This window comes from Flavobacterium fluviale (assembly GCF_003312915.1).
Classification (GTDB): Bacteria; Bacteroidota; Bacteroidia; order Flavobacteriales; family Flavobacteriaceae; genus Flavobacterium; species Flavobacterium fluviale.
The window spans coordinates 1,441,785-1,672,470 of the sequence record NZ_CP030261.1; the positions used below are offsets into that span (position 1 = coordinate 1,441,785).

Here is a 230,686-nt window from a genome sequence, read left to right on the forward strand (position 1 = left end):
ATGGTTACGCTGTAACAAAATATATTAATAAAAATGCTGATGGTTCAGCAGCTCAAAGAACAGATATTCCAGATACTGATTTTCCAATGTTTAGAGTTTCTGATGCTTATTTAATGTACGCGGAAGCTGTAGTTAGAGGAGCAACTACTGGTAATTTAGCAACTGCAGTTGGTTATATCAACCAAATTAGAACAAGAGCAGAAGCGAGTCAAATTTCAACAGCTAATTTAACTCTTGATTTTATTTTAGCAGAGAGAGGTAGAGAATTATTCTGGGAATGCCACAGAAGGACTGATTTGATTCGTTTTGGAAAATTCACAGGAGGAGATAAAATCTGGCAATGGAAAGGCGGAACAATGAATGGTGCTGCTACAGAATCATTCAGAGATTTAATGCCGATTCCTGCTAAGACAATTCAGGCAAATCCAACTTTGAAACAAAATCCAGGATACTAACACCTAATTGAACTGTAAAATGAAAAATATATATAAAGTTTTAATCGCATTTATTGGTGTAATCGCGGTATCATGTAATGCTGATGCTGTAGATGAAAGACCAGTACTTAACGTTGTTACTGCGCCGGAAATTACGGCACCAGCTACCGGACAGAATATTGTCTTAGATGTTGATAAAGCAGGAGAAGAAGTGCTTAAATTTACTTGGTCGGCGGCAGATTATTCTATGCCGGTGGCAGTAAAATACACGGTTTTAATTGATAAAAAAGGTGGTGATTTTAGTGCTGCCAAAACGCTTCAAACTGCTTTAAATAGCAGTACTGAAGTTTCTGTACTTGGAAGAGAATTAAATCAAGCAGCGATAGATCTTGGCGGAAAGCCAGAAGTAGCAGCTGAGTACGAGGTAAAAATTAAGTCAGATGTTTCTGGAGGATTTACTCAAATCTCAAAAGGATCAATCACAATGACTGTAACTCCGTATACAGGAAGAGTTCCTTATGATTTTGTTGATTGGTATTTAGTTGGTGATGCAACTGTTTCAGGATGGGATAACAATAAAGGAAACCAAATCTTATTTAGAAGCGGCACAAATGCTAATGAGTATACTTTTACTGGATTCTTTAAAAAAGGATATTTCAAAGCTATTAGAGACTTAGGAAACTGGGCTCCAATGTATGGCGGTGCCAATGGATCTTTAGCTTATAGAGGAACAGATGCTGATGCAGATCCTGCAAGTATCGAGATTCCAGCTGATGGATACTACAAGTTTAAAATGGATGTTCAAAAGTTAACTTATACTTTAGAACCATACGCTGCTGGCGCAGGTGCTGCAACATATACAACGGTAGGTATTATCGGAGATGCAACAGCTAAAGGCTGGGACGCTTCAACACCAATGGTGAAATCAACATTCAATGCTCACATTTGGACGTTAGGTGTAACATCTTTAAATGATGGCGGAATGAAATTTAGAGCTAATGATGCTTGGGATGTTTCTTGGGGAGGAAAAACAGCTTTCTCTGGTGGAGGAACAGGAGATAATATTCCAGTAGCAAAATCTAAATATGTAATTTATTTCAATGATTTAGACGGAAGTTATGTAATGATTCCTAATCAATAAAACTTCAGTTAATAACTGAAAAGGGGCTATCTGCTAGATAGCCCTTTTTTAATAAAACTAACTAACCAAATAACCACACATTATGAAAAAAACTTTACTATCAATATTTTTATTGATGGCAGTAAATGCTTTTGCTCAGATTCAAAACGTTACTTATTCAATAAATCCTTCGTCCTTTGAGGATACTACTCCAATTACTATTTCAATTGCAGGAACAAGTGTTAATGAAGGTACTTGGGGCGTTACGGGAAATGCATTATATCTTTGGTCATGGTCTTATGATGTAAATGATACCAATCAGGCAGATTCTCCATCCAACGGATTCTGGACAGCATCAGCGGAAGCCAGCAGATTTACCTATAATGCCGCAACAGATACTTATACCAAAACATTTACTCCATCTGTATATTTTAATAGAAACGGAATCGGAAGAATGGGTTTTTTAATTAAAGCAAAAGATGGAACTGGTACAAAACAATCTCAGGATATAGTTGTCGAAGTTGGATCTTTTCAAGTAAACCTAACCGCACCATTAGCAAACAGTACCACAATTATTAATTCTGGAACTAATTTTGTGATTTCAGCAGCGAACACAAATGGTTCTGCTAGTTACACATTAAAGGCAAATGGCATAATAATCCATACAAATGCAAGTACTTCAAACTATACTTATTCACATTTTAATATTACAGGAAATCAAAATTATGAATTAATTGCAGTTCAAGGAACGACAACAATTTCTAAAAAGTTTTCAGTTATAGTAAATCCGAATACAGTTTCAGAAATAATGCCGACAGGTTTGGCAGATGGAATTAATTATAATGTTTCAGATGTTACAAAAGCAACCTTGGTTTTAGATGCTCCATTAAAGGATTTTGTTTACGTTGCAGGAAGTTTCAACAATTGGCAGCCAACTTCGGCTTATGCAATGAAAAAAGATCCATCTTCGGGAAAATTCTGGCTGGAATTAACGGGTTTAGTTTCGGGTGTAAATAATATGTATCAATATTGGGTTGTAGACGCAGCACCGCTTGCTAATTCTCCAGCAATGGTTAAAACCGCAGACCCGTATTCTACTTTAGTTTTGTCTCCTTATGATGATGCTTCGATTCCTGCGGCAAAATACCCAAATATGCCACCTTATCCCGCGGGACAAAATTTTGAGGTTACAGTTTTAAAAACGGGTCAGACTCCTTACAATTGGCAGGTTACAAATTTTGTAAAACCAGAAAAAGAGAAATTAGTGGTCTATGAAGTTTTAGTACGTGATTTTGATGCTGGCAGAAGTTATCAGAGTTTGATTGATCGCATAGATTATTTTAAAAATCTAAAAATTAATGCCATTGAATTAATGCCTGTAATGGAGTTTGAAGGAAATGAAAGCTGGGGTTATAACACCTCATTTCATATGGCTTTGGATAAATTTTATGGAACATCAGACAAATTAAAAGAGTTTATCGATTTATGTCATCAAAACGGAATTGCGGTAATTCTTGATGTGGCCCTAAATCATGCTTTTGGAAGAAATCCGATGGTAAGAATGTGGATGAATGACCCAGACGGGGATGGCTTTGGTTCGCCAACTGCCGAAAATCCTTATTTTAATACAGCTGCTAAACATAGTTACAGTGTTGGAGAGGACTTTAATCATCAATCTGCAAAAACACAATATTATGTAGAACGTGTTGTTAAACAATGGATTGAAGAATATAAAATTGATGGTTTCCGATGGGATTTAACTAAAGGGTTTACGCAAGCTTGTACAGCATCAGACGAAAGTTGTACCAATGGTTATCAACAAGATCGAGTAGATGTTTTAAAGAAATATGCTGATTATTCATGGAGTTTAGACCCGACACATTACACCATTTTTGAACATTTAGGAACAGAAACCGAAGAAAAACAATGGGCAGATTACAGAGTTGCAGAAACTCCAAGTAAAGGAATTATGATGTGGGGAAAAATGACAGATCCGTACAATCAATTGTCAATGGGTTACGCTTCAGATAGTAATATTTCAAAAATGTCAAGTGCCAATCGTGGTTTTGCTGCAAACCGTTTAATAGGTTATGCAGAAAGTCATGATGAAGAACGTTTAATGTATAAAAATATTCAATACGGAGCTTCAAGTGGTACTTATGATGTAAAAACATTAAATACAGCTTTGTCAAGAATGTCTGCGATTGGAGCAGTTTCTTTACTGGTTCCAGGGCCAAAAATGATCTGGCATTTTGGAGAGCTAGGCTGGGAAAGTTCTATTTTTACATGTAATGACAATTCTGTAAATACAAATTTTGATGCCATTTCTGGAGATTGCAAACTAGATACAAAACCGCAGCCTCAATGGGTAAATAATTGGTTAGGAAATTCAAGTCGTAATAAAATTTATAACGATTGGGCAAAAATGATTAGCCTTAAAACAGTTGAACCAGTCTTTTTGGGAACTTCCATAATTCCAAATTCTAATTCACTGACCGTCAATATAAAAATTACAAATGCCAGTTTGACTTCGGCACAATTAAAAGATGTGCTGATCTTAGCCAATTTTGATGTTACAGCACAAAATGTCGCGACAGGTTTTCCTTATTCAGGAACTTGGTATAATTTAATGGATAATACAGCTTTTACTGTAACCGATGTAAATGCGCCAATAAATCTGCCTCCGGGCGATTATAAAATTTATGGCAACAAAACGGCAAATCTAGCGATAGAGGATTTTGAAAAAGGAAATACCATAAGTTTACATCCAAATCCAGTTTCAGATTATTTTACTTTAAATAGTGCTTTTAAAAAGGTCCTAATTTATTCCGTTTCAGGTCAAGTCGTTAAAAGCTTCAATTCAAACAATAATGCTGCTTTTCAATTTGGCGTAAGCGAATTGCAAACAGGTTTATATTTGGTAAAAGCTTCTGATGAAAATGATAAAACTCAAGTTATGAAGTTTATTAAAAAATAGAAGTTGAAAATATATTTTTCAACTTAAAAATTTGGTTAAGTTTAGTAATGACAAGGGCTGTTCTACGTAAAGTAGACAGCCCTTTTCTATTTTTTTGCTTGATTTTATTTCTTTTTATTGTATTCTCCTATTAAAGAATAATAACCAAAAGTACCCAATCCCATGACAATCAGCGGTGTCAATATGAAGAGGATAATTACACCAAATACTAAATCGTCTTGCTGGTCTGAAAGCAGTTTAGGTAAACCAAATTCAAATACACAGAAATAAGCTGCTGCAGCTGCTAAAGCAATCCATAAAGCCCCTAAAACTTGTTTAATCGCATTCATTTTTTTAAATTTTAAAGGTGAGTAGTTTTGTTTTTGTTATCAATATAAATCATACCAATTACAAAGCAGATGCCGGCAATTGTAATAGGATACCATAAACCTTCCAGATAAAAATCTGGCTTTCCTGCTGTTTTGGCGTGCGTTACAAAATAAGTAGAAATAGCAGGAAGTAAACCGCCAAAAATTCCGTTACCCACATGGTAAGGAAGTGACATAGAGGTATATCTTATTTTAGTTGGAAACATTTCGACTAAAAATGCTGCAATTGGACCATAAACCATTGTTACAAAAAGTACCTGAATAAAAACTAAGAAAATTAAAGTCCATTTATCGCTTGAATTAATTGTAACCGAAATACTGCTCTGTACTTCGTTCTTTTTCATGTACGTTTTTTTCTCAAAAACGGTTGTGCCATCAGTATATTTTTTTTCAGTCGTTGTAATAGAACTTCCGTCTTCTCTATTTTCGGTTGTTTCTTTTGGATTTTCTACAATTTCTGTTTTTTGTTTGATGTCTGTTGTATTGTACATCATTTTATAAATCGGTCTATAAGATAATATTGCGATTAGCATTCCAAACATCATAATGTATTTGCGTCCGATTTTGTCGCTCAGCCATCCAAAAAAAATAAAAAAAGGAGTTCCAATTAAGAGTGCGATACCTAATAATTCATCTACTTGTGAGGAGTCAACATTCATAACTGTTTTCATGAAACTCATGGCGTAAAACTGCCCCGTGTACCAAACAACACCTTGCCCCATTGTGGCACCGAATAAAGCCAGCAAAACGAACTTCATGTTATATCTATTTCCAAAACTTTCTTTTAACGGATTTGTACTTGTTGTTCCCTCTTTTTTAGCTTTTGCAAAAACAGGCGATTCATCCATATTTTTTCTGATGAGATAGGAAACACCAACCATTGCAATCGATACCCAGAAAGGAACGCGCCAGCCCCATAAATCAAAAGCTTCTGGAGAAAGAATATTTTTGGTTGCCAGAATAACCATTAAAGAAATAAAAAGACCCACTGTTGCAGTAGTTTGAATCCAAGAAGTCCAATAGCCTTTTTCACCTGCAGGCGCATGTTCTGCTACATAAGTGGCTGCTCCCCCATACTCGCCCCCAAGAGCCAATCCTTGTAATAAACGCAGAATTAGGACTAATAAGGGTGCGAAAAATCCAATTGTTTCATAACTCGGAATACAGCCTATTAAAAAAGTCGAGCCGCCCATTAGTAATAAGGTTGCCATGAAAGTATATTTTCGGCCAATGATATCTCCAAGTCTTCCAAAAAATAAGGCTCCAAAAGGACGGACTACAAATCCGGCTGCAAACGTTGCCAAAGTTGATAAAAACGCTGCGGTCGGATTATCACTAGGAAAGAACTTCGTTGAAATAACAACGGCCAAACTGCCAAAAATGTAGAAATCATACCATTCGATCATGGTGCCCATAGAAGAGGCTGAAATTACTTTCCAAATGCCCTTAGTAGAAGTTTTGCTCATAAAACTGCTTTGAGATCTTGTTAATAAATGAAAGTCAAATATATATTTTTACGAATATATAAGATATTTTTTTATTCAGTCAATACTTTTTTAACAAAAACTGTTAATTTGTTGACATCTCATCTTTGAAAGTAAAAAAAGATTTAAACCGCAAAGAGCGCAAAGAAAAAAGCGCAAAGGTTCACAGAGTAAAATTTACTTTGCGAACCTTTGTGTAAACTTAGCGATCTTTACGATTTAAAAAACAGAAAAGTATAAAAAACAAAAAACCCGAATATTTCTATTCGGGTTTGTGGTACTTCCAGTCCCGAGGCTTCGGGAGAACCAGGGACACATATTTAGTTTCTTTTAGATAAGATATCTTTTAAAATTGACGGATCATTAATTATTTTATTATTAAAGTTTTTGCTTTTCATTCTTTTAATAAAGCGTTCCAAGTAAACAGCTTCGTCTCTGTCAGTACAATTAAAAGTCAAAACTATTTCCCAGTCATTGGCAATCTTGGTAAAGGAATTTGAATAAGAGTGATTATTGTGTTTTATTACTCTTTCGTTTATGTTATTCGTTTCGCCGATGTAAAATTTTTGAGATAATTTTGAATAGAGAATATAGAGATAATGCATTTGAATAAGTGTTAAAAAACAAAAAACCCGAATATTTCTATTCGGGTTTGTGGTACCTCCAGGGATCGAACCAGGGACACATGGATTTTCAGTCCATTGCTCTACCATCTGAGCTAAGGTACCGTTGTGCGGTTAATGCGGGTGCAAAGATAGAATCATTTTCCGTTTATCCAAAACATTTTAAAAAAAAAATCAATTCGTATCTTCGCAGAAACAAAAAGTAAAAATGATTTTAACTGTTGATGTCGGAAACACCAGAATTAAAGCGTCTGTATTTGAGGGAAATACTGCTCTGGAGAATTTTATTTTTGAGAAAAACGAACTGGAAGAAAAAATTCAAAAAATTTTAAAAAAATTTCCAAATTGCTCCGATTTGGTTGTTGCATCCGTAGGAAGTATCGAAAAACAATCCTTTTTAACTTTCGAAAATCAACTAAAAGTTCATTTTTTTTCACACGAAGATGTATTTCCTTTTCATAATAAATATGCCACTCCAAAAACATTAGGGATAGACCGTATGATTTTGGCGGCAGGAGCAGCTTTGCAATTTCCTAAACAAAATAGATTGGTTATTGATGCGGGAACATGCATAACCTACGATTTTATCGACGAAAATGATAATTATCTTGGGGGAGCCATTTCTCCAGGCCTGCGTCTGCGATATGAATCACTGCATAATTTTACGGCCAGACTGCCGTTACTTACATTAGAAGCGCCTGAAACATATATTGGAAACTCCACACAACAAGCCATACATTCTGGTGTTGTCAATGGTTTCGTCTATGAGATTGACGGTTTTATCGATGAATATCGAAAAGAGTTTTTAAATTTTATCATAATTTTAACGGGCGGCGATGCAGATTTTTTGGCTAAACGATTAAAAAATACCATATTTGCCAATTCAAATTTCCTTCTGGAGAGTTTGAATCAAACATATCAATATAAAATCGACAATGATTAAAAAAGTATTAATAAGCGCTTGTTTGCTTATATCGTTCGTTTCATTTGCTCAGCAAGGTACTGCTTCACCTTATTCTTTTTTCGGAATAGGAGATGTAAGATTCAAGGGAACTCTTGAAAATAGATCTATGGCTGGGGTTGCAGTGGAGCAAGATACGATTCACTTAAATTTAGAAAACCCTGCAAGTTATGCCAGCTTAATACAAACAACTTTTACTGTTGGAGGAACTTTTGCAACTTCTAATTTAAAAACAAGTACACAATCTGAAAAAGCACAGCGCAGTACTTTCGATTATTTGGCATTAGGAATTCCGATGGGAAAATTCGGAGCTTCATTTGGTTTAATACCAGTATCTTCAGTAGGTTATAAAATCCTTACCGACAATTCTGCAACAGAGGGTGCTACAAGTTCTCAACTTGATGGAAAAGGTGGTATAAATAAAGTTTATTTCGGACTTGGATATAAAATAATGCGTAACTGGAATATTGGAGTTGACGCACAATATAATTTTGGAAAAATTACCACTACAACAGTAGAAGCAATTACAGGAGTTCAAAATGGTACGGCAGAGGTAAATTCTTCAGAACTGTCGGGTATGGCTTTTAGTTTTGGAACAATGTACCAGAGAAAGATCTACAAAAAAGTAAGTTTGTTTTCTAGTTTAAGCTATACTTTTGCTAGTAATTTAACTTCAGATAATACAAGAACGATCTCTGTTCAAGGTGACCCAGATTCTTATGTCTATCCAGTAAATTCACAAACGCTGAAACTGCCTAACAAACTAAGTATTGGGCTTGGAGTTGGTGAGGCTAGAAAATGGCTTATTGGAGGAAATATGACATTCCAAGGAGATGGACAATTGGCAAATTATTATAATGCTGCAGAGAATGTAAGCTACGAAAAGTATACAAAATATGCTCTTGGAGGTTATTACCTTCCTAATTATAATTCCTTTACAAGTTACTTAAGCAGAATTACGTATAGAGCTGGTTTGAAATATGAAAAAATTGGATTGATTGTAAATAACGAATCGATCAAAGATGTTGGAGTAACATTAGGAGCAGGAATTCCGATTCCGCAATCTTTTTCAAATTTAAACTTTGGAATCGAATTTGGTAAACGCGGTACAGTTTCTTCTAATTTAGTACAAGAAAACTACGTGAATTTTAGTTTAAGTTTCTCTTTCAACGACAAATGGTTTGTGAAGAGTAAATTCCAATAAACATAGTATTTTATCTTTTCTAAGCTCATTACAATTTATTACATTTGGCAAATGAATTTACCAAAGAGATATAGTCTAATAGTTGTCACAGTTATTGCTGTGACACTCTTTTTTGGGTGCGAAAGTAATTTTAAAGAAGTTCAAAAAATTAACTTCTCGGAATTTGTTCCAGCCACCGATGCTGATACGGCCGATATTAAATATACAGATTCTGGACGTATTACAGGTGTTTTAAAAGCTCGTAAAATGCTGGATTATTCTAATCTCGATTTTCCATTTACAGAGTTTTCTAAAGGAATAGATGTTACTTTGTATGATAAAAAGCAAAAACGTACTTTTATAAAAGGAAATTACGCTGTTTCATATAAAAACACTGGAATTATTGATTTGATTGGAAAAGTAAAAATTACCTCGGAAGCAGGTCAGGTTTTGGAAACAGAACAATTATATTTTGACCAGAAAAATGAGTGGTTTTATACCGAAAGAAAATTTAAACTTACCGATGCAAAAGGAATTTCTCACGGTCAGGGAATAGATTTTAGTAAAGATTTTAAAGTGATTAATTCACAGCGAATAAGCGGTGAAATTGAATCCGACGAAGAATAAAACAAAATTATGGGTTACTTAAAATATACACAATTTATCTATATCGCATTTGCACTTTTTTTTGCTTATGATGGTATAATGAAACTAAACGAAGGCGATGAAAGTTACCCTTTTTACTTTGTAATCGCAGGAATGGCAATTTTTATGTTTTTCTTTAGAAGAAGGTTTCTTAAAAAGTACGATAACCACAACAAAAAACAATAAAAAATGGAAATTAGTATTATAATAATATGTTTAATACTAGCAGCCTTTTTCTCTGGAATGGAGATCGCTTTTATTTCCTCCAATAAAATTTACCTCGAAATAGAAAAGAAACAAGATGATTTTTTATCTCGTATCTTAACGAAACTCACCGAAAATCCGTCCAAATTTATTGCCGCCATGCTCATTGGTAATAATGTGGCTCTGGTTGTTTACGGATTTTTTATGGGCGATCTGATTTTGAATTGGATAACGCATTTTGGTTTTGTCTTTTCCGATTGGTGGAACATACTGATTCAGACTCTTCTCGCAGCATTTATAGTGCTGGTGACTTCAGAATTTTTTCCAAAAGTTTTTTTTCAGATTTATGCCAACTCTTTAATTAAGATTTTGGCTCTTCCCGCTTATTTATTCTACAGATTATTTTATTACATCTCAACTTTCTTTATTTGGATTGCAGATTTTGTGCTGAGTAAATTTCTTAAAACCGAAGGAAGTCAGATTCAGCTTTTCAGCAGGATTGAGCTTGGAAACTACATTACAGAACAGATGAGCACGGTTGAAGAAGATGAAGAAGTAGATTCTGAAATACAGATTTTTCAAAACGCATTAGAGTTTTCAGGTGTAAAGGCGCGGGACATAATGACGCCTCGAACAGAAATTGTAGATGTTGATTTGTTTGATACAGTTGATGATCTTAAAGCTATGTTTGTTGAAACAGGCTACTCTAAAATCATTATTAGTCAAAATTCTCTAGACGACATTGTTGGTTACGTACATTCATTTGATTTGTTTAAAAAACCAAAAACGATAAAATCGGTTTTGATGACAGTGGAATTTGTTCCTGAAACAATTTTGATAAAAGATGTGCTGAATGTACTGATCAAAAAACGTAAGAATGTGGCGGTCGTTTTAGACGAATACGGAGGAACTTCGGGAATTATTACAATAGAAGATATTGTTGAAGAACTTTTTGGCGAAATTGAAGATGAGCATGATTTAGATGAGGAATTAATTGAAGAAGAAATAGGAGAAGGCAAGTATTTGTTTTCGACACGTTTAGATGTAGAATATTTAAATGAAACCTATAAATTGATGATTCCAGAGGAAGATTCATATGGAACTTTGGGAGGTTTTATTGTCAATCGTACAAAAGAAATCCCGCAAAAAGGAGATAAAATTGTAATAGATAAGTACCACTTTTTCATAAAAGAGGCGTCAAATAAGAAAATTGAGTTAGTCAAATTGACAATAAAAGATTGATTTTTTAAATTATTAAAAAAAAATGTGTAAAATAAAACGCTAGTTGTATTGTTATTAACTAGATAATTGTATTTTCGCAAACTGAATATAAAATTAACGATAATAAAATGGCAGTTTTAGCAAAAATTAGACAGCGTTCCGCTTTATTGATAGGGGTTATTGCACTTGCATTATTTGCATTTATAATACAAGATCTATTTACAAGAGGAACATTTGGTCAAAGTTCAAAAGATGTAGGAAGCATCGACGGAAAAGATATTTCATTTGAAGACTTTAGAGTTAAAGTTAGTAATGTTGAAAAAAGTGGGCAGGGTATAACTTCCACTGAAGCTGCAAACAGAGTTTGGGATCAAGAAGTTTCAATCGCTTTATTGTCATCACAATTTGATAAATTAGGATTGAGAGTTGGTGAAAAACACTTATTAGAAGTTTTAAAATCTGATCCAAATATTGGTAAAAACCCAATGTTTTTAAACGCAGCAGGAATTTTTGATGTAGTTAAATTTAAAGATTACTTTAAATCAAATCCAGAAGCGGCACAATACATCGCTGAAAAAGAAAAAGATGCTGAATTAAATGCTAAATTTCAAATCTATAATACTTTAATTAAGTCAGGACTTTACACAACTGCTAGTGAAGGAAAATTAAAGTATGAAATGGAAGCTAACAAAGTAAGTTTTGCTTACGCTGCAGCTCCATATTCTTCTATTAAAGATAGTGAAGTAAAAATCTCTGATGATGAGATCGTAGCTTACATGAAGAAAAACGAGAAAAAATTTAAAGCGGATGCAACTCGTGAAATTCAGTACGTTTTAGTTGAAGATAAAGCTTCTAAAGAAGATGAGGCTGAAATTAAAGCTAAATTAACTTCTTTATTATCAGGAAGTGTTGTTTACAATGCAAAAACAGGTAAAAACGATACATTACCAGGATTTAGAAATGCAACAAACATTGCTGAATTTGTAAATTCAAATTCTGATGTTCCTTACGATTCAACTTACGTTCCTAAAAATGCTTTACCAGCTGTAGATGCTGATAAATTATTCAGCTTACCTGCTGGAGCAATTTACGGACCATATGTATATGGAAGATATTATGCTATTTCTAAATCTCAAGGATTTAAAGCTGGAGTTAACGCAAAAGCTAGTCATATTTTAATTGCTTACGATGGTTCTCAAACTCCATCTGCTAAAGAAAAAAGAACTAAAGAAGAAGCTAAAGCTAAAGCTGAAGAAATTTTAGCACAAGTTCAAGCTAATCCAGATAGTTTCATGATGCTTGCTTTTACAAGTTCTGATGATTCATCTGCACAACAAGGCGGTGATTTAGGATATTTTGGACCAAACCAAATGGTAAAACCATTCAATGATTTTGTATTCAATAACGGAATTGGTAAAGTTGGTTTAGTAGAAACTCCTTTTGGATTTCACATTATCAAAATTACAGATAAACAAGACGGAATTCGTTTAGCTACAATCGCTCAAAAAATTGAGCCTTCTGAAGCTACTTCTGATAAAGTATTTACTTTAGCAACTAAATTTGAAATGGATGCAGCCGATAAAGATTTCAATGCTGCTGCAAAAGAATTAGGTTTAAAAGTGGCTCAGCCAGTCGATGCTAAAGCTATGGACGAAGCATTTGGTCCATTAGGAAACCAACGTAATATCGTTAGATGGGCGTTTGATAAAGAAACAAGCAAAGGAGATGTTAAACGTTTTGAAATTGCGAACATCGGACACGTTATCGCTCAATATAAAGGTGAAAACAAATCAGGTTTAGTTTCTGTTACAATGGCAAGACCATACGTGGAGCCAATCTTGAAAAACAAGAAAAAAGCTGAAATCTTAAAAGCAAAGATGTCAGGTTCAAGTCTTGAGGCTATTGCTAAAGCTGCTGGAGTTGCTGTTCAACAAGCAGCTGATGTTACTTTAGATAATCCAGTTCTACCTGGTGGAGTTGGACAAGAGCCAAAAGTTGTTGGAAATGCATTTGCTTTAACTGCAAATAAAATTTCTGCTCCAATTGAAGGAAATACTGGAGTTTACGTTGTGAAAAACGTTAAAACAGTAAAAGCTCCTGCAATCGCTAATCACGCTGCTTATGTTGAGAAAGTAAAAGCTCAAAGCGCAAATGACGCAAGCAGAGTATTGCCAGCATTGAAAAACAATGCTAAAATTGAAGATAACAGACTACAATTCAATTACTAGAAATAGTAAAACACAATATAAAACCCGAAACGTCATTTGATGTTTCGGGTTTTCTGTTTTATTTAAAATGAACAATTTACTTTGTAATAATTTTTAGCTAATTTTCTTATAGTATATAGGAATAATCGAAATTTAATTTAAAAAATTTGTGATATTCAAATTATTACAGTTAATTTGTCCGATTTTTCATTTTAACATAATTTTTTGTTTTCAATATGTTGAAATAAAGACAATTAAAATCCAAGAACCAATACTTTAATGATCAAACATTTAATGTTTTTTACTTTTAATTTTTTTAGAAAGAAGCCTCGAGTTTATACCAAAATAGAAAGTCATATTTATGGGATTATTACCGAGCTTTTAAAAGTTAGCAGCACCGACATCAATGTAGATGAATTAGGTGGAAAATATTATTTGAGTAACGAAGAGCAGCATTTTAAAGTTACAATCTTGAGTAATGATTATGTTATAAGATTAACCAATACTCATGATTCTGTTGCTGAAAAATATGATAAAATCTTTGTTGAAGATGTTTTAAGAGCGGTAAAAGAAGAAAAGCATCGCAGAATGGAACTTGTTTACGATTCTATCACAAACAGCATCGAAAAGATGGCTGAGCGTTTGCATAACAGACTTATCGAATCGAATGAACAAGAAAACCAATCCGTTCGTCGTTTAGAAACTAAAGATGTCAAAAACAAAAAAGTAAATTACTAATTACTTAAAATCATCTGTTCGTAGGTAAATATCGTTTCGTATCCTTTTTTAGCGAAATATTCGGTTGGATTTTCTTTAGATACCACCATTACAAAATCACCACCCCAAGCACCTAGACTTTTAATTACGCCGTTAAAATCTGGAAAAACAGCTTCTTTCACGGTCTGCATTTCTAGTATGTTGCTTAAATGAATTTCGTGACGCTGTACTGCCAAAGCAAATTCTTTCAATGTTTTAGCGTGAAGAATATCGTAAGTGATCTTATTGTTTTTGGCTACGCTCTCTGCTAAATGATGATTTTTGTTATTATTGTAAGCGTAGATTGCAGACTTACTATTTTGTTTTTTATTCAAATAGACGAAATAGATATGTTCTGTAAAATCAGGATTAAACTCAACAGGTTCTACAAAATTATCTTTAACACGATATAAAACAGGAGTATCATTTTGTGCGCAGGCAATATCGTAACCGCTTCCGCCAAAACTATTGTTTAGTAATGTAAATGCATTGACATCTGCCCACTGAGCAATATTATTTATAAGTGTCGAAGAAGTTCCTAATCCCCAATTTCTTGGAAACGACAATTCTGTTTTTATTGTAAAACCATTAGACTCATCAATAAATTTTGGATTTAAGACATAAGCCTCATGAAGAATGTCAATTAATGTCGATTTAATGTTTTCAATTTTTACTGCAGGATTCGCTGTAATTTCTTCAAATGAAATCGTTTCTTCAAACCAAACTTGCTTGTCATGGTCATAACTTTTCCATTCTATTTCTTTGTTTTGGCCATCTTCAATTACCAAACTTTGACCAAATCTTGTAGGTAACGCAAAAGCATCTGCTCCATCTAAAACGAGATATTCTCCGGCGATAAAAAGTTTTCCGTTACTGTAAAATGTTTTTTTCATGCGTTATATTTTAGCCCCGATAGCAGTGGAAATCCTTTTGCTTTTTTTCTTTAAAAAAGGAAAAGATTGTAACGAATAGCGGGAATAGCTCCAAATTATTTTCTTAAGTTTTCAATAAATTCTACCACAGCACTGTGCGTTACTGCTATTTTTTTAAAGTGCGTTTTAATTAATTGGCGCTCTTCATCGGTAGCTTCGAATTGATTGATAATATTATTTAAGTGCATTTTCATGTGGCCTTCCTGTATTCCTGTAGTGGTAAGTGAACGCAGTGCGGCGAAGTTTTGTGCTAAACCGGCAACAGCAACAATTTCCATTAATTCCTGTGCAGAAGGTTTTTCTAGAATGTCTAAACACAATTTAACTAAAGGGTGCAAAGAAGTTAATCCCCCTACGGTACCCAATGCAAGCGGAATTTCAAGCCAGAAAGTAAAGATTTCATCTTCGATTTTTGCATGAGATAAGCTGGCATATTGACCGTTTTTTGCGGCATAGGCATGAACGCCTGCTTCTACGGCTCTAAAGTCGTTTCCTGTTGCTAAAATTACGGCGTCAACACCGTTCATTATACCTTTATTATGTGTGACTGCCCTAAAAGGTTCTACTTCGGCAATTTGCACAGCCTGTACAAATCGCTCCGCAAATTCTTTCGGGTCATCAATGTGTTTTTCTGCTAGTTCTTCAATAGGGCAGGAAACTTCTGCTCTAACCAGACAATTTGGGACATAGTTAGATAAAATACTCATGATAACTTCTACTGCTTCACCACTTTCAGTTAAATCACTATTGCGGGCTTCCTCTTTTAAAGTAGATGCAAATTGTTCTAAACAAGAATTTATAAAATTTGCTCCCATGCTGTCTTTGGTTTCAAAAGTTGCATGAAGCTGATAATAATTTTCAAGTAGACTTCTTTTGTCTTTTAGCTTAATATCTAAAATACCGCCGCCACGCTGCTGCATGTTTTTGGTAATGCTTTGGGTTTCTAAGAAAAATTTAGGTTTTATCTCTTCAAAAAAACTTTTTAGTTTTTCTGCATCTCCATTGTATGTAAAGTGAACTTGGCCAATTTTTTCGGTGTTAATAATTGTTGTTTTAAAACCACCTCGTGTAGACCAATATTTTGCTGCTTTAGATGCTGCTGCTACGACAGAACTCTCTTCGATAGCCATTGGTATGGTTTTGTATTTTCCGTTGATTAAAAAGTTCGGAGCAACTCCAAGTGGGATATAGAGGTTTGTAATGGTGTTTTCGATAAATTCATCATGCAGCTGCTGAAGCTTTTCATCTGTATTCCAGTAATTTCTTATAATATTTTGTGCCTCTTCAGGGTTCGAAAAATATTCATTTGCAATCCAGTTAATTTTTTCTTTTTTGGATAATTTAGAAAATCCAGCAACAGCGTTGTTCATTCTCAGTATATTAAATAATAATGTTGCGGCAAATATACCATTTTACGAGATTTGTTTAAAATGTATTTTAAAGTTGGAAAGCACGCAATCGTTATTTTTTTTAACATTTAACACTTAATATGTGTATTATGTTTATTTTTTTTACTAAAATTGGGCTCTTTTTTATATTTAAATTAATTGTAATGAGTACAAGTAAAATTACTGTAATACTTTTATTTCTAGTTGCGACCGTTTTTGGCCAACAAAAAATCACTATCGAAAATATTTATGGCGGAACATTCCGAGCTAAAGGAATGGATGAGCTTCAATCGCTAAAAAATACAGACCAATATACGGTATTGAATGTTGATAGAGCAAGTAGAAGCATGCAGATTGATTTGTATGATTTTGCAACTTTAAAAAAAGTATCTAACTTAATTGATACTAAAAATCATAAAGAACTTTCGCAGGGTATTGACAGTTATACTTTTGATGCATCAGAAAAAAAGATTTTAATTGCTTGTAAAACCAATCAAATTTTCCGTCACTCTTTTACTGCGGATTATTATTTATATGACATCGCTTCAAAATCTTTATCTAAACTTTTTGATTTTCAAGTTCAGGAGCCGACTTTTTCTCCTGATGGTTCAAAAATCGCTTACGCAAAAGAAAATAACTTATACGTATACGATATAGCATCTAAAAAATCTACTGCAATTACTACAGATGGTAAAAAGAATGCTGTAATTAATGGTATTACTGACTGGGTTTATGAAGAAGAATTTGCTTTTGTTCGCGCATTCGACTGGAGCAAAGACAGTAAAAAAGTAGCTTATATTCGTTTTGATGAAAGTCAGGTTCCTGAGTTTTCAATGTCGGTATTTCAAAAAGATTTATATCCAAAAATTGAAACGTTTAAATATCCAAAAGCTGGAGAAAAAAATTCAGAAGTTTCATTACATATATATGACGTAGCGGCTGGAGCGACAAAAAAAGTAGATTTAGGAAAATACAATGATTTCTATATTGCTAGGCTGCAGTGGACAAACGATGCAAATGTGCTTTCTGCACAGGTTTTGAACCGTCACCAAGATAATCTTGACTTATTATTTATTGATGGAAATACAGCTGCTGCAAAAGTAGTTTTAAATGAAAAAGATAAAGCTTATGTTGATGTAACAGATAATTTAACTTTCTTAAAAGACAATAGTTTTATCTGGACTAGCGAAAAAGATGGTTTTAATCATATTTATTTATATGATAAAACAGGAAAACTTAAAAATCAAGTTACAAAAGGAAACTGGGAAGTAACATCTTACTATGGTTTTGACGAAAAATCAAAAACTATTTTCTTTCAATCTACAGAGAATGGTTCAATCAACAGAGATCTTTACAGAATAGGTTTAGACGGAAAAAATAAATTACGTTTATCTAAAAAAACGGGAACAAGTGCGGCTACTTTCAGCCCTAACTTCCAATATTTTATTACTACTTACTCAAGTAATTTAGTACCTACGACTTACACTTTAAATGAGTCTAAAACAGGAAAAGAAATTCAAGTTATAGAAAACAATCAAGCGCTTGCTGATAAACTTAAAGAATATAACTTGCCGGCAAAAGAATTTATCGTTTTGAAAACCGCAAAAGGAAACGAATTAAATGCTTGGATTTTAAAACCAAAAGATTTTGATCCTTCAAAAAAATATCCAGTTTTCATGTACCAATATTCTGGTCCAGGATCACAGCAGGTAAATAATGATTGGAATAATAGTGATGACTATTGGTTTTTATCACTTACGCAGCAAGGTTACATTGTAGCTTGTGTTGACGGAAGAGGAACTGGCTATAAAGGCGCAGATTTCAAAAAAGTTACTCAAAAAGAATTAGGAAAATATGAGGTAGAAGATCAAATCGATGCTGCAAAAGTTATTGGTTCTTATTCTTATGTTGATCCTTCTAGAATTGGTATTTTCGGATGGAGTTATGGCGGTTTCATGGCTTCTAACTGTATCTTCCAAGGTAATGATGTTTTCAAAATGGCAATTGCTGTTGCTCCGGTAACAAACTGGAGATTTTATGACAGTGTTTATACAGAAAGATATATGCAGACTCCGCAGGAAAATGCAAGCGGATACGATCAAAATTCACCAATCAACCACGTAGATAAATTAAAAGGTAAATTTTTATTGATTCACGGTTCAGCTGATGATAATGTTCACGTTCAGAATTCTATGCAGATGATGGAAGCTTTAATTCAGGCTAACAAACAGTTTGAATCTCAAATTTATCCAGATAAAAATCACGGTATTTACGGAGGAAAAACAAGAATTCAGCTTTACAATAAAATGACAAATTTTATTAAAGAAAACTTATAATCTAAATCTTTAAAACTTTTTAATTAAATAAAGAATAATATGGTAGAAACTAAAGTAAAAACTGCACATCCAAAAGGACTTTGGGTATTGTTTGGGACGGAGATGTGGGAGCGGTTTAATTTTTATGGAATGCGGGCTTTATTGACTTTATTTCTTGTAAATTCATTATTAATGAAAGAAGAAGAAGCCTCATTGATTTACGGAGGTTTTCTTGGACTTTGTTATTTAACGCCAATGTTGGGTGGTTTCGTTGCCGATCGTTTTTTAGGTAATAGAAACTGTATTTTATTAGGTGGATTATTAATGGCAATTGGGCAAATGCTTTTATTTACCAGCGGCAGTATTTTTGAATCTAACTTAGGTTTGGCCAAAACAATTATGTATTCTGCATTAGGAGTTATTGTTTTTGGTAACGGATTCTTCAAGCCAAACATTTCGAGTATGGTGGGAAGTTTGTATCCTAAACAAGAAAAAACAAAATTAGATAGTGCTTTTACTATTTTCTATATGGGAATCAACATCGGAGCTTTTTTAGGTCAGTCAATTTGTCCTTTATTAGGAGATGTGAAAGATGCTGGAGGAATTAGAGATATTCATGCTTTTAGATGGGGATTCATGGCAGCTTCTATTGCAATGTTGTTAGGAACAATTCTTTTTTACTTCTTAAAAAATAAATATGTAGTTTCTCCAGAAGGTAAACCATTAGGAGGACTTCCTTCTAAAAATGATGCTTCTGATTTTGAAGAAGGAGAAGCACAGCAGGCAAACTTTTCAAGTAAAGCTTTAACACTTGCTGGAATTGCGTTTATCGCTTTAGGATTCTTTTTTCATTATGTTGTAGGTCAGAACTTAATTTATACTTTGATTTATTCAAGTGGATTGGCATTGGCTGGTTTGATTATTTCGGATTCGTCGCTGACAAAAATCGAAAGAGATAGAATCATTGTAATTTATATTGTTTCATTTTTTATTATTTTCTTCTGGGCGGCGTTCGAGCAGGCGGGTTCTTCATTAACTTTTATTGCAGATAACCAAACAGATAGAAACTTCTTTGGTTTTCAAATGCCTGCGTCAATGGTGCAGATTTTTAACGGATTATTTGTGGTATTATTAGCAGTTCCGTTTAGTATTTTATGGGATACTTTGAGAGCAAAAGGAAAAGAACCGATTTCTCCTGTAAAATTAGCTGTAGGTCTTGTTGTTATTTCGATAAGTTTCTTCATGATTGCGACTCAGGTTTCTTACATTGGAACTTCTGGTTTATTATTGGTTAAATGGTTAATTCTATTATATTTCTTAAATACATGTGCAGAGTTATGTTTGTCTCCAATTGGGTTATCATTGGTTGGTAAATTATCTCCAAAACGTTTTGCTTCTTTGTTATACGGAGTATTCTTCTTGTCTAATGCATCAGGTTATGCATTAGGAGGAACTTTAGGTTCTATTTTACCTGCAACAGGCGATAAATTCATCAAAGCAAAAGAATTAGGAATCGATCTTCAAGCTATTTTAGATAAAACGGTAACGCCAACTGCAGAGCAATTAGCTCTTTTAGAAAAGCATCAGATTAGTGCAGCAAATCACTTTTTTGCTGGATTTGAAATTCACAATTTATATGAATTTTTTATGGTGTTTGTGGTACTTACAGGTATTGCTGCAATTATATTATTTGCGTTGACTCCATTCTTGAAAAAGATGATGCATGGTGTTAGATAAAATGGAAAAGAAAATTACATTAGAAGAAATTCAAAATTTTGAAGGCAAGTACCCAAAGCAATTGTGGTACTTGTTTTTTGTTGAAATGTGGGAGCGTTTCTGTTTCTACGGAATGCGGGGCGTGCTTACAATTTTTATGGTTGATCAGCTTTTTTTGAAAGAAGATCATGCTAGTTTGCAATATGGGGCTATTCAAGCTTTTGTTTATGCCTTTACTTTTGTTGGAGGTATTTTTGCCGATAAAGTGCTGGGTTTTAAAAAATCGCTTTTCTTTGGCGCAATCGTAATGATTCTCGGCAATCTTTTAATAGCTGTATCTCCTCACGATTTATTTTATTACGGAATCGCATTCTCAATTATTGGAACTGGTTTCTTTAAGCCAAACGTTTCTTCAATGGTAGGAGAGCTGTATAAAGAAGATGATGGAAGAAGGGATGCTGGTTATGGAATGTTTTATGCTGGTATAAATGTAGGAGGTCTTTTTGGAGGTGCTTTGTGTGTCTACTTAGGAAAATATTATTCTTGGCAGTTGTGTTTCTTATCAGCAGCATTAGTAATGTTTTTGGGATTGATTACATTTTTATTTACTAAAAAATATTTGGGACCAATTGGTGATTCTCCTTTATTGGATTTACAGCCATCTAAAAGAAGAATTCGCGAAATCGCGGTTTATGTATTATCGCTATTAAGTATTCCATTTATTTTTATAATGGTTAAGAATACTGATTATACGGATTATTTCATGTATACAATTGGTATTATTGCTGTATTGTATTTTACTTATGAATTGATAAAGCTGGGAGATGTTAAACTTCAGAAAAAGCTTTTTGCGGCGTTTTTATTTGTGTTTTTCTATCTTTTATTTAATGCAATTTATGAGCAGAGCGGTGGTTCGTTATCACTTTTTGCAAAAGACAATCTAGATAACAAATTATTGTTTTTTAATATTGATCCCAACATTATCAATAACAGTTCAAATACGTTTTTCGTGGTGGTTTTAAGTCCGCTGATTGGATTGTTGTGGATTTGGATGGGAAAAAGAAAAATTGAACCTAATACCCTGATTAAATTCGGAATTGGATTTTTGTTTTTGGCAGCTTCGTTTTATATTTTCTATTTAACTAAGTTTTTTGCTAATTCTCAAGGAATTGCTTCTTTAAATGTCTTCACTTTCGCTTATTTGGTAACAACAATTGGTGAACTTTGTTTAGGACCAATAGGAATGTCAATCATTACCAAACTTTCTCCAAAAAGATTATTTGGAATGATGATGGGTTTGTGGTTCCTGGCAAGCGCATTTGGACAGTTGGCAGCTGGAAAATTAGGAGCAGAAATATCAAGATCAAACACTGGAGATACCTTAATGTCTAAATTACAATCGTATACAGAAGGATATTATCAACTAGCGATCTATTCACTTGTTGCTGGAGTTGTGTTAATTGCGATTTCGCCTGTACTTAAAAAATTAATGCAAGAAGTAAAATAGATTCATTTTACAATTTGTTTTTTTATGTAAATTTGTGAAAAATTTCTCATTATGAAAAAAATAGTACTCATTGCTTTATTTTTAATTGGTGCGTTGAATGCTCAGGCACAAGAATTAAAATGGTATACAGATGTAAGGGAAGCTATTACTGTAAGTAACAAAGAACAAAAACCTATGTTGATGTTTTTTACAGGAAGTGACTGGTGCGGCTGGTGTATTCGACTGCAGAATGAAGTTTTAAAAACAGAGGAGTTCAAAAAATGGGCATCTGGGAACGTGGTTTTAGTAGAACTGGATTATCCAAGAGGTGTTGCTCAGACACCAGAAATCAGAAGTCAAAACAATGAATTACAGCAAGCTTTTGGAATTCAAGGTTTTCCGACTATTTTCTTCACTAGTGCAGAATCTAAGGATGGAAAAATCAATTTTAAAGGTCTTGGTAAAACAGGATATGTTGCTGGTGGACCATCTGCATGGTTAACTGTAGCAGAAGGAATTGTTCATCCAAAAAAAATATAGTTCTTAAAATCTTAAATAAATAGTAAAGCCTCTTACAATTTGTAAGAGGCTTTTTTTGTTTAGTAAGAAAATATTTCTTATCATTTATTCTAATTACATATTTTATATTTTATTATAAATAAAAAAACATATAATGTATTTTTTGTGGTAATAAAAATTGGAAAATTAAAATATTATGTTAATTTCGTCATGCTAATCTAACCAAAACCAATTAATATGACTAAAAAACTACTTATCCTACTATTTTTTTTAGGTCCATTTATGATGAAAGCGCAAAATTTAGCATGGAGAACTAACATGACCGATGCTATTGCGATAAGTAACGACCAAAGAAAACCAATGCTGATTTTATTTACTGCCTCGGGTGTACCAGAAAATCTTCAAAATGAAATTTTTAAAACTCCAGATTTCGCCGTTTGGTCGCGTGATAACGTGATTTTAGTAAAGCTCGATTTATCAGATGTGAATGCTTCTGAAAGCGATCGCGAACAAAATGTAAAACTGAAAAATGCATTTGGGGTTGAAGATCTTCCAGAGGTATGTTTCGCTTTGGCATCAGTAAGAAAAAACAAGACTACATTCAGTGCCCTAGGGAAAATTGCTTATAAACCTGGAGGAGCAAAAGCTTGGATTGCAGAATCGAATTCGATTTTACATCCAGCTGAATAATACGATTTCATTTAACTTTTATTTAATTTTTTTTAATCCCTTTTTTGTTTAAAAAGAAGGGGTTTTTTTGTTGTCAGAAATTACGACAGCGAATTTGATGTTTTTTAGTAGTGTTTATTTAACATTTATTAAAAAAGAGGCTTATTATTATTAATTTGATTTTAATGCTTAGAACTTGGTTATTAATTCATTAAATAATTGATTTGATATAATTATTTATATTATTTTAGATTTTATTAACATAACCAAAACTCAAATTATATGCCTAAAAAACTACTTATCCTACTACTATTTTTAAGTCCATTGTTGATTCATTCCCAGAACATAATATGGAAAACAGACATTAATGAGGCCGTGGCCACTAGTGCTGAAAAAAGAAAACCCTTATTGATTTTTTTTACGGGTCAAGGCGTAAATCCACAGCTTCAAAATGAAATTTTTGCGACTCGCGACTTTGAGGACTGGTCTCGTAAAAATGTTATTTTAGTAAAATTAGACCTTTCAGATGCTTCAATTACAGATTCGGCAAAAGAGCAAAATTTAAGACTAAAAAATGCTTTTGGTATTGAAGAAATTCCGCAGGTTTGCTTTACGGAAGTTGCAGTGAGAAAAGGGAAAACTAATTTTAATAAACTGGGTCTCATTTCTTACATGTCTTCCGGCGTTAAAGCTTGGATTTCCGAGTCCAATTTGATTTTAAACCCAGAATAAAAAAGCAATTATAATTTATAGTATCCCTTTTCTTTCGTAGAATGAAAAGGGATATTTTTTTTGAGGCAGCTGTTTCTCCAAGTCTTTTGAATTGAATTTGAATTCGAGCCGTCTGCAATGATGATTTTCGGATGAATATCTTTTAATATTCTATCTAGATTTATCTTGGGAGACTGGGTTAGAATGAGAATTTCAGGTGCTGACTTAGAAGGATAAATTCCTGTACTATCAATTATAAGGAGTTTTTTATCTTTAAAATAAAGAAGATTTTTAATTTCTTTAATCTTATTCAAAGCAATGGAGTTTCCTACAAGATACATGTTGAGATTCCTCTTGTTTTTATTTTTATTAAAAGTGGTATCTCTTGTATACAAAACAATATTTTTTCCTGTACGTTCAGATATTAGAGTATTATTTTTTTCGTTGTAAACAATCAATTCTGTTTCGCTTTCAATTTGAAATTTAGTTACAATAAATGCAATCTGAATTAAAATTAAGGAACAAAATGTCAACACTAATTTATTGTAATTAGGCTTCTTAAACCAGAGAATACTATAAATAATAAAGAGATAAAATGTAAGTAAATGATAAGAATTGAAACTAATATCTCTGATAACAAAAGAATCTACTGAAGCAACTGCGTGAATCATTAGATTTAATAAATAGATGCTTTTTTCAAAAATCAATGTTATAAACAATGGCGGACTTGTAAAAATTGCCATAATCATTACAACAATTCCTGCGATCATTATAAAAGACAGAACAGGAAGAATAATTATATTAGTCACAAAAAATAAACCTGGAAATTGATGAAAGTAATACAAGCAAAGCGGTAAAGTCCCTATTTGTGCTGCAAAGGAAACAGTGAGTGCTTCCCAAATGTAAATTGTTAGTTTGTTCTTTGGTGTATAAATATTCTTTAGAAGCGGCTGGAGCCAAAGGATAAAGAATAGCGCCAAGTAACTTAATTGAAAACCAACATCGAATAAAAAATAGGGTTCAAAAAGTAATATTAATAAAATTGAGACTAATAAGGTGTGGTAAATATTACCAGTTCTTCTTAAATGATTTCCAACAGCTACAAAAGAAAACATTACAACGGACCTTAAAACCGATGGTGATAATCCTGATATAATTGCAAATCCAGCTAGAGAAATTAAAATAGAAGCAAGTTTAATAAAAGAGCCCTTTTTTGTATTTGGAATTGGTTTTAAAATGAAGGTGATAAATAGCATTATAAAACCAACATGTAAACCCGAAACAGACAAAATATGAGTTGCACCAGAATATTGATAATCCAGAATAATATCTTGTGAAATTTCTTGCTGTTGCCCTAAAATTAAAGCGAGGGCAACATTCATTTCTGCTTTATTAAATTCTGATTTTTCGAGGTTTGAAACTATTCGTGAATGTAGTCTAGCACAGTAATACCAAATGTCTTTGGTAACGGTTTTGCTGACTAGAATATCTTTTTTTTGACAGTAAATCTGAGCATAAATTTGTTTGTCGGACAAGTATCTGCTGTAATCAAATTGATTCGGATTTTTGTTTGATTTATTAGCCTGTAAAGAGGTTTGGATTTTTATAGTATTTCCAATTATCAAACGATTTGGCGTGCTGTCTTTTTGAATGTTAACTATTATTTTTCCAGTATAAATTTTATCTGAAATACTTTTAATATGACCAATGTAACGGTCGCTGTAATCGTTACTTTTTAATTTTTCTCTCAGTATTAAAGTTACAGATTCTGGTTTTTCGTATACAGATTGGCAATGTGTGTAATTGGTTTTTTGAAGTTTATCGGTATGACTTATAAGCGTGATGACGCCAATAAGAAATGATAGGAAATATACCGAAACTCCAAATGAGATATATTTCTTTTTATGTCTTAAGTTCCAGAAATAGTTAAAACAAAATATTACAAAAGATGATGAAAGCGAAATCATTATCAGTGGTACTGATAAATGTAAATAATAGGAGGCAATAACTCCTAAACTAAAGGCAATAGTAATTTTAACTAACGGAAAATCTAATACTTTCATGGCTTAAAAGTATTAAATATTTGTAAGAAAAATAATAAAAAAATTAGAATTTTTAAGGAAGAACTCTGTTTACCTGTTCAAAAGAGTTTTTGTAATAAGGTTCTTTTGTAGAAGAAATAATTACCCCTTTTGAAGTGGAAGAATGAACAAATTTTACTTCATCTGAATTGGCTTCTGTAATTAATCCCACATGATTGATTTGTCTGCTTTTATTGGTTTTAAAGAAAATTAAATCGCCTTTTTTGGCGTCATTCAGCGGAATTACTTTTCCAATTTTAGCTTGGTCATATGAGCTTCTTGGCAATTTTATATTTTCACTTTCGAATGTTGTGTAAACTAATCCAGAACAGTCGAAGCCGCTTTTTGTAGTCCCTCCCGCTTTGTATCGAACGCCAATATTGTCAGTTGCTTTTTCGATTAAATTGTGAACTAAAGTTCTATTTTCTCTTTTAGACTCGCTTTTGCTTACGGCAGTTGAAGTCGATTTACAAGAAGTAAAAGCAACAGCCAAAAGCAGGAAAATTATAATTCTTTTCAAAACGTAGTAATTAATTGTTTTTTAAATCGGCAACTATAAGTTTTGCCGTTTTAGTGCTCGCGCCGACCCCTCCAAGTTTTTGCTCTAAAATATCATAGTTTTGAAGCAGTTTAGAGCGATATTCAGGCTCTAATAATTTTTGTAATTCTTCTTTAATTCGTTTTTTATTGCAGTCGGCTTGGATCAATTCGGTTACAACTTCTTGATCCATAATTAAATTGACGAGAGAAATATATTTTAATGTAATAATACGTTTCGCAATTTGATAGGAAACTTCACTTCCTTTGTAACAAACTACTTCGGGAACTTTAAAAAGTGCCGTTTCAAGAGTAGCTGTCCCAGAAGTTACCAAGGCTGCTGTTGAAGAACGCAGTAAATCGTAGGTTTTATTCGAAACAAACGCAATATTTTTGTTTTTTAGAAACTGCTGATAGAATTCATATTCCTGACTTGGAGCGCCGGCAATTACAAATTCGTAATCTTGAAAATCATCAACAACACTTAACATTACGCTCAGCATTTTGGTAATTTCTTGTTTACGGCTTCCCGGTAAAACAGCAATAATTGGTTTTTCACCTAAATTATTTTCTTTTCTAAACGAAGCTTCGTCAAACGCAGGCTGATTCTGAATGGCATCAATTAAAGGATGTCCGACAAAATCAACTGGAAATTGATGTTTGTCTTCGTAAAAACTTTTTTCAAAAGGCAAAATAACAAACATCTTGTCGACATCTTGTTTGATTGCTTTGATTCGGTTTTCTTTCCAAGCCCAAATTTGAGGTGAAATATAATAATGAGTTTTATAGCCTAATTCTTTTGCCCATTTTGCAATTCGCATATTAAAACCAGGATAGTCAATAAAAATAAGTACATCTGGTTTAAACTCAGTTATGTCTTTTTTACAGATTTTTATATTGTTTAAAATGGTTTTCAAATTAAAAACCACTTCAATAAAGCCCATAAAAGCTAGATCTCGGTAATGTTTTACAAGAGTTCCGCCAGCTTTCTGCATTAAGTCGCCTCCCCAAAATCTAATGTCTGCTTGCGGATCTTCAGCATATAAAGCTTTCATTAAATTAGATCCGTGTAAATCTCCAGAGGCTTCACCTGCAATTATGTAATACTTCATAATGGTTTTTTTGAAAAATGCTCAAATTATAATTCAGCAATTATTGTAACAAAGCAAAGATAAGATTTAAATAACTAATGTAGAAATGGCCAATACAATCACGGCTAAAATTACGCCGCGAGCCATTAATTCTTTGTTTCTTTTTAAAAGAATTGCAAAAACACCCAGATCTAGAAGTGTTCCTAAAGTGATAATTTTTCCAAGATATCCCTGCTGTTTAATGATATGAATGCCAGAAGAAATATCAAAATTTGTAAAAAAAGTGATGAACAAATAACTTCCTAGAAGAGCGGTAAAAATCCCGATTATAAAACCGATAAGTATTTCTTTAACCATTTAATTTCCATGTATTAAGTTGTTGAATAGAGTGGTGGGCAGTAAGATCGAATTGTACCGGAACTACAGAAACATATCCGTTTTCAAGGGCCCATTCGTCTGTATCTTCGCCTTGGTCTTCGTTTACAAATTTACCTGCAAGCCAGTAATAATCTTTGCCAAAAGGAGTCTGTCTTTTGTCAAATTTTTGTGCGTAGTAAGCTTTCGCTTGTCGACAAACTTTAATTCCTTTAATTTCTGTTTCTTTTAATTTCGGAAAATTGACATTTAAAACTACACCTGGAGGCAGCTTATTAGCTAGAGTTTCTAAAGCAATTTTTTTGACAAAAGACTTTACAGGTTCAAAATCGGCGTTCCAATCAAAGTCTAAGAGAGAGAAACCAATGGCTTGAATTCCTTCTATTCCAGCTTCAACGGCAGCACTCATAGTTCCAGAATAAATTACATTTATGGAGGAATTTGAACCGTGGTTAATTCCCGAAACACACAAATCTGGTTTACGTTTTAAGATTTCATTAACTGCCAGTTTTACACAATCGACAGGAGTTCCAGAACAGCTGTATTCTGCAATTGTGTCATCATCTTTAGAAATTTTATCGAGAAACAAAGTGTTATTAATCGTTATGGCGTGTCCCATGGCACTTTGAGGTTTGTCTGGCGCAACGACGATTACTTCGCCGATGGTTTCCATGACACTGATAAGAGCTCGTATGCCAGGAGCCAAAATGCCATCATCATTTGTAACCAGTATTAAAGGTTTTTCAACTTTCATTTTATGAATATTATGTGTAATTTTAACAATTGTAAGATTTTAAAAACAAATGTAGTGACAGATTTCTCGTGATAAGTCACAAATAATGTAAATTTTGTCAACTAAGTTAAAGAACTTTTTTGCGAATTAAACATTTTTATATCTTTAACAAAAAATTATCGTGACGTTAGCTCTCGTGGCATAGTTTTTAACGTAACTTAGATAAAAAAATTGATGAATGCTATTATAAAGTTTATGAAAAGAAATTATAAGATACTCATAGCCGTATTGTGCTTATCGCTTACATTATTTGCATTTAAGATGAATGCCGATAGAACAATCGACCCAGATCCAAATAGAGACAAGACACTTTTAGAGTTACTAGCATTTGTAATTGAAAAAGGACATTATAGCCCAGCAGAAATAAATGATGAATTCTCAAAAGGTATTTTTAAGGATTATATTGAAGCGTTAGATCCTTCTAAAAGATTCTTTCTTCAGTCGGACATTGATGAATTTAAGCAGTATGAATTAATGCTTGATGATCAATTTTTAAATAAAGATATTACCTTTTTCAACCTAACTTATACAAGGTTGATGAAGCGTATGGAAGAAAGTAAAAAACGCTATAAATCAATTTTAGCACAGCCGTTTAATTACAATGTTGATGAAACTTTCGATGCTGATTATGAAAAAATTCCTTATGCAAAGAACTTAAACGAAATTAATGAAAGATGGAGAAAACAAATTAAGTTATCTACACTTTCTTCTCTTGTAACAAAGCAAAAAATTGAGGAAGAAAAAAAGAAAAAAGATGCTTCTTACAAAGAAAAATCTTTTGATGCTTTAGAAAAAGAAACACGCGAAAGTTCTTTAAAATCGCTTGACGATAATTTTAGTGTAATTAAAGATTTGAACAGAGAATATTGGTTTTCAGTGTATTTGAATTCTATAATGACTCGTTTTGATCCGCATACAAGTTATTTTGCACCTGAAGAAAAAGACCGTTTTGATGTAAACATCAGTGGTAAATTGGAAGGTATTGGAGCTCGTTTGACTAAGAAAAATGATTTCACTCAAATTGATGAATTAATTTCTGGCGGACCTGCATGGAAAGGAAAACAACTTGAAGCTGGTGATTTAATCTTGAAAGTTGCTCAAGGTAATGAGGAGCCGGTAGATGTTGTTGGAATGCGTTTGGATGATGTTGTGAAGAAAATTAAAGGTCACAAAGGAACTGAAGTTAAACTTACAGTTAAAAAGGTTGACGGAAGTATCAAAGTAATATCAATTATCAGAGATGTGGTTGAAATTGAAGAAACGTATGCTAAGTCTAGTATTGTGGAGAAAAATGGTTTAAAATATGGTGTGATTTATCTTCCTAAGTTTTATATCGATTTTGAAAACAAAGACGGACGTGATGCTGGAAAAGATATCGCTCTTGAAGTAGAGAGATTGAAAAAAGAAAACATCAACGGAATTGTTTTAGATGTGCGTGATGACGGTGGTGGATCTCTTTCTACAGTAGTTGATATTGCTGGATTATTTATCGAAGAAGGGCCAATTGTTCAGGTTAAATCTGCTGGTAAAAAGAAAGAAGTTTTATACGATAAGGATAAAAAGATCGAATGGGATGGTCCATTAGTGATCATGGTAAATAGTTTTTCTGCTTCTGCCTCTGAAATTTTAGCAGCTGCAATTCAGGATTATAAACGTGGTGTAATTATCGGAAGTAAACAAACTTACGGTAAGGGAACTGTACAAAACGTATTAGATTTGAACCAGTTTGTTCGTAATGCAAACTACGGCGATCTTGGAGCTTTAAAAATTACTGGTCAAAAATTCTACAGAATCAATGGTGGATCTACGCAATTGGAAGGCGTTCATAGTGATGTTGTTATGCCAGATCGTTACGCTTACCTAAAAATGGGAGAAAGAGATATTGACAATGCAATGCCATGGGATAAAATTGATCCAGCAGATTACAGCACTTGGACTTCTAGCGAGAATTTCAATAAAGCTATTAATAATAGTAAAAATAGAATCGCTCAAAATGCTCAGTTCAAATTAATTGATGATAATGCAAAATGGATTGATGTTAAGAATAAAGAGAATACTTATAGCTTAAACATCAATAGTTTCAAAGCTACTCAAGAACAAGTTGAAAATGAGGGTAAAAAATACAAGCCAATTTCAGATTATAAAAATAATTTGATTTTTAAATCTCTGCCTTACGAAGAAGCTGAAATGAATTCTGATGCAACTTTAAAAGAAAAACGAGATGCATGGCACCAGGCATTATCAAAAGATGTTTATGTGGAAGAAGCACTAAATGTTTTAGATGATTTACAAACTAAAGGTTTGGTAAAAAGTAATAACGTTTCTCCTAAAATGAAAAAGGATAAACTTGTAAAGTCTTAAGTTCTAGCAGAATTTAATTTGTTAAAAAAACGCTCTGTAAATTTTTGAATTTATGGAGCGTTTTTTTGTAAGTTTAGCCTTTAATTAAAAAGGTTTATGAAAAGTTGTCTAGCTTTATTTTTGATGAGTTTTGCGTTACTTTCTTGTAAAAAAGAAAATGTGGAAATCAAAGAAGGTGTAATCGAAAATGCAGTTGTCCCTTTTGTGGAAAATTCCACTGTTACAGATTCTTTGTATACTGCAGCTTATCTTCCAACCTCGACAACAAAGCAAATTATAAAGCATCAATATTATACACTTTCGTATAATGAAAAGTTCGAGCAGGCCGAATGGGTTGCTTATGAATTGAAGAAAGAATATTTGAAAAACCACGATTATAAAAGACCTTACTTTATTGAAGATCCAAAAGTAACCACAGGTTCTGCAGACTGGAGGAATTATAAAAAATCTGGTTATGACAAGGGGCATCTTTGCCCGGCAGGAGATATGGAATTTAGTAAAGACGCGTATAACGACACTTTTTATACTTCGAATATTTCTCCTCAAAAAAAAGAATTTAATGCTGGGATTTGGAATAGGCTAGAGCAAAAAACACGTTATTGGGCAGGAAAATACAATGATATTTATGTAGTAACGGGAGGTATTCTAAAAGATTCGGACAAAAAAATAGGAACAGAAAAAGTTTCTGTTCCTAAATATTTTTATAAAATTGTTTTAGCCAAATCAGGAAAAGAGCATAAAGTGATTGCTTTTCTAGTTCCCAATGAAGAAAGTGATAAATCTATTTATGATTTTGTTGTGCCAATTGAGACATTAGAAAAAATGACAGGAATTGATTTCTTTCCGAATTTGAGAAACTTAAAAAGCAGTAAGAGCTTTTAAATCTGCGATAGTCTCAATTTGATTTTCGGCTTTAAAAACAAAACTTCCAGCAACCAATACATCTGCACCAGCTTCTACTAATTGTTTTGCATTTTTGTTCGTAACACCGCCGTCAATCTCAATAAGAGTTGAAGCGTTTTTACGTGTAATTAATGCTTTTAGCTTTTTTACTTTATCGTAAGTGTTTTCAATAAATGATTGTCCTCCAAAACCAGGATTCACACTCATAATACAAACTACGTCAATATCGTTAATAACGTCTTCTAAGAGATCAATGTTAGTGTGAGGGTTCATGGCCACTCCTGCTTTCATTCCTTCTGCTTTAATAGCTTGAAGCGTTCTGTGCAAGTGTGTGCATGCTTCGTAATGTACAGTTAATCCATTTGCACCTAAATCTGCAAAAGTTTTGATATAACGATCGGGATCGATAATCATTAAATGAACATCAATATATTTTTTTGCATGTTTTGAAATAGCTTCTAAAACCGGCATTCCGAAAGAAATATTTGGAACAAAAACTCCATCCATAATATCAATATGAAACCAATCAGCCTGACTGTTGTTTATCATTTCAATATCGCGCTGTAAATTAGCAAAATCTGCTGCAAGAACCGAAGGAGCAATAAATGTATTTTTCATTGTGTGTTGTTTTATAGCAAAGATAATTTTTTTATGCTGAACGGGATAATTTAACCGCAAAGTGCACAAAGGTTTTTCGCAAAGTTCGCAAAGTTTTAATTAAAATTATTTGGAGAATACAAAGTTCACAAAGCTTTGTATTCTTTGAAAGCTTTTGGATTAACAGTTAAAATATCTTTGTACACTTTGCGTAAATTCTTTGCGCACTTTGCGTTAAAAAAAAGAAATAAAAAACTCCGGTAATCAGCCGGAGTTTCAATCATCAATCAAAAAACGAACAGTCAATCAAACTGTTGTTTGCGGTAAAATTCCAAATTATAAATTCAAAATCCCAATTAGATTGGAATTTGGGATTTTAAATATTGAAATTTAATATTGTTTATCCTAAATAAGTTTTAAGGATTTTACTTCTTGAAGTATGTTTCAATCTGCGGATTGCTTTTTCTTTAATTTGACGAACACGCTCACGAGTTAAGTCGAAAGTTTCTCCAATTTCTTCTAAAGTCATTGGGTGCTGGTCACCAAGTCCAAAATACAAACGAACAACGTCAGCTTCTCTTGGAGTTAATGTTTCTAAAGAACGCTCAATTTCAGTACGAAGAGATTCGTGAATTAATTCTCTGTCTGGGTTTGGAGATTCACCAGAACGTAATACGTCATAAAGGTTAGAATCTTCTCCTTCAACAAGAGGTGCATCCATTGATAAGTGACGGCCAGAGTTTTTCATTGACTCTTTTACGTCGTTTACTGTCATATCTAGTTCTTTTGCAATTTCTTCAGCAGAAGGCGGGCGCTCGTTAGATTGTTCTAATAACGCATACATTTTGTTGATTTTATTGATAGAACCGATTTTGTTTAATGGTAAACGTACGATACGAGACTGTTCAGCCAAAGCTTGAAGAATCGATTGACGAATCCACCATACAGCATAAGAAATGAATTTAAAACCACGAGTTTCATCAAAACGCTGTGCGGCTTTAATTAAACCTAAGTTTCCTTCATTAATTAAATCTGGAAGAGTTAATCCTTGATTTTGATATTGTTTAGCCACCGATACTACGAAACGCAGGTTGGCTTTTGTAAGTTTTTCTAAAGCTCTTTGATCACCAGCCTTTATTCTTTGTGCTAATTCTACCTCTTCATCAGCAGTAATTAGGTCAACTTTTCCAATTTCTTGTAGATATTTATCTAACGATGCAGTTTCACGATTAGTTACCTGCTTGGTGATTTTAAGTTGTCTCATGTTGTTGTCTCCCTATTTTTTAAAAGTGTACAAATGGTTATACGTAAGCAGTATCAAAAAAGTTACAATAAAATGAAAAATATTTTCAAAAAAAATCTCCAGTACTATAAAGTAATGGAGATTTTGACTTTTTGTCAAGCCTTTCTTAGTTGATAGAAGCGTCTTTAACTTCAATAAATTCTTTAACTGATACGGGAATTCCGCTTTTTGTAAAACCTTCTAATCTTACTTCGAAATTTCCAGAAACATCAGAGGTGTAAAAAGTAGTATTAGAGTCATTTAATTTTACTTCAGGAGCCCAGAATAATTGATTTCTGTAGTCTGGAATTCGAGCCTCATCTGTTTGATTTAGGTATTCAATTTTGTTGTATATTTTTTTTGGTTTCGCACTTAACATTGTCGTTTTTACGATTGAACTTCCTGTATGAGTACTGGTGAAATTTTTATCGAAAGTAGTAAAACTAACCAGCCCGTTAAATGGTTTTGATCCCACATAATAGCGTCCAATGATTACTTCTATTTTGTATACATTTTTCATTGGGTAATTCATCAGTTCATTTTGGTTTTCCAAATACAAACCGTCAACAAGCACCAATGCAGGTTCTGGTAATTGAGGAAAAATGCTTGGATCGTTCACATGCAGGTAATTTTTTCCATCTTTTTGTCTGATGAAAATGTCCGTTGCAACTTCAACAGAAGTCTCCTTTAGAGTTTTAAATCTTGTATAATCATCTAAAACATATTGTTTTGCCAATGGAGAATAAAAAGGTTCTAAAGTTGGTATTTTCGAAAGATTATCAACTTTTTTGTGGAAGTAAGCATTTTCAATTTGAGCTGCAATCGATCTTTCTACTATGTTTTCTTTTAAGGCATAAGATAGTTCAGAAGCTGCAGGAAAAGATAAACCGCTATAATTAATTGCTGGATCATCATTTAATGTTAAGGTGTAATTTTCTGCTTTTTCATCAATTAGCTGAACCGTAATATTAGAGGTATAATAAACATCTTTCAGGTAAAAAACGAAATTGCCTCCGGCATCTGTCTGTGAAACTTCAAAAGTGAAAGATTTCCCAGGTAATGATAGGCCGACAAATTTACCATTTATAATATCCGTGCCATTCTTTGAAACTATTTTCCCAGAAATTACTTCGCCGCGAACCTCTGGTAAGATTAATTTATTTGTTTGATTTTGAAGATCAATTAAATTTGTTTCTTTTGATGAAGTAGAAAAATCTGCTGCTGTTGCTTGAGTCTTGCTAGCTAGATTATCGATTTTACGAACAGATAACGAGTAATTCCCATCTTCGTACAAAGAATTTGCAGACTCTATTTTTAAGTCTACCAATTCACGATTCGTAAATGTCTTTTTAGGCAATCTAAGTTTTATATTCGGGTTTGTGCTGGCAGTATTCTCAATACTTACAGGTAAAACCGTTTGAATTGTTGGCGCAGCAATATTTCCTGTGTTGAGTTTTTGTTCAGCTCCATCTTTTGATTTAAATGGATTGATAATTTTAACATCTATTTGGAAATAATCTGAAACATTTTTGTTCAGCATCCAAGTCGTGTAGCTGATTAGTTTGTAATTCCCGGTTTTTAGAGTTGTTGGTATAAAAAAGTCACCTTGGCCAGTACTATTTTTTAAAGCAATTTTAGTTTTAAAAACCGATTTTTTACTTTCATCTACCAATTCTACATAGGCAATTTTGCTAATAGTGCTAGGTGATTTGTCTGATGATTTTATACAGTAAATTTTAAACAAGATCGTTTCTCCAGAAACAAATGTTGAAGCATTTGCATGGGTAAATACCGTTTCGTCTAATGTAACGGTTTGTGCGTTTATTAGTTGTGCACTAATTAGTGCAAACAATACTAAAAGATTTTTTAATTTGTCCAAAATGATGGTATTTGGTTAGACGAAAATGATGTACAGTCTCCGCATTCTACAGGAACCATGTAGTAAAATGCACCTTCTATGTTGTATTTATAACTAATTGTATTAGAGTTAAGTCTGTCGATTAATACGTTTCCACGACAGGGAATAGGCATGCTTAAACCAAAACAAAATTTGTACTCTTCTTCAGTACAATCTGTATAATAAGGCGGCAGCATTTCGCCAGGAAAGAGGTCTGCATAATTAAAGAACATTCTTTTTGATGAAAAAGAAGAAACTTCAAAAAATCCAATTGCTTTTTGGTCTGTATGAGAAATACATTTAATATTTCCGTTAATAAAACCTGGCTGTTTCGGAGAAAGCACACTTCCTGAACTTGAAATTTCTTTCATTGTTCTTCGAAATGTATAAGATTCTAAACTCTGTACATATTGTTTTACTAAAATACTGTAACGATGACTGATAATGTAGTTTTGGTCACTGATGAATCGAACAGGGAAATTAACACGGTCTTCCTGTAAATCTGTAGTGCTTGTCAGAATAATTTCATTAGATGATTTTGTGCTGTAGCAAATTCTTGTGTTCGGATCATTTGGTTCTAAGCCTACTGTACGCGGTTCTGGTTTTACCACTAGTTTTTCTTGTCTGTAAACAGGTGCTATTATTTTATATGTTTCATCATATTCATATCTGTAATATTTTGACGTATTACTAGGATCGTAATTGGTTACTCGTATTTGAACGCCGCGTCCTTCCTTACTGTCTGTAACAACTGCAGGAACTACATCTAATATTGGGTTTTCTGTAGTCAGTGTTTCATTAGAAGATTCGTAAACTTTTCCGTCTTTAGTTCTAATTTCTAAAGTATAAATAGTATTTGGAGTTGCTTGAAAAGGATTTTCAGAGACATAAACTCCATCCTGCTCTCTAAATGGGTAAACAGTTCCAAGATTATCCTTAACTACTACTGTAGCTCCAGTTTCATTTTGTACGCCGGTATCTTCTAAACGAGCTGTTTTAGAAATTTTTATTTCATGAGTTTTTAGTTCGTTCGTTATCGTTGCTTCAACAACCAATGCTTCTTCATAGGTATCAGATTGTAAGGCATAGTTTTCTGCACAGCTTGAAAGTAAAATGCTAAATAGCAGCAGAAGAATGGGTTTATTTTTAAATAATGTTTTCATGATATTTGAATCCATTTTGGGATATTAAAATTTAAAGTTATAAGTAATACTAGGAACAGGAATAGAAAAAATGGATGTTTTGTATCCTTTTACTTTTCCAGATTGATCTGTTACAAAATAAATCGAATAAGGATTGTTACGTCCTAATACATTGTAAACAGAGATGTTCCAGAAACTATGAGCAAGCTTTTTAATCTTATGATTTCCTTCAATATTAATTCCAATATCTAAACGAATATAATCTGGAATTCTGTATTTATTTCTGTCGCTGTAGAGTGTGTATTCGGCACCTCCATAGTTATAAGTTCCAATTGGGAAAGTAATTGGTCTTCCGGTTTGATATAAAAAGTTCGTTGATAAACTATATCGCTTTGTAAATTTATAATTTAATACCGCACTCAAGTCGTGTGGCTTGTCAAAATTTGAGGCAAAATATTTTCCGTTGTTTACTTTCTCTTCGTTAAACTGTCCGTCAAGTTTAATAAGTGATCTAGAGTAAGTGTATCCAATCCATCCATTTAAATTACCCACTTGCTTTTTAATTAAAAACTCAACTCCGTATGCTTTACCTTCGCCTTGTAGTAGTTCTGTTTCTACGTTTTCATTTAAAAGCAGTTGTGCGCCAACTTTATAATCTAAGATGTTTTTAGATGTTTTATAATAACCTTCAAGACTCAGTTCGTATTCTTCATCTTTTAAATTTTTATAAAGACCCAAAGAAACTTGCTGAGCGCTTTGTGGTCGTACATTTGTATCCGATAACTTCCAAGTATCGGTCGGAGACTGAGTTACATTACTAGATAAAAGGTGAATATATTGTCTCGTTACATCATAACTTACTTTTGCTGAGAAATCTTCTGCAAAGAAATATCGAGCAGCAATACGAGGTTCCAGTCCGCCGTATGTTTTTACAACTTCATTATTGTTGTAATGTTCAGTCCTTATTATAGTTGCATCATTTAAAGGTAATCCTTCTTGATAAATATTAACATCTGCAGCTCCTAAAGAGGCATAGAACGAATATCTTAAACCTAAATCAATTAATAATTTGTCGCTAAATTTAAAATTATCACCAATATAAACACCAGATTCTAAAGCCTTTTCTTTTGCAATATCTGTAGCTGCTAAAGTTGCTTCGGGCTTTGTCGGGTGTTGGTATCCAGGAGATATATTATACAATTTGCTGGCAATTCCATAAGAAAGATTATGTTTCTCATTTAGCGCATAATTAAACTTCAGTTGTAATTGAGACTCATTAATTTTATATCCGAAATCAAATGAATTAACATCATCTGTATTATAGTCAATATTGAATTTGTATTCACTATTTGTGAAAATAAGTGCCGATTTGTGTTTTTTATTATAAGTGTGATCCCATTTTAGAGATGCTAACCTATTTGTATATTTAAAAACAGAATCTGAACTTATCGCAAATTTATCGTTACTGTAATATACTGTGGCTTCTAAATTATTGTTAGCGCTTAATGCATTATTGTATTTTACAATCGCGTCGTAAAAACTAGCCTGGCTGTTTTTTAAATTTTCATCATCTAATGTTTTCAAAATCCAATCCGAATAAGTTGCTCTTCCTCCGAAAAGTATGCTCGATTTATTCTTTTTAATTGGAGTTCCAAAACTTAAGTTTGAAGTAACTGGTCCAATGGCACCTTCACCAGAAAATTTCTCAGGATTTCCATTTTTGGTCGTAATATCGAATACAGATGATAATCTTCCTCCAAAATCGGCAGGAATACTTCCTTTATAAATATCTGCTTTCTTGGCAGTGTATGGATTAATTGCCGAGAAGAATCCTAAAAAGTGCTGTGGATTATACAGTACAGCATTATCTAAAAGTATTAAGTTTTGATCTTCTTTTCCGCCTCGTACATTGAATCCAGCAGATCCTTCTCCTGTAGTTTTAATACCTGGGAAAGTTGTGGCAACTTTCAAGATATCTCTTTCTCCCAAAATTAAAGGGACATTTTTCATGCCTTCAATGTCAATAGAAACTAAACCAGAAATAACAGATTCGGTAGTTTTTTGTCCTTTCTTTTTAATTACAACTTCATCAAGCTGGTTAGATTTTTCATTAATATTAATGTCCAAATTACCATTGTCATATACAACTACAGTTTTTGTAACCTCTTTATGATTTAGAGATTTGATTTCAATAACATTTGTTCCTCTAGGAAGCTGCAGACTGTAATTACCATCTAAATCTGTTGAAGTATTAATGTTTTTATTTCTTACTCTAATGTAAATGTTAGGTTCGGCTTTACCAGTTTCTTCATTTCTAATTGTTCCTGTAACTGTGAAGTTTTTTTTCGTCAAATCATTATTTTCTTTTCCTATAAAAACAATGGCAGACTTTTTATTAACGCTGTAATTATTAATAGAGTCATACTGCTGATAAAAAACTGGATTATCAGAACCGCTTTTTTTGCTTACAGCATCAGCTGGCGCGTCTACAAAGAACCCTGCAGGCAAGTCTTCGTGAATAGTTTGATTGAGCGTTAAGATGATTTTGTTTTTTAAAACAATAAAATTCAAATCGGTCTTGCTTAACAATTTATCCAATAATTCATCAACCGTTACGTTGCTGTAAGTTCCAGAAATTAAAGTTTTGTTCGAATCCACCCAGACAGGATCAAAATAAAATTTATAAGAAGTCGAAGCCTCAATGGCTTTTAGTGCTTCTGGTAAGGTTTGGTTATTAAATGTTATAGTTACTTTTTCATTTGTATTTTGGGAAAATGAAAGATTACATGATAATATAATAACAACTAAGGCGAGTATAATTTTTTTCATGCAGTTTTATTTTTCAGTCAAAAGTGAGTTATTGATGTATTTCATTAAATTTTTCATGAATAAATTGAGATCAGATTTTCGGAGTTCTCTATTCATATCATAAAACTCATTAATATTTTTCTTTTTCTCTGGAAATATTTTAATAATATCACTTTTGCTGTCAACTGTGTACTGAGATTTTTTATAAGCTAAGAAATAATTGTTCTTTGGTTTAAACTGATAGAAAATACCATCTTCCCTAACAACTTTTTGTATGGTTTTGCTGTGTTTAATGTAAAAAGTAAAATCGGGAGTACTTTCTGTAACTTCGTAATAACCAGTAGAGAATCCTGGTAAGTTATATTGCTCCTTATTTAATTTGACAAAATTTCGGTCATATAAAGAAAAAGAATCCACTTTTTCTTTTACAAGGCTGATGCCAATTAATTCTGATGCGCCAAAAGGATTTAAAATCAGAATATCTCTATAGATATCATATTTTAAAGACGTTGCGTAATAAAATTGTCCTTCAAATTTAAGTGTTCCTTTTTCGAACTTGTCATCACGGAAATAAATTGTGCTGCCGTCTAAAGTGGTGTACGGATTGGTATGAAGAATTCCATTGTTGATGTCAAGATTGTTTTTTCCAATACTATTGTCAAACCAATTATAAATTTCAATTTCTTTAATACTTTGGCTGTGAACGGAATTAATGCTTAATAATAATCCAAATAAAGTTAGGAATATTATCTTTTTTTGATAATTTTTCAAAGGATTCAGTAATTTAATGATTTGTTTTGGTAGTTTCCAAAAGTATAAAAAAAAGGTTACAAATAAAACGTGAATTTGTTAAATTGTGATATTTTTTTTAAAAGTTTTAGAAAGGAAGTTGCTGATTATTATTGGGTTTTAAATTTGTTTATGAAAAATTAAGAGGCAAAAGATTATTGTCTCTAAAACGAAAAACCCCAATTCAATTAATGAATTGGGGTTTCCTATGAATAAACCTTTAGTAAACTAAGATCTGATTACTCTTTTTTCTCCTCGCGTGGAGGTCTTGGAACAAGTGCTTTTTTAGACACTTTTTCTTTTTTAGTTTTTGGGTCAACTCCTAAGTATTTTACTTGGAAAACATCTCCCATTTTAACTACGTCAGCAACGTTTTCTGTACGTTCCCAAGCCAATTCAGAAACGTGAAGCAATACTTCGTTTCCTGGTGCAGCAGTATATTCTACTACAGCTCCAAAGTCAAGCATTTTGATAACTTTTACTTCGTAAGCTTCTCCCATTTGTGGTTTGAAAGTAATAGAAGCAATTTTTGCTAATACAGTTTCAATTCCAGCAGGATCTGTACCTAAAATTTCGATAACACCTTGCTCGTCAACTTCGTTAATAACGATAGTTGTTCCAGTAGCTTTTTGTAATTCTTGAATTACTTTTCCTCCAGGTCCAATTAATGCTCCAATAAAGTTTCCAGGAATAGTTCTAGTGATAATTTTTGGTGCATGTGCTTTAACGTCACCTCTTGGAGCTGCGATAGTTTCAGTTAGCTTTCTTAAAATATGTAAACGTCCATCACGAGCCTGAGCTAAAGCTTGTTCCATAATGTCATAACGTAATCCATCAATTTTGATGTCCATTTGACAAGCTGTAATACCATCAGCAGTTCCAGTTACTTTAAAGTCCATATCTCCTAAATGATCTTCATCACCTAAAATATCAGACAATACCGCAAATTTCTCACCGTCAGTAATTAATCCCATAGCAATTCCAGAAACTGGTTTTACCATTTGAACTCCAGCGTCCATAAGAGCCATTGTTCCAGCACAAACTGTTGCCATAGAAGAAGAACCATTAGATTCTAAAACCTCAGAAACAACACGAATTGTATACGGACAATCAGCAGGAATCATATTTTTTAAAGCTCTTTGAGCTAAGTTACCGTGACCAACTTCTCTTCTTGAAGTTCCTCTTAGTGGTTTTGCTTCACCAGTAGAGAAAGGAGGGAAGTTATAGTGTAAGTAGAATTTCTCTTCACCTTGCTCACTAGGCGAGTCGATTTGGTTTGCTTCTCTAGAAGTTCCTAAAGTTACAGTTGCCAAAGCTTGAGTTTCTCCACGAGTAAATAAAGATGAACCGTGAACTCTTGGTAAATAATCAGTTTCACACCAAATTGGTCTGATTTCTGTAGTTTTTCTACCATCTAAACGTACGCCTAATTCTAATACTACATTACGAACAGCTTCTTTGTTTGTTTTGTAGAAATATTTAGAAACTAAATCTCCGTCAACAGCTAATTCTTCTTCAGTAAATAAAGCTTTTACTTCTTCTTTTACTTCAGCAAATGCAGCTCCTCTTTCGTGTTTAGCCGAACCAACTTTTGCAATATTATAGATTTTATCGTATGCAGCTTCTTTTACTTTTTTGTAAATTTCTTCGTTTTCTTTCTCACCTTCGTAAGTACGAATTTCTTTTTTACCAAAAGCAGCTTGTAAACGATATTGTGCTTCGATTTGAACTTTGATCGCTTCGTGGGCAAATTTAATTGCTTCGATCATTTCAGCTTCTGAAATTTCTTTCATCTCACCTTCAACCATCGCAACAGAATCCATAGAAGCACCAATCATCATATCGATATCAGATTTTTCTAATTCAGCTCTGCTTGGGTTGATAACTAATTTTCCGTCGATACGTGCAACACGTACTTCAGAAATTAAATTATAAAAAGGAATATCTGAAACGGCTAATGCTGCAGATGCAGCTAAACCAGCTAAAGCGTCTGGCATAACTTCTTCGTCATGAGACATTAGTTGAATCATAACTTGTGTTTCAGCGTGGTAATCGTCTGGGAAAAGCGGACGTAAAACACGGTCAACTAATCTCATTGTTAATACTTCGCTGTCGCTTGGACGTGCTTCTCTCTTGAAGAAACCTCCAGGGAAACGACCAGCTGCTGCAAATTTTTCGCGGTAATCTACCGTTAATGGTAAAAAGTCAACGCCTGGGTTTGATGTGCGAGCTGAAACTGCTGTTGCAAGAATCATCGTGTCCCCCATTCTTACTACTACAGAACCGTCTGCTTGCTTAGCTAAACGCCCTGTCTCGATTGTGATGCTTCTGCCATCACCTAAATCGATTTTTTCTACAAATAATTGTGGAATCATAAATTTTTTCCTTTTGATTATACAATGGGTTTTAGTTGTGTTGTAGTTGTTGTTGTGTGTAGTTGTTGTTATCTAAAACCCAATGAAAAACCAAACTTTTTTTCTTGTAATATGCTTGTAAGCAGTTGTAATTGTAAAAACAAAAAGAGGCACTTTCGCACCTCTTTTCTATATTGATTATTTTCTGATATTCAATACTTTGATAATCTCACGATATCTGTTGATCTCTTTCTTTTTCAAGTAATCCAACAAAGATCTTCTTTTACCTACTAATAGGACAAGAGAACGCTCTGTGTTGTAATCGTGACGATTTTTTTTCAAGTGTTCAGTTAAGTGTGCGATTCTGTAAGTGAACAATGCAATTTGACCTTCTGCGCTTCCAGTGTTTGTTGCACCACCGTGTTGTGCGAAAATCTCTTCTTTCTTTTCTTTAGTTAAATACATTCCAATATTATTTAATGATTTTTATGTATGTCGTACATCTTTTGTAAGACGGTGCAAAAATAATACTTTTTTTTAGAAAAATAAATTTTATTGCTCCTTATTTTGTAATTATTGTAATTGGCAATTTATAAAGCGCCCGAACTGGAATGCCTCTGTTTTTACCTGGATTCCATTTTTTTGCTTCTTTAATCAATTGTACAGCATTTTCATCGATGCCGTAACCTACACCTTTTAGTATTGTAGGGTCAATTAAATTTCCTTCTTCATCTACCACAAAAGTCATGTATATCTTTCCAGAAACTTTTCTTGCTTCTGCTGGAATACGCATTGATTTTCCGACATAGCTGTAGAATGAATCCATTCCATTTTTAGGACTTGGCTGCAGATATTTTGTAGAGTACGTATGTTTTATGTTTAAAGAATCGGTGGTGATGCCGGAAATTAATTTTCCATTTTCATAAATTTCAATAAAACTCGATTTCCTTTTAAAATCCTTTCCTGTCCAAGTGCCGTCTGGTTGTCCGTCCTTTACTTTGCCTGCTTCTTCGTTGTTTTCGGTCTTAACAGAATAATATCCATTTCCATCTGCTACAATTCGTTCTTTTTCTGGATTCCAAAAGTTATTGATTTTACCTTCAATTTTACCTTTTTTGTCTTCAATATAATCAATTTCAGATTTTATATCCCCATTTTCGTACCAGCTAAATTCTCTGCCGGATTTTCTTGTCTTGACATAGTTGACAGTGTATTTTTTATTTCCATTTTCATAATAAGAGACAGCTTGTCCTTCATTTATCATAATGTCTTTGTCTAATGTCGTGGCAATAAATTTTAATTTTCCAGATTTGTAGTAATCTTTATAAACATAAGATTTTTTATCAGAGTAATAGCCTTCAACAAGTCTTGTGTATTTATAATTATCCTCACTGCATGGTACCCACATTGAATCTAAATAAATTAGTTTATTGGCCGCCAAAGAGTTTTGGGAAAATGCTTTTGCTGCAATTAAAATAAAGAAGAGAAGACGTAAAGTTTGTTTCATAAAATGATCAAAAATAAAATTACGCCAAAGTAATATTTTTAATACAAATAACAAAAGTTTTTACATTAACAAATGATAATCTTCTGCGCCCATTTGCAAAGAATATAATGCTGCTATTGTTTCAATTTCGAAGATTTTTTACCAGTTGCTTTTTCGCTTAAAGATGCATAAGTAGTTTTTATGTTCTTGTCGTCAACGCTCACTCCAGAAATCAAGATCCCGCGATCATAATTATCTACAAAAGTTGTCTTTCTAAAGCTGTCATTTCCTTCCCAAGAACCTTGTTTTAAACCGTCTTTAATTGATCCTTTTTGAGTTACAAATCCTTCAGATTCTTCATAATCCCCATTTCCATCGGTTACTGTCTGATTTTTGTTTTGGTCCCAAAAATTAAGAATCAGAGTTTGAGATTTTTTTGTTTTCGAGTCCCAGATATTTTGTTTCTCAGATTTTTTAGTTTGGTTTTCGTACCAATTAATCTCTTTTCCCGATTTATGATCATCAGAATAATTTACAACAGATTCTTTTGCTCCACTTTTATAATAGCAGATAAATTCTCCATCTTTTTTTAAAACATCTCTGTCTAAAGTGGTTCCTGTCATTTTCTTTCTGCCATTTTTGTAGAAATCAGTAACAACGTATCTAGCACTTTTTTGAGAATAATTTGTAATTACTCTTGTGTAAATATAGTTTTCGGGAGTAGCTTCACGGTTTAATGAGTCCAGAAAGATTTTCTTGGATACTACATTAATTTGCGAAGACAGATTAACTGAAATTATCAGAAGCAAAAAAAGGAATATGTTTCTTTTCATTCAGTTCTATTTTTTATACTAAAAATAGTCCTTCTAGAATAGTTTAGCAACTTCTTGATTAACAAATTCTAAAAATCTTTCGTCAGCCTCTGTAAACGGATCAATAACATGGCTGTCAATATCAATTTGACCAATATTTACTCCATTTACAAATAACGGAACTACTATTTCAGATTTAACCGTAAAACTGCATGCAATATAATTATCCTGCGCTTTAACGTCTGGCACTACAAAATTTGCATTGCTTTCTGCCACTTGACCACAGATTCCCTTACCAAAAGGTATAACAGTATGATCTGTTTCTGCTCCAACATAAGGACCTAAATGCAAAGTCTTAGCTTCGTGATTGGCAAAATAAAAACCAACCCAGTTGTAATAATCTATATTTTCATTTAACAGCTTACACACTGCTAATAATTTTTCGTCTCTATTTGCTTCATTGCCAGCGATAATGGCGCTTATTTTTGGTTCTAATTCTTGAAATGTCATGATATTAAATTTTATACAAAAGTATTTAAAGCTGAACTCAAAAAATACATAAATTTGAAAAAAAATTCTCTTGAAAAAATATTTAGTTCAGTTTAAGCCATTTTTACTTTTTGTAAGCATCTTTTTCTTGACATATATTGTTCTGACTTTGCTTTATAAATTCTATTTAAACAGTTATCAAGCCAATGACCTTGACGGTGTGAGCATGATTACGGGCGCCAATACAGAGCAGTTGCTGCAGTTTTTTAATTACGATGTCAGTATTCAAAAAAGCATTCAGGATCCGTGGTTAAAAATTATAATTAACGAAAAATATGTAGCACGTATAACAGAAGGTTGTAATGCCGTGAGCGTAATGATTCTTTTTGTTTCTTTTGTTGCTGCCTTTTCTGGAAAGTTTAAAAAGACTTTATTATTTATTCTCTTTGGGCTTATCTCTATTTACATTTTGAATGTTATTAGAATTGCACTTTTAACGGTTCTGGTATTTTATTTTCCAGCACAAAATGACTTTCTTCACGGAGTTGTATTTCCATTAATTATTTATGGATATGTTTTTGTTTTATGGATTTTCTGGATTAATAGATTTTCAAAATATGCTAAATAATTTAAGAGAGAATAAGTTTAAAATTTTCATTGCACTAGTTGTCGTAATATGCTTTGCTTTGATAAGAGCATTTGAAAAACAATTGTTTTACGATCCTTTTTTGAGCTTTTTTAAAAATGATTTTCATAATCTGCCTTATCCGCAGGTTGAGATATCAAAACTCTTTTTCGGACTCTTTTTCCGTTATTTATTAAATTCTGTTTTGTCTTTAATCTTGATTTATGCATTATTTCAGGATCGCGATATTTTAAAATTTAGTTTGTTCATATATATATTATTTCTAATTGTGCTTTTGGGAATGTTTTATATAATATTAGAATGTTTCCCAGATGCAGGCTGGCTTTTATTCTATGTAAGAAGATTCATAATTCAGCCTATTTTAGTGTTACTTTTTATTCCTGGATTCTATTATCAGCTCCAGAATTCAAAAAAATAACATTTCTTTTTGTTTTTTATCGACTGTTTTTTGAATAGCTTTGCAAAATGAATTTGAAAAAGTGTACAGGTCTGTTTTTAGCGTTCCTTTTATTGGTTTCCAATATTGGGTTTGCTTTTGATGTACATTATTGCGGAGGAAAAATTGCTTCCGTTTCATTAAATACAACAGTAGAACCTGTTGTAGAAAAAAAATGCTGTGGATCAAAAGAGAAAAAGAATTCTTGCTGCAAGGATAAAGTAGTTCACTTTGAGAAAAAATCAGACAATGCAACTTTCAAATTCTTCTTTTTCCAATTTGCTTTTCCAGCTGTTATTCAGGACTATAAACCTTTAGCCTTTTTAGCACTTCCAAGCTTTAAAAAGAAAGAAGTTCTTTCGTATTATTCTGATGCGAATGCGCCCCCCTTATTCAAATTATACCATCAGTATATTTTCTATTCCTGATTTTAATGTTAAGATGCAATGCAGGTCTTGATCAAGTCTTTGCATTTACATTTTGATTGTTTTTTGTTTTGAACAAACATCAAAAATGTAATTCTTTTCAACATTAAAATCATTTTTATGCAAAAAAATATAATGCTTTTTATAGCGTTTTTGCTTTCTGTTGCTGCATCTTCGCAAGAAGATTTAGAGGAAGTAAAAATCAATAAAAAGCAAAAAGGAATAAAAAAATCCTTCACAGTAACAGCCAATACATCTTTAATTACAAGTAAAGAGCTGCTTAAAGCCGCTTGTTGTAATCTGGCCGAAAGTTTCGAAACAAATCCATCAATCGATGTCAATTTCTCGGATGCCTTAACAGGAACCAAGCAAATTAAAATGCTGGGTTTAACGAGTCCTTATTTAATGATTACCGAAGAAAATATTCCTTCGGTTAGAGGTGCTTCACAGGCATACGGTTTATCATTTATTCCAGGAACATGGATTGAAAGCGTTCAAATAACCAAAGGGGCGGGGAGTGTTATAAATGGCTACGAAAGTATTTCCGGCCAAATTAATACAGAACTTTTAAAGCCATTAAGCGATATTCCGTTTTTCGTGAATGCTTATGGTTCAACCGATTCTCGTTTTGAATTAAATACCCATTTCAATAAAAAACTTTCAGATAAATGGGCGACAAGTTTATTTGTTCACGGAAACACCCGTGTGGCCAAAAACGACATGAATAATGATGGATTTTTAGATAATCCGTTAGGAAAACAAATCAATGTTTTAAACCGTTACCAATATTACAATCCAGAAAGTGGTTTGGTTAGTTTTATCAATTTCAGATATATGAATGATAAAAAACAAACAGGAGAACTGGATTTTGATAAAGATCGTGATCGTGGAACCACAAATTTTTGGGGATCTGAAATCAATACAGAACGTTTTGATGTTTCAACAAAAATAGGTTATGTTTTTAAGGATATGCCTTATCAAAGTATTGGTTTTCAAAATGCATTCAATAGTCACAAACAAGATTCTTATTTTGGTTTAAATCAATATGATATCAAACAAAATAGTTTTTATTCTAATTTGATTTTCAATTCGATTATAAACAATACAATGCATAAGTTCACGACTGGTTTGAATTTTACATATGATCAATATCAGGAATTTGTAAATGTGACCGATTACAGTAGAATTGATAACTCGGTTGGAGCATTCTTCGAATATACTTATGACAATACAGATAATTTTAGTTTGATTTTAGGAGGAAGAGTAGATCATCATAATCGATTAGGATTCTTTGTTACTCCAAGATTGCACATGAGGTATAATCCTTGGAAAAATGGTGTCATTCGTTTTTCTGCAGGCAGAGGAAAACGTACCGCTAATATTTTTGCAGAAAACCAGCAGCTTTTTGCCAGCTCAAGAAATTTTTCGATTTTAGATTCAAGCGGGAAAGTTTACGGTTTAAATCCGGAAATTGCTTGGAACTATGGTGTTAGTTTTTCACAGAAATTCCGTCTTTTCAATAAAAATGCCGATGCAGGTTTTGACTTCTATCGAACAGATTTCCAAAATCAAGCTGTAGTAGATTTAATGCAGAGTCCACAGCAGGTGTTGTTTTATGATTTGAAAGGAAGTTCATTTGCCAATAGTCTTCAAGTAGAATTTAATTATGAATTAATTCACAATCTAAATTTAAGAACAGCCTATAAATATTACGATATTCAAACGGATTATCTTCGAGGTAATTTTCAACGACCATTGCAGGCAAAACATCGTTTCTTAGGAAATTTAGAATACGAAACTACTTTAAATGATGATAAACAATGGAGGTTTGATTTTACTTATAACTGGTCGGGAAAGCAGCAATTGCCTTATACGGCGTCAAACCCTGATGCAGATCAATTTCCAGATTTTTCGCCTTCATATGCTGTCATGAATGCACAAGTAACCCGCGTTTTTTCTTCAGTTTTTGAAGTTTACATTGGGGGAGAAAATATTGGAAATTACAGACAAGAAAAAGCAATTTTAGGAGCAGACAATCCTTTTGGACCAAATTTTGATGCCTCTGTAGCGTATGCTCCAATTTTTGGACAAATGTATTACGCAGGTTTAAGATTTAAGATTAAATAAAATTTCAATCTCAATTTCAAAAATCAATTTAATAATAATAAATAGTAAATAAGATGAACAAATTAGTTTTAATAGTAATGATGGCTTTTTTAGGTTTTTCGGCGCAGGCTCAAACTAAAAAGAACAAAAATTTAAAATATACAACAGAAGTAAATGGCAACTGTGAGCAATGTAAGAAGCGAATTGAAAAAGCAGCTTATGGTGTTCCTGGAGTAAAAACTGCCAGCTGGGATATTAGTTCTCACCAGCTTTCTGTTATTTTAAATGAAGAGAAAGCGTCTCCTTTAGATTTAAACAAGGCAGTTGCAAAAGCAGGTCATGATACTAAGGAGATTAAAGCTGAAACAGCAGATTATGACAATTTGCACAGTTGCTGCAAGTACGTAAGAGAATAATTATTTTTAAAGCCCAAGCGTTAGTTTGGGCTTTTTTTAATAGTTAATTTATGTTTAAAATACCGCATTTTATTGCGGTTACAGTAAATTATTGTTACTTTCACACACTTATAAAGATAACCAACTTCGTTTTATGAATAATTTTGATTGGACCCAGTTAATAAACCCTGAATTTTATATTACTTTAAGTGTCGGAGGTTTTCAGATTGGGTTGTTTATTGTGCTGTTTATAGTGTTTGCTGAAACAGGGCTTTTTGCAGGTTTTTTTCTGCCTGGAGATAGTTTGCTTTTTTTAGCAGGTATTTATAGCCGTGACTTAATTGAAAATGTTATGTTTATTCCTAACGATTTTTTAAATGTATTATTACTTGCGACTTTAGTTGCAATAATGGGAGTTTTAGGAAATATGACGGGTTATTGGTTTGGAGCCAAAAGTGGTTATTATTTATTTAAAAAAGAAGATTCGTTCTGGTTTAAGAAAAAGTATCTGCTTCAATCAAAAGATTTCTTCGAGAAATATGGAGGTAAAGCTATTATTTATGCTAGGTTCCTTCCTATTTTTAGAACATTTGCACCAATAGTTGCAGGAATAGTTTCTATGGATAAAAAGAAGTTTATGTTTTATAATGTTTTGAGTTCTTTTCTTTGGTCATTCATATTGATTTTTGCAGGACATTATTTGTACGGCATCTTTTTAAAACAAGGAATAGATTTGAAAAAACATATAGAATATATTATTATAATTATTGTGATCATATCAACATTCCCAGTTTTAGTAAAGCTCTTGAAAAAGAGACCAGCAGAGAAGATATAATAATAAAAAAAAGAATAAAAAAAGTCCGAAGCTTCAAACTTCGGACTTTTTTTATTTTCATATTTCACTTAGAAATAATTCTATATATAAATGAGGATTTTAGTCTTTAATGTAGTACGGCTTGAGTCGTGGATATAATAGGAAAACGTTCTCTAGTAGAACGAGTTGTTAATTCATTCTCTTGACACCCTAGTTTTAACGAAGTTTCAAAATTTGTAGTTCACCATTCACCATTCATCATTCACCATTAACTATTTCAAACTACCATTCGTTTACCTTATTCGCATCCATTTTAAGGAAAATAAACAACAATATTGTAAATCCCCAGAGTCCAGATCCTCCATAAGAAAAGAAGGGTAGAGGAACTCCAATTGTAGGGAAAATTCCAATTACCATGGCAATATTTACGAAGAAGTGTATAAATAAAATTCCTGCAACACAATAGCCGTAGACTCGGCTGAATTTTGTTTTTTGCCTTTCAGCTAGATAAATTACTCTAAGCAGTAATCCTGCGAAAAGAGCAACTACAGTTAAACAACCCGCAAATCCCCATTCTTCGCCAACAGTTGTGAAGATGTAATCGGTATGCTGTTCAGGTACAAATCCGCCTTTGGTTTGGGTTCCTTCCAAGAAACCTTTTCCAATCCATCCTCCAGATCCAATTGCAATTTCAGACTGATTGGTATTATATCCAATACCTTTCATGTCTACAGATTTACCTAATAAGATATTAAAACGGTCTCTATGGTGTTGTTTAAACACGTTATCGAAAACATAATCAACAGAAAATACAAAACCAGAGATTAATGCTAACAATATCGCACTCAAAATTATATTGCGGTCAACAGCCCTTCCTTTGAAATGAATAACAGCTAGTACAACAAATGCGATTATGACAACTACGTAAGGTTCTAGTACCAATGTAAGAACAAAGAGAACAATAGTTATGAAAGCAGTCCATACATACCAAGAAGGTAAACCTTCTCTATATAAAACAAGTATAAAAACACTGTAAATTAAGGCACTTCCGGGATCCGGCTGTGGTAAAATTAGTATTACAGGTAATAACATAATAGCTAAAGCCTGAATTTGTCTATTGGTTTCCTTTAAGTTAATTTGTGTGTCGCTTAGGTATTTGGCCAGTGCCAATGAGGTTGCAGCTTTAGCGAATTCTGAAGGCTGTAAAGTAAAACTTCCTATGGCATACCAGCATCGCTGTCCTGCAATCGTTTTTCCAAAAAGAAACAGTCCGGCAAGAGATAATAAAGAAACTCCAAAAATAATACTGGCATATTTTTCATAAAATTTACCATCCACAAAAAGGACAACAAATATCAAAGGAATTGTACAGCAGATAAAAATAAGCTGTTTTTGATAAGTTCCATCTGTCGACAATAAAGAAGACGAATAAATATTCAGCCAACCTAAAGTTACCAGCGCAATATAGATAAAGACACTTATCCAATCGATATTATTTTTTACACTTTGATTTTTCATTTGAAATAATCTTTCTTAGTTTTTCTTAGTAGTGTCTACTGCTGTTTTTTTAACTTCAGTTTTTGGTGCTGTTGTAACGGGTGCTTTTGGTTTTATAATTTTGGCTTGTAAAGCAGAATCTTTTGGTACAGACTCAATTTTAAGCGCCTCACTAATTCCTCCCAATTTCGCATATTCCGAAAGTAAGCTTTTGTTTAATACTCTTACTTCCAAATCAGTTCTTGTGATTTTTTTTCTAAGATATTTTTCAATCATTAAACTCGCAATAGGTCCAGCTACAGTAGCTCCAAAACCTCCGTTTTCAATCATAACTGCTATAGCGATTTTAGGATTGTCCTTTGGTGCGAAAGCTACAAATATCGAGTGATCTTTTAGTTTTTCTCTTTTGCCGTTTATTTTAGCGTAGTTTTCAGCTGTTCCTGTTTTTCCGCAAATATCGATTCCTTCTACTCTAAGAGCATATGCGGTACCTTTATTGTAAACATCAAATAAACCACTAATAACAGGCGGAAAATATTTTTGATCAATACTGGTTACGTGTTTCGTAGTAAACTTAGTGTCTATTTTTTCTCCTTCTATTTTTTTAATGATGTGAGGTGTGTAGTAGTAACCTTGATTAGCTACAGTTGCCATCATATTTGCTAATTGAATTGGCGTCATTAAAACTTCTCCCTGACCAATTGCATTTGAGACAATTGTCGAGCTTCTCCATCCTCCATTAGGATAAATTCTTTTATACGTTTTAGAAGTCGGAATATTTCCTTTTTTACCAGTTGGCAGGTCATAACCCATAAATTGTCCTAAACCAAAACTTCTTACGTGATCACTCCAGACATCAACAGCTTTTCCTGGGTCTTTGTATTTGTTGATGGTTAGCATATAAGCTTGGCCAAAATACGTGTTACAAGAATTGTAAATACCATTATGCAATTGATGTGGACCAAAACCATGGCATTTCATAAATCGGCCTCCACCATAACTAAATCCGTGATGACACATAAAAGTAGTCTGTTCATTAACGACTCCTTCTTGAAGAGCAATTAAACCAGTTAAAATTTTAAACGGAGAACCAGGAGGATACTCGGCTAAAAGTCCTCTGTCGTATAATGGTTTTGCAATAGAGTCATGATATAAAAGCGTGTAGTTTTTAGATCTTTGTCTTCCAACCATAATACCAGGATCGTAAGAAGGTGCAGTTACCAATGCAAGAATTTCTCCTGTTTTAGGTTCAAGAGCTACGATACCGCCTCTTTTGTTGATCATCAAATCTTCACCGTATTTTTGAAGTTCGGCATCAATAGTGATGTTGATATCTTCTCCCGCAACGGCAATAGTATCGTATTTACCTTCTTTGTATGAGCCAATCTCACGGTTGTATTTATCTTTTTGAATATATTTTACACCTTTAATTCCACGTAAAATCTCTTCATAGCTTTGTTCAACGCCTTGTTGGCCAATTAAATCTCCACTATTGTAATACGGATTTTTTTCAATTAATTTTTCATTTACCTGAGTGATAAAACCAAAAATATTGGCTCCGTAATCTACTTCATAATCACGCAAAGATCTTTTTTGAAAATAGAAGCCTTCGTACTTTCTGATTTTCTCCTGAAAAGCAGCAAATTCAGTTTTGTTTAATTGCGATAAAAAAACAGATGGAAGCCTTGGACTGTAAACTTTTGCTTTTGCAATACGCTTATTGTATTCTTCTGGCGTAATATTCAGAAGATTGCAAAATTCAGCAATATTAAGGTCTTTCTTTACTTCTCTAGGAATTACCATAATATCATATGAAGCCTGATTAGCCACAAGGAGTTTTCCATTTCTATCGTAAATGTAACCTCGCTCAGGGTAATCATAAACTTTTTTTATCGCATTATTTTCTGATTTCAATTTAAAAGAATCGTCAATAATCTGCAGATAAAATATCCGAATCACTAGCAAAGATGCTGCAATAATAATTATAGTGGGCAGCAGAACTTTTCTCATCGTTTATTGGGCTTAATAAGATAAATTATTATAATGGAAGTAATTATAGTGAAAATAGAGCTAAATAAGGTTCGGAGTAAAATATCCCAGATAAACTTGAACTGGAAAGCTTCTAAAATAAATAATACAATATGATGCATTAAAACTGAAACCAAAATAAATGAAAATCGCTCTGGTGTTAAAGATTCATTAAGCTTGATAGTTTGGTATTCGTAACTTAGTCCAAAAGAAAACTTAAAAATATAAGGTCTGTAATAGGCTAGAATTACACATGCCGTTGCATGTATCCCGCCCGAATTACAAAACATATCCATAGTTAAACCCAATAAAAAGCTCGAAATTATTAATCCGGCTTTGTTGCTGTTAACAGGATATAAGATGATATACAAGATATACGGAAAAGGACTTATATAGCCTAAGAAATTCATATTGTTGAAAATAACAATTTGAATTGCCAGCAGTATAATAAATCTGAAAATATTTACCAACAAAGCACTATTCATCTTTTTCTTTGCTTTTGTTTTCTAAATTAATAAGCTCTTCTCTTCCTTTACTCTTAATGATGTAAACGTGTCCTAAATTGGTCATGTCATTAAATAGTTTAACTTTTATGACATAAAAACTTGTACCTTCTTTTTTATAGACGATATCAACTGTTCCGATGTTAATTCCTTCTGGGAAAATTACAGATTGTCCGCCGGTAACAATGGTGTCTCCTTTTCTAATAGAAGCCAGCCTCGGAACATCTTCAAGTTGTACGTATCCTGTACTTTTTCCGTTCCAAGTCAATGAACCAAAGTGATTTGATTTTTTAATCTTTGCATTGATATGGGACTTCATATTCAAAATACTAACCACTGTTGAGTAATTTGGAGAAGTATTATCAACAACCCCAACAATTCCTAAACTATTAATAACTCCCATATCTTGCTTAACGCCTTCATTGCTTCCAGAATTCAAAGTAATGTAGTTTTCGTGCGTATTGTAAGAGTTGTGAATTACTTTAGAAACGATTATATCAGAAGGTTTTACACCTTTAATACTATCGGGTAAAGCTGGTTTGGTAGTGTCTTCTTTGTTGAATAAAAGACTTTTTAATCTTGCGTTCTCAAGTACAAGTTCATCATTTTCAGCTCTTAAATTCAAGTATTCATTCACGCGATTAATTCTTTCATAAACACCGCCGCTTAAAAAATTAGCAGAACTTATTACTTTGCTTCTGTGAAAGGAATGAGATTGAATAGTGAGTCCTAATGAAATACCTAAAAGCAGCAAAAACAGTAATCTATTACTGTTTCTTATAATAAAATTAAAAATTTGCTGCATTTCTTGTTTGGTTATTTTGTTTCAGGATATGCTTTATGGTTTCAGATTTTATAAGGATCAAATGTTCAAAATTTGATCCTTATAAAAGTAAATTGATTGTTATTTTGAATCTTATTTGATTAAGATACTTTTAAATTTTGCAATGTTTTTAAGTGCCATTCCTGTACCGCGCACAACAGCTCTTAATGGATCTTCTGCAATATAAACAGGTAAATCTGTTTTTTGAGAAATACGTTTGTCAAGACCTCTCAACATAGATCCTCCACCTGCTAAATAGATACCAGTATTGTAAATATCGGCAGCTAATTCTGGAGGAGTTTGAGATAATGTTTCCATTACCGCATCTTCAATACGTTGAATAGATTTGTCTAATGCTTTTGCAATTTCACGGTAAGATACATCTACTTGTTTTGGTTTACCAGTAAGTAAATCTCTACCTTGAACTGACATATCTTCTGGCGGACCATCTAAATCTTCGATAGCTGCTCCAATTTGAATTTTTATTTTCTCAGCAGTACTTTCTCCAACAAAAAGGTTATGTTGTGTACGCATGTAATAGACAATGTCATTTGTGAAAACGTCACCTGCAATTTTTACAGATTTGTCGCAAACAATACCGCCTAAAGCAATTACAGCGATTTCTGTTGTACCACCTCCGATATCAACAATCATGTTTCCTTTTGGCTGCATGATGTCAATTCCAATACCGATTGCAGCGGCCATTGGTTCGTGAATTAAGTAAACTTCTTTTCCGTTTACACGCTCACAAGATTCTTTTACCGCACGCATTTCAACCTCAGTAATTCCAGAAGGAATACAAACTACCATTCTTAAAGCTGGAGTAAACATTCTCTTTTTTAACGCAGGAATACTTTTAATGAACATATTGATCATTTTTTCTGACGCGTCAAAATCTGCAATTACACCATCTTTTAAAGGCCTAATGGTCTTGATGTTTTCATGCGTTTTACCTTGCATCATGTTGGCTTCTTTACCAACAGCGATGATTTTGCCTGATACTCTATCACGTGCTACGATAGAGGGGCTGTCAATAACAACTTTATCATTATGAATGATTAAAGTGTTTGCGGTACCAAGGTCTATTGCAATATCCTCGGTCATGAAATCAAAAAATCCCATAAGTTTTTTAGGGGTTTAAAATGTTATAAATTATTTTGAACAAAGTTAAACAAATTAATGTTTAAAATGACGAGTTCCTGTAAATACCATTGCAAGATTATTTTCGTTGCAATAATTTATGCTTAATTCGTCTTTTATTGAACCTCCTGGCTGAATTACCGCTGTAATTCCTGCTTTTTTAGCTAATTCTACACAATCCGGAAAAGGGAAAAATGCATCACTTGCCATCGAAGCACCGTTTAAATCAAATCCAAAAGCTTTTGCTTTATCAACAGCTTGTATTAAAGCATCAACTCTTGAAGTTTGACCGGTACCAGATGAAATCAATGTTCCGTTTTTAGCAAATACAATTGTGTTTGATTTTGTATTCTTGCAGATTTTAGAAGCAAAGATCAAATCTTCGATCTCTTGAGCAGTAGGTTCTGTAATTGTAACGGTTTTTAAATGCTCTTTATTATCTGTAATATTATTTCTGTCCTGAATTAACAAACCATTAAGACAAGTTCTTACTTGGCGTGATGGCAATTCAACTTCATTTTGAACTAATATAATTCTGTTTTTCTTTTCTTGTAAAACTGTAACTGCCTCATCATCATAAGCTGGAGCAATAACTACCTCGCAGAATAATTTGTTGATTTCCTGAGCCGTTTCTAAATCAATTTTAGTATTAGAAATTAAAACTCCTCCAAAAGCAGAAGTTGGGTCACATGCTAAAGCCGCTAAATAAGCTTCGCTGATCGTTTTTCTTGAAGCCAAGCCGCAAGCATTGTTGTGTTTTAAAATGGCAAATGTTGGTCCGTCAGTTTTAAACTCAGCAATTAAATTTACAGCTGCATCAACATCAAGTAAGTTGTTATATGATAGTTCTTTTCCGTGAATTTTGTTGAACATTGCGTCAAAATCTCCAAAGAAGAATCCTTTTTGGTGAGGATTTTCACCATATCTTAAAACTTGACCATTTGCAATACTTTCTTTGTAAATAGTCTCGTCTGTATTGAAATAATTAAAAATAGCTCCGTCATAGTGAGAGGAAACGTGGAATGCTTTAGTAGCAAACAATCTTCTGTTTTCAAGAGTTGTTGCTCCGTCTTGCTCTGTAATTAAATCTAAAAGCAAACTATATTCGTTAACAGAAGCTACAATTACAGTGTCTTTGAAATTTTTTGCACCAGCACGAATTAATGAAATTCCGCCAATATCAATTTTTTCAATAATATCTTGTTCACTAGCTCCAGAAGCAACAGTTTTTTCAAAAGGATATAAATCAACGATAACTAAATCGATTTGAGGAATATCAAATTCCTTCATCTGCTGTACATCACTTTCGTTATCTTGACGATTCAAGATACCACCGAAAATTTTTGGGTGTAAAGTTTTAACTCTTCCTCCAAGAATTTCTGGGAATGAAGTAATGTCTTCAACAGGAACTACGGGAATTCCAAGGTTTTTGATAAAATCTTCAGTTCCTCCAGTAGAATAAAGTGTAACATTTTGTTCGTGTAATTTTCTAACGATTGGTTCTAAACCATCTTTAGAGAAAACAGAAATTAATGCCGATTGTATTTTTTTAGTTGTGCTCATTGTGTAGTTATAATTTTGAGACTGCAAAAGTAGTTTTTTTATACATTATATTAAAAAAAATTAGTGTAACAAAATGCTAAAAAAATCTACTGATGAGTAAGTTAACTTTTATTAGGTTTTTGAATTTAAATTATTGAATTTTACTTTATTGAAAAATACAAAAATATGCTTGTTTATTTAAGATTATTAAAAGAAAGTCTAAGCTTTGCCATCAATGCTTTGCGAAATAATAAATTGCGTACTTTATTGTCGCTTTTAGGTGTTACAATTGGTATTTTTTCAATTATAGCTGTTTTGGCCGCTGTAGATTCTTTAGATAAAAAAATCTCTAAAGATTTAAGCAGTTTAGATAAAAATACGATTTATTTAATGAAATTTAACTTTGGTCCGTCAGAAATTCCACAATGGAAAAGAGAGCAGTTTCCGAATGTAAAATATGATGAATATATTGGATTGAAAAATTCAATGAATGATACCGACCAAGTAGGATATCAGCTTTTTGTGAATCGAGAAAGTTTAAAGTACGATTCTAAAACAGTTAGTGATGTAAATATTATTCCGTCGTCTAGCGAAATGGTCAATATTGACGGTTTGAGTTTTGATAAGGGAAGATTTTATAACGAATCAGAATCTAATTCAGGCACTGCAGTTATTGTTTTAGGGTTTGATATTGCAGAAGGACTTTTTGGCTCTAGTGATCCAATTGGAAAAAATATTCGTTTGTACGGACAGCGGTTTACCGTTATTGGTGTGATGGCAAAACAAGGAGCTGGTTTTTTTGGCGACAGTAATGATACTTCAGTTTATCTTCCAGCTAATTTTTTACGAAGGATGTATGGTGACAGCGATTCGATGACTCCGGTAATTGTCCTTAAACCTGTTAAAGGTGTTGATATGGAAGCTTATAAAGCACAGATTGCACAAAAATTAAGAGCAATTCGAGGCATGAAAGCGGGGGAGATGGATAATTTCTTTATTAATGTACTGTCTGGATTTACCGATTTTATTGACGGAATTTTAGGCCAGATGAATGTTGTCGGCTGGATCATCAGCGGATTTTCTCTTTTGGTCGGCGGCTTCGGAATTGCTAATATTATGTTCGTTTCTGTTAAAGAGAGAACAAATCTTATCGGAATTCAAAAATCATTAGGAGCAAAAAATAAATTTATATTATTCCAGTTTTTGTTCGAAGCTGTAATTTTATCTGTAATAGGTGGAATTATTGGTCTTCTTATGGTTTGGGGAATTGCCTTTGCTTTAACCAAACTGCTTGATTTCGAATTTGTTCTGAGTTTAGGAAATATTCTTTTAGGAACTGGTTTAGCTGCAATTATTGGTTTAGTTTCGGGAATACTGCCGGCTATTTCTGCATCAAATTTAGATCCGGTTGAAGCTATTCGTACTGGAATGTAGTAATTTGTTTGTGCATTTGATTTTAAATTTTTGAAACTAGAAATAATTGATGTGGGTATTTAGATAATTTAAATTGGAAAACAATGAGTTTTATCCTAAAAAATGTTGATGTAGTAGAATCTATTTCTAGGGAAGATTTTAAAAAGAATTATCTAGATAAAAGGAAACCTCTTATAATAAAAGGATTAACTAAAGATTGGCCTGCGCGGGATAAATGGTCTACAGATTATTTTAAAGAAATTGCAGGGGATATTGAAGTAAAACTTGTTGACAATTCTAAGGCAGATCCTTCAAAAGTTATTAATGCTTCGATTGCGAGTATGAAATTTGGTGAATATCTCGATTTAATAAAAAGAGAACCAACGCAATTACGTATTTTTTTCTTTAATCTTTTTAAACACAGACCTGAATTAATTAATGATGTAAAAATTCCCAAAGATTTAATGGGAGGTTTTATAGAAAGTATGCCTGCCATGTTTTTTGGAGGTTCAAAGGCGATTACTTTCCTGCATTACGATATTGATCTGCCACATCTTTTTCATACGCATTTTGGCGGCAGAAAACACATAATATTGTTTGATAATAAATGGAAAAAACGACTTTATTGTGTTCCAAATACAACTTATGCTTTAGAAGATTATGATGTTGCCAATCCAGATTTTGAAAAATTTCCCGCTTTAAAAGGAGTAGAAGGCTATGAGGTTTTCTTGGAACATGGAGACACTTTATTTATGCCAACCGGAATGTGGCACTGGATGCGTTATATAGACGGCTCTTTCTCGCTAAGTCTTCGCGCTTGGGATCAATCTATATCTCGGAAAATGGGAAGTGTTTGGAGTTTGTTTATGCATGGTGCAGTCGATAGCGCTATTAAAATAGTTTTTAGAGAACGTTATGCAATTTGGCGTGAGAAACTAGCTTTTAAAATTGCTGATAGGGAATTGAAAAAGGATTTGAAAAAAGCGGGATGATTTAATTTTTTGTTTTTTCAAAGAAGAAGGATTTTAGGATTGCTATTCAATGTCATGTTTATGGTGAATTTATTCAGTAAAAAAGTTCTGTACGAACGACACATCGGTAGATATAAAAAAATCCCAAGAAGCAATTTCTTGGGATTTTCTATTTTGAATAGTTTAAAAACTATCTAATATCATTGTTTTGAATCAAATCGATATATAAGTTGATCTTATCTTTTAATTCTTTTCTTGGCGTGATAAAGTCTAAGAAACCGTGTTCTAAAAGAAACTCAGCAGTTTGGAAACCTTCTGGTAAATCTTTTCCTGTAGTGTCACGAACAACACGCGGACCAGCAAAACCAATCAAAGCACCTGGTTCAGAGATATTAATGTCTCCTAACATAGCGTAAGATGCAGTTGTTCCTCCAGTTGTTGGATCTGTACAAAGAGAGATATAAGGTAATTTAGCTTCAGCTAATTGAGCCAGTTTTACAGAAGTTTTTGCTAATTGCATTAAAGAATAAGCAGCTTCCATCATACGAGCTCCACCAGATTTAGAAATCATTACAAAAGGAAGTTTGTTTTTAATAGCATGATCAATACCTCTAGCGATTTTTTCACCTACTACAGCTCCCATAGATCCACCGATGAATGCAAAATCCATACAGCAAATTACAAGTTCTCTTCCTTTAGATTTTCCTACTCCCGTACGTACAGCGTCTTTAAGATGAGTTTTTTCCATTACATCTTTTAATCTCTCTGCATATTTTTTTGTATCCACAAAATGCAAAGGATCTTTTGATGTCATGTTTTTATCTAACTCAACAAATTCGTTGTTGTCGAATAAAATTTCAAAATAGGTTGCGCTTCCAATTCGAACGTGAAAATCATCTTCAGGGCTTACGAATAAGTTACGAGCTAATTCGTCAGCGTCAATAATTTTTCCAGTAGGAGATTTGTACCACAATCCTTTCGGAACGTCCATCTTATCTTCTGTAGCGGTCGTAATCCCTTTTTCTTGTCTTTTAAACCAAGCCATATTGAATGTTTTTTTTGTTTCAGGTTTAAAGTTTAAAGTTGCTAAACCTGAAACCTGAAACTTTAAACTTTTTTATTATAGTGTATTCACATTATTTAAATCAGCAAAAGCTTGTTCAAGTCTTGCGTTGAATGTTACTTCGCTTTCACGAACCCATCTTCTTGGGTCATAATATTTTTTGTTTGGAGCATCCGCACCTTCTGGGTTTCCAATTTGAGATTTTAAGTAGTCAAGATTTTTAACCATATAATCACGGATTCCTTCAGTGTATGCAAACTGTAAATCTGTATCGATGTTCATTTTGATAACTCCGTAGCTGATTCCTTCTCTGATTTCTTCAAGTGTAGAACCTGAACCTCCGTGGAAAACGAAATCTACTGGATTGTGTCCAGTGTTGAATTTGTTTTGAACGAAATCTTGAGAATTTTTTAAGATTTTTGGAGTTAATTTTACGTTTCCTGGTTTGTAAACACCGTGAACGTTTCCAAAAGCAGCAGCAATTGTAAATTTAGGACTTACTTTAGATAATTCTTCGTAAGCGTAAGCTACTTCTTCTGGCTGTGTGTATAGTTTTGAGCTGTCAACATCAGAGTTGTCAACACCATCTTCTTCTCCACCTGTAATACCAAGTTCGATTTCCAATGTCATGCCCATTTTACTCATTCTAGCTAAATACTCTTTACAGATCTCAATATTTTCTTCGATTGGCTCCTCAGACAAATCGATCATGTGAGAACTGAATAATGGTTTTCCTGTTTCTGCGAAATGTTTTTCAGAAGCATCTAATAAACCATCGATCCAAGGCAATAATTTTTTTGCACAGTGGTCAGTGTGTAAGATTACAGTTGCACCGTAAGCTTCTGCCAAAGTATGAATATGTTTTGCTCCCGCGATTCCTCCCGCGATTGCTGCTTTTTCACCTGCATTTGATAATCCTTTTCCAGCGTTGAATTGTGCTCCTCCGTTAGAAAATTGAATGATAACTGGCGCGTTTAGTTTTGCTGCAGTTTCAAGAACTCCGTTAATTGTGCTTGATCCAGTAACGTTTACTGCTGGAAGAGCAAAACCCTTCTCTTTAGCATAATTAAAGATCTCTTGTACTTGATCTCCTGTAGCTACTCCTGGTTTAATGTTATGTGCCATTGTAATTTTTTTTATAGTTGTTTTTAGTTTTTAGGTTGCAAAAATAAGAATTAATTAGCATTAGAACGGATAATTTATCCCAAAATTTAAAACCGAGTGCCCAAAATTGTATTCTTTAAACCAACGGTCTCCCTTCTCATGCGCCGGATTATAAGTCTTAAAGCCTAAATCTAAACGAATAACAAAAAAGCTTAAATCGTATCGTAAACCAAATCCTGTTCCTAAAGCAATTTCATCTAAATCGTTTAAGTTGTCGAATTTTGCTTTCTCATCTATAACATTATCGAGTACATTCCAGATATTTCCGGCGTCTGCAAAGATGGCTCCCTTAACATCGCCGGCAATTTTGAAACGAAACTCAGCACTTGCTGCAATTTTCATATTGGCCTCATTAAAGTCATTTACTGCATTTGTGCTTCCGGGTCCTAAAGCATAAGGCTGCCAGGCACGATTGTCATTTGAACCTCCTGCATAATAACTTCGTGAAAACGGAATATAATTTGAATTTCCAAACGGAATTGCAATTCCGAAAAAAGTTCGGACTGCCAGTACTTTTTCCTTTCCAAAATCCCAGTGTTTGATATAATCGAATTCAGTTTTAACATACTCCGAATACTCAAGATTGAAAATTTCATAGTTTCCTCTTGAATTTTTAGGCAGATTTCCAATGCTTGAAACAGCAGACAATAATGTTCCGGCAGATTCGATTTTTGTTCTAAATTGATAAAAATTATTATCGGCTAAATCTTTCTTAGTTGTTTTGGTAAAAGAATAACTAGTCGCCAGAATAAAATCATTTTCTGTTAAACGAACCCTTCTTTCTTCTATGCTTTCTACTTCTTGATACTCTGTACGATCTGGTGTTAATGCAGTTTGTCCTGTTAAAACTTGATTGGTAAATTCAGTTGTTCCTGTAGGAATGGTTAGGTTATTATCAGAGTCTACCTCTGCTTTCCCATCTGTATTGTAAGTATTTGCGATATTGTTCAGATCATTATAGGAAGAAGTATAAACATTGTAGTAATTATTTGGATTTAAATTACGAACAAATTGTGCATTTAATAAATCAAATTTAGCTGTGTTATAACGTTTTGGAGTCCAGTTATATGCAATACCTCCAGTAAAATTTTCCTTGTCTAAACCAATATTTCGCTGTTTGGAGAAACCAGAAGTTATGGTTGTATACGGAATCATACTTTTGGGAATAATTTTTTCGGTTCCAAAGGGAAGCAGAATTCTTGGAAAGTTCAATTTCATGTCCAGTCCGTATTCAGAAACGTTAAAGAAATTATTGTTTGGATTCGCCATGTCTCGTGATGAACCAATATTTAAACGGGCAGAAATTTCTAAAGTTTCGGCACGGTTGAAAACATTTCGGATCGTTTCCGAAATACTTGCTCCAATTCCAAAATCTTGAATATTAGAATGTGTTACGTCAAAAGTAGCTCCAAAACTGTATTTTTTTCGAGGCGTCAAATAAACATTTGCAATAAGTGACTGCGCTGTCGAATCTCTTTTATCTACTTCATACTGTATCGAAGGGTAATTAAAAATCTTTAAATTATTTAAATATCGAGAAGAAAGAGTAGTTCTAAAATCTGCAAAAGTACTTCCTTTGGTGATGAAAATCGCGTCCGTAATGGCACGAGGTTTATATTTTAATTTATTAAAACTGTAAAGATTGAAGTTATTATAAGTGGTGCTGTCGGTAGGTTTCTTTTTAGAATTCGCAGCAGAATAATCCGTATAGATATTAACATCGCTGATCTTATATAGTTTAAAAGGTTCTGTACGGCTTGAATCTCTTTCCTGGATATTGTTATTTCCAATGTTTAGAGTAACATCTGCCTGGGCTTTTTTTCCAATAGTATCAATGTCAAAAGTTACATAAGTAGGCTGGAAGTAGTACGCACCGTGGTTTCTGAAATAAGTTGTAATACGATTTTTTTCTTCCTCAAAATCTGTAGTTTTATATTGATTTCCAGATTTTAATGCAGAAGGCTCTGTAATAGTTTTGTATAATGAATCTAAAGCCGGAGTCATTATATTAGTTTTGATCGTATCTAATTTATAAGCCGGTCCTGTAGTGATGTTGTAATTAATTGCAGCTCTTTTGCGTCCCAGACTATCAATTGTATAATCTGTTAAAACGTTGAAAAAACCATTGTTAAAATAGTAGTATTTTAAACGCAGAAGTGATTTTTTTGTTTTCGAAGTGTCAATAATTACAGGCGGTTCACCTGTGTTTTTTAAAAATTCGTGAATTCCTTTATAATAAAAAGACTGTCCAAGGCGGTCTACTTGTTTTGCCGAAAGTATTTTAGACATACGTTCGTATTTGCCTGGATTGTTTTTAAATTTTGCCTGATAAGTTGAATCTGGATTTAAATTGGCTAAATTGTATAAATTTAATCGAAGTTTATAACCCAGTAATGTACCATTTGGTTTTTGGTACATCTGATTGGAAGCAATTTCGTCATTCGATGATTTGCCGTTTACTAGAATATTATTTTTTACAAGAAGGTTTTTTCCATCGGGAACTCTTTTTACGGCATTACAAGCGCAAATTAATATTGCAATTAGAAGAAATGCTATTATTTTTGTGGAATTATTTTTCAAGTGTTTTTTAATATTTAATTCAAAAGTACATTATTTTATGGTTAGTAAAAACCAAATAAAGCTTATCTCAAGTTTACATCAAAAAAAGCAGCGTTTTGCTAATCAATTATTTTTTGCTGAAGGAGTAAAAGTAATTCAAGAATTGCTGCAATCCAATTTTGAATTAGAACATTTATACACTACATTAAATGATTTTGAAGAGGTTCAGTCTTCTAAACGAACTCAAATTAATGAACAAGAACTTAAAAAAATAAGTGCTTTAAGCACTCCAAATTCTTGCCTGGCTGTTTTTAAAATTCCTGCCGAAAAGAAAATAATCGATTCGGGATTAATTTTGGCTTTAGACGATATTCGAGATCCTGGAAATCTGGGAACTATTTTACGTCTGTGCGATTGGTTTGGAATTAAACAAGTTATCTGTTCTAAAGAAACAGTAGATATTTACAATCCAAAAGTGGTGCAGGCTACGATGGGCTCCATTACCAGAGTAAATATAAATTACGTTGATTTAAAATCTTTTCTTGCTCAAACTAAACTGCCAGTTTTTGGAACTTTTATGGACGGAGCTAATATTTATCAATCGGAATTACCTCAAGAAGGCATCATTATTATGGGTAATGAAGCGAACGGTATTTCAGAAGAGATTGAAAAAATAATAACCAATCGTCTAACAATTCCTAGATTTGGAGAGCTGCAAAAAACCGAAAGTTTAAATGTAGCTACTGCAACAGCAATTATTCTAAGTGAATTTAAACGAAATAGTTAAGATTTTGTTTTAATGAAAAGTGAAATTTATTAAAATTGCTCTAGATTTCATCGAATCAATATTATCGGTATAGCCGCTAGGAGATGTGTTGTCTCTAATTAATTCATCTGTTATACCGAACATCCCCCTTACAGAAGGAGAAAAGATAAAGTATTCTGTAAAAATATCAATTCCTAAACCAACTTCATAAGCTGCAGTCCACTGTTTTACCCTAAATTTCTGCTGATAGTTATCATCTTTAGATTTAGAATTGCTCGATAAATTTAAAGTAGTAGACATACCTCCAACTAAGTAAGGACGAATATTGCCAGTACGTAAAGCAGAAAATTTCAGTAATAAAGGGAAGTGAATATAAGTACTATTCACTTCTCTTAAATATTCACTTTCTAAATCTCCTACACCCGAAAAATATAAATCACGTTTTGTATAATACAACCCAGGTTCAAAACGAAGGCTGATATATTCCTGCAGTCTTAAATCAGCGACAACACCAACATTAAAACCAGTCGTCTTTTTAACTTGAATATCGTTAGGGACAGGAGTTTTGTAATCAAATTTAAAGTCAAAACTATTAAAACCTAAATAATATCCAAAGTAGACACGCTGCTTTTGAAAGTTTTCAAGGTTAATAATAGGATCTTTGCTAAACATATTTTTAGCAAATTGAGAATGCCCTTTTGTCGCTAAGACCAACAAAAATAAGATTACAGCTTTTTTCATACTATTTTTTAGATGCAGAATAAATCGTTGCGACACCAAAAGTTTGAGGCATTGCCACAACATCTATAAACCCAGTTTTTCTCAAAATATTGTTTAAGGCTTCACCATAAGGAAAAGCAGCAGCAGATTCCGATAAATAGCCATATGCATCATTGTCCTTAGAAAATAATTTCCCGATAAGCGGTAATATATTTTTTGTATAAAAATTATAACCTTGTTTGTAAGGGAATTTATCTGGAACAGAAGTTTCTAAAATAACAAAAACACCATTTGGCTTAAGAACTCTTAAGATTTCTGCAAAACCTTTTTCAAGATTTTCAAAGTTTCTCACTCCAAAACCAACAGTTATAGCATCAAAATAATTATCCTCAAAAGGCATATTCTCAGAATCCCCTAAAACTAATTCAATAATATTAGAAAGATTTTTTTCCTGTACTTTCTTTTTTCCAACTTCAAGCATTCCGGCAGAAATATCCAAACCAATGATTTTTTCAGCATTTGTCTGAGATAATAAAATAGCTAAATCACCAGTTCCTGTAGCAATATCAAGAATTACTTTTGGTTTCTTGTCTGAAACTATTTTTAATACCTTTTTACGCCATTTAACATCAATTCCAAAAGAAATGACACGATTCAAATTATCGTAATTCCCAGAAATGGTGTCAAACATTTGGGTTACCTGCTCTTTTTTTCCTAATGAAGAGTCTTTATACGGAGTTATTTTTTCAGACATTTTTTTTATTTAGGCAAATATAAACAATCTAGTTTAACTGTAATTGAGTTTTTTAATTTGAAAAATAAATGTTTTATACGATTTATTTTAAAGTTAATTATTGAAATGTTTCGGCATCCCTAAATCTAGGTATTTTCGCAAAATCACTAAAATCGTGTATTGTACCGCTTCGCTATTATGAGCAACTTTGTAGAAGTAAAAATGATTAAAGTTTTAATGATTGGTAGTACCGCAAAGACTTAAGCAGATGATTACTTTTTGCACTTGTAATTCGTTTGTTCTTGAAAAAGTTTTGTAAGTATTGTTCTTGGGGGGAAATACTATTTTATAGTGCAAACTACGTTCTTAGGATTAAATTTGTTTTTGGAAATTTTAATTTTCTGCCTTTAATATCTTAGTGGTATTTGTTATTAAAGGCGTTTGAGACTATGTCTCAAATAACATTAAATGTTATTCAGTTATTTCAAATGTTTTTAACATTTGTGATTTTTAAACAAAACTATTCTTGAGTAAGTCAGGTCTAAAAAATCAATCGTTTTAAAAACATCCTCCCAAAAGAGGATGTTTTTTTATTTATTTTCTAATATAAGTTTCATAAGTATAATCATAAAGATGTTTTTCGTCTTTTTGATTTTCTTCAGATTCTACTAAAACCCATTCATTCTTATTTATTTTTGGAAAGAAAGTGTCTGCCTCAAATGTATGATGAACTTTAGTTAATTCTATTATATCTGTAAATGGCAGTGCAAGATTGTAAATTTCTCCGCCTCCTATAATATAACTGTCTTCGTTTTCAGGACAAACGGCAATTGCTTTTTCAATGCTGTCTACCACAATACATCCTTCAGGCTTATAATTTTCTTGACGTGTAATTACAACATGCACTCTATTAGGCAGCGGCTTAGGGAAACTCTCGAAAGTTTTTCTTCCCATAATAATATGATGACCAGTAGTAAGCGATTTAAAACGTTTAAAATCGTTTGGCAGATGCCATACTAATTCATTGTTTTTTCCAAGAGCATTATTTTCGGCTGCAGCCGCTATCATTATAATCATGGTATGCTGAAACTAAATTTTATTTTCATTTTCTTCACTAATAGAAGATTCAAGCTGGCTGATTCTTTTTTTCTGTAAAGCAACCAGTCTGTCAATCTGTTCTCTCTCCCATTTTTTATTCATAAAACGGTCGGTAATGTAGACTTTTATAAAGTGCAGAATAAAGATAAAAAGCCAGATCGTAATTCCCCAAATACACCAGTTTTGAGTTGTTCCTTCTCCAAAACCAAAAAATCTATTGGCAATAAATAAAAATAAACTTCCAAGCAGGAAAAGAACAAAATGAAAATATAGGATTTTTTTTTGTCTTAATCGTCGTCTAGCGTATTCGTATTGTTCGTGCACTTCTTTTTCCATAAGATAAAAATCAGATTATAAAGTTAAAATTTATTTTTGAAAGTCAATATTTTGGAGATAGAATATTTGCTTGGAAAAGATGTAAGAATTTGAAAAACAAAATTTTGCATATCATAAATTATTGATAAAGCTAAAATAACGGGTTGTTTTTGATATTCTGACAAATCGAAGCCGTTGTTGTGAGTGTTTGGATGATTTTAATTAATTTTAGATCTATAAATCTAAAAACTAAATAGTTATGTCTTTGAAGAAACAATTTATCAAAACGAAGCCAGTTTGTAAAGTAACATTTTCTATAGATGCCAAAGACGCTGATTCGGCAGCGGTGGTTGGGGATTTTAACAACTGGAATGCTTCAGAAGGAACTTTAAGTAAGTTGAAAAACGGAACTTTTAAAGCGACTTATGATTTGGTGAAAGATGCGATTTACGAATTTAAGTATGTAATCGATGGGGCTTACGTGAACGATCCAGAAGCAGATTTCTACAAATGGAATGATTATGCTGGAAGCGAAAATAGTGTTTTAGTTGTATAAAAAAATCCGCTTAAAATTAAAGCGGATTTTTTTATAATTATACTGCAACACTTCCTTTTATAGCAGGGTGCGGATCGTAATCTACTAGTGTGAAATCATTAAAATCAAAATCAAAAATGTTTTTAATCTCTGGATTTAAAATCATTTTTGGTAATGGTTTTGGTTCGCGAGTCAATTGTAATTCCAATTGCTCAAAATGATTGTTATAAATATGTGCGTCACCAAAAGTGTGAATAAAATCGCCTGGTTCTAAATCACAAACCTGAGCAATCATCATAGTTAATAATGCGTAAGAAGCAATGTTAAAGGGAACTCCCAAAAATATATCAGCACTTCTTTGGTATAACTGACAAGATAATTTTCCTTTAGTTTCCCCTTTTTCTACATTTGGAGTTGCCACATAAAATTGAAAAAATGCATGACATGGAGGCAAAGCTGCTTTATTGTTAGCTACATTTTCTTCAAATGATTTTTTAGTATCTGGCAAAACCGAAGGATTCCAAGCAGAAACCAGCATTCTACGGCTGTTCGGATTTGTTTTTAATTCAGTAATTAATTCAGTAATCTGATCAATTTCTTCGCTGTTCCAGTTTCTCCACTGATGTCCGTATACAGGTCCTAAATCACCATTAGAATCAGCCCATTCATCCCAGATTTTCACTCCATTTTCCTGAAGATATTTTACGTTTGTATCGCCTTTTAAAAACCAAAGTAATTCGTAAATGATCGATTTTAAATGTAATTTTTTGGTCGTAACCATTGGGAAGCCTTCACTTAAATCAAAACGCATTTGGTAACCAAAAACACTTTTTGTTCCAGTTCCAGTTCGGTCTCCTTTTTGACAGCCGTTTTCTAAAACGTGTTTTACTAAATCTAAGTATTGCTTCATAAATGCTTTAAGCTTTAGGCTATAGGCTTTAGGCTTTTTCCTAAATGCTTACAGCTTGGATTTTTTTATGTTTTTAGCTTAAGCTTACAGCCTAATGCCTATGGCTTACTGCCATAAAATTATCTTTTCGAGATTTCGTCTCTAATTTTAGCTGCTTTTTCATAATCTTCCTGAGAAACGGCTTGATCTAAAAGTTCATTCAGTTCTTGCAGTGTATGTTTTGCGTAAACTTCACCAGATTGATTTGTTTCTTCCTCGTGTCCAAAAGTTTCTGGATTCGAAAGTACATCGTCAATTTCCTGAGCGCCTTGATCTGTATCTGCTGTATTTGATTTTAAATAAATTCCAGCTTTATCCAAGATGTTTTTATAAGTAAAAATCGGTGCATTGAAACGCAATGCTAAAGCAATTGCATCAGAAGTTCTGGCATCGATAATTTCTTCGATTTTATCTCTTTCGCAGATTAAACTAGAATAAAAAACACCGTCAACTAATTTGTGAATAATTACTTGTTTTACGACAATGTCAAATCTTTCTGCAAAGTTTTTGAATAAATCGTGCGTTAACGGACGTGGTGGTTTTATTTCTTTTTCTAAGGCAATAGCTATCGACTGGGCTTCAAAAGCGCCAATAACGATAGGTAATTTTCGTTCGCCATCAACTTCGTTCAAAATTAGGGCATAAGCGCCATTTTGAGTTTGACTGTATGAAATTCCTTTTATAGATAATTTTACTAGACTCATATATGTTTGTAAAAAAGGCACTTAGAGCCTTGTTTTATTGCTTTTTTTGTTTGAAAAATAAAGCTGCAATTTTAATCAAAAAATATGGAACAAAAAAGCTGCCTATAAACAAAGATACAATATCTTGTTTTTAGGCAGCAAATATTTTGAAGAGAATTCTTGAATTAAGAATGCTGAGCTTTAAAAGCTTTTAATTTCTCTGTTAATTGCGGTACGATTTCAAAAGCATCACCAACAATTCCGTAATCAGCAACTTTAAAGAAAGGAGCTTCAGGATCGTTATTGATAACCACCTTTACTTTTGACGAGTTAATACCAGCGATATGCTGAATAGCTCCAGAAATACCTACAGCAATATATAAATTAGTTGCAACTGGTTTTCCTGTTTGTCCAACGTGCTCGCTGTGAGGTCTCCATCCTAAATCTGAAACTGGTTTAGAACATGCAGTCGCAGCACCTAAAACAGCAGCAAGATCTTCGATTAATCCCCAGTTTTCTGGACCTTTCAATCCACGTCCGCCAGAAACTACGATATCAGCATCAGCAATAGAGACTTTTCCACTAACTTTTTCAACAGAATCTACTTTTACTCCAAAGTCATTTTCTCCAATTGATGGATTAAAATCTTCTTCAGAAGCAGATCCTGCACTTTCAAAAATTCCGTAAGAGTTTTTAGCCAAACCAAGAACTTTTACATCTGTATCGATTTGAGTAATGTTGAAAGCTTTGTTTGAGAACGCATTTCTTTTTACTTGGAAAGGCGAAGTGCTAACTGGCAGTCCAACAACATTTGATGCGAAACCAGCATTTAAAGCTACTGCAACCAATGATGAAAGATAAATACTATCTGTTGTCGAAGAAAGCAAAACAACTTTTGTTCCTTCTTTTTCAGCAGCTTGTTTAATTACATCGGCATATGCCTTAGCGGTAAAACCAGCTAATTTATCGTTATTTACTTTTAAAACTTTATCAACTCCGTATTTAGCTAATTCGCTTACGTCGCTAATGTTTACAGTTAAAGCCGTAACAGTTGTTCCTAAACTTTCGGCTACTTTTTTTGCATAAGAAGCTAATTCGAATGCTACTTTTTTAAATTTTCCTTCTGCAGATTCTGCATATATTAATATTGACATGATTTTTTTGTTTAGAGGTTATGAGTTTCAGTTTCAGGTTTCAAGTTGATCAACTGAAAGCTGAAAACCGAGACTGAAAACTGATTACTAGATTACCTTCGCTTCGTTGTGTAATAAATTGATTAACTCATCTAAATTATCAGGAGAAATTAATTTTACTGCTGATTTTGGAGCTGGTTTTTCAAATTTCACCGCTTTAGTATTTGCTGGAGCATCAACTGGTTCTAAAATAGTTAAAGCTTTAGTTCTTGCTGTCATAATTCCTCTCATGTTCGGAATACGCAAATCTTTTTCTTCAACAAGACCTTTTTGACCTCCAATAATTAGAGGTAGAGTAGTGCTTACTGTTTCTTTACCACCATCGATTTCACGAACCGCTTTTACATTGTTTCCATCAACAGTTAAAGCTGTACAAGAGTTTAAAAAGTTAGAACCTAAAATTCCAGCGATCATTCCAGGAACCATTCCGCCATTATAATCAAGAGATTCTTTTCCTGCAATTACAAGATCGTAACCTCCGTTTTTAATTACTTCTGCCAATTGTTTAGCAACAAAAAAACCATCAGTTGGGGTTGCATTTACACGAATAGCTTCATTTGCACCAATTGCCAAAGCTTTACGTAAAGTTGGTTCAGTATCAGGACCTCCGACATTTACTACAGTTACATTTGCACCTTGTTGTTCTTGAAACCAGATTGCACGTGTAAGTCCAAATTCGTCGTTAGGGTTTATCACATATTGTACACCGGCTGTATCAAATTCTGAATCGCCGTTAGTAAAGTTAATTTTTGAAGTAGTATCAGGCACATGGCTGATGCAAACTAGTATTTTCATAAGTATATATTTTGAATTTATAATATGCTTTTACAAATTTAGAATTTAATTTGGAATAATTATACTATGCATGCATAATATTTTTAAAAACTATTACGATTTCGAAGATTATGTAGTTTGAGATGATTTTTATCGGAATCTGAAATTAAAAAATCAATCATTTTAGCTGATTGTTAGTAATTTTACAATATCTGAAAAAATTATTATGTAAAATTTTATGTGTTAAAAATAATAATCTTTAGATATTTACGTTTTGATGAATGAATTTCAGAGAAACAAGAATTAAACAAATAAATTAAAGTTTGTCTAAAAAATATTTCCAGTAAATTAAGTGTGAATTTTACGCTATTATATCGATTTCGTAAATATCACAATTAACTTTAAAAAGTTAAAAGCTAAAGAGAGAAAGAACTTCATGCGATTTTAAATTCAATTTATGCTTTTAAGTTATTTAAAATATTTATTTTTGCTCTTCAGAAAATTCAACATACAATATAAATATGAGAACAATACAATTTAGAGAGGCCATTTGCGAAGCGATGAGTGAAGAAATGCGTCACGATGAATCCATATATTTAATGGGCGAAGAAGTTGCAGAATACAACGGAGCATACAAAGCTTCAAAAGGAATGCTTGCGGAGTTTGGCGAAAAAAGAGTTATTGATACTCCAATTGCTGAGCTTGGTTTTACAGGAATTGCAGTAGGTTCTGCAATGAATGGAAATCGTCCTATTGTAGAATATATGACATTCAACTTCTGTTTAGTTGGTATTGATCAAATCATTAATAACGCTGCTAAAATGCGTCAAATGACTGGTGGACAATTTAATGTGCCAATCGTTTTCCGCGGGCCAACAGCTTCTGCTGGTCAATTAGGAGCTACTCACTCTCAAGCTTTAGAAAACTGGTTTGCTAATACTCCAGGTCTTAAAGTTGTTGTTCCTTCAACTCCTTACGATGCAAAAGGACTTTTGAAATCTGCAATTCGCGATAATGATCCAGTTATTTTCATGGAATCTGAGCAAATGTATGGTGACAAAGGTGAAGTGCCAGACGGAGAATACACTATTCCATTAGGAGTTGCTGATGTTAAACGTGAAGGAACAGATGTAACTATCGTTTCTTTCGGAAAAATTATCAAAGAAGCTTTTATTGCTGCTGATGAATTAGCTAAAGAAGGAATCTCTTGTGAAATTATCGATTTAAGAACAGTTCGTCCTATGGATAAAGATGCAATTCTTAAGTCTGTTAAAAAAACAAACCGTTTAGTAATTCTTGAAGAAGCTTGGCCATTTGCAAGTATTTCTTCTGAAATCACATATATCGTTCAAGAGCAGGCTTTTGACTTTCTTGATGCGCCAATTCAACGAATTACAACTGCAGATACTCCTGCACCTTACTCTCCAGTACTTTTAAAAGACTGGCTGCCAAACGCAGGTGATGTAGTAAAAGCAGTTAAAAAAGTATTGTACAAATAATACATATTTAAAATACTCACAAAACTTCATCATTCCTAGTTAATCGATGAAGTTTTTTTTTGCCCAAATGATGAAAAGAATAATTTTACTCAGCCTATTTTTTGTATTCGCATTTGCGACTATTGCTACTGCACAAACGAAAGTGAGTGGAATTGTTTTGGACAAATCTAATCAGCCGATACCTTTTGCAAATGTTGTTTTTAAAGGTTCAAATACTGGAATCGTTTCTAATGAAGATGGTCGTTTTTATTTGGAATCGCCAAATACCTATACTGCATTATTAGTTACTTCGGCAGGATTTTCAGATAAAGAAGTCCCTTTGGAAAAAGCAGTAAATTATAATTTCAAAATTGTTTTAGGCGAAGCCGAAGCCTTAAACGAAGTTGTAATATTTACAGGAAAAACATCCAAGAAAAACAATCCGGCATTAGATATTTTGAGGAAAATATGGGAAAGAAAACGTAAAAACGGACTTTACCAATTCAATCAATATCAAATGCAGAAGTATGAAAAAGTAGAATTTGACATGAATACTATCGATAGTGCTTTCATGAAAAACAAACTTTTCAAGGGAATGGAGTTTATCTTTAATCATGTTGATACTTCGGATGTTACTGGAAAAACTTATCTGCCCATTTTCATCAACGAATCTGTTTATGATGTTTACGGGGATAATAAACTAAAGAAAGTAAAAGAAAACCTAACCGGAAATAAAATGTCTGGTTTTAATGGAAATCAGCAGATTTTATCATTTGTAAAAGACCTTTATTCCGATTATAATATTTACGATAATCACCTTAAATTTTTTGATAAAAGCTTCACAAGTCCGCTTTCGAGAACGGGAATTGATGTTTATAATTATGTGTTAAAAGACAGTGCGTATATTGATAAAAAATGGTGTTACAATATTGTTTTCTATCCAAGACGTAAAAACGAATTGACCTTTAAAGGTGATTTTTGGGTAAACGATTCTACTTTTGCAATCAAAAAAATCAATATGGGCGTAACTAAAAGCGCCAATATTAACTGGGTAAAAGATATTTATATCGAGCAGGAGTTTGAAGTAGAAAACGATTCGGTTTTCCTTTTGACCCGTGATTATATGATGTCTGATTTTGCTTTGAACAAGAAAGAAAAATCAAAAGGAGTTTATGGAAAACGAACGACATTATATCGTAATCATAAATTCAATATTCAGAAACCAGAGAAATTCTATAAAGAAGAAGTCAATTTTATAGACAATGCCGTCTATGAACGACCGCCTGAATTCTGGGAAGAAAATCGTTTTGAGAAATTAAATAAAGATGAAGCGGGCGTGTATAAAATGCTCGATACATTGCAAACGGTCAAGCGATTTAAGCAGTTGTATAATCTCGTCTCCATTTTAGGAAGCGGTTACATTGAATTTAAGAATTTCGATTACGGACCTATTTATTCGACCTTTGGTTATAATGAAGTTGAAGGTTTAAGATTAAGGGTAGGCGGAAGAACTTATTTTGGTCCAAATGACCCTTGGCGTATTCAAGCTTACACAGCATATGGATTTGATGATAATAAATTCAAATACGGACTTTCAGGAAAATGGATGGTAGATAAGAAAAACCGAGTTATTATTTCTGGAGGAAACAGGCGCGACATCGAGCAAATTGGAGCAAGTTTAACTACTACGAATGATGTTTTAGGACGAAGTTTCGCATCTTCTGCCTTATTTACAACTGGAAGTAACGGAAAGTTGACCAATATCAATCTGAGCAATGTTTCTGTTGAAATGGAGGCCAAGAAGAACTTTATTGTTTCGGCGGGATTTTCGTACCGAACATTAGAATCGGCTTCGAAAACTTTTAGTTTAGATTATTACACGACATTGCCAACTGCAGCAAATCCGGTGGGAGTTGTAAAAAGCGATGTAAAACAAACAGAAGCAAATATTCAGTTTGAATATATGCCCAACCGAAAAACGATTGGTTACGGTGTAGAGAGAGATTTAGTAGACAGCCCTTTCAGTCATTTCTTTGTAAACTTTAGTTACGGTCTTAAAGGAGTTATGGATAGTGATTTTGCTTACGAAAAAATACAGATTTTTTATAAACAGCCTATTATAATCGGACCATTAGGAAGATCAAATATTATAGTAGAAACTGGAAAAACCTTTGGAACAATTCCGTTAGGATTGATGAGTGTAATTCCAGGTAACCAAACTTATTTTACGATCGAAAATACGTTTAGTAATTTGAATTTCTACGAGTTTGTTACAGATCAATACACAACTTTGCAATGGAATCATGATTTTGGTGGAAGATTATTTGCCAGAATTCCATTTATGAGAAAATTAAACTGGAGAGAATTTATAGGAGTAAGAGCTGTTCATGGAACGATTTCTGATGCTAATCGCGCCATTAATGCTTCTGGATTACCTTATAATGCTCCTGAAAAAGTATACTGGGAATACAACGCCGGAATTGGAAATATCTTTAAAGTTTTCAGACTTGATTTTTCGTGGAGAGGAAACTATTTAGATATGCCAGACGCCCACAAATTTGCTATAAAAGGATCTTTCGGATTCTATTTTTAAGTTTTTAGATGAGGTTCAGAGGTACAAAGTTACAAAGTCGCAAAGGTTTAAAATCTTTGCGGCTTTTTTGTTTGAGCCAGATTTTGCAGATTCTTAATTTTTGTTAAATTTAAAAATCTGTAAAATCTGCTTGAAAAAACTTTATTCCTGCGGAATTCTTTTTTCTTTAATTTTGAAATAGATTTAAAGTAAAACCCATGCAGGAAGCCATCGATTTTCTAATCAATAAAAATCCAATATTTCGAGAGATAATCGAGAAGTATGGACTTCCGGCAATTCCGAAACGACCGCAGGGATTTGAGACTTTGGTTTTATTAATACTTGAACAGCAGGTTTCTATAGATTCGGCGAAAGCCGCATTCTTAAAAATTAAAGCATGTACTACTTGCAATCCAGAAACTATGGCTGTTCTTCCCGATCAAGAATATCGAAATCTTGGTGTCAGCCGTCAGAAAACAAAATACATTAAGATTTTAGCGGAAGCAATTTTAAATAAAGAACTAGACGTTGAAAGTCTGGCTTCAAAATCGGCAAAGCAAGTCCGCGAAGAACTTATAAAACTGAAAGGCATTGGCAACTGGACGATAGATATTTATTTAATGTTTTGTCTGCAAGAGTCAGATTTGATCCCGTTAGGAGATATTGCAGTCGTAAATACGATAAAAGAATTGCTGAATATTCACGACAAACAGGAAATGGAAATCCATGCCGAACAATGGAGTCCGTATCGATCTTATGCGACCTATTTGCTCTGGCATTACTACTTAAATAAGCGAAACAGAAAAATTACCTATTAAATGCTTGTTTTTTAAACTCTAATGAGGATAATTTAACCTTGTTTTTTATTGTAAAACTGGATTCTTTAGTTATTTTTGCAACCGAAATTATAGAAACAATAAAAAACGAAAATGACCGCAGACAAATTAACGACTTTCGATGTATTAATCGAAATACCAAGAGGAAGCAGAAATAAATACGAGTACGATTTTGAAATTAAAAGAATGCGTTTCGACAGAATGTTATTCTCTTCAATGATGTACCCAGCAGATTACGGATTTATTCCAGAAACTTTAGCTTTAGACGGTGATCCTCTTGATGTATTGGTTTTAGTAAACGAACCAACTTTTCCTGGATGTGTTATGGAAGTTAAGCCAATTGGTGTTTTCCACATGGCAGATGATAAAGGACCAGATGAAAAAATTATTTGTGTACCAGTTTCAGATCCAATCTGGAATTCATTAACAGATTTATCAGATATCAACCCTCACTTAGTTAAAGAAATTGAGCACTTCTTCCAAGTTTACAAAGATCTTGAAAACAAGAAAGTAGATGTTGAAGGTTGGGGAGATGTGAACGAAGCATTTGAAATTATTGCTGAGTGTACAAAACGTTTTAACGATATTGAAAATAAACCAGAGGGATTATTTAGTATTAAATAATTTAAGGTTCCATATTTTATAAAAAAAGCAATACTCCGTCAGGAGTATTGCTTTTTTGTTTAAATTCGTTTCAGTTAGATTGTTGACTATTAACCAAAACCATTAAAAATTATGAATGCATTTATGATTTATCTGCCAATTGTGATGGCAGTTTTAGGATTACTTTTCATGGGAATAAAAAGGACTTGGGTTTTAAAACAAGATGCTGGTGATGGCAAGATGAAAGAGATTTCAGATTACATCTACGAAGGAGCCTTAGCCTTTCTAAAAGCCGAATATAAATTATTAACCATATTTGTAATTATTGCCAGTTTAGCCTTGGCAGGAATTACTTTTATTCCGGGTGTAAAAACACATTTATTAATCGTAATTGCATTTATTTTTGGAGCATTATTTTCGGCTTATGCTGGAAATATTGGAATGAAAATAGCAACCAAAACAAACGTTAGAACAACTCAGGCTGCGCGAACAAGCCTTCCTCAAGCCTTAAAAGTATCTTTTGGCGGCGGAACTGTAATGGGGTTAGGAGTTGCAGGTTTAGCCGTTTTAGGGTTAACAGCCTTCTTTATCATTTTCTTTAATCTTTTTTCTGACGGAGTTTGGAAAGATACCGAAACAATGACTGTTGTTTTAGAGACATTAGCTGGATTTTCACTTGGTGCCGAATCAATCGCTTTGTTTGCCAGAGTTGGAGGCGGAATCTACACAAAAGCTGCCGATGTTGGTGCCGATTTAGTTGGTAAAGTTGAAGCCGGAATTCCAGAAGATGATCCTCGTAATCCTGCAACAATCGCAGATAATGTTGGAGATAATGTTGGAGACGTTGCCGGAATGGGAGCCGATTTGTTTGGTTCGTATGTGGCAACCGTTTTGGCCGCAATGGTGCTTGGAAATTATGTGATTAAAGATATGGGCGGAAGTATCAATGATGCTTTTGGCGGCATTGGTCCAATTTTACTTCCAATGGCAATTGCTGGTTTCGGAATTATATTCTCAATTATTGGGACACTTTTAGTCAAAATTTCAGATGATAATGCAAAAGAAGCGCAAGTACAGAAAGCATTAAATATAGGAAACTGGGTTTCGATTGCTTTAACGGCTGTTGCGTGTTTCTTTTTAGTACAATACATGCTTCCAGAAACGATGCAGATGAGTTTTTTTGGTGAAGGATCAAAAGCTATTTCTTCATTAAGAGTTTTCTATGCTACTTTGGTAGGATTAATTGTTGGCGGTGCTATTTCGTCAGTAACAGAATATTATACGGGATTGGGAACAAAACCAGTATTGGCAATTGTTCAAAAATCATCTACAGGAGCGGGAACAAACGTAATTGCTGGTTTGGCAACTGGAATGATTTCTACTTTTCCAACCGTATTATTGTTCGCTGGAGCCATCTGGATTTCGTATGCTTTGGCAGGATTTTATGGAGTAGCTTTGGCAGCATCAGCAATGATGGCAACAACAGCAATGCAATTAGCAATTGATGCTTTCGGACCAATTTCTGATAACGCTGGAGGAATTGCAGAAATGAGCGAATTACCAAAAGAAGTTCGTACGAGAACGGATATTTTAGATTCTGTTGGAAACACAACCGCAGCAACAGGAAAAGGTTTTGCAATTGCATCTGCAGCTTTAACTTCACTAGCATTATTTGCAGCTTATGTAACTTTTACAGGAATTGACGGAATTAATATTTTTAAAGCACCAGTTTTAGCAATGTTATTTGTCGGAGGCATGATTCCAGTGGTTTTCTCGGCTTTGGCGATGAATTCTGTTGGAAAAGCAGCGATGGATATGGTTTACGAAGTACGCCGTCAGTTCAAGGAAATTCCTGGAATTATGGAAGGAACTGGAAAACCAGAGTACGGAAAATGTGTTGAGATTTCTACAAAAGCGGCTTTACGCGAAATGATGCTTCCCGGGATTTTGACAATTGGTTTTCCAATTATAATTGTTTTGATTGGTAAATTAGTTTATGGAGATAATAATCAGTTGATAGCAGAAATGTTAGGAGGATATATGGCAGGGGTTACGGTTTCTGGAGTTCTTTGGGCAGTTTTCCAAAACAATGCTGGAGGAGCTTGGGATAATGCTAAAAAATCTTTTGAAGCAGGAGTTATGATTAATGGAGAAATGACATATAAAGGCTCTGATGCACATAAAGCTGCAGTTACTGGAGATACAGTTGGAGATCCATTTAAAGATACTTCTGGGCCATCTATGAATATTTTAATTAAATTGACCTGTCTAATCGGATTGGTAATTGCACCAATTTTGGGAGAAGGAAATCCTCCATCCGATATAGCCGCTAATGCTTCTTGTTGTTCAAAAACCGAAATGCACGCGGGAATTTCTAAATGCGGAGATATATCAGGAATGACAAAAGAAGAATGTGTGAAAATGTGCAAAGAAAAAGGCTGTTCTCCAGAAGAAACAGCAAAATGCCTGGCACATTTCGATACAACTGGAAAATATCAAAAAACAGATTGTTTTGATACAAGTAAATACGAAAAGAAATCGGTTCGCGTGGAGGTTAAAAATATAAACGGAAAAACGACTGGAACTGTTACTAAAACAGAAAACGGCAAAACAACTACAGAAGCTTACGAAGGGACCGAAGAAGAAGTACAGGCAAAAATTAACGCTGCGCAATAAAAAACAACATTATCTATATCTATCCTAACAGGTTTCCAAAACCTGTTAGGATCATAATCAAAAGAAAAGCCTCTAAATAATATTTTTTAGAGGCTCCTTTTATTTATTGTAAATCTGTGTAATTCGTGTTTAAAACAATCCGTTTAATTCGGCATCAATTCTATTAATGATGTTACCTAAGTCTTCTGGATTGTCCACAAAATTGATATTGTCAACATCAATAATTAATAGTTTTCCTTTTGTATAGGTCTGAATCCAAGCTTCATATCTTTCGTTCAAACGGCTTAAGTAATCGATAGAAATTGAGTTTTCGTACTCACGTCCGCGTTTGTGAATCTGCCCAACTAGATTAGGAATAGAACTTCTTAAATAAATTAGTAAATCTGGTGGTTTTACCAAAGATTCCATTAATTCAAACAAAGAAGTATAATTTTCAAAATCGCGGCTTGTCATTAATCCCATCGAATATAAATTGGGAGCAAAAATATAAGCATCTTCATAAATCGTTCTGTCCTGAATGATTTTTTTACCGCTTTCGCGGATTTGCTGCACCTGGCGAAAACGGCTGTTCAAGAAATAAATCTGAAGGTTAAATGACCAGCGCTCCATTTGATGGTAAAAATCATCTAAATAAGGATTGTCAACCACATCTTCATAATGTGGTTCCCATTTAAAATGTTTCGCTAATAATTTGGTCAGGGTAGTTTTTCCTGCGCCTATGTTTCCTGCTATTGCTATGTGCATTACGGTGTTACGATTTTATAATTTGATATATCTGTAGATGTAAAAATAGATAAAATTTGGTCTTTGTAATAAAAATTGTCAAAGGTTTTTTCTAAAATTTTAATCTCCAAAATTACTTCAGGATTAGATTTGCCAATCCCTTTAAAATACAGTAAACTATCTTTACTGAAGATATATTGTGCCGTATTAATTATTTCAATTTTATCAAAGTCTGCTATTTTGCCTAATGAAGTAATTTTTCCAAAAATATCGCAGGAAAACCAATTGTTATTTTTGTCAATCCAATAGAAAGTATTAAAATCGGTTTGATAATATTTAATTGGTTCAGTCAGCGGAATTGAAACGGTTTTATATTCGTTTTTTAAATAATCAAAAAGACCAATCTGCTGATTTAAAGTATTGTAAATCCAAAGCTGATTTTGTGTGGACATTCCGATTGCTGAGACAACTATAGGCGTTTGATTCTGTGAAAAATTAATCTCAGTTATTTTATTTAGTTGATTATCTAATAAAACGACACTATTGAAATCTTCATAAAACAAAACCATTTTTAAAGGATTCTGCAAATCTGCTTTGGTAATTTTTCCAAGTGAAACATTCTTGTATTCAAAAATTTCTTTCTCTTTTATTTTACTAAAAACATTATTCGTTATCTGATAAGAATATCCAAAAGCGTCGTAACCTAAAAATTTATCTGAGTTATTTTTAAAATGAGAAATTAGCACTGGATTTATATCTGAATTCTGGGCATTCAGCACATGGAAACTGCAGCAGACACATAAAAAGAATAAGAATTTTGACACAGTTTTACGCATTAGAAATAAATTTACAAGAGTACCAAATTACAAAAATACCTACTTAGAAGTTTAAATTTAGTATTTAAACCTTTTTTAATTGTAATAGTCTAAGAAATAAGGGCTTTTGTCTATGCCGTAGGACTATTTATATATTTTATTTTTAGTACTTTTAAATTAATAATACATTTGATTGTAAGTTTTCTCGGATTTACCCACTTTTAAAGAAAAATAAATGAAGAAAATATTTTTTTATATGTCGTTGATGCTTGTATGTACACAAATTCAAGCTCAAAAAGATTTTCAAGGAATGGCTGTTTATGAGTCAAAAACGCAAGCGCCTAAGTTTGAAGGAATGCGCGGTAACAGAGATATAACACCCGAAATGCAAAAAAATATGGAAGAGCGTTTGAAAAAAATGCTCGAGAAAACTTTTATTTTAAATTTCGATAAATCAGCATCCATCTACAAAGAAGAAGAAAAATTAGACGCTCCAGGACAGCAAAATGGTATGCGTATTATGTTTGGTTCCATGACAGGCGGGGGCGGTACTTTCTATAAAGATGTGAAAACAAAGTCTTACACCGTTGACAAAGAGTTTATGGGGAAAGAATTTTTGGTTGTTGATTCATTGCCAAAATTAAACTGGAAATTAGAACAGGAAACCAAACAAATTGGAGGGTACAATTGTTTTAAGGCGACAGCGGTAAAAGAACCTAGCAAGACCGATTTTAGAAATTTCAGACCTAAGAAAGCAGATGATAAAAAAGAGGACGAAAAAAAGACTTCTGGCGAAACAAAAACCAATTTTGCAGACAATTTTGAGATGCCGAAAGAAATTTTGGTAACGGCTTGGTATACACCAGAAATTCCAGTAAATCAAGGTCCTGAAAATTATTGGGGACTTCCAGGTTTAATTTTAGAAATAAATGACGGAACAACTACAATTTTATGTTCGAAAATTGTTTTGAATGCCAAAGAGAAAGTGGAAATAAAACCGTCTAAAAAAGGAAAAGTAGTTTCGCAAAAAGATTACGATGAAACGGTTGTAAAAAAAATGGAAGAATTTAGGGAAATGAACCGCGGCCGTGCAGGCGGACCACCTCCAATGGGAAGATAAAAACCTGTTGATTTTTACCAGTCTAACCTTACCAATTAATGAATAAATTATTTCTGTTTTTCGCCTTTTTAATAACCTCGATTTCCTTTTCTCAAAGTATTCGTTTTGATGGTTTTATTCAAGATGAACAAAAAAATCCGTTGGAGATGGCCAATATTATGGCTGTAAATACTGCCACAAAAGCAATGGATTCATACGGAATTACTAACGATAAGGGAAAATTTCAGCTGACATTAAAACCTAATACTGCTTATACAATTAAAGTTAGTTACCTCGGAATGAAATCTAAAGAAATCGCCGTAGCAACTAAAGCTGAAAACATGACCCAGACTATTGTTTTAGATGGAGCTGGAATTGAATTGGAAGGTGTGGAAATTGTGCGCGAAATGCCAGTTTCCATAAAAGGAGATACGATTGTTTATAATGCTGATTCTTTTAAATCTGGAACCGAAAAAAAACTGGAAGATGTCTTGAAAAAACTTCCGGGCGTTGAGGTAAATGCCGACGGAGAAATTGAAGTGGAAGGAAAAAAGGTGAGTAAATTAATGGTCGAAGGAAAAGATTTTTTTGACGGAGATACCAAATTAGGCGTAAAAAATATTCCTGCCGATGCGATTGATAAAATTCAGGTTTTACGAAATTACAATGAAGTCAGCGCATTAAAAGGTCTGGAAAATGATCAAGACAATGTGGCGATGAATATTAAACTAAAAGACGGAAAAAAGAACTTTTGGTTTGGAGATGTTACCGCAGGAATTGGTGTAGGAGAACTAGACAGTCGCTATATAATTAACCCAAAATTATTTTATTACAGTCCGAAATACAGCATCAATATAATTACCAATTTTAATAATATTGGAGAATTACCTTTAACAGCGCAAGATTATTTTAAGTTTACGGGCGGATTTAAAAATATGATGAAAAAAGGCGGCAGTAGTTTCAACGTTTCGTCAAATGATTTAGGAATTTCACTGCTTCGAAATAATCGTGCTAAAGAAATCGAAACAAAATTTGGTGCAACAAACTTTGCTTATTCAGTCAATAAAGCCTGGAATTTAAGCGGTTTCGGAATTCTTTCTACTTCAAAAACAGAATTGGAAACCAAATCGCAGACTACATTTTTAGATTCTGGAAATGAGGACAGAAGAGATGAAAGTACAAGTCAGAAGAATAATTTGGGGCTTTTTAAGTTAAGTTCAACTTACAAGCCAAACGATAAATTTCAATTTGATTATGATATCTTAACCAAGTTGACCAAACAAGAAGAATTTTCAGATTTATTTAGAGAACAGATTGTACAGAACCAATCTACTCCAGAAACTATTTTTACAACAAAAAAGCAAGATCCAACTTCGATTAATCAGAACTTGAGTTTGTATTACACACAAAGCGATAAAAATATTTTTGCTTTTGAAATGCAGCATTTATACCAAGACGAGAATCCTTTTTATAATGCCAATCTGCAGACGCTTCCTTTTCCATTGTCAGGATTTGTTGAACAAGATCGAAATGATTACAATCAAAATCGTTTTGTAAAAACCAATAAACTAGATGCTAAACTGGATTACTATTATATGGTAACGCCAAAAAGCAATATCAATATTACTTTAGGAAATACGTATTCGTATCAAAACTTCAATTCTCATATTTTCCAAATATTGGATAATGGAACACGAAATGATTTGAACGATCCGGCGAATAATAATGATGTAGATTATAGATTTAATGATGCTTTTCTAGGTTTTCATTACAAAATCTTAACTGGAAAATTTACTTTGACACCGGGAGTCAGCCTGCATTCCTATCAAATGACAAACGGACAATTAGGAAGCGATTATTCTCAAAGTTTTACTAGATTACTGCCGGATTTCTTTGCTTTATATCAAATTAAAAAGTCAGAAACATTGACTTATAATTTCTCTTTAACCAATGATTTTACAGATGTTAATCAGTTGGCAGCAGGTTATGTTTTGTCCAATTACAGCAATTTGTTTCATGGAAATCGCTTTTTAGAAAATGCCACTTCGCAAGTGCATTCGCTTCGTTATTTCAAATATAATATGTTCAATTTTGAAAATATTTTTGCCAATGCAACTTATACAAGAAAAGTAGATGCCATTAAAACAAAAGCAGATTTTGATGGAATTAACCAATCTTCGGTTCCATACAATTCAAATTTAGCCGATGAAACTTTTTCTGGAATGGGAGCTTATGGACGTTCCTTTTTAAAAAATTACAAAGCTTCGATAAATGCAAGTTTGAATTGGTCAAAATTCAACAACATTCAAAATAATGAAGTTAGAACAACAGAAAGTTTTGTGCAGAGTTATACTGTAAGGGCTTCAACTAATTATAAAAATCTGCCGAATATCGAATTTGGATATAATCTTTTGGTGAATAAATACAGCGGTTCTACCTTTTATACCGATAAGCCATTTGCCAAATTAGATTACTATTTCTTGGACAGTTTCTCCTTTGTTTCAGAGTATGAATTCTATCATTATTACAATGGAGATAAAACGGTTGACAACGAATATGATTTCTTAAGTGCCAGTTTAATTTATCAAAAGAAAAACAGCAAATGGGAGTATAAAATTTCGGCAACCAACTTGTTAAATACACGATATTTGAACGATGATAATTTTACGCAATTCTCCACAAGAGTTTCTCAATATACCGTACAGCCTCGATATATCATATTTTCTATGAAGTACAATTTATAATAATAGAATTGGTTTAATTTTATAAATAAGGTATTTATTTAAATAAGAATGGAATATCTTTACATGAATATTAACAGCCAAATTTTTATATTATGCGCAATTTTATTTGGAGTTTATTGCTATTTACTTCGGCAATTTCTATGTCTTTTTCTCAAGGAAATAATGAAAAAGGAACCTACTTATCGACAAACAAAGGTCAGAAAATCAAATTAAATTTATTGGACGGCAACAAATATGAGCTGGTATTTTATTCAGGTGATTATGAGGTAAAAGGAGATTCATTGCTATTTGCTAAAAATGTAGAAGCACAAACTAACTTTAATCTTTCTTTTAAAGTCGATAAAAAAGCCAAAAGTGTAAAAGTAAAATTCTTAGATCCTTCTTATTATTCCTTTTATATAGGAACCCAAAAAGGTAAAGAAGAAATTAAATACCAAAGAATTTCAGACATCAAAACAAAAATAGATCCTGAATGGAAGCAGACAGATTTAAATTTTGAAATTGAAAAAGCAGACTTTTTATATTTGGCATTTGAAGATAATTACAACCCAACTACGGTTAATAAATATGCCTTGCCAAAAGATGTTTCTGAAATTACAATTAGTTACGAATTAGCGGTTTTAGGAGATTTAAAAATTTCTGGATTTTTTGATAGACAAACAAACCAATTGATAATCTCTGAGAAATCAGGATTAAATCCTTTGGTTTTTACCAACGAAAAGGATCCTCAGCCAGCAGCAAAAACTTCAAAAGTTACTCCTCTAGAAAGTTTGTCTATTGCAAACTGGACTTATCCTGGTAAAGAAGATGTTTTGTTAAGCGACGATTTTGGGACAGGAATTGTTGTTGCAGATACTGCAGTGGCTGTTCAAGATGTTGCTTCTTACAATACCTACAATTTTAAATTAAAAATCGAAAATAACTTAAACAAAGCCATTTCGGCTACTAAAGAATCAAATAATAATAAGTTTTTAGGAGTTTATTTCAATAGTAAAAAAGAGGCCAAAGAGAGTTTTGATTTATTTATAAAAGATCAGGAAACTCAAGCAGGTTATAGTATGTACGACGCTTATAATCCTGTTTACGATGTTTTTAATTATTATTTGGCTGGAGCCGATGATAAAAAATGGCTTAAAAACAATAAAATAACAAATGACCCAAGTGTAATTGTGTTGAATGGCCAAGGAAATGTACTTGCAGCTGCAAAATCTGATTTAGAAGCTCAAAAATATCAATTTAGTTATTATGGTGATTTCTATCGCAAACTTCAGCGAGCGGATGCTTTTGTAACAATGAATGCTATTTTAAAGAACAAAAAAGCCTCAGACGCAGATGTAATCAAAGCATTTAATAAAGCCTCAGTACTGGAAGCTTCTTATGACTATGAGTCAGAAGATGTGCCTGCAGATGCTAATTCAACAGAATTTGTTTTCACAAAAACAGCTTTAGACAAAAAAGAAGTTGCAGCAAGTTGGAAAAAACTAATTGAAGCACATCAAAAAGATACAAAATCTGATATGTATTTGGTTGAAACAATAGTCAGAGAAATCAAAAACCAAGGTTTTACGAAACAGCTTTTTAATGTAGATAAAGTATTAAACGATACTGATTTTCTGGCAATCGATTATTTGATTAAGCATTCTGAAGATATAGAAAACAAACGTACAGAATTTAATAGTGCAGCAGGAGAACTTCATAGTGTTGGAAATCCAGTTTCTGAAATTTCAAATGCACTGCAGTTGAATGTTTATGCATCTCAATATGGTGTTACCGGAAATATTAATAAAGAGAAAGTTAATTCAATTTATAAAAAGATGATTGCATCTGGAAAAGGCAATTTTGATGCTTACCGCAATTATTTTGACTATTTAGGTCAGGTTGAAGACAAAGATGGTTCTAACACAACTTTCTTAAAAGAATTTAATACTTATTTTGAAAGTAATTTAGCTGGAACAAGTCCAATCGAAAAATTAGATACAATTTTTGCTTCATTAGATGCTGCTTCTAGTTACTCTTATGATGGCTGGAATATGTTTAAAGATTATCATTCTAATCTTGCCAATAATGCAGCGTGGACTGTAGTGTTAAAACCTCAGAATTCTAACTTTATAAAAGATGCGATTAAATGGTCTGAATACAGTCTGGTTGTAACCAAAAACAATCCATATTATTTAGATACTTTGGCGCAGTTGTACTATAAAGACGGGCAAAAGCAAAAAGCAATCGAAACTCAGACTTTAGCTGTGAAATATTTATCAAATGTGACAGAGGAGGAAACCGCAGATGAAATAAAAGAAACGTTAGCAAAAATGCAGAACGGAACTTATTAATAAAGATTATACCTAAACATAAAAAAGCCGATTTCTAATTTTAGAAATCGGCTTTTTTATGTTTAGCTAACTAAGATATCTAACAATCTAAGTTAGTCTATAAGTCTAGATTTACAATCCAAATGCAGTTTTTACTTGGTCAACAAAATCAAGTTTTTCCCATGTAAACAACTCAACAGTAACCGTTTTTTCGTTTCCGCCTGGAGCAGAGAAAGTTTTAGTTACAGTTTCTGGTTTACGTCCCATGTGTCCGTAAGCGGCAGTTTCGCTGTAGATAGGGTTTCTTAATTTTAATCTTTGCTCGATAAAGTAAGGACGCATATCGAAGATAGCTTCTACTTTTTTAGCGATTTCACCGTTTGTTAAGTTTACTTTAGAAGTTCCGTAAGTTTCAATGAAAATTCCCATTGGCTCAGCAACTCCAATTGCATAAGAAACCTGAACTAAGATTTCGTCAGCAACACCGGCAGCAACTAAGTTTTTAGCGATATGACGAGTTGCATAAGCAGCACTTCTGTCTACTTTACTTGGATCTTTTCCAGAGAATGCACCACCACCGTGAGCACCTTTTCCACCGTAAGTATCTACGATAATTTTTCTTCCTGTTAAACCAGTATCTCCGTGAGGTCCTCCAATAACGAATTTTCCTGTTGGGTTAATATGGTAGTTGATTTTATCGTTAAATAAATGAGCGTGCTCTGGATTTTTAGCGATAATTCGTGGAATCAAGATTTCGATAATATCTTTTTTGATTTTAGCAAGCATTGCAGCTTCTTCGTCAAAATCGTCATGCTGAGTTGAGATAACAATCGCATCAATACGAGTTGGTTTATTATCGTCGCTGTATTCTAAAGTTACCTGAGATTTAGCATCGGGACGTAAATATGTGATTTCTTTATTTTCACGTCTTAAAATAGCTAACTCTTGTAATAATTTATGAGATAAATCTAGTGCCAATGGCATGAAGTTTTCAGTTTCGTTTGTAGCGTAACCAAACATCATTCCTTGGTCTCCTGCACCTTGCTCTTCTGGCTTAGCTCTGTCAACCCCTTGGTTAATATCTGCAGACTGCTCGTGAATTGCAGAAAGAATTCCACAAGAATTCGCTTCAAACATATATTCACTTTTAGTATATCCAATTTTACGGATTACCTCACGTGCAATTTGTTGTACATCAAGATAAGTATTCGATTTTACTTCACCTGCTAAAATTACCTGACCTGTAGTAACTAATGTTTCACAAGCTACTTTTGAGTCAGCATCAAATGCCAGAAAGTTATCAATTAAAGCATCCGAAATTTGATCTGCAACTTTGTCTGGATGCCCTTCACTAACAGATTCTGACGTAAATAAATAAGCCATAATAATTTATTAAATTAACATTAAGCGAGGAAAAAGTAATTGCTGAAAGTGCTAAAGGAGAGTTTCTGCTTTAGCATTTTTTACTACTGAAATCTATCTTTCAGTATTCATAACGAACCATTTCATTATGAAGAGGTTGCAATCAGTTCAAATTTTTCCTCTGTATTCGCGTGCAAAAGTACAAAACCATTTTGATTTGCAAATTAAAGTTCAACTTTTTTTACTTTATACAACAGAAATTTAACAAAAGCATATTAAATTGATAGGGTAATAGAAATTAATTCGCTTTTTGTTTGGTGGTTTGAAAAAAAGTTCTCACATTTGCCAAACAAAACAAATAGAAAAATGAATTTAACTGCTAAAAATATGTGCTGTATGATGCTGGAAACTTCCGCAGAGTGCACTATTGTTTAGTAATTAAATCTAAAAATAACAATAAGACCTCTGCAGTTTGCGGAGGTTTTTTTTTAATTCAAATTGAGATAGAATCATAGTGAAGCTTTTAAGATTAAAATGAACTTATATCGCTTATATGGTTACAAATTTAAAAAAAAGTAAAATGAATAATTCAAGAGTAAATAAAATGATGATGTGTTGTAAGATGTCGATGTGCGTCCCAATTTGCTGTTGCCGAAAGTGAAAGATAAAATCTTTGTTATAGTTTCAACTATAAGCCCTTTTGGTAAGCCATCCGAAAGGGCTTTTTTATTTTACCAACATTTTAAATTTTAAATCATGAATACACTAGACATAAATACTATCGCATTTCATTACTTATTGAGAACAGACTCTCAAAAGAATGCTCCTAAAACTGAAGAAACAATAAGTGAAGTTTTAAAGTATAATCCAGAGCATTATATAAAAACTCAAAAATCATTATTGTGTCAAATGTATGATCTTGAAGAAGAAGATCTTTATGTTTAAACAATATCAAATACAAAATATAACATATTAACAATATCTAAAAACTAAGAAATCATGAGTACACAAAAATTTGCAACAAACGCACTACACGCTGGACACGATGTTACTAAAAACGGAAGCACAAGAGCGGTGCCAATTTACCAAACATCATCATACGTATTTAATAATGCAGATCATGCCGCCAATTTATTTGGTCTTGCCGAAGCTGGATTTATTTATACAAGATTAAACAATCCAACAAACGACGTTTTAGAACAGCGTTTAGCCGCGCTTGAAGGAGGAATCGGAGCTGTAGTAACGGCATCTGGAGCATCGGCAATTTCTACTGCATTATTGACTTTGCTAAAAGCGGGAGATCATATAGTTGCATCAAACAGTTTATATGGAGGAACTTATAATCTTCTGAAAGTTACTTTGCCAAGATTAGGAATTACAACAACATTTGTAGATCCTTCAAAACCAGAAAATTTTACCAAAGCGGCAAAAGAAAATACAAGAGCTTTTTTTGTTGAATCTCTTGGAAATCCAAAATTAGATGTACTAGACTTAAAAGCAATTTCGGTAGAAGCCAAAGCATTTAAAGTGCCATTTATAGTAGACAATACAGTTGCGACACCTTACTTATTGAACCCAATTAAATATGGTGCCGATATTGTAATTCACTCCTTAACTAAATATATCGCTGGAAACGGAACTTCTTTAGGAGGCGTTATCATTGATGCTGGAAATTTTGATTGGGCAAACGGAAAATTCCCTGAATTTACCGAGCCATCTGCAGGTTACCACGGATTAGTATATCACGAAGCTTTAGGAAATGCGGCTTTTATTGCAAAAGCACGAATTGAAGGACTGCGTGATTTTGGTGCCGCTTTGAGTCCATTTAATGCTTTTCAGATTATTCAAGGATTAGAAACACTTCCAATCCGAATCAAGAAACATAGTGAGAATGCTTTGGCTTTGGCCGAATGGTTAGAGAAACAAGATGAGGTTGTGTGGGTGAATTATCCAGGTTTAAAATCGAATAAATATTACGATTTAGCCAAGGAATATTTGCCGCAAGGCCAAAGCGGAATCATTACTTTCGGATTAAAAGGTGGTTTTGATGCTGCGAAAAAAGTAGTAGATGATACAAAAATATTCTCTCTACTGGCCAATATTGGAGATACTAAATCGCTGATTATCCACCCGGCAAGTACAACACATCAGCAGTTGACAGATGAAGAACAAATCGAAACAGGAGTTTCAAAAGATTTGGTACGTTTATCTGTGGGAATTGAAGATATTGAAGATTTAATTGCAGATCTGCAAACTGTTTTTGCAAGTGTTTCACTTTCACAATACAGTATAAATAAGAATTAGGTTTTTTTGTTTTTTGTTTGAAAAATTGCCTTTAGTGATTGGTTATTGCTAAAGGTGATTTTTTATGAAAAGCATCTCTATAAATCATAAATCATATAAGTGATATAAGTTCATTTTAGTAAAATGTACCACAGTGCGTCTAGCCAATTTAACGCAAAGAAAATTAAATGAACTTATATCACTTATATGGTTAAAAAAACAAAATAGTAGAAATTATGTCAAAGCTTAAAATAAACATTATCCTTTTCGGAATTGGAAATATAGGAAGTACTTTGATTAATCAGATTATCGAAAGTCAGGAGTTTTTTCTTGAAAGTAAAAATGTAGATTTTCATTTTCCTATTATAACTAATTCTACAGTGGCCTTTTTCGAGAAAGAAGGAGTTGGTTATTCTTGGGAAACCAATTTTAGACAATTGGCAGTTCCTTTTAAGGTGGAAGATATTATTGAATTTGCTAAAGAAAATGAATTCGAAAACTTGATTGCTGTAGATGCAACAGCCAGTGATGAATTGGTGAAACATTATAACACGCTCATTAAAAACGGATTTAATATTGTGGCTGTCAATAAAAAAGCAAATACACTGCCGATAGACTTGTACAAAGAGCTCCGATCAGACCTTAAAAAGTATGACAAAGAATTTTTGTATGAAACATCCGTTGATACTGGAATTCCAGTTTTGCAGACTTTAAGAGATTTGTATTATTCGGGAGAAAAAATCACCAAGATTCGAGGCGTATTTTCAGATCATTTAAGTTATGTTTTTAATCGGTTCTCCGCCGAAGATGTTTCATTTTCATCTGTTTTAAAAGATGCAAGTCTTTTAGGATTGATGAAATCAACATTCAAGGAAGATTTATCTGGAAACGACACGGCAAGAAAACTTCTAATATTGGCCAGGGAAGTTGGAAAAGACTTTGACTTCTCCGATATTCAAATACAGCCTTTTATTACAGAAAATCACTTGGAAAAGAATGGAATACTAAATAAAGAGGCCGTTGACAAATCATTTAAAATAACTAAAATAACACAGGCTGAAAATCATGTACTCCGTTATGTGGGCGAATTTGATTTTGAGAAAAACAAGCTCGAGGTTAAATTGGTTTCAGAACCTGCACATTCTCCAATTGGACAATTAAAAGGCTCCGATACGATTTTTGAAATTTATACGCAGTCATACGCACAAGTTCCAATTGTAATCCAAAGTGCACCGCCATGCAAACAGGCAATTTCGAGAGGACTTATAACCGATATTTTGAAAGTTGCCGAAAGAATTAGGAATAGAGAGGCCGTTTGGTCTTAAAAACTTCTTAGAAATTAAAAATATAACTAATGTTCTTTGATAAACTGATTCGTTAAGGAAGTTTAGAAAGCTAAAAAACAAATTATTTTGTAAGTTTTTATAGTCTTTTTCTGTAAATTTTTTTTGTAAGATGTTTTTTGACGTAAAAAAATCACTTTTTAACGTATTTTGTAATTAAATTCTTGAATTTTATTTGTGTAATAAAAATAATAGTTGCATATTTGTTATACCCAAAAACTACTAGAAATCAAATGAACTTAAAAGTCAACAAAATGTTTTGCGCCATTTCGGTTAGTACCGAGGCTGGGTTGTCTATTGCTTAAAAAATTGTAAGAATACAATATAAATATAGTAAAGCCTCCCAAAACATATTGGGAGGCTTTTTAATTTTACACAAATGCAGAATTTAAATAAAATACAATATAAATCACAGATGAATAAATCCTTACAGATGAACAAGATGTTTGCTGTCGCGCTTATTTGCGTGCACGTCTGTTGATACTAAAAGAATAAATGAGTTTAAAAAACTTAACCCTTTTGGTATCTGAAATTCCAAAAGGGTTTTTTTATTCCAAAAAGCGATTTAACATAAACATAAAAAAGAAATAAAGATTATAAAACGCAACTAAACTAAAACTTAATATCATGAGCACATTGAACTACTTAGCAAAAACGATTTCTACTTTGAAAAACAAAAGAACAAAAAGAAATAATCCGCCGCCGCCGGCAAACGAGTTGGCTCACCCAAGATTCGGAATTACTGAAACGGGAAAAAATGCCGAAAAAATAACACCAAATTCTTTGTTGTTTTTGATGTATTCAAAAGAAAATGAAACGCTTTTTATCTAAACTAAAAAGCATCGCAAAATAGGCTTCGGCCTGCTTAATTTTACTGGGCATTTTTGTTCGGTAAATTTTTGCGTATAAGAGTTTTTGCTGCAGTATGTTTATGAAATTTAGCAAACAGTTTCGATAAAATTTGTTTGTTAGAGAAATTAGTAGTTAATTTGCACTCGTTAAGTTCAAAAAAGTATTGAAATGTTATAAAGAAAGGACGAGGGATTAGACCCGATGAATCCTTAGCAACCCTTCGTTAATTCGAAGAAGGTGCTGCATTCTACCACGCCCAACGTGGAAAGATAACAACAAGAATTTTTCTAGTTTACACTAGTTTTTTCTTTCTAATATTTCCAGATACAAATCAGATAATACAACAGATTTGAAATTGGAAAATATACCAAACCCTATTAGCATACAAAATTTCACCACAGAAAATGGTGCGCTTTATCGTACACTGCCTTTAAGTTTTATTATTGCCGGTCAGCCATTGCATAGTGCGCCTATTGTTTTGGTAAATCATGCCTTGACAGGAAATGCGCAAGTTACTGGCGAAAACGGCTGGTGGAATGACTTAATTGGCGAAGGTAAAACCATTGATACTGCTGTTTACACCATTTTAGCTTTTGATATTCCAGGAAATGGGAGCAATTCTTTCCTAATCGAAAACTATCTAGATTTTACTGCAAGAGACATTGCCAGAATTTTTATCGAAGGAGTAAAAGCTTTAAATATTGAAAAGCTTTATGCCATAATTGGAGGTTCAGTTGGAGGCGGAATTGCTTGGGAAATCTTAGCTTTAGCGCCAAATATCACAGAACATCTTATCCCGATTGCGAGCGACTGGAAATCGACAGACTGGCTGATTGCCAATTGTTTCCTGCAAGAACAAATTCTCAATAATTCTTCAAAACCAATCGAAGATGCGAGAATACACGCCATGTTGTGTTATCGTTCGCCAGAATCATTCAAAGAAAAATTTCAGCGTACCATTAATCAAGACCTTTTGATTTTTAATATCGAAAGCTGGCTGGCGCATCACGGAAAAAAATTGCAGCAAAGATTTCAGTTAGCTTCCTATAAATTAATGAATCAGCTGCTTAAAACAATTGATATTACTAGAAATAGTGAAAGTTTTGAAAACTTATTGTCACAATCAAATGCATCAATTCATATAGTAGGAATTAATTCGGATTTGTTTTTTACAGCAAAAGAAAACGTAGAAACCTATGAAGAATTGAAGAAATTTAAAGACAATGTTTTCTACAGCGAAATTGATTCGGTTCACGGACATGACGCTTTTTTAATCGAGTACAAACAATTAGATCATTTACTTGCCGATATTTTTAAGGCAGAAACAATAAAAAAATAAAATGAAAGTATTAAAATTTGGAGGTAAATCATTAGCAAACGGAGAAGGACTTAACAAAGTTGTTTCGATCATTTCGGATAAAGTAAATCAAGGTGAAAAAATTGCCGTTGTAGTTTCTGCGCGCGGTAACGCAACAGATGAATTGGAATTTATCTTAACCATTGCTGCAAAAAATGGCAGTTATAAAGAATTATTAGAGAATTTTAAAAAATATCAAATATCAGATTATCCGCATGTAGATTTTTCGGAAGAGTTTAATGTTTTAGATAAACTTTTTGAAGGAGTAAGTCTAATTGGCGATTACAGTAAAAAAATCAAAGATCAGATTCTGTCAAAAGGAGAATTGCTTTCAGCTAAATTATTGACTGCTATTTTAGTAGAAAAAGGGATTCCAGCCAATTTTGTAGATTCAAGAGAATTGCTGAAAACCGATTCTAAATTTGGTGATGCACAACCTTTGGAACAGCTTTCAAAGAAAAACGTAGTCAATTATTTTAAAGAACATAATGGCGAAACGGTTAATATAGTTACAGGCTTCATTGGATCCAACAACAACAACGACACAACTACTTTAGGTAGAAACGGCAGTAACTATACCGCTTCGTTAATCGCAAATTATTTAAATGCCGAAGAACTTCAAAACTTTACACACGTAGACGGAATTTATACTGCAAATCCAGATTTAGTTGCAGATGCTAAGAAAATTGAATATTTGTCTTTTAACGAGGCAAACGAGCTGGCAAATTTTGGAGCAACAATTCTGCACGCCAAAACGATAATTCCGTTATTAGAAAAAAATATTCCGCTTCGTATTTTAAATACTTTCAATCACGAAAACCGAGGTACATTAATTACATCCGATTCTGCGAAAGAAGGGATTAAAACACTTTCTGTTCTGGAAAATGTTTCTCTTGTTAACCTTGAAGGACGAGGATTACTTGGAAAAGCTGGAGTAGATGCTCGTATTTTTAAAGTAATGGGAGATCACAATATCAGTGTAAGTATTATTTCGCAAGGTTCTTCAGAAAGAGGAATTGGGCTTGTTGTAGCGACTGAAAAAGCTACACTTGCAATGGTAGAATTAGAAAAAGAGTTCGAAAACGACTTTTATTCTAAAGATGTAAACCAAATTACAGTGACAGATAATGTATCGGTAATTTCGATTATCGGGCAGGATTTGAGCACTTTTCATAAACCATACACCGCTTTAATCAAAAATAAAATTGTTCCGATTTTGTTTAACAACACTGTAACGGGTAAAAACGTGAGTTTGGTTGTTAAAAAAGAAGAATTAAACAAAGCCTTAAACGTAATTCACGGTGAAATCTTTGGTGTTTCTAAGAAAATCAACATTGCAATTTTCGGTCACGGATTAGTTGGAGGAACTTTAATTAATCAAATTTTAGAATCAGCTGCAGCAATTGAAAAACGAAAAGATATTAAGCTGAATGTTTTTGCTATTGCAAACTCAAAAAAGCTGCTTTTAAATAAATATGGGGTTACTGCAAACTGGAAAAATGAAATTGAAACAAAAGGTGAGTCATACACAATTAAAGATATTATCGCTTATGCAAATGACCATCATTTAGAAAACTTAATAGCAATTGATAATACGGCAAGTGCAACTTTCGTAGAAAATTATATTCCGCTTGTAGAAAGCAGTTTCGATTTGATTTCTTCCAATAAAGTGGCGAATACATTAAGCTATGGTTTTTACAAAGAATTAAGAAAATCTCTAACTGAAAACCAAAAGAATTATTTATACGAAACTAATGTTGGAGCAGGATTACCATTAATTGATACGATTAAATTACTGCATCTTTCAGGTGAAAATATCACAAAAATTAAAGGTGTCTTCTCAGGAACATTGAGTTATTTATTTAACAATTTCTCTGCAAAAGATGCGCCTTTCAGCGAAATTCTGCAGGAAGCAATTGATAATGGATATACAGAACCAGATCCGCGTGAGGATTTATGTGGCAATGATGTGGGTAGAAAATTATTAATTTTAGCTAGAGAATTGGATTTGCAAAATGAATTTGAAGAAATATCAATTCAGAATTTAATTCCAGAACACTTACGTGAAGGAAGCGCTGCTGATTTCCTAACGAAATTAAAAGAATTTGATCCAATTTATGCAAAAATAAAAGCAGAACAGCAGCCAAATCATGTATTAAGATATATCGGCGAATTGTCTGGTGATTTACAAAATGACAAAGGAAATCTTGAAGTAAAATTAGTTTCAGTGCCAAAAGATACTGCATTAGGTGGATTAAAAGGTTCTGATTCTTTCTTCGAAATTTATACAGAATCTTACGGAGATCGCCCAATCGTTATTCAGGGAGCTGGTGCAGGTTCTGCGGTAACGGCAAGAGGAGTATTTGGAGATATTTTGAGATTGTCTGATAAAGGATAATACGATTTTAGATTGCAGATTTTAGACTTGAGATTTTATATTTACAAGACTATAACAAAACAAAAAAATAACAACACAATGAAAGTAACTTTAAACAGAGTAAATGACGCATTTCATTTTAAAGTAAAAAATGAACGCGGACACATAGTTGACGTTGATAGCAGAGCCGAATTTGGCGGAAGCGATTTAGGAGCAAGTCCAATGGAATTGGTGTTAATGGGCGTTGCAGGATGCAGCGCTATTGATATGATCTCAATCTTAAAAAAACAGCGTCAGGAAATTACTTCTTTCAATGCTGAGGTTGAAGGAACAAGAGTTCAAATCGAAGAAGCAAAACCTTTTAAAGAAATCGATGTGGTTTTTTATTTAGAAGGAGAAATCAGCCCAGAAAAAGCCAAAAAAGCAGCACAGCTTTCTTTCGAGAAATACTGTTCTGTTGCCAAAACGGTTGAGCCAACGGCAACAATTAAATACAAAGTTGTCCTGAACAACGAAGCTTTGTAAGAATTAGAAAATTAGTTAATTAGAGAATTAGATAATTTCTCTAAAAAGTTTGAATTTTAAGTTCAGTGATAACCTGAAACTTTAAACTTGAAACAAAAAAACAAAAACAAAACAACACAATGAATAAAGAAGAATTTGGTTTTGAAACACAAGCCATCAGAACACAATTAGAAAGATCACAGTATTTAGAGCATTCGGTGCCTTTGTACCTTTCATCAAGCTTCGTTTTTGAAGATGCTGAAGATATGAGAGCTTCGTTTACAGAAGAAAAAGAAAGAAATATTTACAGCCGTTTCAGTAATCCAAACACATCAGAATTTGTGGATAAGATCTGCAAAATGGAAGGTGCAGATTCTGGTTATGCTTTTGCAACGGGAATGGCTGCAGTATATTCTACTTTTGCAGCATTGTTAAATTCTGGAGATCATATTGTTTCTGCAAGCAGTGTTTTTGGTTCGACTCATGCTTTGTTTATGACTTATTTTCCAAAATGGAATATCGAAACTTCGTATTTTGAGATTAATAAGCCAGAAACAATCGAGAGTTTTATTAAGCCAAACACCAAAATATTATACGCCGAATCTCCGACAAATCCAGGAGTTGATGTAATTGATTTAGAATTGTTAGGAAATATTGCTAAAAAACACAATCTGATTTTAATAATCGACAACTGTTTTGCAACACCTTATTTACAGCAGCCAATTAAATTTGGAGCGCATTTGGTTATCCATTCAGCAACAAAATTAATCGACGGACAAGGACGTGTTTTAGGAGGAGTAACAGTTGGTGATGCAGAGTTAATCAGACAGATTTATTTGTTCTCTAGAAACACAGGTCCGGCTTTATCGCCATTTAATGCTTGGGTTCTTTCAAAAAGTTTAGAGACACTGGCCGTTCGTGTTGACAGACACTGCGAAAATGCTCTAAAAGTTGCTGAGTTTTTAGAAAGCCATCCAAATGTAAACAGCGTAAAATATCCGTTTTTGAAATCGCATCCGCAATATGAAATTGCGAAAAAGCAGATGAAAGCTGGCGGTAACATCATCGCATTTGAGATTAAAGGCGGAATTGAAGCAGGAAGAAAGTTCTTGAATTCAATACAACTTTGTTCATTGTCTGCAAATATTGGAGACACCAGAACAATTGTTACGCATCCGGCTTCTACAACACACAGCAAATTATCTGAAGAGGATCAATTAGCAGTTGGAATTACGCAAGGTCTTGTTCGTGTTTCCGTAGGTTTAGAAACGGTAGAAGATGTAATTGCAGATTTGAAACAGGCACTAGCTTAATTATATATTTCAATTTTCTAATAGTAAAGGCGATTTTTAACTGTAAATTTATTACTGTTAAAAATCGCCATTTATTTACGTTCTATTTTTTTTAAATATATTTTTGTCTATAATTTAAAATTATAATCAAAAAAATCAAGATACCATTGAGCACTTCTATTTATGTTGTTGAAAAAAAAATAGTAACATCGGACCGCGATCGTTTCTTTAACGGCATTATTGATTTTGTGTTTATAGTAGCTGTCATATTTGTTTTTACTTTTCTTGTTGTCATTACGGGAAATGTTTTTCAATGGGACATTTATAGGGTCTGGGTAGAAGTTATGATAGATCTTGGAGTTGTAGGAACGTACCTTTCTTTTGCAATTATTTATTATTTGCTTTTAGAAAGCATTTTTGGACTAACAATTGGTAAAATTATCACAGGAAGTGTTGTAGTAGATAAAAATGGCAAAACACCAAGTTTTAAGATTATTTGCATTAGAACTTTTTGTCGCTTAATTCCTTTTGAGGCATTATCGTTCTTAAGTAAATCAGCGAAATTTTGGCATGATTCTATTTCTAAAACTTATGTTGTAGAGAAAAAAGACTTAAAAAATGCCATGGAAATCTTTTATAGTTTGAATTCAATTGGAATAAATGATGGAAATTAATTTAAACTATACTAATTTGGTAGAATATAAGTTTCAATCTGTTATATTCTCATTTAAAAAGATTATTTTTGTTGCAGAAAATATGCTTATTGTTTGTTTTAGTTCATTTTAAAGTCAGTGAAACTAGAATTTGCAGTTACAATCTAAAATATAAAAATGCTTTCAAAGAAAACAAAATACGGAATTAAAGCCCTTACATATTTAGCCAGGAGAGAAAATAATGAACCTGTACAAATTGCTGAAATTGCGAAAAGTGAACATATTTCAATCAAATTTTTAGAAAGTATTTTATTGCTTTTGAGAAACTCTGGTTTTCTTGGAGCCAAAAAAGGAAAAGGTGGCGGTTATTACCTAATCAAAGATCCTAAGGATATCAGTATGGCAAAAGTATACCGTATTCTGGAAGGTCCAATTGCATTATTGCCATGTGCTAGTCATAATTTCTACGAAAGATGCGATGACTGCGATGATGAATCGACTTGTGCTGCTCGACGTTTAATGACAGAAGTTAGAGATAATACACTTAAAATATTAGAAAGTAATTCTTTAGCAGATATTGCTTTTTAGAACTTTTTCTATATAATAAAAATGACCATTTTAGAGATCTAAAGTGGTCATTTTTTTATGTGAAATATATATTACAATTCTAAAAAATCAATTTATATCCTGCTAGAAAAAGCATTACAGCAATAGCATTTCTCAAAAATAAATCAGGAACTTTTCCGCTTAAACTGCTTCCAATATAAATCCCGGGAAGAGATCCCATTAATAATTGTCCTAAAAGCGCTAAATCTAAATTTCCCATAGAAGCATGTCCAATTCCAGCAACTAAAGTTAAAGGAACAGCATGAGCAATTTCAGTTCCTACCAAGCGCGGAGTTGGTAAAAGCGGATAAAGAAAAAACAAAGTCACAGTTCCTAAGGCTCCCGCTCCAATAGAAGTTAAAGTTACAGTCGCGCCCAATAATACTCCAATCCCAATAGTCAGCATATTTTGAGTATGGCTTTCGCTGTGGAATTTATCGCCGGCATGTTTCTGAGAAAACTTTAAAATTCTGTTTTTAAATATAATTGCGATAGAAGTAAACAATAATGCCCAGCCTAAACTGTATTTAATTACACGATTTATAGTTTCGATATCTGTTTTAATACTGTTTAGAATCCATAACGTTATCAAAGCGGCAGGAACACTTCCTAAGGTCAGCCATCCCGTAATTTTCCAGTTTATATTTCCTTTTTTATTATGTACAAATATTCCTCCAGCTTTCGTAAAAGCAGCATATAATAAATCTGTTCCTACTGCTGTGGTAGGCGGTATGCCAAAATATAATAAAATTGGAGTCATTAAAGAACCGCCTCCAACACCTGTTAATCCAACGATAAAACCAACTGCTAACCCCGCAATCACAAGACCAATCTGAAAATCCATAAAAAAAATTTGAGCTAAAATACGACATTTTTATAATTATCCTATAGATGTTATAGAGATTAAAAAATCTATTTCATACGCAAGTATTTTTCGATTTTAAATTGTTTGAATATGTTGAAAAAATCCGGCATTTGTGAAATTTGTTTAAATATCTCTTTTAGAACCTGATAAATACGGAAACAGAAGTTTAAAAAAATAATAATATTGCTTTGTAATTTGGAAATAAGTAGTATTTTTGCAAAGTAATCTATTAGCCCGATAGGGTAATGGGTTTTAAGGTAAAATGAATCATTGTAATATGGAAAAAGAACTGAAAATAAATACTGCCGATTCTTTAAAAGAAAAGCTTTGGATTGGAATTCCTATTGTTTTATTGGTAGGTTTATTGTCAGTGTTAGTATACAATCACCACGCTGAATTTTCCTGGGACGGATTTGTAGCAGGATTCAATCAGGAATTTTTAGTGTTTTTTGCTATTGGAGTTTTTGCCCAATTGGTTGACGGAACTTTAGGAATGGGTTACGGAGCAACGTCAACCTCATTTTTATTGGCGTATGGAGTTCCGCCAGTTGTGAGCAGTACAGCAGTGCACGTTTCAGAAATGTTTACAACGGGAGCATCGGCACTTTCACATCACCGATTTGGGAATATCAATAAAAAACTGGTAAAACATTTATTGATTCCAGGTGTTTTAGGTTCAATTACAGGAGCTTACTTGTTATCGGACGTAATTAATGGAGATGTGATAAAACCGTTTATTGCCGTTTACATGATTGTTTTAGCGATTGTAATCATAAGAAAAGCATTGAAAAAAACAATTGTAAAGAAGAAAACTAAAAAACTAAGTGCTTTGGCCGTTTTTGGCGGTTTCATGGATTCAGTTGGAGGCGGAGGCTGGGGACCAATCGTAACTTCAACATTATTAGGAAGAGGAAGAAATCCGAGATATACAATTGGTTCTGTAAACGCAGCTGAGTTTGCAATTTCATTTGCAAGCGGTATCACCTTTATGATTTTTGGAGGAATCCACGGATGGCAGGTAATCATCGGATTAATTTTAGGAGGAGTTATTGCAGCGCCGTTAGCAGCATATTTGGTAAACAAGATCAAAAGAAAACCAATGATGGTTGCGGTTGGAGTTCTAATTATATTATTGAGTTTAAAAACATTATCTAAATTATTATAATTCTTTAGATAGGGAGAAAGAGATTATGAGTGCGATTATTGTACAAGAATTATTAGATAAAACTAAAGATCTTTCGCTTGACGAAACCTTAGTTTTTTTAGCAGAAAAGTTTCCGGGAAAAGTAATTTTTTCAACTTCTTTCGGTCAGGAAGATCAGGTAATTACTGATTTTATTGCAAAAAGTAACACAGATATTACTGTTTTTACTTTAGACACCGGAAGATTATTTCAGGAAACTTACGATGTTTTTCATAAGACATTAAAAAAATACAAAAGACCAATCGAAGTTTTTTTTCCAGAAGCTGCTTCAGTAGAAAATCTTCTGAAAACAAAAGGACCAAACAGCTTTTACGATTCGGTTGAAAACAGAAAAGAATGCTGTTTTATTCGAAAAGTGGTTCCGTTACGAAAAGCTTTAGCAGGAAATTCAGTTTGGATTACGGGTTTAAGAGCAGAACAATCAGAAAACAGACACGATTTAAGTTTGTTTGAATACGACGGAAACTTCGAAATAATCAAATTCAATCCGTTACTAAAATGGACTTTAGAAGAAGTTGAAACGTATTTGTCAGAAAACAATGTTCCTCAAAATTCTTTACATAAACAAGGTTTCGTAAGTATTGGATGCGCGCCTTGTACGAGAGCTATTTTTCCTGGTGAAGATATCAGAGCTGGAAGATGGTGGTGGGAATCAAGCCATAAAGAATGTGGTTTGCATAGCGCTAAGAAAGAATAGAGTTTGTAGAAGAAAGAAGCAAGAGGCAAGACTTTTTTTAGAGAATAGAAAATAGATTATATAATAAAGAGTGGAGATTTTTGGATGAGGTGACAACTTGAAACCTGAAACCTAAAACTTGAAACTATCAAAATATCAAACAAAAAAACAATGAGTTCAGTATTAAAAACAAACGCTTTAGAGAGTGAAGCGATATACATTTTCAGAGAAGTAATTTCACAGTTTGACAAACCGGTTTTACTTTTCTCAGGAGGAAAAGATTCTATCACATTGGTACGTTTAGCGCAAAAAGCATTTTTTCCTGCAAAGATTCCGTTTCCTCTTTTACACGTTGATACGGGGCACAATTTCCCTGAAACAATTGCTTTTAGAGATAAATTGGTTGAAGAATTAGGTTTAGAGCTGATCGTTCGTAATGTTCAGGATGCTATTGATGAAGGAAAAGTGGTTGAGGAAACTGGTAAATATTCAAGCCGTAACAGCTTACAGACTACAACACTTTTAGATGCAATTGAAGAATTTAAGTTTGATGCTTGCATTGGAGGCGCGCGTCGTGATGAAGAAAAAGCAAGAGCTAAGGAACGTATTTTCTCTGTTCGTGATGATTTCGGACAATGGGATGAAAAAAATCAGAGACCTGAGTTGTTTGATATTTTGAATGGAAAAATCGAAAATGGACAAAACGTTCGCGTTTTCCCAATTTCGAACTGGACAGAATTGGATGTTTGGAGTTATATCGAAAAAGAACAAATCGAGATTCCATCAATCTATTTTTCACATAAAAGAAAAGTTTTTTTGAGAGACGGTTTAATCTGGTCGCATTCTCCTTTTGTGTATCAGGAAGAAGACGAACAAATCGAAGAACGAATTGTTCGTTTCAGAACCGTTGGAGATATGAGTTGTACAGCTGCTGTTGAATCTTATGCCGCAACAATAGAAGAAGTGGTAGGTGAAATCAGATCATCAACCATTTCTGAAAGAGGAGCCAGAATCGATGACAAACGTTCTGAAGCTGCAATGGAAAAGAGAAAACAACAAGGGTACTTTTAATAATTGTTAATTATGAATTGTTAATTGTAAATGCAATTCGGGACGAAATTTTAAAAGTTAGAATCAAAAAAACAAAAACATACAGATTTAAGTTTCGAGAGAACATGAAACCTGAAACTTTAAACCTGAAACAAATATTAAGATGGACGTTTTAAAAATAGCAACAGCAGGAAGTGTAGATGACGGAAAAAGTACTTTGATCGGAAGGTTATTGTATGATACAAAATCATTGACTACAGATAAAATTGAAGCAATCGAAAAAAGCAGCAGACAAAAAGGATACGATTATCTTGATTTTTCTTTGGCAACAGACGGTTTGGTAGCAGAAAGAGAACAAGGAATCACAATTGACGTTGCGCATATTTATTTTTCGACCGCAAAGAAAAGTTACATTATTGCCGATACTCCAGGTCACGTGGAATATACAAGAAACATGGTTACAGGAGCTTCAACTTCTCAGGTTTCGATCATTTTAATTGATGCCAGAAAAGGCGTAATCGAGCAGACTTATCGTCACTTTTTTATCAATAATTTATTGAGAGTAAAAGAAGTAATTGTTGCCATCAACAAAATGGATTTAGTGGATTACTCAGAAGAAGTTTTCAATAAAATCAAAGCTGATTTTCAGGCATTAAATGCAAAAAGCACTTTTAAGGAACAAAACGTAAGCTACATTCCGTTAAGCGCAATCAACGGCGGAAATGTAGTTGATAAATCAGAAAATATGCCTTGGTACGATGGGCAAACCGTTTTAGAACATTTGGAAGGATTACATGCTTCTGATGTTTTTGAAGCTGGAAAAGCACGTTTCCCAGTTCAAACCGTTATTCGTCCAAAAACAGAAGAATACCATGATTTTAGAGGTTACGCAGGAAAGTTATACGGAAACTCAATTAAAGTTGGAGATGCTGTGACGGTTCTTCCTTCTTTAACAGAATCAAAAGTATCTAAAATTCACTTTTTCGATAAAACATTTGATGAAGCCGTAGCAGGTTCATCTATCACAATTGAATTAGAAAATGATATCAATGTAACGAGAGGTGATATGATTGTAAAATCAGATGAACTTCCAAAAATTGAAAAAGATATTACCACAACTGTTTGCTGGATGGATAGTAAAAAACTGGTTGCAGGAACAAAGTATTTAGTACAGCATAATACGAATAGAGTTTTGGCAAAAGTAGAAAGTATTAAAAACACTATTGCAACTGATTACTCAGGAACGACTGAAGCTTCACAATTAGCAATCAACGAAATTGGGGAAGTAAGCATTAAATTAAGCAAACCGTTATATTTTGATTCTTATAATGAAAACAAATCAAACGGAGCTTTTATCTTAATTGATACTGCAACAAACACAACAGCAGGAGTAGGATTCATTAGATAGTTTCACTGCTGTAAGCAATAGGCTTTAGGCTTTAGGCTTTTAGCAAAAACAATATATATCAGGTATTTAGGAAGCTTAAAGCTTATTGCCTAAAGCCTAAAGCAAGAATGTAAAAAAGCTTAAAGCGTATAGCCTAAAGCCTAAAGCGTAAAAGAAATGGAAAGTTTTAGAACAGAAATAGAAAATCCGATAGTTCAAAGAGAAATTATCGAATTAGAAAAAAAGATTCATTTATTCCGTGGAGGAAAAATTGATGATGAGCGTTTTCGTAGTCTTCGTTTAGCGCGCGGAATCTACGGACAGCGTCAGGAAGGCGTTCAGATGATTCGTATCAAATTGCCGTACGGTAAAGTTACCAGCGAACAATTAGTGCGTATTACTCAGGTTTCTGATGAATATTCTACAGGACGTTTACATATTACAACGCGTCAGGATATCCAGATTCACTACGTAAGTTTAGACAGAACACCAGAACTTTGGGCAGATTTGGCTAAAGACGATATTACGCTTCGTGAAGCTTGTGGAAACACGGTTAGAAATATTACAGGAAGCGAATTGGCTGGAGTTGACGTAAATGAACCATTTGATGTTTCGCCTTATGCACACGGACTTTTTCAATATTTGTTAAGAAACCCAATCTGTCAGGAAATGGGACGTAAATTTAAAATTTCGTTCTCGTCCTCAGACGAAGATACCGCTTTGAGTTATTTACACGATTTAGGATTTATTCCGAAAATTAAAGATGGACAAAAAGGTTTTAAAATCATGTTTGGTGGAGGTTTAGGATCTCAGCCAGCTCATGCCGAATTACTTTCAGAGTTTGTTCCAGTAAACGAAATCATTCCAACAGCAGAAGGGATCATTCGTATTTTTGACAGATATGGTGAACGTGCTAAAAGAATGAAAGCGCGTATGAAATTCTTAATCAAAGAAATCGGAAAAGATGTTTTCCTTGATTTAGTTGAAAAAGAGAAAAAAGCGATCGCTTTTGAAACATACGAAATTGATACGACTGCTTTTGAAGGTCCAATTCCAGAACCATTATTAGAAGCTCCACACGTTACAATCGAAGATACTGAAGCTTATGAAGCTTGGAAAAAATCGAATGTAATCAAACAGAAACAAGATGGCTATTATGCTATCGGAATCAAAGTTTTGTTAGGAGATTTTTATACGGATAAAGCCAGATTGTTAGCGGATTTAATTAAAAATTACGCAGCAAACGAATTACGTTTTTCATTGCGTCAAAATATTGTAATACGTCACGTAAAAGAAGAGAATTTACCATTCTTTTATCAGGAATTAGCCAAATTGGATTTTGTTCATTTAGGATATAATTCTACAGGAGATATTACGGCATGTCCAGGTACTGACACTTGTAATTTAGGGATTGCTAGTAGTACAGGTATTGCAGAAGAATTAGAAAAAGTTTTAAATGCCGAATATCCTCAGTATTTAAACAACCGCGAAATTGAAATTAAAATTTCAGGTTGTATGAATGCCTGCGGACAGCATAATATGTCTGCAATTGGATTCCAGGGAATGTCTATTAATTCAGGAAAATTGGTTGCTCCGGCTTTACAGGTTTTGTTAGGCGGAGGAAGATTAGGAAACGGAGAAGGCCGTTTTGCCGATAAAGTAATTAAAATTCCAAGCCGTAGAGGACCAGATGCATTGCGTACCATTTTAAATGATTATGATAACAATGCGAATGGAGAAAAATTCCTAAACTATTACGATCAAAAAGGAGAGAAATATTTCTATGAAATCTTAAAACCTTTCGCAGATGTAACCAATTTAACAGAAGCTGATTTTGTAGACTGGGGTAACGCAGACAACTATGTAAAAGCAGTTGGAGTTGGAGAATGTGCGGGAGTTGTGATCGATTTAGTAGCGACTTTATTGTTTGAAGCTAAAGAGAAATTGATTTTGGCTCAAGAATCTTTCGACGAGAAAAAATGGTCAGATGCTATTTACCATGCTTATGCAGGATTTGTTAACGGTGCTAAGGCTTTATTATTGGCAGAAAACCAAAAAACAAATCACCATGCAGGAATTGTAGACTTATTTGATACCGTTTTTATTGAAAAAAATAAAATAGAATTAAACTCAACTTTTAAAGATTTGGTTTACCAAATCAATAAAAATGAACCATCTGAAGCTTTCGCTAAAGATTACATTGCTCAGGCAGTAGTTTTCTTTGATAAAATCGAAACATTCAGAGCACAAGAATTAGCAAATGCTTAATATAAAACCCAAAATAACTTTAGTCGGTGCAGGTCCAGGCGATCCCGATCTACTTACGCTCAAAGCTGTAAAAGCATTGGCTGAAGCCAACGTGGTTTTATATGACGCTTTGGCCAATGAAGAAATTTTGGATTATGCACCTAAAAATGCAATCAAGATTTTTGTTGGCAAAAGAATCGGAAATCATGCTTACACGCAAGATCAAATCAATCAATTAATTGTTGATAATGCTTTGACTTACGGAAATGTAGTCCGACTAAAAGGCGGAGATCCTTTTATTTTTGGAAGAGGTGGTGAAGAAGTGGAATTTGCAGAAAGTTTCGGAATTGAAACTATCGTAGTTCCCGGAATTTCATCTGTAGTGGCAGTTCCTGCAAGTCATGGAATTTCGATTACAAAACGTGGCGTTTCAGAAAGCTTTTGGGCTATTACAGGAACAACTTCGGATAGAAAATTATCATCAGATGTAGCTTTGGCAGCTCAATCTTCTGCAACAGTTGTAATCTTGATGGGAATGCACAAATTGCCTCAAATAATCGATTTGTTTCAAAAAGAAAATAAAGGAGATTTACCAGTAGCAATCATTCAAAACGGAACAACAGCAGAAGAAAAAGTTGGTGTAGGAACAGTAGATTCAATTTTAGAAGTTGTAAAAGAAAAAGAATTAGGTTCACCGGCCATTATTGTTCTTGGAGAAGTTGTAAGAGAAAGCAATAAACTAAAAGGATTTTACGAAGAATTTCTATCAAAAGAAATAACAAGATAAAATTTTGCAGGAACCAATATCGAAGCATCGGTTTTTAACCGAATGTATGTAAAGAGATTGTTCCGTTAGGAACATTTCATCGGTAGAAAAAAAATGTTCCCAACAAAAATGTTCCGTTAGGAGCATTTGATTGGTAAATCATCTAATTTTGATTGGATGAAAATAAATTAAAATGGAACAAAACGAATTATATCCAATATTTCTAAAACTGCACAATTTAAACGTATTAATTGTGGGAGGAGGAAATGTAGGTCTGGAAAAGCTTTCTTTTTTGCTAAAATCAAGTCCAAATGCAAATGTAGAGGTTGTAGCGCCCGATTTTCATTTAGAAATTAAAGTTTTAGCCGAAAAACATCCTTCAATTAAATTGACGGAAGCAAAGTTCAAAAAGAAAATGCTTAAAAAACGTCACATGGTAATTGCCTGTACAGACGATTTAAAGGTGAACAAAAGAGTGTACGATTTGTCACGTAAGCGTTATTTGATTTGTAATATCGCCGACACGCCAGATTTATGTGATTATTATTTAGGAGGCATTGTAACGAAAGGAAATGTGAAAATTGCCATTTCGACCAATGGAAAATCGCCGACAACTGCCAAAAGACTAAGAGAATTTTTTGAAGAAATAATTCCCGACGACATTAATCAAATGGTAGAAAACCTGAACGAATACCGCAGAACCTTAAAAGGCAATTTTGAAGAAAAAGTGAAGAAGATGAATGAGATCACGGCTTCACTCAAAAATAGAGAGTAAAAATATCGCTTTAGAAATGAATGATAAAAATCATTGTCAGTAGAATAAATTATTCGTTTCTTTGCACTATTAAGAATGATTATAAACAACAACATAATGATTAAAACAGATATACTTATAATTGGAGCAGGCCCAACAGGTTTATTTGCCGTATTCGAGGCAGGATTACTAAAATTAAAATGCCACATATTAGATGCTCTGCCTCAGCCGGGAGGACAGCTTTCAGAATTATATCCAAAGAAACCAATTTATGATATTCCTGGATTCCCAGAAGTATTAGCTGGAGATTTAGTTGATGGATTAATGGAGCAAATCAAACAATTTGAGCCAGGTTTTACTTTAGGTGAGCGTGCAGAAACCATCGACAAACAAGAAGACGGAACATTTATCGTAACTTCAAATAAAGGAACTAAATTTCACGCGCCTGTAATTGCGATTGCAGGAGGGTTAGGAAGTTTTGAGCCTCGTAAACCACTTATCGAAGATATCGAGTTTTATGAAGATAAAGGAGTAAAATACTTCATCAAAAATCCTGAAAAATTCAGAGATAAAAGAGTTGTTATTGCAGGAGGAGGAGATTCAGCATTAGACTGGAGTATCTTCTTAGCAAATGTAGCTTCAGAAGTAACTTTAATTCACCGTAGAAATGAATTTAGAGGAGCTCTAGATTCTGTAGAAAAAGTACAGGAATTAAAATCAGCTGGAAAAATTAAATTAATCACTCCAGCAGAAGTTATCGGAATTAATGGTGCTGAGCATGTTGAGTCATTAGATATCGAAGAAAACGGAGCGCACCGTAAAATCGAGTGTGACTATTTCATCCCACTTTTCGGATTAACTCCAAAATTAGGTCCAATTGGAGACTGGGGATTAGAAATCGAAAAAAATGCCATTAAAGTAAACAATGCATTAGATTACCAAACGAATATTCCGGGAATCTTCGCCATTGGAGACGTAAATACATATCCAGGAAAATTAAAGTTAATCCTTTGCGGATTCCATGAAGCAACATTGATGTGCCAAGCTGCATACGGAATCATCAATCCAGGTAAAAAATACGTATTGAAATATACAACAGTTTCTGGAGTAGACGGTTTCGACGGAACTCGTAAAGAAGCGCCAAAAGCAGTTGTGAAAGCGATTGTTTAATCGGAGATGCTGAGATACTAAGGTTCTAAGTGACTAAGATTTTTTATATAGAAAGCTCAAACTTATTGTTTGGGCTTTTTTTTAGCTTAGTCCCCTAGAATCTTAGTCCCGAAGCTTCGGGATCAGAACCTAAAAAAACGTATCTTTGTAATATATAAATTTTGAATATCATGAATTTAGAGGCTAGAAAATATCAATTTATTCAGGAGTTGGTTAAGGTGGAAGATGAGAGTATTTTAGAAAAACTGGAATTGGTTTTAAAAGCAAATCAAAATGATTGGTTTGATAAATTATCAGAATCAGAAAAAAATGAAATTCAAATTGGATTAGACCAAGCCGAAAAAGGGGAATTTATAAGTCATGAAGATGTCATGAAAAGATTTTCGAAATGGCATTAAAATTTATTTGGACTTCCCAAGCTGTAAAAGGCTTTAATAAAGTTGTTGATTATCTTGAAGCGAAATGGACAGTAAAAGAAATTTTAAATTTAGAAAATAAAATTCAGCAAGTAATAAACCAAATCAGTCACAATCCAGAACAATTTCCAAAATCTGAAAAAAATGTGTCGCTGCATAAAGCAACTATAGATAAAAATAATTATTTAGTTTATAGGCTTAATAAAGAATCTAATACTGTTGAAATCATTAATTTTAGGGGAACAAAACAAAAACCTAAACATTAGTTAAACCTTATAAATTTTAAGAATTTGTATATAAAGCTCAAACTTAATGTCAAGTTTGAGCTTTATTTTTTAGAAACAAATTAAACATAACCTGGTTTCAACCATTGGAACACACCGCATGAACACGCACTCCCGCGGTTAAAACCGCGGGCTATATTTGAAAATCAAAATCAAACTTTAGCCTTAGAACCTTAGCATCTCAGTCCCGAAGTTTCGGGATCAGAACCTTAGAAAAAAACATTTGCAAATCGTATCCCTATTTCATACCTTTGCACTGTTCTTAAAATTATTGTCAGTTATCACGAAAGGCGGAGGGATAGACCCAATGAAACCTTAGCAACCCTTTATCATAAAGAAGGTGCTAAATTCTACTTTATACAATATTTTCCAGTATTAAAGATAGATAACACAAATACATACTAGTATTTCTCAAAACTTTTCCAGACAACATACAATATTTTACTGAAACAGATTCTGTATCAGGAGCGAATCATTGGCGCATTTTTGCAGTCAATAGTTCCCGCTGTACACAAATATCTTTTATTCTGAACCCCAGAATAAAAGGATATTTGCTTCCATCGGGGCTAATGAGCCAGCAATAGTGCACTTTTGGAATTAATGTGAATCAAAACGCGTATCCTAACAGGTTTCCAATCCCGAGGCTTCGGGACTATTAGGTATGTTTTAATAATAGAATAAAAAAGCTTTGTGCCTTAGTGCCTTAGCGGCAAAAGAATATGGCAATTACAATACAAGAAGCAATAAAAAAAAATATCCTAATCCTAGATGGAGCAATGGGAACGATGCTGCAACGCTATAATTTCTCAGAAGAAGATTTTAGAGGAGAGCGTTTCAAAGATTTTCCGCATCCATTAAAAGGAAACAACGATTTATTATCCCTAACACAACCACAAGCCATCCGAGCTGTTCACGCTGCTTATTTTGAAGCTGGTGCAGACATCGTAGAAACCAATACTTTTTCAGGAACGACAATTGGTATGGCCGATTATCATATGGAAGATTTGGTTTACGAGTTAAACTACGAATCGGCAAAAATTGCAAGACAAGTAGCCGATGAGTTTACCGCTAAAAATCCGGAAAAACCACGTTTCGTAGCAGGTTCAATCGGACCGACAAACAGAACGGCAAGTATGTCACCAGACGTAAATGATCCAGGTTACAGAGCCGTAACGTTTGACGATTTACGAATTGCTTACAAACAACAAGCAGAAGCTTTAATGGATGGTGGTTGCGATTTGCTTTTAGTAGAAACAATTTTCGATACACTAAATGCTAAAGCGGCACTTTTTGCAATTGAAGAAGTAAAAGAAGAACGTAATCTTGACATTCCAATCATGGTTTCAGGAACAATTACAGATGCATCTGGAAGAACACTTTCTGGACAAACTGTAGAAGCGTTTTTGATTTCAGTTTCGCATATTCCTTTATTAAGTGTAGGATTCAATTGCGCCCTTGGAGCCGATTTGCTGAAACCCTATTTAAAAACATTAGCGCATAACACAAGCTTTAATGTGTCGGCACATCCAAACGCAGGTTTGCCAAATGCTTTCGGACAATATGATGAAACGCCAGAACAAACACAGGCTTTTATTAAAGAATATTTAGATGATAATTTAATCAATATTATCGGTGGCTGTTGCGGTACAACACCAGATCATATTCGATTAATGGCTGAGGTTGCAAAGGATTATAAGCCGAGAGTGGCGCCGGTTTTAGCGTAAAGTTTCGCTCCTGCAAGGTTTTCAAAACCTTGTAGGTATTAATATACTTGATAAATATAAATATTATTAAATGGATGGAGAGCATATTGTTTATTCAGAAGATGGGGAAGTATTTAAAGCTTTTTTAAATTCAAATTGGTATGATACGATGAATCCATATTTATATTGTGTATCTGAATTAAAAAGTATTAAAAGTAAGATTGATAATAACGAAAAATTCAAAATAGAAAGTAATGGTAAAATATATCATATTACTACAAATTTAGAATTTAGGGTATGGATCGAAAAGGTGTTTAATGGAGGATTTGAGAAACATATTTTTAGTGATTAAAAGTCAATAACAAACCTACAAGGTTTTAAAAACCGTGCAGGTTGAATTCAGAATAAAATGTTCCGTAGGAACAAATCATCGGTAGAAAAATGACAATTGAAATCGTGGAAAATAGATTGTTTGTTTCAACCGAGTCTGCGTGAGGGATAGAAGTGAAAAGCCCACAGCCTGACGAAGGAAGAGCGAGGACTTGTAACGGATAGCCCGACCCGGAGGGACACGCCCAAATTAATAAACATAAATACCTACAAAGTTTTCAAAACCTTGCAGGAAACAAAAGAGAATAAAAAAACTCAGAATCTAAGCGTCTTAGAATCTTAGTAACTTAAAAAGAAAATGGCAGAAAAAAGAAGAGACCTTGTATTATCAGGATTAGAACCATTGATTATTACGCCCGAAAGTGTTTTTGTAAACGTTGGGGAACGTACGAATGTAACAGGTTCAAGAAAATTCCTTCGATTAATCAAGGAAGAGAAATATGACGAGGCACTTGATATTGCAAGACAGCAGGTAGAGGGAGGAGCACAAATCATCGATATTAATATGGATGAGGGAATGCTTGATGGCGTTAATGCAATGACTAAATTTTTGAATTTAATTGCTGCAGAACCAGACATTTCGAGAGTGCCGATTATGATTGACAGTTCGAAATGGGAAATCATCGAAGCAGGTCTTAAAGTAGTACAAGGAAAAAGCGTTGTAAACTCGATTTCGTTAAAGGAAGGAGAAGAAGCCTTTATTCATCATGCCAAATTAATCAAACGCTACGGAGCAGCTGCTATTGTTATGGCATTTGACGAAGTTGGGCAAGCCGATAATTACGATCGTAGAGTGGAGATTTGCCAACGTTCTTATGATATTTTGGTAAACAAAGTAGGTTTTCCTCCGCAGGATATTATTTTCGATTTGAATATTTTCCCAGTTGCAACAGGAATGGAAGAACATCGCCTGAATGCTTTGGACTTTTTTCGAGGAACAAAATGGGTTCGTGAGAATTTACCACACGCACATATTAGTGGTGGTGTAAGTAACGTTTCGTTTTCTTTTAGAGGAAATGATACGGTTCGTGAAGCGATGCACTCAGTGTTTTTATACCATGCCATTAAAAATGGAATGACGATGGGAATCGTGAATCCAGAGATGCTTACGATTTATGATGATATTCCTAAAGACTTATTAGAACACGTTGAAGACGTAATTTTAGATAGACGCGACGATGCTACAGAACGACTTTTAGATTTTGCAGAAAATGTAAAAGGAGAAGTAAAAAGCGATGAAAAAGCGATTCAGGAATGGCGTTTAGGATCTGTTCAGGATCGTATTACACATTCGTTGGTAAAAGGAATCGATGCTTTTATTGAAGAAGATGTGGAAGAAGCCCGTTTGGCAGCAACAAAACCAATTGAAGTTATCGAGATCAATTTAATGGCTGGAATGAATGTCGTTGGAGATTTATTCGGAAGCGGAAAAATGTTCTTGCCACAGGTGGTGAAATCGGCTCGTGTAATGAAAAAAGCGGTGGCTTACCTACTGCCCTTTATCGAAGCAAGTAAGCAAGCCGGAGATAAACAAGGAAATGGGAAAATCCTAATGGCAACCGTAAAAGGTGATGTTCATGATATTGGTAAAAACATCGTTTCGGTAGTTTTGGCTTGTAACAATTACGAGATTGTAGATCTAGGTGTTATGGTGCCTCCAGAAAAAATTATTGCAGCTGCGATTGAACATGAAGTAGATATTATTGGATTAAGCGGACTGATCACACCTTCGCTTGACGAAATGGTGTATTTGGCCAAAGAATTGGACAAACAAGATATTAAAATCCCGATTATGATTGGTGGTGCAACCACTTCGCGCGCGCACACCGCGGTGAAAATTGCTCCTCAATATAGAGAAACTGTAATTCACGTAAACGATGCTTCGAGAGCCGTTACCGTTGCAGGAAATCTATTAGATCATAACCGAAAAATATATGCAGCCGATATTCGTGCAGAATACGATTCTTTTAGAGAAACATTTTTAAATCGTTCCAGAGATAAAAACTTCTTAACGATTGAAGATGCCCGTAAAAACAAATTACCATTGGATTGGTCTGAATACACGCCGACTAAACCAAAAGTAATTGGTGCGCAAACCATCGAAATAGAACTGGATGTTTTGGTTCCGTATATCGACTGGACACCGTTTTTCCAAACTTGGGAATTGTACGGAAAATATCCGGCAATTTTAACCGATGAGGTTGTGGGTGAACAAGCAACATCTGTGTTTAAAGATGCTCAGGCGATGCTTAAAGTAATCTTAGAAGAGAAAAAACTAAAAGCAAAAGGTATTTACGGAATTTTCCCTGCGAATCAGGTGGATGATGACGATATCGAATTGCGTGACGAAAACGGAAAAGTATTGGAAAAATTCTTAACGCTTCGCCAGCAGTCACAAAAAACAAAAGGTGCTCCAAACATCGCTTTAGCCGATTTTATTCTGCCAAAAGAAAGCGGAATAGAAGATTATATGGGAGCTTTTTGTGTAACCACAGGTTTTGGTGTTGACGAATGGGCAGCGGAATATGAAAAGAATTTAGACGATTATAATTCGATTATGGTGAAAGCGCTTGCCGATCGTTTTGCAGAGGCTTTCGCCGAATATCTTCACGAGAGAGTACGTAAAGATTTCTGGGGTTATGATACAGAAGAATCTTTAACCAACGAAGAATTGATTAAAGAAAATTATAAAGGAATTCGTCCGGCGCCGGGTTATCCAGCTTGTCCAGATCACTTGGAAAAACCAACTATTTGGAAACTTTTAAATGTAGACGAAGAAATTGGAGTGACTCTGACAGAAAGCATGGCGATGTGGCCAGCTTCATCGGTTTCGGGATATTATTTCGGAAACCCAAAAAGCCGATATTTCGGACTCGGAAAAATAAAAGAAGATCAAGTTACAGATTACGCCAAACGACGAAATGTTCCAACAGATTACGCCATGAAATGGTTAAATCCTAATATAGCAGATTAAAAGAAAAAGTTTCAGGTTTCAGGTTTCAGGTTCGCACGTAACTTGAAACCTGAAACTTAAAAAACTTGAAACAAAAATAAAAAATGAAAGTAACAGAGCATATAGAAAACGCCAAAGGAAAAACATTATTCTCATTTGAAATTATTCCGCCTCAAAAGGGGAAAAGCATTCAGGAATTATACGATAATATAGATCCGTTAATGGAGTTTAAACCGCCGTTTATTGATGTAACGACTTCTCGCGAAGAGTATATTTACATTGATCGTGGTAACGGACTTTTGGATAAAAAATTAACTCGTATGCGTCCGGGAACGCTTGGAATATGCGCTTCTATAAAACATAAATACAATGTAGATACAGTTCCGCATTTGCTTTGCGGCGGATTTACGCAGGAAGAAACTGAATATATGCTGGTTGATTGTCAGTATTTAGGAATTAACAATGTGATGGCGCTTCGCGGAGATGCAATGAAGGATGAGCAGTCTTTTACACCAAAAGCGGGAGGAAATCATTATGCGATTGATTTGGTACGCCAAATTAACGATTTGAACTGCGGGAAATATCTGCATGAAGTGATGGATATAGACAATAAAGCTGATTTTTGTATTGGTGTTGCAGGTTATCCTGAAAAACATTTAGAATCACCATCTTTACAATCAGATTTAAAAAGATTAAAAGAAAAAGTTGATGCAGGAGCAGATTATGTGGTAACACAGATGTTTTTTGACAACTCTAAATATTTTAATTTTGTAAAAAAGGCAAGAGAAATTGGTATCACAATTCCAATTATTCCTGGAATTAAACCAATCGCTGTTCAAAGGCATTTACAGATTTTGCCGCAGATTTTTAGAATCGATTTACCAGAAGATTTAATCGATGCTATAGATAAATGCAAGAATAACGCTGAAATTAAACAAGTAGGAATCGAGTGGGCAGTTCAGCAGTCATTAGAATTAAAAGCTGCCGGAGTTCCATTTTTACACTATTATTCAATGGGGAAATCTGAGAATATCCGCCAGATTGCAAGTCAGGTTTTTTAAGGTATTTGCGAGGAACTTTGTCAAAGTTTTAAACTTTGACAAAGTTGTTCAAGTATAGTTTTGTCATTCCGAGGAACGAGGAATCGCACCCGGGTGTCAACAAAGATTGGCGATCTACTTTGTAGAGTTTCTAGTGCGATTCCTCGTTCCTCGGAATGACAAAAAAGTTGGAATTTGGATTTTTTTTAATTGAAATTTAAAAAATTATGAAACAAGAAGAACTACAAGCCATAGCCTCTCAATTAAAAAATCCGTCGGGAGAGAAAGGAATCGAAATGGCAAATATGATGAACGAAACGAACATCAATATGACTCGTCATTCGATTCAAAATCTAAATATTTCTAAAGAAAATAAAATTCTGGAATTAGGTCATGGAAATGCAGGACACGCAGCATTTTTATTCGAACAAGCTGACAATCTAAGATATTATGGACTGGAAATGTCGGAACTGATGTTTCAGGAAGCGCGCCAGATAAACCGAAATTTTGTTTCTCAAAAACAAGCTTTTTTTTCACTTTATGATGGAAACAAAATTCCATTTGAAGACGAATTTTTCGATAAAATATTTACCGTAAATACAATTTACTTTTGGCAGGAACCAGAAAAATTACTTTTAGAAATTTACAGGGTTTTAAAACCAAACGGAAATTTCTGCTTAACATTTGCAGAGGAAGACTTTATGAAGAAACTTCCATTTACTCAATTTGAATTTGAACTTTACAGCACTGAAAAGGCTCAAAAGCTAATCGAAAAAACACCTTTTACGATCGCGTACACAGAAACACAGACAGAAAAAGTAAAAAGCAAAACAGGAGAATTGGTTGACAGAGCTTTTACGACTATTGTTCTGGAGAGATAATTTTTTTGCCACAATTAAAAGATTTAAAGGATTTTTTTAATCTGTGTTAATCCGTATAATCTGCGGCAAAAGAAAATCAATTCACGCAGTTTTTTTTAGTACTTTCATTCTTTAATTAATCATTCTGAATTATAATCGTTTAAAATTATGGAAGTTAAGAAAATCAATTTTTTACATAATTACAGCAGTATATTAACGCTTCTTGGAGGGATTATAATAGGAAGTATTTTTGGATTGGTTTTCGGAGAAAAAGTTTTGATAGTAAAACCAATTGGGGATATATTTCTGAACTTACTTTTCACGGCCATTATCCCGCTTATCTTTTTTACAATTGGTTCGTCAATTGCTAATTTGGAGAGAACGGAAAAACTCGGAAAGCTGTTTGTTATCATGATTTTGGTTTTTCTGGCTACAATCCTTATTTCGGCAATTGTGATGATTTTTGCCGTTTATCTTTTCCCCATTCATCAGGATATAGCTATTACTAAAATTCCTTTAGAAAACATGGATTCAGGATCGGCTGGAGATCAAATTGCAAAACTAGTAACAGCAAATGATTTCTTCGAATTGCTCTCTAGAAAAAGCATGCTTGCTTTGATCATCTTTTCTTTTTTAATTGGTTTTGCAACATTGCAGTCTGGTGAAAAAGGAAATGCTTTCAAGAGTTTTCTCGATTCTGGAAACGAGGTTATGAAACAGCTTTTAAACATTATAATGAAATTGGCACCAATTGGTTTGGGAGCTTACTTTGCGTATCAGGTTGGTATTTTTGGACCGCAGTTGTTTGGCGTTTATGCAAAACCTATGGCAGTTTATTATGCAGCCTGTATCTTTTATTTCTTCGTGTTCTTTAGTTTATACGCACTTGTCGCTGGCGGGAAAAGAGCTTTTAAAGTTTTTTGGACTAATAATATAACGCCGTCTTTAACCGCAGTAGGAACGTGCAGCAGTATTGCGACTATTCCAGCCAATCTGGAAGCAGCAGAAAAAATGGGAATTCCGGCACATGTTCGAAATTTAGTAATTCCACTTGGCGCGCCATTGCACAAAGACGGTTCGAGTATGTCATCTATTTTAAAAATCACTTTTTTGTTTGCCATGTTTGGAAAGGATTTTACAGATCCAATGACTATTCTTTTGGCTTTAGGAATTACAGTAATTGTTTCTATTGTTGAAGGCGGAATTCCAAACGGCGGTTATATTGGCGAAATCCTAGCGATTACAGTTTATGGCTTTCCAATGGAACAAGCACTCCCGGTTGCTATGATTTTAGGAACTTTGGTCGATCCAATAGCCACTTTGCTAAATGCAAACGGAGATGTAATTTGTTCGATGATGGTTTCGAGATTCTCTGAAAAAACGAAATGGTAACAGAATACAGGGATTTAAAATACAAAGAGCCTGTTTGAAGGAAACAGGCTCTAACTAACACAAAAAAAACAAAAAACAAGGTATTTAAAGAACGAAACTTTATATTCGGTATGTAAATGCAATCGTCGCAATACGATTGTCAAGATCATATCTTTTGTCTATACTGGTCTGCGCAACTACAGATTTGATGTAGAAATTATTAGTATTGAAAACATCAGTAATATTCAATTTGATATTTCCTTTTTTAGCCAAGACTTGTTTAGAAATTCCAATGCTGAAATCAAAGAAACCATCTCTTTCATAAACTCCAAGATTCGATTTAGATTGATATTGTGCATTTCCTTCCGCTTTCCAAGTATCAGTTATATTGAAAGAATTTTGAACACTTACATTCAAAGTCATTATAGGATCAATTGTAGAGCTGTTTAAAACATTGCCCATAAATTTATTTTCAAAAACATTCAATAAAGTATTCACAGACCACCATTTATAAAATTCAGCTGTATTGGTAATATTGATTCCGTAATTGTATGATTTGTCCACATTTATTTGAGTGGTTACTGTGGTGTTGGTTACTGAATTGTAGTTATATACTTCTGTGAAAACATCTTTTGTACTATTAAAATAAATAGAAGCCATAAAATTACTTTTCCAGGCATAGCCAATTTCCATTGCATGCGTAATCTCAGGAATCAAGTTTGGATTTCCCTGCGTATAATTAAATGAATCATCATAGAAACGAAACGGATTCAAATCAAACTGGCTCGGTCTATTGATTCTCTTGCTGTAAGATGCATGAGCAGAATGACTGCTTGTAAATTCGTATTTTAAAGAAAGGCTGGGAAACCATTTCAAATAATCATCTTTATGCTCTTCATTCAACGTTTTTTGATCAATATTTATGGCAGTGTATTCGGTTCTTAAACCCGCTTGAATGTTCAGTTTTTCTAACTGATATTTGTAATTCGCATAAGCGGCATAAATCTGTTCATTATATTCGAAATGATTGGTCGAATTAAAATCGATCAGCCATTGATTGTTATCGAAATATTCGTATACAGAAGGATTATCATTGTTCTTCACCGAACCTTTAAATCCCCATTCAATAGATTGTTTTTCCTTGAAAGGATTCACAAAATCAACTTTTCCTGTAAAAACTCTTACTTGAGAAGGAATGTAACCACGGCGGTCGTTTACAACTGCAGCATTGCCGGTATTGTCTGCACTTTGAAATTGATTAGATCTAAATTTAAATGTTTCATATTCAAAATCAAAAGACATATTTTTTCCTTCAGTATTAAATTTATGAACTCCAGAAAAAGCATACGTATAATCATTCCACTTTTCTTTACTGTCATTATAAGTCAAAGCATCAAAAATAGGCTGATTGGCTGTATTTAAAACAGCATTTGTTCCGTTTGCGATATTTTCATAACGACCGATTTTTGCATCTACATAAAACTCTAAATTCGTTTTAGGAGAAACTTCATATTGAGTGCCAATTTTGAAATTATTAGAAGTCAGAGGTTCATCAGTAATAGAAGTCTGGTGATTTGTGCTGACAATTTCTTGACGAGTTGGATCGGTAAACTGAATTTGATTAAATTGTTTATGCTCTTCTTCACCACGGAAAGTATAGCTGTAATTTCCGAAAACGCCCCATTTATCTTTATTGTAATTTAAGTTGAAGCCAGAATTGGTTCTGTTTTTTCGGCCTCTTCCATAGCTGGCAAAAGCAGTTCCTTTTAAACCTGAAGCATTTGGCTTTTTTAAAATGATATTGATAATTCCAGCTTTTCCGGCTGCGTCATATTTAGAAGAAGGATTTGTAATAACTTCTATTTGTTTAATATTGGATGAGGTTGTGGCTTTTAGATAATTGGCCAATTCTTTTTGCGAAAGCTGTGTCAATTTTCCATTAATCATTACTGCAACACCTTGTTGACCGCGAATTGATAAATCGCCGTCCTGAGAGACAACAACGCCTGGAGCACGCGACAAAACATCAAGTGCCGTACCGCCTTCAGAAACAATGCTGTTTTCTACATTAAAAACAAGACGATCTGATTTTTGTGTAAATAAAACTTTCTTTCTTGCAATCACGATTTCATCCAGAGCATTTATAGATGTTTCTATGATACTGTCATTTTTTTCTTTTTCTTGTGAAAATCCATATACCGAAAAAGCAAGCATAATAGATGTTATAAAATTTTTCATTTTGTTTGAATTTTTGCACGATCTAAATCTTCGTTAGAAAGTAATCTTTAAAAAAAATTGAATTAGAATTATTGAAGCACAATTCGTTCTAATTTATCCGAGAATCTTTTTTGAAGATGTTTTGCAAAAATTGAAACAGTAGAAATAGTTTTTTTGAAAGTTTGAAGTACTAACATACTGGTGGCATTTATAATTTGATTTGCCAAAGATATAAACTATTTATAATAAGTCTAAATAAAAATAGAATTAATTTGAGCTTTAAAACATAATTGGTTGATTCTAAGAAATGAGTACATTAAAAAAAGCGGTTTGTTTTTAGTTTAAAACAAACCGCTTTTCTAAGAAAACTGTGACTGAGACTGAAAACTTATTTCGTAATCTCTCTAAAAACAGCTTCTAGATTTTTATTTTTTTGATTCAATTGTAAAGTTTTTAAACCATTTTCGTTGGCGAAATCAAAAATAGCAGGACGCATATCTTTATCAGTAACAAAAGTCAGTTCCCACGTCATGTCATGTGTATTAACGTAAGAACTTATATTCGCCAATTTAGCTAAAAGCTGTTCTTCAACTTTATAATCAAACTCTACTTCAATTACTTGCTCTTTATTTGCAGTAACTAAATGATCTAATTTATTATCTGCTACAATTTGTCCTTTGTCAATAATTATGACACGATCGCAAATCGCTTCTACTTCCTGCATAATGTGTGTAGATAAAAAAACAGTTTTATTTTTTCCTGCATTTTTAATCACATTACGAATTTCCATTAACTGGTTAGGATCCAATCCAGTAGTTGGTTCATCTAATATTAAAACGTCTGGATTGTGGAGTAAAGCATTCGCAAGTCCAACACGCTGGCGGTATCCTTTAGAAAGCTGACCAATTTTTTTATGGCTTTCTGGTGTCAGTCCTGTCAGTTCAATTACCTCTTCAATTCTAGATTTTGGCACGTTATAAACATCGGCATTAAAAGCCAAATACTCACGAACATACAAATCCAAATATAGCGGATTATGTTCTGGAAGATACCCAATAGAATGCTGCACTGCTTTAGTAGCTGACATGACATCATGACCATTTACAAGGGCTGAGCCACTATCGGCAAGTAAATACGTGGTCAAAATTTTCATTAAAGTAGATTTTCCAGCTCCATTGGGTCCAAGAAATCCTACGATTTCTCCTTTCTCAATTTTAAAAGAAATTCCATTCAAAGCTTTTTGCTCTCCGTAACTTTTTGATATGCTGTTTACTTCTATCGACATAGACTTTTTATTTGCTACAAAAGTAAATAGAAATAGTTTCTATTACTACATTTTACATTATTAAAGTAAATATAAAAAAATCCAGCAGCCCTTTATTCACGGCATCGTTATTGTTAAAGGAATGCTAAAATAAATTAAAACCCAAGTTATGAAAAAAATTTTAGTGATGGCTGCATTGGCTGTCTGCAGTTTTGCAAGTGCTCAAAAAGGAACAATCTTAGTAGGTGGTAACATCGGATTTACTTCTGAAAAAACAGAATTTGCTAACAGCGAAAGAACAGTAAATGAATTTAGCTTTTCTCCTAAAGTAGGTTACCAATTTCACGAAAACTGGACAGTTGGAGGTGAATTTACTGTTAGTTCTTCTAATGACGATAACGGTATTACTGAAGAAAAAAATAACGGATTCAAATTAGGTGCATTTGTTCGTTATACAATGCCATTAAGCCAAACTTTCTCTGTTTTTGCAGATATGGGAGCAGGTTTCCAAAATGCAAAATATAAAGAATACGGCCCAGGAAATGCTTTCGCAAAATCTAAAGCAGACGGTATGTATGTAGGTGTAACTCCAGCTCTTTTCATTAATATGAAAAAAGGTTTCGGTTTAAACTTCAGCATTGGTGGTTTAGGATACGAAACATTAAGCTATGATAACAATGGTCCAGATGTTAATAGTTTCTACTTTAACTTCGGTCAAACATTCAACATCGGAATCTCTAAAAACTTCTAATCTAAGTTTTATATATTCAATTTCAGAAAGCATCCGCCATCGCGGATGCTTTTTTTTATGCTAACAATTTCTTTTTTCGTTTTTTTAATCTTTCGCAGGTTAAATCCCTGCTGGGTTTAACTAATTGTTAATAAGATCTCTACGATTCAATACTGGTATTCTTGTTGTTGTTTGTATGTGAAATCTTAATAAATATAACTTATGAAAAAAATGCTACTTATTCTTGCATTGTCAGTTTTTGGCTTTGCAAATGCGCAAAAAGGAACGGTTTTAGTTGGGGGAAACATTGGTTACACTTCTACTAATAGAGAATTTCAAACAGGGAAAGATAAAATCAGTCAATTTGATTTTTCTCCAAGAGTTGGATATCAATTTAATGATAACTGGACAGTAGGAGGGGAATTTTTAATTGGTTCCTCAAAGAGTGAAGTTGAGGGCGCTGGCGAATCAAAATCAAATGATTTTAAAGCCGGGGCGTTTTTACGTTATTCAGTTCCACTAAGTGAAACTTTTGCAGTTTTTGCTGATTTAGGAGCTGGTTTTCAAAATCAAAAAAACACAGTTTATTCGGCACTAGGCGATAATGAATCGAAGGCAGATGGTATCTATGCAAGTATTACTCCAGCTCTTTTCATAAATATGAAAAAAGGTTTTGGACTTAACTTTAGTATTGGAGGTTTAGGCTACGAGACTCTGAGCTTCGATAATAACGGAGCGGATGTCAATTCATTTTATTTCAATTTTGGTAAAACAGTAAACATCGGGATTTCTAAAAACTTCTAGTTTTAACTTTGAATATAAATAGAAAAGCATTCGTCGCGTCGAATGCTTTTTTGTTTTTTAGATCTTATAAAATCTAAAATTTCTTATTTAGCCCCGATAGAAGCGGCATCCTTTTATGGCGGGGTTCGCCATAAAAGATATAGCGGATAGCGGGACTGAAGGTGATTTTGAAAACAAAAGTCTTCTGCTCCAAAAAAAACAATGTCAGTACAAGTGAAGTATAAATAATTCACCATTTCTGTACTCGAAGGTATATGCGACGAGTGACTATCGTAAAATCTTGGTCAAATTTCGTTTGGGTATTTAAAGCTGGCAAATGCGTCTAAAAGTTCCATTTGCGAACGCGAGTATTTTCACGTGCAATGATTTGTGAAAATTCGTGAAATTCGTGGCAAACAAAAACATTTAATCTTTTAAATCAAATTAATCTGTGGCATATTTTTATCCTAAAATAAAACGTATTTTTGACGTTTAGATTCTCAATCTAAAATATAAAATCAGCAATCTAAAATTAAAAAATGAACTGGGAACAACTTTTATCATTAAAACGTCAAGGAGACACAAGCAAAAGATTACGTGTAGAACAAGATGATACTCGTTTGGGTTTTGAGGTAGATTATGACCGAATTATATTTTCTGCTGCTTTTAGAAGTTTACAAGATAAAACACAAGTTATTCCTCTTTCTAAAACTGACTTCGTACATACACGTTTAACGCACAGTTTGGAAGTTTCGGTTGTAGGACGTTCGCTTGGACGTTTGGTTGGAAAAAAGATTATTGAGAAATATCCTTATTTAAAAGAAATCCACGGGTATCATATGAATGATTTTGGGGCCATTGTAGCTGCAGCATCATTGGCGCATGATATTGGGAATCCGCCTTTTGGACATTCTGGTGAAAAAGCGATTGGTGAATATTTTTCTATTGGAAACGGACAAAAATTCAGAAATCAGCTTACAGATAAACAATGGCAGGATTTAATTGATTTTGAAGGAAATGCAAATGGCTTTTCGGTCCTTACTGCAAGTCGTCCAGGAATTGAAGGCGGACTTCGTATTTCTTATGCGACTTTGGGTGCTTTTATGAAATATCCAAAAGAAAGTCTTCCGAAAAAGCCAACTAACGATATCGCCGATAAAAAGTATGGTTTCTTTCAAACAGATAAATTATTTTTTGAAGAAGTTGCAAAAGATATGGGAATGATTGCCAATAAATCTGGAGAAGATATTGGTTTTGAAAGACATCCGCTAGCCTATTTAGTAGAAGCTGCAGATGATATTTGTTACACTATTATTGATTTTGAAGACGGAATAAATCTTGGTTTGGTTTCAGAAGATTTTGCCTTAGAATATTTAATTAAACTCGTAAAAGATAATATTGGAGTTTCTAAATACAAGTCCTTAACGACTAAGGAAGATCGTATAAGTTATTTACGAGCTTTGGCAATTGGAACTTTAATTAACGACGCTGTTGATGTTTTTATCGAAAATGAAGAGGCAATTCTGCAAGGGAAATTTCCTTATGCTTTAACAGATAAAAGTAAATACAAAGCGCAGATGAATGATATTATTAAGCTTAGCGTTGATAAAATCTACCAGAGCCGTGAAGTGATCGAAAAAGAAATTGTAGGATATCAAATTATCCAGACTTTATTGGATAAATTTATTACAGCTTTCAATAATAAATTTGAAGGGAATGCTTCTAACTACGATAAATTACTTTTAAAAATGCTGCCAGAAAAACATGATTTAGACAAAGGTAATTTGTACGAACGTCTGCTTCATATTTGCCATTATGTTTCTTTATTGACAGACGGAAATGCATTGGAATTATTTGAAACTATTAACGGAAGAAAAAACAATTAATGTTTTTAAAAAAAAATATCCTCTAAATAATTTTAGAGGATATTTTTTTTGCTTTAAGGCTATTTAATTATTTAAAAGCATACACAAGTCCTACGCCAAGAACCTGTCTTAACTGCATTTTCGGACCTTCGTTTACTTGGCTTTTTGTTCCTGTAGCTGGGTCAACAACGTCTTTTTTCGTTTTAATATCATCATCATAAATTAAATGCACACCAATATTTGCTTTTACATAAGCATTAACCACAAGGTCTAAACGAGTGTCGTAATCTATATCGACGTTACCAAATTTATTCAAATAATCGGTATATAAGCTTAATCTGTTTTCGTAAAAAACGTTTTTATAAATTTCATTTTTCATGTAAGCCGTAAGCAGTATACCAAATTCCGCTTTTACTTTCTGGCCTTCTTCAATTAGTATTTGACTTTCTGGATCCAGCGGGTCTGTTGCATACACCGCTTTTTTAACCCCGAAAGAACCTTGGTTTGCAAGATATTGATCTAGTACTAAAGTAGTTTTTAACGTAATAGGAGAGAAGTAAAAAACTCTGTTTTTTTCCTTGTTTGAATTCTCAGCTCCAGCTCCCAAAAAGATATAAGCTGGTGCAAAAGGCTTAGAGATTGCAATATCTCTGTTCGGATAATTGTAACCGTTTGTAAATTGCGTATTGAAGTTTAATTTAGAAGAGTAATACCAGTTAGAAGCTGTATCTTTTCTAAAACCGTACGTAGAGTTAAATTGAAGAGCGTCGTCAGTTTTTCTTAATTCCGTTCCGTCTTGTTTATTTAAACCATATTTTACGATAAGTTCGTTTACCCATTTATGATTTTTCTTAGCGTATGTTCTGCCAAATTCACCTTTAAATAAACCTGAGATAGAACTTGTTCCCCCGGCACTCCAGTTGACAAAAGCAATTTCGGAAATATCAAATCCAAGTTGATTTTTTTTCGTCCAGTTCGAAGGCGGCTTAGGAGCTTGATTCGGACTCAAAGTAGTTTGTATAATCTGGGCAAAGTTATGAGAAGTACTCAAAAGCAATAATAGCAAAAGGGTAGAACGCAATAATTTCATTAGGTAATTTTTTTTTTGGTATCGCAAAATAATTATTTTGAACCGTTAGAAAAAAGATTTATTAAACTTTTAACGTCAACTTTGTACAATTGTTGCAGTTGGGTAACTGTTCCGTGCTCAATAAATTCATCTGGAACACCCAAAATTTTGATAGTGTTCTTGAAATTATGAGATGCTGCAAACTCTAGAATGGCACTTCCAAAACCACCTTTTTTAACTCCATCCTCTATTGTAATTATAGTGCTAAAAGTTGAAAATATGGTGTTTAATGAATTGATGTCTAATGGTTTAATGAAGCTAAAGTTATAGTGCGCAATAGTGTTGGAATTAGGGCATTCCTTTAAAGCTTCTATAACATTATTTCCAATTGTTCCGGTCGAAAGAACCGCAACTTCCGTACCATCTTTTAAGCATTCAGCTTCTCCGATTTTTATTTTTTTGTAATGTCCGAAATTTTCTACTTCCCAATTTGAAATGACGCCCCGGCCTCTTGGATATCGAATCGCTATAGGATGATCTAATCCCAATTGAGCGGTGTACAAAATGTTTTGGAGTTCAATTTCGTTTAAAGGAGCGTGAATAATTAGGTTGGGTATACAACGCAGATAGGCAATGTCAAATACGCCATGATGCGTAGCGCCGTCTTCACCAACCAATCCAGCACGGTCTAAGCAAAAAATAACAGGTAAGTTCTGCAAAGCAACATCGTGAATGACTTGATCGTAAGCACGTTGTAAAAACGTAGAGTAAATATTGCAATACACAACCATACCTTGCGTTGCCATTCCGGCTGCCAGTGTTACGGCATGCTGTTCTGCAATTCCAACATCAAAGGCACGGTCCGGCAATTCATCCATCATAAATTTTAAGGAACTTCCAGATGGCATTGCGGGCGTGATTCCAATAATCTTTTCATTCTTTTTGGCTAGATCCAAAACAGTTAAACCAAAAACATCCTGATATTTAGGCGGAAGATTTTCTTCATTTTTTAAATGAATTTCTCCAGTCAAAGCATCAAATTTTCCAGGCGCATGATATTTCACCTGATTTTCTTCAGCCTGCTGCAAACCTTTTCCTTTTGTAGTTACAATGTGAAGAAATTTAGGTCCTTTTATCTTTTTTAAGCGATTTAATTCTTTGATTAAAGTTGGAAAATCATGTCCGTCGATTGGGCCAGAATAATCAAAATTCAAAGATTTGATCATGTTGTTCTGTCTCGGGTTTTTTCCGCTTTTAACGGCCGTCAAATATTGTTTTAAAGCGCCGACACTAGGATCAATTCCAATTGCATTGTCATTTAAAATAACTAAAATATTGGCGTCCGTAACTCCAGCGTGATTTAAACCTTCAAAAGCCATTCCGCTGGCAATAGAAGCATCGCCGATAATGGCAATATGCTGTTTTTCAGAATCACCTTTTAGTTTAGACGCGATTGCCATTCCGAGTGCTGCAGAAATAGAAGTCGAAGAATGGCCGACACCAAATGTGTCGTAAATACTTTCGCTGCGTTTAGGAAAACCAGAAATGCCGTCGATTTGTCTATTGGTATGAAAAATTTCTCTTCTTTCGGTCAATATTTTATGTCCATAAGCTTGATGTCCGACATCCCAAACCAATAAATCATCTGGAGTATTAAAAACATAATGTAATGCAATTGTCAGTTCAATTACACCTAAACTAGCGCCCAAATGACCTTCTTTTACAGAAACCACATCTATAATAAATTGACGAAGTTCTTGAGCAACCTCAGTAAGCTGCTCTTCTTTTAAAAGACGTAAATCGGCGGGATTGTATATGTTTGAAAGTAAATCGCTTTTCATTATAAGGTAAAAAGCAAATTTACGGTTTTAAATTTAATTTATCTGTGAGTATTATTTTAGAAGTATAGGCACAGAATACTGCATTCTGACCTTTTTTCCATTCGATTCACCTGGCTGCCATTTCGGACATAAGTTTAAAACCCTTATAATTTCTTTTTCTAAAGGCTCTTCAACAGCCGGCGAACATTCAATAAATGAAACGCTTCCATTTTTTTCTATCGCAAAGGCGAGGGTAAAGTTGAGTTTCCAGTAATTTACATTTTCTGGTTTTTTATATTCTTTCATGAAGAAAGTATGAAATTGATCAATACCGCCAGGAAATTCGGCATTTGTATTCGAAAGGGGTTTTAGAGCTGAAGAAACATCATCTTTTTTTACTTTATCAGATTTTGAAGATTTCTCATCTACTTCTCTAGATGCTATTGTCGTTGTTTTTTTTATATTAAGCTGCTCAATTTTTGATAAATCTGACGGTGCTTGATCTGATTTTTTTGTACTAATTGCTGCTGCATCTAAAACTTCTGGTTGTGCTGTCAAAGTATCTTTGTGAGCTTCAATATTCTTAATTTCTTGCTGTTTGTTTTCTTTGTTTTGGCAGCCGAAAAAAACTACAGCCATAACTACATACAACGTCGGCAAAAACAATTTGTGATTTATATAAGTAGTTATTTTATGTTTTATTTTCATTATTTAAATGTAATTGGCAAAATGAAAGTTGATCGAACAAATCGATTATTTATTTTTCCAGGAATCCATTTTGAACCAGATTCTAATACTTTAATAACTTCTGCTTCATTTTCTGCCGACTTGTTTTTAGTTACTCTAAAATTGCTCAAAGTGCCATCTCTTTCTACAACAAATAGAACTGACATTTCTCCTTCTTTTGAAGCAGTATAATTTTTTGCAAAATAAGAATATAATTTTTTCATTCCGTTTTTTGGAGCAGCTAGAATATCCAAATCAACGGCATTGTATATAATACTATATTTAAAATGTAATCTGTCATTTTCAATAGCTGTAGGAGCAATTATCGCTCCCATTGTGACTCTTTCTCTTGGCGTTTTTGTTTTTTCTTTTTTAGATTCAATCTGATTGCCATAGCAGGAAGAAACATCTTCCTCTTGATTTTGTGTCAGATTGTCGACGATTTCAATTTGATCAATTTTTTTCTTGTTTCCTTCTTTATTTACACAGCTAAACAAAGTAGTTCCCATGGCAATAAACAAAGCGAGCAAAAACATTTTATGAGACTTCGTCTGAGTATATAAAACCCGACTTGGAATTTGAATTGTAATTGTTTCTAATTGGGAATTTTTAAATCTTCCGCAAATTCTGTCCTTTTGATTTTGAATGAAAAAATGCTGAATTTCATCAGGAAGCATTGAAGTAAAATCAACAACTGTTTTAGAACAGCTCATACAGAAACGGCCGTTTTCCTTTGGCGTCATTTTGTCCCAGTTTTCTTGGCAAGGCTCAGGAATCGTTATTTTGAATTTTCTATCCATTTTTGAATTTCAGAAATTAAATGTAATACAAAAATTGATTGCAAGAGTTATTTAATGAAAACATGTTAAATAGATATTAAAAAATTTGTTATAATTTCTACTTTTTATCTATTCATATGTACGCACAAGACCATCTACTATCAAGTTCTCATCGATTAGATTTAAATCAAAGTATATATTATCAAGAGTATCTTTTCTATTCTGTAAGGTTATTGTTGTGTTTGCGTGAGATGTTGGCAGTGGTTCATTTTGTTGTACTAAAGAATTTTGCATAATATAATCTCTTTTCTTAGATTCTTCGTTTGTGCTGTCTATAGTTATTGGAGCACCCATATCTTGTGTTTCTTCTTCTTCAATAATTTCAATATTGTTAATGCATTTTTTATTTCCATCCTTATCTGCACAGCTAAATAAAGTCGTTCCCATAGCAATAAATAAGGCAAGTAAAAACATTTTGTGATACTGTGTTTGAGAATATAAAACCTGTTTTGGAATTTGAAGGCTTATAGAATCTAACTGCGATTTTTTAAATCTGCCACAAACTTCCTGATCTTTATTATTCCTGAAAAAATGCTGAATTTCATCAGGTAACTTATTTGTAAAATCTATAACAGATTTATTGCAAACCAAACAAAACCTTCCTGTTGCATCTGGAGTCATTTTATCCCAACTTTCATGGCAGGGTTCAGGGATTGTTATTTTCAATTTTGATTTCATAATTTGACAAAAATTTAATATTCTACTTTTTGAGTTATTTCTGATTCAGTTGGATTAATGTACATATATTGTGGTGTACCTGTTGTAAATTGTTTCATTGATTCTAAAAATTCTGGTGTTGGACTATGAATCTTTTGTTCAGAATATCTCTTAGGATCAATTATTATTTCAGGTTTTTCAAAGGATAAATGCTCGCAATATTCTCGGAAAAACACACTCTTTGTCTCATCGGAATTATTGATTTTAATTTTGTCTCCATTCATTTTTTTCTCCTCAATTTTTACATTTTTTTCAATTTGTCTGCTGTAATTTAATTGTACTCTACCTCCCCCTAGTATGAAAGAATTTTTGCAGAGAGGCGGTACAAGAGGAAGATCTTTTGTCGATTTATTATTTGTTTTATTACTTGTAAACTTTTCAGTAGTAGTGATAGCTTGTGAATCGTCATCAATGAGTTCAACATGGCTGATCCTTTGCTTTTTACCATTTTTACTTGCACAGCTAAATAAAGTCGTTCCCATAGCAATAAATAAGGCAAGTAAAAACATTTTGTGATACTGTGTTTGAGAATATAAAACCTGTTTTGGAATTTGAAAACTTATTGAATCTAACTGCGATTTTTTAAATCTCCCGCAAACTTCGGGATCTTTATTATTCTTGAAAAAATGCTGAATTTCATCAGGTAACTTATTTGTAAAATCTATAACAGATTTATTGCAAACTAAACAAAACCTTCCTGCTGCATCTGGAGTCATTTTATCCCAATTTTCATTGCAGGGTTCGGGGATTGTTATTTTCAATTTTTGGTTCATTAATTCTAATGTGAATTCTAATTCGCTTATTAAGTTATTTTTATTACTCGAATATTATTTTACTGTCATGATGAAAAAAGTTTTTTTACTTGTATCAATACCCTTAGATTTCCCAGGCCTCCATTTTGGAGATAGATTTAAGACTCTGATAATTTCTTGTTCTATGGTTTTATCAATTTCTAAAGCTGACTTAGAATAAGTTATAGTCCCGTTTTCATTTATCAATACAATTATTGCGTTTTTATACATTTTTTTGTTTTCTGGTATCTTAAATTCTTTGGCAAAAAAGGCATAAAATTCTGTTATTCCTTCAGGGAAAAATGGTTCTGTTTCTCGACGGCTTTCTTTTTTTCTAGGTAAAGAAGTTTGGAAAAATATTTTTTTATTTTCGCTTTTAGGTAATGAAAATATTTCATAGTTATATTGGTCCGTTTTCATAAAAGGCATTCCGCCCATTATATGCTCAGTATTGCAAATTGGTACACTATTCGTTGATTTTCTTTCATTCTCTATTGTTTCCTCTGTTCTTTTACTATAAGAAGAAGATTTTTGTTCATCAACAACTTCAACTTTTTCAATTTTCTGTTTATTGCCATTTTTACTAGCGCAGCTAAACAATGAAGTTCCCATAACAACAAATAAAGCCAGCAGAAACATTTTGTGATACTGTGTTTGAGAATATAAAACTTGTTTTGGAATTTGAAAGCTTATTGAATCTAACTGCGATTTTTTAAATCTGCCGCAAACTTCTGGATCTTTATTATTCTTGAAAAAATGCTGAATTTCATCAGGTAACTTATTTGTAAAATCTATAACAGATTTATTGCAAACCAAGCAAAACCTTCCTGATGCATCTGGAGTCATTTTATCCCAATTTTCGTTGCAGGGTTCGGGGATTGTTATTTTAAGTTGTTTCATTGTTTATATTTTAGAATGAAACGTAAATAACTAAATATAAGTATATTCTTATTTTTTTATTTTGAATTTTCTAAAGATAGAATTTAAAATAGTAAGTGTAAAACCTTATTTTTGCAATTATGATAAATCCTTTCACCGACGAATATTTCATGAAAAAAGCTTTGCAGGAAGCTGAAATGGCTTTTGAAAAAGGCGAGATTCCTGTTGGTGCCGTAATTGTTGTGGCCGATAAAGTAATTGCCAGCAGCCACAACTTGACAGAACTGCTGAATGATGTTACAGCTCATGCGGAAATGCAGTCTATAACAGCTGCTGCAAATTTTCTTGGTGGAAAATATTTAAAAGATTGTACTTTATATGTTACGCTCGAACCTTGCCAAATGTGCGCAGGAGCTTTGTATTGGAGCCAGATTTCAAAAATTGTTTTTGGAGCCAGAGACGAACAGCGCGGTTTTCTAAATATGGGAACAAAACTTCATCCTAAAACAACGGTTGTTTCTGGCGTAATGGCAAACGAAGCAACAGATTTAATGAAACGGTTTTTCTTAGAAAGAAGAAAGTAATTCGTAAAACACTATGACGGATTTTTCAACAATCAAAAAGCTTTTTCATATTAGCGAACCAAATGGTTTTACTAAAGATGAAATTCAAATTATAAAAGATATTTTTGGAAATCTTCCACAAGTTTTTGTTGACTATTATTCAGAATTAGGTAAAATTCAAAGCTTAAATAAAACGCAAGATTCTCTTGTAATTCCTGAAAGATTTCAATTCTACAATCACAATGATTATCTGATATTTTATACGGAAAACCAGCACGCTTGTGTTTGGGGAATTCATAAGGATAATTTGTCGAATCCCAATCCGCCCGTTTACATGAGTTATGATGAAAAGGAATGGAATTTGGAAACAGAGACTTTGATAGACTTTTTTAATGCAATGGCTTTTCTTCAAGCTGGTTTTGCATTAAAATTTACTGCTGAATGTTTTTATGAAATAGACGAAAAAGGGCTAAACTTTATTGCTGAGAATTATACAAATAAAGGCGTTTCTTTTAAAAATTGGGCAGATGGAATAAATTTCTATGGAGATTATGATGATGATGTTATTGTTGTAATGAGCAATAATCAACTTTTTTACTCTTCCAATAACGAAGATCATTTTATTGAAATGGATAAAGTATTATCTGAACTCGGAACAGAATTTTAAATATATTTTGTAAAATAATTGCCATAGAACTTACAGAGGAATAAGATCGTTTTTTGCCTATTTACCGACAAAAGGATCTGGCGAACAGCCTAAATTGGCTCCTTGTTAAAATAATAGAGGTGTTTAAACTTCAACAAAAGTTAAATAATCATTACTAGAGAATTTTCTTCTTAAAAAACTCTAAAAATTATTTACTTTTATCGCAATTTAATTAATGTTTTACTGTTATTGCTTTATTTAGTAAAAAATAGTAATTCTTCATTTGTTAACCATTAACTGTAGATAAAAGTGAAAGTAAAAGTAAAAGGTTTCAGTCTCGTATTTTTTGTGTTTTTTATTTTTCAATCCTGCGGTAGAAAATCCGCTGCCGATTTCAATTCTGACTTTTCACTATTCAAAGATTACATTACCAGTTTTACAGGTGGAATCGTTTCGTCAGATTCTGATATTCGTGTGGTTTTGGCTTTCAATAAAAACGATTGGAAACCTAATCAGGAATTAGATGATGATTTGTTTGATATTTCGCCAAGTGTAAGCGGTAAAGTTGTAGCGCTTTCAACCAATACTTTAGCTTTTATTCCAGAGAAAAAACTTAAAATGGGAACAGAATATCAAGTTACTTTAAACTTAGATAAACTGACTGCCATTCCAAAAGAGAAAGAAAAAGAACTTTCTAAATTTAACTTTACGGTTAAGACGGTTAAACAAGATTTTACCATTAACACAGGCGATATTCAATCGTACAGCAAAGAATACCAATATTTAAACTGCGTTTTAAAAACAGCCGATAATATTGATTTTGAGACCGCTCAAAAACTCGTTGAAGCGAAGCAGAAAGGGAATAATCTTAAAATTAAATTTGAGAAAGTAGCTGGTCCTGCTAAAGAATTTCGTTTTATAATTGATAGTATTCAGCGTCAATCAGAAGCTTCCAATTTGGAAATTATCTATGACGGAAGTGATTTTGATATTGATCAAAAAGGGCAAATCGATTTCCCGATTACGAGCATCAACGAATTTAAGGTTATAAAAGTTGAAGTTCCAGACGGAAACAATCAGCAGGTTTTAATTAATTTCTCTGAGCCTTTAGAAAAAGGTCAGGATTTTGCGGGATTGGTTTCGATTCAAAACACGAATAATTTAAAATTTTCTACACAGGGGAATTTACTTAAAGTATATTTTACCAATCAAAATGCGCCTAAAAAAGAAGAACCAGTCGAAGTAGCTGCCGAAGAACCTGCAGTAGCTGCTGTAGATTCGGCTGCAGTTATGGTTGACTCAGCAGCGGTTGCCGTAGATTCAGCAGCCGCAGTTGTAGAAGAAGCTGTTGAATATGTGCCAGACGAAGAACCAGAACAAGTCGTTACTGGCGAACTGTTATTGGAAGTTTTTCAAGGAATCGAAAGTCAGTATGGTAAAAAACTGGAAAACAACTACAGCGAGAAAATTTCTTTTGATCAGATAAAACCAAACATTCGTTTTGTTAAAAATGGTACAATTCTGCCAAGTTCCAACAATTTAAAACTGAATTTTGAAGCTGTAAATCTAAGTGCGGTAGATGTAAAAGTATACAAGATTTACAAAAATAATATTCTGCAATTCCTTCAATATAATGAATTAAACGGCGGACAAAATCTCAAGAAAGTAGCGCAGCCAATTGCTAAAACCACTTTAAATTTAAAAGAAAGTACGCTTGTAAATCTGGCCAAATGGAATACGTATGCCTTAGATTTATCTAAAATTATTAAACCCGAACCAGGAGCGATTTACAGAGTTGAATTTGTTTATAAAAAGAAATATTCGCTTTACAAATGTGAAACATCAGATAATAGCGATGATGAAGCCGAGGAAGAAGAAGTGGATGAAAATGACGTAAACTACAGTGGAAACTCTTACGACGACTATTACTATTATGATGATTATGATTGGAGGGAAAGTCAAGATCCTTGTACAGGTTCTTACTATTACAATGCTCGAATTGCAACCAATATTCTAGCATCAGATTTGGGAGTTATTGCCAAAAGAGGAGAAAATAAATCGTACTTATTTGCTGTAAATAATATTGTTACAACCGAACCTGTTTCAAATGCAAGGGTCGATTTATACAATTTCCAACAGCAAAAAATAGCAACAGAAGCTACAAGCAGTGAAGGTATTGCATCTTTCCAATTGGATAAATTCGCCTATTTTGCTATTGTTACCTTAGGCGATCAATCTACTTATGTGAAGTTGGATGATGGGCTTTCATTATCGGTAAGTAATTTTGATGTTGCAGGTGAGACTTTACAAAAAGGGTTAAAAGGATTTATTTACGGAGAAAGAGGCGTTTGGCGTCCTGGAGATAATTTGTATTTGTCATTTATTTTGAATGATGCAGCGAATAAATTGCCGAAATCGCATCCAATTAAATTCAGATTAAATGATCCGAATGGGAAAACGGTTTATCAAACGGTTCAAAAAACGAACGATTTAAATCATTATGCTTTTACAGTTCCAACAAACCAAGATGCGCCAACAGGAAATTGGGAAGCAATGGTAAGCGTTGGAGGAGCAAAATTCTATAAGAGCATCAAGATTGAGACGATCAAACCAAATCGTTTAAAAATTAAAAATACATTTAGCAGAAAAACACTTTCGGCTTCGTATCCAAACACAGATAATTTGGAAGTAACATGGCTTCACGGTGCAATTGCTAAGAATTTAAATGTAGAAATGCAGGCTAAATTTTCTCAGCAGGCAACCACTTTTAAAGGCTATGAAAAATATACTTTTGATGATTTAGCTCGCCAATTCAGTACAGAAGAAATTAATGTTTTCTCTGGGAAATTAAATGAAACCGGAAAAGCATCGGTAAATATTCAGCCAAGATTACAAGGTCAGGCACCAGGAATGTTGCGCGCTTCATTCATTACAAAAGTATATGAAGAAGGAGGAGATTTTAGTACAGATGTGATGTCAACAACTTATTCTCCGTACAAAACCTATGTAGGGTTGAAAACGCCTGAACTAAACAAGTACAGCATGCTGGAAACGAGAACAAACAATCGTTTCGAAGTGGTGACGGTCGATGAAAACGGAAGACCAAAATCGGTTCGTAATCTCGAAGTAAGAGTTTACAAAGTAGACTGGAGATGGTGGTGGGATTCTTCGAGTGATAATTTATCAAATTATAATTCTTCGAATGCAACAACTTCATACAAAACATTTGTAATCAATACGGATTCTAGCGGAAAAGGAAGTTTCCAATTTGCTTTGACAGATGAAGAATGGGGACGTTACTTAATTCGTGTTGCCGATCAGCAAGATGGTCATGCGACTTCTTTAACCGTAAATATCGACTGGCCAATCTGGTCTGGAAAAACCCGTAATAGAGATGCTTCTACTGCCAACATGTTAGTATTTTCTACCGATAAAAAAAACTATGCAGTTGGAGAAAAAGCACAGATTTCTTTCCCGTCAAGTGAAGGCGGACGTGCTTTAATTTCGATCGAAAACGGATCAAGAGTTGTACAGACTATTTGGGCTGAAACTAAAAGTGGAGAAACAAAAGTTGAGGTTCCGATTACGGGAGCAATGGCGCCAAATGTATATTTTAATATTACTTTATTGCAACCTCATGCTTCGACCAAAAACGATTCGCCAATTCGTATGTACGGAATTGTTCCGATTGAAGTGGTAGATAAAAACACCATTTTGGCACCAACCCTAAATATGCCTGATGTTTTGAGACCGGAACAGCCATTTACAGTAAAAGTAGGCGAGAAATCAGGTAAAGAAATGACGTATACGATTGCGGTTGTCGATGAAGGACTTCTGGATTTAACTCGTTTTAAAACGCCAAATGCTTGGGATAGTTTCTATGTTCGCGAAGCATTAGGAGTAAAAACATGGGATGTTTACGATGATGTAATAGGAGCTTATGGCGGAAAAATAAATCAGATTTTTAGTATTGGTGGTGACCAGGATTTAGGAGGCGGAAAAGCTAAAAAGGCTAACCGTTTTAAACCAGTTGTATTGTATTACGGACCATTTAAATTAGGAAAAGGGGAAACAAAATCACATCAGTTAAAACTGCCAAAATATATTGGTTCGGTTCGAACAATGGTTGTCGCGGGAGATGCGAATACAAGCGCTTATGGTAGTGCAGAAAAAGCAACACAGGTCAAAAGTCCGTTGATGGTCTTGGCTTCGTTGCCTAGAAAAATTTCGCCATCAGAAAAAGTAACATTGCCTGTAACAGTTTTTGCAACTGAAAACAAAATCAAAAATGTTTCGATTCAGGTAAAAACCAGCAACGGACTGAAAGTAATGGGAAGTGCGGTTCAGAGACTAAATTTTGCACAGCCAGATGAAAAAATGGCTTATTTTAATCTGGTAGTGGGTTCTGCAACTGGAATTGCAAAAGTTCAAGTAATCGCAACATCTGGAAGTGAGAAATCAACTTATGATGTTGAAATCGACATGACGAATCCAAATCCGGTTACGAGTACTTTTACAGATGTTGTTTTAACGCCAAATAGTACGAAGACAATTTCATGGAAAACTTTTGGTATTGCTGGAAGTAACAAGGCCAGACTAGAAGTTTCGTCTATGCCGTCAATGAACTTGAATGGAAGGTTGCAATTTTTAATTCAATACCCTCATGGATGTGTAGAGCAGACGACTTCATCTGTTTTCCCGCAATTGTATTTGGGAGATGTGGCCGATATTGATGCTAAACGCAAAGATCTGATTCAGAAAAATATTGCGGCCGGAATTGCAAGATTGGGTAATTTCCAATTGTCAAATGGCGGAATGCCTTACTGGCAAGGAAATGCAATTGCTGACGACTGGGGAACTTCTTATGCTGGACATTTCTTAATTGAAGCAGAGAAAAAAGGATATGTATTGCCAATTAATTTCAAATCAAAATGGCTGTCTTATCAGCAGAAAGAAGCGAAACAATGGCGTTTTGAACCGAAATACGGAAATGATTTAGCTCAGGCGTATCGTTTGTACACTTTAGCTTTAGCAGGAAATGCCGACTTATCTTCAATGAACAGATTGCGAGAAACAAAAGGCATTTCGAATGAAAGCATGCTTCGTTTAGCTGCAGCTTATGTTTTAGCAGGACAAAAATCGGCGGGGCAAAGTTTGTTTTTACGAACAAGTATTGATGGAAGCTCAGATGAGTACAGTTATTACTATTATGGTTCAAGTGAAAGAAACAGAGCAATGGCTTTAGAAACAATGCTTCTTTTAGATCAGAAACAAAAGGCGTTTGTTACAGCGACAAAATTAGCCAAAGAAATGTCGGCTAATCAGTGGATGAGTACACAGACAACCGCTTATTGCTTGTATGCAATGTCGAAATTTGCAGTGAGCAATGGACCAAAAGGAATCAATATTCAGTTTAGTAAAAACGGAAAAGGAGAGACAATAAACACAAGCAAATCGGTTGCAGACCGCAGTTTGTCTGTAGCTTCTGGCACCAACAGCATTACGTTGAAAAACAATAAAGCCAATACGGTTTATGTTCGTGTATTGAACACAGGAATATTACCTATCGGACAAGAAAATGCAGTTCAAAGTGATGTTACCGCTTCTATTGTCTTCAAAAATAGAAAAGGAAGCGTAATTAATGTTTCGAGAATCAATCAGGGAACTGAATTTGTTGCCGAGGTTACGATTAAAAACCAAAGAGGAGAAAGTGTTCAAAACGTAGCATTATCGCAAATTCTGCCTTCAGGATTCGAAATTGTAAATACTCGTTTTACCGATTATGGAGATGCTGTAAATAATATTGCAGATTATATTGATATTAGAGATGATAGGACTAATTTCTATTTCGGAATGAAAGCAAGAGAAACTAAAGTTTTCCGTATTTTGCTAAATGCATCGTATTTAGGAAATTATTACCTGCCGGGATTACAATGCGAAGCAATGTACGATAATACATTTTTAGCTAGAACAAAAGGCTTCTGGGTTGAGGTTGTGAAGTAAAATTTATTAGCCACAGATTATACAGATTAAAATGATTTTTGAAATCTGTGCTAATTTGTGTAATCTGTGGCTAATAAACTTTGTGGTAAAATATTTTCCCGCAGATTTTGCAGATCAAGCAGATAAAATAAATCTGCCAAATCTGCTGAATCTGCGAGAAAAAAACTTAGCGAACTTCGCGTATACTTAGCGACTTTGCGGTTAAAAAAAACAAGTATTGAAAAATAAATTAAAAGCGTTCTTTCAGCGCATTATCAATTGGATAAAAAAGAATAAGATAAAATCAGCAATTGCATTTCTGCTCTTGCTGATTTACTATTTTTCGATACCCCGAACTTTATTCAAAGAACCTTATTCAACAGTTATAGAAAGCAAAGAAGGAGAGTTGCTTGGAGCAAAAATTGCCCGTGACGGACAATGGCGTTTTCCTGCACAGGATAGTGTTCCAGATAAATTCAAAAAGTGTATTGTGTATTTTGAAGACGAATATTTCTATAAACATCCCGGCTTCAACCCAGGTGCGATGATCAATGCTTTTAAGCAAAACCGAAAAGCAGGAAAAGTGGTTAGAGGAGGGAGTACCTTAACTCAACAAGTAATCAGACTTTCCCGAAAAGGAAAAAACAGAACCTATTTTGAAAAACTGGTAGAAATTATTCTCGCTACCCGATTAGAATTAGGTTATTCCAAAAATGAAATTCTCGAAATGTATGCTGCACACGCGCCATTTGGAGGAAATGTTGTGGGATTGGAAATGGCTTCGTGGCGTTATTTTGGTGTACAGTCCAATCAATTATCATGGGCTGAAAATGCTGTTTTAGCCGTTTTGCCAAATGCACCAAGTTTAATTTATCCTGGAAAAAATCAGATTAAATTACTAAATAAACGAAACCGACTTTTATTAAAATTAAATCAAGAAGGCATAATTGATAAGCAGACTTATGAACTTGCAATAGAAGAGCCTTTGCCTCAAAAGCCGTATGATCTTCCTCAAATTGCACCTCATTTATTGCAGAGAGTGGCCAAAAATGAAGAAGGAACAAGAGTAAAAACTACAATTGACCATGCATTGCAAAGTCGGGTTAATCAAATTGCAAGATATTATTACAATCAGTACAAGCAGAATGAAGTGCATAATCTTGCCATTTTGGTAGTAGATGTCCAGAATAGAAATGTAATAAGTTATGTGGGAAATTCTCCAGCTGATGCAGATCATCAGAAAGATGTTGATATCATTGATGCGCCAAGAAGCACAGGAAGTATTTTGAAACCACTTTTATATGGTGCAATGTTGGACGACGGCGAATTACTGCCAAATACTTTAGTAGCAGATATTCCAACGCAGATTTCGGGATACACTCCTCAAAATTTCAATTTAACATTTGATGGCGCTGTACCTGCGCATCGTGCTTTATCACGGTCATTAAATATTCCGGCAGTTTTAATGCTTCAGGATTTTGGAGTAAATAAGTTTTATGAAGAACTTCAAAAGTTTAAATTAAAAAACATTAATAAAACACCCGACCATTATGGTTTGTCGCTTATTTTGGGAGGTGCTGAAAGTAATTTATGGGATTTATGCCGAACGTATGCCAATCTATCTTCAACATTAAATTATTATACTAAAAATCAGGGAAAATATAGAACCAACGAGTTCTCGGAATTAAATTATAAAAATGATTTTAAGCCTGATTTTGGCTCAGAAACTAATCAAAAGAATATTCTAGGTGCAGGATCAATCTGGTTGACATACAATGCAATGGAAGAAGTCAACAGGCCTGAAGGGGATGAAGCGTGGAAGTTTTATGACAGTTCGTTAAAAATTGCCTGGAAAACAGGAACGAGTTTCGGGAATCGTGATGCGTGGGCAATTGGAACAAATTCGAGATACGTAGTTGGAGTTTGGGTTGGAAATGCAACAGGCGAGGGAAGACCCACTCTAACAGGAGTTACCAGTGCAGCGCCTATTTTATTTGACGTTTTTAATTTATTACCAAGGCAAAGATGGTTTGAAACCCCTTATAATGATTTGGCTGAAGTTGAGGTTTGTCGTTTAAGTGGTTATTTGGCAAAAGAAAATTGTCCCAAAATCAAACAATGGGTTTCTAAAAAAGGAAAATCGACAAAAGTTTGTCCGTATCATAGAACAATTCATTTAGATAAAACAGAGCAATTTCAGGTTAATAGCAGTTGTGAGAGTATCGAAAATATAGTAACTAAAAACTGGTTTGTACTGCCTCCCGTTATGGCTTGGTATTACAAAAGCCAGCATATTGAATATTTGCCTTTACCGCCATTCAAAGAAGGATGCGAGGGAACGCAAACCACAACAATGGATTTTATTTATCCAAAAGCAAACAGTAAAATTTACTTAACCAAAGATTTTAACAGCAACGTACAGCCTGTAATTTTAAAAGTGGCCTATTCTGAAAGGGATAAAGAATTGTTTTGGTATGTAGATGATGTTTATAAAGCAACAACCAAAACATTTCACGAATTGCCTATTACGCCAACGACTGGAATTCATTATATTACAGTTGTAGATGCTTCTGGGAATGAAATTAGAAGAAGGATTGAGATTGTTAGGGAATAAATACTTAAAGTAAACTCCAATTTTAAAATTCCAAATTCCAACCTTTTTGTCAGGCTGAGCGAAGTCGAAGTCCGCGTGCCAATTGGATTACCCTTCTCCCGAAGCCTCGGGATCGCTCAGGGTGACATTTTATGTATAATGACTAAGTGAGATTGCTTCGTTCCTCATAATAATGCATAAAAAAACCGCCCCGATGCATCGGGGCGGTTTTTAATTTATTCTGAAATAACATTTCCTTTTTTATCATAGAAATGGTATTCTAAGTACGTGTAAGCGTCACGAGGTATGATTTTCACCCATTTCTTATGTTCAAAAAACCATTTTGAACGTAATGATGGAAAACCTTTGCTGAGGTATGCAGCCACAAACGGATGTGTGTTTAGCACAACTTTATTGTGGGTTTTTAGAAGTCTTTCTAAATCAGAAGTGATCTTGTCAATTATTAATATTGGTGCTTCAATTTCACCATTTACTTTATTTGGATCCTCTTCTCTAGTTTTTATATTAACTTCTGGTCTTACTCGCTGTCTTGTAATCTGGACTAAACCAAATTTACTCGGCGGTAATATTTTATGCTTTGCTTTATCGTCGCTCATTTCTTCTCGCAAGAAGTCGAACAAAACTTTCCTGTTTTCAGGATTAGACATATCGATAAAATCAACTACGATTATTCCGCCCATATCTCGCAGACGAAGTTGTCTTGCGATTTCTGCCGCGGCAATCATATTTACTTCCATGGCGGTATCTTCCTGATTGGTTGCTTTATTTGAACGGTTGCCGCTGTTTACGTCTATAACGTGAAGAGCTTCAGTGTGTTCAATAATAAGGTAAGCACCTTTACTCATGGAAACAGTTCTGCCAAAAGAAGTTTTGATTTGTCTCTCTATATTGTATTTCTCGAAAATTGGAGTATCATTTGATTGATAAAACTTTACAATCGATTGTTTTGAAGGTGCAATTTCTTGCAGATATTCCTTCGTTTGATGGTACAACTCTTCGTCATCTATTTGAATACCGCTGAAGGTATCATTAAATACATCTCTTAATATTGAAGAAGCTCTGTTAAGCTCTCCTAATACTTTTGATGGATGATGAGCAGTTGGTAATTTTTTACACATTGCAGACCATCTGCCAAGCAGGTTCTGCAAATCTTTTTCTAATTCGGCTACGTTTTTGCCTTCGGCTACTGTACGAACAATAACACCAAATCCTTTAGGTTTGATCGATAGAACAAGTTTTTTTAGACGATCCTTTTCTTTTTTGTCTTCTATTTTTTGAGAAATAGAAACTCTATCAGAAAAAGGAACTAGAACGATAAATCTTCCAGCCAATGAAAGCTCAGCACTTATTCTTGGGCCTTTGGTAGATATAGGTTCTTTAACTACTTGAACTAAAACAGATTGATTGGCACTTAAAATATCAGTAATGATGCCATCTTTGTCAATCTCTTTTTCAAACTGAAAGGTTTTTAGGGAGAAATCTTTTATTTTACCTGCGCTTACAAGTTTTATGAATTTCAGTTGGGAAGCTAAGTTTGGACCTAAATCGTGATAATGTAAAAAGGCATCTTTTTCGAAGCCAACATTTACAAAAGCAGCATTAAGTCCAGCAACTGGTTTTCTGATTTTAGCAATAAAAATATCACCAACCTGAAAGTTGCTTTTTTCTTCTTCTTTGTGTAATTCAATTAGTTTTCCATCTTTTAATAAGGCAAAATCTACGGCTTCAGAACTAGATCTAATGATTAATTCTTTATTCACACTGTAAATTTTTATCCGTGAATTGGTTGTCGGTTGTTTGTTGATAGTTGTTGGAAAAAACCAAAAACCAAAAACCAAAAACCATCAACTTCTACAAGGATGGATTAAACAATATTTTAACAGGTATTGAACCCGGGGGAATTTTAGTTAACAGTTTTCCAGTTTCAGTTGCCAGTTTTAAGCTGCGGACTGTGACTTGTTGCTGAGACTAAATTCCAATTTCAATGAACGTTTAAAAAGAAAAAAGTAGTTTAAAACTACTTTTTCTTTTTGTGGCGGTTAGCTCTCGCTCTTTTCTTACGTTTGTGAGTAGCTACCTTATGTCTCTTTCTTTTTTTACCACTTGGCATATCGTGTCTGATTTATGTTAATTAATATTATTTTGCTTCGTTGTTTGTTTTAACTCCTTCTACAAATACTTTTGCAGGTTTAAACGCAGGAATGTTGTGTGCTGGAATTTTAATTGTTGTGTTTTTAGAAATGTTTCTTCCAGTCTTTTCAGCTCTAGTTTTTACGATAAAACTACCAAAACCTCTTAGGTAAACATTGTCTCCAGTTTCTAAAGAAGTTTTAACTTCTTCCATAAAAGTTTCTACTGTTGCTTGAACATCTCCTTTTTCAAGACCTAGTTTCTCTGAAATCTTCGCTACGATATCTGCTTTCGTCATTTTCTTTCCTATTTTATTTTATAAATGGTGTACTATTTTTTTGAGTTTGCAAATATAGGAATTAAAAAAATAATTAATCAAGCTAATTCGTTAAATTTTAATTACATAAACATTTACTTTTGTATTCTAAGTATTTTGCAATGGATTTTCATAACATATTGATAAAATGGTATTTACGAAACAAGCGTGATTTGCCGTGGCGAAAAACGGTCGATCCGTACCAAATTTGGCTCTCAGAAATTATGCTTCAGCAGACACGAGTTGCTCAAGGAATGCCTTATTTTTTCGAATTTACCAAGGAATTTCCTACTGTAAAAGATTTAGCAGATGCGTCAGAAGAGAAAGTTTTAAAACTTTGGCAGGGATTAGGGTATTATTCCAGAGCTCGTAATCTTCATAAAACGGCTCAATATATAAGTAATGATTTAAACGGCGTTTTTCCAGATTCGTATAAAGAGCTTTTAAAACTTAAAGGTGTTGGTGAATATACGGCGGCAGCAATTGCATCTTTCTCCTATAATGAAATAGTTCCTGTTGTAGACGGAAATGTGTTTCGCGTTTTGTCACGCTATTTTGATATTGAAACAGATATTGCCAATCCTGCTGCTAAAAAAGAGTTTGCTGCATTAGCCCAAGAATTAATGCCAAAAGATAGTCCAGCTATATTCAATCAAGCGATTATGGAATTTGGTGCACTTCAATGTGTGCCGAAAAGCCCAAATTGTTCGATTTGTGTTTTTAACGATAGCTGTCTGGCACTGAAAAAAGGAAAAGTAAACCAGCTTCCTGTAAAAACAAAAAAAATAAAAGTCTCAAATCGTTATTTTAATTATTTGATTTTAGAAGATGCCTTAGGGAATACACTTATTCAAAAAAGAACTGATAAGGGAATCTGGCATAATTTATACGAATTTCCACTCTTAGAAACTGAGTCAATAGTCGATTTTGATGTAGTTTCAAAAAACGCAAAAGAAGAAATTTTTCCCTCGTATACAATTATAGGTATAGAAGATTGCGCGGCATCAACATTAGTGCATAAACTTTCGCATCAGCATCTTCATATACAGTTTTGGAAAATTAAGATAAAAGAGAAAATAGAAAATGGAGTTGATCCCGAAAAATTAAAAACTTTTCCTTTTCCAATTGTGATTTATAAATTTATAGAAAAGCAGGAAATAATTTGCTAAAAAAATGTATCTTTGGTAGAAATACCACCAAAAACTATGAACGGAACATTAAATAAAGTGATGCTCATTGGCCATTTAGGCGATGATGTGAAGATGCATTATTTTGATGGAGGAAATTGCATCGGACGTTTTCAGCTGGCTACAAATGAAGTATATATCAATAAAACAACCAATGAAAAGATCACTTCTACAGAGTGGCATAACTTGGTTGTACGTAATAAAGCAGCAGAAATTTGTGAAAAATATCTTTCCAAAGGTGATAAGATATATGTTGAAGGAAGAATAAAATCTCGTCAGTGGCAGGCAGAAGACGGCACAACGAAATATACTACAGAAATTCAGGTTACAGAATTTACTTTCCTGACGACCAAAAAAGAAACTGCGCATACCAAGCAAAATCAAGAGGCAGAATCAACAAAAAACACTAACTTTGATGCTGCAAATGAAGGGCTTCCGATTAATGATCTGCCTTTCTAAAAGATGTTTAACTAATTTTATGCATTTTGGACCCGGAGCCCAGTTTACTTTTTATTACAAATCCTGACACTAATTTAATTATTGGTTTTGTCGGAATATTTGTTTTGCTATTTCTTTCGGCAATAGTTTCAGGTGCCGAAGTAGCTCTTTTTTCTTTGTCACAGCAGGATATCGACGACACTTTAAACGATAATCAGGCAAAGGGTAGAATTATCTCCAATTTATTAGATAAGCCCAAAAAACTTCTTGCTACACTATTGGTAGCCAACAATTTTTTCAATATTGGAGTAGTTATCTTATTTGCATATATAGGACAGAATATCTTTGAAGATGTGAGTTCGCCTGCTTTTAAATTTACGCTTGAAGTAATTTTAGTTACTTTTTTTATTCTTCTATTTGGTGAAGTAATTCCTAAAGTTTATGCAAGTAGAAACAGCGTGCGTTTTGCTAAACGTGTTGCGTATCCGCTGGCTTTTCTAGATAAGATACTTTCTCCTATAAGTTTGCCAATGCGTTCGCTTACTATATATTTGCAAAATAAATTGGGAAAACAAAAGAATAATTTTTCGATTAATCAGCTTTCGCAGGCTTTGGAGCTGACAGATTCTGAAGGAACTTCAACAGAAGAACAAAAAATTTTAGAAGGAATTGTTTCTTTCGGAAATACTGATACAAAGCAGGTTATGAGTCCTAGAATCGATATTTTTGCATTAGAAATATCAGAATCTTTTGCGTCTATTTATCCTAAAATAATTGAAAAAGGATTTTCTAGAATTCCGATCTATCGGGATAATATTGATCAAATTGAAGGAGTACTTTTTGTAAAAGATCTGCTTCCTCATATTGATAAAGAGGAATTTGAATGGAATTCATTGATTCGAGAAGCTTTTTTTGTTCCAGAGAATAAAAAGCTTGATAATCTCTTAAAAGATTTCCAGAGTTTGAAAAGTCATTTAGCAATTGTGGTCGATGAATACGGGGGAACTTCAGGATTAGTTTCTCTAGAAGATGTAATCGAGGAAATAGTGGGAGATATCAGCGACGAATTTGATGATGAAAATTTGAACTTCTCACAGATTGATGAAAATAACTTTCTTTTTGAAGGAAAAATAAACCTGAAAGATTTCTATAGAATTGTAAATGTTGACGAAGATGCTTTTGAATCTCATAAAGGAGAAGCAGAAACATTGGCTGGATTTATTCTGGAGATTTTGGGTAATTTCCCTAAAAAAGATCAAAAAGTGCCATTTGAAAACTGTATTTTCACAGTAGAAACAGTTGATAAAAAGCGCGTAAAACAAATAAAAGTAACAATAAATTAAAATGCCTAATAGAATACTTTCAATAACTGCAATTTTGCTTACACTAACGGTTTTAAGCTGTAAAAACGATGTTTTGCCAAAACCAGCTAGTTTCTTGCGATTAGATTATCCAGAAGCAAAATACGTGAATTTTGAGAACAACTGTCCGTTTGCTTTTCAAATGAATGAAGACGCCGTTATAAAAGGTGAAAAAGATTGCGGTTTTGCGATTACTTATCCAAAAATGAAAGCGACAATTTATTTGACATACAAGCCTGTAAATGGAAATATTAATAAGCTGTTACGTGACGCTCAAAAACTGACATACGAACACGTAATTAAAGCCGACGATATTTTAGAACAGCCTTATATAAATCCACAAAAGAAGGTTTATGGAATGTTTTACCAAGTAGATGGAAATGCAGCTACTAATTCGCAATTCTACGTTACAGACAGCACCAAACACTTTTTAATAGGTTCTGTTTATTTTTATGCAAAACCAAATTTTGACTCAATTATGCCTGCGGCGAGTTATGTTAAAAACGACATGCAGCGTTTGATGGAAACATTGAAGTGGAAATAGTTTTTTTAAAGCTTCAGAGAAACAAAGAGGCAAAGGAATAAAGCTAATTACTGAGAGTAAAAAAAGCTGTTTACATAAATATAAACAGCTTTTTTAATGTTTAAATGTTTGAATTTAAGACTTAAAATTCGAAACTTTATATGTTTTTCCGTCTCCAGTTTCTTGAACAACTTTCGTCAAAGATTCAGGATTTTGAATTGTTTTATCAAAACTTACTGTTGCTGTTTTTTTATCGAAATCTACAGAAGCTTTGTCAACTCCATCAAGATTTGCTAATTCTTCTTCGATAGTTTTAGCACATCCAACAGCACAAGTCATTCCGTCAATTTTAAAACTTGCTGTTTGAAGGTTTTCAGCAGCAATTGCTTTATGTTCTTTTGGAGCGCTTTTTTCAGCGTTTACAACTTGAAGACTTTTATCTTCTTCTTTTTTACAGCCGACTAATGCTAAACCAGCAATTGTTGCGGCGATTAAAATTTTTGAAATTTTCATTATATATAAATTTAATTTGCGATTTCTTTCTTGCAAAATTAATAAAAAGACAGAGGTAAGTTCGCAAAATTATTACAAATTTGCAGTAAAATGCGATTTATGGATACAAAGCAGTTAAAGTGGATATATTTATTGATTCTTTCTCTTATTTGGGGAAGCTCCTTTATTTTAATCAAAAGAGGACTAGTTGGTTTGACTGCAATTCAAGTCGGATCATTCCGAATTATTTTTGCTGCTTTATTTTTATTGATTATAGGATTTAACAGTCTGAAAAAAATCTCTCGCCGTCAATGGAAGTTTGTTGCTGTAACTTCGCTTTTCGGAACTTTTATGCCGGCTTATCTTTTTGCTATTGCAGAAACTCAAGTCGATAGTTCAATAGTTGCTATTTTAAATTCGCTTACTCCTTTAAATACTCTAGTTTTAGGGATAATAGTTTTCGGAATTCGGTTTCAGAAAAAACAAGTTTTAGGAGTTTTTGTTGGTCTTGTTGGCTGTCTGCTTTTGGTTTTAACTGGCGATTCTGCGCAGTCAGGACAGAATTATTTATACGTATTATTGGTAGTTATCGCAACTTTGAGTTATGCAATCAATGTCAATTTAATTAAAAAATATTTACACGATCTAAATTCCATAAGCATTACAACTGGGAATTTTGCGGTTCTCTTTCTACCGGCATTAATTATCTTAAGCACTACTGATATTAGTCAAAAAGTACATTTTGCTGAAACCCAGCATTCAATATTTTTTGTAATGATTCTGGGTGTTTTGGGGACTGGAATTGCGAATATTCTTTTCTTTAAATTGATTCAAATGTCATCGCCGGTTTTTGCTACGTCTGTAACATATTTAATTCCGATCGTCGCTTTTTTCTGGGGATTATTAGATAACGAAATGCTGACTCCAATTCAGTTTTTCGGTGCATTTATAATTTTAATTGGCGTTTATTTATCGGCTAAAAGGTGATTTGAGTTGAGTTATGAGTTATGAGTTATGAGTTTGGGGTTGAGGGCTTCGACATCGTTCAACCTGGCAAAAATAAAAAAAGCTGTGTCAAAGTTTTAAACTTTGACACAGCTTTTAAATCTTAGAACCTAAGTAGCTTAGTAGCTTAGTAGCTCAGAGCCTTTGCTTATTTGAATCTTTATAGCTTTGAATTTCTACTACAAAAAATCTGCTTCAGAAACTCCTTCATTAATTTTGATATCAGACATTTTGATATCCAATTCAAAACCAACATTTTGAACTAAATTAAAAGGAACTTTAACTCCTTTTACTTCTCTATAATCATTAAAATTAGTGATTTGTGCAGCTGATTTTCCTCCTTGTTCGCGAACTTTAGATTCAGCAGTTTTTAAACCTGATTTAACATCGTAGTAATAAGTTGTTTTACCATCTTTAATAACATACGCGTCGCTTCCGTTTATTGGTTCAATTCCTTCTACTTTTAAATCAGTTCTTTTTACAAGCTGTAATTCTTCAAAGGGAGCGGCATTTGCTTTCATTTCGGCCAAATCTTCACCTTCAAGATTTTTTCTTTGACCTTGCTGTTCAACATAAGCACCTTTTTCGTTTACAACTTGTTTCATTAAATTCATGGTTCCCATTGAAAGAGAAACCATCATTTTTCCTTTTGAATCTAATTTAGAAATAAAAGTCAATGGATTAGGAGCTTGCGGAATAGTTGTTGAGCCATTCATAAAAAGTGTTTTTACAGAGGTAACCGCTTTTTCTCCGCCAACTGCTTTGATGTAATTTTCAAAAACCGTTTTTGCACTAATATCTTTCGGTGCTTCTTTTTTTACAGCAGGTTTTTCGATTGGGTTTCCAAATTTGTCGAAATAAAAAATCGGAATTTGTAATTTTTCTAAACTCGAAATTACATCAGAACCTTTTCCAACAATTACAATACGCATATTGTCTAGTAGGAAATATTTGTTTGCAACGCGATAAATATCGTCAGCCGTAACATTGTTTATTGTTTGAATGTATTTTTCGTAGAAATCAGCTGGAAGTTTTTCTGTTTCAATGTTCAAAGCATAGCGTGCAACAGCTTGCGGTTTTTCAACCTGCATTACAAATCTTCCTATATATCCCGCTTTTACATTTCGCAATACTTCTGGATCAACTCTTTCAGAGCGAATTCTTTTTATTTCTTTAATAAATTGAACAACAGCACTGTCTGTAACGGTGTTTCTAACTGCAGATGAAGCTTTGAATTTCGTTACATATTTTCCGCTTCCAATGCTTGAGTTGGCACCGTATGTCCAAGCGTGCTGTTCGCGTAAATTCATGTTCAAATAACTATTGAAATCACCTCCTAAAATTTGATTTGCAATAACAGCAGGGAAAAAATCTGGATCGCTCATTCTTAAATTAAGAGTATTAACTAATGAGATTTCAGATTGAACAGCATTTGGAACATCTACAAAATCAATTTGTAATTTTGAAGGATTAACTGGATCAGGATAATTGTTTTTTGGAGCATTTTGTTTTTTCCATCCGCTGAACAATTTTTCTACCGCTGTCTTTGTTTCTTTGAATTTGACATCTCCAATTATAACTAAATAAGCATTTTCAGGAACGAAATAAGTGCTGTAGTTATTCTGAACATCTGCAAGAGTTACATTTTTTACTGTTTCTTCAGAAAGATATTCTCCTGTAGGATGATTTTTTCCAAAGGCTAAAACATCAACAACTCGGTTAGAAATTGCAGGAACACTTTTTTCGTCAGCTTTTAGTCCTTCAAGTAGTTTTGCTTTTTCTTTGTCGAATTCTACCTGCGTAAAATTAGGCTGTAAGGCGCCTTCGGCTAAAAGTTCTAAAACACGTCCAGAATATTTTGATAGTGCGCTTGCATAAGCACCTTGCGAAGTGAAATTTATATTGGCTCCGTAAAAGTCGATTTCTTCGTTAAAAGCTTCCTTAGTGGTTTTTTTAGTTCCGTTTCCGATTAAACTGCTCGTTAATTCATCAACTCCTTTTTTGCTTCCTTCTGTAAATGGCGCATTATCTAAAGTAAGTGTAAAACTTACCCGAGGCAGCTTATGGTTTTCAACGATCAAAACTTTCATGCCATTTGCCAAAACAAAGGTTTGCGGTTTTTTGATGTTGACTACTGGCGAATTGCCTGGTTTGGGTTGTGGACGATCTTGTGCTTGCATAATTCCAGTTAGGAATAAAAGGATTAAAAAAGTATATATTTTTTTCATGATTCGATATTCTTAGTTTTGAGATTTAGGAGTAGGAATATAATCTAGAATTAAGCGTTGATTTGGATTTAAATATTTCTTGGCAACCTCTCTAATTTCTTCTCTCGTAATAGAATGATAAATGTCAATTTCAGTATTAATTAAATTAACATCGCCATAAAGCAAATAATAGGAAGCAAGATTTTCTGCAATTCCTTCTACACTTGAATTTGCGTTTACATAGTTGTTATCGAATTTGTTTTGTAGTTTTTCATAATCTTTTTCAGAAATAAGATCAGTTTGAATTTTTACAATTTCTTCATCCATTTCTTTTAAGATATCTGCTGTTGTGTTTGGAGCCATTGGCAGACCATATAAAATGTACATTCCATAATCTTCCTGGCTAAATCCTACAGCGCCAATTTGTAACGCCATCTTTTTGTCGTCAACAATCTTTTTATACAATTTAGAGCTTTTTCCATCACTTAAATAAGAAGAAATTAAATCTAAAACTCTAGCATCTCTAGTTTTCATCGAAGGTGTTCTGTACGAAGCAACAATCATCGGAATCTGAATGTTCGGATCTTCATAAGTTGCTTTAATTGGCTGTGTAATTGGATCTTCGGTATAAGTTTGCTTTTTAACTTCTTCTCCTTTTGGAATTGGTCCAAAATATTTCTGAATCCATTCTTTTGTTTTTGTTTTATCAAAATCTCCCGCAACAACCAAAACAGCATTGTTTGGAGTGTAGAATTTTTTATTGAAGGCTTGAAATTCCTCTAGAGTTGCAGCATCTAGATCTTTCATAGATCCGATAGTTGTCCATCTATAAGGATGTTTCTTGAACATGTTCTTTTTAACCTCAGGCAGAATATTTCCGTAAGGCTGATTATCGTAACGCATTCTTTTTTCTTCTTTTACAACTTCGTTCTGGGTTTCAACACCAATCTTATTAATAATAGGATGCATTAATCTTTCAGATTCCATCCATAAACCAAGTTCTAAACTGTTAGACGGAAAAACTTCATAATAATAGGTTCTGTCATCAGATGTATTGGCGTTATTAACGCCTCCATTTGCAGTAACGATTTTCATCCATTCGCCGCGTTTAATATTTTGAGTTCCTTCAAATAATAAATGCTCAAAAAAGTGTGCAAATCCAGTTCTGTCAGGACGTTCGTCTTTTGATCCCACATGATACATGACCGATGTGATAACAACTGGAGCAGAAGGGTCGTTGTGTAGAATAACATGCAGACCATTGTCTAGATTGTATTCTTCAAAAGCTACTTTTTGAGCATGAGCCACTCCGCCGAGCATTAATGCAGCACTTAACATCATTATTGATTTTTTCATAAAGATTAATAATTTTATCTATCAAACAAGAGTAGGTAGACCAGAGTTTATTTTAGTTACATCAAAAATAGTTTTTTTTAATTATCAATTAAAGATTTGTTTTTAATTTACGGCTATTTTAACAATCTTTTACTTCGAATAAAGGCTTTATTCAGGTTTAAAGTGCTTGAAATACAGCGCTTTTTGCGGTAAAAATATTTTTGCTTTTATAGATTGCACAATAAATTTTAAATTGTATATTTGCAACCTTAAAAATCAATAAATCAATTTGGTATGTATGCAATCGTAGAGATAGCAGGGCAACAATTTAAAGTAAGCAAAGACTTAAAGGTTTATGTTCACCGTTTGTCTAACGAAGAAGGTTCAAGTGTTTCATTTGACAAAGTTCTTTTATTAGACGATAACGGAAGCGTAACTTTAGGCGCCCCAGCTATAGAAGGTGCTTCAGTAGAAGCTAAAGTGTTACAACACTTAAAAGGTGATAAAGTTATCGTTTTCAAAAAGAAAAGAAGAAAAGGATACAAAAAAAGAAATGGTCACAGACAATATCTTACACAAATTGTAATTGAAGGTATTACTGCAGCAGGTGGAACTAAAAAAGCAGCAGCTAAAAAAGCGGTTGTAGCAGAAGATGCTCCAGCAGCTGAAGTTGAAGCAGCTCCAAAAGCAAAAAAAGCAGCAGCTCCAAAAGCAAAAAAAGAAGCTACTAAAGAATAATAACAATATTTAAACTCATACGTCATGGCTCACAAGAAAGGTGTCGGTAGTTCGAAGAATGGTAGAGAATCAGAATCAAAACGTTTAGGCGTTAAGATTTATGGTGGTCAAGCTGCTATTGCTGGAAACATCATCGTTAGACAAAGAGGTTCAAAACACAATCCAGGTGAAAACGTTTACATTAGTAAAGATCACACTCTTCATGCAAGAGTTGCTGGAGTTGTTAAGTTCCAAAAGAAAAGAGATAACAAATCTTATGTATCTATTATTCCTTTCGAGGCATAATAATCAAAGATTACTTTTTACAAAACCCGTTCGCGAAGGCGAACGGGTTTTTTGTTTTAAAGATGTTTTCGTTGTCTTATAGCTAAAAATTTTAAGGTCGGACAAAGGAAGAAGCACGCCCATCACACGACAAAGATTGGTCTTTGCGAGGAACGAAGCAATCTCACTAGCAAGATCGTTAACTGGGATTTAGCACGTGAGATTGCTTCGTTCCTCGCAATGACAATGCGCAAAAAAAACCTTTGTCAAAGTTTAAACTTTGACAAAGGCTATAGGGTATTTTTTTAAATTGGAATTTGGAATTTTTAAATTGAAATTTATTATTCCGTATCCTTAGTTTCTTCTAGATCTTCAGTCTTGCGACCTACTTTTACTTTTGGACTGTTTTGAGTTCCTGTAACAGTCAGCGGAATTCCGAAAATGCCAAACGGAGGCAGTCCTAAACGCATTTTTAAGTTTAGTTTTCCATCTAAACTTGTTGTGCCTTCAATTCTTGGTCTAAAGCCTGCAAACTTAAATTTAAAACGTTCTACGGTTATAATATTGTTTTTAACGGTAGTTTTAATGTCAACTTTTGAAACATCGGGATTCTTCATAGATTCCGAGTTCGTTTGTTTGCTTACCGCATTAAACATTTTTAATCCTCTCACTTTTACATCTTTTACAGAAAGAGTTCCGCCGCCAACAAGTGAAGGATAAACGGGATCCATATTTCCATTTAGACGGCCTTTTAGCTGATAATCTAAAGAAACAATTCCCTGCGCTTTTTCTGCAGCGCTGGCCATTTTTCTAAAAACTTCTATTTCATTGTATGCTCTTTTAATGTCAAAATCGGCAGCTTTAATTGAATAATCAAAATTTGCTTTTTGAGGCGTTACCGCTTGATAATTGGCATTCATAGAAACATTACATCCAATTAAGTTGAAACCAGTATTCTGCATGGTTAATTTACCATTTTTCATGCTTAAATTTCCAGCTGCATTTTGAAGATTCAGCTTGTCAAAATTTACTTTTTCAGCATTGGCAAATAACTGTAAGTTTAGATTTGTTGGAATAATGATTACGCCGGTCTGTTTGCTTTCTGCTGATTTTGTTGCTGCTTTAGGTGCAGAATTTTGTGTTACAGAAGTATTTGGATCTGTGGCAGACATAAATTCATCAACATTGATGTAGCGCGCTGAAACTTTAAAAGATCCTCTTAAAATGCCAGTATTGGTTGTAGCGTAATTGAAAACGTTCTGGAGATATCCATTCATTTTAAAATCAGACTGTCCGTAAGCAGCTAAGAAATTATTAAACGACATTTTATCCTGATTGATTTTGAAAATACCTTCTTTGATAATGAATTTCTTTGGAAGATATTCTGAAGCAATTCCGATATTTCTTAATTCAAGAGTTCCTTTGTTGTGTAATTTGCTGTAATTTCCTTTTTCGGCATCGCTTTGTTTTCCCTTTAAAACCAAGTCGGCTTTTACAAAACCATCTAAGTCAAGTCCTTTCTGCGAGAAGACTTTATAGATGCGATTTACATCCAATTCGCCTTTTGCTTTTACATCATAAGTCAAATCATCAAAATTACTTAAGTCTGCTTGAACAAAAACAGGTTTGCCTTCAAAAGTAAATTCAACTGGTTTTAGATTCACTTTTAAATCTTGAAAAGTGCCTTTTTGATTTTCAATTTTAGAGTTAATCGTAATATTAGTAATTGGATTTGGATAATATGGAGTTTTTAAATATCCATTTTTCAAATCCATTTTACCGTTTGTAACCGGAAAACGTTTGTTTTTTTGATCGAATACTCCGTTCGCTTTTACATCACTTACTAAAGTTCCTTTTAGTTGAATATCAGGGATTCCGAGTGCTCTAGTTAATTTTTCAAGATCAATTTTGGCTTTAAAATCTCCATTAATATTTGGTGTGTTTGCACCTTTAACTAAAAACTTCGATTTTAAATAATCTTGATTAATGTTTAAAGACAGGTTTTTAGCATCAACAATCACTAGATCAGGATTGAGAGAAGGAACTTTTGTTTTAATATCTAAATTTAAGTTTGAGACAGGAAATGCGCTTTTGTTATAATTTACAAATCCGTCATTTATTTTTATGTCTAAATTCAGATCTGGCGCAATATTTTGCGAGGTTATGTATTTGCCCTTCAATGTAAAAAGAAGATTTGTTTTTCCTTTTATCTCAGTTTGCGAAAGCCAGGTAATATATTTTGGAGGAAATGCTGTAAATACATCGTATAAATCGCTGTTGTCGGATTTAATAACAAAATCCATATTATAACCATCTTTCAAAATGTCAAATTTTCCTTTAAGATCGACCAAAAGCTGATTGATTTTAAGGTTGTTTTGCTGGAAAAAGAAAGAAAGAGAGTTGATGTTTATTTTGGTAATTAAATCGGCATCAATTTTTTTATTCATTAAATAAGGTTCGTCTTCATAAACGATATTTAATTTTTCAATTTTAGCTTTTGAGTATAAATCGAAAACGGCTTTGTTCAAATCGCCTTTTCCTAAATAATTAAAGCCAAGAGCGTCAAAATGTACTTTTGTAGATTTATCGTCGTAAATAATTTTACTGTTTAAAATCTCAATTCGTTCTAGTTTTAAAGCAGCTTCAGAGCTGTCTTTTGATTGAGTAGATTGTTCTTGTGATTTATAGATGTTGTAATTCGCTTCTCCGTTTGGGTTCACTTTTACATTTATAAAAGAATCCGATAAATAAATCTGATCAATTTTTACCGACTTACTGAAAATCAAACTGGCTACATTTATTCCGAAAGAAACCTCTTTGGCAGTTATGAATTTTTCGTTTTTGTATGGAGCCGAACCATTTAAGCTTAAATTGTCTAATGTTAAAGTAAGCGACGGAAAATGGCGGAAAAACGAAACCGAAACATCAGAATAATTAAGTTCTGCACTTAATCTTTCATTAGCTGTTTTTTTGATCTGTTCTTTAATTTGATCCTCAAAAACGATAGGCGTTAAAAATAATAATCCTAAAATAACGACGAAAGTTATTCCGAAATACTTCGCAATTTTAAATACGATTGATCTGGATTTACTTTTTTGCATAGCGAATTTATGGTATTTAGATATAAAAAAGGGGGTCAAAAAAAAGTGTAATTTATCCGTGTACAGTTTCTTTTTTACCATAATTGGTAATAATAGAACCTTCGTATTCAATCCATTCTTTCCATCGTTTATCGATGTCGATGTTGTCTTGATATTTTCTGGCAAAACCTAAAAAAGTAGTGTAATGTCCGGCCTCAGAAATCATCAAATCACGATAGAATTTAGCTAATTCTTCGTCTTTAATGTTTTCAGAAAGAACTTTAAAACGCTCACAGCTTCGGGCTTCAATCATGGCAGAGAATAATAATCGGTCGCAAAGTGCATCTCTTCTGCTTCCGTCTTTTTTCATGAATTTAAAAAGTTCATTTACATAATGGTCTTTCCTTTCACGTCCTAAAGTAAGTCCGCGTTTCTTTATCACATCATGGACCATTTGTAAATGTTCTAGTTCTTCTCTGGCAATCACGAGCATTTCGGTTACTAATTCCTCTAATTCAGAGTTGTAGGTAACAATACTTATTGCATTTGAAGCGGCTTTTTGTTCGCACCAAGCATGATCCGTTAAAATTTCCTCGATGTTCGACTCTACGATATTTACCCATCTAGGGTCTGTAGCTAATTTTAATCCCAACATAATTTCCCAGCATTTTGTTCCTGCAAAATTAGTGTTTTTTATTCCTAAAAATCATGAAATATGGTGCTATTGCGCTGAAAAAAGCATTATTTTGTAAGTTGAAATAAATTACAATGAATCAGTTAAAAAAACTTTTAATTATTGGGTTTGTGTGGCCTGAACCAAATTCTTCTGCAGCAGGCGGAAGAATGATGCAGTTGATTTCAATTTTCGCAGCAAACGGATTTGAAATTACATTTGCCAGCGCAGCGCAGGACAGTGATTTTATGGTTGATTTATCTGAGCTTGGAGTAATTAAAAAGAGCATAGAACTTAATTCAGCTACTTTTGATTCATTTTTGTTGGAACTAAATCCCGATGTTGTGTTGTTCGATAGATTTATGATTGAAGAACAATTTGGATGGAGAGTAATCGAAAACTGCCCAAAAGCTATCAGGATTTTAGATACAGAAGATCTGCATTGTTTGAGAACGGCAAGACAAAAAGCATTTAAGGAAAAACGGACTTTTGAAATGACTGATTTATTTTCTGAAGAAGTTGCTAAACGTGAAATTGCTAGTATTTTACGGTGTGATTTATCTTTAATTATTTCTGAATTTGAAATGAAGATTCTAAAAGAAAATTTTAGAATTAGTTCGGAATTACTTTTTTATCTTCCTTTTTTAGTTGATAAAATGAGTGAAGATGATTTGCTGCAATTGCCTTTGTTTGAAGATCGCCAGCATTATGTTTTTATCGGAAATTTTCTTCACGAACCCAATTGGAATACTGTTCAATATTTAAAAGAAGCGATTTGGCCTTCTATTAAAAAAGATTTTCCAGAAGCTGTTTTAGAAGTTTACGGCGCTTATCCTTCACAAAAAGTGCTGCAGTTACATCAGCCGAAAAATGGTTTTTTTATAATGGGAAGGGCAGCAAATGCTAATGAAGTGGTAAAAAAAGCAAGGGTGGTTTTGGCGCCAATTCGTTTTGGAGCAGGTTTGAAAGGGAAATTATTAGAGGCAATGCAATGCGGAACGCCGAGTGTAACAACTCCAATTGGTTCTGAAGCTATGCATGGTAATTTACCATGGAATGGTTTTGTTGAAGATGATCCACAGGAATTTGCGAAAAAAGCAATTACGCTTTATAAAGATGAAAATCTTTGGAAACAGTCTCAGAAAAATGCTGTTGCGATTATTCATCAATGTTATCAAAAAAACAATTATTCAGATGAATTGACTGATTTGGTAGATAGATTATTGATCGATTCTACAAATCATCGACTTCATAATTTTATGGGCAGTTTATTGCAGCATCATGCTTATAAAAGCACTATGTACATGTCAAAATGGATTGAGGCCAAAAATAAAAATTAAGCTTCCATTTTTCCGAATCCTACGGTTTCACGATAAATTTGAGGCGAAACATCGGCATTGGTCTTAAAGAAACGGCTGAAATAATGTTCGTCATCATAACCTAATTCGTAGGCAATTTCTTTTACGGTTTTATTGGTTAAATACAATTCTCGTTTAGCCTCAATAATTATTCTTTCCGAAATTAAGTCGGTTAGTGTTTTGTTGAAGTAATTCTTAGAGAGTTTTGCTAATGCTTTTGGTGAAATATTTAGCAGATCTGCGTAATTTCCAGCCGAATGTTTGGTTTTGAAATTGAGTTCGATGGCATCTTTTAAATTTTGAAGAATAGCGGGTTCTTTTGAATCTGGAACCGATTTTAGTTCTTCTAACTGCTCTGTTTTTAGTCTTGAAGCTGTAATTAAAAAAATCTTTAAGTACGAAATAAGCAGTTCGTATTGTGCCAATTCAGCATTTTGAATTTCAGCTTTCATTTGGTTAATAACCATTTTGAAAGTTAGCAGCGCTTGTTCTGTAACGTGAACATAAGGAGGCTGATAAATATTATTGAACAAAACGCCGTTACATGAAACTTCTTTTTGATGCATATGAATGCAGTAAAAATCAGGATGAAAATGAATCGCAATTCCTTCAATCGGTTCATTTACGCAAAGCATAAAAGGCTGATAAGGTGAAAAGGCGAGAAGTGAGTTTTCTTCAAATTGATGTTCTGCAAAGTCAGCTTTAACTTTACCTTTTCCTTTGGTTACCCAAATCAAAGAGTAATAATTGTTTCGCTGTAAATGGTCAAAATGGCTGTTGTCATCAAACGAAAGAATTTTAAATGCTAAATTACCGTTCTGCGGATTTATCAAAGTTGAAACATTTGAAGAACTCATGTGTAATAGTGTTTTTGAAAATATAAAGATAGTTATGAAATGAATTCACAACTATCCTTATAAATTGTTTTTTGTTATAGTGTGCTTGTGTTTAATTATACTGCTGGAAAATCAATTTCAGTATTAGCAACGTTGTTGAAATAGTTTGTTAAAACATTTAAAGCAACATGAGCAATAGTTTCAGCAATTTCTGCGTCAGAAACTCCTGCATTTTTAGCTTTGTTAACATCTTCATCATTTACTAAACCGCTTTTACTGATTAAAGTTTTGGCTAATTGTAAAATTGCTTCTGTTTTAGCGTCTGCTGAATTTCCTGTTCTTGCTGCTTTTAAAACCGCTGGATCTGCCTTAACTAATTTTTCTCCAATAAAGGTATGAGCTGCTAAACAATAATCACAAGAGTTGCTTTCTGAAACTGCTAATGCAATTAATTCGCCGGTTTTAGCGCTTAGTTTTCCGTGGCTTAATGCACCGCTCAAGTTCAAATATCCTTCAAGAACTGCTGGAGAATTTCCCATTGTTCTCATCATGTTTGGAACTACGCCTAATTTTGCTTGTACAGCGTTGAATAAATCTTTAGTTTTTCCTGTTACTTCTTCTGGGTTTAATGCTGTTAATCGTGTCATTTTATTTAAATTTTAAATGTTATTATTTGTTGTTGTCTTTTGACATTACAAAGGTGCGACGATTAAAGATTTTAGAACATGGAGGATTTACGCTATGTGATGGACAATTTTCCCTGACAGTTGTTTTAAACAAAAAAATCCTCGATTACCATTTGTAATCGAGGATTTTTGTCTCATTTTCCACTCTTAATCTACAGTTCTTTGATCTCACAACTGCGACTGCGACTATTTCAAAATACCACCAACGGCCTGAACTGTTGTAGCATGATAACCAGATTTTGCTTTTTCGAAAATCTGTTTAGCCCAAACTTTTCCTTCAGGAGTCTTAACCATTTCTTTATAAAGCATCATTATAGATCCCGTTCTGCTGGTTCCAATTAAAAATTGTTCAATTGCAGGATATGCTGGTTTGTATTGGTGTATTAATGCTTGAACAAACCATTGACGTTTAATGATGAAATTTCCACCTTTAGTAAAGTTGAATTCATTGTCAATTGCTTCCATTTCTTTAGCTGTGATATCTGTTGGAAGGTGGTCTATAAAATGTTGTTTTTCTGAAGTTGTTGTAATTTTTTGGCTTAAACCTTTTACTCCAGTTTCTCTCCAGCTATTTTGGATTTTATCGATAGCATCAAAATCTGCTGAACTTACCGTTGTTATGTTTGAAGGAATTCCAGGTTTGTAAATCCAATCTTCTAGTTTGATTTTGTCTGCTAAAGTTTTGTCTCCTTTGATAAGGTTTTCGTTAAGATATTTTACAAAGTCCTCTGTAGTAATTGATTTAAATGCATGTGCATCGAAATAGTTTTTAATGAAAATATCAAATTTTTCACGTCCAACGGCATCTTCAATAACCCTTAAAAAAGCATAGCCTTTTACATAAGGAATCATACTGATTCCGTCATCAGGATTTCTTCCTGTTAAAGATACTTTTAATCTTGTGTCAGGATTTGTATCTCCATATTCAGCAACATTATCGACTAATTCTTTGCGTGTGATAACATTTTGCATTTCAAATTCTTTCTTTCCAAAAATAGCTTCTCCAATACGATGTTCAACATAAGTCGTAAAACCTTCGTTTAACCAAATATCATCCCAAGTTGCATTTGTAACTAAATTTCCGCTCCAGCTGTGGCCTAATTCGTGTGCCAATAAACTAGTTAACGAGCGATCTCCAGCAATAACTCCTGGTGTTAAAAAAGTAAGGTTTGGATTTTCCATTCCACCATAAGGGAAACTTGGAGGTAAAACCAAAACATCATAGCGCCCCCAACGGTAAGGGCCATACAATTTTTCTGCAGCAATAACCATTTTTCCTAGTTCAGCAAATTCATAAGCAGCACTTTTTAAAACAGATGGTTCGGCATAGACACCAGTTTTGTTGTCGATTGCTTTAAACTCCATATCTCCAACGGCAATCGCCATTAAATAAGACGGAATTGCTTTGTCTTGTTTGAAAGTGTAAACTCCAGTATCATTTTTCTTCTGTGGATTTACTGCGCTCATCACTGCTAATAAATCTTTCGGAACGGTAACTTTTGCATTATAAGTAAAACGAATTCCCGGAGAATCCTGACATGGAATCCATGTTCTTGACCAAACGCTTTCTCCTTGCGAAAATAAAAATGGTTTCTTTTTATCTGCTGTTTGTTCTGGTTTTAACCATTGTAATGCAACAGCATCTTTAGTTGTGTTGTAGTAAATATTTACTTTAGTTGTATTTGGTTCAATTGTAATACGAAGCGGTTTTCCGTGAAATTCAGTGGCTGCACCTAGTTTAAATTTGGTTTCTTTTTCGTCGTCGCCTAAAGTAACTTTTGTTATCTCTAAGGTGTTTTCATCGAAAATTATTTCATTTCCTTTGCTGATATTGTCAATTAGCCAGGAAGCTTTTCCTGAAATAGTCTGTGTGTCAAAGTCGACTTTAATATCTAGATCAAGATGTTTTACAACAGCAAGTTCTGGTTTAGAATAGCTGTGTTCGTCTGTAACAGCGGCTGGTTTTTCCGTTTGGTCTTTTTTCTGGCAGGCAATTATTGTCAGAAATAAAGCTGCAAGGATTAGTTTTTTCATTTTATGAAGTATTGAATTGAGAATGAAAATTAAACAAAAAATCCCGTTTTGCGTAAACAAAACGGGATTTAAATATAAAAATTTACCTTCGATTAAGCTCAGGCTGACAAAAAATTATGCCAACATTGTAACTGGGCTTTCGATGTATTGTTTTAATGTTTGTAAGAATTGAGCGCCAGTTGCACCGTCAATTGTTCTGTGGTCACATGCTAATGATAACATCATTGTGTTTCCAACTACGATTTGACCGTTTTTAACTACTGGTTTCTCAACAATTGCACCTACAGATAGGATGGCAGAGTTTGGCTGGTTGATAATAGAATTAAATTCAGTAATGCCAAACATTCCAAGGTTAGATACTGTAAAAGTACTTCCTTCCATTTCTTGTGGTCCTAATTTTTTGTTTTTAGCTCTTCCGGCAAGGTCTCTTACAGAAGCACCAATTTGAGATAAACTCATAGCATCTGTAAATTTCAATACAGGAACTACTAATCCGTCTTCAACAGCTACAGCAACACCAATATTTACGTGGTGGTTGATGATGATAGCATCCTCTTTCCACTGAGAGTTGATCTTTGGGTGTTTTTTCAATGCTAATGCACAAGCTTTAATTACCATATCGTTGAAAGATACTTTTGTATCAGGAACTGTATTGATAGTTGCTCTTGCACCCATTGCTTCGTCCATACTTACTTCGATCACTAAGTTGTAGTGAGGCGCAGTAAATAAAGATTCTGCCAAACGTTTAGCGATAATCTTACGCATTTGAGAGTTTTTGATCTCTTCTGTGTAAACTTCTCCAGCAGGAACAAATACTTTTGGTGAAGCAGGAGCAGAAGCTTCTTGTTTTGCATCAGCAGCTTTTGCAGCAGGTTGTCCTTGAGCAGATGGAGTAAAGTTCTCGATATCGCTTTTTACGATACGGCCGTTTTCTCCAGATCCTTTTACTTGTGATAATTGAATTCCTTTGTCAGAAGCAATTTTCTTAGCTAAAGGTGAAGCTAGGATTCTTCCTCCATTTGATGAAGTGTCAGCTGTTGCTTCTGTTGCTTTTTCGGCAGCAGGAGCAGCTTTTTCTTCAGTGGCAGGAGCACTTGCAGGTGCGGCTCCTCCGGCAGTATAGTTGTCGGCAATTCCAGAAATATCAGTTCCTGCAGGTCCAATGATAGCTAATAAACTGTCAACAGGAGCAGTGTTTCCTTCTTGAATTCCGATGTATAATAATGTTCCAGCATTGAATGACTCAAACTCCATTGTAGCTTTGTCTGTTTCAATTTCTGCTAAAATATCTCCTTCCGCTACAGCGTCGCCTTCTTTTTTCAGCCAAGTTGCTACTGTACCTTCTGTCATTGTATCACTCAAACGCGGCATAGTTACAACTATAACACCTTTTGGTAATTCAGTAGCTGCTTTTGCAGGGGCAGCAGTTTCAGTTTTTGTTTCTGCAGCAGGAGCATCTTCTTTAGCTTCTGCCTTTGGCGCTTCAGCAGCAGCAGGAGCGTCACCACCAGCTAAAAGAGCAGAAATATCTTCTCCTTCTTTACCGATGATTGCAAGTAATGAATCAACAGGAGCAGTTTCTCCAGCTTGAATTCCGATATGTAAAAGAGTTCCTTCGTTAAAAGATTCGAACTCCATTGTAGCTTTGTCTGTTTCAATTTCAGCAAGGATATCTCCTTCGCTGATTTTGTCGCCTACTTTTTTTAACCAAGTCGCTACCGTTCCTTCCGTCATAGTATCGCTCAAACGAGGCATTGTTACTTTAATAGCCATAATTAATTATAGTTTATGAGGTGTAAATGGATAGTCTTCTTGTGCGTATACTACATCGTATAATTGTTGCAATTCTGGATATGGAGATTCTTCAGCGAATTTCGCACATTCTTCAACTAAGTCTTTAACTCTTTGGTCAATTACTTCAATTTCTTCGTCAGTAGCATATTTTTGATCCTTAATTACATCAAGAACTTGTGTAATTGGGTCGATTTTTTTGTATTCTTCAACTTCTTCTTTAGAACGGTACAATTGTGCATCAGACATAGAGTGTCCTCTGTAACGGTATGTTTTCATTTCAAGGAAAGTTGGTCCATCGCCGCGACGCGCTCTTTCGATAGCTTCGTGCATAGCTTCGGCAACTTTTACTGGGTTCATTCCATCAACAGGTCCGCAAGGCATTTCATAACCTAAACCTAGTTTCCAGATGTCAGTGTGGTTTGCAGTTCTTTCTACAGAAGTTCCCATTGCATAACCATTGTTTTCAACGATAAATACAACTGGCAATTTCCACAACATAGCCATGTTGAAAGCTTCGTGTAAAGAACCTTGTCTTGCAGCTCCGTCACCAAAATAAGTCATGGTAACACCGCCAGTGTTGAAATACTTATCAGCAAAAGCTAAACCAGCTCCTACTGGAATTTGTCCACCAACAATTCCGTGACCACCATAAAAACGGTGCTCTTTAGAGAAAATGTGCATAGAACCTCCCATACCTTTAGAAGTTCCTGTTACTTTTCCTAAAAGTTCTGCCATTACATTTCTAGGATCAACTCCCATACCAATTGGCTGAACGTGGTTTCTGTAAGCAGTAATCATTTTGTCTTTGGTCAAATCCATAGCGTGCAGTGCGCCAGCTAATACAGCTTCTTGACCATTATATAGGTGTAGAAAACCTCTAACTTTTTGTTGAATGTATAATGCTGCAAGTTTGTCTTCAAACTTTCTCCAAAGCAGCATGTCCTCATACCACTTTAAATATACCTCTTTTGTAACTTCTTTCATCTGAATTCTTTCTTTTGCTAAAGTTGTTTGTGTTATCGATTATTGTGCCTGTAACGCAAAATAGTTTCCTCCCACAAATTTGCGCCCGAAAGGTCGGGATGCAAAAATAAGACATTACATTTAAGAACTAAAATTTAATGACTACTTTTTGGCTTTTTTTTACAAGAACTTTTTGTCAAACATTAAAGGGAGTAAATTTTTCAATGATGATGATTTGTAAACTTCTCCAATTTCGCCCATAAAATAGATTTCAATTGGTGTGTCTTGTTTTATTTCGTATTCTGCAATTGACTGTCGGCATGAGCCGCAAGGCGGAATAGGAGCGGTGGTTGGATTTGTATCGGAGGCTGCCGTAATGGCCATTTTTACTATTTTGGCTTCAGGGTAAACACTTCCTGCATGAAAAATTGCTACTCTTTCTGCGCAAAGTCCAGATGGATATGCCGCATTTTCTTGGTTGGAACCTAAAACAATTTTTCCGTTATCTAAAAGTAAAGCTGTGCCCACTCTAAATTTCGAATAAGGAGCGTAGGCTTTTTTTCTTATATCCACCGCTTGATTCATTAAATCTTGAATTTCTTCTGGAAGTTCTTTTAAATTATCGAATATTGTAAATGAAGTTGTTATATTGATTTCTTTCATCTGTTTTTAAGGGAAAAAAAATCCAAATTCCTAAAATGAGGGAATTTGGATTGAATTGTTTTTATTTTAATGTAATTTCTTTAGTATGTTTCGTATTTGTCTCCAAAATTAAACGTTAAAGAGAAACGAAGTGTATTTTCTAAAGGATTTTTTATTTTAGATGCTGAGAATAGATACGACACATCAATTTTCATAATGTTGTATTTAAATCCTGCTCCTAAAGAGAAAAATTGTTTAGCACCTTTTTCTGGGCTTTCGTGGTAGTATCCTAAACGCATTGCAAACGAATCTTGATACATATATTCTGCAGCAACGCTATAAGTAACCTCTTTTATTTCTTCGCTAAATCCACCTGGAGCATCTCCAAATGATTTGAAAACTCCTTGGAACCATCCAATATCATTGTAGTTTCTATAACCGGCATCTGTTGCTTCTTGTTGAGAGATATCTTCTGGGTCATCAAAATCTCCGTCTCCATTTGCATCTACCGCAGTTCCTAGGCCTGGAGGAGTTGGGACTAAAAGTTTGGTAAGTTCAGCGCTTAAAGTAAGTTTGTTGTAGTCATCAAAAATAAAATCAAATCCGCCGCCTAATCTTAAATTAGCTGGAAGAAAGTTGCTGCTTACGTCATCATTATCGTAGCTTATTTTTGGACCTAAATTCTGAAAGTTAATTCCGGCTCTCCATCTACCGTTGAAATCTTGATAAGCAATTTCTTCTGATTGATAAAAAGCAGCTACATCAACAGCAAAAGAACTTGCAGATGTTGCGTCAACTTCTTCAGAAGCAACTTTTAGATTAGAATTTATAAAACGTCCTGCAACTGCCATCGAGAATTTTTCACTTAGTTTTAGTGAGTAAGATCCGTCTAAGGCAAATTCGTTTGGATTTACTTCTCTCACAGCTTCATTAGGATCTCCTGTGTACCTTAGTTCAATTCCTCCAAAACCAAAATAACGGAAACTACCAGCAAAAGCACTTTTTTCATTAATTTTGTTGTAGTACGTTACCTGGCCTAGGGAAATATCGTTGGCAAGGTCTGTTAAGTAAGGTGTATAACTAATAGAAAGACCCTGGGCATCTTCTGAAAATGCATATTTTGCAGGATTCCATTGTTGTGAGAAAACGTCGGCAGAAGTAGCGACACCTTGGTCGGCTAAACCTGCTGCTCTAGCATCTGCAGCTACTAATAAAAAAGGAACTCCAGTTACAATAGGTCTTGATTCCTGAGCCTTTGAAGTGCAGAAAATAAAGAAACAAATTAATAATAGTGATATTTTTTTCATTTATGGGACTAATGTTTTGGTGGTGCAAATATATATAATATTATAGGATGACAAGCTTTTCGTATTTTTCTGCTTTTTTATTTGTCAAATTTGATTTTACCGTAAGCTTATAAATATACACTCCTTTTCCGATTCTGTCTCCAAAATCATCTTTACCATCCCACGTTATATCTCGTGATAAAAATCCTTCTGTTGTTATTGTTTGATTTTTTGTCCAAACAACTTTTCCAGTAATTGTCATTACCTGAACTTGTACGTCCAGCGGTTCGTATGGCCTATTGTGCGAGAACCAAAACTGGGTATAGGTTGAAAAAGGGTTTGGGTAATTAAGAACGTGTGATAATGTTAATGATTCGTCTCCAACAACTGTAAATTGAATCTCGCTGGTAACAGGATTGTTATATACATCCCAAGCGGTAAAACTTATAGTGTGTAATCCTGGTGCTAAATTCCTAAAAGGGAAACGCAGATTTCCATTTGTGTAATCGTCTAGTTTTGTTTGGTAATAATCGTTCAAAATATAAGGATTACTAACGTCTCCATCTAAAATTGCAACAATATCATGTCCGATTCCGCTTGCTGTATTGATTCCGTTTTCGTCTTCTAGGAAGGCTAAAAGAAATGGAGATTCGTTTGTTATTCCTCCAGATACAAAAGTTTCATCGTTCATATATAACTTAACTTTTGGACTTATATTGTCCTGAGGTGCATTTTCGTTAATTCCTCCAATTTTAATGATATTATTATACCCTGTCTGGTTTTCTAAAGCTTCATTTTTCTTCGAATAAAAGCTGATTCTTCCGTTGTCAACTGGAATTCTAATGTCTCTCGGAACAACAAAGCTAAATTCAAATTGTCCATTAGTTACAGATGCATTTCCTCTAAAAATTGTTTCTCCCAAGGTTTTGAATTGTATTGGCGGACTAAAACCATCATTGTTCAAGGTTGAAGTTGTAATCATTTTGTCAAAAATAGCAGTTGCTAACTCTCCATTATAATTGCTTAAAATAGTGTTGTTTTCATCTGTGATTTCTCCTGATATTTTAATTTTTGACAGCGATTTTAAATCGGGAATTGGTTGTGAAATTACAATATCATTTACTTTTGTTAAGTTAATTCGGGGTTTTGGAATCGCCAGCATTAACGCGGGGTCACCTATATATACGACAACATTGCTGGCAGAACTTGGTCTTTCGTTTTTGGAAATTCTTAAAGATTCTGCAATACTGTTATATTGATTTGAGCTGTAAGAAAGAAGATTCTTGCTCAGGATATCGTTGAAGTCTTCTGCATTTGACTGACCGATTTCTCGAATTGTTGTCAGCATCGAAATCGCGCCCCCTTTAGGATTCCAAAAAACGTATTCTCCAGCTGTTGGTCTTGTGGGGTCATCAAATCTTGAAAATTCGCAGGTAATAGTAATAAATAAAGGATACTTATATTGATTGTTAAGATTTTGACTGTCTGATTTTTCCCAAATACGTTCACTTGCTAATCCGTCTTCACCTCCATGTCCTAGATAATTGAAAACCAATGCGCCTTTCTCAAAAGCATTAAAAAAATCAGTTCGAGCTTTAGGGTATCTTGCTCCGCCGGCAGAAGCTTCCTGCGTGTAAGCGTCCAGAAGTATTTTTTCAATGTTAAAAAAAGGCTTTTCTGTGGCGATTACATCTGCAAGAGAATTTTGTCGGGACTGTAGTGTTTCGTCTCCAGATGTGTCAGAATCATCGCTGATTAAGACAACATTATTTCGCCAGTTTCCGTACGATTTTGCGTCATGATATTCTAAAACTTTATTAACCATTTCCTGAGCCTGCGCGTTATCTGATACTAACATACGTCCAACTGCTATGTCAATTCCGCTAAAGGGATAAGATACAATTCCTTCGTTGGCATCCATAAGAGCAAAAAAGTCATCAGAAGCAAATCCAGCTTCTCCTACCGTATTACTTGTTAGCGATTGATATATAGGTACAATATTAGTATTGTTGGAAATTCGGTCTTTATAGTCGTAAGACGCGTCGCCGAATAGATTTAAATATTTTATTCTTTTTTCAGAAGATGATGCATTCTCGTAAACATATCTAACAAAATTTCTGATTGCCGCAATGTCTTGTTTTCCTGATGAAAATTCCTGATAGATATTTTCTAATGAAATTACTTTTACATTTAGGTTTGAACTGCTGCGATGAAAAACTGCCAGTCTTTCTGCCTGAGCAGCTAGAGATTTTGGCGATATAATTAAATAGTCTATATCTTGAATGCTATTTTGGTTGTTTCGAAAAATGGTGCCTTTTAAATTTTGATTGGCAATTTTTGACTGATTTTCCTTTAACGGTGTATAGTAGTCAGAAGCGTCAATTGCAATATATTTTCGCACTTCTCCGAGATTGGCTTTAAAGCTAAAGGTGCTCTGACTTGCATTTTCAATTTTTAATACATTATATAGGTCTGTTACGTCCCAAATTTGTGTTATTCCAGATGCATTTCCAATTGTGTAATTTACAACACCTGCCACACCGCCTGCATCATTATATTGAAATGAAAATTGTTTGCCTGTTCCTAAAAGTCTTCGCTTTGCAGTTAAATTGATATAGTCAAGGTAACCTTTTGAGCCTGGTACCCCATTATTGTTATAGGTGAGTTTTATTTTAACGTTGTCTGTTCCTGTGAAGGTGGTGTTGGACGGAAGACTTCCGTTGTAATATTTAGTGTCGGAGTTTGTTATTAGTGAAGGAAAGCTGATAGCGCCTACATTCTGCCCATTTGCTGCAATTGTAAAAGAGGTAGAAGTAAACGAGGCTGATGCTGCTTTTACTTCTATTTTTACAGGAGTAGAAGTGTCGAGATTTGGAAAGTTAAATGAAAATTCTTGTTCCTGATTAATATCAAATGATTCCCCGAGCCATTGACGGCCTAAATGAACAATATTGTTTTGATCGATTTCATGAAATTGATAGTCATCAAACGTGTTTAGCTCTAAAGTAGTGCTTGCTGTGGGTTGATTTAAGTTTGGAATTCTCTTTCCTTCGGAACCTGTGCTAGTTACGTAGTAATAGGAATTAGTGTCGTATAAATTGATATTGGTTTGGTTTTCTGAATTCCAGTTTTCAGTTCCTTCTGCATAAAAAAGAATATAGTCTTCATTATCGAAAATACCATCATTTTCGCCAATTATCTGAATTGCGTTTTCAGTTAAGTCATCTGGATAGTAAGTACTGTTGGATAGCGGAAGCATTCTGCCTCCGTTTCCGTAGATTTTTATTCTTCGCGGATCCACTTTTGAAGGATCAAAGCCTAAACTTTGCAAAAACGACTTGCTTATTCTGTAAACACCTGATTTTTGGATGTAAAATCGATACCACTCTCCAGAAGCTAGAACAGAATTTGAGATTGCGGCTGTTTTTTGAAATGAAGAATTGCTGTTAATTTTTGCGGTTGAGCTATTGATAAAATAAGAAAATGATCTAATGCGTTTAAAGCTGTTTCCTTCCTTTATTATAGGATACAGAAAAAGAAAAACTTGTTTTAAATCTCTTGAATTTGTGATAAATAAAGACTCATTAGCTTTCTCTGGGATGTTTTCAACTGCAAGATCACCGAGTTCAGTTCTGGAAACCTGCTCGTAAATAATATTGCTAATCTGTACTGAGTTGCCGTTTGAAATGTTCGTCTGGGTGATATTTTGGAGAAATGTTATGCTTTTTTTTGTCATATCGAAGCGAAAACTGCTTCCTTCAAAGTACGGAATCGTGATTTTATTTTCACCGTAATTCACCTCCTTCTTGTTTTGCCAATTGATCGTTATACTCCCATTTAACTGACAAAATGAAAGAATTGGGATCAAAAAAATAGAGATGAAAATTACCTGTTTCATTGGTTTGAAAAGCGAAATTTAATTAAAAAATAATTATTAAGTAAAAATATAGTATTTCATGTTACAGTAATAATAAAAAGTATATTTTTGCGTTCGTAATTAAAGGTTATTTTCTGCTAAAAAACAGCAAAATAAAATTATTAGAACAGATGTTGCTAATTAAATGTTAATTATTATATTGCAGCACCTAAATTTATCACCTAAGAATGAGTATGAAAGTAAACAAAATTGTAGCCTTGCAGTTAATGATGTCAATTGTATTGATGTTGGGCACGGCTAGTTGTAGCAAAAAATCTAGTTCCACTCAAGCTTCTAGAGCAACTGGCTGGGATGTAGATAGTCAGAATGGAACTGCTGCTAGAAATGCAGGTAAAAAACAACAGGCTGGTCCTGGTTTAGTTTTTGTTGAAGGAGGTACGTTTACTATGGGTAAAGTACAGGATGATGTTATGCATGATTGGAATAACACGCCAACTCAACAGCACGTTCAATCATTCTATATGGATGAAACCGAAGTTACGAACGGTATGTACTTAGAATACCTAGAATGGTTAAAGAAAGTTTTCCCGCCAACGGAAGAAAATTACAAAAATATCTACGAAGGAGCATCTCCGGATACTCTTGTGTGGAGAAATCGTTTAGGATATAACGAAACGATGACAAATAACTATTTAAGACACCCATCTTATGCTAACTACCCAGTAGTTGGTGTTAACTGGATTCAAGCTGTTGAATTTAGTAAATGGAGAACAGACCGTGTGAACGAAGCTGTTCTTGAAAAAAGCGGGTATCTTAAAAAAGGTGCTAAAACGCAAGATGTTAGTGCTGAAAGTTTATTTAATACTGAAGCTTATTTAGCTTCTCCATCTACAACTTATGGTGGAAATGAAGAATTGGTATTAAAGAAAAATCCAAATGGAAAAAGACCTAAAGCAGGTAAAGATGGTGTAGTGCCAGAAGAGAAAAACGTATATGCACAACGTTCTTCTGGAATTATTTTACCAGAATATAGACTTCCTACTGAAGCAGAATGGGAGTATGCAGCTGCTGCTGATGTTGGACAAAGAGAATATAATATCTACAAAGGTCAAAAGAAATATCCTTGGTCTGGAGATTATACACGTTCTAACAAACGTAAAAATAGAGGTGATCAATTGGCTAACTTTAAACAAGGAAACGGTGATTACGGTGGAATTGCAGGATGGTCAGATGATGGAGCAGATATTACAAATGCTGTAAAAAGTTATGCACCAAACGATTTCGGTCTATATGATATGGCTGGAAACGTTGCAGAATGGGTTGCCGACGTTTACAGACCTATTATCGATAATGAAGCAAATGATTTCAACTACTATAGAGGAAATCAATACGGTAAGAATAAAATTGGTAAAGATGGTAAGCTGGAAATTGTTTCAACTACATCTATTAAATATGATACTTTAAGTAATGGTAAAGTTGTAGCAAGAAACCTTCCAGGAGAAATCGCTCAAGTACCAGTTGACGAACAAGAAACTTATTTGAGACAAAACTTCAGTACAAGTGATAATATCAACTACAGAGATGGTGATAAACAATCTTCTAGATATTTTGACTTTGGAGATTCTGAATCAGGATCTAAAGCAGATCAAGCAATGTACAACTCTCCTAAACATAATGTAACAACAGACAGTTTAGGTAAGATGATTAGAAAATATGATAACTCTAGTAAACGTACTACTTTAATCGATGATAAAGTAAGAGTTTACAAAGGTGGATCTTGGAGAGATAGAGCGTACTGGTTAGATCCAGCTCAAAGAAGATACTTCCCTCAAGATATGGCAACTGATTATATTGGTTTCAGATGTGCAATGTCTAGAGTTGGTTCAAAATCTGAAAAGAGAAAATCTCCTAGAAACTAAGATTTAGAAATTCAAGTATAAAAAATTCCAAATTCCAAAAGCTGCATATTCAGTCTGGAATTTGGAATTTTTTTATTGTTTTTTTTCTATTTTTATGACTTATTAAAAATCTTATAAATGAATATTCAAGACATTCATAACTTGTTTTTGCAATGCAGTTCTCTTTCTATAGATACAAGAAAGATTGAAAAGAATTCATTGTTTTTTGCAATTAAAGGAGAAAACTTTGACGCTAATACTTTTGCTAAAGAAGCTTTAGATTTAGGGGCTTTGTTTGTTGTAATTGACAATAAATCTTATTTTATTGATGAGCGCACTATTTTGGTTGAAAATAGTTTAGAAACACTTCAGGAATTAGCAAAATTTCATCGCGCTTATTTAGGGCTGCCAATTGTTGCACTAACAGGAAGTAATGGAAAGACTACGACTAAGGAGTTGATAAAGGTAGTGCTGTCAAAAAAGTTTAGAACAAAAGCTACAATTGGAAACTTAAACAATCATATTGGTGTTCCATTAACTTTGCTTTCGTTTACCAAAGAGACAGAGATTGGAATTGTTGAAATGGGTGCTAACCATCAAAAAGAAATCGAATTTTTATGCCAGATAGCACAGCCGGATTTTGGCTATATCACTAATTTTGGAAAAGCGCATTTGGAAGGTTTTGGCGGAGTTGAAGGTGTTATTGCGGGTAAGAGTGAGATGTACCAATATCTTGCAGCAAACCAAAAGACTGTCTTTGTAAATTTAGAAGATCCTATTCAAATCGAGAAATCCAAAGGGATTAACTCTTTTACTTTTGGAGTGAAAAAAGAAAATACAGATTTAAATATTCAAGAAATAACAGCAGATCCGTTTGTTAATGTCACTTATGATAATTTTGTAATTGAATCACATTTAATTGGGCTTTACAATGCAAATAATATCAATGCAGCTGTTGCTATTGCCGAATATTTTGAAGTAAAAGAAAGCGATATAAAGGCTGCGATTGAAAATTATATTCCTGCGAACAATAGGTCTCAGATGATTCAGAAAGGTTTAAATGAGATCATTCTAGATGCATATAATGCAAATCCCAGCAGTATGGCTGTAGCAATTACTAATTTTCTTCAGTTAAATAACAGTAATAAAATTATGATTCTTGGCGATATGTTTGAATTAGGAAACGAGAGTTTATATGAACATAAAGTTATAGTAGATTCGCTGGCAGAACAAAATCAAGCATTATGCTTTTTAATTGGAAAGTCTTTTTATGCTAATCAGATTCAGAAAGAAAATTTAAGGTTTTTTGAAACTTTTGATTCACTAGCAGTATACTTAAAAGACTTTAAATTTGACTCCAACACTATTTTAATTAAAGGTTCAAGAGGAATGGCTTTGGAGCGAACTTTAGATTATATTTCTTAAAATGACATAAAGCCATCCCAATAACGGGTGGCTTAATTTTTTAATTAAATAGTCATTAGAAACCCAATTAGATTTTCTTTTTTATTTAAACCTAGTTTCTTTCTCAAACGGTAACGGGCAAGCTCAACTCCTCCTGTTGAAATATTCATGATTTCGGCTATTTCTTTAGTAGACATATTCATTAATAAATAGGTCGATAAATCTAACTCTCTTGGAGAAATGGTTGGGTATTGGCCTTTAAGTCGTTTCAGGAACTCAAAATGCACATTCTTAATGTGTTTTTCCAAGTCTTTCCAGCTCTTATCTGTGTTAACTTCCTTTACAATACTTTTATGCAGCTTACTGAATTCGGATTTAGTGTTGTCGTCTAATATGCTGGTATCGATGTCTTTAAGTTTATGAATAATCCCGTTTAGAACTTTATTCTTTTTTACAACTTGTAAAGAGTTGTTTACTAGTTCTTTATCCTTGGCTAAGATTTTAATTTGAAGCTTATCATTTTTCAATTTTTCAATCTCTTTTTCAAGATCATGCTGTTCATGTCTGATCTTAGATTCTTTTTCTAAGTACAATCTTCTTTGTTCGATTGTTTCGTAATATTTGTTTTTTCTTATCTTCGATTTAATTCTAATTGAGATTACGTAAGCTCCTAATAAAATTAAAATCAAATAAAATAAATACGCCAAGAAATGTCTGTACCATGGTGGAGAAACCGTAAATTCAACTTCAGTAATATTAGACTCAATTCCGTAGCTGTTTCGCGCTTTTAATTTCATTACATAATTACCTTCTCTCAAATTGGTATATTCCTTTATAGAAGTCGACGACCATCCTCTCCAGTTTTCTTCAAATGGCTCCAGTTTGTAAGAGTACATTACATTTTCCTGATTTTCGTATGTTGGAGAAGCAAACGTAAATTTTACACGGTTGTATTTATAAGGTATACTGTAAGATTCTGTTTTATTAAAAATATTCCCAGTCAAAATCGTATCTCCAGGAAAAGAAAAGCTCTCAATAAAAGCTTTTGGTTTTGTCATAAATGTATTCGATATCGCCGAATTGTAGTGTGCTAAGCGATCTGTCAACCCTATAAAAATGTTTTGAGGATCAACAGCATTTACAGATATATAATTGTTTACTAAATTTCCAGTCAAATTTGAAAATATAGCTTGCTTCTTAGTAAAAGTTCCATTTTGATTTTTGACTACTACTCCTAGAGATTCATTAAATGCATACCATAAATTCCCAGAAGGATCTTCAATTAATGTATTGATTGTTGGAATTCCCTTGAATAAAGCGGTGATTTTTTTATCCTCGAAGAAAGCTTCCTGTTCAACAGAATATCTGAAAAAATGATTTTTAACTTGAAAATATACCTTATTATTGATGTTTTGTAAACTGTTTATTGGGCCTTTGTATTTTTCTGAAATATTAGTATGTTTTTTCATGAAATCGAATCTTTTCAAATCGTCTGAAAGTTTTACTTGGTATAGAAACGGATTTTTCTTCAGCCATAGATAGTTCTCATCGATTTCTACAGAAAAGTTGTTTGTAGTTTCATCGAATCCTTTTACTTGATGAAGATAGTCGTATCCAGTTGCGGATTTCTTGAAAACAGAAAATCCGTTGTAACTTTCTCCAATAATATAGTTTTCGTGATTCGGGATTTTTTTGAATCCAAAATATCCTTTTGTGTCTAATATTTTCGAAACTCTATTATTTTCAATAATTAAAGCACCGCTGTTACTAGCGCAAACAAGTACATCATTTAGAACTTGAATATTCCAAACTTGAGAAATTGTCCCTTCGACTCTTGTAAATGGACTATCTTTAAAAGATTTTTCCCAAGGATGGTAAAATAAACCCTGGTTAGTAGCAACATAGAGATTTCCATTGAAAGTTGTTGAAGCATAGACGGTTCCTATATTGTAACTGTAGTCAAAATATGAGAATGGAGAATTTTCATTAATAAATGTAATACCATTGTCAAGTCCAAGCCATATATTGTTTTTATTGTCGACAAAAGAGGCAAGAATCGTATTATTTTGAAGACCTTTCTGTCTGTTTAAATGCTGAATAATTTTTCCGTTTAAATCACAAATAATCGCGCCATCCAAGACAGAGTTAAGAACAATAAATTTGTTCTTTATAATAGAGCCACCAAGAGAAGTATTTTTTTTGATAAAATCATTTGCTTCTGTTGCCCAAGGTTTTATTATGCCATTTTCAGATATAAAAATACCTTTCTCCAAAGTTGCGTACAATAATCTATTATTAGGCAACGGGAAAAGAGACCAGATTTCCTTATCATTAAAAATTGTAGTGCCTTTAACGGCCGTTAATCTTCTGTTTCTATATTCTAGTACACCAAGAGTTTTATCCTGAAAATAAAGACGGTTGTTGACTAAAAATGAAAATTGAAATTTATGCGGCGCGTTTAAGGTGGTTATTTTTTCGTTTTTTAAGAAAAATACTTTGCTGAAAGATTGAAAAATTACCTCTCCTCTAAAAAGATGAATTCTCCAGATTAAATTGATGTTTTCCTTGTCAATTGGACTTAATAAGTTGTATAAAGAATGGTATTTTAAAATTCCTTTTTCGTCAATTTTAAAATATCCAAATTCGTTATTTCCTCCAACAAATATTCTTCCTGAGTTATCAATTTTTAAACTTCTAATTTCTGATTTATTTGGTAATGAATATTTGTGCCAGTTCGACCCGTCAAACTGAATCAAGCCGCTGTTGTTTGCGAAATAGATATTTCCGTTTTTATCTTGGTCAATACTCCAGTTTTGAGTGCCTCCTTTATATTCAGATCTTTTATAGTTTTTAATATCGGGGATTCCAATATTTTTTACCTGAGAAAAACTTATGTTTTGTATGAAAAATAGTAATGCAAGTATAAAAGTTCTAACTATGAATTTCATAAAATTTTAAATGTATTTTTATTAGAAATGCGTAATAATGTCGTTTGATTGTTGATTTTTCAATCTGATTAAATCTCTTTTTTTAAATTATTTTTAATTTACATCGTTATAGTTGCTGTTAAACTAATGTAATATACGTTTTTTTTAATTAACATTTTTATAACAAAATTTTACTAAAGCTAAAATACAGTAAATTAATTAATTAAAAAAAAAATGTTGTGTTTTTGTAGTGTAATAATATTTGCTTTGAAGTGTTTTTGTAAAGAATTTTAATTCTCCTTTATTAAAATTTAACATTATAATTGCATTAAATTACTAATTAATTAACCAAAATTTTTAGAAAAATGAAATTGACAAAATTACTTATTTTTTGTATTTCGTCTTTACTGTTTTCAGTTATCGCATTTGCTCAGGATGTTACGGTAACGGGAATCGTTAATGATGAAAGCGGATTACCCGTCCCAGGGGCATCCGTTTTAGTAAAAGGAACAAATAAAGCTACGGCTTCTGATTTTGATGGGAAATTTCAGATCAGTGTTCCATCAAACGGAACTTTGATTATTAGTTTCGTAGGTTTTGAAACTGCTAATGAGGTAATAAACGGAAGGACAAAAGTCAACGTGGTTCTTAAAGCAGTGTCTCAAAGTTTAAATGAAGTTGTTGTTATCGGTTATGGTACACAAAAGAAAGCCTTAATAACTGGTGCTTCTACCAACTTAAAAGGTGAAACTATTCAAGATTTAAATACTGGATCAGCAATGGAAGCCCTTCAAGGAATTGCTCCGGGAATTAGCGTTACTAGAAATAGTGGTGCTCCAGGTGCTGGTACAAAAGTTACCATTCGTGGTTTGGGTACAGTTGGAAATTCAGATCCTTTGTATATCGTCGATGGTGTGACTGTTGGAAATATCGATTATTTAAGCCCTTCAGATATTGAGTCTTTGGATGTTTTAAAAGATGCGGCTTCTGCGGCAATTTACGGGTCTAGAGCTGCAAACGGTGTTGTTTTGGTTACAACCGTTAAAGGTCGTAAAGGAAGACCGGCTAGAATTAGCTATGATTCTTTTTATGGAATTCAAAATATTTATAAAAATGTAGATCCTCTTAATGCACAAGAATACATGTACATTATGGATGAAGCGCGTGTTAATGATGGACTTGCTCCGAACGACTGGCAGGCTATATTAACAAATAATGCTTTTTTAGAAAATAATTATCCAGGTGCGGGTGTTCAATATGGTAATGAAATCTGGCAAAACCTTCAAAATGGATGGAAAGGTACAAATTGGATTAATGAAATGTCTAAAAAAGATGCACCGGTAGTAAGTCATGCTCTTAATATCACAGGTGGAAGCGAAGATATCACTTATTCATTTGGACTTTCTTATTATGATCAAGACGGTATTATTGGAGGCAATATTGTAGATGCTGGATTTAAAAGGCTGACTGCAAGAATGAACACTCAAATGGTCTTGAAAAAGAACGACAGCCATAGTATTATTACTGTAGGCGAGAATGTAACTTTTACTAGTTCGCAAAATAGAGGTGTATCGAATGGAAATATTTATGGTAATGATTTGCATAATGCAATTACTCAAAATCCGTTACAGCCAGCTTATTGGCAGCCTTCTATCGATAGAAATATAAACGAATTTGGGTTTTCACCTTCTTTAGATGGTTTATCTACAACTCAAACAAACCCTTTGGCAGTGTTATTTTACAGAAGTAACTACAATTATCCTAAAGATTATAAAATTGCAGGAAATGCTTTTGTAGAGATCGAACCACTTTCAAATCTTAGATTTAAGTCGGTTTTTGGTATAGATTCATGGTTTGGACAAGGCAGATCAATGAACCCAACTTATCATTTAGGAGTATTGTATAATGATGCAGTTGATGGCGCTTCGCAATATTCTTATTTTGGTGCTAATTCAACATGGACTAATACAGTTTCTTACCAAAAACAATTTGGCAATCATAATTTGAACGCTGTTGTCGGAATTGAACAGTTTAAAAATATTGTGAATAACAATTTAAATGGCTCTAGAAATGGACTTTTATATCCTGGAGATCCTAGATATGCTTATATAAATAATACTAAGCCTGCTAGTTCAATAGGTGATATTAGTAATTCTGGATTTGATTCTGCTGCTGGTGGCGGAGGTTTGATGTCGTATTTTGCTAGAGCACAATATGACTATAAGGAAAAATATCTTCTTTCTGCTGTTATACGTCGAGATGGTTCTTCAAATTTCGGAAATGGTTACAAATACGGTAATTTCCCTTCACTATCTGCAGGTTGGGTAATTTCAAAAGAAGATTTTATGTCTAGTACGTCAAAGACCATTAACTTCTTAAAATTAAGAGGAAGCTGGGGACAAAATGGTAATCAGGCAATTCCTGCTTTTATTTACTCTTCTACAATTGCTTATGCTTTTCCTGGATACTTTTTTGGAGATACAAAACCTGTTTCTGGACCAACAGCATATCCTGCAAGGGTTCCTAACCCAGCAGTTAGCTGGGAAACATCTGAACAGCTAGATTTTGGATTGGATGCAAGTTTATTTGATTCAAAATTAGGAATCACATTTGATTGGTATAACAAGACAACTAGAGACTGGCTGGTTGAAGCTAAACCTCCAGGAACTTCAGGAGCAGCACCTCCTTACATTAATGGTGGAGATATTGAAAATAAAGGTTTTGAAATCTCTGTGAGCTGGAAAGACAAAATAGGCGATTTTAAATATGGTCTTACTGTGAGCGGGGCTGCAAATAAAAATAAAGTTACAAAGGTTGCAAATGCTGATGGTATAATTCATGGGCCAAGCCACGTGTTATCGCAAGGAACTTCAGAAATATCAAGAGCGCAGATTGGTTACCCAATTGGATATTTTTACGGATTTAAAACTGCTGGAATTTTGCAAAACCAACAAGAAGTTAATGAATATGTAGGTCCAAGCGGACAACCTTATTTTGCAGATCAACGCCCTGGAGACGTTCGCTTTGTAGATTTAAACCAAGATGGGATTATCGACGAAAAAGATAAAACAATGTTAGGAGATCCAAATCCAGATTTCCAATTAGGTATTCAGTTAAATTTTGAATATAAAAATATTTATTTGAACACTACAATGGCTGGAAAATACGGCATGCAGGTTATGCAGTCTTACAGATCATTTTCTGACAGTCCAAAACAAAATTACACTTCAGATGTTTTTGATCGCTGGCATGGAGAAGGAACTTCAACAAAAATGCCTCGTTTAAGTTCGGTGTCAAATAGAAATTCAAATGAGATATCTGATATTTACATGCAGAACGCAGATTACTTAAGAATCAATAATTTAACAGTTGGTTATAACTTTAATGATGTATTAAAAGATGTTAAATTCATTAGTAATCTTAAATTTTATGTGGCAGTAAATAACTTATACACTTTCACTAAATACGATGGGATGGATCCAGATGTTCGTTGGGGAGGAGACAGTACAAACTTTCAATGGGCTTCAGGAATTGACTTAGGATTATATCCACAGTCAAGAACAGTGATGTTTGGCTTTAGTGCAGATTTTTAATATTAATACAATCGAAATGAAAAAACTAAAATATATTATAGCAGTTTCTGCAATTTTCATGGCAGCAAGTTGTGATGATTATCTAGATCAGGATAATCTTGGAGAAAAAGGCTTAGACACTTATTATAAGACACCAACAGATATCGAAGAAGCAATGTCAGGTGTTTATAATGCTATTTATACAACAAATATTCATAGTGAAGAACAGATGGCTGCCAATTTGATGGATAATATGATGTTCGGCGGCGGTGGTCCTGATGATAAAACAGCAAAATGGGTAGATAATTTTGAAGATCCAGTTGAAGATACTTATCACGATATGTGGAAACAATCTTACAATGGTATTTCAAGAGCGAATGCTATTATTGAGTCAATCCCTGTAGCAGATTTTTCTAAGCATTTTAAAACTCCTGCTGAAGCTGAAAATTTTAAAAAGCAAGCATTGGGAGAAGCTTTATTTATGAGAGCTTTCTTTTACTTCAGATTGGCTAAATTTTTTGGAGGAGTACCACTTATTATGACGTATGACGCTGATAGATATGTAGGCAGATCAACTTATTCAGAAACTTTTGCAGTTATAGCATCAGATTTAAAAGCGGCGATAGAGACAATGCCTGCTACACCTGTTACTAGTATTCCAACAGCAAGATACGGCCATGCAAACAAATGGGTTGCTGAGGCATATTTAGCACGTGTGTATTTGTTTTACACTGGATATATGACTAATATTGAAAAACAAGCTACTGCAGATCTGCCTCTTGTTGATGGTGGTTCTATTACTGGAACGCAAGTTGCTTCTTATTTAAATGATTGTATCAATAATAGTGGTCATAAATTGGCTTCTGATTTTAGAAATCTTTGGGCATATTCTTATGTGAACATCAGCGCTGGAACTAATGTATTACCTTGGGCTACAACAGAAGGTTTGTCATGGGTTGGTCAAGATGGTGTCAGTCCAACTTTTGGAACAGGAAACTTCGAAACTATGTTCGTGCAAAGATTTTCTTTTGGTGACTGGGGCTGGACAAATGGTAATATTTATACCAATAGACTTGCTTTGTTTAATTCGATGCGTGGTAACTCACAAGTGCCATTTGGTGAAGGCTGGGGATGGTGTACAATTAACCCAAAATTATATAGCGGATGGTCAGATCTTGATCCAAGAAAAAGAGGTTCTATTATTGAAGTTGGAAGAGCAGATCAGGGAACAGCTGGTTATGCAAGAGATAAAGGAGATCATGAAACAGGTTATTTCAATAAAAAATATACTTCATTGCAGCATGATAATGGTGCAGGATCAAATGTAGGTATGTTTGTTCAATTGTACGATTGGTCAAATGCTGATATGCAGTTAATGCATGCACAGGATTTCATCTTCATGCGTTTTGCAGATGTGTTATTAATGCACTCAGAAATTACTCAAACGCCAGATGGAATTAATGCAGTTCGTTTAAGAGCAAAATTAGGACCTGTTGGATATTCTTTAGATGCTATAAAAGATGAGCGTTTGCACGAATTTGCTTTTGAAGGTCTACACTGGTTCGATTTACTACGCTGGGGAGATGTTGAAAGTGCATTTAATGATGTAATTCCAGTAAGAAATTCAGGCGTTGATGCTAATTACAGCGTTAAATATAGACCAGAAACTAAAGGTTTAGTTCCAATTCCGGAAACAGAAATGAGGGTGCTAAATGGAGTGTATACACAAAATCCAGGTTGGTAATATTAATAACTACTAATAATTAGAAAGATGAAAATTCATAATATAAAATATTTATTAATTGCTGCGTTTGTGCTTGTCTTTTCGGCATGTGACCCAATTGTAGACGAGCAGCAACTGACAAATTCGACAGATGTTGCAGGGGTTAATTTAACGGTGGCTCACAGTACTCCTGGAGGAAATAAAATTACCTTAAAGATGGATACTCCGGGTGTAACAGGTTATTGGGATTATAACCTAGGAAAGGCTTTAACAAATGAAGTAACTGTTGTATATCCAATTCCTGGAAAATCTACATTTACTTTTATTGGAACTTTAGGAGGTGAGTTTTTTAGCAAAACAATTGATGTACAGATTGATAAATTAGATACTCGTCTAGATCAAGATTGGTACGATTTAGTAAGTGAAAATACTGTTGCAGGTAAAACATGGGTTTTTGATGGAGCTGCAGGTACAGGTGCGATGTTCTGGTTTATGTCGCCTCCAGATAATCCTGATTCGGCTATGAGTGCTTGGTGGAATGCAGGAGATTGCTGTCCTCCACTTGATGTAAGCGGAAAAATGCATTTTGACTTAAATGGTGCCGCAAATTACAATCATTACGAAACTGCAGCAGCTGCAGCTGAGAAAGGAAGCTTTGTTTTGGATCCTACTAATAAAAAATTGATTATCCAAAATTCAAAAATCTTAGGTTATGAAGCTGGAAATACAGCTAATGAATATAACATTATCACACTTACCGAAGATAAATTAGTATTATATGTGCCAAGAAGTTTAAAAGATCCTGGTACAGGCTGGACATTTGTTTATAAGCCACAATAATTTCATGTTAGTTATTTTCGAAAAAGGAAGACTAAAAATTTCCTTTTTCGATTTTTCAAACATTTTATATTTCATTCAGTGTTAGAATGAAATATTTAGAAGATTTAAACTATGGTTAGTTTAAGTTAAGTTTATTGCCTGGGTAGCCCATAATTTCGATTATGGGCTATTTTTTTTATACTCTACACTAATTTTTTTCCCCTTACTTATTAATAAAGTTTTTAATATCGAATTACTTTTATAAGCAGCTGATTTTTAAGATAATTTAGAATTAAATGCTGCTTAACGAATATTCTGATCTAAGAGGAAGACATTAGATGTAAATAAAGCCCTAAAATAAGCGTTTTAAGGCTTTATTTATTGAATTTCAGTCTGATATATGTGTCCAGCTAAATGCTGAAGCCATTAACTCCTGAAAAAAAAAACCTTTTCTTCAATTATTCGGGCTGTAAATGGCAGTTAAATACTTAAATAACTACTCCTATTCTTCTACGGTTTTCTTTCAGATCAAATGTTTTAATTGATTGATGATAAGAAGTATTTTCAATTAATTCATTTCCTCTTTTAGAATTTAAATTCTCAACTATTCGCATTCTCCAAAAATGATTTTTAACGTCAAAATTTTTCTATTTTATCTCTTATTTGAGTAAAATTTGAACGTTATTTTATTTCTAAAAGTTTAAATATAGGATTTTACTTATTTAAAATTTTATTGTTGATAATGTAAAAAAAGTAGTGTAAAAATATGATATTCTTGGTTTGATGATTTTCTTAAATTCTGCATGTTAAGTAATTGTAAAACTTTATATAATAAGAGATTAGAATATTTTTAAGAGTACTACCTCGTTGTAGTTTAAGGGATTTTTAGAGCAGTTTTGGTCATTTTAACCATATGTAGTGTTTATTACAAATATTAACTTTTCTTTAGTACTATTTTTTATTTTATTAAATATTTAAAAATCAAATAATTATGTTTTTTTTGATGTGTTTTTATAATATTAAAACTTTAAAAATGATGTGTTTTTGTAATGATTTTTAAATGCGAAATGTGAAAATTTAGTTTTACTATTGCATCAAATTACTAATTAATTAACCAAAATTTTTAGAAAAATGAAATTAACAAAATTACTTGTTTTTTGTATTTCATCTTTGTTATTCTCGGTTATAGCTGTGGCGCAGGATGTCACAGTAAGTGGAATGATAAGCGATGAAAGTGGAATGCCTGTTCCAGGCGCAACAGTTTTATTAAAAGGGACTACGAAATCTACTGCGTCTGACTTTGACGGGAAGTTTCAAATACAAGTTCCATCAAACGGAACTTTGACAATTACATTTATAGGTTACACTACAGTAAATGAAGCTGTAAATGGACGAACAAAAATCTCAATTCAATTAAAACCAGAATCACAATCTTTAAATGAAGTTGTTGTTGTTGGATATGGTACTCAAAAGAAATCTGTTGTAACTGGTGCAATTTCAAGTGTCAAAGCATCTGATTTAGAAGATTTGCCAATCACTAGGGTGGAGCAGTCTCTTCAAGGTAGAGTTTCTGGTGTTACCATTGCAGCAAATGCCGGACAGCCTGGTTCTTCTTCTACAATACGTGTGAGAGGTATTACTTCTTTTGGAAATAATGAACCGCTTTGGGTTGTTGATGGTGTAATTGTAGATTCAGGAGGTATTGGTTATTTGAATCAATCTGATATTGCTTCTATGGAGGTTCTTAAAGATGCAGCATCTCAGGCTATTTATGGAGCTAGAGCAGCAGCAGGGGTAATTCTTATTACTACTAAAAAAGGTAGATCTGGAAAAATGAGTGTTAACTATAATGGTTATACTGGTTTTTCTGCTGCAGCAAGAAAACTGGATTTATTAAATGCTACTGAGTATGCAACTATAATGAATGAGAGATATGCAAACGGCTATACTCCAGATCCGAACAAACCTTATACTTTGCCATATGCAAATCCATCTTCTTATGGAACAGGAACAGACTGGCAAAAAACAATTTTTAATGACAATGCTCAAAAATTAGGGCACGAATTAAGTTTATCGGGAGGAAATGATGTTTCAACTTTCTATGTTTCTTTCGGATTATTAGATCAAGAAGGGATCGTGGCAACTCCAATTTCAAACTATAACAGAAAAAATATTCGTTTAAATTCAACTCATAAAATTGTAAAAGGACTAATTTTTGGTCAGACTTTAGGTTATTCTCATGAAAAAAATGTTGGAATTGGAAACACGAATAACGAATATGGAGGACCACTAAGTTCTGCTATCAATTTAGATCCAACAACGCCGGCTGTCGTAACTGATCCTGCTGTTGCAAGTGGATATCCATACAATCAAAATTATATTTTAAGAGATCCAAACGGAAATCCTTATGGTGTTTCTCAAGTAGTAACTCAAGAGATGAGTAACCCACTTGCCTATATTCAAACAAGATTAGGAAATTATGGATGGTCTGATAATTTTGTTGGAAATGCTTACTTAGAATTAGAAGCGATTAAAGGCTTAAAAATTAGAAGTACTTTAGGAGGTAAATTAGCATATTGGGGTTCAGAAAGCTTTACACCGGTATTTTACTTTAACTCTTCTACTATTAACCCAAATAATAGTTTAACACGAAATACAAATAGAGGTTTTGGATGGAACATCGAAAATACGGTTTCATATACAAAACAAATTGACGATCATAACTTTACTGTATTAGTTGGTCAAGGAGCTTATATCGATAATATTACTTCGGGATCTACAGTTACTTACAAGAATTTGCCAGCAACTAATTTTGATGAAGCTACTTTTAATTCAGGTGCTGTAACAGATGATATTACTGCTTCTGCTTCTGACGGTTATGAGCATAAAGTGACGTCATTATTTGCAAGATTGAATTATGATTACAAAGAAAAATATCTTGTTACAGGTATTGTTCGTCGCGACGGTTCTTCTCGTTTTGGTCAAAATAACAAATACGGAACTTTTCCATCATTCTCTTTAGGATGGGTGCCTACAAAAGAAAATTTCTGGCCGGAAAATAAAGTAGTTACACAATTAAAGTTTAGAGGTGGATACGGAATTACAGGTAGTGATGCTATTGGAGATTTCAAATTCTTACCAACAATTGGATCAGGTAGAAATTATACAATTGGAAATCAAGGTTCTGTTGTAATTGGTAATAGTCCAAATGCGCCTTCTAATCCAGATTTGAAATGGGAGGAAACAAGTCAAGCCAACGTTGCTTTTGACATTACCTTCTTTAATGATTTGTCTTTAACAACTGATTTTTATATTAAAAAATCTACTGGTATTTTACAAGACATCGATTTACCAGGTCACGTTGGAAGTCCAGGAAGACCATCTGCAAACATTGCAGACATGAACAATAAAGGTATTGATTTAGAATTATCTTACCGTAAAAAAGTGGGACAGGTCAACATAGGTTTAAGTGGAAATATTTCATACTTAGAAAACGAAGTTACGAACTTAGGAAGAGGTATTCAATTTATCTCCGGAGATGCTTCGTTCCAGAATATGGGACCAGTTACAAGAACGCAGGTAGGACAGTCATATAACTCTTTCTACGGATTTAAAACGCAGGGTATTTTTCAAAATCAAGCAGAAATTAACGCTTATACGAATGCTTCGGGCGGTTTAATTCAGCCAGGTGCAAGACCAGGAGATTTTAGATGGCAGGATCTTAATGGAGATGGATCAATTACAGACGATGATAAAACTTTCATCGGAAGTCCGCTTCCAAAATACACATATGGTTTTACAATAAATTTAGATTACAAAAACTTCGATTTATTAATTTTTACTCAAGGAGCAATAGGAAACAAAATTTTCCAAGGTCTTCGTCGTCTGGATATTACTGATGCTAACTATCAAACATCTGCATTAGGACGTTGGACAGGTGAAGGATCTACTAATTCTTATCCAATTTTATCTTCAGTTGATAATAATAAAAACTTTTCAAACCCATCAGATTTTTATTTAGAAGATGGAGATTACTGGAGAATAAAAACAATTCAAGTTGGATATACTTTGCCAAGTGATGTAGTATCAAAAGCAGGTCTTTCAAAAACTAGACTTTATTTGACAGGTGAAAATTTATTGACATTTACAAGATACTCTGGTTATGATCCAGAAATTGGAGGAGGAGTTTTAGGTATTGATAAAGGATATTATCCGCAAGCTAGAACTGTAATGTTAGGGGTTAATTTACAATTTTAAAATTTAGAATCATGAAAATTAAAAATATAAGATATTCATTCATCGCAGTTGGTTTACTGCTTCTCAGCTCTTCTTGCGGCGAGGATTTTTTAACAGTAGATCCAAAGGGACTGCCATTAGTAGATAACTATTATAAAGATGAGACAGAAGCCTATTCAGCATTAATTGCTGCTTATGATATAATGGGAAAACAATCCAAAGGTTTTGAAAATATGGTCTGTATGCTAAATGCAGGTTCAGATGATTTTTATGCTGGAGGTGGAGGACCTGGAGACGGAGCAGGGATTCATGGTTTTGATAATTATAAATTAGATAAAATCAATATGCCGAGAAGTTTCTGGGGAGACTTTTTTCAAGGTATTGCAAGAGCAAATATTCTATTGGATAAGCTGCCAAATGTAAAAATGGATGAAGCTAAAAAAGTGCGCTTTGCAGCAGAAGCAAAAGCATTGAGAGGATATTACTATTTTGAATTAGTAAGAACTTTTAGAAACCTGCCATTAATTACGGCGCCGCTTTCACCAGCAGAGACTTACACGATTACGCAGTCTACGCCAGAAGAAGTATATGCACAAATTGAAAAAGATTTACTTGAAGCTAAGGCTGTTTTGCCAAATACGGTAAATGTCGCTACAGAAGCGGGACGTTTTTCTAAAGGATCTATACAAGCTTTGTTAGGTAAAGTTTATTTGTATGAAGGAAAAAACTCTTTAGCAGCTGCTGAATTTGCAGATGTAAACGGTACGCCAGGCGGAACAAGCATGTACGGTTACAAACTACTTGACAATTATTCAGATTTATGGGTTATTAGTAATAAACTTAACTCAGAGTCTATTATCGAAATTATGCATACAGATAAAAGTAATGCAGACTGGGGATTCTGGGGTGGAGGAAATGACGAAGGTAACTCGGTTAATATTATGGTTGGTCCAAGAGGTTATGGAAGAAATGATATGACATTACCAGATTATATCTCAGGCTGGAGTTTTAATCCAGTAACTCAAAGTTTATACGATGCTTTAAAAGGAGATCCGCGTTTTAATGCGACAATTTTTGATCTTCGTGCTCTAAAGGCATCTGGCGCAGCTAATTATGCACCTGGCGATCAAGACACAGGATATTTCTTAAAGAAATTTATGCCTTTGAACTCTGATACTTCTCAAGGTGGAGGAGCACAAGCTTTAAATTATAAACAAGATACTTATGCAATTCGTTTAGCAGATACTTATTTAATGGAAGCAGAAGCTTTAGGCGGAACTGGAGCTAGAGCACAGGCGTTACTAGATGCAGTGAGAGCTAGAGTTGGATTAGGTTCTGTGCCAGTTTCATTAGATGCAATTGCTAACGAAAGAAGATTAGAATTAGCAGGAGAAGGACACCGTTGGTTCGATTTAGTAAGAACTGGAAAAGCAGCTTCTGTTCTTGGTGCTGAAGGATTTGTTGCTGGAAAAAATGAAGTTTGGCCAATTCCGCAAAAAGACTTAGAAAATACTAAACTAGTTCAAAATCCTCAATACTAATAAGCTAATACAATATCATATGAAAATAAATTTAATGAAAAAACAAGGGTTTTTAGCATTGTTTTTTATGACAGCCGTATTAAGTTTTACAAGTTGTCAGCCAGATGATTCCATTGTTGATAATGGACTAACAGATACAAATGTGGATGCTTCTTTTACGATTACTCCTGTAGAAGGTAAAGTTAATACCTACAAACTAAGTGCTCAGACAAACGGAGTTCTAAAATCTTTATGGGACACAGGTGCTGGAGAATATGCAGGTAAAATGGAAGAAGAAATATCACTGCCAGATGCAGGAACTTATGCGATCAAACATACTGCAATTGGTAAAGGAGGAGGAACAGCAACAGCTTCAAAAGATGTGGTAGTTACAACTTCAGATCCGTTGAAAGGAAATTTAGTGCAAGGTGGTTCTTTCGCTACAGCAGAAGATCAGGCAAAATGGAGCATTTTAAATCTTAGTGCTACTGGTGCTGCTTTTTGGTCATTTGCAAATAGTAGCGCTACAATTCACTCTCCGGGAGGTTGGGCGCAAGAAGGAATTTATCAGGCAATTGATGTTGTGAAAGATAAAGAATATACCATAAATATGCGTGTTTCAAGTCCGAGCGGCTCTGATGAAACTTGGTTTGAAGTATATGCAGGTAAATCTGCGCCACAGTCTGGTGTTGAGTACAAAGACAACAAAGTAATGGGACTAAGCACTTGGGATGGTTGTGCAAAAGCAGGTTTCTCTGGAATGCTGTCTACTGTAGGATGTGTAAAAAACGATCAGACAGGAACGGTTTCAAATGTGGTAAAATTTGCTGAAACAGGAAAAATCTATTTATTAATCCGTTCTGGTGGAAATACTTTCACCAAAGACGGAATTACAGTTTCAAAAATCGAATTACGAGGAAAATAAAGAGTTAAGTTAAGTTTAAGTTTGGTTGTAAATAGCCCATAATCATTATGAGTATGGGCTATTTTTTAAATTCTTTAAAAGAGATTAAAAATCTGTTTTAGATTTCTCCAAAACTTCAATTAAAAACAATAATAATTGGGAGCGAATGAAAAAAAATAGTCTAAATATTTTATGCCTTTTGTTAACTGTTGCAGCTATTGCACAACAGCCAAAAACAAAAAAAGAATTTACAACCAATGGCAAAAAAATAACCGTTTACACTACCGCAGAGAACTCAAAGTTACGATTAACTTCAACAGATAATTTGACTTTTTCTGCAGCAAAACAACCTCTTGAAACAGAGTTTTCGGTTTTTATAGAGCCAGCAAAAAAGTTTCAGACTTTTATGGGAATCGGCGGTGCAATTACAGACGCAAGTGCCGAAATATTTGCTAAACTTTCAAAAGAAAAACAAGCAGAATTCTTAAACGCTTATTACGATCAGCAAAAAGGTATTGGCTATTCTTTGCTAAGAACAACTATTCAAAGTTCCGATTTTAGCAGTGGAAGCTATTCCTATATCGAAGAAGGCGACAAAGATTTGAAAACTTTTTCTATTGATCATGATAAGCAATATCGTATTCCTTTAATAAAACAAGCTATTCAAAAAGCAGGCGGAAAGCTGCCAACTTATGCAGCGCCTTGGTCGCCAAATGCTTTTATGAAAAGTAATAAAAATGTACTAAAAGGCGGCACACTGCTTCCAGAATACTATCAGACATGGGCAAATTTCTATGCAAAATTTATAAAAGCATACGAAAAAGAAGGCATCCCGATTTGGGGAACTTCTACGCAAAATGAACCTATGGCAGTTCAAACTTGGGAATCTTGTATTTATACCGCAGAAGCTGAAAGAGATTTTATTAAAAATTATCTTGGACCTACGTTGAAAAAAGAGAATCTGGGTAATAAAAAAATCATTGTTTGGGATCATAACCGCGATTTAATGAATTACCGTGCCAATGTAATTTACTCTGATCCAGAAGCTGCGAAATATGTTTGGGGAATGGGATTTCACTGGTATGAAACGTGGTCTGGCGGCGCGCCGATGTTTGATAATGTTGCTAAAGTAAATGAAGCATATCCAGACAAAAAATTAATGTTTACAGAAGGATGCGTAGAAAAATTTGATGCATCAAAATATCAATTCTGGGGTAATGCAGAACGTTACGGAATCAATATGATTAACGATTTCAATAACGGAACGGTAGCTTGGACAGATTGGAATATTTTATTAGATCAAAATGGAGGACCTAATCACGTTGGCAATTTCTGCTTTGCACCAATACATGCCGATACAACCACTGGAGAATTAATTTATACTCCTTCTTTTTATTACATTGGGCACTTTTCTAAATTCATACGTCCAAATGCGGTAAGAGTAAGTACTGCGGTCAGCAGAAGCGCACTGTTAAGCACATCATTTTTAAATACTGATGGAACTATGGCAACAGTTGTTATGAACCAGTCAGAAAATGAGCTTACTTATAATTTGATTATTGGAGCGGCAAAAGCGGTAGTTAAAATTCCGCCTAGAGCTATACAAACGCTTGTTTATTAATATTTTGTAGTAAAGTAAAGCAGAGGGCCAATTTGAATCATCCTTATTGGTCTTCTCTTACTTTTAATTTAAAAACAATATGAAAGCCACAACTCAAATAGTGCTGTCAGCCTTTATACTAATACAATTAAGCTGTTTTTCCTCAAAACTTACAGCTCATAAAAACAATGCTTCATCGCAGAAAAACAACAAAATAAAGGTTTATACAACTGCCGAAAACACCAATTGGAAATTGTCATTATCTAATGATTTAATTTCGAATAACAACAGTACACAACAAAAAACTTCAACAGTATCCATTATTGTAAATACTGAAAAAACAGATCAGACTTTCCTCGGAATTGGCGGTGCAATTACAGACGCAACTGCAGAAGTTTTCGCCAGATTATCTCCTAAAAAACAAAAGGAATTTTTAAATGCCTACTACGACAAAAAAAATGGTATTGGCTATACTTTAGCGAGAACCAATATTCACAGCTGTGATTTTAGCAGCGAAAGCTATACTTATATTGCTGAAGGAGATAAGGATTTGAGAACCTTCACTATTGATCACGATCGAAAATATAGAATTCCATTAATTAAAAAAGCAATTGAAACAGCCGGCGGAAAACTAACATTATTTGTAAGCCCATGGAGTCCCCCAGCTTTTATGAAAGACAATAATGATATTTTGCACGGCGGCGTTTTGCTGCCTGAATTTGCACCATCTTGGGCATTGTATTATGCAAAATTTATAAAAGCCTACGAAAAAGAAGGGATTCCAATTTGGGGTTTAACAGTTCAAAATGAACCAATGGCCAGACAAAGCTGGGAATCTTGCATTTATACTCCAGAAGCAGAAAGGGATTTTCTTAAAAATCATCTTGGTCCAACTTTAGAAAAAGAAGGATTAGGTTCTAAAAATGTCATTATTTGGGATCACAACAGAGGAGATATGCTGGAGAAACGTGCTAATCTTGTTTTTTCAGATCCTGAGGTTTCTAAATACGCGTGGGGAATTGGATTTCATTGGTATGAAACCTGGAACGGAGGCCCGCCTCAATTTGAATCTGTAGCAAAGGTTCATGAAGCATTTCCAAACAAAAATTTAATATTTACAGAAGGCTGTATTGAAAAATTTGATGCAAAAAAATATCAGTTTTGGGGAAATGCAGAACGTTACGGAATCAATATGATTAATGATTTTAACAACGGAACAGCTGCGTGGACAGATTGGAATATTCTTTTAGACCAAAATGGAGGACCGAATCATGTGGGTAATTTTTGCTTTGCGCCCATTCATGCCGACACTACAGAAGATGAATTAATTATCACTCCAATGTACTATTATATTGGGCATTTCTCCAAATTTATTAGGCCAAATGCCAAAAGAGTATTGGAAACAATAAGTGATAAATCTTTATTGAGTACTTCTTTTAAAAATTCTGACGGACAATTGATTACTATCGTAATGAATCAATCTGAAAAAGAGATTGTTTATTCTTTAGAAAATCAAAACATAAAAAATACAATTACAATTCCGGCGCATGCTATACAGACAATTGTATATTAATTGTGCAAGCTAACTAAATAACCAAGAAAATGAAATTGAATATCAGTAATACAATAAAAGCATTTTTCTTTATGACAGCCGTAATGGCTCAGGTAAAATGCTCGTCTTCCAATGATGCTGTCGAGAATCCACCGGTAAATCCGCCAGTTGTAAACCCTCCTGTGGTTGTTACAAACGATGTTGATTTTTGGCTGACAAAAGGAGATCAAAGCGTTTTATTAGCAAAGCAGGCTGGTACATTAGGATTTGGTACATTACCAAACACGTATACCAATATTGAAGTTAAAGAATCTCAGAAATATCAAACGGTTGATGGTTTTGGATATACACTAACGGGTGGAAGTGTAGATGTTATAAATCAATTAAATGCGGCAAGAAGAACTGCCCTTATGCAGGAGTTATTTGGAACAGGAGAAAATTCAATTGGAGTAAGTTATATCAGGATCAGTATTGGCGCATCAGATTTAAATGCAGAACCTTTTACTTATAATGATCTTGCAACGGGAGAAACAGATTTGAGTCTGGCTAAATTTAGTTTAGAAAAAGATAAAAACCTGATTGCAATGCTGAAAGAAATTCTGGCCATTAATCCTAAAATCTTAATTTTAGCAACACCTTGGTCTGCACCACTTTGGATGAAAGACATAAACAGTTTTAAAGGCGGTAAATTGAAAGCAGAATATTATGATGTTTACGCAAAATATTTTGTAAAATACATCCAGCAGATGAAAGCAGAGGGAATTACGATCGATGCGGTAACGCCTCAAAACGAACCTCTTCACGACGGAAATAATCCAAGTATGTATATGTCTGCAATAGACCAGACGAACTTTATTAAAAATAATTTAGGGCCGGCATTCAAAACGGCAAATCTAAAGGTAAAAATTATCGCTTACGACCACAATTGCGATAATCCTAATTATCCTAAAGCTGTTTTGGCAGATGCCGATGCGTTTCCTTTTGTAGACGGTTCAGCATTTCACCTTTATGCGGGAGATATTAGTGCTTTAACCAATGTTTATAATTCGTATCCCACTAAAAATGTATATTTCACAGAACAATGGACATCGTCTGAAGGACAGTTTGCGGGCGACTTAAAATGGCATCTTCGAAATGTAATTATAGGTTCAATGAGAAATTACAGTAAAAATGCTTTGGAATGGAATGTAGCTAATAATGCCAATTTTGGTCCGCATACAGATGGAGGCTGTACCATGTGTAAAGGCGCTATTACAATTACATCTTCAGATAGTTATCAGCGAAATGTAGCGTATTATATTATTGCGCATGCTTCTAAATTTGTTCCAATGGGTTCTATTAGAATTGAAAGTAATTCAGGAGGAAATTTACAAAACGCCGCATTTATTACACCTTCTGGATCTAAAGTTTTGATTGTTGAAAATGATGGATCGGCAACAGAAACCTTCAATATTAAATTTAACGGAAAGTGGGTTGCAACTTCTCTAGAAGCAGGATCAGTTGGAACTTATACTTGGAAATAAAAAGGTTTAAATTAATCTATTTTGACTTTAATAATAATAAAAGCAAAAAATAGACAAATTATATCTATATTGATATTCAATTTATTAACTATAACCAACTTAAATAAACTATGAAAATGATCAACCTTGTAAATAGGGCTGGTGTGTTTACACTAATCTTATTATTTGTATTTCAATCTTGCAGCAGTAATAACGATGGCGGAGGAGACGACGCTCCGGTTTCGGCAGCGCCGACAAATCTTTCTGTTCAGGTTGAAGTTGTTGGAAAAACAGCAGAAAATCCTAATGGGGACGGAAGCGGAAAAATTCAATTGACGATGAATGCTGCAAATGCAACATCTTATAAAGTTTCAATCAATAATGAACTGAAAGAAGTTACAACGGGCAGTTTAACCTACGAATTTACAGGTTCTGGAACACAAACTTTTCCAATTATTGTTTCGGCTTATAATGGTGGGAAATTTATTAGCAGTTCAACTTCTGTCACTATTTATATAGCAAGAAAAGTAATCTGGTCAGACGAATTTAATGTTGACGGTGCGCCAGATTCTTCAAAATGGGGTTACAATACAGGAACTGGTAACGGCTGGGGAAATAATGAATTACAATATTACACCAACCGATCTGAAAATGTAAAAATTGAAGGAGGAGTTCTTAAAATAACGGCAATCAAAGAAAATTACTTAGGCAGTCAATATACTTCTACAAGAATGCTCACGAAAGGTAAATTTTCATTCAAATACGGAAGAGCAGAAGTTCGAGCAAAATTACCAGCTGGTGGTGGAACCTGGCCTGCATTCTGGCTGCTTGGAGATAATATTGATACCGCTGGATGGCCTGCCTGCGGCGAAATTGATATTTTAGAATCAGTTGGAAACAACCCGAATGTAATTCATTCCTCTCTTCATTCTCCAGGGCGTTCTGGAAATACTCCTGACACAAAAACTACAACTGCTCCAAACTCAACTACAGAATTTCATATTTATGCGGCAGAATGGAGTGCTGAGAATATTAAATTTTATGTAGATGATAATTTATTCTATACTTACAAAAATTCAAGTACAACTCCGTTTAACCAAAAATTCTTTATCATTCTAAATTTTGCAATGGGAGGAAACTTTGGAGGAGCTGTAGATCCAAATTTTACAAATGCAACCTACGAAGTTGATTATGTAAGGGTGTATAATTAACATAACTTTTAAATAGATTTTTTTCTGTAAAGCTTGGGAAAAACTAGCTTTACAGATCAAAATTTTTTTAACATGAAAAAGATAAACAAACTTGTTTTCGCAGTAATGCTGCTTTTAGCTGTAAACTCATTTTATGGTCAGAATTTAAAAATCATGACCTACAATATCCGCTTAGATGTTGCTTCAGATGGAGAAAACGCCTGGCCAAAGCGAAAAGATTATTTTACTTCTCAAATTCGTTTTTACAGCCCGGATATTTTTGGAGTGCAGGAAGCAACACCCAATCAAGTTATTGATATAGCATCGGCTCTGCCAAATTATAACAAATTTGGAATCGGCAGAGAAGAAGGAGGTTTGGGAGAAGCTTCTTCGATTTACTATAAAAAAGATCGTTTTAAAGTAGAGCAATCCAATACTTTTTGGTTGTCAGAAACGCCAAATGTGGTTTCAAGAGGATGGGATGCAGCTTGTAACAGAGTTTGTACTTACGGTCTTTTTAAAGATTTAAAAACCAAGAAAACGTTTTGGGTTTTTAATCTTCATTTAGATCATATGGGAGAAGTTGCCCGAGTAAAAGGTGTCGAACTTGTTCTTTCTAAAATAAAAGAAATAAATACTAAAAACTATCCCGCTTTTTTAATGGGAGATTTTAACTCAGAACCTGAGACTAAACAAATTGTCGAGATCAAAAAAGTAATGGATGATACCAAAGATGTTTCAAAAGAAAAACCTTTTGGACCTTCAGGAACTTTCAACGACTTTAAGCATAATGAACCCGTAACATTATTATTAGATTACATCTTTATATCAAAAAATAGCGGACTTAATATTCAGAAACATGCAGTTCTAAGTGATTCTAAAGATTTAAAATATCCGTCGGATCATTTACCTGTTTTAATAGAAATAGATTAAATGAAAAACATCAGTAAAAAACTTCAAATCCTAGTTTTACTGCCTGTAATAGCCATGCAGTTCAATTGCGGATCTTCAAAAAATGTTACAGCTAATTCGGGAAAAGTTGAATCTTGGATGACTACTTCAGACGAGACTTCAAAACTCAAAAAACAGCCTGATTTAGTTTTTAGTTCAGAGGCAAATTCAAATCAGACAATTGAGGTAAATCCTGCGGAGAAATTTCAAATCATAGAAGGTTTCGGGTTTTCATTAACCGGCGGAAGTGCTCAGGCAATTATAAAACTAGACAAACCAAAGAGAGAAGCTTTGCTTCAGGAATTGTTTTCTAGAAAAAATGATGCTATTGGTTTGAGTTATCTGCGAGTTAGTATTGGAGCATCAGATTTGAATGAGAAAGTTTTTTCGTATGATGATATGCCGGAAGGCCAGACCGATTTAAAATTGGAAAAATTTAATTTAGGACCAGATTTAGAAGATGTAATTCCAGTTTTAAAAGAAATTTTAGCCATAAATCCTAAGATTAAAATAATGGGTTCTCCGTGGTCGCCTCCAGTTTGGATGAAAGATAACGGAAGCTCAAAAGGCGGTAGTTTACAGCCCAAGTATTATCAGGTATATGCCGAATATTTTGTAAAATATATTCAGGCAATGAAATCGCATGGAATTGTTATTGATGCCATTACACCTCAAAACGAGCCTTTGCATCCAGGAAACAATCCAAGTTTATTGATGCTGGCAGAACAGCAGGCAGATTTTATAGGCAATCATTTAGGTCCCGCTTTTGCGAAAGCCAAAATCAAAACCAAAATTATTGTTTACGATCATAATTGCAACAAACCCGAATATCCTTTGACGATTTTAAAAGATCCAAAAGCAAATCCTTTTGTTGCTGGTTCAGCTTTTCATTTATACGAAGGAGATATTAGTGCTCTAACAACAGTTCATAATGCTTTTCCAGATAAAGATTTGTATTTTACCGAACAATATACAGGAACAGGAACAAATTTTGAAACTGACTTGAAATGGAGTGTCAAAAATGTAGTAATTGGTTCTATGCGTAACTGGAGTAAAAATGCACTTTCGTGGGGATTAGCCAATGATGAATTTTACAAACCTTTTACACCAGGAGGATGTTCGACTTGTAAAGGAGCGTTGATGATCGATCAAAACCAAAATATAAAAAGAGAAGTGGGATATTATATTATAGGACATGCTTCTAAATTTGTACCAGAAGGTTCAGTAAGAATAGCTAGTAATATAGTAGGAAATTTACACAATGTTTCTTTTAAAACTCCGTTAGGACAAATCGTTCTGATTGTAGAAAATGATGGAGCTTCGGCAGAAACTTTTAATATCAAATACAACCAAAAACAAACTTCAACCACACTAAACGCGGGTGCAGTAGCTACCTACGTTTGGTAAACAACTTAAACTTATGAAGAAAGTAACCACAATTACACTGTTGCTGTTTTCGCTTTTTGCGTCGGCACAACAGCAGACAATAGATCAGAAAGTCAACGATCTATTGAAGAAAATGACAATTGAAGAAAAAATTGGACAGTTAAATCAGTACACAGGAGATAATCAGGCAACTGGACCAATAACTATTAATCCAAACAAACAGTCCGAAATTAAACAAGGTTTAATAGGCTCAATGTTAAATGTTGTTGGAACAAAATATACCAGACAATATCAAGAATTGGCTATGCAGTCAAGACTTAAAATTCCGTTGTTATTTGGTCAGGATGTTATTCACGGTTATAAAACTACATTTCCAATTCCGCTTGCAGAAGCAGCAAGCTGGGATTTAGAAGCAATCGAATTAGCGGCAAGAGTTGCAGCGACAGAAGCAGCGGCGAGCGGTATTCACTGGACATTTGCACCAATGGTCGACATTGGGCGTGATCCGCGCTGGGGCCGTGTTATGGAAGGTGCAGGAGAAGATACTTATCTAGGTTCTAAAATTGCTTATGCTAGAGTTAAAGGTTTTCAAGGAAATAAACTGGGCGATTTAAACTCCGTTATGGCTTGCGTAAAACACTTTGCAGCTTACGGCGCAGGTGTTGGCGGAAGAGATTATAACTCTGTAGACATGAGCGAAAGAATGTTGTTTGAAACTTATTTGCCGCCTTTTAAAGCTGCGTTAGATGCAGGTGCAGCAACTTTTATGAATTCATTTAATGATATTAATGGAATTCCAGCAACAGGAAATGCTCATTTACAAAGAGATATTTTAAAAGGAAAATGGAATTTCCAAGGTTTTGTGGTTTCAGACTGGGGATCAATTGGCGAAATGGTAGCGCATGGTTATTCTAAAGATCTTAAAGAAGCCGCTTATGCTGCCATTACTGCCGGAAGCGATATGGATATGGAAAGTAATGCATATCGTCAGAATCTAGCTCAATTAATAAAAGAAGGCAGAGTTTCTATTGATTTAGTGGATGATGCCGTAAAACGTATTCTTCGCAAAAAATTTGAATTAGGATTATTTGATGATCCTTACAGATATTCGGATGAAAAGCGTGCTGAAAAAGCCTTGTCAGATCCAGCAAACAGAAAAGCAGCACTTGAAGTGGCGCAGAAAAGTATTGTTTTATTAAAGAATGAAAACCAGACTTTACCAATTTCAAAAAATGTAAAAACTATTGCTTTCATCGGACCAATGGTAAAAGAATACAAAGAAAATATGGGATTCTGGTCTGTAGAACTTCCAGAGGTTGATTATAATAAATGGATTGTTTCACAATGGGATGGTCTTCAAAATAAAGTGGGTAAAAATACAAAGCTGCTTTACGCTAAAGGATGTGAAATTGAGGGAACTAACAAAGACGGTTTTGCAGAAGCTGTTGCAGCTGCAAAACAAGCCGACGTTGTGATTTTGAGTATTGGTGAAAGACGCGACATGAGCGGTGAAGCAAAAAGTAGAAGTGACCTTCATTTGCCAGGCGTTCAGGAAGATTTGGTAAAAGTAATTCAAGCAACAGGAAAACCAGTTGTCGTTTTAATTAATGCAGGAAGACCTCTTGTCTTCAATTGGACAGCAGACAATGTTCCTGCAATCGTTTATACTTGGTGGCTGGGTACAGAAGCTGGAAATGCAATTGCAAATGTTTTATTTGGAGATTACAATCCGTCTGGAAAACTGCCAATGACTTTCCCGAGAGAAGTAGGGCAGGTGCCAATTTATTACAATCATTTTAGTACAGGAAGACCAGCCAAAACAGAAAGCGAAACCAATTATGTTTCGGCTTATATTGACTTAAAAAACTCTCCTAAATACCCTTTTGGATACGGATTAAGTTATACAAAATTTGATTATTCTGGTTTGAAATTATCGGCATCAAAAATAAAAAGTAACGAAACGATTAAAGTTTCTTTCCAATTATCAAATGTTGGAAAAGCCGCTGGAGAAGAAGTAGTTCAGTTGTATTTGAAAGATAAATTTGGATCTGTTGTGAGACCAGTTTTAGAGTTGAAAGATTTCAAAAAAGTGAAATTAAATGCAGGAGAATCTAAAACAATGGAGTTTACAATTGATAAAGAAAAACTTTCTTTCTACAATGATAAATTGGAATGGACAGCTGAGCCAGGAGATTTTGAAGTAATGATTGGAGCTTCGTCTGCAGATATTAAATTAAAATCTGATTTTGAATTACTGGCTAAGTAGTAATTTACTTTTATAAATAAAAATGGGGCCTTTAAGCCCCATTTTTTATACGAATTATTTAAGACGTTTTTTAAAATTGAATTTTATAAGATTAAGTAAACCTTGCTCTATAATATCAATTCCTATTCCAAAATTGCTGTCGGCAATCGTGTGATGATCTGTTCTGAACTTTTCAAAATCAGCTGCAGGAATTTCTAAATTAACCAGCGGTTTAAAATCTACAAAAATAGAAGCACTGTTTTTAGTTACTTTTTTACGGCTCGTATAATCAAAATAAGGATTATTTATGGCGCTTTCCTGGCGCGTAAATTTCTCTTCGGTATCTATTTTTTGATCTGTATGAAGATTGATTTCATATTTTTCGTTGTCAAAATTATGCCAAAACGGAACATCGGTATGCATAAAATCGCGGGCATTATTCTTCACCACATTTCGATCAAAATACATCAAAAAACGATTCTTTTGATCATCTGTAAAATAAGGATTTTCAATAGATGAATTGTATTGAATTGTAAATTCATTCAACGTTTTATCATCGCTTACAATTTCAATTGACGCATCTTTAAATACTGTTCTAAGATCAGTTCCATTTCGGTCACTAGAATAATTTAAAGTATAAAATAAGAAATTGTTCCAGCTGTCGATTATTTCCCTTTTATTCGTATTCTTAAAGTATTTACGCATGTAATTGGCACGGTTTCCTTTGTATGTAGTAGTCAATTTTAGATGCCCCTCATTATTTTGTGCATTAAAATCTACTTTTTCATTAATTCCATAATAAGAAAATCTGTGCGGCTGTCTAATTTGTAACTGCTGGTTTGGTTTTACTTCCAAATAATGCATAAAGTAAATATAGCAACGGTATTCAATTAGTCCAAATTCATCTCTGGCTGTAGCATCAATAAAATAAGTTTCATCCTTATAATTGATTTTTACAATCACATGATTAAAAGTAAGAAGCGAAGGCAGATAATGTTTGATATAATGATCTGAATTGAAGTTAACCAAAACAACAGAAGAATCAATATTGATATAGTCTAAAACCACTTTCAGTAAAACAGATTTAGCCTTGCAGTCTCCTTGTTTATTTTCGTAAGTTATAGCTGGCTCTTGCGGCTTATGCCCATTCATTTCATCAGCATTAAAAATATAATTTACGTGGTTTTGTACATATTCAACAGCAAATCGAAGCTGCTCATCTTTATCAGAAATCGCATCTAGTTTTTCTACCAGCTTGGGAGCAAATTCTTTTAAAGAAGCGTTACTATAAATTTCGTCGTATAAGGGTGAAATATAATTGGATAAATCTGTCCAGTTGCTGTCTGTTGCAAAATCAATATAAGGAGCAATTTCCCTGTTTATATCAAAAGAATTGATGTAATTTTCTTTTTCAATTACAAATCTTTCTCCTTTTTTTAGATAATTAATTTCCGGCTCCAAAACATTTCCAGCTTCATCTCTGTAGAATGTTTTCTTGTACGCAATTGTCGCTTTTCGGTCATTAATAAAAGTAAATTTGTAATTTCCATAAGCCCAGTAAGTACTTGGAGTTACATAAACATATTTTAAATATTCTTTTCTAAGGAAATCACGATCGGTAAAAACTTTTACTCTTGAATCTTCAGCAATTAAAATATCATAAAGACGTAAATCCTTAATCGTTATATTTATTTTTTTGGTACTGCTCAAGACACCGCCTTCACTTTGATTTTCATTATCCAAAACTTTAATCTTTGTGTCTGGGATTTTATCAATTAAAACACCGTCTCTCAGAACACTGATTCTGTGTATAATGAAAGTTTCATTTTCTTCAACAATAACATCTTTTACAGAAGCACTTTCTAGATTTGAAGGTTCATTAAGCGTATAAGCTACACAGGCATATTCGCTGTTTTCTGTATCACTTGTATAATAAATTTTATCTAAGAAGTAACAGAAATCGCGCCCTTCGTCAACCTGTTTATTTGAAAAATCAGATTCTTTTATATATTCGATCAGCTGATTGTCATCAATTTTTGAAGCCCAGTGTTCGGGTTTTTGAATTTTGTAATTTTCTGATTCTATGATGTTTTCCATATTTATAATTTTACAGGAGTATATTCTTACTTTCAAAAGAGCTAAAGTAAGTAATAATGCCCGATTTTACTCGATATAATTGTAAAATATATGTCAAAAAAAAACCTCACTGAAAGGAAGTGAGGCTGCATTATAAATTATAAAAATGTGTAAAGGTTATTTTAATACTGTATTTATGAAATCCATTGCACCAATTCCTTTGTATGAAGCATATAAAGCTTTTTCATAAGCTTCTTGTTTTGCTTTTTTATTTTTTACATCAGTTTCGACAATCATTTCATTAAAAATTCTTTCCTGCTCTTCACTATATTTTAAAGAAGCTTCCAGAAGATATGTTTTCGAAACAAAACCGAATGAACTCCAGATTTTGGTTCTAATTTTTTGATTAATATTTTTTAACGGATTGTCAATCATAACTTCTGATTTTAACTTTTCACTGCTTGCTTTCTACAATAGAACAAGCTGATTTGTAATGCTTTTCTTGGAAATAACTTTGAATTTAGCAATTTAAATCTTTAATGTGTTATTATGACGCAATGTAATTATTTTTTTTAAATTTGAAATTAAAATTTTCGTTAAATTGTGATTTACACCTTCTCTAACCATTAAAAATTAAAACACAATTTCGTAAATGTAAATTAGTTTTATAAAATGCAGTAAATTGCAGTATTATTGAAAGAAAGATTTACCCTTAAATATTCGAATGCTAAAAGACATTATAGATAATAATGAGAATTACCAGCCTGGACTTTCTATCGATTGTGTAATTTTTGGTTTTCACGACAATCAGCTTAAAGTTTTATTGATAAAAGTAGAACGTGCAGCTAAATGGTCTCTTCCCGGCGGATTTATTCCGGTAGATCAGGATATTGATACTGCAGCAAATACGGTACTAAATGGTCGAACTGGTGTAGAAGGTGTTTTCTTGAGACAATTTGCGACTTTTGGAAAAGTAAAAAGAAATGAACAGCATTTCGATAAAAAGATTTTAGAGTACCTGCAAATAGAAGAAGAAAAAGGAAAATGGCTTACGCGCCGTTTTGTTACAATTGGATATTATGCTTTGGTTGATTTTTCTAAAATTCTTCCAAATCCGATGAACAGATATGAAGTTGTAGAATGGATTGACCATAAAGAAGTTCCAGAACTTATTTTAGATCACCGTGAGATTCTCGATAAAGCGCTGGATACTTTAAGAGTGGAATTGAATTTAATGCCAATTGGTTATAATTTACTGCCAGAAAAATTTACGATTCCAGAACTGCAAAAACTGTATGAAACTATTTTGGACAAAAAGCTGGACCGCAGGAATTTTTTACGCAAAATTACTAATATCGGAATTCTAACGAAACTTGACGAAAAGAAAAGCAATGTCGCGCACAAAGCACCAAACTTGTATTCTTTTGATAAAGAAAAATACGATGAGGTTTTAAAAAATGGACTGAATCAAGGATGGTAAAATTTGTTTAACCGAGATCTAACAGACTTTATATGTTAGTTCTGATAAATAATTTACGATTATGATCTCAATTGAAACATTTAGAAAATTAGCTCTATCATTTCCAGATGCATCTGAAGAACCTCATTTTGAGAAAACCTCTTTTCGTGTCAAGAAGAAAATATTCGCCACTTTTGATGAAAAGAATAATCGTGCGGTTTTAAAATTAAACGAAATCGATCAATCGGTTTTTTGTGCTTCCAGCGAAATGATTTTTTATCCCGTTCTAAATAAATGGGGAAAACAAGGCTGGACCATTGTGGAACTTTCAAAAGTACGACCAGAAATGTTCGAAGATGCGTTAATACGTTCGTACCAAAATGTTCTAGGTAAAAAGTAATACTATTCCAAATACTATTTGACAATTGTTCTAAAAGTCAAATTTACCCTTGGTTTTTGAGTGGTTTTAGTTGGCGGTAATCGATGCAGCCAATGGCTTTGGGTTTCATCTTTCATAACCAATAAACTTCCATGCTCTAAAATCATTGAAACGGTTTCTTTAGATTCTTTATGTTTGAAGGCAAATTTCCGTTCGGCACCAAAACTTACAGATCCGATTGCGCCATTTTTCTTTAAATCTTTTTCAGCATCGCTGTGCCACGCCATTCCTTCTTCGCCAGAATGATATAAATTAAGCAGACAGGAATTAAAAGTTTCCCCTGTTTTTTCTTCAATGATTTTCTTTAACCTTAAAAGCTCAGGAGTCCAAGGCAGCGCTTTTTTGGTCGTATTCGAATACGTATATTCAAATTCCCGATCGCCATACCACGCTACTTTTCGTTTCGTTAAAATTAGTTTTCCAAAGATAATGGCTTCGTCATTTTTCCATTCAATTGTATTGAGCAGAATATCGCGATAGAAATCAGCTTCTTCTCTTGAAAACAATTTTCCGTAATAATTTACAGTTCCATCTTTAGGAAGCAAATTTGTAGTTTCGTCTATTTGGGGATTAAATAAGTCCATTTTTCCATTTTAAATATTTGGGTTTCATGCAATGACCGCAAGGCCTGAAACCATTTTCTTTGGCTTCATTTTCAGACAAAAAGAAAACACGATTTTCGCGTTTCATTCTTTTTCCCGAAGCACATTGCAGCGTTCCGTAGATTTTTAGTTTCTGGTTGCCGCCAAAGCAAATTTCCGCATTTTTAATTTTATTTCGAAGATCTGAATCTGAAATTTTATTGTGTTGAAGCATTCCTGATAATTTACGATTTTTTATTCTGTAGAGACGCACCACAGTGGGTCTAAGGTCACGTATTTCCGCAAAGAATCTCTGTCGATAATCTCTGTGTACACGCAATGCGGTGCGTCTCTACAGACACTATTTACCTTTGTACCTTAATTTAACGCATCATGAAAAATAATCCCAAGGGTAAAACGTTCACCAGAATGAACTTCACTGACACCATGTTTCATGTTGACACGGTGATATCCTTTTGTTCCTATTACAGGTCTGAAGTTAGTAGTAAAAACTAGAATATCCCTTTTTTTTGGTTTTAAAACAATTGCTTTCGATTGTGCTCTTGGCGTTTGCTGCGTTAATACAAATTCTCCACCAGTAAAATCTTCGTCAGGTTCTGAAAGAAAAAGTACAATTTGAATAGGAAAATAAACATCACCATACAAATCCTGATGCAAAGTATTAAAACCACATTTCCCATATTTTAAAATCAAAACCGTCGCTTTCAATTGATTATTATCGTGACATTGTTTTAACAATTCTTCATGTTTTTCAGGAAAAATAGTGTTGATATTAAGAGCTTTCATCCAAGCATTTGCAATGTGTGCCAATTTCGGATAAATAGAAGTTCGAATATTCTGAATCAAATCGGGCAGAGGATAATTGAAATATTTATATTCACCTAAACCAAATCGATAACGCTCCATTACCACAGTTTTTCGATATGAATTTGGATTGTCATAGTCGAATTTTAAATCTTCACATTCTTCGTTTGTGAGAAGATTTGGAATAATAGAGAAACCATTTTGGTGCATAGTTTCGGTGATGCTTTCCCAGTTTTGAGAAGCAATTCTAGATTGTATAGTTTGCATAATAATTTTAGTTTGATTAATGAAGAATATTTGCATACACACATCTGTAGAGACGCACCGCAGTGCGTCTGTACAGATATGTTTTTGTGTTGAGAATTTTTTATAATTATTGATTTACCTGCGCACCTTCCCAGCCAATTATGGCCGTTTTTCGGGTATTTCCCCACATATAACCGCCAAAGATTCCAGAAGATTGAATTACGCGGTGACACGGAATTAAAAACGCAACAGGATTACTGCCAATTGCAGTTCCGACTGCTCGTGATGCATTTGGTTTTTCAATTTGCTGTGCAATCGAACCATAAGTAGAAAGCTGTCCCATTGGAATCTTTAATAAAGTTTCCCATACTTTCAATTGAAAATCGGTTCCTTTTAAATGCAGTTTGATTTCAGATAATTTTCTCCAGTCGTTTTGAAAAATAAATAGCGCATTTTGTTGTGCTAAATCTAATTTTCTTGTGAAAGACGCATTTGGGAATTTGTTTTTTAAATCCACAAATCCGATTGTTTCATCTTCGGCGAAAGCCATAAAACAAACACCTTTTTGAGTTGACGCAACAATAATATTCCCAAACGGACTTTCGGCAAAACTGTAATTAATTTCGAGATTTTTGCCGCCGTTTTTATATTCAGCAGGTGTCATTCCTTCGATATTTACAAACAAATCGTGAAGTCGGCTTGTGCCGGACAAACCAGTTTCATAAGCTGTTTCTGAAACCGTTGCCCGATTTTCTTTGAGTAGTTTTTTAGCATGTTCAATACTTGTGTACTGCAAAAACTTCTTCGGACTTGTTCCTGCCCATTCGCTAAAAAGTCTTTGAAAGTGAAACGGACTCAAATGCACTTTCTCCGCAACCTCATCGAGATTGGGCTGCTCTTTAAAATTAGCTTTGATATAATCTATAGCTTCGGCGATACGATTATAATTGATGGTTTCCTGTGTGTTCATCTTCATTCAATTTTATAATACAAATATCGATTGGTTTTAGAAGGTATAAAATCCGAAACTTGCTTAGTTTTTTGTTTCAAGTTTCAGGTTTCACGTTCCGGCATAACCTGAAACCTGAAACTTGAAACAAATTTTAAATCGAATGTCTTTAATGCGCTGTAGTTTTCGAAAAAACATTAATTACAACAACACCAATTACAATTAAACTCAACCCAATTATTGCGGGTAAATCTGGGATTTCTTTGAAGAAAATTGCACCAATGATGGTAATTAGTACAATTCCGACTCCAGACCAAATGGCATAAGCGAAACCAACAGGAATCGTTCTAATTGCAAAACTTAAAAAATAAAATGCGCCGCAATACCCGATAACAGTAATTATGCTTGGAATTAATTTGGTGAATTCTTCAGACTTTTTTAATGCTGAGGTAGCAATGATTTCGAAAACAATGGCAATAAATAGGAATAAAAAATTCTTCATGTTTTATTTAAGATTATGTTGTCTTGTTGAGACACTTATTAATTTATAACCATTTTCTGTTCTTAAAAACTCAAAATGATCTTGTCCTAGATCTGTTTTGTTTTTTGGATTGATGACAATATCCATAGTGGGATACAACCAATCTTTTGCTTCATTGCAATTATTGAAATAGATTTCGTACTCACTTGATTCAAAAATAAATTGATTTAGTCCGTCAGAACTAATAAAATAATCGGTTTTTAGATTTTGTAATTCCTGAAGTTTTAATTTTAAATAGGTATAATTTTGATTGATGAATTTAGCTTTCGCCGAATTTATCCAGCCGTCTGGTTCTTTCCAGTAAGTAATTTTATCAAAAGAATGTTTTTCTAAATTGGCTTTGGATAAATCTTTAAGTAAAGTGTTCTCTAACCAAAATTTAAATTCCTTTTCAAAATTTATGAAAGAGTAATATTGTCCGTCAACTCCTTTGAAATTTTCTCTTATTGGATCTTTACTAGGTTCTTTTGATTTTTCTAAAGAATAAAAATTTAAATCACGGATGTAAACGAAATTGTCAATTAAAACTTTGTTAGTAATGTCTATTAAGAGTTCTTTTCCGCCAGACCAGAAAAAATGTTCATCGCCTTGTTCTCTTTCTTTTTTCGCATCTATAAGAGCGGTAAGCATTCCGTTTTTAACATTCGATAAAGCACTATAATCGGCTGGAATGACTATTGTTCCTTTGCTGTTGAAGAGCCCCATTTTATCAGTTTTCGGATCTCGAAATCTTATAAAACCCTCACTTTCGCAATCTGTACTATTATCAAAAGTATACAAACTGTCACGCCCAATTATTTTTCCTTCCTTAGTTAAGTAATAGCTTTTCCACTTGTTATTTTCCTCTTCTGTAACAGCAATAATATTTTCAAATTTACGTGCAATCGTAAAACCCGTAAATTTAGGCTCAATTTTAATTACACCATTTTTATCTTGAAAACCAATTTTTGTAGTGTCTTTGTTCCAAAAAGCAGTCCATGTATCGCTGGTTTGTGCAAATAAAGTACAGCTAACAAGAAAAGTATAAAGAAGGACAATCTTTTTCATGGAAATTTATTTATCGCAGATGAACTTCTGTTTCGTTATTTTTTGCTTCATCAAAGCAATCGGCGCATAGCATTTTAAAATCGGCTTTGGCTTGAAAAACTTCAGTCCATTCCTCGCCATTATCCAGCAGCCATTGTTCGCATTCATCGCACCAAGCAATTTGCGGAAGATCTTCTTCGGCTTCGGAATAGAAAAAGCCGACTTTATCTTTCGTGTCTATTGCCATTGCAATATGAATACAGCCAAAAGTCATTTCTTTTGAGCCATGTACTTCACATAAAACTTTTTCAATCATAATTATATTTTGGCGGGTTCTTTAATTTCAAATTTAAACTTAAAATTTCGAATTTAAAACAGAAAACCCGACAGGTTTTTAAAAACCTGTCGGGTTTGAATATGTATTTAGATAATCTAAAATCTAAACTCAGAAATCTAAAATCAATTTAGTATCTGTAGTATTCTGGTTTGAATGGACCTTCAACTGGAACACCAATATAAGCAGCCTGATCGTCACGTAAAGTTTCTAACTCAACGCCTAATTTAGCTAAGTGTAAAGCAGCAACTTTTTCATCTAAATGTTTTGGTAACATATAAACTTCGTTTTTGTAAGCTGCGCTGTTATTCCATAATTCGATTTGAGCCAAAGTCTGGTTTGTAAATGAGTTACTCATTACAAAACTTGGGTGACCAGTAGCACAACCAAGGTTTACTAAACGACCTTCAGCCAAGATGATGATATCTTTTCCGTTGATGTTGTATTTGTCAACCTGAGGTTTGATTTCGATTTTAGACGCACCGTGGTTTTTGTTTAACCAAGCCATGTCGATTTCGTTATCGAAGTGACCGATGTTACAAACAACCGTTTTATCTTTCATTTGTTCGAAGTGCTCTCCAAGAACAATATCTTTATTTCCTGTAGTTGTAATGATGATATCAGCATTAGCAATTACAGTATTTAATTTTTTAACTTCATAACCGTCCATTGCAGCTTGTAAAGCACAAATTGGATCGATTTCAGTAACTGTTACAATAGATCCAGCACCTCTAAAAGAAGCAGCAGTTCCTTTTCCAACATCACCGTATCCACAAACGATTACTCTTTTTCCAGCCAACATTAAGTCAGTTGCACGACGAACAGCATCAACTGCAGATTCTTTACAACCGTATTTGTTATCAAATTTAGATTTAGTAACAGAGTCGTTAATGTTGATAGCAGGCATTGGTAAAGTTCCAGCTTTTACTCTTTCGTAAAGTCTGTGAACACCAGTTGTAGTTTCTTCAGAAAGACCTTTAATTCCAGGAACCAATTCTGGGTAACGATCAATAACCATGTTAGTTAAATCTCCACCATCATCCAAAATCATGTTCAATGGTTTTCTGTCCTCACCAAAGAATAAAGTCTGCTCAATACACCAGTCAAATGATTCTTCGTCAAGACCTTTCCAAGCATAAACTTGAATTCCAGCAGCAGCAATAGCAGCAGCAGCCTGATCTTGAGTAGAGAAAATGTTACAAGAAGACCAAGTAACCTCAGCACCAAGAGCGATTAAAGTTTCGATTAAAACAGCAGTTTGAATCGTCATGTGTAAACATCCAGCGATACGAGCACCTTTAAGAGGCTGTTCGTCTTTATATTCAGCACGAAGCGCCATTAAACCTGGCATTTCAGCTTCAGCTAATTCAATTTCTTTTCTTCCCCAAGCCGCTAGAGAAATGTCTTTTACTTTGAAAGCCACATAAGGCGTAGTTGTAGTACTCATTTATAGTGTATATTTGTATATTGTAAAATTTTTGCAAATTTACATAATACCTTTTGAATTTTACTACTTTCTATCAGATTTGTGAAATCTTTAATTTCTTAATCTCTAGAATATTAGTTTATAAATCGTTTTAAACCATATAACTGATATAAGTTCATTTTAAAAAAGATTGTTAAACTATTACCTTTGCAGTGAATTGCTTATATTTACTAATACATTTTTGAGCCAGCAGTTATATTTTCTGATATTACTTATATGGTTTAAAATTAACCATTCATAATTTACAATTAAAAAGAAATGCCTTTATTTCAGACCATACAATTCAATGAAACTACTAAAATTTTAATTTGGGAAATAACCGAATCTTTTGATGAATTGTATAGTAAAGTAACACTAAAAGAAAAAACACAGCGAAGACTTGACGGAATGAAATCGCAGATGCATCAGCGTGCTTTTTTAAGTGTTCGAATGCTGATTCAGGAAATGGGTTTTACCGATAAAGACTTGCATTATGACGAATTTGGCAAACCGTATTTTGATTGTCATAATTATATCTCAATTACACATTCATATCATTTTGCTGCGATAATTATAAGCGATGAAACGGTAGGAATTGATATGGAATTGCAGCGCGAAAAAATTCAGAAAATTGCAGATAAATTTACGGATTATGAATGCAATTATTTAGAACCAAAATTTTCAGAAGAATATATTAAAAAGCTTACGGTTATTTGGGGTGCTAAAGAGGCAATCTTTAAAATTAGAAATGAAAAAGGAATCAGCTTTAAAGACCATATTAGGGTAGAAGATTTTTCTTTAGATAAAAAACAAACTCAATCCAGCCTTCATTTCGATGATCTGATAAAAGATTTTGATGTTCATTATGAAGAAATCAAATCAGATAATTTTGAAGGAACTTTTACTTTGGTTTATGCTTTTGAGAAGTAGTTTTTAGTCGCAGTTTTCAGTGACAGTTTTCAGTCTAGTCATTGCTTCGTTTCTCGCAATGGCAGAATAATGATTAAATTTCGCTTTCTTTTTGTCTATGCTTAAACATACTCACATAAAGGAAAGTGCTCATTTTTCGAGCGCGTCTTTTTAAGGTTTCGACATTTTCGCCTTCAAAATGTTCATCTAATGTCTGCGCCCAGTGATTCAGCCAGATTCCGAATTCGTTTGCTGTAATACTTTCGTTAAAATGAGCGTCAACTTCATTATGAACCGCATGCGGATTTCCTTTGTATTTGCGTACGGCAAATAAGTTCGTTTCCCAAAAATCAGTCAGTTTTTCAAGATGCGCATCCCAATCTGTAATTATTTCATTAAAATAAGAGCCAATTTCTTGATCGGCTCTTATCTTATCATAGAATTGATTTACCAAAAACGTGAGATCATCCCTATTTTCTATTTGCTTTTTCACAGAATGAGAGTGTTTAACAGAATAAATACCACGCTTAAAATTGAACTAAGAATTAAAAGATTGAAAACTACTTTATGTTTCATTTGTGCCAAAATTGAAGTATTTACAAAAATACAAGCTAAAACAATGATAGCTAATTGAATCATTTGAAAAACAGAAGTTCCGTTAGATAAAACGTACATTGCAGCAGCGCCTCCTAAACAGCTTTGACCAATTACAGCCATTGCAGCAGAACCCATATAACTTTTGTTGAAATTTTCGAATGTTGTTTGATATAGTGTCATGATATTGAGATTTTTATACCACAAAGGTACGTTCACAATACCGCTGCATTTTATGATTAAAATCATAAAACGAGAACTTTTTTATCTGTATACTTTCCTGTTTATAATCTTCAATTCGCCTTTTTTTTCTAAAGCTTTTATAGCCCGAATAACTGTTTCTACACGTAAACCAGTTAAATCTCCAATTTGCTGTCTCGTAAAATTAATCAGATAACCATTTTTATCTTTTTGAAAATTAAAGTAAGCAATTCCGTGATCGATTAATTTTAAAACCCGATGTTCTGGTTCATGTGTCGATATTTCCGCGGCCATAACCGATTTATAATACAATCGCTGCGCAAGGTTTTCGATGATTTTAATACTTATTGCAGGATTTTCTTCAAGCAGTTTCATGAAATTAGATTTTGGAAGAAGCAAAATCTGGCTGTCTTCTACAGCAATTGAATTGGCAGGATATTTTTGGTTTAAAAATAATGGAGGTTCTCCAAAAGACTGCTCTTTATAAAATATTCCCTGAATAAATTCTCGTCCGTCGTCGTTGTAATTAGACATTTTGATTTCGCCAGAAACTATCTGATAATAATACGCGGGCAGATTTCCTTCTTCAAAGATAATTTCACCTTTTTCAAAGGACTTTTTTACCGCACCATATTTCTCTAATAATTCTGCTTCGATCATAAATTGATTCTTTGGTTCTTAACAAAGACATTACAAATATAATTCATTCATAATAGTTCTTCTACGTTAAAAACTTTTTACTTTTACAGCCATTATGGAGCAAAAAACACTTACTACGATCCATCAGCAGATTTTGGCAGCTAAGAAAAGCGGCCAGAAATTATTGGCTATACTTTTGGATCCTGATAAAATTGTCTGGGAAAATTTAGAACATTTATTAGATAAAATAAATCAATCACCTGCAACCCATATTTTTGTTGGAGGAAGTATTGTTCAAAGCACTATTTTAGAAGATTTAATTGCACAGCTAAAACAAAAAACAAATTTACCAGTTGTAATATTTCCTGGAGATCCGTCGCAGATTTCCCCACAGGCAGATGCTATTTTGTTCCTGTCTTTATTATCTGGAAGAAATCCTGATTATTTAATAGAATATCAAGTTCAGGCAGCGCCAATATTAAAAAAAACAAATCTTGAAGTACTATCAACAGGATACATTTTAATTGAAAGCGGTAATGAAACGGCTGTTGCCCGAGTTAGTAAAACTGAGCCGCTTAACCGCGAAAACTTTGATCTCGCTCTTGCAACTGCACAAGCAGGCGAAATGCTCGGCAACAAATTGATTTATCTAGAAGCGGGAAGCGGGGCAGAGAAGCCGGTTCCTTTAGAAATGATTTCACTGATTGCTCAAAACATCGAAATTCCTATAATTGTTGGAGGAGGAATTGTAGATTTGCATGGAATTAAAAAAGCTTATAATGCTGGTGCAGATTTAGTGGTTATAGGAACTGCTTTTGAAAATGACAGTCATTTTTTCGATTCATAAAAATTAACCGCCTTTAAATACCACAAAAATGATTGACTTTTTTCTTGATAGTTATAAAAATGCGCCGTTGTGGCATATTGCTCTTGAGTTTTTAGTATTTGTTTTTGGTATTTTAAGTGTATGGTTTGCAAAAAAAGAAAATATTTGGGTTTACCCAACAGGATTAATTGCAACGGTAATTTCAGTTTACCTGCTATATGTAGCAGGTTATATTGGAGACATGATTATCAATGCCTATTTTTCAATAATGAGTATTTACGGGTGGTATGTTTGGGCAAAAGGAGGAACAGTTGAAGAAAATCTGCCGATTACTCGTACAACTTTTAATGAAAAAATAATTGGAATCTTACTGTTTATTGTTACCGTTTTTGTAGTTTTCGGAATTTATAAATATTTTGGCTATGAAATTAAAGCAGACAATTATGTCGATATGATTTCGTCTGGAATATTTTTTGCGGGAATGTGGTACATGGCCAGGAAGAAAATAGAAAACTGGACACTTTGGATTATTGGTGATATTATTGTTGTACCTCTTTATGCCTATCGCGGCTTAGGGATGCTGTCACTTCAGTATATAATTTTTACAATTTTGGCTATTGCAGCTTATTTAGAATGGAGAAAGATCTTAGACAGCAAAAAACAACTATAATAAAAATTGCTTTATTTGGACCTGAAAGTACAGGTAAGACCACATTGGCAAAACAGCTTGCAGAATATTACGAAACAGAATGGGTTCCAGAATTTGCACGCGATTATTTACAGGAAAAATGGGAAGAAAATCAGCACATCTGTGTTGCAGATGATATGATGCCAATTGCCTATGGTCAGACTGCACTGGAAAACCAAAAACTGGCTTCGGCAAATAAATACCTGTTTTGTGATACCAATTTGATGGTAACAAAAGTTTTTTCTGAAATGTATTATGGTTTCTGTGATCCGCTTTTACATGAAGCGGCATTGACGCACGAATACGATTTATTCTTTTTAACAGATATTGATGTTCCTTGGGAGAAAGATGATATTCGAGATACCCCAGAAGGAAGAGAAACTGTGTTTTCTGTTTTCAAACAAACATTAATTGATACCAAAAAGCCCTTTATTACATTGTCTGGAGATAAAGAAAGCCGTTTAGCAAAAGCGATTTCAATCATTGATAATTTAACCATAGCCAAAGAAAGTGGTTTCTCATCTGATGACTTTGTACAGATATATAATAGAGGAATTTCTTTTGATGTTATTTTAAAACAATTAGATGTTTTTAAAAAAGGAATTGCAAAAAGCACTTTACTTAGACCAGCAACAATTAATGATGGAATTTTAAGTTTGTCAGAGAATGACTTTAAAGAAAAAGCACTTTTCTTCGATAAATATAAAGATGATTTTAAAATTAAAAAGTTTGTACCTGCTTCTGGTGCGGCAACAAGAATGTATAAGTTTTTGATTGCTTTTTTAAATGATTTTTATATTCAAAAAGAAACCATTAATGCTTACATCAACAGAAAAAATGATAAGGAACTTGCCATTTTTATTGTTGGAATGGAGAAGTTTCCTTTTTTTGCAGCGGTAGATAAAAAACTTAGAGAGATTTATCCCGATTTTGATGTCTTAGAAAGAGATTATAAAAATTACTATTTTATAAAATTATTGCTTTCTCCAGATCATTTTAATTCTGCCAACAAGCCAAAAGCAGTTTTACCTTTCCATTTATATAAGACACATATTGCAAATCCAATTGAAGAACATTTAAATGAATGCGTTCATTATGCGTCATCAAGAAATGTATCTAATTTACATTTTACAGTTTCAGAAATTCATCAGGATTTGTTTGAAAAAGCAGTTTTAGAAGTAAAGGGAAATATTGAAAAGCTTTCAGGAATTGAAATTAATATTGGCTATTCGTACCAAAATAAAAGTACGGATTCTATAACTATTGATACAAGAAACAAAGTTGTTAAGGATACAAACGGGAAGTTAATCTTTAGACCAGGAGGACACGGCGCTTTAATTGAAAACCTGAATAATCTTGATTCGGACATTATTTTTATTAAAAACATAGATAATGTCATTCAAAATCATATAGAACAAATTACATTATACAAAAAAGCTTTGGCAGGTGTTTTAATTGAAATGCAGCAGAAGAGTTTTGAATATCTCAGGCTTATAGAAGCAGGAGAGATTGCAGAAGAAAATATTGCTGCTATTCTGCGGTTTCTACAAAAAGAGTTTAACGTTGAAATGACACCAGATTTCAATAAATTTACTTTTGAAAATAAAATAACGAAACTTAGAGATCTATTGGATAGACCAATTCGTGTTTGCGGAATGGTTAAAAATGAAGGAGAACCAGGTGGAGGACCTTTTTGGACGATCAATAAAAAAGGTATAAAATCTCTACAAATAGTAGAGACTTCTCAAGTTGATTTGGAAGATAAAAAGCAAGAGAGAATTTTAGCAGAAGCAACTCATTTTAACCCAGTAGATTTGGTTTGCGGAATTAAAAATTATAAAAATCAAAAGTTTGATTTAGCACAATATGTCGATCAAAATACTGGTTTTATTGTAGAGAAAAGTATTGAAGGTCGATCTGTTAAAAATTACGAACTTCCAGGCTTATGGAACGGTTCAATGGCAAATTGGTTAACTATTTTTGTTGCAGTTCCTTTGATTACTTTTAATCCGGTAAAAACAGTAAATGATTTATTGAAAGCAGCACATCAGCCACAATAAAATGGATACAGAAAAAATCATATCAGAGTTGGGCTTTAAAGCCGTTCGGAGCAGCGGTGCCGGCGGACAAAACGTAAATAAAGTTTCGTCAAAAGTAGTCTTGAGTTTTAATCTGAATGCTTCTCAGGCTTTATCAGAAGATGAAAAAACACTTTTAAAAGACAATTTATCTGCTCGTTTAACTACTGAAAATATCCTGATTTTAAATTGTGATGAAGATAGAAGTCAGCTAAAAAACAAAGAAATTGTTATAAAGAGATTTCTTGATTTAATAAAAAAGGGGCTTTATGTTCCTAAGGTTAGAAAAGCAACAAAAGTTCCAAAATCGGTAATTAAGAAAAGAATTAAAGATAAAAAAAACGTTTCGGATCTTAAACAGTCAAGAAGAAAACCTGATTTTTAGTATTAAGATTGGAGAATTAAGTACTAAGAAAGAGATCTAAAACTAAATCTTGATACTATGTATATTTATCTTAATACTTTTCTATATTTGCACTGTCTCAAAGGGGTGCTCCAAATAACGAGCTGAGATCATACCCAAAGAACCTGAGCGAGTAATGTTGCTAAGGGAAAAAACGACAATTTTAAGCGTGCACACTTTATATTGTCGGAAACACATTTATTAATTTAACAAAAGAATAATTCCCCCTTTTATTTGTAATTTTTTACAGATGAAAACTATCTTTAAAGGTACTGAGGTACTAAGTTGCAAAGGTTCTAAGGTTCAAAAAATGAGCAGAACCAAATCTATTTTATTTCTTCTATTCTCTTTTTTCTATTCTCTTTTTTCTTTTGCGCAACAGCAAGATTCTACCAAAGTAAACTCTCTTGATGAGGTTTTAGTTTCTGCAGTTCGTGTTACTTCAAAAACGCCTGTTACTTTTAGTAACATGGATAAAAAAGAAATTAAAACGCGAAACCTTGGACAGGATATTCCAGTTTTAATGAATTATCTGCCATCTGTTGTAACAACTTCTGATGCGGGAGGCGGAATTGGTTATACGGGAATCAGAGTCCGCGGAAGCGATGCTACAAGGGTAAACGTTACTATTAACGGAATTCCATACAACGATTCTGAAAGTCAGGGGACTTTTTGGGTTAATATGCCCGATTTTGCTTCTTCTGTAGAAAGTTTGCAATTGCAACGCGGTGTTGGAACTTCTACAAATGGTTCTGGAGCTTTTGGTGCTAGTTTAAATATGCTTACAGACAATTATGCAGCAAAGGCAACTGGCGAAATTTCGAGTTCTTATGGAAGTTTCAATTCCAATAAAAACACCGTAAAATTCAGTACAGGATTATTAAATGAACATTTTGAATTGGCAGGACGTTTATCCACTATTAAATCAGATGGTTATGTTGATCGTGCAAGTTCTGATCTGAAATCCTATTTTCTGCAAGGAACTTATGTTGGAAAAACAACTTTAATTAAAGCTTTGGCTTTTGGAGGAACTCAAAAAACTTATCAATCATGGAACGGAATCGATGCTGAAACTTTAAATGAGAATCGCAGATACAATTCGGCTGGAGAATATACCGATGAATTTGGAAATACGCGTTACTATGATAATGAAACTGACAACTATAACCAAGATCATTATCAGTTACACTGGAGTGAATCAATTTCTGATAGATGGAGTACAAATCTAGCCTTACACTACACAAAAGGGAAAGGTTATTTTGAAAATTATAAGGAAGATGCACTAATGTCTGAGTATAATTTGGCACCTGCAGATGATGTTTCAGAGACAGATCTAATTCGTCAAAAATGGTTAGATAATGATTTTTACGGAACTACTTTTTCGGCAAAATATAAAGATGAAAAACTGGATGTTATTGTAGGCGGAGGCTGGAATAAATATGAAGGCGATCATTACGGAAAAGTAATTTGGGCGAGAAATGCTGCAGACTCAGAATTGGGAGATCATTATTATGATGATTTTTCTACAAAGACTGATGGAAATATTTTTGCTAAAGCAAATTATCAATTTACAGAAGAATTGAGTTTCTACGGAGATTTACAATACAGAAATGTGAAGTACAAAGCTAATAGCGCAGAAACAGGTCTGGTTGATGATAATTTTAATTTCTTTAATCCTAAAGCAGGTTTGAATTACGCTTTTAATCAAAATAATACATTGTATTTTTCTTATGCAAGAGCTAACCGTGAGCCAAACAGAACCGATTATGAAGGCGGAAACGTAAAGCCGGAAAAATTAAATGACTTTGAGTTAGGATGGAGATTTAATTCGGAAAAATTTCAATTGAATTCTAACCTGTATTATATGGGATATAAAGATCAATTGATTTTAACGGGAAGACTCGACGATGTCGGTGCGCCAATTCGTGCCAATTCGGAAAAAAGTTACCGCTTAGGTTTTGAGTTTGATGCTACAATTGCACTTTCGGATAAGTTTACATTGAGACCGAACTTTACTTTAAGCAGTAACAAAAATGTAGACTTAGCAGTAGACGGTGAATATTACGGAACAACCAAAATTGCCTATTCGCCAGAAGTAATTGCAGGAAATATTATTGTTTATAAACCAATTGAGAATTTGTACGTTTCGCTATTGCAGAAATATGTTGGAGAACAGTATATGAATAACATTGAACTGCCTGCAGCTAAGTTGGCAGATTATTTTGTAAATGACTTGAATGTTTCTTATGAAATAAAACCAAATACTATTTTTAAATCAATTACGATCACAGGATTGGTGAATAACATTTTCGATAAAAAATATGTTTCAAATGGAGCAATGTGGGACATTTACCCATACTATTATCCACAAGCAGGAATTAATTTTTTAGCTGGATTGACATTGAAATTTTAAGATTTAAACTAAAACGCAAAAAAGCCCATAAGCCTCAATTTCATTTGAGATTTATGGGCTTTTTTGTGTTAACTCGTTAAGGTTATATCGATTTTTTTGTTTTTTTTAACGTTTTTTTTCGTACGTTTATAACGTTAACCAAAAGCAAAACATTAACAAATTAAAACCTTATTCAATGAAAAAACATTATTTAGCAGTTGTTGCGTTTTAGTGCATTGTCAATGGTGAATAATCAATTTCAGATGAAGCAAATTCCATTAGATTCAGAGAATATTGGAATATTTTTTACTGACTGTGAAAATTGGGCTATGGATCAAATGCTTATCATTGATCCTAAAAACCAGATGCCACCTGATGAAGCTCACGATGAATACAGACATCTTGTTGAACTTTGTGATTCACATGGTGGATAAATATATAATGATAGCAGGTGTAAATCTAATTCTGATTTCGCCTGCTATAATCAAAATCAAAAAATGATAAAGAAATGTTTTTTTTTAGTTTTGGCTTTAGCAGTATTTGCTAATAGTTATTCACAGGGTACCGTTATTTATAAAGTAATGTTTGCTCAGGAGTATGATTCTGATTATAAGCCAACGGATCCATTAGGAAAGAAAGTTAAGGAAGGAAAATCAGCGAGTCTTGCTAAACAGGTATTTTTATTAGAATTTGATAATTCTAAATCTAAATTTACTCGTAATAATATTTTATCTCTTGATGTTAGTAAGGAAGAACAGCGATTTGATAAAATGGCTAATAGTTATTCCAGTACTTATGATTATTATTTAGACAACATTTTAAAATTAGGAATGTTTCGTTATGTAAATAATGGAATGCTTGTCAAACAAAATATTAAAAATAAAGAATGGAATATTACAACAGAAAGTAAAAAAATAGGGGATTATTTGTGTTATAAAGCGATATATCTTAAAAGTTACATGAATTGGAAAGGAGACAATATTACAGTTCCTGTTACAGCATGGTTTGCTCCTAGTCTGCCTTATAGATATGGCCCTAAAGAATACTTTGGCTTACCTGGACTAATCTTAGAATTGCAGGAATCATATGGCGTATTTCTCGCGACTGAGATAAAAATTGATAAAAACAAAGAGATGAAGTTTGAATTTCCAAAAGGAAAGGCTATTACTCAGGAAGAGTATGATAAATACCTTTCTTCATTTATAAATAATAAAAGTTAAAGATCTCTAAATATACTTAATTATTGTTTTTCTTCTAATAACACAAAGTGCTCAAAAAGAAAGATTTAGATATAAAAATACTAGCGGATTGGTCTAATTTTAAAAAGAATAAGAAAGATTGTAATAAAGCCACAGTCAATTAAAGAGAAGGGTTGCATTTTTTAATGATTTTATACTTTCTTAATGTTAATAGAATAAATTATAAAATGATTAGATTATTTGCGATTTTATTGTTTTTAAATTCTTTAGTTGCCTTTTCTCAGGGGTATGTCTTTACCGGTGTAGTTTCCGACGATGCATCTAAACCTTTAGAATCTGCAAACGTAATTGCCAAACCGATACAGGAAAAAGCAAGTTTAAAATTTGCTGTTGCAGACAATAAAGGGCGCTACAAATTAGAACTTGAAAAAAATGTAGCATATGAAATTACGGTATCTTATATTGGTTATATCGAAGAAGTTTTTATTCTAGAATCCTCATCAGACATAATTGCACATGATTTTCATCTTAAAGAAACTGGAGAAAACCTCAAAGAAATTGTTATCAAACATGAGTTCAAGCCTATAATCGTAAAAAAAGATACTTTAGTGTTTGATGTCAACAGTTTTGCAAATGGCAACGAACGTAAGATGAAGGAAATCTTAGAGAAATTACCAGGCGTTGAGGTCGACAAAAAAGGGATAGTTACAGTGCAAGGTAAAAAAGTAACTAAAATGCTCGTCGAAGGAAAATCTTTTTTTGGTGGCGGATCTAGATTAGCAGTAGAAAATATCCCTGCAGATGCTTTAGATAAAATCGAGGTTATAGATCATTTTAATGAGGTAGGTTTTATGAAGCAGGTTTCAGATAGTGATGACCTAGCCATGAATGTAAAACTAAAGGAAGATAAAAAGAAATTTGTTTTTGGAGACGTAGAAGCTGGTGCAGAGGTTGGAGCAGGCGATAATGGTTTTTATCTGGCACATATTGCTTTGTTTTATTATAGTCCAAAAACAAATGTGAGTTTTATAGGTGATGCCAATACTATTGGTAAAAGTACATTTACATTTGATGATTTAATGCGGTTTGGCGGTGGCGTAAGTAGTTTTCTTTCAGGGAGAAAATCATTGTCTAATTTGTCTTCTTTTTCTAATGACAATACCGATGTTTTAAAAAATAAATCACAATTTGGTGCATTTAATTTTAGTCACGATCTTTCTGCAAAACTTTCTGTTTCAGGTTTTGGAATATTTTCTAAAGCTTTAATGACTTCCAGAATTGAAAATAATATTGAATATTTAAGTAATACTGCAATTGCATTTGAAGATAAAGACAGAAATGCAAAGAATAGAGCTGTACTTGGTGTTGGTAATGTAAAGCTGGATTATTCGCCATCTAATAAAGAAAAATGGTATTACAACGGACAATATCAATCAAGTACAAATGATTTGGAAAGTGTTTTAAATTCAACAACAAATTTAGGCATTTCTACTTTTGAGACTATTAATAAAGCAGATAATATTTCGGTGAAACAGTACGTCGAATGGCATAAAAGTTATAATAACAGTAATACGACAACATTTGTAATTAATCAGGCTTATAATAAAATTACCCCAATAAATAATTGGTTTACAAATGAGCCTTTTTTGCAAGGACTAATACCTATGGAGAAAGACGATAATTATACTTTAAATCAGATAAAGAAAACAGAAGCCAATAGCATTGATATGCTTTTTAAGCATTACTGGATTATTAATAATGCCAATCATTTATATACTGTTGTAGCGAATAATCATGAATATTCAGCTTTTCAGACTTCTGAAAAGCAAATTTTAACCGACGGCTCTATTAATGACTTTTCAGATAAAGGTTTTGGCAATAATATTAAATACAAATTAAATGACGCCTACATTGGTTTAGAATATAAATTCAGGGTAGGAAAATGGGTCAATAAACCAGGATTGTATTTTCATGGCTATCACTTAAATGCCATTCAAAATGATAATGATCATACTGTTACAAAAACACTTTTTCAACCACAATGGAATAGTGATTATGAGTTTAATAAGTCTGAAACCTTGAGTTTTACTTATAAATTGGAAAATAGATTTCCAGAAGTTAATCAGTTAGCAGACAAATATACTCTAGAGTTTTATAATACTGTTTTTAAAGGTAATGCATTATTAGAAAATGAAAAATATCACACAGCCAATTTACGTTACTCAAAAATGAATTCTTACAGAGGAATTATTTGGAATGCAATGCTTAATTACTCTAAAAAAACAAAAGTCATTCGCAATGAAGTAGAATTAGATGGCATAAATCAATTCAATACTCCTGTAATGACTGATAATCCTGAAACAAACATTGGTTTTAATGGCTCATTTTCTAAGCGAATTTATAGATTCAACTTAAAGTTAAATACAAGATTATCTTGGTTTGAATATTCACAAAAATTAAACAATATTACAACAATTAATAAAAGAGATAGTCAGGATATTGGTTTAGTTTTTAAAACAGCATATAAAAAATGGCCAGATATTAGCGTTGGCTACACTAAAGGTTTTAGCAGTTTTTCGGGTTTGACCAAGTCACATTTTCAAACAGATGCTATTACATCAGCGTTTGAAATTACAATTCTTAAGTTTTGGATTTATAAAATCAATTATGATTATTTAAAAAACACATATAGTAAAAATCAATCCAACTTTTATGATATGTTAGATACGTCAATATTTTATCAGAAAAAAAATAATCCTTTTGGTTTTCAGCTGAGCGTAAATAACCTTTTCGATGTTAAAAAGAAATATAGTAACAAGTTTTCAGATTATATGATCAGCGAGCAGTCAGTTTATATTTTGCCAAGAGCTATTATGTTCACAGTCTCTTATAAATTATAGATTTTTAATTATATACATGCACAACACTTCCAGAAGATTCTACACGATATTGTTTCATCGGGTATTCTTTTCCGCCAAGTCCTGTAAACAAATTATATTGAGTTTTATCGCAAGAACAAACAGCATAAATTCCGTCAATAGTCATGGCGGTGCATGATGTGAGTGCTTGGTTTGGACATGCCGCATCAAAAGCGGTGTAAGTTCCTTCACCCGTTTTCATTACCATAATTCCTTTTGCCCCATAGTTAGCCACATAAACAGGATTGCTCGGAAAGATCAATTTATTGTAAGTTGGAAGATTGGTATCCAAATAAGCATTTATAGAATAATTAGGAATATACGGATTGTTATTGCTTCTGTTGTTGTCGCTGCATGAAAATAAAACAGCTGTAAACGCGATAAAGAACCAGATTTTTTTCATTATTTTAATAAGAATTAGTGAAACAAAAATAATTTATTTAGATTTGAAATCTATATGATTAACATATAATTATGTACTATTAAAAATTATAGTATATTTGTGGTAAGAAAATCCCGTCGCGATGGGATTTTTTGTATTTATATAAACGATGAAGTTATGAGTAATGTATCTTATTATACAGCAGAAGGTCTAAAGAAATTAAAAGATGAATTGGAGCACTTAAAAAGTGTAATGCGTCCAAAGGCATCTCAAGATATTGCAGAAGCGAGAGATAAAGGGGATTTGTCTGAAAACGCAGAATATGATGCTGCGAAAGAAGCACAAGGTTTATTAGAAATGAGAATTGCTAAGCTGGAAGAAGTATATTCAAATGCAAGATTAATTGATGAGTCTCAATTAGACGTTTCGAAGGTTTTGGTTTTATCGAATGTAAAAATCAAAAATCAAAGTAACGGTATGGAGATGAAATATACTCTTGTTGCAGAAAGTGAGGCAGATCTTAAAACAGGTAAAATCTCTGTAACTTCTCCTATTGGAAAAGGTTTACTAGGAAAATCTGTTGGAGAAGTTGCTGAAATCACTGTTCCTAACGGAGTTTTGAAATTTGAAATTCTTGAAATCTCAAGAGACTAATTTTAGTTTAACCGTTTAATCGGTTAAACAGTTAAACGATTAACCCAAAAAAACCATGAGTTCAATATTCACTAAGATAGTAAACGGAGAAATTCCCGCATACAAAATTGCTGAAGACGATAAATATTTGGCTTTTTTAGATGTAAATCCAAATGCTAAAGGGCATACGCTTTGCATTCCAAAACAAGAAATCGATAAGATTTTTGATATGGAAGAAGAAGATTATTTAGGCTTAATGAAGTTTTCTAAAAAAGTAGCAGCAGCCTTAGAAAAAACGGTTCCGTGTAAAAGAATCGGAATTGCCGTTGTTGGACTTGAAGTTCCTCATGCCCACGTACATTTAATTCCGTTAAATGAAATGGATGAAATGCGTTTTCAAAATAAAGTTTCTCTTTCTAAAGAAGAATTTGAAGCTTTAGCAAAAGATATTCAGGCGAATTTATAATGTTTTCACGAAATTTCAGACGAATTATAAGTTCGTTTTAAAGATTCGAAAAGAACTTCAATTTCGCTCAATCTTACAAATAGATAATAAAAGTGCAGTAAATAATTTTACTGCACTTTTTTATTTAATAAGATTTGAAAAGTAGTTCCTTTTCCTATTTCAGACTGTAATACTTTTATATTTCCATTATGGTATTCTTCAACAATTCTCTTCGTTAAAGAAAGACCAAGTCCCCAGCCGCGCTTTTTGGTAGTAAATCCTGGTTCAAAAATGGTTTTAAATTGTTTTTTAGAAATTCCTGTTCCAGAATCTTTCACATTAATTTTCACATTAAAAGCATCTTGCTCAATTTTAAGGTCTAAAGTTCCTTTTCCTTTCATAGCATCAATAGCATTTTTAACCAAGTTTTCAATAGTCCAGCTGTGCAAAGTTGGATTTATCATTGCAAAAATTGGTTCCTGCGGTGCCTGAAATGAAAACACGACTTGTTTTGAAAAACGCGACTGAAGATATTCGTAAGCATTTTTTGTCTCTTCTACAATATTATGAGACTCTAAAACTGGAACCGAACCAATTTTAGAAAAACGGTCCGTAATAGTCTGCAGACGTTCAATATCTTTTTCAATTTCAATACTGATCGAGGGATCAATTTCTTCTGTTTTTAATATTTCGACCCATCCTATAAGAGACGACAGCGGTGTTCCAATTTGATGTGCTGTCTCTTTTGCCATTCCTGCCCAAAGCTTATTTTGAGTCGCCATTTTGGTGCTTTTATAAAAATTATAAATTAAAGCAACACATAAAACGATAATTAGAAGTAATGCAATCGGATAATATTTGAGTTTATTTAGTAATCCTGAATTTCCATAGTATAGTGTTTGGTATTTTCCAGGTGCATATTCAAAAGTTATCGGCTCATTTTCATTTCTTAATTTTTTTAAATAACCTGCTCTTTTTTTCTTATTGTTTAGAATTTCGTCTGGAACATTTGTAGCGCTCACAACTTTGTCATACAATATTACTAAAGCAGGAATAGAGGTATTATTATTGATAATTTGAAGCGGCAGTTCGACATCGGTATTTTCGTTTGCATTTACAATTGTAATTTGTGCATTTACAAAAAGTTTCATCTTCAAACGTTCTTCATTTTTAAAGATTTGGAAAAAAGTATAAGTGTTCCAAAGAATTAGAGAAATGATAATAAAGCAAACGGAAATGATGATCCAACGGGTTGTATTTGTTCTTTCTGAAAAAGACATATCAATTATTTTGTGGTATAAATATAACGAAATATACACATTTTATATTTTGCGAATGCCGAAAGTTTTTTTGTTTTATCTGTAAAACAATTTCTCATAATTAAACCATTTCAATACTTTTGCAGGTACCAAAATGAGATTTGGTTTTAAATTAAAAAGTATGATAAGTATTAATCCAAAAGAGATTCCAACAGCGCAATTGCAAGGCTATCTGCAAAGTGCGGTGGGACCGAGACCAATTGCTTTTGCAAGTACAATCAGCGAAAAGGGAATTCCGAACCTGTCACCGTTCAGTTTCTTTAACGTTTTTAGTGCTAATCCTCCAATATTGGTTTTTTCACCGTCACGCCGCGTTCGTGATAATACAATCAAACATACTTTAATTAATGCCGAAGCAACTCGAGAAGTTGTTATAAATGTTGTAAATTACAACTTAGTACAACAGACGTCTTTAGCAAGTACAGAATATGGAGACGGAGTAAACGAATTCATAAAAGCCGGCCTAACGCAGATTCCTTCAGATTTAGTAAAACCCTATCGTGTAAAAGAGTCTCCCGTTCAGTTTGAATGTAAGATTACGCAGATTATTCCGTTAGGAGAAGAAGGCGGTGCAGGAAATTTAATTTTATGTGAAGTTGTAAAAATTCATATTCACGAATCTATTTTAGATGAAAATGGATTAATTGATCAGCATAAAATTGATTTGGTTTCGAGACTTGGAAATAACTGGTATTCAAGATCCAACCAAGGACTTTTTGAAGTTGCAAAACCATTGACAACACTGGGAGTAGGCGTAGATGCTGTGCCCGATTTCGTAAAAGAAAGTGATGTTTTTGATGGAAATGATTTAGGTAAATTAGGCAACATTGAAGCCTTGCCTACAAAAGAAGAAGTTAGTATATTTGTGAAAGAAAATTTTTCTGTCAAAGGAGTTTTAAGTTCAGATGACCAGAAAAAAGTACACTTAGAAGCCAAAAAATATCTTGACAACGGCGATGTTGAATCGGCTTGGAAAGTGCTTTTAGCCAAAAAATAAAAGAAATAGAAACAATAATTAATATAGACGAAGATGGAAGTTACAGGAAAAGTAAAAGTGGTTAACCCAGAGCAGCAAGTTAGTGCCTCATTCAAAAAAAGAGAGTTAGTTGTTACTACTGAGGAGCAGTATCCACAACATATTTTAATCGAATTTACACAAGATAAATGCGATTTGTTGAGTAGCTATAAACAAGGAGAGGCAGTAAAAGTTTCTATCAATTTAAGAGGAAGAGAATGGGTTAATCCACAAGGAGAAACTAGATATTTCAATAGTATTCAAGGTTGGAGAATCGAAAGATTAGCAGATGCTGCTCCTACACAAGCACCGCCAATGCCAACAGCAGAAACTTTTGCTCCAGCAACAAACGTTAACGAAGACGAACCAGACGATTTACCGTTCTAAACGTAAACTTTAAATTCCAAAAAGATAAATTCCAAATTCCAAAGCATGAAGTTGTATTTGGAGTTTGGAATTTTGTTTTTGAATTCATTTTTCGATTCACACGCAGAGAGTTTACAGCGGGTTTTGTCATTTCGACCGAAGGGAGAAATCTTCGGTAGTAACTCTACAAAGATCTGTCAGTTCTGTGAGGAGTTTCTCGTGAAGATTTCTCCCTTCGGTCGAAATGACAAATCAGATGTATTTTGAATTTTAAAATTGATTATAAAAAATGCATTACATATTCAAAGACTTATTTTTTCCGCCAGTCACAGAAGCAGATGAAGAAGGTGTTTTGGCTATTGGAGGCGATCTCAGTCCAGAACGTTTACAACTAGCTTATAAAAGCGGCATTTTTCCGTGGTTCAATGAAGGCGAGCCTATTCTTTGGTGGGCGCCAGATCCCAGAATGGTATTGTTTTTTGATGAATTGATAATATCCAAAAGCATGCGGAATGTCTTAAATAGGAAAATGTTTAAAGTTACTTTCAATAAAAATTTCAAAGAAGTAATCTTAAATTGCCAGCAGATAAAACGTGACGGTCAGAACGGAACTTGGATTTCTAACGAAATGATTGATGCTTATTGTAAATTAAATGAAGACGGAATTGCTAAATCTGTTGAGGTTTGGCAGGATGAAACTTTGGTTGGAGGTTTGTACGGAATTGATCTCGGAAATGTTTTTTGTGGAGAAAGTATGTTTTCTAAAGTTTCAAATGCCTCAAAAACAGCTTTTATTGCTTTAGCATTATATTTGCAAAAAGAAAACTATAAATTATTAGATTGTCAGGTTTATAATCCACATCTAGAAAGTTTAGGATGCCGTGAAATTGACCGCGAAGAATTTATGTCTATTTTAAAAAATAAATAAAAATGAGTGCAGTATACAGTGTAA

192 protein-coding genes, 1 tRNA gene and 2 riboswitches (2 of these 195 only partly in view) are annotated in these 230,686 nt (G+C 33.6%); of the genes, 109 read left to right on the forward strand and 84 right to left on the reverse strand.

All coding sequences use genetic code 11. From position 1 onward, the window contains the following. The 3 genes from HYN86_RS06505 to HYN86_RS06515 all read left to right on the forward strand — a co-directional run. Window positions 1–455, forward strand: partial view of a RagB/SusD family nutrient uptake outer membrane protein gene (locus HYN86_RS06505; RefSeq protein ID WP_113677309.1) — the final stretch only. The gene continues 1,150 nt to the left of window position 1, outside the view; the window shows 455 of its 1,605 coding nt (coding positions 1,151–1,605); the start codon falls outside the window, past its left edge; the stop codon is at window positions 453–455. Window positions 456–474: 19 nt separating this feature from the next. Continuing rightward, window positions 475–1,575, forward strand: coding sequence for a SusE domain-containing protein (locus HYN86_RS06510; RefSeq protein ID WP_113679869.1), 1,101 nt, complete (start codon window positions 475–477; stop codon window positions 1,573–1,575). A gap of 82 nt (window positions 1,576–1,657) precedes the next feature. Then, complete coding sequence (locus HYN86_RS06515) at window positions 1,658–4,531, forward strand: alpha-amylase family glycosyl hydrolase (protein WP_113677310.1); 2,874 nt, start codon at window positions 1,658–1,660, stop codon at window positions 4,529–4,531. Between the two features lie 104 nt (window positions 4,532–4,635). Here HYN86_RS06515 and HYN86_RS06520 read toward each other — a convergent pair whose 3' ends face one another. The 4 genes from HYN86_RS06520 to HYN86_RS06535 all read right to left on the reverse strand — a co-directional run bounded on the left by HYN86_RS06520 (window position 4,636) and on the right by HYN86_RS06535 (window position 7,111). Next, complete coding sequence (locus HYN86_RS06520; protein WP_057115955.1) at window positions 4,636–4,860, reverse strand: DUF6814 family protein; 225 nt, start codon at window positions 4,858–4,860, stop codon at window positions 4,636–4,638. 11 nt (window positions 4,861–4,871) lie between these two features. Continuing rightward, entirely contained in the window at window positions 4,872–6,365 is a 1,494-nt protein-coding gene (locus HYN86_RS06525; protein ID WP_113677311.1) for an MFS transporter, read from the reverse strand. Window positions 6,366–6,703: 338 nt separating this feature from the next. Then, a complete protein-coding gene (locus HYN86_RS06530; RefSeq protein WP_113677312.1) occupies window positions 6,704–6,988 on the reverse strand; it encodes a GIY-YIG nuclease family protein in 285 nt (94 codons plus the stop codon). Window positions 6,989–7,038: 50 nt separating this feature from the next. Continuing rightward, a tRNA-Phe gene (locus HYN86_RS06535) sits at window positions 7,039–7,111 on the reverse strand. A 103-nt stretch (window positions 7,112–7,214) separates the two neighbouring features. Here HYN86_RS06535 and HYN86_RS06540 point away from each other — a divergent pair. The 7 genes from HYN86_RS06540 (at window position 7,215) to HYN86_RS06570 (ending at window position 14,165) form a co-directional block, all read left to right on the forward strand. After that, on the forward strand, window positions 7,215–7,949 hold the full coding sequence (locus HYN86_RS06540) for a type III pantothenate kinase (protein WP_113677313.1): 735 nt from the start codon (window positions 7,215–7,217) through the stop codon (window positions 7,947–7,949). After that, window positions 7,942–9,171: a hypothetical protein gene (locus HYN86_RS06545; protein ID WP_113677314.1), complete on the forward strand. Its 1,230-nt coding sequence runs from the start codon at window positions 7,942–7,944 to the stop codon at window positions 9,169–9,171. Before HYN86_RS06540 ends, HYN86_RS06545 begins: the two co-directional genes overlap by 8 nt. Before the next feature lie 51 nt (window positions 9,172–9,222). Beyond that, window positions 9,223–9,777, forward strand: coding sequence for an LPS export ABC transporter periplasmic protein LptC (lptC, locus tag HYN86_RS06550; RefSeq protein ID WP_113677315.1), 555 nt, complete (start codon window positions 9,223–9,225; stop codon window positions 9,775–9,777). A 9-nt stretch (window positions 9,778–9,786) separates the two neighbouring features. Further along, a complete protein-coding gene (locus tag HYN86_RS06555; RefSeq protein ID WP_113677316.1) occupies window positions 9,787–9,981 on the forward strand; it encodes a hypothetical protein in 195 nt (64 codons plus the stop codon). Between the two features lie 3 nt (window positions 9,982–9,984). Continuing rightward, a complete protein-coding gene (locus HYN86_RS06560; RefSeq protein WP_113677317.1) occupies window positions 9,985–11,241 on the forward strand; it encodes a hemolysin family protein in 1,257 nt (418 codons plus the stop codon). A gap of 107 nt (window positions 11,242–11,348) precedes the next feature. Then, window positions 11,349–13,448 (forward strand): peptidylprolyl isomerase, encoded by a 2,100-nt coding sequence (locus HYN86_RS06565; protein ID WP_113677318.1) that lies wholly within the window; start codon window positions 11,349–11,351, stop codon window positions 13,446–13,448. A 258-nt stretch (window positions 13,449–13,706) separates the two neighbouring features. Next, window positions 13,707–14,165, forward strand: a complete 459-nt coding sequence (locus HYN86_RS06570) for a hypothetical protein (RefSeq protein WP_230406437.1) — start codon at window positions 13,707–13,709, stop codon at window positions 14,163–14,165. Here the strand turns inward: HYN86_RS06570 and HYN86_RS06575 are convergent. Both HYN86_RS06575 and HYN86_RS06580 read right to left on the reverse strand, forming a co-directional pair. Next, a complete protein-coding gene (locus HYN86_RS06575; protein ID WP_113677320.1) occupies window positions 14,162–15,076 on the reverse strand; it encodes a GYDIA family GHMP kinase in 915 nt (304 codons plus the stop codon). The genes HYN86_RS06570 and HYN86_RS06575 overlap by 4 nt on opposite strands. Window positions 15,077–15,171: 95 nt before the next feature. Then, complete coding sequence (locus HYN86_RS06580) at window positions 15,172–16,485, reverse strand: hydroxymethylglutaryl-CoA reductase, degradative (protein ID WP_113677321.1); 1,314 nt, start codon at window positions 16,483–16,485, stop codon at window positions 15,172–15,174. 182 nt (window positions 16,486–16,667) lie between these two features. Here HYN86_RS06580 and HYN86_RS06585 point away from each other — a divergent pair, with 182 nt between their 5' ends. From HYN86_RS06585 to HYN86_RS06610, 6 genes are all read left to right on the forward strand, one after another. Next, the gene (locus HYN86_RS06585) at window positions 16,668–18,839 is read left to right on the forward strand and encodes a S9 family peptidase (RefSeq protein ID WP_113679870.1); all 2,172 of its coding nucleotides are present in this window, start codon (window positions 16,668–16,670) and stop codon (window positions 18,837–18,839) included. A gap of 39 nt (window positions 18,840–18,878) precedes the next feature. Then, complete coding sequence (locus HYN86_RS06590; protein ID WP_113677322.1) at window positions 18,879–20,555, forward strand: peptide MFS transporter; 1,677 nt, start codon at window positions 18,879–18,881, stop codon at window positions 20,553–20,555. A 1-nt stretch (window position 20,556) separates the two neighbouring features. Then, window positions 20,557–22,041, forward strand: a complete 1,485-nt coding sequence (locus HYN86_RS06595) for a peptide MFS transporter (RefSeq protein WP_113679871.1) — start codon at window positions 20,557–20,559, stop codon at window positions 22,039–22,041. A gap of 51 nt (window positions 22,042–22,092) precedes the next feature. Next, the gene (locus HYN86_RS06600) at window positions 22,093–22,560 is read left to right on the forward strand and encodes a thioredoxin family protein (RefSeq protein ID WP_113677323.1); all 468 of its coding nucleotides are present in this window, start codon (window positions 22,093–22,095) and stop codon (window positions 22,558–22,560) included. Window positions 22,561–22,776: 216 nt separating this feature from the next. Further along, window positions 22,777–23,229 (forward strand): thioredoxin family protein, encoded by a 453-nt coding sequence (locus HYN86_RS06605; protein ID WP_113677324.1) that lies wholly within the window; start codon window positions 22,777–22,779, stop codon window positions 23,227–23,229. Window positions 23,230–23,490: 261 nt separating this feature from the next. Continuing rightward, window positions 23,491–23,940 (forward strand): thioredoxin domain-containing protein, encoded by a 450-nt coding sequence (locus HYN86_RS06610; RefSeq protein ID WP_205334636.1) that lies wholly within the window; start codon window positions 23,491–23,493, stop codon window positions 23,938–23,940. A gap of 8 nt (window positions 23,941–23,948) precedes the next feature. On the opposite strand, the gene HYN86_RS06615 is transcribed toward HYN86_RS06610, so the two are convergent. The 5 genes from HYN86_RS06615 to surE form a co-directional block, all read right to left on the reverse strand. Then, on the reverse strand, window positions 23,949–25,982 hold the full coding sequence (locus tag HYN86_RS06615) for a ComEC/Rec2 family competence protein (protein WP_113677325.1): 2,034 nt from the start codon (window positions 25,980–25,982) through the stop codon (window positions 23,949–23,951). 52 nt (window positions 25,983–26,034) lie between these two features. After that, window positions 26,035–26,520, reverse strand: a complete 486-nt coding sequence (locus HYN86_RS06620; protein WP_113677326.1) for a C40 family peptidase — start codon at window positions 26,518–26,520, stop codon at window positions 26,035–26,037. Between the two features lie 10 nt (window positions 26,521–26,530). Further along, a complete protein-coding gene (lpxB, locus tag HYN86_RS06625; protein ID WP_113677327.1) occupies window positions 26,531–27,649 on the reverse strand; it encodes a lipid-A-disaccharide synthase in 1,119 nt (372 codons plus the stop codon). 66 nt (window positions 27,650–27,715) lie between these two features. Continuing rightward, on the reverse strand, window positions 27,716–27,985 hold the full coding sequence (locus HYN86_RS06630; RefSeq protein WP_113677328.1) for a hypothetical protein: 270 nt from the start codon (window positions 27,983–27,985) through the stop codon (window positions 27,716–27,718). Continuing rightward, complete coding sequence (gene surE, locus HYN86_RS06635) at window positions 27,978–28,757, reverse strand: 5'/3'-nucleotidase SurE (RefSeq protein ID WP_113677329.1); 780 nt, start codon at window positions 28,755–28,757, stop codon at window positions 27,978–27,980. Before surE ends, HYN86_RS06630 begins: the two co-directional genes overlap by 8 nt. 213 nt (window positions 28,758–28,970) lie before the next feature. Here surE and HYN86_RS06640 point away from each other — a divergent pair, with 213 nt between their 5' ends. Together HYN86_RS06640 and HYN86_RS06645 are read left to right on the forward strand one after the other, a co-directional pair. After that, entirely contained in the window at window positions 28,971–31,157 is a 2,187-nt protein-coding gene (locus HYN86_RS06640) for a carboxy terminal-processing peptidase (protein WP_113677330.1), read from the forward strand. Between the two features lie 96 nt (window positions 31,158–31,253). Then, the gene (locus HYN86_RS06645; protein ID WP_113677331.1) at window positions 31,254–32,039 is read left to right on the forward strand and encodes a DNA/RNA non-specific endonuclease; all 786 of its coding nucleotides are present in this window, start codon (window positions 31,254–31,256) and stop codon (window positions 32,037–32,039) included. On the opposite strand, the gene rpe is transcribed toward HYN86_RS06645, so the two are convergent. The 11 genes from rpe to HYN86_RS06700 form a co-directional block, all read right to left on the reverse strand. Then, window positions 32,016–32,678 (reverse strand): ribulose-phosphate 3-epimerase, encoded by a 663-nt coding sequence (gene rpe / locus HYN86_RS06650; protein ID WP_113677332.1) that lies wholly within the window; start codon window positions 32,676–32,678, stop codon window positions 32,016–32,018. The two genes, HYN86_RS06645 and rpe, sit on opposite strands and share 24 nt — an antisense overlap. A 379-nt stretch (window positions 32,679–33,057) precedes the next feature. Further along, window positions 33,058–33,921 carry a sigma-70 family RNA polymerase sigma factor gene (locus HYN86_RS06655; protein WP_007804760.1) on the reverse strand — a complete coding sequence of 288 codons (864 nt, stop codon included), beginning with the start codon at window positions 33,919–33,921 and terminating at the stop codon, window positions 33,058–33,060. Window positions 33,922–34,066: 145 nt separating this feature from the next. Beyond that, entirely contained in the window at window positions 34,067–35,818 is a 1,752-nt protein-coding gene (locus tag HYN86_RS06660; protein ID WP_113677333.1) for a hypothetical protein, read from the reverse strand. Next, on the reverse strand, window positions 35,806–36,999 hold the full coding sequence (locus HYN86_RS06665; RefSeq protein ID WP_230406438.1) for a DUF4249 domain-containing protein: 1,194 nt from the start codon (window positions 36,997–36,999) through the stop codon (window positions 35,806–35,808). The genes HYN86_RS06660 and HYN86_RS06665 overlap by 13 nt, the downstream gene beginning before the upstream one ends. A gap of 24 nt (window positions 37,000–37,023) precedes the next feature. Beyond that, a complete protein-coding gene (locus tag HYN86_RS06670) occupies window positions 37,024–39,807 on the reverse strand; it encodes a TonB-dependent receptor (RefSeq protein ID WP_113677335.1) in 2,784 nt (927 codons plus the stop codon). Window positions 39,808–39,813: 6 nt separating this feature from the next. After that, entirely contained in the window at window positions 39,814–40,557 is a 744-nt protein-coding gene (locus HYN86_RS06675; RefSeq protein WP_113677336.1) for a hypothetical protein, read from the reverse strand. Window positions 40,558–40,814: 257 nt separating this feature from the next. Further along, complete coding sequence (locus HYN86_RS06680) at window positions 40,815–42,950, reverse strand: polyribonucleotide nucleotidyltransferase (protein WP_113677337.1); 2,136 nt, start codon at window positions 42,948–42,950, stop codon at window positions 40,815–40,817. Window positions 42,951–43,127: 177 nt separating this feature from the next. Next, entirely contained in the window at window positions 43,128–43,394 is a 267-nt protein-coding gene (gene rpsO, locus HYN86_RS06685; protein WP_113677338.1) for a 30S ribosomal protein S15, read from the reverse strand. 97 nt (window positions 43,395–43,491) lie between these two features. After that, the gene (locus HYN86_RS06690) at window positions 43,492–44,436 is read right to left on the reverse strand and encodes an energy transducer TonB (protein ID WP_113677339.1); all 945 of its coding nucleotides are present in this window, start codon (window positions 44,434–44,436) and stop codon (window positions 43,492–43,494) included. 113 nt (window positions 44,437–44,549) lie between these two features. After that, window positions 44,550–45,248 carry a toxin-antitoxin system YwqK family antitoxin gene (locus HYN86_RS06695; RefSeq protein WP_113677340.1) on the reverse strand — a complete coding sequence of 233 codons (699 nt, stop codon included), beginning with the start codon at window positions 45,246–45,248 and terminating at the stop codon, window positions 44,550–44,552. Between the two features lie 33 nt (window positions 45,249–45,281). Continuing rightward, entirely contained in the window at window positions 45,282–45,737 is a 456-nt protein-coding gene (locus HYN86_RS06700) for a GAF domain-containing protein (protein ID WP_113677341.1), read from the reverse strand. Between the two features lie 70 nt (window positions 45,738–45,807). Between HYN86_RS06700 and xrtF the strand changes: the two genes are divergently transcribed. The 6 genes from xrtF (at window position 45,808) to HYN86_RS06730 (ending at window position 50,559) form a co-directional block, all read left to right on the forward strand. Further along, window positions 45,808–46,344: an exosortase family protein XrtF gene (gene xrtF / locus HYN86_RS06705; protein ID WP_113677342.1), complete on the forward strand. Its 537-nt coding sequence runs from the start codon at window positions 45,808–45,810 to the stop codon at window positions 46,342–46,344. Then, complete coding sequence (locus HYN86_RS06710) at window positions 46,334–46,780, forward strand: exosortase F system-associated membrane protein (protein ID WP_113679873.1); 447 nt, start codon at window positions 46,334–46,336, stop codon at window positions 46,778–46,780. Before xrtF ends, HYN86_RS06710 begins: the two co-directional genes overlap by 11 nt. A 47-nt stretch (window positions 46,781–46,827) precedes the next feature. Then, window positions 46,828–47,226 carry an HYC_CC_PP family protein gene (locus tag HYN86_RS06715; protein ID WP_113677343.1) on the forward strand — a complete coding sequence of 133 codons (399 nt, stop codon included), beginning with the start codon at window positions 46,828–46,830 and terminating at the stop codon, window positions 47,224–47,226. Window positions 47,227–47,343: 117 nt separating this feature from the next. Beyond that, window positions 47,344–49,350, forward strand: coding sequence for a TonB-dependent receptor plug domain-containing protein (locus HYN86_RS06720; protein WP_113677344.1), 2,007 nt, complete (start codon window positions 47,344–47,346; stop codon window positions 49,348–49,350). A 53-nt stretch (window positions 49,351–49,403) separates the two neighbouring features. Further along, window positions 49,404–49,745 (forward strand): heavy-metal-associated domain-containing protein, encoded by a 342-nt coding sequence (locus HYN86_RS06725; RefSeq protein WP_113677345.1) that lies wholly within the window; start codon window positions 49,404–49,406, stop codon window positions 49,743–49,745. Between the two features lie 133 nt (window positions 49,746–49,878). After that, on the forward strand, window positions 49,879–50,559 hold the full coding sequence (locus HYN86_RS06730) for a DedA family protein (protein ID WP_113677346.1): 681 nt from the start codon (window positions 49,879–49,881) through the stop codon (window positions 50,557–50,559). 261 nt (window positions 50,560–50,820) lie between these two features. On the opposite strand, the gene rodA is transcribed toward HYN86_RS06730, so the two are convergent. The 6 genes from rodA to purH all read right to left on the reverse strand — a co-directional run bounded on the left by rodA (window position 50,821) and on the right by purH (window position 58,092). Continuing rightward, a complete protein-coding gene (gene rodA / locus HYN86_RS06735) occupies window positions 50,821–52,056 on the reverse strand; it encodes a rod shape-determining protein RodA (protein ID WP_113677347.1) in 1,236 nt (411 codons plus the stop codon). A 15-nt stretch (window positions 52,057–52,071) separates the two neighbouring features. Next, window positions 52,072–54,045, reverse strand: a complete 1,974-nt coding sequence (mrdA, locus tag HYN86_RS06740) for a penicillin-binding protein 2 (RefSeq protein WP_113677348.1) — start codon at window positions 54,043–54,045, stop codon at window positions 52,072–52,074. Then, entirely contained in the window at window positions 54,042–54,548 is a 507-nt protein-coding gene (locus HYN86_RS06745; protein ID WP_113677349.1) for a rod shape-determining protein MreD, read from the reverse strand. Before HYN86_RS06745 ends, mrdA begins: the two co-directional genes overlap by 4 nt. After that, the gene (gene mreC / locus HYN86_RS06750; RefSeq protein ID WP_113677350.1) at window positions 54,541–55,371 is read right to left on the reverse strand and encodes a rod shape-determining protein MreC; all 831 of its coding nucleotides are present in this window, start codon (window positions 55,369–55,371) and stop codon (window positions 54,541–54,543) included. Before mreC ends, HYN86_RS06745 begins: the two co-directional genes overlap by 8 nt. Window positions 55,372–55,482: 111 nt before the next feature. Then, on the reverse strand, window positions 55,483–56,511 hold the full coding sequence (locus HYN86_RS06755) for a rod shape-determining protein (protein WP_008466528.1): 1,029 nt from the start codon (window positions 56,509–56,511) through the stop codon (window positions 55,483–55,485). A gap of 54 nt (window positions 56,512–56,565) precedes the next feature. Further along, window positions 56,566–58,092 carry a bifunctional phosphoribosylaminoimidazolecarboxamide formyltransferase/IMP cyclohydrolase gene (purH, locus tag HYN86_RS06760; protein WP_113677351.1) on the reverse strand — a complete coding sequence of 509 codons (1,527 nt, stop codon included), beginning with the start codon at window positions 58,090–58,092 and terminating at the stop codon, window positions 56,566–56,568. Window positions 58,093–58,257: 165 nt separating this feature from the next. Between purH and HYN86_RS06765 the strand changes: the two genes are divergently transcribed. After that, entirely contained in the window at window positions 58,258–59,505 is a 1,248-nt protein-coding gene (locus HYN86_RS06765; RefSeq protein ID WP_113677352.1) for an ABC transporter permease, read from the forward strand. A gap of 83 nt (window positions 59,506–59,588) precedes the next feature. Continuing rightward, window positions 59,589–60,476, forward strand: a complete 888-nt coding sequence (locus tag HYN86_RS06770) for a cupin-like domain-containing protein (protein ID WP_113677353.1) — start codon at window positions 59,589–59,591, stop codon at window positions 60,474–60,476. Between the two features lie 169 nt (window positions 60,477–60,645). Here HYN86_RS06770 and accD read toward each other — a convergent pair whose 3' ends face one another. From accD to tamL, 3 genes are all read right to left on the reverse strand, one after another. Further along, window positions 60,646–61,500, reverse strand: coding sequence for an acetyl-CoA carboxylase, carboxyltransferase subunit beta (gene accD / locus HYN86_RS06775; protein WP_026728501.1), 855 nt, complete (start codon window positions 61,498–61,500; stop codon window positions 60,646–60,648). A 75-nt stretch (window positions 61,501–61,575) separates the two neighbouring features. Continuing rightward, window positions 61,576–62,643, reverse strand: a complete 1,068-nt coding sequence (fbaA, locus tag HYN86_RS06780; RefSeq protein WP_035645669.1) for a class II fructose-bisphosphate aldolase — start codon at window positions 62,641–62,643, stop codon at window positions 61,576–61,578. Between the two features lie 60 nt (window positions 62,644–62,703). Next, window positions 62,704–65,262, reverse strand: a complete 2,559-nt coding sequence (tamL, locus tag HYN86_RS06785; protein ID WP_113677354.1) for a translocation and assembly module lipoprotein TamL — start codon at window positions 65,260–65,262, stop codon at window positions 62,704–62,706. Window positions 65,263–65,299: 37 nt separating this feature from the next. On the opposite strand from tamL, the gene HYN86_RS06790 reads away from it, so the two are divergent. Then, the gene (locus tag HYN86_RS06790) at window positions 65,300–66,028 is read left to right on the forward strand and encodes an RNA methyltransferase (protein WP_113677355.1); all 729 of its coding nucleotides are present in this window, start codon (window positions 65,300–65,302) and stop codon (window positions 66,026–66,028) included. A 9-nt stretch (window positions 66,029–66,037) separates the two neighbouring features. On the opposite strand, the gene porT is transcribed toward HYN86_RS06790, so the two are convergent. From porT to HYN86_RS06810, 4 genes are all read right to left on the reverse strand, one after another. Then, complete coding sequence (gene porT / locus HYN86_RS06795; protein WP_113677356.1) at window positions 66,038–66,748, reverse strand: type IX secretion/gliding motility protein PorT/SprT; 711 nt, start codon at window positions 66,746–66,748, stop codon at window positions 66,038–66,040. A gap of 1 nt (window position 66,749) precedes the next feature. Further along, the gene (gene ubiE, locus HYN86_RS06800) at window positions 66,750–67,481 is read right to left on the reverse strand and encodes a bifunctional demethylmenaquinone methyltransferase/2-methoxy-6-polyprenyl-1,4-benzoquinol methylase UbiE (protein WP_113677357.1); all 732 of its coding nucleotides are present in this window, start codon (window positions 67,479–67,481) and stop codon (window positions 66,750–66,752) included. 573 nt (window positions 67,482–68,054) lie between these two features. After that, window positions 68,055–68,537, reverse strand: coding sequence for a dihydrofolate reductase (locus tag HYN86_RS06805; protein ID WP_113677358.1), 483 nt, complete (start codon window positions 68,535–68,537; stop codon window positions 68,055–68,057). Window positions 68,538–68,549: 12 nt separating this feature from the next. Next, complete coding sequence (locus HYN86_RS06810; RefSeq protein WP_113677359.1) at window positions 68,550–68,894, reverse strand: 2TM domain-containing protein; 345 nt, start codon at window positions 68,892–68,894, stop codon at window positions 68,550–68,552. Between the two features lie 238 nt (window positions 68,895–69,132). On the opposite strand from HYN86_RS06810, the gene HYN86_RS06815 reads away from it, so the two are divergent. Then, on the forward strand, window positions 69,133–69,429 hold the full coding sequence (locus HYN86_RS06815; protein ID WP_113677360.1) for an isoamylase early set domain-containing protein: 297 nt from the start codon (window positions 69,133–69,135) through the stop codon (window positions 69,427–69,429). 37 nt (window positions 69,430–69,466) lie between these two features. Here the strand turns inward: HYN86_RS06815 and HYN86_RS06820 are convergent, their stop codons facing one another. The 4 genes from HYN86_RS06820 to HYN86_RS06835 all read right to left on the reverse strand — a co-directional run bounded on the left by HYN86_RS06820 (window position 69,467) and on the right by HYN86_RS06835 (window position 73,028). Next, window positions 69,467–70,318: a thymidylate synthase gene (locus tag HYN86_RS06820; RefSeq protein ID WP_113677361.1), complete on the reverse strand. Its 852-nt coding sequence runs from the start codon at window positions 70,316–70,318 to the stop codon at window positions 69,467–69,469. A gap of 119 nt (window positions 70,319–70,437) precedes the next feature. Then, complete coding sequence (locus HYN86_RS06825; RefSeq protein ID WP_113677362.1) at window positions 70,438–71,061, reverse strand: bifunctional nuclease family protein; 624 nt, start codon at window positions 71,059–71,061, stop codon at window positions 70,438–70,440. Window positions 71,062–71,225: 164 nt separating this feature from the next. After that, complete coding sequence (locus HYN86_RS06830; protein ID WP_113677363.1) at window positions 71,226–72,194, reverse strand: electron transfer flavoprotein subunit alpha/FixB family protein; 969 nt, start codon at window positions 72,192–72,194, stop codon at window positions 71,226–71,228. An 87-nt stretch (window positions 72,195–72,281) separates the two neighbouring features. Further along, window positions 72,282–73,028: an electron transfer flavoprotein subunit beta/FixA family protein gene (locus tag HYN86_RS06835; RefSeq protein ID WP_113677364.1), complete on the reverse strand. Its 747-nt coding sequence runs from the start codon at window positions 73,026–73,028 to the stop codon at window positions 72,282–72,284. Between the two features lie 500 nt (window positions 73,029–73,528). On the opposite strand from HYN86_RS06835, the gene HYN86_RS06840 reads away from it, so the two are divergent. From HYN86_RS06840 to HYN86_RS06860, 5 genes are all read left to right on the forward strand, one after another. Continuing rightward, the gene (locus HYN86_RS06840) at window positions 73,529–74,506 is read left to right on the forward strand and encodes a pyruvate dehydrogenase complex E1 component subunit beta (RefSeq protein WP_057117595.1); all 978 of its coding nucleotides are present in this window, start codon (window positions 73,529–73,531) and stop codon (window positions 74,504–74,506) included. Between the two features lie 70 nt (window positions 74,507–74,576). Continuing rightward, a complete protein-coding gene (locus tag HYN86_RS06845; RefSeq protein WP_113679874.1) occupies window positions 74,577–77,078 on the forward strand; it encodes a DUF5686 family protein in 2,502 nt (833 codons plus the stop codon). 197 nt (window positions 77,079–77,275) lie between these two features. Next, window positions 77,276–77,875, forward strand: coding sequence for a DNA-3-methyladenine glycosylase family protein (locus tag HYN86_RS06850; protein WP_113677365.1), 600 nt, complete (start codon window positions 77,276–77,278; stop codon window positions 77,873–77,875). Between the two features lie 111 nt (window positions 77,876–77,986). Beyond that, complete coding sequence (locus HYN86_RS06855) at window positions 77,987–78,517, forward strand: inorganic diphosphatase (protein ID WP_057117592.1); 531 nt, start codon at window positions 77,987–77,989, stop codon at window positions 78,515–78,517. Between the two features lie 111 nt (window positions 78,518–78,628). Beyond that, window positions 78,629–81,172, forward strand: coding sequence for a sodium-translocating pyrophosphatase (locus HYN86_RS06860; protein ID WP_113677366.1), 2,544 nt, complete (start codon window positions 78,629–78,631; stop codon window positions 81,170–81,172). Between the two features lie 129 nt (window positions 81,173–81,301). Here HYN86_RS06860 and HYN86_RS06865 read toward each other — a convergent pair whose 3' ends face one another. Further along, window positions 81,302–81,916, reverse strand: coding sequence for a deoxynucleoside kinase (locus tag HYN86_RS06865; RefSeq protein ID WP_095952570.1), 615 nt, complete (start codon window positions 81,914–81,916; stop codon window positions 81,302–81,304). Then, a complete protein-coding gene (locus HYN86_RS06870; RefSeq protein ID WP_113677367.1) occupies window positions 81,916–82,731 on the reverse strand; it encodes a hypothetical protein in 816 nt (271 codons plus the stop codon). The genes HYN86_RS06865 and HYN86_RS06870 overlap by 1 nt, the downstream gene beginning before the upstream one ends. 214 nt (window positions 82,732–82,945) lie before the next feature. Between HYN86_RS06870 and HYN86_RS06875 the strand changes: the two genes are divergently transcribed. The 3 genes from HYN86_RS06875 to HYN86_RS06885 all read left to right on the forward strand — a co-directional run bounded on the left by HYN86_RS06875 (window position 82,946) and on the right by HYN86_RS06885 (window position 88,883). After that, window positions 82,946–83,830, forward strand: coding sequence for a GLPGLI family protein (locus HYN86_RS06875; protein WP_113677368.1), 885 nt, complete (start codon window positions 82,946–82,948; stop codon window positions 83,828–83,830). Between the two features lie 38 nt (window positions 83,831–83,868). Further along, window positions 83,869–86,553, forward strand: coding sequence for a carboxypeptidase-like regulatory domain-containing protein (locus tag HYN86_RS06880; RefSeq protein ID WP_113677369.1), 2,685 nt, complete (start codon window positions 83,869–83,871; stop codon window positions 86,551–86,553). A 92-nt stretch (window positions 86,554–86,645) separates the two neighbouring features. Further along, complete coding sequence (locus HYN86_RS06885) at window positions 86,646–88,883, forward strand: hypothetical protein (protein ID WP_113677370.1); 2,238 nt, start codon at window positions 86,646–86,648, stop codon at window positions 88,881–88,883. A 111-nt stretch (window positions 88,884–88,994) separates the two neighbouring features. Here the strand turns inward: HYN86_RS06885 and metK are convergent, their stop codons facing one another. Further along, window positions 88,995–90,245, reverse strand: coding sequence for a methionine adenosyltransferase (gene metK, locus HYN86_RS06890; RefSeq protein WP_113677371.1), 1,251 nt, complete (start codon window positions 90,243–90,245; stop codon window positions 88,995–88,997). Window positions 90,246–90,980: 735 nt separating this feature from the next. Here metK and HYN86_RS06895 point away from each other — a divergent pair. From HYN86_RS06895 to HYN86_RS06940, 10 genes are all read left to right on the forward strand, one after another. Continuing rightward, window positions 90,981–91,169: a hypothetical protein gene (locus HYN86_RS06895; protein ID WP_113677372.1), complete on the forward strand. Its 189-nt coding sequence runs from the start codon at window positions 90,981–90,983 to the stop codon at window positions 91,167–91,169. Window positions 91,170–91,223: 54 nt separating this feature from the next. Further along, the gene (locus HYN86_RS06900) at window positions 91,224–92,528 is read left to right on the forward strand and encodes an O-acetylhomoserine aminocarboxypropyltransferase/cysteine synthase family protein (protein WP_113677373.1); all 1,305 of its coding nucleotides are present in this window, start codon (window positions 91,224–91,226) and stop codon (window positions 92,526–92,528) included. A 215-nt stretch (window positions 92,529–92,743) separates the two neighbouring features. Further along, on the forward strand, window positions 92,744–93,832 hold the full coding sequence (locus HYN86_RS06905) for a homoserine dehydrogenase family protein (RefSeq protein ID WP_113677374.1): 1,089 nt from the start codon (window positions 92,744–92,746) through the stop codon (window positions 93,830–93,832). Window positions 93,833–94,477: 645 nt separating this feature from the next. Then, window positions 94,478–94,681 (forward strand): hypothetical protein, encoded by a 204-nt coding sequence (locus HYN86_RS06910; protein ID WP_113677375.1) that lies wholly within the window; start codon window positions 94,478–94,480, stop codon window positions 94,679–94,681. Between the two features lie 189 nt (window positions 94,682–94,870). Continuing rightward, a riboswitch (SAM riboswitch) is annotated at window positions 94,871–94,978 on the forward strand. A 79-nt stretch (window positions 94,979–95,057) separates the two neighbouring features. Then, window positions 95,058–96,041, forward strand: a complete 984-nt coding sequence (locus tag HYN86_RS06915) for an alpha/beta fold hydrolase (RefSeq protein WP_230406439.1) — start codon at window positions 95,058–95,060, stop codon at window positions 96,039–96,041. Window position 96,042: 1 nt separating this feature from the next. Further along, window positions 96,043–98,457: a bifunctional aspartate kinase/homoserine dehydrogenase I gene (thrA, locus tag HYN86_RS06920; protein WP_113677377.1), complete on the forward strand. Its 2,415-nt coding sequence runs from the start codon at window positions 96,043–96,045 to the stop codon at window positions 98,455–98,457. Window positions 98,458–98,535: 78 nt separating this feature from the next. Beyond that, window positions 98,536–98,961, forward strand: coding sequence for an OsmC family protein (locus tag HYN86_RS06925; RefSeq protein WP_113677378.1), 426 nt, complete (start codon window positions 98,536–98,538; stop codon window positions 98,959–98,961). Between the two features lie 119 nt (window positions 98,962–99,080). Continuing rightward, window positions 99,081–100,253 (forward strand): trans-sulfuration enzyme family protein, encoded by a 1,173-nt coding sequence (locus HYN86_RS06930; RefSeq protein WP_113677379.1) that lies wholly within the window; start codon window positions 99,081–99,083, stop codon window positions 100,251–100,253. A 146-nt stretch (window positions 100,254–100,399) separates the two neighbouring features. Next, window positions 100,400–100,906, forward strand: coding sequence for an RDD family protein (locus HYN86_RS06935; RefSeq protein WP_162789318.1), 507 nt, complete (start codon window positions 100,400–100,402; stop codon window positions 100,904–100,906). A gap of 156 nt (window positions 100,907–101,062) precedes the next feature. Beyond that, complete coding sequence (locus HYN86_RS06940; protein ID WP_008466594.1) at window positions 101,063–101,473, forward strand: RrF2 family transcriptional regulator; 411 nt, start codon at window positions 101,063–101,065, stop codon at window positions 101,471–101,473. 79 nt (window positions 101,474–101,552) lie between these two features. Here HYN86_RS06940 and HYN86_RS06945 read toward each other — a convergent pair whose 3' ends face one another. Continuing rightward, window positions 101,553–102,335 (reverse strand): sulfite exporter TauE/SafE family protein, encoded by a 783-nt coding sequence (locus tag HYN86_RS06945; protein WP_113677381.1) that lies wholly within the window; start codon window positions 102,333–102,335, stop codon window positions 101,553–101,555. Between the two features lie 298 nt (window positions 102,336–102,633). Here HYN86_RS06945 and HYN86_RS06950 point away from each other — a divergent pair, with 298 nt between their 5' ends. The 16 genes from HYN86_RS06950 to HYN86_RS07025 all read left to right on the forward strand — a co-directional run bounded on the left by HYN86_RS06950 (window position 102,634) and on the right by HYN86_RS07025 (window position 120,648). Beyond that, entirely contained in the window at window positions 102,634–103,521 is an 888-nt protein-coding gene (locus HYN86_RS06950) for a sulfite exporter TauE/SafE family protein (protein WP_113677382.1), read from the forward strand. 25 nt (window positions 103,522–103,546) lie between these two features. After that, on the forward strand, window positions 103,547–104,257 hold the full coding sequence (locus tag HYN86_RS06955) for a phosphoadenylyl-sulfate reductase (protein ID WP_113677383.1): 711 nt from the start codon (window positions 103,547–103,549) through the stop codon (window positions 104,255–104,257). A gap of 150 nt (window positions 104,258–104,407) precedes the next feature. Continuing rightward, entirely contained in the window at window positions 104,408–105,307 is a 900-nt protein-coding gene (gene cysD / locus HYN86_RS06960) for a sulfate adenylyltransferase subunit CysD (RefSeq protein ID WP_057117574.1), read from the forward strand. A gap of 142 nt (window positions 105,308–105,449) precedes the next feature. Continuing rightward, complete coding sequence (locus tag HYN86_RS06965; protein ID WP_113677384.1) at window positions 105,450–106,694, forward strand: sulfate adenylyltransferase subunit 1; 1,245 nt, start codon at window positions 105,450–105,452, stop codon at window positions 106,692–106,694. Between the two features lie 156 nt (window positions 106,695–106,850). Continuing rightward, window positions 106,851–108,941, forward strand: a complete 2,091-nt coding sequence (locus HYN86_RS06970) for a HEPN domain-containing protein (RefSeq protein WP_113677385.1) — start codon at window positions 106,851–106,853, stop codon at window positions 108,939–108,941. After that, window positions 108,934–109,707, forward strand: coding sequence for a uroporphyrinogen-III C-methyltransferase (cobA, locus tag HYN86_RS06975; protein WP_113677386.1), 774 nt, complete (start codon window positions 108,934–108,936; stop codon window positions 109,705–109,707). The genes HYN86_RS06970 and cobA overlap by 8 nt, the downstream gene beginning before the upstream one ends. A 172-nt stretch (window positions 109,708–109,879) precedes the next feature. Beyond that, window positions 109,880–110,461 (forward strand): precorrin-2 dehydrogenase/sirohydrochlorin ferrochelatase family protein, encoded by a 582-nt coding sequence (locus tag HYN86_RS06980; protein ID WP_113677387.1) that lies wholly within the window; start codon window positions 109,880–109,882, stop codon window positions 110,459–110,461. Window positions 110,462–110,557: 96 nt separating this feature from the next. After that, complete coding sequence (locus tag HYN86_RS06985; protein WP_113677388.1) at window positions 110,558–111,610, forward strand: NAD(P)/FAD-dependent oxidoreductase; 1,053 nt, start codon at window positions 110,558–110,560, stop codon at window positions 111,608–111,610. Window positions 111,611–111,780: 170 nt separating this feature from the next. Beyond that, the gene (locus HYN86_RS06990) at window positions 111,781–112,008 is read left to right on the forward strand and encodes a hypothetical protein (RefSeq protein ID WP_113677389.1); all 228 of its coding nucleotides are present in this window, start codon (window positions 111,781–111,783) and stop codon (window positions 112,006–112,008) included. After that, window positions 111,999–112,292, forward strand: a complete 294-nt coding sequence (locus HYN86_RS06995; RefSeq protein ID WP_113677390.1) for a type II toxin-antitoxin system RelE/ParE family toxin — start codon at window positions 111,999–112,001, stop codon at window positions 112,290–112,292. The genes HYN86_RS06990 and HYN86_RS06995 overlap by 10 nt, the downstream gene beginning before the upstream one ends. 293 nt (window positions 112,293–112,585) lie before the next feature. Then, a riboswitch (SAM riboswitch) is annotated at window positions 112,586–112,702 on the forward strand. A gap of 327 nt (window positions 112,703–113,029) precedes the next feature. Then, window positions 113,030–114,034: a homocysteine S-methyltransferase family protein gene (locus HYN86_RS07000; RefSeq protein WP_113677391.1), complete on the forward strand. Its 1,005-nt coding sequence runs from the start codon at window positions 113,030–113,032 to the stop codon at window positions 114,032–114,034. A gap of 70 nt (window positions 114,035–114,104) precedes the next feature. Continuing rightward, entirely contained in the window at window positions 114,105–114,365 is a 261-nt protein-coding gene (locus HYN86_RS07005; RefSeq protein ID WP_113677392.1) for a hypothetical protein, read from the forward strand. Window positions 114,366–114,701: 336 nt separating this feature from the next. Further along, on the forward strand, window positions 114,702–117,377 hold the full coding sequence (gene metH, locus HYN86_RS07010; protein ID WP_113677393.1) for a methionine synthase: 2,676 nt from the start codon (window positions 114,702–114,704) through the stop codon (window positions 117,375–117,377). A gap of 83 nt (window positions 117,378–117,460) precedes the next feature. Next, on the forward strand, window positions 117,461–118,417 hold the full coding sequence (gene metF / locus HYN86_RS07015; RefSeq protein ID WP_113677394.1) for a methylenetetrahydrofolate reductase [NAD(P)H]: 957 nt from the start codon (window positions 117,461–117,463) through the stop codon (window positions 118,415–118,417). 206 nt (window positions 118,418–118,623) lie between these two features. After that, the gene (locus HYN86_RS07020) at window positions 118,624–119,277 is read left to right on the forward strand and encodes a class I SAM-dependent methyltransferase (RefSeq protein WP_113677395.1); all 654 of its coding nucleotides are present in this window, start codon (window positions 118,624–118,626) and stop codon (window positions 119,275–119,277) included. A gap of 147 nt (window positions 119,278–119,424) precedes the next feature. Further along, entirely contained in the window at window positions 119,425–120,648 is a 1,224-nt protein-coding gene (locus tag HYN86_RS07025; RefSeq protein WP_113677396.1) for a dicarboxylate/amino acid:cation symporter, read from the forward strand. 99 nt (window positions 120,649–120,747) lie between these two features. Here HYN86_RS07025 and HYN86_RS07030 read toward each other — a convergent pair whose 3' ends face one another. Both HYN86_RS07030 and gldA read right to left on the reverse strand, forming a co-directional pair. After that, a complete protein-coding gene (locus HYN86_RS07030) occupies window positions 120,748–122,865 on the reverse strand; it encodes a TonB-dependent receptor domain-containing protein (protein ID WP_113677397.1) in 2,118 nt (705 codons plus the stop codon). A gap of 367 nt (window positions 122,866–123,232) precedes the next feature. Further along, entirely contained in the window at window positions 123,233–124,129 is an 897-nt protein-coding gene (gene gldA, locus HYN86_RS07035; protein ID WP_113677398.1) for a gliding motility-associated ABC transporter ATP-binding subunit GldA, read from the reverse strand. A 148-nt stretch (window positions 124,130–124,277) separates the two neighbouring features. Between gldA and HYN86_RS07040 the strand changes: the two genes are divergently transcribed. The 3 genes from HYN86_RS07040 to HYN86_RS07050 all read left to right on the forward strand — a co-directional run bounded on the left by HYN86_RS07040 (window position 124,278) and on the right by HYN86_RS07050 (window position 127,507). After that, window positions 124,278–124,859: an outer membrane beta-barrel protein gene (locus HYN86_RS07040; protein WP_113677399.1), complete on the forward strand. Its 582-nt coding sequence runs from the start codon at window positions 124,278–124,280 to the stop codon at window positions 124,857–124,859. 201 nt (window positions 124,860–125,060) lie between these two features. Further along, window positions 125,061–125,642 carry an outer membrane beta-barrel protein gene (locus HYN86_RS07045; protein WP_113677400.1) on the forward strand — a complete coding sequence of 194 codons (582 nt, stop codon included), beginning with the start codon at window positions 125,061–125,063 and terminating at the stop codon, window positions 125,640–125,642. 518 nt (window positions 125,643–126,160) lie between these two features. After that, complete coding sequence (locus HYN86_RS07050; protein WP_113677401.1) at window positions 126,161–127,507, forward strand: deoxyguanosinetriphosphate triphosphohydrolase; 1,347 nt, start codon at window positions 126,161–126,163, stop codon at window positions 127,505–127,507. Between the two features lie 67 nt (window positions 127,508–127,574). Here HYN86_RS07050 and HYN86_RS07055 read toward each other — a convergent pair whose 3' ends face one another. The 7 genes from HYN86_RS07055 to HYN86_RS07085 form a co-directional block, all read right to left on the reverse strand. After that, window positions 127,575–128,576 (reverse strand): DUF3078 domain-containing protein, encoded by a 1,002-nt coding sequence (locus HYN86_RS07055; RefSeq protein ID WP_113677402.1) that lies wholly within the window; start codon window positions 128,574–128,576, stop codon window positions 127,575–127,577. A 32-nt stretch (window positions 128,577–128,608) separates the two neighbouring features. Then, window positions 128,609–130,396 carry a 1-deoxy-D-xylulose-5-phosphate synthase gene (locus HYN86_RS07060; protein WP_113677403.1) on the reverse strand — a complete coding sequence of 596 codons (1,788 nt, stop codon included), beginning with the start codon at window positions 130,394–130,396 and terminating at the stop codon, window positions 128,609–128,611. A gap of 51 nt (window positions 130,397–130,447) precedes the next feature. Further along, window positions 130,448–131,083, reverse strand: a complete 636-nt coding sequence (locus HYN86_RS07065; protein ID WP_113677404.1) for an energy transducer TonB — start codon at window positions 131,081–131,083, stop codon at window positions 130,448–130,450. Then, window positions 131,083–131,901, reverse strand: coding sequence for an energy transducer TonB (locus tag HYN86_RS07070; RefSeq protein ID WP_113677405.1), 819 nt, complete (start codon window positions 131,899–131,901; stop codon window positions 131,083–131,085). Before HYN86_RS07070 ends, HYN86_RS07065 begins: the two co-directional genes overlap by 1 nt. A 108-nt stretch (window positions 131,902–132,009) precedes the next feature. Next, entirely contained in the window at window positions 132,010–132,618 is a 609-nt protein-coding gene (locus tag HYN86_RS07075) for a hypothetical protein (RefSeq protein WP_113677406.1), read from the reverse strand. Window positions 132,619–132,632: 14 nt separating this feature from the next. Beyond that, entirely contained in the window at window positions 132,633–133,418 is a 786-nt protein-coding gene (locus tag HYN86_RS07080) for a hypothetical protein (protein ID WP_162789320.1), read from the reverse strand. A gap of 66 nt (window positions 133,419–133,484) precedes the next feature. Next, on the reverse strand, window positions 133,485–134,348 hold the full coding sequence (locus HYN86_RS07085; RefSeq protein WP_113677408.1) for a hypothetical protein: 864 nt from the start codon (window positions 134,346–134,348) through the stop codon (window positions 133,485–133,487). A 119-nt stretch (window positions 134,349–134,467) separates the two neighbouring features. Here HYN86_RS07085 and HYN86_RS07090 point away from each other — a divergent pair, with 119 nt between their 5' ends. The 4 genes from HYN86_RS07090 to pbpC all read left to right on the forward strand — a co-directional run bounded on the left by HYN86_RS07090 (window position 134,468) and on the right by pbpC (window position 144,132). Continuing rightward, window positions 134,468–134,911, forward strand: a complete 444-nt coding sequence (locus HYN86_RS07090) for a nucleoside deaminase (RefSeq protein ID WP_113677409.1) — start codon at window positions 134,468–134,470, stop codon at window positions 134,909–134,911. A gap of 13 nt (window positions 134,912–134,924) precedes the next feature. Continuing rightward, window positions 134,925–135,557 carry a hypothetical protein gene (locus HYN86_RS07095; protein WP_113677410.1) on the forward strand — a complete coding sequence of 211 codons (633 nt, stop codon included), beginning with the start codon at window positions 134,925–134,927 and terminating at the stop codon, window positions 135,555–135,557. Between the two features lie 288 nt (window positions 135,558–135,845). After that, window positions 135,846–141,539, forward strand: a complete 5,694-nt coding sequence (locus HYN86_RS07100) for an alpha-2-macroglobulin family protein (RefSeq protein WP_113677411.1) — start codon at window positions 135,846–135,848, stop codon at window positions 141,537–141,539. Window positions 141,540–141,756: 217 nt separating this feature from the next. Then, entirely contained in the window at window positions 141,757–144,132 is a 2,376-nt protein-coding gene (gene pbpC, locus HYN86_RS07105; protein WP_113677412.1) for a penicillin-binding protein 1C, read from the forward strand. Between the two features lie 215 nt (window positions 144,133–144,347). On the opposite strand, the gene HYN86_RS07110 is transcribed toward pbpC, so the two are convergent. Beyond that, window positions 144,348–145,892 carry an Rne/Rng family ribonuclease gene (locus tag HYN86_RS07110; RefSeq protein ID WP_035645529.1) on the reverse strand — a complete coding sequence of 515 codons (1,545 nt, stop codon included), beginning with the start codon at window positions 145,890–145,892 and terminating at the stop codon, window positions 144,348–144,350. A 377-nt stretch (window positions 145,893–146,269) separates the two neighbouring features. After that, window positions 146,270–146,560, reverse strand: a complete 291-nt coding sequence (locus HYN86_RS07115) for an HU family DNA-binding protein (protein WP_007805026.1) — start codon at window positions 146,558–146,560, stop codon at window positions 146,270–146,272. 140 nt (window positions 146,561–146,700) lie between these two features. Here HYN86_RS07115 and mutY point away from each other — a divergent pair, with 140 nt between their 5' ends. Genes mutY through gldD form a run of 4 tightly spaced genes read left to right on the forward strand, consistent with a single transcriptional unit; the run spans window position 146,701 to window position 150,108 of the window. Continuing rightward, a complete protein-coding gene (mutY, locus tag HYN86_RS07120; RefSeq protein ID WP_113677413.1) occupies window positions 146,701–147,747 on the forward strand; it encodes an A/G-specific adenine glycosylase in 1,047 nt (348 codons plus the stop codon). A 36-nt stretch (window positions 147,748–147,783) separates the two neighbouring features. Continuing rightward, on the forward strand, window positions 147,784–148,224 hold the full coding sequence (locus HYN86_RS07125) for a single-stranded DNA-binding protein (RefSeq protein ID WP_113679875.1): 441 nt from the start codon (window positions 147,784–147,786) through the stop codon (window positions 148,222–148,224). A 26-nt stretch (window positions 148,225–148,250) separates the two neighbouring features. Beyond that, window positions 148,251–149,546 carry a gliding motility-associated protein GldE gene (locus tag HYN86_RS07130; protein WP_113677414.1) on the forward strand — a complete coding sequence of 432 codons (1,296 nt, stop codon included), beginning with the start codon at window positions 148,251–148,253 and terminating at the stop codon, window positions 149,544–149,546. A gap of 1 nt (window position 149,547) precedes the next feature. Beyond that, window positions 149,548–150,108 (forward strand): gliding motility lipoprotein GldD, encoded by a 561-nt coding sequence (gldD, locus tag HYN86_RS07135; RefSeq protein ID WP_113677415.1) that lies wholly within the window; start codon window positions 149,548–149,550, stop codon window positions 150,106–150,108. A 114-nt stretch (window positions 150,109–150,222) separates the two neighbouring features. Here the strand turns inward: gldD and HYN86_RS07140 are convergent, their stop codons facing one another. Beyond that, window positions 150,223–150,600: a heavy-metal-associated domain-containing protein gene (locus tag HYN86_RS07140; protein WP_113677416.1), complete on the reverse strand. Its 378-nt coding sequence runs from the start codon at window positions 150,598–150,600 to the stop codon at window positions 150,223–150,225. A 99-nt stretch (window positions 150,601–150,699) separates the two neighbouring features. Between HYN86_RS07140 and HYN86_RS07145 the strand changes: the two genes are divergently transcribed. Beyond that, complete coding sequence (locus HYN86_RS07145) at window positions 150,700–151,566, forward strand: DMT family transporter (protein ID WP_113677417.1); 867 nt, start codon at window positions 150,700–150,702, stop codon at window positions 151,564–151,566. A 197-nt stretch (window positions 151,567–151,763) separates the two neighbouring features. On the opposite strand, the gene HYN86_RS07150 is transcribed toward HYN86_RS07145, so the two are convergent. After that, on the reverse strand, window positions 151,764–153,812 hold the full coding sequence (locus tag HYN86_RS07150) for an insulinase family protein (RefSeq protein ID WP_205334637.1): 2,049 nt from the start codon (window positions 153,810–153,812) through the stop codon (window positions 151,764–151,766). 12 nt (window positions 153,813–153,824) lie between these two features. Then, the gene (locus HYN86_RS07155; RefSeq protein ID WP_113677419.1) at window positions 153,825–155,147 is read right to left on the reverse strand and encodes a M16 family metallopeptidase; all 1,323 of its coding nucleotides are present in this window, start codon (window positions 155,145–155,147) and stop codon (window positions 153,825–153,827) included. A 273-nt stretch (window positions 155,148–155,420) separates the two neighbouring features. Between HYN86_RS07155 and rplU the strand changes: the two genes are divergently transcribed. Continuing rightward, on the forward strand, window positions 155,421–155,864 hold the full coding sequence (rplU, locus tag HYN86_RS07160; RefSeq protein ID WP_113677420.1) for a 50S ribosomal protein L21: 444 nt from the start codon (window positions 155,421–155,423) through the stop codon (window positions 155,862–155,864). Window positions 155,865–155,888: 24 nt separating this feature from the next. After that, complete coding sequence (gene rpmA / locus HYN86_RS07165) at window positions 155,889–156,149, forward strand: 50S ribosomal protein L27 (RefSeq protein WP_012023622.1); 261 nt, start codon at window positions 155,889–155,891, stop codon at window positions 156,147–156,149. 320 nt (window positions 156,150–156,469) lie between these two features. Here the strand turns inward: rpmA and HYN86_RS07170 are convergent, their stop codons facing one another. Together HYN86_RS07170 and miaE are read right to left on the reverse strand one after the other, a co-directional pair. After that, window positions 156,470–159,229 (reverse strand): AsmA-like C-terminal region-containing protein, encoded by a 2,760-nt coding sequence (locus HYN86_RS07170; protein ID WP_113677421.1) that lies wholly within the window; start codon window positions 159,227–159,229, stop codon window positions 156,470–156,472. Between the two features lie 52 nt (window positions 159,230–159,281). Beyond that, a complete protein-coding gene (gene miaE, locus HYN86_RS07175; protein WP_057117541.1) occupies window positions 159,282–159,863 on the reverse strand; it encodes a tRNA-(ms[2]io[6]A)-hydroxylase in 582 nt (193 codons plus the stop codon). 113 nt (window positions 159,864–159,976) lie between these two features. Here miaE and HYN86_RS07180 point away from each other — a divergent pair, with 113 nt between their 5' ends. Next, a complete protein-coding gene (locus HYN86_RS07180; protein ID WP_113677422.1) occupies window positions 159,977–161,221 on the forward strand; it encodes a glycosyltransferase in 1,245 nt (414 codons plus the stop codon). On the opposite strand, the gene HYN86_RS07185 is transcribed toward HYN86_RS07180, so the two are convergent. The 8 genes from HYN86_RS07185 to porU all read right to left on the reverse strand — a co-directional run bounded on the left by HYN86_RS07185 (window position 161,218) and on the right by porU (window position 173,378). Beyond that, window positions 161,218–162,096: a helix-turn-helix domain-containing protein gene (locus HYN86_RS07185; protein WP_113677423.1), complete on the reverse strand. Its 879-nt coding sequence runs from the start codon at window positions 162,094–162,096 to the stop codon at window positions 161,218–161,220. The genes HYN86_RS07180 and HYN86_RS07185 overlap by 4 nt on opposite strands. A gap of 95 nt (window positions 162,097–162,191) precedes the next feature. Then, window positions 162,192–162,722: a carboxymuconolactone decarboxylase family protein gene (locus HYN86_RS07190; protein ID WP_113677424.1), complete on the reverse strand. Its 531-nt coding sequence runs from the start codon at window positions 162,720–162,722 to the stop codon at window positions 162,192–162,194. 225 nt (window positions 162,723–162,947) lie between these two features. Continuing rightward, window positions 162,948–164,795: a hydrolase/aminopeptidase gene (locus tag HYN86_RS07195; RefSeq protein WP_113677425.1), complete on the reverse strand. Its 1,848-nt coding sequence runs from the start codon at window positions 164,793–164,795 to the stop codon at window positions 162,948–162,950. A 114-nt stretch (window positions 164,796–164,909) separates the two neighbouring features. Then, on the reverse strand, window positions 164,910–166,568 hold the full coding sequence (locus tag HYN86_RS07200; protein ID WP_113677426.1) for a pyruvate dehydrogenase complex dihydrolipoamide acetyltransferase: 1,659 nt from the start codon (window positions 166,566–166,568) through the stop codon (window positions 164,910–164,912). 6 nt (window positions 166,569–166,574) lie between these two features. Continuing rightward, complete coding sequence (gene pdhA, locus HYN86_RS07205) at window positions 166,575–167,573, reverse strand: pyruvate dehydrogenase (acetyl-transferring) E1 component subunit alpha (RefSeq protein ID WP_113677427.1); 999 nt, start codon at window positions 167,571–167,573, stop codon at window positions 166,575–166,577. 159 nt (window positions 167,574–167,732) lie between these two features. After that, the gene (cdd, locus tag HYN86_RS07210; protein WP_113677428.1) at window positions 167,733–168,215 is read right to left on the reverse strand and encodes a cytidine deaminase; all 483 of its coding nucleotides are present in this window, start codon (window positions 168,213–168,215) and stop codon (window positions 167,733–167,735) included. An 80-nt stretch (window positions 168,216–168,295) separates the two neighbouring features. After that, a complete protein-coding gene (gene porV / locus HYN86_RS07215) occupies window positions 168,296–169,501 on the reverse strand; it encodes a type IX secretion system outer membrane channel protein PorV (RefSeq protein WP_113677429.1) in 1,206 nt (401 codons plus the stop codon). Between the two features lie 40 nt (window positions 169,502–169,541). Further along, entirely contained in the window at window positions 169,542–173,378 is a 3,837-nt protein-coding gene (porU, locus tag HYN86_RS07220) for a type IX secretion system sortase PorU (protein ID WP_113677430.1), read from the reverse strand. Between the two features lie 212 nt (window positions 173,379–173,590). Here porU and gldJ point away from each other — a divergent pair, with 212 nt between their 5' ends. Together gldJ and HYN86_RS07230 are read left to right on the forward strand one after the other, a co-directional pair. Next, entirely contained in the window at window positions 173,591–175,276 is a 1,686-nt protein-coding gene (gene gldJ / locus HYN86_RS07225; RefSeq protein ID WP_113677431.1) for a gliding motility lipoprotein GldJ, read from the forward strand. Window positions 175,277–175,393: 117 nt separating this feature from the next. Then, window positions 175,394–176,680, forward strand: coding sequence for a UDP-N-acetylmuramoyl-tripeptide--D-alanyl-D-alanine ligase (locus tag HYN86_RS07230; RefSeq protein WP_113677432.1), 1,287 nt, complete (start codon window positions 175,394–175,396; stop codon window positions 176,678–176,680). Between the two features lie 44 nt (window positions 176,681–176,724). Here the strand turns inward: HYN86_RS07230 and HYN86_RS07235 are convergent, their stop codons facing one another. Then, a complete protein-coding gene (locus tag HYN86_RS07235; protein ID WP_113677433.1) occupies window positions 176,725–179,607 on the reverse strand; it encodes a helix-turn-helix and ligand-binding sensor domain-containing protein in 2,883 nt (960 codons plus the stop codon). Window positions 179,608–179,951: 344 nt separating this feature from the next. Between HYN86_RS07235 and HYN86_RS07240 the strand changes: the two genes are divergently transcribed. From HYN86_RS07240 to HYN86_RS07250, 3 genes are read left to right on the forward strand one after another with little or no spacing between them, the layout of a single operon-like run. Next, window positions 179,952–183,179 carry a SusC/RagA family TonB-linked outer membrane protein gene (locus HYN86_RS07240; RefSeq protein ID WP_113677434.1) on the forward strand — a complete coding sequence of 1,076 codons (3,228 nt, stop codon included), beginning with the start codon at window positions 179,952–179,954 and terminating at the stop codon, window positions 183,177–183,179. Between the two features lie 16 nt (window positions 183,180–183,195). After that, the gene (locus HYN86_RS07245; RefSeq protein ID WP_113679876.1) at window positions 183,196–184,902 is read left to right on the forward strand and encodes a RagB/SusD family nutrient uptake outer membrane protein; all 1,707 of its coding nucleotides are present in this window, start codon (window positions 183,196–183,198) and stop codon (window positions 184,900–184,902) included. Window positions 184,903–184,929: 27 nt separating this feature from the next. After that, window positions 184,930–185,721 (forward strand): hypothetical protein, encoded by a 792-nt coding sequence (locus tag HYN86_RS07250; RefSeq protein WP_113677435.1) that lies wholly within the window; start codon window positions 184,930–184,932, stop codon window positions 185,719–185,721. 467 nt (window positions 185,722–186,188) lie between these two features. Here the strand turns inward: HYN86_RS07250 and HYN86_RS21215 are convergent, their stop codons facing one another. Beyond that, window positions 186,189–186,314: a hypothetical protein gene (locus tag HYN86_RS21215; protein WP_262512123.1), complete on the reverse strand. Its 126-nt coding sequence runs from the start codon at window positions 186,312–186,314 to the stop codon at window positions 186,189–186,191. A gap of 517 nt (window positions 186,315–186,831) precedes the next feature. Between HYN86_RS21215 and HYN86_RS07255 the strand changes: the two genes are divergently transcribed. From HYN86_RS07255 to HYN86_RS07300, 10 genes are all read left to right on the forward strand, one after another. Beyond that, on the forward strand, window positions 186,832–189,957 hold the full coding sequence (locus tag HYN86_RS07255) for a SusC/RagA family TonB-linked outer membrane protein (protein ID WP_113677436.1): 3,126 nt from the start codon (window positions 186,832–186,834) through the stop codon (window positions 189,955–189,957). An 11-nt stretch (window positions 189,958–189,968) separates the two neighbouring features. Then, a complete protein-coding gene (locus tag HYN86_RS07260) occupies window positions 189,969–191,477 on the forward strand; it encodes a RagB/SusD family nutrient uptake outer membrane protein (protein ID WP_113677437.1) in 1,509 nt (502 codons plus the stop codon). Window positions 191,478–191,496: 19 nt separating this feature from the next. Then, the gene (locus HYN86_RS07265) at window positions 191,497–192,381 is read left to right on the forward strand and encodes a hypothetical protein (RefSeq protein ID WP_113677438.1); all 885 of its coding nucleotides are present in this window, start codon (window positions 191,497–191,499) and stop codon (window positions 192,379–192,381) included. A 145-nt stretch (window positions 192,382–192,526) separates the two neighbouring features. Then, entirely contained in the window at window positions 192,527–193,981 is a 1,455-nt protein-coding gene (locus HYN86_RS07270; RefSeq protein WP_113677439.1) for a glycoside hydrolase family 30 protein, read from the forward strand. Between the two features lie 79 nt (window positions 193,982–194,060). Next, window positions 194,061–195,533, forward strand: coding sequence for a glycoside hydrolase family 30 protein (locus HYN86_RS07275; RefSeq protein WP_113677440.1), 1,473 nt, complete (start codon window positions 194,061–194,063; stop codon window positions 195,531–195,533). A 29-nt stretch (window positions 195,534–195,562) separates the two neighbouring features. Next, window positions 195,563–197,035 carry a glycoside hydrolase family 30 protein gene (locus HYN86_RS07280; protein ID WP_113677441.1) on the forward strand — a complete coding sequence of 491 codons (1,473 nt, stop codon included), beginning with the start codon at window positions 195,563–195,565 and terminating at the stop codon, window positions 197,033–197,035. 116 nt (window positions 197,036–197,151) lie between these two features. Next, window positions 197,152–198,225 carry a glycoside hydrolase family 16 protein gene (locus tag HYN86_RS07285; protein WP_230406440.1) on the forward strand — a complete coding sequence of 358 codons (1,074 nt, stop codon included), beginning with the start codon at window positions 197,152–197,154 and terminating at the stop codon, window positions 198,223–198,225. Between the two features lie 72 nt (window positions 198,226–198,297). Next, window positions 198,298–199,137: an endonuclease/exonuclease/phosphatase family protein gene (locus HYN86_RS07290; RefSeq protein ID WP_113677443.1), complete on the forward strand. Its 840-nt coding sequence runs from the start codon at window positions 198,298–198,300 to the stop codon at window positions 199,135–199,137. Next, window positions 199,138–200,562, forward strand: coding sequence for a glycoside hydrolase family 30 protein (locus HYN86_RS07295; RefSeq protein WP_113677444.1), 1,425 nt, complete (start codon window positions 199,138–199,140; stop codon window positions 200,560–200,562). A gap of 13 nt (window positions 200,563–200,575) precedes the next feature. Further along, window positions 200,576–202,807 (forward strand): glycoside hydrolase family 3 N-terminal domain-containing protein, encoded by a 2,232-nt coding sequence (locus HYN86_RS07300; protein WP_113677445.1) that lies wholly within the window; start codon window positions 200,576–200,578, stop codon window positions 202,805–202,807. A 54-nt stretch (window positions 202,808–202,861) separates the two neighbouring features. Here HYN86_RS07300 and HYN86_RS07305 read toward each other — a convergent pair whose 3' ends face one another. Beyond that, a complete protein-coding gene (locus HYN86_RS07305; RefSeq protein ID WP_113677446.1) occupies window positions 202,862–204,883 on the reverse strand; it encodes a hypothetical protein in 2,022 nt (673 codons plus the stop codon). A 156-nt stretch (window positions 204,884–205,039) separates the two neighbouring features. Further along, window positions 205,040–205,297 (reverse strand): hypothetical protein, encoded by a 258-nt coding sequence (locus tag HYN86_RS07310; RefSeq protein ID WP_113677447.1) that lies wholly within the window; start codon window positions 205,295–205,297, stop codon window positions 205,040–205,042. Window positions 205,298–205,586: 289 nt separating this feature from the next. Between HYN86_RS07310 and HYN86_RS07315 the strand changes: the two genes are divergently transcribed. After that, entirely contained in the window at window positions 205,587–206,342 is a 756-nt protein-coding gene (locus tag HYN86_RS07315) for an NUDIX hydrolase (RefSeq protein ID WP_113677448.1), read from the forward strand. Between the two features lie 61 nt (window positions 206,343–206,403). Further along, entirely contained in the window at window positions 206,404–206,721 is a 318-nt protein-coding gene (locus HYN86_RS07320; protein ID WP_113677449.1) for an MmcQ/YjbR family DNA-binding protein, read from the forward strand. Window positions 206,722–206,735: 14 nt separating this feature from the next. On the opposite strand, the gene HYN86_RS07325 is transcribed toward HYN86_RS07320, so the two are convergent. The 8 genes from HYN86_RS07325 to ahcY form a co-directional block, all read right to left on the reverse strand. Beyond that, complete coding sequence (locus HYN86_RS07325; RefSeq protein ID WP_113677450.1) at window positions 206,736–207,344, reverse strand: alpha-ketoglutarate-dependent dioxygenase AlkB family protein; 609 nt, start codon at window positions 207,342–207,344, stop codon at window positions 206,736–206,738. Next, a complete protein-coding gene (locus tag HYN86_RS07330; RefSeq protein WP_113679877.1) occupies window positions 207,331–207,576 on the reverse strand; it encodes an Ada metal-binding domain-containing protein in 246 nt (81 codons plus the stop codon). Before HYN86_RS07330 ends, HYN86_RS07325 begins: the two co-directional genes overlap by 14 nt. Window positions 207,577–207,719: 143 nt before the next feature. Next, window positions 207,720–208,433 carry a 2OG-Fe(II) oxygenase gene (locus tag HYN86_RS07335; protein WP_113677451.1) on the reverse strand — a complete coding sequence of 238 codons (714 nt, stop codon included), beginning with the start codon at window positions 208,431–208,433 and terminating at the stop codon, window positions 207,720–207,722. Between the two features lie 106 nt (window positions 208,434–208,539). Beyond that, window positions 208,540–209,382, reverse strand: a complete 843-nt coding sequence (locus HYN86_RS07340; protein ID WP_113677452.1) for a bifunctional helix-turn-helix domain-containing protein/methylated-DNA--[protein]-cysteine S-methyltransferase — start codon at window positions 209,380–209,382, stop codon at window positions 208,540–208,542. A gap of 148 nt (window positions 209,383–209,530) precedes the next feature. Further along, entirely contained in the window at window positions 209,531–209,863 is a 333-nt protein-coding gene (locus HYN86_RS07345) for a DMT family transporter (protein WP_113677453.1), read from the reverse strand. Between the two features lie 3 nt (window positions 209,864–209,866). Continuing rightward, a complete protein-coding gene (locus HYN86_RS07350) occupies window positions 209,867–210,949 on the reverse strand; it encodes a WG repeat-containing protein (protein ID WP_113677454.1) in 1,083 nt (360 codons plus the stop codon). A gap of 10 nt (window positions 210,950–210,959) precedes the next feature. Then, complete coding sequence (locus HYN86_RS07355) at window positions 210,960–211,244, reverse strand: hypothetical protein (RefSeq protein WP_113677455.1); 285 nt, start codon at window positions 211,242–211,244, stop codon at window positions 210,960–210,962. Window positions 211,245–211,392: 148 nt separating this feature from the next. Next, window positions 211,393–212,709 carry an adenosylhomocysteinase gene (gene ahcY / locus HYN86_RS07360; protein ID WP_113677456.1) on the reverse strand — a complete coding sequence of 439 codons (1,317 nt, stop codon included), beginning with the start codon at window positions 212,707–212,709 and terminating at the stop codon, window positions 211,393–211,395. Between the two features lie 297 nt (window positions 212,710–213,006). On the opposite strand from ahcY, the gene HYN86_RS07365 reads away from it, so the two are divergent. After that, complete coding sequence (locus tag HYN86_RS07365; RefSeq protein ID WP_113677457.1) at window positions 213,007–213,657, forward strand: 4'-phosphopantetheinyl transferase family protein; 651 nt, start codon at window positions 213,007–213,009, stop codon at window positions 213,655–213,657. A 73-nt stretch (window positions 213,658–213,730) separates the two neighbouring features. Here the strand turns inward: HYN86_RS07365 and HYN86_RS07370 are convergent, their stop codons facing one another. From HYN86_RS07370 to HYN86_RS07380, 3 genes are read right to left on the reverse strand one after another with little or no spacing between them, the layout of a single operon-like run. Next, on the reverse strand, window positions 213,731–214,129 hold the full coding sequence (locus HYN86_RS07370) for a group III truncated hemoglobin (protein WP_113677458.1): 399 nt from the start codon (window positions 214,127–214,129) through the stop codon (window positions 213,731–213,733). Beyond that, on the reverse strand, window positions 214,126–214,479 hold the full coding sequence (locus HYN86_RS07375) for a hypothetical protein (protein WP_230406441.1): 354 nt from the start codon (window positions 214,477–214,479) through the stop codon (window positions 214,126–214,128). Before HYN86_RS07375 ends, HYN86_RS07370 begins: the two co-directional genes overlap by 4 nt. Window positions 214,480–214,494: 15 nt before the next feature. Beyond that, window positions 214,495–215,091 (reverse strand): Crp/Fnr family transcriptional regulator, encoded by a 597-nt coding sequence (locus tag HYN86_RS07380; RefSeq protein ID WP_113677460.1) that lies wholly within the window; start codon window positions 215,089–215,091, stop codon window positions 214,495–214,497. Between the two features lie 94 nt (window positions 215,092–215,185). On the opposite strand from HYN86_RS07380, the gene HYN86_RS07385 reads away from it, so the two are divergent. The 8 genes from HYN86_RS07385 (at window position 215,186) to HYN86_RS07420 (ending at window position 225,556) form a co-directional block, all read left to right on the forward strand. Beyond that, a complete protein-coding gene (locus HYN86_RS07385; RefSeq protein WP_113677461.1) occupies window positions 215,186–215,917 on the forward strand; it encodes a geranylgeranylglyceryl/heptaprenylglyceryl phosphate synthase in 732 nt (243 codons plus the stop codon). Between the two features lie 28 nt (window positions 215,918–215,945). Further along, window positions 215,946–216,566 (forward strand): nicotinamide riboside transporter PnuC, encoded by a 621-nt coding sequence (pnuC, locus tag HYN86_RS07390; RefSeq protein WP_113677462.1) that lies wholly within the window; start codon window positions 215,946–215,948, stop codon window positions 216,564–216,566. Continuing rightward, window positions 216,530–218,644 carry a DUF4301 family protein gene (locus HYN86_RS07395; RefSeq protein WP_113677463.1) on the forward strand — a complete coding sequence of 705 codons (2,115 nt, stop codon included), beginning with the start codon at window positions 216,530–216,532 and terminating at the stop codon, window positions 218,642–218,644. The genes pnuC and HYN86_RS07395 overlap by 37 nt, the downstream gene beginning before the upstream one ends. Window position 218,645: 1 nt before the next feature. After that, a complete protein-coding gene (gene arfB / locus HYN86_RS07400; protein ID WP_113677464.1) occupies window positions 218,646–219,047 on the forward strand; it encodes an alternative ribosome rescue aminoacyl-tRNA hydrolase ArfB in 402 nt (133 codons plus the stop codon). Between the two features lie 268 nt (window positions 219,048–219,315). Continuing rightward, complete coding sequence (locus HYN86_RS07405; RefSeq protein ID WP_113677465.1) at window positions 219,316–221,478, forward strand: TonB-dependent receptor; 2,163 nt, start codon at window positions 219,316–219,318, stop codon at window positions 221,476–221,478. A gap of 242 nt (window positions 221,479–221,720) precedes the next feature. Next, window positions 221,721–221,891 (forward strand): hypothetical protein, encoded by a 171-nt coding sequence (locus HYN86_RS07410; RefSeq protein ID WP_162789322.1) that lies wholly within the window; start codon window positions 221,721–221,723, stop codon window positions 221,889–221,891. Between the two features lie 63 nt (window positions 221,892–221,954). Next, window positions 221,955–222,677 carry a GLPGLI family protein gene (locus HYN86_RS07415; protein WP_113677467.1) on the forward strand — a complete coding sequence of 241 codons (723 nt, stop codon included), beginning with the start codon at window positions 221,955–221,957 and terminating at the stop codon, window positions 222,675–222,677. Between the two features lie 206 nt (window positions 222,678–222,883). Next, window positions 222,884–225,556, forward strand: coding sequence for a carboxypeptidase-like regulatory domain-containing protein (locus tag HYN86_RS07420; protein ID WP_230406442.1), 2,673 nt, complete (start codon window positions 222,884–222,886; stop codon window positions 225,554–225,556). 4 nt (window positions 225,557–225,560) lie between these two features. Here HYN86_RS07420 and HYN86_RS07425 read toward each other — a convergent pair whose 3' ends face one another. Next, window positions 225,561–225,977 (reverse strand): Rieske (2Fe-2S) protein, encoded by a 417-nt coding sequence (locus HYN86_RS07425; RefSeq protein WP_113677469.1) that lies wholly within the window; start codon window positions 225,975–225,977, stop codon window positions 225,561–225,563. Window positions 225,978–226,133: 156 nt separating this feature from the next. On the opposite strand from HYN86_RS07425, the gene greA reads away from it, so the two are divergent. Both greA and HYN86_RS07435 read left to right on the forward strand, forming a co-directional pair. Continuing rightward, the gene (gene greA, locus HYN86_RS07430; RefSeq protein ID WP_113677470.1) at window positions 226,134–226,610 is read left to right on the forward strand and encodes a transcription elongation factor GreA; all 477 of its coding nucleotides are present in this window, start codon (window positions 226,134–226,136) and stop codon (window positions 226,608–226,610) included. A gap of 55 nt (window positions 226,611–226,665) precedes the next feature. Beyond that, a complete protein-coding gene (locus HYN86_RS07435) occupies window positions 226,666–227,055 on the forward strand; it encodes an HIT family protein (RefSeq protein ID WP_113677471.1) in 390 nt (129 codons plus the stop codon). 107 nt (window positions 227,056–227,162) lie between these two features. Here HYN86_RS07435 and HYN86_RS07440 read toward each other — a convergent pair whose 3' ends face one another. Beyond that, window positions 227,163–228,314, reverse strand: a complete 1,152-nt coding sequence (locus HYN86_RS07440) for a sensor histidine kinase (protein WP_113677472.1) — start codon at window positions 228,312–228,314, stop codon at window positions 227,163–227,165. Window positions 228,315–228,474: 160 nt separating this feature from the next. Between HYN86_RS07440 and HYN86_RS07445 the strand changes: the two genes are divergently transcribed. The 4 genes from HYN86_RS07445 to HYN86_RS07460 all read left to right on the forward strand — a co-directional run. Then, window positions 228,475–229,350: a flavin reductase family protein gene (locus HYN86_RS07445; RefSeq protein WP_113679878.1), complete on the forward strand. Its 876-nt coding sequence runs from the start codon at window positions 228,475–228,477 to the stop codon at window positions 229,348–229,350. 33 nt (window positions 229,351–229,383) lie between these two features. Then, complete coding sequence (locus HYN86_RS07450) at window positions 229,384–229,755, forward strand: DUF3127 domain-containing protein (protein WP_095952682.1); 372 nt, start codon at window positions 229,384–229,386, stop codon at window positions 229,753–229,755. A gap of 268 nt (window positions 229,756–230,023) precedes the next feature. Further along, window positions 230,024–230,662, forward strand: a complete 639-nt coding sequence (gene aat, locus HYN86_RS07455; protein WP_113677473.1) for a leucyl/phenylalanyl-tRNA--protein transferase — start codon at window positions 230,024–230,026, stop codon at window positions 230,660–230,662. Between the two features lie 2 nt (window positions 230,663–230,664). Then, a protein-coding gene (locus HYN86_RS07460) for an MOSC domain-containing protein (protein WP_113677474.1) crosses the window boundary here: on the forward strand, window positions 230,665–230,686 show its 5' portion. Its footprint extends 773 nt past the window's final position; the window shows 22 of its 795 coding nt (coding positions 1–22); the start codon lies at window positions 230,665–230,667; its stop codon lies off the right edge, out of view.

Bases quoted from the DNA above. Each gene is read 5' to 3' on its own strand.
- HYN86_RS06855 (WP_057117592.1), top strand. From the start codon at position 77,987: ATGACCGCAGACAAATTAACGACTTTCGATGTATTAATCGAAATACCA.
- HYN86_RS06610 (WP_205334636.1), top strand. From the start codon at position 23,491: ATGCCTAAAAAACTACTTATCCTACTACTATTTTTAAGTCCATTGTTG.
- HYN86_RS07405 (WP_113677465.1), top strand. From the start codon at position 219,316: ATGAAAACTATCTTTAAAGGTACTGAGGTACTAAGTTGCAAAGGTTCT.
- HYN86_RS06965 (WP_113677384.1), top strand. From the start codon at position 105,450: ATGGACGTTTTAAAAATAGCAACAGCAGGAAGTGTAGATGACGGAAAA.
- HYN86_RS07285 (WP_230406440.1), top strand. From the start codon at position 197,152: ATGATCAACCTTGTAAATAGGGCTGGTGTGTTTACACTAATCTTATTA.
- HYN86_RS06910 (WP_113677375.1), top strand. From the start codon at position 94,478: ATGAGCACATTGAACTACTTAGCAAAAACGATTTCTACTTTGAAAAAC.
- HYN86_RS07190 (WP_113677424.1), bottom strand. From the start codon at position 162,722: ATGACACGATTAACAGCATTAAACCCAGAAGAAGTAACAGGAAAAACT.
- HYN86_RS06955 (WP_113677383.1), top strand. From the start codon at position 103,547: ATGAGTGCGATTATTGTACAAGAATTATTAGATAAAACTAAAGATCTT.
- HYN86_RS06645 (WP_113677331.1), top strand. From the start codon at position 31,254: ATGAAAAGTTGTCTAGCTTTATTTTTGATGAGTTTTGCGTTACTTTCT.
- HYN86_RS06985 (WP_113677388.1), top strand. From the start codon at position 110,558: ATGATTAAAACAGATATACTTATAATTGGAGCAGGCCCAACAGGTTTA.
- HYN86_RS07315 (WP_113677448.1), top strand. From the start codon at position 205,587: ATGCTAAAAGACATTATAGATAATAATGAGAATTACCAGCCTGGACTT.
- HYN86_RS06900 (WP_113677373.1), top strand. From the start codon at position 91,224: ATGAGTACACAAAAATTTGCAACAAACGCACTACACGCTGGACACGAT.
- HYN86_RS07320 (WP_113677449.1), top strand. From the start codon at position 206,404: ATGATCTCAATTGAAACATTTAGAAAATTAGCTCTATCATTTCCAGAT.
- HYN86_RS07440 (WP_113677472.1), bottom strand. From the start codon at position 228,314: ATGTCTTTTTCAGAAAGAACAAATACAACCCGTTGGATCATCATTTCC.
- HYN86_RS06525 (WP_113677311.1), bottom strand. From the start codon at position 6,365: ATGAGCAAAACTTCTACTAAGGGCATTTGGAAAGTAATTTCAGCCTCT.
- rplU (WP_113677420.1), top strand. From the start codon at position 155,421: ATGTATGCAATCGTAGAGATAGCAGGGCAACAATTTAAAGTAAGCAAA.
- HYN86_RS07300 (WP_113677445.1), top strand. From the start codon at position 200,576: ATGAAGAAAGTAACCACAATTACACTGTTGCTGTTTTCGCTTTTTGCG.
- HYN86_RS07030 (WP_113677397.1), bottom strand. From the start codon at position 122,865: ATGAAAAATTTTATAACATCTATTATGCTTGCTTTTTCGGTATATGGA.
- HYN86_RS07295 (WP_113677444.1), top strand. From the start codon at position 199,138: ATGAAAAACATCAGTAAAAAACTTCAAATCCTAGTTTTACTGCCTGTA.
- mrdA (WP_113677348.1), bottom strand. From the start codon at position 54,045: ATGAGAAAAGTTCTGCTGCCCACTATAATTATTATTGCAGCATCTTTG.
- metK (WP_113677371.1), bottom strand. From the start codon at position 90,245: ATGGCTTATTTATTTACGTCAGAATCTGTTAGTGAAGGGCATCCAGAC.
- HYN86_RS06515 (WP_113677310.1), top strand. From the start codon at position 1,658: ATGAAAAAAACTTTACTATCAATATTTTTATTGATGGCAGTAAATGCT.
- rpe (WP_113677332.1), bottom strand. From the start codon at position 32,678: ATGAAAAATACATTTATTGCTCCTTCGGTTCTTGCAGCAGATTTTGCT.
- HYN86_RS07075 (WP_113677406.1), bottom strand. From the start codon at position 132,618: ATGAAATCAAAATTGAAAATAACAATCCCTGAACCCTGCCATGAAAGT.
- HYN86_RS07245 (WP_113679876.1), top strand. From the start codon at position 183,196: ATGAAAAAACTAAAATATATTATAGCAGTTTCTGCAATTTTCATGGCA.
- HYN86_RS07260 (WP_113677437.1), top strand. From the start codon at position 189,969: ATGAAAATTAAAAATATAAGATATTCATTCATCGCAGTTGGTTTACTG.
- HYN86_RS06895 (WP_113677372.1), top strand. From the start codon at position 90,981: ATGAATACACTAGACATAAATACTATCGCATTTCATTACTTATTGAGA.
- HYN86_RS07195 (WP_113677425.1), bottom strand. From the start codon at position 164,795: ATGAAAAAACTAATCCTTGCAGCTTTATTTCTGACAATAATTGCCTGC.
- HYN86_RS07350 (WP_113677454.1), bottom strand. From the start codon at position 210,949: ATGAAAAAGATTGTCCTTCTTTATACTTTTCTTGTTAGCTGTACTTTA.
- HYN86_RS06560 (WP_113677317.1), top strand. From the start codon at position 9,985: ATGGAAATTAGTATTATAATAATATGTTTAATACTAGCAGCCTTTTTC.
- HYN86_RS06605 (WP_113677324.1), top strand. From the start codon at position 22,777: ATGACTAAAAAACTACTTATCCTACTATTTTTTTTAGGTCCATTTATG.
- HYN86_RS07170 (WP_113677421.1), bottom strand. From the start codon at position 159,229: ATGCAAAAAAGTAAATCCAGATCAATCGTATTTAAAATTGCGAAGTAT.
- HYN86_RS06510 (WP_113679869.1), top strand. From the start codon at position 475: ATGAAAAATATATATAAAGTTTTAATCGCATTTATTGGTGTAATCGCG.
- HYN86_RS06630 (WP_113677328.1), bottom strand. From the start codon at position 27,985: ATGGTTAAAGAAATACTTATCGGTTTTATAATCGGGATTTTTACCGCT.
- HYN86_RS07410 (WP_162789322.1), top strand. From the start codon at position 221,721: ATGAAGCAAATTCCATTAGATTCAGAGAATATTGGAATATTTTTTACT.
- arfB (WP_113677464.1), top strand. From the start codon at position 218,646: ATGGATACAGAAAAAATCATATCAGAGTTGGGCTTTAAAGCCGTTCGG.
- HYN86_RS06995 (WP_113677390.1), top strand. From the start codon at position 111,999: ATGGCATTAAAATTTATTTGGACTTCCCAAGCTGTAAAAGGCTTTAAT.
- HYN86_RS07380 (WP_113677460.1), bottom strand. From the start codon at position 215,091: ATGATCGAAGCAGAATTATTAGAGAAATATGGTGCGGTAAAAAAGTCC.
- HYN86_RS06520 (WP_057115955.1), bottom strand. From the start codon at position 4,860: ATGAATGCGATTAAACAAGTTTTAGGGGCTTTATGGATTGCTTTAGCA.
- porU (WP_113677430.1), bottom strand. From the start codon at position 173,378: ATGAAACAGGTAATTTTCATCTCTATTTTTTTGATCCCAATTCTTTCA.
- HYN86_RS07200 (WP_113677426.1), bottom strand. From the start codon at position 166,568: ATGGCTATTAAAGTAACAATGCCTCGTTTGAGCGATACTATGACGGAA.
- HYN86_RS06590 (WP_113677322.1), top strand. From the start codon at position 18,879: ATGGTAGAAACTAAAGTAAAAACTGCACATCCAAAAGGACTTTGGGTA.
- HYN86_RS06755 (WP_008466528.1), bottom strand. From the start codon at position 56,511: ATGGGATTTTTTGATTTCATGACCGAGGATATTGCAATAGACCTTGGT.
- HYN86_RS06950 (WP_113677382.1), top strand. From the start codon at position 102,634: ATGGAAAAAGAACTGAAAATAAATACTGCCGATTCTTTAAAAGAAAAG.
- HYN86_RS07140 (WP_113677416.1), bottom strand. From the start codon at position 150,600: ATGAAAATTTCAAAAATTTTAATCGCCGCAACAATTGCTGGTTTAGCA.
- ahcY (WP_113677456.1), bottom strand. From the start codon at position 212,709: ATGAGTACTACAACTACGCCTTATGTGGCTTTCAAAGTAAAAGACATT.
- HYN86_RS06845 (WP_113679874.1), top strand. From the start codon at position 74,577: ATGAAAAGAATAATTTTACTCAGCCTATTTTTTGTATTCGCATTTGCG.
- HYN86_RS06615 (WP_113677325.1), bottom strand. From the start codon at position 25,982: ATGAAAGTATTAGATTTTCCGTTAGTTAAAATTACTATTGCCTTTAGT.
- HYN86_RS07145 (WP_113677417.1), top strand. From the start codon at position 150,700: ATGGATACAAAGCAGTTAAAGTGGATATATTTATTGATTCTTTCTCTT.
- thrA (WP_113677377.1), top strand. From the start codon at position 96,043: ATGAAAGTATTAAAATTTGGAGGTAAATCATTAGCAAACGGAGAAGGA.
- HYN86_RS06905 (WP_113677374.1), top strand. From the start codon at position 92,744: ATGTCAAAGCTTAAAATAAACATTATCCTTTTCGGAATTGGAAATATA.
- rpsO (WP_113677338.1), bottom strand. From the start codon at position 43,394: ATGTATTTAACTAAAGAAAAGAAAGAAGAGATTTTCGCACAACACGGT.
- HYN86_RS06540 (WP_113677313.1), top strand. From the start codon at position 7,215: ATGATTTTAACTGTTGATGTCGGAAACACCAGAATTAAAGCGTCTGTA.
- HYN86_RS06765 (WP_113677352.1), top strand. From the start codon at position 58,258: ATGCTTGTTTATTTAAGATTATTAAAAGAAAGTCTAAGCTTTGCCATC.
- HYN86_RS07185 (WP_113677423.1), bottom strand. From the start codon at position 162,096: ATGAGTTCTTCAAATGTTTCAACTTTGATAAATCCGCAGAACGGTAAT.
- HYN86_RS06930 (WP_113677379.1), top strand. From the start codon at position 99,081: ATGAATAAAGAAGAATTTGGTTTTGAAACACAAGCCATCAGAACACAA.
- gldA (WP_113677398.1), bottom strand. From the start codon at position 124,129: ATGTCGATAGAAGTAAACAGCATATCAAAAAGTTACGGAGAGCAAAAA.
- HYN86_RS06945 (WP_113677381.1), bottom strand. From the start codon at position 102,335: ATGGATTTTCAGATTGGTCTTGTGATTGCGGGGTTAGCAGTTGGTTTT.
- HYN86_RS06600 (WP_113677323.1), top strand. From the start codon at position 22,093: ATGAAAAAAATAGTACTCATTGCTTTATTTTTAATTGGTGCGTTGAAT.
- pdhA (WP_113677427.1), bottom strand. From the start codon at position 167,573: ATGAAAGAAGTTACAAAAGAGGTATATTTAAAGTGGTATGAGGACATG.
- fbaA (WP_035645669.1), bottom strand. From the start codon at position 62,643: ATGGCACATAACATTAAACCAGGAGTAGCTACAGGAGATCAAGTACAA.
- gldD (WP_113677415.1), top strand. From the start codon at position 149,548: ATGCCTAATAGAATACTTTCAATAACTGCAATTTTGCTTACACTAACG.
- rodA (WP_113677347.1), bottom strand. From the start codon at position 52,056: ATGAAAAATCAAAGTGTAAAAAATAATATCGATTGGATAAGTGTCTTT.
- porT (WP_113677356.1), bottom strand. From the start codon at position 66,748: ATGAAAAAAGCTGTAATCTTATTTTTGTTGGTCTTAGCGACAAAAGGG.
- HYN86_RS07345 (WP_113677453.1), bottom strand. From the start codon at position 209,863: ATGAAGAATTTTTTATTCCTATTTATTGCCATTGTTTTCGAAATCATT.
- HYN86_RS07305 (WP_113677446.1), bottom strand. From the start codon at position 204,883: ATGGAAAACATCATAGAATCAGAAAATTACAAAATTCAAAAACCCGAA.
- accD (WP_026728501.1), bottom strand. From the start codon at position 61,500: ATGGCTTGGTTTAAAAGACAAGAAAAAGGGATTACGACCGCTACAGAA.
- HYN86_RS06555 (WP_113677316.1), top strand. From the start codon at position 9,787: ATGGGTTACTTAAAATATACACAATTTATCTATATCGCATTTGCACTT.
- HYN86_RS21215 (WP_262512123.1), bottom strand. From the start codon at position 186,314: ATGCGAATAGTTGAGAATTTAAATTCTAAAAGAGGAAATGAATTAATT.
- gldJ (WP_113677431.1), top strand. From the start codon at position 173,591: ATGAAAGTAAACAAAATTGTAGCCTTGCAGTTAATGATGTCAATTGTA.
- HYN86_RS06940 (WP_008466594.1), top strand. From the start codon at position 101,063: ATGCTTTCAAAGAAAACAAAATACGGAATTAAAGCCCTTACATATTTA.
- HYN86_RS07125 (WP_113679875.1), top strand. From the start codon at position 147,784: ATGAACGGAACATTAAATAAAGTGATGCTCATTGGCCATTTAGGCGAT.
- HYN86_RS06770 (WP_113677353.1), top strand. From the start codon at position 59,589: ATGAGTTTTATCCTAAAAAATGTTGATGTAGTAGAATCTATTTCTAGG.
- HYN86_RS06545 (WP_113677314.1), top strand. From the start codon at position 7,942: ATGATTAAAAAAGTATTAATAAGCGCTTGTTTGCTTATATCGTTCGTT.
- HYN86_RS07310 (WP_113677447.1), bottom strand. From the start codon at position 205,297: ATGATTGACAATCCGTTAAAAAATATTAATCAAAAAATTAGAACCAAA.
- HYN86_RS07250 (WP_113677435.1), top strand. From the start codon at position 184,930: ATGAAAATTCATAATATAAAATATTTATTAATTGCTGCGTTTGTGCTT.
- porV (WP_113677429.1), bottom strand. From the start codon at position 169,501: ATGAAAAAAATATCACTATTATTAATTTGTTTCTTTATTTTCTGCACT.
- HYN86_RS07240 (WP_113677434.1), top strand. From the start codon at position 179,952: ATGAAATTGACAAAATTACTTATTTTTTGTATTTCGTCTTTACTGTTT.
- HYN86_RS07095 (WP_113677410.1), top strand. From the start codon at position 134,925: ATGACGGATTTTTCAACAATCAAAAAGCTTTTTCATATTAGCGAACCA.
- HYN86_RS07045 (WP_113677400.1), top strand. From the start codon at position 125,061: ATGAAAAAAATGCTACTTATTCTTGCATTGTCAGTTTTTGGCTTTGCA.
- HYN86_RS07435 (WP_113677471.1), top strand. From the start codon at position 226,666: ATGAGTTCAATATTCACTAAGATAGTAAACGGAGAAATTCCCGCATAC.
- HYN86_RS07445 (WP_113679878.1), top strand. From the start codon at position 228,475: ATGATAAGTATTAATCCAAAAGAGATTCCAACAGCGCAATTGCAAGGC.
- HYN86_RS07275 (WP_113677440.1), top strand. From the start codon at position 194,061: ATGAAAGCCACAACTCAAATAGTGCTGTCAGCCTTTATACTAATACAA.
- HYN86_RS06725 (WP_113677345.1), top strand. From the start codon at position 49,404: ATGAACAAATTAGTTTTAATAGTAATGATGGCTTTTTTAGGTTTTTCG.
- HYN86_RS07395 (WP_113677463.1), top strand. From the start codon at position 216,530: ATGGAGAAAGATCTTAGACAGCAAAAAACAACTATAATAAAAATTGCT.
- HYN86_RS07415 (WP_113677467.1), top strand. From the start codon at position 221,955: ATGATAAAGAAATGTTTTTTTTTAGTTTTGGCTTTAGCAGTATTTGCT.
- HYN86_RS07230 (WP_113677432.1), top strand. From the start codon at position 175,394: ATGAATATTCAAGACATTCATAACTTGTTTTTGCAATGCAGTTCTCTT.
- pnuC (WP_113677462.1), top strand. From the start codon at position 215,946: ATGATTGACTTTTTTCTTGATAGTTATAAAAATGCGCCGTTGTGGCAT.
- HYN86_RS06865 (WP_095952570.1), bottom strand. From the start codon at position 81,916: ATGCACATAGCAATAGCAGGAAACATAGGCGCAGGAAAAACTACCCTG.
- HYN86_RS07270 (WP_113677439.1), top strand. From the start codon at position 192,527: ATGAAAAAAAATAGTCTAAATATTTTATGCCTTTTGTTAACTGTTGCA.
- HYN86_RS06925 (WP_113677378.1), top strand. From the start codon at position 98,536: ATGAAAGTAACTTTAAACAGAGTAAATGACGCATTTCATTTTAAAGTA.
- HYN86_RS06830 (WP_113677363.1), bottom strand. From the start codon at position 72,194: ATGTCAATATTAATATATGCAGAATCTGCAGAAGGAAAATTTAAAAAA.
- HYN86_RS07375 (WP_230406441.1), bottom strand. From the start codon at position 214,479: ATGATTTTAATCATAAAATGCAGCGGTATTGTGAACGTACCTTTGTGG.
- HYN86_RS06745 (WP_113677349.1), bottom strand. From the start codon at position 54,548: ATGAATAGTGCTTTGTTGGTAAATATTTTCAGATTTATTATACTGCTG.
- HYN86_RS07180 (WP_113677422.1), top strand. From the start codon at position 159,977: ATGAATCAGTTAAAAAAACTTTTAATTATTGGGTTTGTGTGGCCTGAA.
- cdd (WP_113677428.1), bottom strand. From the start codon at position 168,215: ATGAAAGAAATCAATATAACAACTTCATTTACAATATTCGATAATTTA.
- HYN86_RS07000 (WP_113677391.1), top strand. From the start codon at position 113,030: ATGGCAATTACAATACAAGAAGCAATAAAAAAAAATATCCTAATCCTA.
- HYN86_RS06880 (WP_113677369.1), top strand. From the start codon at position 83,869: ATGAATAAATTATTTCTGTTTTTCGCCTTTTTAATAACCTCGATTTCC.
- HYN86_RS07085 (WP_113677408.1), bottom strand. From the start codon at position 134,348: ATGAAACAACTTAAAATAACAATCCCCGAACCCTGCAACGAAAATTGG.
- HYN86_RS06885 (WP_113677370.1), top strand. From the start codon at position 86,646: ATGCGCAATTTTATTTGGAGTTTATTGCTATTTACTTCGGCAATTTCT.
- HYN86_RS07365 (WP_113677457.1), top strand. From the start codon at position 213,007: ATGCCTTTATTTCAGACCATACAATTCAATGAAACTACTAAAATTTTA.
- cysD (WP_057117574.1), top strand. From the start codon at position 104,408: ATGAGTTCAGTATTAAAAACAAACGCTTTAGAGAGTGAAGCGATATAC.
- HYN86_RS06840 (WP_057117595.1), top strand. From the start codon at position 73,529: ATGAGAACAATACAATTTAGAGAGGCCATTTGCGAAGCGATGAGTGAA.
- HYN86_RS06720 (WP_113677344.1), top strand. From the start codon at position 47,344: ATGCAAAAAAATATAATGCTTTTTATAGCGTTTTTGCTTTCTGTTGCT.
- HYN86_RS06580 (WP_113677321.1), bottom strand. From the start codon at position 16,485: ATGAACAACGCTGTTGCTGGATTTTCTAAATTATCCAAAAAAGAAAAA.
- aat (WP_113677473.1), top strand. From the start codon at position 230,024: ATGCATTACATATTCAAAGACTTATTTTTTCCGCCAGTCACAGAAGCA.
- HYN86_RS07050 (WP_113677401.1), top strand. From the start codon at position 126,161: ATGAACTGGGAACAACTTTTATCATTAAAACGTCAAGGAGACACAAGC.
- ubiE (WP_113677357.1), bottom strand. From the start codon at position 67,481: ATGTCTGAAAAAATAACTCCGTATAAAGACTCTTCATTAGGAAAAAAA.
- HYN86_RS06585 (WP_113679870.1), top strand. From the start codon at position 16,668: ATGAGTACAAGTAAAATTACTGTAATACTTTTATTTCTAGTTGCGACC.
- HYN86_RS07385 (WP_113677461.1), top strand. From the start codon at position 215,186: ATGGAGCAAAAAACACTTACTACGATCCATCAGCAGATTTTGGCAGCT.
- cobA (WP_113677386.1), top strand. From the start codon at position 108,934: ATGCTTAATATAAAACCCAAAATAACTTTAGTCGGTGCAGGTCCAGGC.
- HYN86_RS07420 (WP_230406442.1), top strand. From the start codon at position 222,884: ATGATTAGATTATTTGCGATTTTATTGTTTTTAAATTCTTTAGTTGCC.
- HYN86_RS06820 (WP_113677361.1), bottom strand. From the start codon at position 70,318: ATGAAGCAATACTTAGATTTAGTAAAACACGTTTTAGAAAACGGCTGT.
- HYN86_RS07115 (WP_007805026.1), bottom strand. From the start codon at position 146,560: ATGACGAAAGCAGATATCGTAGCGAAGATTTCAGAGAAACTAGGTCTT.
- HYN86_RS06730 (WP_113677346.1), top strand. From the start codon at position 49,879: ATGAATAATTTTGATTGGACCCAGTTAATAAACCCTGAATTTTATATT.
- HYN86_RS06565 (WP_113677318.1), top strand. From the start codon at position 11,349: ATGGCAGTTTTAGCAAAAATTAGACAGCGTTCCGCTTTATTGATAGGG.
- HYN86_RS06575 (WP_113677320.1), bottom strand. From the start codon at position 15,076: ATGAAAAAAACATTTTACAGTAACGGAAAACTTTTTATCGCCGGAGAA.
- HYN86_RS07155 (WP_113677419.1), bottom strand. From the start codon at position 155,147: ATGAAAAAATCAATAATGATGTTAAGTGCTGCATTAATGCTCGGCGGA.
- HYN86_RS06530 (WP_113677312.1), bottom strand. From the start codon at position 6,988: ATGCATTATCTCTATATTCTCTATTCAAAATTATCTCAAAAATTTTAC.
- HYN86_RS06860 (WP_113677366.1), top strand. From the start codon at position 78,629: ATGAATGCATTTATGATTTATCTGCCAATTGTGATGGCAGTTTTAGGA.
- HYN86_RS07060 (WP_113677403.1), bottom strand. From the start codon at position 130,396: ATGAAAAGCGATTTACTTTCAAACATATACAATCCCGCCGATTTACGT.
- greA (WP_113677470.1), top strand. From the start codon at position 226,134: ATGAGTAATGTATCTTATTATACAGCAGAAGGTCTAAAGAAATTAAAA.
- HYN86_RS07055 (WP_113677402.1), bottom strand. From the start codon at position 128,576: ATGAAATTATTGCGTTCTACCCTTTTGCTATTATTGCTTTTGAGTACT.
- HYN86_RS06595 (WP_113679871.1), top strand. From the start codon at position 20,557: ATGGAAAAGAAAATTACATTAGAAGAAATTCAAAATTTTGAAGGCAAG.
- HYN86_RS06810 (WP_113677359.1), bottom strand. From the start codon at position 68,894: ATGGAAAAAGAAGTGCACGAACAATACGAATACGCTAGACGACGATTA.
- HYN86_RS06670 (WP_113677335.1), bottom strand. From the start codon at position 39,807: ATGAAAAAAATTATACTCGCCTTAGTTGTTATTATATTATCATGTAAT.
- lpxB (WP_113677327.1), bottom strand. From the start codon at position 27,649: ATGAAGTATTACATAATTGCAGGTGAAGCCTCTGGAGATTTACACGGA.
- HYN86_RS06690 (WP_113677339.1), bottom strand. From the start codon at position 44,436: ATGAAACAAACTTTACGTCTTCTCTTCTTTATTTTAATTGCAGCAAAA.
- HYN86_RS07150 (WP_205334637.1), bottom strand. From the start codon at position 153,812: ATGAAAAAAATATATACTTTTTTAATCCTTTTATTCCTAACTGGAATT.
- HYN86_RS06815 (WP_113677360.1), top strand. From the start codon at position 69,133: ATGTCTTTGAAGAAACAATTTATCAAAACGAAGCCAGTTTGTAAAGTA.
- HYN86_RS07290 (WP_113677443.1), top strand. From the start codon at position 198,298: ATGAAAAAGATAAACAAACTTGTTTTCGCAGTAATGCTGCTTTTAGCT.
- HYN86_RS07025 (WP_113677396.1), top strand. From the start codon at position 119,425: ATGGAAGTTAAGAAAATCAATTTTTTACATAATTACAGCAGTATATTA.
- purH (WP_113677351.1), bottom strand. From the start codon at position 58,092: ATGAGCACAACTAAAAAAATACAATCGGCATTAATTTCTGTTTTCTCT.
- HYN86_RS06790 (WP_113677355.1), top strand. From the start codon at position 65,300: ATGGTTAGTAAAAACCAAATAAAGCTTATCTCAAGTTTACATCAAAAA.
- HYN86_RS07280 (WP_113677441.1), top strand. From the start codon at position 195,563: ATGAAATTGAATATCAGTAATACAATAAAAGCATTTTTCTTTATGACA.
- lptC (WP_113677315.1), top strand. From the start codon at position 9,223: ATGAATTTACCAAAGAGATATAGTCTAATAGTTGTCACAGTTATTGCT.
- HYN86_RS07325 (WP_113677450.1), bottom strand. From the start codon at position 207,344: ATGGACTTATTTAATCCCCAAATAGACGAAACTACAAATTTGCTTCCT.
- HYN86_RS07255 (WP_113677436.1), top strand. From the start codon at position 186,832: ATGAAATTAACAAAATTACTTGTTTTTTGTATTTCATCTTTGTTATTC.
- HYN86_RS06570 (WP_230406437.1), top strand. From the start codon at position 13,707: ATGATCAAACATTTAATGTTTTTTACTTTTAATTTTTTTAGAAAGAAG.
- metF (WP_113677394.1), top strand. From the start codon at position 117,461: ATGAAAGTAACAGAGCATATAGAAAACGCCAAAGGAAAAACATTATTC.
- rpmA (WP_012023622.1), top strand. From the start codon at position 155,889: ATGGCTCACAAGAAAGGTGTCGGTAGTTCGAAGAATGGTAGAGAATCA.
- metH (WP_113677393.1), top strand. From the start codon at position 114,702: ATGGCAGAAAAAAGAAGAGACCTTGTATTATCAGGATTAGAACCATTG.
- HYN86_RS07450 (WP_095952682.1), top strand. From the start codon at position 229,384: ATGGAAGTTACAGGAAAAGTAAAAGTGGTTAACCCAGAGCAGCAAGTT.
- miaE (WP_057117541.1), bottom strand. From the start codon at position 159,863: ATGTTGGGATTAAAATTAGCTACAGACCCTAGATGGGTAAATATCGTA.
- HYN86_RS06825 (WP_113677362.1), bottom strand. From the start codon at position 71,061: ATGAGTCTAGTAAAATTATCTATAAAAGGAATTTCATACAGTCAAACT.
- HYN86_RS06970 (WP_113677385.1), top strand. From the start codon at position 106,851: ATGGAAAGTTTTAGAACAGAAATAGAAAATCCGATAGTTCAAAGAGAA.
- HYN86_RS06835 (WP_113677364.1), bottom strand. From the start codon at position 73,028: ATGAAAATACTAGTTTGCATCAGCCATGTGCCTGATACTACTTCAAAA.
- HYN86_RS07065 (WP_113677404.1), bottom strand. From the start codon at position 131,083: ATGAAAATAAAACATAAAATAACTACTTATATAAATCACAAATTGTTT.
- HYN86_RS07235 (WP_113677433.1), bottom strand. From the start codon at position 179,607: ATGAAATTCATAGTTAGAACTTTTATACTTGCATTACTATTTTTCATA.
- HYN86_RS07265 (WP_113677438.1), top strand. From the start codon at position 191,497: ATGAAAATAAATTTAATGAAAAAACAAGGGTTTTTAGCATTGTTTTTT.
- HYN86_RS07020 (WP_113677395.1), top strand. From the start codon at position 118,624: ATGAAACAAGAAGAACTACAAGCCATAGCCTCTCAATTAAAAAATCCG.
- HYN86_RS06850 (WP_113677365.1), top strand. From the start codon at position 77,276: ATGCAGGAAGCCATCGATTTTCTAATCAATAAAAATCCAATATTTCGA.
- HYN86_RS06640 (WP_113677330.1), top strand. From the start codon at position 28,971: ATGAATGCTATTATAAAGTTTATGAAAAGAAATTATAAGATACTCATA.
- HYN86_RS06805 (WP_113677358.1), bottom strand. From the start codon at position 68,537: ATGATTATAATGATAGCGGCTGCAGCCGAAAATAATGCTCTTGGAAAA.
- HYN86_RS06875 (WP_113677368.1), top strand. From the start codon at position 82,946: ATGAAGAAAATATTTTTTTATATGTCGTTGATGCTTGTATGTACACAA.
- HYN86_RS06870 (WP_113677367.1), bottom strand. From the start codon at position 82,731: ATGCGTAAAACTGTGTCAAAATTCTTATTCTTTTTATGTGTCTGCTGC.
- HYN86_RS07330 (WP_113679877.1), bottom strand. From the start codon at position 207,576: ATGCTTCAACACAATAAAATTTCAGATTCAGATCTTCGAAATAAAATT.
- HYN86_RS06710 (WP_113679873.1), top strand. From the start codon at position 46,334: ATGCTAAATAATTTAAGAGAGAATAAGTTTAAAATTTTCATTGCACTA.
- HYN86_RS06695 (WP_113677340.1), bottom strand. From the start codon at position 45,248: ATGAAAAGAAACATATTCCTTTTTTTGCTTCTGATAATTTCAGTTAAT.
- HYN86_RS07040 (WP_113677399.1), top strand. From the start codon at position 124,278: ATGAAAAAAATTTTAGTGATGGCTGCATTGGCTGTCTGCAGTTTTGCA.
- HYN86_RS06980 (WP_113677387.1), top strand. From the start codon at position 109,880: ATGGAACAAAACGAATTATATCCAATATTTCTAAAACTGCACAATTTA.
- mreC (WP_113677350.1), bottom strand. From the start codon at position 55,371: ATGCAGCAAATTTTTAATTTTATTATAAGAAACAGTAATAGATTACTG.
- HYN86_RS06700 (WP_113677341.1), bottom strand. From the start codon at position 45,737: ATGACATTTCAAGAATTAGAACCAAAAATAAGCGCCATTATCGCTGGC.
- mutY (WP_113677413.1), top strand. From the start codon at position 146,701: ATGGATTTTCATAACATATTGATAAAATGGTATTTACGAAACAAGCGT.
- surE (WP_113677329.1), bottom strand. From the start codon at position 28,757: ATGAAAGTTGAAAAACCTTTAATACTGGTTACAAATGATGATGGCATT.
- HYN86_RS07425 (WP_113677469.1), bottom strand. From the start codon at position 225,977: ATGAAAAAAATCTGGTTCTTTATCGCGTTTACAGCTGTTTTATTTTCA.
- HYN86_RS07355 (WP_113677455.1), bottom strand. From the start codon at position 211,244: ATGATTGAAAAAGTTTTATGTGAAGTACATGGCTCAAAAGAAATGACT.
- HYN86_RS07070 (WP_113677405.1), bottom strand. From the start codon at position 131,901: ATGGATAGAAAATTCAAAATAACGATTCCTGAGCCTTGCCAAGAAAAC.
- HYN86_RS07090 (WP_113677409.1), top strand. From the start codon at position 134,468: ATGATAAATCCTTTCACCGACGAATATTTCATGAAAAAAGCTTTGCAG.
- HYN86_RS06655 (WP_007804760.1), bottom strand. From the start codon at position 33,921: ATGAGACAACTTAAAATCACCAAGCAGGTAACTAATCGTGAAACTGCA.
- HYN86_RS07340 (WP_113677452.1), bottom strand. From the start codon at position 209,382: ATGAACACACAGGAAACCATCAATTATAATCGTATCGCCGAAGCTATA.
- HYN86_RS07005 (WP_113677392.1), top strand. From the start codon at position 114,105: ATGGATGGAGAGCATATTGTTTATTCAGAAGATGGGGAAGTATTTAAA.
- HYN86_RS06715 (WP_113677343.1), top strand. From the start codon at position 46,828: ATGAATTTGAAAAAGTGTACAGGTCTGTTTTTAGCGTTCCTTTTATTG.
- HYN86_RS07335 (WP_113677451.1), bottom strand. From the start codon at position 208,433: ATGCAAACTATACAATCTAGAATTGCTTCTCAAAACTGGGAAAGCATC.
- HYN86_RS06990 (WP_113677389.1), top strand. From the start codon at position 111,781: ATGAATTTAGAGGCTAGAAAATATCAATTTATTCAGGAGTTGGTTAAG.
- HYN86_RS06665 (WP_230406438.1), bottom strand. From the start codon at position 36,999: ATGAAAACATTATTTAAAAATAAACCCATTCTTCTGCTGCTATTTAGC.
- HYN86_RS06680 (WP_113677337.1), bottom strand. From the start codon at position 42,950: ATGATTCCACAATTATTTGTAGAAAAAATCGATTTAGGTGATGGCAGA.